Origin of the sequence: Marinobacter sp. LV10R510-11A (genome assembly GCF_900215155.1) — a bacterium.
In the GTDB taxonomy this organism is placed as follows: domain Bacteria; phylum Pseudomonadota; class Gammaproteobacteria; order Pseudomonadales; family Oleiphilaceae; genus Marinobacter.
Genome location: NZ_LT907980.1, coordinates 1144539 through 1375224, shown reverse-complemented (window position 1 = coordinate 1375224; position 230686 = coordinate 1144539). Strand labels below are relative to the sequence as shown.

General features: G+C 53.8%; 192 protein-coding genes, 3 tRNA genes, 15 pseudogenes and 2 riboswitches (1 of these 212 running past the window's edge). Of the genes and pseudogenes, 133 read left to right on the top strand and 77 right to left on the bottom strand.

Annotation, left to right across the window (positions count from 1 at the left end):
• The 6 genes from sucC to rluB all read left to right on the top strand — a co-directional run.
• A protein-coding gene (gene sucC, locus CPH80_RS06590) for an ADP-forming succinate--CoA ligase subunit beta (RefSeq protein WP_096276275.1) crosses the window boundary here: on the top strand, positions 1 to 553 show its final stretch. 614 nt of this gene lie to the left of the window's left edge; the window shows 553 of its 1167 coding nt (coding positions 615-1167); its start codon lies beyond the left edge, outside the window; its stop codon occupies positions 551 to 553.
• On the top strand, positions 553 to 1425 hold the full coding sequence (gene sucD / locus CPH80_RS06585; protein ID WP_096276273.1) for a succinate--CoA ligase subunit alpha: 873 nt from the start codon (positions 553 to 555) through the stop codon (positions 1423 to 1425). Before sucC ends, sucD begins: the two co-directional genes overlap by 1 nt.
• 118 nt (positions 1426 to 1543) lie before the next feature.
• Positions 1544 to 2758 (top strand): tryptophan--tRNA ligase, encoded by a 1215-nt coding sequence (locus CPH80_RS06580; protein ID WP_096276272.1) that lies wholly within the window; start codon positions 1544 to 1546, stop codon positions 2756 to 2758.
• Complete coding sequence (locus tag CPH80_RS06575; protein ID WP_096276270.1) at positions 2751 to 3542, top strand: segregation and condensation protein A; 792 nt, start codon at positions 2751 to 2753, stop codon at positions 3540 to 3542. Before CPH80_RS06580 ends, CPH80_RS06575 begins: the two co-directional genes overlap by 8 nt.
• A gap of 32 nt (positions 3543 to 3574) precedes the next feature.
• Positions 3575 to 4216, top strand: coding sequence for an SMC-Scp complex subunit ScpB (scpB, locus tag CPH80_RS06570; protein ID WP_096276268.1), 642 nt, complete (start codon positions 3575 to 3577; stop codon positions 4214 to 4216).
• Between the two features lie 39 nt (positions 4217 to 4255).
• Entirely contained in the window at positions 4256 to 5293 is a 1038-nt protein-coding gene (gene rluB / locus CPH80_RS06565) for a 23S rRNA pseudouridine(2605) synthase RluB (RefSeq protein WP_096276266.1), read from the top strand.
• 53 nt (positions 5294 to 5346) lie between these two features.
• On the opposite strand, the gene CPH80_RS06560 is transcribed toward rluB, so the two are convergent.
• On the bottom strand, positions 5347 to 6273 hold the full coding sequence (locus CPH80_RS06560; RefSeq protein ID WP_096276263.1) for a GGDEF domain-containing protein: 927 nt from the start codon (positions 6271 to 6273) through the stop codon (positions 5347 to 5349).
• A gap of 289 nt (positions 6274 to 6562) precedes the next feature.
• Between CPH80_RS06560 and CPH80_RS06555 the strand changes: the two genes are divergently transcribed.
• The 5 genes from CPH80_RS06555 (at position 6563) to CPH80_RS06535 (ending at position 16841) form a co-directional block, all read left to right on the top strand.
• Positions 6563 to 7246, top strand: a complete 684-nt coding sequence (locus CPH80_RS06555; protein WP_096276261.1) for a GntR family transcriptional regulator — start codon at positions 6563 to 6565, stop codon at positions 7244 to 7246.
• 1 nt (position 7247) lies between these two features.
• Complete coding sequence (gene smc / locus CPH80_RS06550; RefSeq protein WP_096276259.1) at positions 7248 to 10742, top strand: chromosome segregation protein SMC; 3495 nt, start codon at positions 7248 to 7250, stop codon at positions 10740 to 10742.
• A 148-nt stretch (positions 10743 to 10890) separates the two neighbouring features.
• Complete coding sequence (zipA, locus tag CPH80_RS06545; protein ID WP_096276258.1) at positions 10891 to 11811, top strand: cell division protein ZipA; 921 nt, start codon at positions 10891 to 10893, stop codon at positions 11809 to 11811.
• A gap of 77 nt (positions 11812 to 11888) precedes the next feature.
• Positions 11889 to 13919 carry an NAD-dependent DNA ligase LigA gene (gene ligA / locus CPH80_RS06540; protein WP_096276256.1) on the top strand — a complete coding sequence of 677 codons (2031 nt, stop codon included), beginning with the start codon at positions 11889 to 11891 and terminating at the stop codon, positions 13917 to 13919.
• A gap of 192 nt (positions 13920 to 14111) precedes the next feature.
• Positions 14112 to 16841 carry a hypothetical protein gene (locus CPH80_RS06535; RefSeq protein ID WP_096276254.1) on the top strand — a complete coding sequence of 910 codons (2730 nt, stop codon included), beginning with the start codon at positions 14112 to 14114 and terminating at the stop codon, positions 16839 to 16841.
• Positions 16842 to 16852: 11 nt separating this feature from the next.
• On the opposite strand, the gene CPH80_RS06530 is transcribed toward CPH80_RS06535, so the two are convergent.
• From CPH80_RS06530 to CPH80_RS06520, 3 genes are all read right to left on the bottom strand, one after another.
• The gene (locus CPH80_RS06530; RefSeq protein WP_096276252.1) at positions 16853 to 17485 is read right to left on the bottom strand and encodes a CBS domain-containing protein; all 633 of its coding nucleotides are present in this window, start codon (positions 17483 to 17485) and stop codon (positions 16853 to 16855) included.
• Between the two features lie 75 nt (positions 17486 to 17560).
• A complete protein-coding gene (gene mnmC / locus CPH80_RS06525; protein WP_096276250.1) occupies positions 17561 to 19333 on the bottom strand; it encodes an FAD-dependent 5-carboxymethylaminomethyl-2-thiouridine(34) oxidoreductase MnmC in 1773 nt (590 codons plus the stop codon).
• A 23-nt stretch (positions 19334 to 19356) separates the two neighbouring features.
• A complete protein-coding gene (locus tag CPH80_RS06520; RefSeq protein ID WP_096276248.1) occupies positions 19357 to 19968 on the bottom strand; it encodes a peptidylprolyl isomerase in 612 nt (203 codons plus the stop codon).
• Positions 19969 to 20184: 216 nt separating this feature from the next.
• Between CPH80_RS06520 and CPH80_RS06515 the strand changes: the two genes are divergently transcribed.
• Positions 20185 to 20928, top strand: coding sequence for a pilus assembly protein PilB (locus tag CPH80_RS06515; RefSeq protein WP_096276246.1), 744 nt, complete (start codon positions 20185 to 20187; stop codon positions 20926 to 20928).
• On the opposite strand, the gene CPH80_RS06510 is transcribed toward CPH80_RS06515, so the two are convergent.
• From CPH80_RS06510 to flgA, 3 genes are all read right to left on the bottom strand, one after another.
• The gene (locus CPH80_RS06510; RefSeq protein WP_096276244.1) at positions 20929 to 21399 is read right to left on the bottom strand and encodes a flagella synthesis protein FlgN; all 471 of its coding nucleotides are present in this window, start codon (positions 21397 to 21399) and stop codon (positions 20929 to 20931) included. It abuts the gene before it with no gap.
• Positions 21400 to 21406: 7 nt separating this feature from the next.
• A complete protein-coding gene (gene flgM / locus CPH80_RS06505) occupies positions 21407 to 21733 on the bottom strand; it encodes a flagellar biosynthesis anti-sigma factor FlgM (RefSeq protein WP_096276242.1) in 327 nt (108 codons plus the stop codon).
• A gap of 202 nt (positions 21734 to 21935) precedes the next feature.
• Complete coding sequence (gene flgA / locus CPH80_RS06500; protein WP_096276240.1) at positions 21936 to 22634, bottom strand: flagellar basal body P-ring formation chaperone FlgA; 699 nt, start codon at positions 22632 to 22634, stop codon at positions 21936 to 21938.
• Positions 22635 to 22823: 189 nt separating this feature from the next.
• On the opposite strand from flgA, the gene CPH80_RS06495 reads away from it, so the two are divergent.
• The 4 genes from CPH80_RS06495 to CPH80_RS06480 are packed head-to-tail and all read left to right on the top strand — an operon-like array spanning position 22824 to position 26373.
• Complete coding sequence (locus CPH80_RS06495) at positions 22824 to 23753, top strand: chemotaxis protein CheV (RefSeq protein WP_096276238.1); 930 nt, start codon at positions 22824 to 22826, stop codon at positions 23751 to 23753.
• Positions 23754 to 23759: 6 nt separating this feature from the next.
• Positions 23760 to 24587, top strand: a complete 828-nt coding sequence (locus tag CPH80_RS06490) for a CheR family methyltransferase (RefSeq protein WP_096276236.1) — start codon at positions 23760 to 23762, stop codon at positions 24585 to 24587.
• Positions 24588 to 24590: 3 nt separating this feature from the next.
• The gene (locus tag CPH80_RS06485) at positions 24591 to 25778 is read left to right on the top strand and encodes an MFS transporter (RefSeq protein WP_096276234.1); all 1188 of its coding nucleotides are present in this window, start codon (positions 24591 to 24593) and stop codon (positions 25776 to 25778) included.
• 49 nt (positions 25779 to 25827) lie between these two features.
• Complete coding sequence (locus tag CPH80_RS06480; RefSeq protein WP_096276232.1) at positions 25828 to 26373, top strand: lipocalin family protein; 546 nt, start codon at positions 25828 to 25830, stop codon at positions 26371 to 26373.
• A gap of 7 nt (positions 26374 to 26380) precedes the next feature.
• On the opposite strand, the gene CPH80_RS06475 is transcribed toward CPH80_RS06480, so the two are convergent.
• Both CPH80_RS06475 and CPH80_RS06470 read right to left on the bottom strand, forming a co-directional pair.
• On the bottom strand, positions 26381 to 27031 hold the full coding sequence (locus tag CPH80_RS06475) for a cupin domain-containing protein (protein WP_096276230.1): 651 nt from the start codon (positions 27029 to 27031) through the stop codon (positions 26381 to 26383).
• Positions 27032 to 27105: 74 nt separating this feature from the next.
• Positions 27106 to 27636 carry an isochorismatase family protein gene (locus tag CPH80_RS06470; protein WP_096276228.1) on the bottom strand — a complete coding sequence of 177 codons (531 nt, stop codon included), beginning with the start codon at positions 27634 to 27636 and terminating at the stop codon, positions 27106 to 27108.
• Positions 27637 to 27846: 210 nt separating this feature from the next.
• Between CPH80_RS06470 and CPH80_RS06465 the strand changes: the two genes are divergently transcribed.
• A tRNA-Ser gene (locus CPH80_RS06465) sits at positions 27847 to 27937 on the top strand.
• Positions 27938 to 28206: 269 nt separating this feature from the next.
• Here CPH80_RS06465 and CPH80_RS06460 read toward each other — a convergent pair.
• Positions 28207 to 28748 (bottom strand): annotated as a pseudogene (locus tag CPH80_RS06460) (IS5 family transposase); the annotation flags it as partial.
• Positions 28749 to 29053: 305 nt separating this feature from the next.
• On the opposite strand from CPH80_RS06460, the gene CPH80_RS06450 reads away from it, so the two are divergent.
• From CPH80_RS06450 to erpA, 7 genes are all read left to right on the top strand, one after another.
• The gene (locus tag CPH80_RS06450) at positions 29054 to 29302 is read left to right on the top strand and encodes a BolA family protein (RefSeq protein WP_096276226.1); all 249 of its coding nucleotides are present in this window, start codon (positions 29054 to 29056) and stop codon (positions 29300 to 29302) included.
• A gap of 17 nt (positions 29303 to 29319) precedes the next feature.
• A complete protein-coding gene (gene grxD, locus CPH80_RS06445) occupies positions 29320 to 29637 on the top strand; it encodes a Grx4 family monothiol glutaredoxin (RefSeq protein WP_096276224.1) in 318 nt (105 codons plus the stop codon).
• A 288-nt stretch (positions 29638 to 29925) separates the two neighbouring features.
• Entirely contained in the window at positions 29926 to 31173 is a 1248-nt protein-coding gene (locus CPH80_RS23145; protein WP_096276222.1) for a P-loop NTPase, read from the top strand.
• A complete protein-coding gene (locus CPH80_RS06435; RefSeq protein WP_096281455.1) occupies positions 31166 to 31801 on the top strand; it encodes a NifU family protein in 636 nt (211 codons plus the stop codon). Before CPH80_RS23145 ends, CPH80_RS06435 begins: the two co-directional genes overlap by 8 nt.
• Positions 31798 to 33552, top strand: coding sequence for a protein adenylyltransferase SelO (locus tag CPH80_RS06430; protein WP_096276220.1), 1755 nt, complete (start codon positions 31798 to 31800; stop codon positions 33550 to 33552). The genes CPH80_RS06435 and CPH80_RS06430 overlap by 4 nt, the downstream gene beginning before the upstream one ends.
• Positions 33553 to 33639: 87 nt before the next feature.
• On the top strand, positions 33640 to 33990 hold the full coding sequence (locus CPH80_RS06425; protein WP_096276219.1) for a tetratricopeptide repeat protein: 351 nt from the start codon (positions 33640 to 33642) through the stop codon (positions 33988 to 33990).
• Positions 33991 to 34102: 112 nt separating this feature from the next.
• Positions 34103 to 34456 carry an iron-sulfur cluster insertion protein ErpA gene (gene erpA / locus CPH80_RS06420; RefSeq protein WP_096276217.1) on the top strand — a complete coding sequence of 118 codons (354 nt, stop codon included), beginning with the start codon at positions 34103 to 34105 and terminating at the stop codon, positions 34454 to 34456.
• Positions 34457 to 34649: 193 nt separating this feature from the next.
• Here the strand turns inward: erpA and CPH80_RS06415 are convergent.
• A pseudogene (locus tag CPH80_RS06415) lies at positions 34650 to 35210 on the bottom strand (transposase); the annotation flags it as partial.
• On the opposite strand from CPH80_RS06415, the gene thiD reads away from it, so the two are divergent.
• Positions 35136 to 35828, top strand: coding sequence for a bifunctional hydroxymethylpyrimidine kinase/phosphomethylpyrimidine kinase (gene thiD / locus CPH80_RS06410; protein ID WP_096276215.1), 693 nt, complete (start codon positions 35136 to 35138; stop codon positions 35826 to 35828). The pseudogene CPH80_RS06415 and the gene thiD overlap by 75 nt on opposite strands.
• Positions 35829 to 35899: 71 nt before the next feature.
• Here thiD and CPH80_RS06405 read toward each other — a convergent pair whose 3' ends face one another.
• Complete coding sequence (locus tag CPH80_RS06405) at positions 35900 to 36079, bottom strand: hypothetical protein (RefSeq protein ID WP_096276213.1); 180 nt, start codon at positions 36077 to 36079, stop codon at positions 35900 to 35902.
• A 36-nt stretch (positions 36080 to 36115) separates the two neighbouring features.
• On the opposite strand from CPH80_RS06405, the gene tnpA (CPH80_RS06400) reads away from it, so the two are divergent.
• Together tnpA (CPH80_RS06400) and tnpC (CPH80_RS06395) are read left to right on the top strand one after the other, a co-directional pair.
• Entirely contained in the window at positions 36116 to 36436 is a 321-nt protein-coding gene (gene tnpA / locus CPH80_RS06400) for an IS66 family insertion sequence element accessory protein TnpA (protein ID WP_096276211.1), read from the top strand.
• A gap of 33 nt (positions 36437 to 36469) precedes the next feature.
• Positions 36470 to 37161, top strand: a pseudogene (gene tnpC / locus CPH80_RS06395) (IS66 family transposase); the annotation flags it as partial.
• Positions 37162 to 37255: 94 nt separating this feature from the next.
• Here tnpC (CPH80_RS06395) and CPH80_RS06390 read toward each other — a convergent pair.
• Complete coding sequence (locus CPH80_RS06390) at positions 37256 to 37648, bottom strand: tyrosine-type recombinase/integrase (protein ID WP_227520457.1); 393 nt, start codon at positions 37646 to 37648, stop codon at positions 37256 to 37258.
• An 80-nt stretch (positions 37649 to 37728) separates the two neighbouring features.
• Here CPH80_RS06390 and CPH80_RS06385 point away from each other — a divergent pair, with 80 nt between their 5' ends.
• On the top strand, positions 37729 to 38016 hold the full coding sequence (locus CPH80_RS06385) for a hypothetical protein (protein WP_197703619.1): 288 nt from the start codon (positions 37729 to 37731) through the stop codon (positions 38014 to 38016).
• A gap of 160 nt (positions 38017 to 38176) precedes the next feature.
• Here the strand turns inward: CPH80_RS06385 and CPH80_RS06380 are convergent, their stop codons facing one another.
• The 8 genes from CPH80_RS06380 to sufB form a co-directional block, all read right to left on the bottom strand.
• The gene (locus CPH80_RS06380; protein WP_096276209.1) at positions 38177 to 38599 is read right to left on the bottom strand and encodes an NUDIX hydrolase; all 423 of its coding nucleotides are present in this window, start codon (positions 38597 to 38599) and stop codon (positions 38177 to 38179) included.
• Positions 38596 to 39504, bottom strand: a complete 909-nt coding sequence (locus tag CPH80_RS06375) for a hypothetical protein (protein WP_096276207.1) — start codon at positions 39502 to 39504, stop codon at positions 38596 to 38598. The genes CPH80_RS06380 and CPH80_RS06375 overlap by 4 nt, the downstream gene beginning before the upstream one ends.
• A gap of 32 nt (positions 39505 to 39536) precedes the next feature.
• A riboswitch (TPP riboswitch) is annotated at positions 39537 to 39648 on the bottom strand.
• Positions 39649 to 39728: 80 nt separating this feature from the next.
• On the bottom strand, positions 39729 to 40571 hold the full coding sequence (locus CPH80_RS06370) for an iron-sulfur cluster assembly protein (protein ID WP_096276205.1): 843 nt from the start codon (positions 40569 to 40571) through the stop codon (positions 39729 to 39731).
• A 3-nt stretch (positions 40572 to 40574) separates the two neighbouring features.
• Positions 40575 to 40712: a hypothetical protein gene (locus CPH80_RS21595; protein WP_157746863.1), complete on the bottom strand. Its 138-nt coding sequence runs from the start codon at positions 40710 to 40712 to the stop codon at positions 40575 to 40577.
• A gap of 71 nt (positions 40713 to 40783) precedes the next feature.
• The gene (locus CPH80_RS06365; protein WP_096276203.1) at positions 40784 to 41137 is read right to left on the bottom strand and encodes a HesB/IscA family protein; all 354 of its coding nucleotides are present in this window, start codon (positions 41135 to 41137) and stop codon (positions 40784 to 40786) included.
• Positions 41138 to 41196: 59 nt separating this feature from the next.
• A complete protein-coding gene (sufD, locus tag CPH80_RS06360; RefSeq protein WP_096276201.1) occupies positions 41197 to 42483 on the bottom strand; it encodes a Fe-S cluster assembly protein SufD in 1287 nt (428 codons plus the stop codon).
• 13 nt (positions 42484 to 42496) lie between these two features.
• Positions 42497 to 43273 carry a Fe-S cluster assembly ATPase SufC gene (gene sufC, locus CPH80_RS06355; protein ID WP_096281451.1) on the bottom strand — a complete coding sequence of 259 codons (777 nt, stop codon included), beginning with the start codon at positions 43271 to 43273 and terminating at the stop codon, positions 42497 to 42499.
• A 47-nt stretch (positions 43274 to 43320) separates the two neighbouring features.
• Entirely contained in the window at positions 43321 to 44769 is a 1449-nt protein-coding gene (gene sufB, locus CPH80_RS06350) for a Fe-S cluster assembly protein SufB (protein WP_096276198.1), read from the bottom strand.
• A gap of 390 nt (positions 44770 to 45159) precedes the next feature.
• On the opposite strand from sufB, the gene CPH80_RS06345 reads away from it, so the two are divergent.
• The 7 genes and pseudogenes from CPH80_RS06345 to CPH80_RS22925 all read left to right on the top strand — a co-directional run bounded on the left by CPH80_RS06345 (position 45160) and on the right by CPH80_RS22925 (position 55904).
• Entirely contained in the window at positions 45160 to 45786 is a 627-nt protein-coding gene (locus tag CPH80_RS06345) for a MarR family winged helix-turn-helix transcriptional regulator (RefSeq protein ID WP_096276196.1), read from the top strand.
• 82 nt (positions 45787 to 45868) lie between these two features.
• A complete protein-coding gene (locus CPH80_RS06340) occupies positions 45869 to 50725 on the top strand; it encodes a glutamate synthase-related protein (RefSeq protein WP_197703618.1) in 4857 nt (1618 codons plus the stop codon).
• Positions 50726 to 50830: 105 nt separating this feature from the next.
• Positions 50831 to 52294, top strand: a complete 1464-nt coding sequence (locus CPH80_RS06335; RefSeq protein ID WP_096276195.1) for a glutamate synthase subunit beta — start codon at positions 50831 to 50833, stop codon at positions 52292 to 52294.
• 138 nt (positions 52295 to 52432) lie between these two features.
• Entirely contained in the window at positions 52433 to 54394 is a 1962-nt protein-coding gene (locus CPH80_RS06330) for an aconitate hydratase (RefSeq protein WP_096276193.1), read from the top strand.
• Positions 54395 to 54410: 16 nt separating this feature from the next.
• Entirely contained in the window at positions 54411 to 54581 is a 171-nt protein-coding gene (locus tag CPH80_RS21590) for a hypothetical protein (RefSeq protein ID WP_157746862.1), read from the top strand.
• A gap of 70 nt (positions 54582 to 54651) precedes the next feature.
• A pseudogene (locus tag CPH80_RS22330) lies at positions 54652 to 55553 on the top strand (IS30 family transposase); the annotation flags it as partial.
• Positions 55554 to 55904, top strand: a complete 351-nt coding sequence (locus CPH80_RS22925; RefSeq protein WP_264754835.1) for a VOC family protein — start codon at positions 55554 to 55556, stop codon at positions 55902 to 55904.
• Between the two features lie 35 nt (positions 55905 to 55939).
• On the opposite strand, the gene CPH80_RS06320 is transcribed toward CPH80_RS22925, so the two are convergent.
• The gene (locus CPH80_RS06320) at positions 55940 to 56638 is read right to left on the bottom strand and encodes a haloacid dehalogenase type II (protein WP_096276191.1); all 699 of its coding nucleotides are present in this window, start codon (positions 56636 to 56638) and stop codon (positions 55940 to 55942) included.
• A gap of 160 nt (positions 56639 to 56798) precedes the next feature.
• Here CPH80_RS06320 and CPH80_RS06315 point away from each other — a divergent pair, with 160 nt between their 5' ends.
• Complete coding sequence (locus CPH80_RS06315; protein WP_096276189.1) at positions 56799 to 57293, top strand: TetR family transcriptional regulator; 495 nt, start codon at positions 56799 to 56801, stop codon at positions 57291 to 57293.
• A gap of 67 nt (positions 57294 to 57360) precedes the next feature.
• Here CPH80_RS06315 and yghU read toward each other — a convergent pair whose 3' ends face one another.
• A complete protein-coding gene (gene yghU, locus CPH80_RS06310; protein ID WP_096276187.1) occupies positions 57361 to 58236 on the bottom strand; it encodes a glutathione-dependent disulfide-bond oxidoreductase in 876 nt (291 codons plus the stop codon).
• 90 nt (positions 58237 to 58326) lie between these two features.
• A complete protein-coding gene (locus CPH80_RS06305; RefSeq protein ID WP_096276185.1) occupies positions 58327 to 58881 on the bottom strand; it encodes a carboxymuconolactone decarboxylase family protein in 555 nt (184 codons plus the stop codon).
• A 317-nt stretch (positions 58882 to 59198) separates the two neighbouring features.
• Between CPH80_RS06305 and CPH80_RS06300 the strand changes: the two are divergent.
• A pseudogene (locus tag CPH80_RS06300) lies at positions 59199 to 59681 on the top strand (chromate transporter); the annotation flags it as partial.
• A 56-nt stretch (positions 59682 to 59737) separates the two neighbouring features.
• On the opposite strand, the gene CPH80_RS06295 reads toward CPH80_RS06300, so the two are convergent.
• Both CPH80_RS06295 and CPH80_RS06290 read right to left on the bottom strand, forming a co-directional pair.
• On the bottom strand, positions 59738 to 60337 hold the full coding sequence (locus CPH80_RS06295; RefSeq protein ID WP_096276183.1) for a DUF938 domain-containing protein: 600 nt from the start codon (positions 60335 to 60337) through the stop codon (positions 59738 to 59740).
• Positions 60338 to 60383: 46 nt separating this feature from the next.
• Positions 60384 to 61331, bottom strand: a complete 948-nt coding sequence (locus tag CPH80_RS06290; RefSeq protein ID WP_096276181.1) for an AEC family transporter — start codon at positions 61329 to 61331, stop codon at positions 60384 to 60386.
• 100 nt (positions 61332 to 61431) lie between these two features.
• On the opposite strand from CPH80_RS06290, the gene CPH80_RS06285 reads away from it, so the two are divergent.
• A complete protein-coding gene (locus tag CPH80_RS06285; RefSeq protein WP_227520383.1) occupies positions 61432 to 61866 on the top strand; it encodes a DUF1330 domain-containing protein in 435 nt (144 codons plus the stop codon).
• 9 nt (positions 61867 to 61875) lie between these two features.
• Here CPH80_RS06285 and CPH80_RS06280 read toward each other — a convergent pair whose 3' ends face one another.
• Together CPH80_RS06280 and CPH80_RS06275 are read right to left on the bottom strand one after the other, a co-directional pair.
• Positions 61876 to 62226, bottom strand: coding sequence for a branched-chain amino acid transporter permease (locus tag CPH80_RS06280; RefSeq protein ID WP_096276179.1), 351 nt, complete (start codon positions 62224 to 62226; stop codon positions 61876 to 61878).
• Positions 62219 to 62923, bottom strand: coding sequence for an AzlC family ABC transporter permease (locus CPH80_RS06275; RefSeq protein ID WP_096281445.1), 705 nt, complete (start codon positions 62921 to 62923; stop codon positions 62219 to 62221). The genes CPH80_RS06280 and CPH80_RS06275 overlap by 8 nt, the downstream gene beginning before the upstream one ends.
• Before the next feature lie 119 nt (positions 62924 to 63042).
• Between CPH80_RS06275 and CPH80_RS06270 the strand changes: the two genes are divergently transcribed.
• The 4 genes and pseudogenes from CPH80_RS06270 (at position 63043) to pgsA (ending at position 66457) form a co-directional block, all read left to right on the top strand.
• The gene (locus tag CPH80_RS06270) at positions 63043 to 63294 is read left to right on the top strand and encodes a hypothetical protein (protein ID WP_096276177.1); all 252 of its coding nucleotides are present in this window, start codon (positions 63043 to 63045) and stop codon (positions 63292 to 63294) included.
• Between the two features lie 99 nt (positions 63295 to 63393).
• Entirely contained in the window at positions 63394 to 64053 is a 660-nt protein-coding gene (gene uvrY, locus CPH80_RS06265) for a UvrY/SirA/GacA family response regulator transcription factor (protein ID WP_096276175.1), read from the top strand.
• Positions 64037 to 65898, top strand: a pseudogene (uvrC, locus tag CPH80_RS06260) (excinuclease ABC subunit UvrC). Before uvrY ends, uvrC begins: the two are co-directional and overlap by 17 nt.
• Before the next feature lie 7 nt (positions 65899 to 65905).
• Complete coding sequence (gene pgsA / locus CPH80_RS06255) at positions 65906 to 66457, top strand: CDP-diacylglycerol--glycerol-3-phosphate 3-phosphatidyltransferase (RefSeq protein ID WP_096276173.1); 552 nt, start codon at positions 65906 to 65908, stop codon at positions 66455 to 66457.
• On the opposite strand, the gene CPH80_RS06250 is transcribed toward pgsA, so the two are convergent.
• The 7 genes from CPH80_RS06250 to thiB all read right to left on the bottom strand — a co-directional run bounded on the left by CPH80_RS06250 (position 66454) and on the right by thiB (position 73357).
• Complete coding sequence (locus CPH80_RS06250) at positions 66454 to 67080, bottom strand: ABC-type transport auxiliary lipoprotein family protein (protein ID WP_096276171.1); 627 nt, start codon at positions 67078 to 67080, stop codon at positions 66454 to 66456. The genes pgsA and CPH80_RS06250 overlap by 4 nt on opposite strands.
• On the bottom strand, positions 67077 to 68015 hold the full coding sequence (locus CPH80_RS06245) for an MlaD family protein (protein ID WP_096276169.1): 939 nt from the start codon (positions 68013 to 68015) through the stop codon (positions 67077 to 67079). Before CPH80_RS06245 ends, CPH80_RS06250 begins: the two co-directional genes overlap by 4 nt.
• 6 nt (positions 68016 to 68021) lie before the next feature.
• Positions 68022 to 68849, bottom strand: coding sequence for an ABC transporter ATP-binding protein (locus CPH80_RS06240; protein ID WP_096276167.1), 828 nt, complete (start codon positions 68847 to 68849; stop codon positions 68022 to 68024).
• A 3-nt stretch (positions 68850 to 68852) separates the two neighbouring features.
• Positions 68853 to 69956 carry an ABC transporter permease gene (locus CPH80_RS06235; RefSeq protein WP_227520455.1) on the bottom strand — a complete coding sequence of 368 codons (1104 nt, stop codon included), beginning with the start codon at positions 69954 to 69956 and terminating at the stop codon, positions 68853 to 68855.
• 86 nt (positions 69957 to 70042) lie between these two features.
• Positions 70043 to 70657, bottom strand: a complete 615-nt coding sequence (locus CPH80_RS06230; protein WP_096276163.1) for an ATP-binding cassette domain-containing protein — start codon at positions 70655 to 70657, stop codon at positions 70043 to 70045.
• Entirely contained in the window at positions 70650 to 72377 is a 1728-nt protein-coding gene (gene thiP / locus CPH80_RS06225) for a thiamine/thiamine pyrophosphate ABC transporter permease (RefSeq protein ID WP_227520382.1), read from the bottom strand. Before thiP ends, CPH80_RS06230 begins: the two co-directional genes overlap by 8 nt.
• Positions 72353 to 73357, bottom strand: a complete 1005-nt coding sequence (gene thiB / locus CPH80_RS06220) for a thiamine ABC transporter substrate binding subunit (protein ID WP_096276159.1) — start codon at positions 73355 to 73357, stop codon at positions 72353 to 72355. Before thiB ends, thiP begins: the two co-directional genes overlap by 25 nt.
• A gap of 67 nt (positions 73358 to 73424) precedes the next feature.
• Positions 73425 to 73522, bottom strand: a riboswitch (TPP riboswitch).
• Positions 73523 to 73569: 47 nt separating this feature from the next.
• Here thiB and CPH80_RS06215 point away from each other — a divergent pair.
• From CPH80_RS06215 to CPH80_RS06200, 4 genes are all read left to right on the top strand, one after another.
• Positions 73570 to 74703, top strand: coding sequence for a metallophosphoesterase family protein (locus CPH80_RS06215; protein WP_096276157.1), 1134 nt, complete (start codon positions 73570 to 73572; stop codon positions 74701 to 74703).
• Positions 74700 to 77342: an AAA family ATPase gene (locus CPH80_RS06210; protein ID WP_096276155.1), complete on the top strand. Its 2643-nt coding sequence runs from the start codon at positions 74700 to 74702 to the stop codon at positions 77340 to 77342. Before CPH80_RS06215 ends, CPH80_RS06210 begins: the two co-directional genes overlap by 4 nt.
• 155 nt (positions 77343 to 77497) lie before the next feature.
• Positions 77498 to 77572: transfer RNA gene (locus CPH80_RS06205), tRNA-Gly, on the top strand.
• Positions 77573 to 77635: 63 nt separating this feature from the next.
• Positions 77636 to 77709: transfer RNA gene (locus tag CPH80_RS06200), tRNA-Cys, on the top strand.
• A gap of 174 nt (positions 77710 to 77883) precedes the next feature.
• Here CPH80_RS06200 and CPH80_RS06195 read toward each other — a convergent pair.
• Complete coding sequence (locus CPH80_RS06195; RefSeq protein WP_096276153.1) at positions 77884 to 78633, bottom strand: DUF748 domain-containing protein; 750 nt, start codon at positions 78631 to 78633, stop codon at positions 77884 to 77886.
• 170 nt (positions 78634 to 78803) lie between these two features.
• Positions 78804 to 79163, bottom strand: coding sequence for a hypothetical protein (locus CPH80_RS06190; protein ID WP_096276151.1), 360 nt, complete (start codon positions 79161 to 79163; stop codon positions 78804 to 78806).
• Here CPH80_RS06190 and CPH80_RS23305 point away from each other — a divergent pair.
• The 4 genes from CPH80_RS23305 to CPH80_RS06170 all read left to right on the top strand — a co-directional run bounded on the left by CPH80_RS23305 (position 79162) and on the right by CPH80_RS06170 (position 83202).
• Positions 79162 to 79398 (top strand): fatty acid desaturase, encoded by a 237-nt coding sequence (locus tag CPH80_RS23305; RefSeq protein WP_096276149.1) that lies wholly within the window; start codon positions 79162 to 79164, stop codon positions 79396 to 79398. The two genes, CPH80_RS06190 and CPH80_RS23305, sit on opposite strands and share 2 nt — an antisense overlap.
• Positions 79399 to 79556: 158 nt before the next feature.
• The gene (locus CPH80_RS06180; RefSeq protein ID WP_096276147.1) at positions 79557 to 80870 is read left to right on the top strand and encodes an SAM-dependent methyltransferase; all 1314 of its coding nucleotides are present in this window, start codon (positions 79557 to 79559) and stop codon (positions 80868 to 80870) included.
• 18 nt (positions 80871 to 80888) lie between these two features.
• Positions 80889 to 82013 carry an NAD(P)/FAD-dependent oxidoreductase gene (locus CPH80_RS06175; RefSeq protein ID WP_096276145.1) on the top strand — a complete coding sequence of 375 codons (1125 nt, stop codon included), beginning with the start codon at positions 80889 to 80891 and terminating at the stop codon, positions 82011 to 82013.
• 160 nt (positions 82014 to 82173) lie between these two features.
• Positions 82174 to 83202, top strand: coding sequence for a fatty acid desaturase (locus tag CPH80_RS06170; RefSeq protein WP_096276143.1), 1029 nt, complete (start codon positions 82174 to 82176; stop codon positions 83200 to 83202).
• Positions 83203 to 83259: 57 nt separating this feature from the next.
• Here the strand turns inward: CPH80_RS06170 and CPH80_RS06165 are convergent, their stop codons facing one another.
• Both CPH80_RS06165 and CPH80_RS06160 read right to left on the bottom strand, forming a co-directional pair.
• Positions 83260 to 83778 carry a DUF2141 domain-containing protein gene (locus tag CPH80_RS06165; RefSeq protein ID WP_227520380.1) on the bottom strand — a complete coding sequence of 173 codons (519 nt, stop codon included), beginning with the start codon at positions 83776 to 83778 and terminating at the stop codon, positions 83260 to 83262.
• Between the two features lie 223 nt (positions 83779 to 84001).
• Positions 84002 to 85308, bottom strand: a pseudogene (locus CPH80_RS06160) (IS3 family transposase).
• A 721-nt stretch (positions 85309 to 86029) separates the two neighbouring features.
• Between CPH80_RS06160 and CPH80_RS06155 the strand changes: the two are divergent.
• From CPH80_RS06155 to CPH80_RS23295, 6 genes and pseudogenes are all read left to right on the top strand, one after another.
• Positions 86030 to 87625 carry a Fic family protein gene (locus CPH80_RS06155; protein WP_096276139.1) on the top strand — a complete coding sequence of 532 codons (1596 nt, stop codon included), beginning with the start codon at positions 86030 to 86032 and terminating at the stop codon, positions 87623 to 87625.
• Between the two features lie 213 nt (positions 87626 to 87838).
• The gene (locus CPH80_RS22325; protein WP_096276137.1) at positions 87839 to 88099 is read left to right on the top strand and encodes a hypothetical protein; all 261 of its coding nucleotides are present in this window, start codon (positions 87839 to 87841) and stop codon (positions 88097 to 88099) included.
• On the top strand, positions 88002 to 88247 hold the full coding sequence (locus tag CPH80_RS23300; RefSeq protein ID WP_227520379.1) for an aldehyde dehydrogenase family protein: 246 nt from the start codon (positions 88002 to 88004) through the stop codon (positions 88245 to 88247). The genes CPH80_RS22325 and CPH80_RS23300 overlap by 98 nt, the downstream gene beginning before the upstream one ends.
• Entirely contained in the window at positions 88166 to 88615 is a 450-nt protein-coding gene (locus tag CPH80_RS22920; protein WP_264754822.1) for a BCCT family transporter, read from the top strand. Before CPH80_RS23300 ends, CPH80_RS22920 begins: the two co-directional genes overlap by 82 nt.
• Before the next feature lie 2 nt (positions 88616 to 88617).
• Entirely contained in the window at positions 88618 to 89838 is a 1221-nt protein-coding gene (locus CPH80_RS06145) for a BCCT family transporter (RefSeq protein WP_264754834.1), read from the top strand.
• Between the two features lie 55 nt (positions 89839 to 89893).
• Positions 89894 to 91520, top strand: a pseudogene (locus CPH80_RS23295) (choline dehydrogenase).
• Positions 91521 to 91835: 315 nt separating this feature from the next.
• Here CPH80_RS23295 and CPH80_RS06135 read toward each other — a convergent pair.
• Complete coding sequence (locus tag CPH80_RS06135) at positions 91836 to 92855, bottom strand: IS30 family transposase (protein WP_096276135.1); 1020 nt, start codon at positions 92853 to 92855, stop codon at positions 91836 to 91838.
• Positions 92856 to 92925: 70 nt separating this feature from the next.
• On the opposite strand from CPH80_RS06135, the pseudogene CPH80_RS23290 reads away from it, so the two are divergent.
• A pseudogene (locus tag CPH80_RS23290) lies at positions 92926 to 93036 on the top strand (hypothetical protein); the annotation flags it as partial.
• Positions 93037 to 93057: 21 nt separating this feature from the next.
• On the opposite strand, the gene CPH80_RS06130 reads toward CPH80_RS23290, so the two are convergent.
• From CPH80_RS06130 to CPH80_RS06120, 3 genes are all read right to left on the bottom strand, one after another.
• Positions 93058 to 95448, bottom strand: coding sequence for a diguanylate cyclase domain-containing protein (locus tag CPH80_RS06130; protein ID WP_096276133.1), 2391 nt, complete (start codon positions 95446 to 95448; stop codon positions 93058 to 93060).
• 146 nt (positions 95449 to 95594) lie between these two features.
• Positions 95595 to 96209, bottom strand: coding sequence for a YqaA family protein (locus CPH80_RS06125; protein ID WP_227520378.1), 615 nt, complete (start codon positions 96207 to 96209; stop codon positions 95595 to 95597).
• A gap of 13 nt (positions 96210 to 96222) precedes the next feature.
• Complete coding sequence (locus tag CPH80_RS06120) at positions 96223 to 98322, bottom strand: catalase (protein WP_096276129.1); 2100 nt, start codon at positions 98320 to 98322, stop codon at positions 96223 to 96225.
• A gap of 415 nt (positions 98323 to 98737) precedes the next feature.
• Between CPH80_RS06120 and CPH80_RS06115 the strand changes: the two genes are divergently transcribed.
• Both CPH80_RS06115 and CPH80_RS23285 read left to right on the top strand, forming a co-directional pair.
• Positions 98738 to 100117 carry an NAD-dependent succinate-semialdehyde dehydrogenase gene (locus tag CPH80_RS06115; RefSeq protein WP_096276127.1) on the top strand — a complete coding sequence of 460 codons (1380 nt, stop codon included), beginning with the start codon at positions 98738 to 98740 and terminating at the stop codon, positions 100115 to 100117.
• Between the two features lie 343 nt (positions 100118 to 100460).
• A complete protein-coding gene (locus CPH80_RS23285) occupies positions 100461 to 100754 on the top strand; it encodes a carboxymuconolactone decarboxylase family protein (RefSeq protein WP_197703639.1) in 294 nt (97 codons plus the stop codon).
• 23 nt (positions 100755 to 100777) lie between these two features.
• Here CPH80_RS23285 and CPH80_RS06105 read toward each other — a convergent pair whose 3' ends face one another.
• Together CPH80_RS06105 and CPH80_RS06100 are read right to left on the bottom strand one after the other, a co-directional pair.
• On the bottom strand, positions 100778 to 100969 hold the full coding sequence (locus tag CPH80_RS06105) for a succinate:quinone oxidoreductase subunit C (RefSeq protein WP_227520453.1): 192 nt from the start codon (positions 100967 to 100969) through the stop codon (positions 100778 to 100780).
• Positions 100970 to 101080: 111 nt separating this feature from the next.
• Positions 101081 to 103897 (bottom strand): aconitate hydratase, encoded by a 2817-nt coding sequence (locus tag CPH80_RS06100; RefSeq protein ID WP_096276125.1) that lies wholly within the window; start codon positions 103895 to 103897, stop codon positions 101081 to 101083.
• 260 nt (positions 103898 to 104157) lie between these two features.
• On the opposite strand from CPH80_RS06100, the gene CPH80_RS06095 reads away from it, so the two are divergent.
• From CPH80_RS06095 to nuoN, 13 genes are all read left to right on the top strand, one after another.
• Positions 104158 to 104568: an NADH-quinone oxidoreductase subunit A gene (locus tag CPH80_RS06095; RefSeq protein ID WP_096276123.1), complete on the top strand. Its 411-nt coding sequence runs from the start codon at positions 104158 to 104160 to the stop codon at positions 104566 to 104568.
• Positions 104569 to 104600: 32 nt separating this feature from the next.
• Entirely contained in the window at positions 104601 to 105281 is a 681-nt protein-coding gene (locus CPH80_RS06090) for an NADH-quinone oxidoreductase subunit B (protein ID WP_096276122.1), read from the top strand.
• Positions 105282 to 105336: 55 nt separating this feature from the next.
• Positions 105337 to 107124: an NADH-quinone oxidoreductase subunit C/D gene (gene nuoC / locus CPH80_RS06085; RefSeq protein WP_096276120.1), complete on the top strand. Its 1788-nt coding sequence runs from the start codon at positions 105337 to 105339 to the stop codon at positions 107122 to 107124.
• Positions 107125 to 107126: 2 nt separating this feature from the next.
• A complete protein-coding gene (gene nuoE, locus CPH80_RS06080) occupies positions 107127 to 107651 on the top strand; it encodes an NADH-quinone oxidoreductase subunit NuoE (RefSeq protein ID WP_096276118.1) in 525 nt (174 codons plus the stop codon).
• Entirely contained in the window at positions 107648 to 109000 is a 1353-nt protein-coding gene (locus CPH80_RS06075; RefSeq protein ID WP_096276116.1) for an NADH-ubiquinone oxidoreductase-F iron-sulfur binding region domain-containing protein, read from the top strand. Before nuoE ends, CPH80_RS06075 begins: the two co-directional genes overlap by 4 nt.
• A complete protein-coding gene (gene nuoG / locus CPH80_RS06070; protein ID WP_096276114.1) occupies positions 109000 to 111744 on the top strand; it encodes an NADH-quinone oxidoreductase subunit NuoG in 2745 nt (914 codons plus the stop codon). Before CPH80_RS06075 ends, nuoG begins: the two co-directional genes overlap by 1 nt.
• Positions 111741 to 112751 carry an NADH-quinone oxidoreductase subunit NuoH gene (gene nuoH, locus CPH80_RS06065; RefSeq protein WP_096276112.1) on the top strand — a complete coding sequence of 337 codons (1011 nt, stop codon included), beginning with the start codon at positions 111741 to 111743 and terminating at the stop codon, positions 112749 to 112751. The genes nuoG and nuoH overlap by 4 nt, the downstream gene beginning before the upstream one ends.
• A gap of 37 nt (positions 112752 to 112788) precedes the next feature.
• Positions 112789 to 113328, top strand: a complete 540-nt coding sequence (gene nuoI, locus CPH80_RS06060; protein WP_007350005.1) for an NADH-quinone oxidoreductase subunit NuoI — start codon at positions 112789 to 112791, stop codon at positions 113326 to 113328.
• Between the two features lie 73 nt (positions 113329 to 113401).
• Entirely contained in the window at positions 113402 to 113932 is a 531-nt protein-coding gene (gene nuoJ / locus CPH80_RS06055) for an NADH-quinone oxidoreductase subunit J (protein WP_096276110.1), read from the top strand.
• A complete protein-coding gene (nuoK, locus tag CPH80_RS06050) occupies positions 113929 to 114237 on the top strand; it encodes an NADH-quinone oxidoreductase subunit NuoK (RefSeq protein ID WP_096276108.1) in 309 nt (102 codons plus the stop codon). Before nuoJ ends, nuoK begins: the two co-directional genes overlap by 4 nt.
• Before the next feature lie 5 nt (positions 114238 to 114242).
• Positions 114243 to 116132, top strand: coding sequence for an NADH-quinone oxidoreductase subunit L (gene nuoL, locus CPH80_RS06045; protein ID WP_227520452.1), 1890 nt, complete (start codon positions 114243 to 114245; stop codon positions 116130 to 116132).
• Positions 116133 to 116169: 37 nt separating this feature from the next.
• On the top strand, positions 116170 to 117741 hold the full coding sequence (gene nuoM, locus CPH80_RS06040; protein ID WP_096276104.1) for an NADH-quinone oxidoreductase subunit M: 1572 nt from the start codon (positions 116170 to 116172) through the stop codon (positions 117739 to 117741).
• The gene (nuoN, locus tag CPH80_RS06035) at positions 117741 to 119183 is read left to right on the top strand and encodes an NADH-quinone oxidoreductase subunit NuoN (RefSeq protein WP_096276102.1); all 1443 of its coding nucleotides are present in this window, start codon (positions 117741 to 117743) and stop codon (positions 119181 to 119183) included. The genes nuoM and nuoN overlap by 1 nt, the downstream gene beginning before the upstream one ends.
• 58 nt (positions 119184 to 119241) lie before the next feature.
• Here the strand turns inward: nuoN and selD are convergent, their stop codons facing one another.
• Positions 119242 to 120282 carry a selenide, water dikinase SelD gene (gene selD / locus CPH80_RS06030; protein WP_227520376.1) on the bottom strand — a complete coding sequence of 347 codons (1041 nt, stop codon included), beginning with the start codon at positions 120280 to 120282 and terminating at the stop codon, positions 119242 to 119244.
• A gap of 283 nt (positions 120283 to 120565) precedes the next feature.
• Between selD and CPH80_RS06025 the strand changes: the two genes are divergently transcribed.
• The 4 genes from CPH80_RS06025 to CPH80_RS06010 all read left to right on the top strand — a co-directional run bounded on the left by CPH80_RS06025 (position 120566) and on the right by CPH80_RS06010 (position 124591).
• Complete coding sequence (locus CPH80_RS06025; RefSeq protein ID WP_096276098.1) at positions 120566 to 121537, top strand: IS1595 family transposase; 972 nt, start codon at positions 120566 to 120568, stop codon at positions 121535 to 121537.
• A gap of 94 nt (positions 121538 to 121631) precedes the next feature.
• Entirely contained in the window at positions 121632 to 122381 is a 750-nt protein-coding gene (locus tag CPH80_RS06020; RefSeq protein WP_096276096.1) for a CLCA_X family protein, read from the top strand.
• Positions 122378 to 123448 carry a DUF4113 domain-containing protein gene (locus CPH80_RS06015; RefSeq protein WP_096276094.1) on the top strand — a complete coding sequence of 357 codons (1071 nt, stop codon included), beginning with the start codon at positions 122378 to 122380 and terminating at the stop codon, positions 123446 to 123448. The genes CPH80_RS06020 and CPH80_RS06015 overlap by 4 nt, the downstream gene beginning before the upstream one ends.
• A gap of 150 nt (positions 123449 to 123598) precedes the next feature.
• Positions 123599 to 124591 (top strand): helix-turn-helix transcriptional regulator, encoded by a 993-nt coding sequence (locus tag CPH80_RS06010; protein WP_096276092.1) that lies wholly within the window; start codon positions 123599 to 123601, stop codon positions 124589 to 124591.
• 241 nt (positions 124592 to 124832) lie between these two features.
• On the opposite strand, the gene CPH80_RS06005 is transcribed toward CPH80_RS06010, so the two are convergent.
• Complete coding sequence (locus tag CPH80_RS06005; protein ID WP_096276090.1) at positions 124833 to 125168, bottom strand: hypothetical protein; 336 nt, start codon at positions 125166 to 125168, stop codon at positions 124833 to 124835.
• A gap of 24 nt (positions 125169 to 125192) precedes the next feature.
• Positions 125193 to 125426, bottom strand: coding sequence for a hypothetical protein (locus tag CPH80_RS06000; RefSeq protein WP_157746860.1), 234 nt, complete (start codon positions 125424 to 125426; stop codon positions 125193 to 125195).
• Between the two features lie 70 nt (positions 125427 to 125496).
• Between CPH80_RS06000 and CPH80_RS05995 the strand changes: the two genes are divergently transcribed.
• The 21 genes from CPH80_RS05995 (at position 125497) to CPH80_RS05895 (ending at position 159914) form a co-directional block, all read left to right on the top strand.
• Positions 125497 to 126138, top strand: coding sequence for a hypothetical protein (locus CPH80_RS05995; protein WP_096276086.1), 642 nt, complete (start codon positions 125497 to 125499; stop codon positions 126136 to 126138).
• 123 nt (positions 126139 to 126261) lie between these two features.
• Positions 126262 to 126525: a hypothetical protein gene (locus CPH80_RS05990; RefSeq protein ID WP_096276084.1), complete on the top strand. Its 264-nt coding sequence runs from the start codon at positions 126262 to 126264 to the stop codon at positions 126523 to 126525.
• The gene (locus CPH80_RS05985) at positions 126515 to 127162 is read left to right on the top strand and encodes a hypothetical protein (RefSeq protein WP_096276082.1); all 648 of its coding nucleotides are present in this window, start codon (positions 126515 to 126517) and stop codon (positions 127160 to 127162) included. The genes CPH80_RS05990 and CPH80_RS05985 overlap by 11 nt, the downstream gene beginning before the upstream one ends.
• Before the next feature lie 20 nt (positions 127163 to 127182).
• The gene (locus CPH80_RS05980) at positions 127183 to 128121 is read left to right on the top strand and encodes a metallophosphoesterase (RefSeq protein ID WP_096276080.1); all 939 of its coding nucleotides are present in this window, start codon (positions 127183 to 127185) and stop codon (positions 128119 to 128121) included.
• A 42-nt stretch (positions 128122 to 128163) separates the two neighbouring features.
• Positions 128164 to 130200 carry an anti-phage ZorAB system protein ZorA gene (gene zorA / locus CPH80_RS05975; RefSeq protein ID WP_096276078.1) on the top strand — a complete coding sequence of 679 codons (2037 nt, stop codon included), beginning with the start codon at positions 128164 to 128166 and terminating at the stop codon, positions 130198 to 130200.
• Positions 130200 to 130991, top strand: a complete 792-nt coding sequence (locus tag CPH80_RS05970; RefSeq protein WP_096276076.1) for a flagellar motor protein MotB — start codon at positions 130200 to 130202, stop codon at positions 130989 to 130991. Before zorA ends, CPH80_RS05970 begins: the two co-directional genes overlap by 1 nt.
• Before the next feature lie 68 nt (positions 130992 to 131059).
• Complete coding sequence (locus CPH80_RS05965) at positions 131060 to 132913, top strand: EH signature domain-containing protein (RefSeq protein WP_157746859.1); 1854 nt, start codon at positions 131060 to 131062, stop codon at positions 132911 to 132913.
• Between the two features lie 15 nt (positions 132914 to 132928).
• Positions 132929 to 135961 carry a DEAD/DEAH box helicase gene (locus tag CPH80_RS05960; protein ID WP_096276072.1) on the top strand — a complete coding sequence of 1011 codons (3033 nt, stop codon included), beginning with the start codon at positions 132929 to 132931 and terminating at the stop codon, positions 135959 to 135961.
• Positions 135962 to 136034: 73 nt separating this feature from the next.
• Positions 136035 to 138449 carry a type I restriction-modification system subunit M gene (locus tag CPH80_RS05955; protein WP_096276070.1) on the top strand — a complete coding sequence of 805 codons (2415 nt, stop codon included), beginning with the start codon at positions 136035 to 136037 and terminating at the stop codon, positions 138447 to 138449.
• A gap of 2 nt (positions 138450 to 138451) precedes the next feature.
• Complete coding sequence (locus CPH80_RS21575; RefSeq protein ID WP_157746858.1) at positions 138452 to 139738, top strand: restriction endonuclease subunit S; 1287 nt, start codon at positions 138452 to 138454, stop codon at positions 139736 to 139738.
• A gap of 61 nt (positions 139739 to 139799) precedes the next feature.
• Positions 139800 to 142679: an AAA family ATPase gene (locus CPH80_RS05945; protein ID WP_096276068.1), complete on the top strand. Its 2880-nt coding sequence runs from the start codon at positions 139800 to 139802 to the stop codon at positions 142677 to 142679.
• On the top strand, positions 142676 to 144574 hold the full coding sequence (locus tag CPH80_RS05940) for a tetratricopeptide repeat protein (protein WP_096276066.1): 1899 nt from the start codon (positions 142676 to 142678) through the stop codon (positions 144572 to 144574). The genes CPH80_RS05945 and CPH80_RS05940 overlap by 4 nt, the downstream gene beginning before the upstream one ends.
• A 70-nt stretch (positions 144575 to 144644) precedes the next feature.
• On the top strand, positions 144645 to 147758 hold the full coding sequence (locus CPH80_RS05935; protein WP_096276064.1) for a type I restriction endonuclease subunit R: 3114 nt from the start codon (positions 144645 to 144647) through the stop codon (positions 147756 to 147758).
• Complete coding sequence (locus CPH80_RS05930) at positions 147758 to 148474, top strand: M48 family metallopeptidase (protein ID WP_197703617.1); 717 nt, start codon at positions 147758 to 147760, stop codon at positions 148472 to 148474. Before CPH80_RS05935 ends, CPH80_RS05930 begins: the two co-directional genes overlap by 1 nt.
• A 238-nt stretch (positions 148475 to 148712) precedes the next feature.
• On the top strand, positions 148713 to 149507 hold the full coding sequence (locus CPH80_RS05925; protein ID WP_227520375.1) for a GIY-YIG nuclease family protein: 795 nt from the start codon (positions 148713 to 148715) through the stop codon (positions 149505 to 149507).
• A gap of 89 nt (positions 149508 to 149596) precedes the next feature.
• Positions 149597 to 151471, top strand: coding sequence for a hypothetical protein (locus CPH80_RS05920; RefSeq protein WP_096276060.1), 1875 nt, complete (start codon positions 149597 to 149599; stop codon positions 151469 to 151471).
• 91 nt (positions 151472 to 151562) lie between these two features.
• Positions 151563 to 152957: a hypothetical protein gene (locus CPH80_RS05915; RefSeq protein ID WP_096276058.1), complete on the top strand. Its 1395-nt coding sequence runs from the start codon at positions 151563 to 151565 to the stop codon at positions 152955 to 152957.
• The gene (locus tag CPH80_RS05910) at positions 152954 to 154897 is read left to right on the top strand and encodes a phospholipase D-like domain-containing protein (RefSeq protein WP_096276056.1); all 1944 of its coding nucleotides are present in this window, start codon (positions 152954 to 152956) and stop codon (positions 154895 to 154897) included. Before CPH80_RS05915 ends, CPH80_RS05910 begins: the two co-directional genes overlap by 4 nt.
• Positions 154894 to 158571: a DEAD/DEAH box helicase gene (locus CPH80_RS05905; RefSeq protein WP_096276054.1), complete on the top strand. Its 3678-nt coding sequence runs from the start codon at positions 154894 to 154896 to the stop codon at positions 158569 to 158571. The genes CPH80_RS05910 and CPH80_RS05905 overlap by 4 nt, the downstream gene beginning before the upstream one ends.
• A 43-nt stretch (positions 158572 to 158614) precedes the next feature.
• Positions 158615 to 159235 carry a hypothetical protein gene (locus CPH80_RS05900; RefSeq protein ID WP_096276052.1) on the top strand — a complete coding sequence of 207 codons (621 nt, stop codon included), beginning with the start codon at positions 158615 to 158617 and terminating at the stop codon, positions 159233 to 159235.
• Between the two features lie 28 nt (positions 159236 to 159263).
• On the top strand, positions 159264 to 159914 hold the full coding sequence (locus CPH80_RS05895) for a HEPN domain-containing protein (RefSeq protein WP_096276050.1): 651 nt from the start codon (positions 159264 to 159266) through the stop codon (positions 159912 to 159914).
• A gap of 154 nt (positions 159915 to 160068) precedes the next feature.
• Here CPH80_RS05895 and CPH80_RS05890 read toward each other — a convergent pair whose 3' ends face one another.
• Positions 160069 to 160458 carry a PcfJ domain-containing protein gene (locus CPH80_RS05890; RefSeq protein WP_096276048.1) on the bottom strand — a complete coding sequence of 130 codons (390 nt, stop codon included), beginning with the start codon at positions 160456 to 160458 and terminating at the stop codon, positions 160069 to 160071.
• 60 nt (positions 160459 to 160518) lie between these two features.
• On the opposite strand from CPH80_RS05890, the gene tnpA (CPH80_RS05885) reads away from it, so the two are divergent.
• From tnpA (CPH80_RS05885) to tnpC (CPH80_RS05875), 3 genes and pseudogenes are all read left to right on the top strand, one after another.
• On the top strand, positions 160519 to 160839 hold the full coding sequence (tnpA, locus tag CPH80_RS05885) for an IS66 family insertion sequence element accessory protein TnpA (RefSeq protein ID WP_096276046.1): 321 nt from the start codon (positions 160519 to 160521) through the stop codon (positions 160837 to 160839).
• On the top strand, positions 160839 to 161207 hold the full coding sequence (gene tnpB / locus CPH80_RS05880) for an IS66 family insertion sequence element accessory protein TnpB (protein WP_096276044.1): 369 nt from the start codon (positions 160839 to 160841) through the stop codon (positions 161205 to 161207). The genes tnpA (CPH80_RS05885) and tnpB overlap by 1 nt, the downstream gene beginning before the upstream one ends.
• Before the next feature lie 39 nt (positions 161208 to 161246).
• Positions 161247 to 162290, top strand: a pseudogene (tnpC, locus tag CPH80_RS05875) (IS66 family transposase); the annotation flags it as partial.
• 95 nt (positions 162291 to 162385) lie between these two features.
• On the opposite strand, the gene CPH80_RS05870 reads toward tnpC (CPH80_RS05875), so the two are convergent.
• From CPH80_RS05870 to CPH80_RS05860, 3 genes are all read right to left on the bottom strand, one after another.
• Complete coding sequence (locus CPH80_RS05870) at positions 162386 to 163402, bottom strand: site-specific integrase (protein WP_096276042.1); 1017 nt, start codon at positions 163400 to 163402, stop codon at positions 162386 to 162388.
• Entirely contained in the window at positions 163399 to 164301 is a 903-nt protein-coding gene (locus CPH80_RS05865; RefSeq protein ID WP_227520374.1) for a tyrosine-type recombinase/integrase, read from the bottom strand. Before CPH80_RS05865 ends, CPH80_RS05870 begins: the two co-directional genes overlap by 4 nt.
• Before the next feature lie 62 nt (positions 164302 to 164363).
• Entirely contained in the window at positions 164364 to 165593 is a 1230-nt protein-coding gene (locus tag CPH80_RS05860; protein WP_096276038.1) for a site-specific integrase, read from the bottom strand.
• Between the two features lie 797 nt (positions 165594 to 166390).
• Between CPH80_RS05860 and CPH80_RS05850 the strand changes: the two are divergent.
• The 5 genes and pseudogenes from CPH80_RS05850 to CPH80_RS05825 all read left to right on the top strand — a co-directional run.
• Positions 166391 to 166843: pseudogene (locus CPH80_RS05850) on the top strand (IS66 family transposase); the annotation flags it as partial.
• Between the two features lie 425 nt (positions 166844 to 167268).
• A pseudogene (locus CPH80_RS05845) lies at positions 167269 to 167409 on the top strand (transposase domain-containing protein); the annotation flags it as partial.
• 562 nt (positions 167410 to 167971) lie between these two features.
• Positions 167972 to 169125, top strand: a pseudogene (locus CPH80_RS05835) (IS3 family transposase); the annotation flags it as partial.
• A 197-nt stretch (positions 169126 to 169322) separates the two neighbouring features.
• A pseudogene (locus tag CPH80_RS05830) lies at positions 169323 to 169565 on the top strand (reverse transcriptase domain-containing protein); the annotation flags it as partial.
• Between the two features lie 69 nt (positions 169566 to 169634).
• A protein-coding gene (locus CPH80_RS05825) for an IS3 family transposase (RefSeq protein ID WP_096276034.1) occupies positions 169635 to 170788 on the top strand; the annotation gives its coding sequence in 2 pieces (ribosomal slippage) (positions 169635 to 169875 and positions 169875 to 170788; 1155 coding nt in all).
• Between the two features lie 64 nt (positions 170789 to 170852).
• On the opposite strand, the gene CPH80_RS21970 is transcribed toward CPH80_RS05825, so the two are convergent.
• The 5 genes from CPH80_RS21970 to CPH80_RS05800 are packed head-to-tail and all read right to left on the bottom strand — an operon-like array spanning position 170853 to position 177840.
• On the bottom strand, positions 170853 to 171800 hold the full coding sequence (locus CPH80_RS21970) for a peptidoglycan-binding domain-containing protein (protein ID WP_197703615.1): 948 nt from the start codon (positions 171798 to 171800) through the stop codon (positions 170853 to 170855).
• 8 nt (positions 171801 to 171808) lie between these two features.
• Positions 171809 to 173440, bottom strand: a complete 1632-nt coding sequence (locus tag CPH80_RS05815; protein WP_096276033.1) for a hypothetical protein — start codon at positions 173438 to 173440, stop codon at positions 171809 to 171811.
• Positions 173441 to 173442: 2 nt separating this feature from the next.
• Entirely contained in the window at positions 173443 to 174945 is a 1503-nt protein-coding gene (locus tag CPH80_RS05810; RefSeq protein WP_096276031.1) for an ATP-binding protein, read from the bottom strand.
• Positions 174946 to 174952: 7 nt separating this feature from the next.
• On the bottom strand, positions 174953 to 177466 hold the full coding sequence (locus CPH80_RS05805; RefSeq protein ID WP_096276029.1) for an Hsp70 family protein: 2514 nt from the start codon (positions 177464 to 177466) through the stop codon (positions 174953 to 174955).
• Positions 177463 to 177840 (bottom strand): hypothetical protein, encoded by a 378-nt coding sequence (locus CPH80_RS05800; protein ID WP_096276027.1) that lies wholly within the window; start codon positions 177838 to 177840, stop codon positions 177463 to 177465. Before CPH80_RS05800 ends, CPH80_RS05805 begins: the two co-directional genes overlap by 4 nt.
• An 804-nt stretch (positions 177841 to 178644) precedes the next feature.
• Here CPH80_RS05800 and CPH80_RS05795 point away from each other — a divergent pair.
• Positions 178645 to 178857, top strand: a complete 213-nt coding sequence (locus CPH80_RS05795; RefSeq protein WP_096276025.1) for an MbcA/ParS/Xre antitoxin family protein — start codon at positions 178645 to 178647, stop codon at positions 178855 to 178857.
• Positions 178858 to 179030: 173 nt separating this feature from the next.
• Here CPH80_RS05795 and CPH80_RS21570 read toward each other — a convergent pair whose 3' ends face one another.
• From CPH80_RS21570 to CPH80_RS21565, 4 genes are all read right to left on the bottom strand, one after another.
• Positions 179031 to 179315, bottom strand: a complete 285-nt coding sequence (locus CPH80_RS21570) for a hypothetical protein (protein ID WP_157746857.1) — start codon at positions 179313 to 179315, stop codon at positions 179031 to 179033.
• A 248-nt stretch (positions 179316 to 179563) separates the two neighbouring features.
• Positions 179564 to 179983: a hypothetical protein gene (locus CPH80_RS05785; protein ID WP_096276023.1), complete on the bottom strand. Its 420-nt coding sequence runs from the start codon at positions 179981 to 179983 to the stop codon at positions 179564 to 179566.
• Between the two features lie 511 nt (positions 179984 to 180494).
• Positions 180495 to 181142: a hypothetical protein gene (locus CPH80_RS05780; protein WP_096276022.1), complete on the bottom strand. Its 648-nt coding sequence runs from the start codon at positions 181140 to 181142 to the stop codon at positions 180495 to 180497.
• Between the two features lie 399 nt (positions 181143 to 181541).
• Positions 181542 to 181964 (bottom strand): hypothetical protein, encoded by a 423-nt coding sequence (locus CPH80_RS21565; RefSeq protein ID WP_157746856.1) that lies wholly within the window; start codon positions 181962 to 181964, stop codon positions 181542 to 181544.
• Positions 181965 to 182269: 305 nt separating this feature from the next.
• On the opposite strand from CPH80_RS21565, the pseudogene umuD reads away from it, so the two are divergent.
• Positions 182270 to 182710, top strand: a pseudogene (umuD, locus tag CPH80_RS05775) (translesion error-prone DNA polymerase V autoproteolytic subunit).
• Positions 182710 to 183459, top strand: coding sequence for a CLCA_X family protein (locus CPH80_RS05770; protein ID WP_096276021.1), 750 nt, complete (start codon positions 182710 to 182712; stop codon positions 183457 to 183459). Before umuD ends, CPH80_RS05770 begins: the two are co-directional and overlap by 1 nt.
• Before the next feature lie 71 nt (positions 183460 to 183530).
• Here CPH80_RS05770 and CPH80_RS05765 read toward each other — a convergent pair whose 3' ends face one another.
• Positions 183531 to 183785 (bottom strand): hypothetical protein, encoded by a 255-nt coding sequence (locus tag CPH80_RS05765; protein WP_096276020.1) that lies wholly within the window; start codon positions 183783 to 183785, stop codon positions 183531 to 183533.
• Positions 183786 to 183973: 188 nt separating this feature from the next.
• Here CPH80_RS05765 and CPH80_RS05760 point away from each other — a divergent pair, with 188 nt between their 5' ends.
• The 4 genes from CPH80_RS05760 to CPH80_RS05745 all read left to right on the top strand — a co-directional run bounded on the left by CPH80_RS05760 (position 183974) and on the right by CPH80_RS05745 (position 187796).
• Positions 183974 to 184834, top strand: coding sequence for a LysR substrate-binding domain-containing protein (locus CPH80_RS05760; RefSeq protein WP_096276019.1), 861 nt, complete (start codon positions 183974 to 183976; stop codon positions 184832 to 184834).
• 51 nt (positions 184835 to 184885) lie between these two features.
• A complete protein-coding gene (locus CPH80_RS05755) occupies positions 184886 to 185080 on the top strand; it encodes a fasciclin domain-containing protein (RefSeq protein ID WP_096276018.1) in 195 nt (64 codons plus the stop codon).
• A 119-nt stretch (positions 185081 to 185199) separates the two neighbouring features.
• Positions 185200 to 186096, top strand: a complete 897-nt coding sequence (locus tag CPH80_RS05750; RefSeq protein WP_227520373.1) for an endonuclease/exonuclease/phosphatase family protein — start codon at positions 185200 to 185202, stop codon at positions 186094 to 186096.
• 131 nt (positions 186097 to 186227) lie between these two features.
• Positions 186228 to 187796 carry a DUF4139 domain-containing protein gene (locus CPH80_RS05745; RefSeq protein WP_096276017.1) on the top strand — a complete coding sequence of 523 codons (1569 nt, stop codon included), beginning with the start codon at positions 186228 to 186230 and terminating at the stop codon, positions 187794 to 187796.
• Positions 187797 to 187836: 40 nt separating this feature from the next.
• Here the strand turns inward: CPH80_RS05745 and CPH80_RS05740 are convergent, their stop codons facing one another.
• The 4 genes from CPH80_RS05740 to CPH80_RS05725 all read right to left on the bottom strand — a co-directional run bounded on the left by CPH80_RS05740 (position 187837) and on the right by CPH80_RS05725 (position 193403).
• A complete protein-coding gene (locus tag CPH80_RS05740; RefSeq protein ID WP_096276016.1) occupies positions 187837 to 189396 on the bottom strand; it encodes an FGGY-family carbohydrate kinase in 1560 nt (519 codons plus the stop codon).
• A gap of 1 nt (position 189397) precedes the next feature.
• The gene (locus CPH80_RS05735; protein ID WP_227520372.1) at positions 189398 to 191029 is read right to left on the bottom strand and encodes a glycerol-3-phosphate dehydrogenase/oxidase; all 1632 of its coding nucleotides are present in this window, start codon (positions 191027 to 191029) and stop codon (positions 189398 to 189400) included.
• A gap of 5 nt (positions 191030 to 191034) precedes the next feature.
• Positions 191035 to 192651 carry an FAD-binding oxidoreductase gene (locus CPH80_RS05730; RefSeq protein ID WP_096276015.1) on the bottom strand — a complete coding sequence of 539 codons (1617 nt, stop codon included), beginning with the start codon at positions 192649 to 192651 and terminating at the stop codon, positions 191035 to 191037.
• Between the two features lie 128 nt (positions 192652 to 192779).
• A complete protein-coding gene (locus CPH80_RS05725) occupies positions 192780 to 193403 on the bottom strand; it encodes a type II secretion system protein N (RefSeq protein ID WP_096276014.1) in 624 nt (207 codons plus the stop codon).
• Between the two features lie 230 nt (positions 193404 to 193633).
• Between CPH80_RS05725 and gspE the strand changes: the two genes are divergently transcribed.
• Genes gspE through gorA form a run of 11 tightly spaced genes read left to right on the top strand, consistent with a single transcriptional unit; the run spans position 193634 to position 203483 of the window.
• On the top strand, positions 193634 to 195142 hold the full coding sequence (gspE, locus tag CPH80_RS05720) for a type II secretion system ATPase GspE (RefSeq protein ID WP_096276013.1): 1509 nt from the start codon (positions 193634 to 193636) through the stop codon (positions 195140 to 195142).
• Between the two features lie 3 nt (positions 195143 to 195145).
• Positions 195146 to 196357 (top strand): type II secretion system inner membrane protein GspF, encoded by a 1212-nt coding sequence (gene gspF, locus CPH80_RS05715; RefSeq protein WP_096276012.1) that lies wholly within the window; start codon positions 195146 to 195148, stop codon positions 196355 to 196357.
• 45 nt (positions 196358 to 196402) lie between these two features.
• A complete protein-coding gene (gene gspG / locus CPH80_RS05710) occupies positions 196403 to 196855 on the top strand; it encodes a type II secretion system major pseudopilin GspG (RefSeq protein ID WP_096276011.1) in 453 nt (150 codons plus the stop codon).
• 6 nt (positions 196856 to 196861) lie between these two features.
• Positions 196862 to 197398 carry a type II secretion system minor pseudopilin GspH gene (gene gspH, locus CPH80_RS05705; protein ID WP_096276010.1) on the top strand — a complete coding sequence of 179 codons (537 nt, stop codon included), beginning with the start codon at positions 196862 to 196864 and terminating at the stop codon, positions 197396 to 197398.
• Positions 197395 to 197796 (top strand): type II secretion system minor pseudopilin GspI, encoded by a 402-nt coding sequence (gene gspI / locus CPH80_RS05700; protein WP_227520371.1) that lies wholly within the window; start codon positions 197395 to 197397, stop codon positions 197794 to 197796. The genes gspH and gspI overlap by 4 nt, the downstream gene beginning before the upstream one ends.
• Entirely contained in the window at positions 197793 to 198518 is a 726-nt protein-coding gene (gspJ, locus tag CPH80_RS05695) for a type II secretion system minor pseudopilin GspJ (protein ID WP_096276009.1), read from the top strand. Before gspI ends, gspJ begins: the two co-directional genes overlap by 4 nt.
• A 6-nt stretch (positions 198519 to 198524) precedes the next feature.
• Positions 198525 to 199535, top strand: coding sequence for a type II secretion system minor pseudopilin GspK (gene gspK / locus CPH80_RS05690; RefSeq protein ID WP_096276008.1), 1011 nt, complete (start codon positions 198525 to 198527; stop codon positions 199533 to 199535).
• A gap of 2 nt (positions 199536 to 199537) precedes the next feature.
• Positions 199538 to 200842, top strand: coding sequence for a type II secretion system protein GspL (gene gspL, locus CPH80_RS05685; protein WP_096276007.1), 1305 nt, complete (start codon positions 199538 to 199540; stop codon positions 200840 to 200842).
• A gap of 4 nt (positions 200843 to 200846) precedes the next feature.
• Positions 200847 to 201377 (top strand): type II secretion system protein GspM, encoded by a 531-nt coding sequence (gspM, locus tag CPH80_RS05680; protein ID WP_096276006.1) that lies wholly within the window; start codon positions 200847 to 200849, stop codon positions 201375 to 201377.
• Positions 201378 to 201432: 55 nt separating this feature from the next.
• Complete coding sequence (locus tag CPH80_RS05675; RefSeq protein ID WP_096276005.1) at positions 201433 to 202095, top strand: GNAT family N-acetyltransferase; 663 nt, start codon at positions 201433 to 201435, stop codon at positions 202093 to 202095.
• A gap of 26 nt (positions 202096 to 202121) precedes the next feature.
• Entirely contained in the window at positions 202122 to 203483 is a 1362-nt protein-coding gene (gorA, locus tag CPH80_RS05670) for a glutathione-disulfide reductase (RefSeq protein WP_096276004.1), read from the top strand.
• 47 nt (positions 203484 to 203530) lie between these two features.
• On the opposite strand, the gene CPH80_RS05665 is transcribed toward gorA, so the two are convergent.
• From CPH80_RS05665 to CPH80_RS05655, 3 genes are all read right to left on the bottom strand, one after another.
• A complete protein-coding gene (locus CPH80_RS05665; protein ID WP_096276003.1) occupies positions 203531 to 205480 on the bottom strand; it encodes an ATP-binding protein in 1950 nt (649 codons plus the stop codon).
• Positions 205473 to 206363, bottom strand: a complete 891-nt coding sequence (locus CPH80_RS05660; protein ID WP_143752967.1) for an ABC transporter substrate-binding protein — start codon at positions 206361 to 206363, stop codon at positions 205473 to 205475. Before CPH80_RS05660 ends, CPH80_RS05665 begins: the two co-directional genes overlap by 8 nt.
• 131 nt (positions 206364 to 206494) lie before the next feature.
• Positions 206495 to 208705 carry a TonB-dependent receptor plug domain-containing protein gene (locus CPH80_RS05655; protein WP_096276001.1) on the bottom strand — a complete coding sequence of 737 codons (2211 nt, stop codon included), beginning with the start codon at positions 208703 to 208705 and terminating at the stop codon, positions 206495 to 206497.
• A 132-nt stretch (positions 208706 to 208837) separates the two neighbouring features.
• On the opposite strand from CPH80_RS05655, the gene CPH80_RS05650 reads away from it, so the two are divergent.
• Positions 208838 to 209287 (top strand): hypothetical protein, encoded by a 450-nt coding sequence (locus tag CPH80_RS05650; protein WP_096276000.1) that lies wholly within the window; start codon positions 208838 to 208840, stop codon positions 209285 to 209287.
• Between the two features lie 33 nt (positions 209288 to 209320).
• Here the strand turns inward: CPH80_RS05650 and CPH80_RS05645 are convergent, their stop codons facing one another.
• The 4 genes from CPH80_RS05645 to CPH80_RS05630 form a co-directional block, all read right to left on the bottom strand.
• On the bottom strand, positions 209321 to 210331 hold the full coding sequence (locus CPH80_RS05645) for a bile acid:sodium symporter family protein (RefSeq protein ID WP_096275999.1): 1011 nt from the start codon (positions 210329 to 210331) through the stop codon (positions 209321 to 209323).
• Between the two features lie 2 nt (positions 210332 to 210333).
• Positions 210334 to 211011, bottom strand: coding sequence for a FadR/GntR family transcriptional regulator (locus CPH80_RS05640; protein ID WP_096275998.1), 678 nt, complete (start codon positions 211009 to 211011; stop codon positions 210334 to 210336).
• A 94-nt stretch (positions 211012 to 211105) separates the two neighbouring features.
• Positions 211106 to 212587 (bottom strand): flavin-containing monooxygenase, encoded by a 1482-nt coding sequence (locus CPH80_RS05635; protein WP_096275997.1) that lies wholly within the window; start codon positions 212585 to 212587, stop codon positions 211106 to 211108.
• 109 nt (positions 212588 to 212696) lie between these two features.
• Positions 212697 to 213590, bottom strand: coding sequence for a LysR family transcriptional regulator (locus tag CPH80_RS05630; RefSeq protein ID WP_096275996.1), 894 nt, complete (start codon positions 213588 to 213590; stop codon positions 212697 to 212699).
• Between the two features lie 122 nt (positions 213591 to 213712).
• Here CPH80_RS05630 and CPH80_RS05625 point away from each other — a divergent pair, with 122 nt between their 5' ends.
• On the top strand, positions 213713 to 215332 hold the full coding sequence (locus CPH80_RS05625; RefSeq protein ID WP_096275995.1) for an NADH-quinone oxidoreductase subunit L: 1620 nt from the start codon (positions 213713 to 213715) through the stop codon (positions 215330 to 215332).
• On the top strand, positions 215329 to 217755 hold the full coding sequence (locus tag CPH80_RS05620; protein ID WP_096275994.1) for a YbcC family protein: 2427 nt from the start codon (positions 215329 to 215331) through the stop codon (positions 217753 to 217755). Before CPH80_RS05625 ends, CPH80_RS05620 begins: the two co-directional genes overlap by 4 nt.
• On the opposite strand, the gene CPH80_RS05615 is transcribed toward CPH80_RS05620, so the two are convergent.
• Both CPH80_RS05615 and CPH80_RS05610 read right to left on the bottom strand, forming a co-directional pair.
• Positions 217746 to 218018 carry a YebG family protein gene (locus tag CPH80_RS05615; RefSeq protein ID WP_096275993.1) on the bottom strand — a complete coding sequence of 91 codons (273 nt, stop codon included), beginning with the start codon at positions 218016 to 218018 and terminating at the stop codon, positions 217746 to 217748. The two genes, CPH80_RS05620 and CPH80_RS05615, sit on opposite strands and share 10 nt — an antisense overlap.
• A gap of 127 nt (positions 218019 to 218145) precedes the next feature.
• The gene (locus CPH80_RS05610; RefSeq protein ID WP_096275992.1) at positions 218146 to 219114 is read right to left on the bottom strand and encodes a beta-ketoacyl-ACP synthase III; all 969 of its coding nucleotides are present in this window, start codon (positions 219112 to 219114) and stop codon (positions 218146 to 218148) included.
• A gap of 211 nt (positions 219115 to 219325) precedes the next feature.
• Here CPH80_RS05610 and CPH80_RS05605 point away from each other — a divergent pair, with 211 nt between their 5' ends.
• Both CPH80_RS05605 and CPH80_RS05600 read left to right on the top strand, forming a co-directional pair.
• A complete protein-coding gene (locus tag CPH80_RS05605) occupies positions 219326 to 220249 on the top strand; it encodes a glutathione S-transferase family protein (protein WP_096275991.1) in 924 nt (307 codons plus the stop codon).
• Between the two features lie 22 nt (positions 220250 to 220271).
• The gene (locus CPH80_RS05600) at positions 220272 to 222608 is read left to right on the top strand and encodes a membrane-bound PQQ-dependent dehydrogenase, glucose/quinate/shikimate family (protein ID WP_096275990.1); all 2337 of its coding nucleotides are present in this window, start codon (positions 220272 to 220274) and stop codon (positions 222606 to 222608) included.
• A gap of 28 nt (positions 222609 to 222636) precedes the next feature.
• Here the strand turns inward: CPH80_RS05600 and CPH80_RS05595 are convergent, their stop codons facing one another.
• Positions 222637 to 224685, bottom strand: a complete 2049-nt coding sequence (locus tag CPH80_RS05595) for a TonB-dependent receptor family protein (RefSeq protein ID WP_096275989.1) — start codon at positions 224683 to 224685, stop codon at positions 222637 to 222639.
• 139 nt (positions 224686 to 224824) lie between these two features.
• Here CPH80_RS05595 and CPH80_RS05590 point away from each other — a divergent pair, with 139 nt between their 5' ends.
• Complete coding sequence (locus CPH80_RS05590; protein ID WP_096275988.1) at positions 224825 to 225886, top strand: NAD(P)H-dependent flavin oxidoreductase; 1062 nt, start codon at positions 224825 to 224827, stop codon at positions 225884 to 225886.
• Positions 225887 to 225918: 32 nt separating this feature from the next.
• On the opposite strand, the gene CPH80_RS05585 is transcribed toward CPH80_RS05590, so the two are convergent.
• Positions 225919 to 227121, bottom strand: a complete 1203-nt coding sequence (locus CPH80_RS05585; RefSeq protein ID WP_096275987.1) for an esterase/lipase family protein — start codon at positions 227119 to 227121, stop codon at positions 225919 to 225921.
• Positions 227122 to 227302: 181 nt separating this feature from the next.
• Here CPH80_RS05585 and CPH80_RS05580 point away from each other — a divergent pair, with 181 nt between their 5' ends.
• The 4 genes from CPH80_RS05580 (at position 227303) to CPH80_RS05550 (ending at position 230511) form a co-directional block, all read left to right on the top strand.
• On the top strand, positions 227303 to 227707 hold the full coding sequence (locus CPH80_RS05580) for an antitoxin Xre-like helix-turn-helix domain-containing protein (RefSeq protein ID WP_096275986.1): 405 nt from the start codon (positions 227303 to 227305) through the stop codon (positions 227705 to 227707).
• The gene (locus tag CPH80_RS05575; protein WP_096275985.1) at positions 227707 to 228408 is read left to right on the top strand and encodes an RES family NAD+ phosphorylase; all 702 of its coding nucleotides are present in this window, start codon (positions 227707 to 227709) and stop codon (positions 228406 to 228408) included. The genes CPH80_RS05580 and CPH80_RS05575 overlap by 1 nt, the downstream gene beginning before the upstream one ends.
• A 1079-nt stretch (positions 228409 to 229487) precedes the next feature.
• Positions 229488 to 229715: an addiction module protein gene (locus tag CPH80_RS05560; RefSeq protein ID WP_096275983.1), complete on the top strand. Its 228-nt coding sequence runs from the start codon at positions 229488 to 229490 to the stop codon at positions 229713 to 229715.
• A 400-nt stretch (positions 229716 to 230115) separates the two neighbouring features.
• Complete coding sequence (locus CPH80_RS05550) at positions 230116 to 230511, top strand: hypothetical protein (protein ID WP_096275976.1); 396 nt, start codon at positions 230116 to 230118, stop codon at positions 230509 to 230511.
• Positions 230512 to 230686 lie beyond the last annotated feature (175 nt).

Genomic DNA, 230686 nt, shown 5'->3' with positions numbered 1-230686 from the left:
GGCCGGCGATCTGCACTGCCTAGATGCCAAGATCGGTGTCGACGGCAACGCTCTGTACCGTCAGAAGAAGCTGCAGGAAATGCGCGATCCTTCACAAGAAGATGCTCGTGAAGCGGAAGCCGCAGCCTGGGAACTGAATTATGTTGCGCTTGAAGGCAACATCGGCTGCATGGTGAACGGTGCTGGCCTGGCCATGGGTACCATGGACATCATCAAGCTTTCCGGTGGCCGCCCGGCCAACTTTTTGGACGTTGGCGGCGGTGCGACCAAAGAGCGCGTATCCGAAGCGTTCAAGATCATTTTGTCTGACGACAACGTACAGGCCGTTCTGGTGAACATCTTTGGTGGTATCGTTCGTTGCGACATGATCGCCGAGGGCATCATTGGTGCGGTTAAGGAAGTGGGCGTCAAGGTTCCCGTGGTTGTGCGCCTCGAAGGCAACAACGCTGAGAAGGGCATCAAGGTACTCGCCGAAAGTGGCCTGAACATTATCGCCGCCACAAGTCTGGCGAATGCTGCAGAGCAAGTCGTTAAAGCCGCAGGGGGTAAATAATGAGCATCCTGATCAATAAAGACACCAAGGTTATCTGCCAAGGTTTCACCGGCGCACAGGGTACATTCCACTCTGAGCAGGCTATCGAATACGGCACCAAAATGGTTGGTGGCGTTAGCCCTGGTAAAGGCGGTACCGAGCATCTTGGCCTGCCGGTGTTCAACACCGTACGTGAAGCTGTAGAAAAGACCGGTGCTCAGGCAACCGTTATCTATGTTCCGGCTCCATTTTGTAAAGATGCCATCATTGAAGCAGCGGATGCCGGCCTTGAGCTAATCGTATGCATCACTGAAGGTATTCCGACCATCGACATGCTGTACGCCAAAGAATACGTTGATCGTAAAGGCGTTCGCATGATCGGGCCTAACTGCCCAGGTGTTATCACCCCGGGTGAGTGCAAGATTGGCATCATGCCAGGCCACATTCACAAGCCAGGCAAGGTCGGTATTGTGTCTCGTTCGGGCACCCTGACTTACGAAGCAGTCAAGCAGACTACAGATTTCGGCTACGGTCAGTCTACCTGTGTAGGTATTGGTGGCGACCCGATTCCGGGATCCAGCTTCATCGATATTCTCCAGCTTCTGCAGGACGATCCGCAAACAGAAGCCATCGTAATGATTGGTGAAATTGGTGGTACCGCTGAAGAAGAAGCGGCTGCATTCATTAAAGAGAACGTTACTAAGCCTGTGGTTTCCTACATTGCCGGTGTTACAGCACCTCCAGGCAAGCGTATGGGCCACGCCGGTGCGATTATCTCCGGTGGTAAGGGCACAGCCGACGAAAAGTTTGCTGCTCTGAACGACGCTGGTGTGAAAACCGTGCGCAGTTTGGCTGAAATTGGCAAGGCTCTGAAGGAAGTAACCGGCTGGTAAGTTGGTTTCTTCCAAAAAAACCCCCGTTCTGTTCTGCAGAGCGGGGGTTTTTTATTTATAATGCCAGGTCGTCTGATCTACTATGGGCGAATCCCATTCAAAAGAAGGAGTTTGTGCTTTGAGTTCAGTAGATTCCCAGCAACGGGTTTTGTCCGGTATGCGTCCGACCGGCAAGCTTCACCTTGGTCATTACCATGGTGTGCTAAAAAACTGGGTGAAACTCCAGCACGAATTTGAGTGCTTCTTCTTTATCGCCGATTGGCATGCCCTGACTACGCAATACGACGATCCTTCCGGTATCGAGCAAAGCGTCTCGGATATGGTAATTGATTGGCTGGCGGCAGGGGTTAATCCCGGCTCGTCCACCATGTTTATCCAGTCGCAGGTGCCCGAGCATGCGGAGCTACACCTGCTGCTGTCCATGATTACGCCACTGGGCTGGTTGGAGCGTATTCCCACCTATAAGGATCAGCAGGAAAAGTTGCGTGAAAAAGACTTGGCGACCTATGGATTTCTGGGCTATCCGCTGCTGCAAACCGCCGACATACTTATGTATCGCGCGGGCAAAGTACCGGTGGGTGCGGACCAAGTATCTCACGTTGAATTTACCCGTGAAATTGCCCGCCGATTCAATCATATCTACGGACGCGAAACGGGGTTTGAAGAGCAGGCGGAGTCGGCCATCGTCAAGATGGGCAAGAAAAACGCCAAACTTTATCGCACTCTCAAAAAGCGATATCAGGAAGGGGGTGACCTAGAGGCTTTGGATACAGCTCGCGCCTTGCTCATGGAACAACAAAACATTTCTCTTGGCGATCGCGAGCGCCTGTACGGGTTTATTGAAGGCGGCGGTAAGGTTATTTTGCCAGAGCCCCAGCCATTGCTGACGCCGGAATCCAAGATGCCAGGGTTGGACGGGCAGAAAATGTCCAAGTCCTATAACAACTACATTGGTCTGCGGGAAGAGCCGGACAGCGTGGCACAGAAAGTCCGCACCATGCAGACCGACCCTCAGCGAGTTCGGCGTACAGACCCGGGCGAGCCTGAGAAGTGCCCGGTGTGGGGCCTGCACAAAGTGTATTCTGATGAGGCAACAAAAGAGTGGGTTCAGGTGGGCTGCCGCAGCGCCGGTATCGGCTGCCTCGAGTGCAAAGCGCCGCTGATTGAATCCATTATTGAAGAGCAGCGGCCATTGCGTGAGCGAGCTAAAGAGTACGAAGGCAACCCAGATCTTGTGCAGTCGATTCTGCAAGAAGGGCGTGAGCATGCCCGTGATGCAGCCCGCGATACACTTGAGGAAGTCCGTGCGGCCATAGGCCTGAGCTATCGCTAAGCCCAAACCACCGCCACTGGCACGGGTATCTGGAAAGCCACTGATTGATCTTCCCAGCGACTTGTATATTCCGCCGGATGCCCTTGCGGTGTTTCTTGAGGCCTTTGAAGGCCCTCTTGATCTTTTGCTTTACCTTATTCGACGCCAGAATATGGACATTCTGGATATAGACGTAAGCGACATCACCCGGCAGTACATGGACTACATTGGAGCCGTTGAAGCTATGCGCTTTGATCTGGCTGCAGAATACCTAGTGATGGCGGCTACGTTGGCAGAAATCAAATCTCGTATGCTACTGCCGAGGCAGGAGAGTGATGAAGAAGAAGAGGTGGATCCAAGAGCAGAGTTGATTCGCCGGCTGCAACAATATGAGCGCTTCAAGCAGGCCGCAGAAGACATTGATGCGTTGCCACGGATGGAGCGAGACACTTTGCCTGTATCCGCTGCTCTGCCGCAGCTAGCGTCAAATCAGCCCCATCCGGATGTCGATCTGCAGGATATGCTGCTTGCGCTTCAGGGTGTACTGAAGCGGGCCGACCTTTTTGTCAGTCATCATGTTGAAAAAGAAAGGTTGTCCACCCGGGAACGGATGTCAGCCATTCTGTCGGTATTGCAGGGTGATCAGTTTGTTGCCTTTCAGAGCTTGTTTACCGAAGAAGAAGGGCGGCTTGGGGTAGTGGTCACGTTTTTGGCAACGCTGGAACTTGTAAAAGAGCAGTTGATTGAATTAGTGCAGACAGACGTCCTAGGTTCGATTCACGTGCGCGCGCGGGCAGCCCGATAGAACACTCCGCACTGTAAAAACGTAGAGTTATCATGAGCGAAGAGCACCTTTCGAGAATTCAGGCTATTACCGAAGCAGCGTTGCTTGCAGCGGGAAGACCCCTCACTCTTGATCAGCTTCGGGAACTGTTTGCCGAGGATGATCGCCCAGCCCGGCAGGTTATGGAGCATGTAATGGTGCTTCTTGGCAAAGCGTGTGAGGGGCGTGGATTCGAGCTGCGTAAAGTGGCCAGTGGTTACCGCCTGCAGGTTCGAGAGGAGTTTGCTCCCTGGGTCAGCCGTCTGTTTGAGGAGAAGCCTCAGAGGTATTCCCGGGCTCTGCTGGAAACCCTTGCTTTGATTGCCTACCGACAGCCCATAACCCGCGGCGAAATCGAAGACGTTCGGGGTGTTACGGTAAGCAGCAATATCATTCGTACATTACTTGAGCGAGAGTGGGTAAGTGTCGTGGGGCACCGGGATGTTCCCGGCAGGCCTGCTATGTATGCGACAACCCGGCAGTTTCTCGACTATTTCAATCTTTCTGGTCTGGGTCAGTTGCCGCCGTTATCCGAGATCCGGGATTTGGACGAAATAGGCCGGGAAATCGAAAAGAACATTCAGGCCAAGATTAAGTTTGACTCCGCACCGGCAGAGCCCGTGGACGATAGCCCGCCAGACCAGACAATTCACTGATACCATTCGGGTATCAGTCAGCGACTAAGGATTATTTTCATGGCGTCAGAACGCCCCGGAAAAAAAGTAAAACCGGCCGCAGATACGGCCACTAACGAAGGCCCGGAGCGAATTCAGAAACTCCTCGCCCGTGCCGGTATTGGCTCACGCCGGGAAATTGAAGGCTGGATGGACTCAGGGCGCCTTACGGTAAATGGCGATCCTGCGGCACCGGGCCAGAAGGCAACGGTGGATGATCGTTTTGAGCTGGGTGGAAAGCGACTAGACGTTGCCGGGGCGGCTGTTACGGTGCGACGGGTTCTGATCTATAACAAGCCCGAAGGTGAGCTATCCACCCGTAAAGATCCCGAGGGTCGACCCACCGTCTTCGACCGCCTGCCAAGGCTTAGGGATACCCGTTGGATCTCGATCGGCCGGCTGGACATCAACACCACAGGGCTTGTGCTTTTCACAACCGATGGTGAGCTGGCCAACCGCCTGATGCACCCGTCTAGTCAAATTGACCGTGAATACGCTGTCAGGGTATTTGGCGAGGTTGATGACGCCATGATTGCGCGCCTGATGGCGGGCGTGCTGCTTGAAGACGGCATGGCCAAGTTCAGCGACCTTAGCCCGGCGGGCGGTAGCGGAATAAATCGCTGGTTCCACGTTACGCTTCTGGAAGGTCGTAACCGTGAGGTTCGGCGTTTGTGGGAGTCTCAAGGGGTGCGCGTAAGCCGCTTGAAGCGGGTGCGTTATGGGCCGATTTTCCTACCTAGCAGGTTGACACTCGGTAAGTGGGAAGAGTTAGATCAAAAGGCAGTGGATACCCTTAGCTCAACGGTCGGGCTCGAATCAGTTGATATACCGCAGAAAACCCCGGACGAAAAGGCTGCACATGAGCGGCAGAGAAGAAAAAGCCCAGGGAGTGGCGCCAGAAAAGCTGGGAGCCGGCGCTGGGATGTGAGTGATACCAAGCCTGCACGCAGCGGTGGCTCTGATAAATCCCGTGGTGGCTCTGACAAACCTCGCGATGGTGCCGGCAAGCCAAAAAAAGGGGCGCCTGGCAGACCCCGCAAGGCTCATTCTGACAAGTAAGGCGCAGAAAGGTTAGAAAGCGGATAGCCTGATTGCAATTTTGGGCAGGCTATTCAGCCGATGCTTGCAAACACCTTGGTGCAGTTCCTGCCTTGGTCTTTCGCTCTATAAAGCGCCTCGTCAGCGCGGGTTATCCACTGATTTGCGACTTCTTCTGCCAAGTGCCGGGCGACGCCGCAGCTGATGGTTACGGACAGTTCAGTGCCGCCGCAGTCGACTCTAATGTTGGCAACAGCGTTGCGTACCCGGTCGGCTACATCTCGTGCTTCCTGCTCGCCTGTATGGGGGAGCAAAACTGCAAACTCTTCTCCGCCAAACCGGTAAACGCTGTCGGAGTTTCTGATCGCGCGTTCGATAGCCTCCGCGGTCAGCCGCAACAGATGATCACCCACCACATGCCCGTGTTGGTCGTTCACCGCTTTGAAATGATCCAAGTCGCAAAGAATCAGCGAATATTCCTCCCCATGACGGTCTGAAAGTAGGCTTGCCCGCTGGAGGTGCTCATCGAGTGCGCGCTTATTAGGGATAGAGGTCAGTGCATCGGTCAGTGCCGCTTGTTCAATGGTAATAAACTGGCAGGCGTTGCGTAGCGGGCAAATGGCTGCGCTGATGAGCATTTCAATGCCCTGTAGCTCATCGTCTGAAAATTTGTGCCGACGATTCAGTGTCAGGGTGCCGTAGCACACGCCTTCAAGGTTGAGCCGGTATTCACAGCGGTGGGGCCCGCCCATCCCGGTGACGTATACGAAATCCCGTTGTGCGATCTGATGACGATAGCTCAGGGAATCAAACGGAATAATGCTGGCCATTTCTTCGGCCAGAATGCCGAGCTGGGTTTCCAGCGAAAGGCTAGTGGAAAGGCGGCGCGTAAGCTTTGTAAGGGGGTCGGGAGCGTTTGACCACCCTTGGTAGGCCTGCCGCAAGGCTGCCAGATCTTTTAGCTGAGTGGTGCTTCGCTTTATCGATGGTATGTTTTTCACTACGGCTCACTCGCTGGCAGAATTTATCAATGCTTTGCGAATGCGATGCATTTTTCGTGCCTGTCATATTTATATCGATATAGGTCAAACTATTAGGAGTGCATGCTGATGTAGTTTGATAGAGGTTTTAGGTGACTTTGGGTCGAACGTCAAGAAAACGGCAAGCTTCTTCCGGCGGATACGCACACTGGCATAAAATGCCCGTTTGAGGGGGTGGGGATGAAGAGCCCCTGTGGTAAGCTCTCGGGCTTATATCCGCACCAATATTCAGACGTGAGCAGCATTTTGTATGACGTTTCAGGCCCCAGAAAGTCTTTCCGAACAAATTGCCCAGCATTTGGGCCAGCGGATTGTTACGCGGGAACTGAAGCCTGGAAGTCGCATTCAGGAGCTTAAGGTTTCGGGTGATCTCAACGTTAGCAGGGGCTCTGTCCGTGAAGCCTTGCTCATTCTCGAGCGTAGGCACTTGGTTGAGATTTTCCCCCGCCGGGGTGCTGTCGTTTCAAGCTTGACGGTGGCCAGTGTTAACAACCTCTATGACATTTACATCGATTTGCTCTGCATGCTCGGGCGCAAAGTTATCGAACGCTGGAGCGGTGACGAACTGGGCGGTGTTATGAGGCGAGTCCGGGAAGTTGAGGCCGTTATTCAGGCGGTGAATTCAACCGGGCCAGATGCTGCTGAGAAAGTGATCGATGCGGGCTTCGGGGTAATGCGTTATGCCTACGAGCTGGTAGAGAACCCGTTTCTTGAAGAAACCCTGGAAAACTTCAGGCCAGCAATCAGTCGTACCTATTTTGTTGCTCTTGAGAATTTTCGAGAAGGCATTGGGCAGACTGCGATATTCTTCCAGCGCCTTGGCGAGGCCGCACTGAGTGGCGACGCCGAGCGTTTGCAATCCGCAATACAGGCTTTCGGTGAACATCAGCGCCAGCAGATATTGAGCATTCTCAGGGAGGAGGAGAGCGCGTGACATGCGCCTGAAGTCCATCAAACTTGCCGGGTTCAAATCTTTTGTCGACCCGACAACGGTTCCATTCCCCACCAATATGACGGCGGTGGTTGGCCCCAATGGTTGCGGTAAGTCCAACATCATCGATGCTGTCCGCTGGGTGATGGGGGAGAGCTCCGCCAAGTACCTGCGCGGCGAATCCATGACCGATGTTATTTTCAATGGTTCCACCGCCCGCAAGCCGGTGGGCCAGGCGACTATCGAGCTGATATTTGATAACACCGATGGGTCTGCACCGGGAGAATTCGTCCGCTTTAACGAAATATCAGTGCGCCGCCGAGTGTCCCGCGAAGGCCAGTCTGAGTACTTCCTCAACGGTTCCAAGTGCCGTCGCCGAGATATTACTGACCTGTTTCTGGGCACAGGTCTCGGCCCCCGAAGCTATGCCATTATCGAACAGGGCATGATTTCACGGCTGATCGAGTCTAAGCCAGAAGAGCTGCGAGTTTACATTGAAGAGGCAGCCGGCATATCGAAATACAAGGAGCGTCGTCGGGAAACGGAAAACCGAATGCGTCGCACCCAGGAAAACCTTGAGCGACTCACCGATCTTCGTGAAGAACTGGGTCGCCAGTTGCAGCACCTTGAGCGTCAGGCGGCTGCTGCGGAAAAATACAAATCTTACAAACACGACGAGCGCCAGAAAAAAGCAGAACTAACGGTGCTGCGCTGGCGGGCTCTGGATAACGATCTACAAACGTGGCGCGACAGAATCCGTGACACGGAACTGGAGCTTGAGAAGCAGCTTACCGGCCGCATCAGCCTTGAAACGTCCCTCGAATCCCTGCGTGATAGCCATCATGAACGTACGGAACACTTTAACCGTGCCCAGGCCCGCTATTACGAAGCCGGCGCGGATATAGCCCGTATTGAGCAGAGCCTTGAGCATCAGCGCGAACGCAGTCGGCAGACCGCTGCGGAGTTAGACCAGGCCATGGCCAATCAGCGAGAGCTCGCGCGGGAACTGAGCCAAGACGAAGACAAATTGGCCACGATCCGCGAAGAGTTAAACATGATTGAGCCGGAGCAGGAAGCTCTGGCTATCCGTTCTGATGAATCCGGAGAGAAACTGCAGCAGGCGGAAGACGCAATGAACGAGTGGCAGCAGCGCTGGGAAGAGTTTAGCTCACGCTCTGCTGACGCTCGCCGTGAGGCGGAACTTGCACAATCTCGAATCCGCTCCCTAGAAGAAGCTATAGAGCAGCTGTTGACGCGGCAGCGAAAGCTTCACGATGAGCAAGCACAGCTTGACGGACAGGTTGATCGCGTTGGGCTTGAGGCGTTCCTGGAGCAGCAAGAAGCGCTGGAATTACAGCGAGAAGAAGCGGCGGAACGTATTGACGCAGTACAGGACGAGCTCCACGATGCCCGCCATAGCCAGCGAAATACCGAACAGGGCCTGGCCGCCGCTCGACAGCGAGGGCAAAGCCTGCAAGCCGCATTGGAATCCCAGCAGTCTTTACTTGATGAGCAAATGGGCGGGCAAGATGACACGTTACAGACATGGCTTGCGGCGCATGAACTAGGCAATTTGCCCCGGATTGCGGGCAAACTTCACATAGACGATGGCTGGGAGTTTGCGCTGGAACAGATCATTGGGCGATTCAGTCAGGGCTTGTTGCTGCCCGATATCGATTCGTTGTCCCAGGCTTTACAGGGCGCGCCGAAAGGCCTTGCGGTTATTCAGCCCGGCTCTGGCGGCGGGGCGCCTGCTCAGGGTTTGGCAGCGAAAGTTAATGGAATGCCGTCTGTAAATGCCATGTTGGTGGGTATCGATACTGCGGAAACCCTTGGTGGTGCCTTGTCGCAGCGGGCTAAGCTTGCGGAAGGCCGCAGTATTATCACCCGTGAAGGTGTTTGGGTGGCTCGTGACTGGGTGCTGATGCCAGATTCTGATGCCGGTCAGATTGGTGTTATTGAGCGGCAGAAAAAAGTTGACGAGCTAGCAAGCCACTTGGCGCAAGCTGAGCAGGCCCTGGAGGAAGTGAGTGCGCGTTATGAGGCCCTGCAGGAGCGTACTGAAAGGGCGGAAGCTGCAAGGGATGGTGCCCAAGCACGGCTGAGCGAAACAGACCGTGAGCTTAGCCTGGTGGTCTCTAAAGTTAGTGGGCTACGCGCCCGTGCCGAACAGATCGATGCACGCCTCGCACGCATTCACGAGGACGTGTCTGATGTAGCCCTGAACCTGGAAAGCCAGCAGGAAAACCTCGGCATTGCCCGTGAAGAATGGCAACAGGCGCTGGCCCTGACGGAAGATAGCGACGACGAAAAAGAGCGCCTGCTTGAGCAGCGTGACCTGCTTCGGGAAAAGCTGGATGACCTGCGACAGGAAGCCCGCCACGACCGAGATCATGCCCATCAGCTGCAATTACAACTGCAAACGCTCAGCAGTCAACGGGATGGTTTGGGCCAGACCATCGACCGAATGCAAATGCAGAAAGAGCGTCTGGAGGAGCGCCTGGAAATGCTCAGGGAGTCCTGGGAAAGTGCCGAAGAGCCCATGGAAGACCTGCAGATGCAGCTTGAAGGGCTGCTGGATCGCCGGCTTGCCGAGGAAGAAAAGCTTGGTGTAGCGCGTGATGCACTGGAAGAAATTGATCGCGAAGTGCGGGAAAAAGAGCAGGGCAGAAGCGGTACAGATCACCGAATTCAGGACGTCCGCTCTAAGCTGGAAAAGCTGAAGATGGAGTCCCAAGCACTGGAGATCCGCTCAGGAAATTATATCGAGCAGTTAGAGGAGCTGGATGTAAAGCTTCAGGACATACTGTCGCAGTTGCCCGAGAAGGCAAACCAAGACGAATGGGCAGCAGAACTTGACCGAGTCGGCAGCCGTATTCAGCGCCTTGGGGCGATCAACCTAGCGGCGATTGACGAGTACCAGGTTCAGAGCGAACGCAAAACCTATCTCGACAGCCAACATGACGACTTAACCGAAGCGCTGGAAATTCTAGATACCGCCATCCGAAAAATCGATCGAGAAACCCGCCAGCGCTTCAAGGAAACCTTTGATCAAGTAAATGGAGGCCTTCAAACTCTGTTTCCAAAAGTATTTGGCGGCGGCAACGCCTATCTGGCACTCACCGGCGAAGACCTTCTAGAGACGGGTGTGACAATCATGGCGCGCCCGCCAGGCAAGAAAAACAGTACAATTCATCTGCTTTCGGGTGGCGAAAAAGCATTAACTGCCATTGCCTTGGTGTTCTCCATTTTCCAACTCAACCCCGCGCCTTTCTGTATGCTGGATGAAGTTGATGCGCCCTTGGACGATGCAAACGTTGGCCGCTATGCCAATCTGGTCAAGGAAATGTCGAACCAGGTTCAGTTTATCTACATAACCCACAACAAGATTGCCATGGAAATGGCCGATCAACTTATGGGTGTTACCATGCACGAACCAGGTTGCTCCCGCCTGGTCACCGTGGATGTAGAGGAGGCGGTTGCACTGGTGGAAGCCTGAAAAACGGCCTGACCAAAATTCCGACAACAATGACAAAAAGGCCATGTGACATGGCTTTGCGTTGTATTCATTACGCGCTTTTTTTAAAGTAGCAGCCAGAGCACTTTATTCGCTCCCGGATCCGATCTGCAAACAGGACAGCAGCACTATGTCACTTAGGGAATGGTTAATTGCCATCGGCACCCTGGTTATCATCGGCATCGTTATTGATGGTTTAAGGCGCATGCGCCGCGCCCGGAAGGAATCTATTGCGATTTCTTCCGGCATGGGCGCCGATAACCTGAAAGCATCTCCGCTGGATGAATATCATAACCCCGAGCTACCGAGCGGGGGCGCGAGGGCTATTTCAAACGATACGCTTGAGAAGCGGGGATACGTGCGACGTGAAAAATCATCGCGCTCCAAAGTTACGCAACAAAAGCCGACACGGCCCGTTCGTGAAACTCTGCGGGACAATACCTCTTCGCCTGCAGAGAATCCTGCGCACGCAGAGCCCGCGCAGGATAAAAACGAAGAGTGGGCACACGAAAGCAGTGAAGCATCTGGCTTTTCGTCCATAGAGCAAGAAGATACGGCTCGCCGCGAGCCTAAAAGCCCTGACCCCGCGCTGCCTTTGGCTGGAGCTAACCGTCCGGAAGCTCGCGAGGTTATCGTGATTAACGTGCTAGCGCCTCAGGGGAAGGATTTCAGCGGAACGGCTTTGCAGAAGTTGTTTGAAGCGTGCGGCTTGGTTCATGGCGATATGGATATTTATCACCGCCATGAGGCAGAAGATACCATCAGCCCAGTGCAGTTCAGCGTAGCGAATGCGGTGGAGCCGGGAACCTTCACGCCTAACAACGTAGCTGCCATGACGACGCCAGGCATCAGCTTTTTCATGAGTATGCCGGGGCCAACCAGTGCGTTGCAGGCCTTTAATTTTATGCTTGAAACCGCCCAGTGCGTTGTTCGTAATCTTGGTGGCGATCTTAAAGATGAGCGTCGCAGCGTGATGACCGCGCAGACAATTGAGCACTGTCGGCAACGCATCCGCGAGTATGAACGCAAGCAGCGGTCGCCACGTCACTGAGCCGGCCGGGGTCAGAACGAAACGAACAATGCCCGGATAACTCCGGGCATTTTTTTGATAGCCAAGAGCACGAATTTATGATCAAGCCTTCACCGGATGATATCAAGCGGGTAGAGGAACTGCGGTCGGCCCTTGATGAGCATAATTACCGGTATTACGTGCTGGACGATCCCGGTATTCCGGATGCGGAATATGACCGCTTATTCCGAGAATTGCAGAAGCTTGAGACCGACAACCCGGAGTTGGCATCGGATGATTCGCCAACCAAGCGGGTAGGGAGCAAAACTGAGACCAGCTTTGAAGAGGTAGTCCACCGCTTGCCCATGCTGTCCCTGGATAACGCATTCAGCGAAGACGAGCTGCGCGACTTTGATCGCCGGGTAAGAGAGAGGCTCGGCGGTGATAACGACGTTGAGTACGTGTGTGAGCCGAAGCTGGATGGGCTGGCTGTCAGTCTGCATTATGAGCAAGGTTCCCTTATTCGAGCGGCGACCCGTGGTGATGGTTATGCCGGGGAGGATATCACGGCAAATATCCGCACCGTCCCATCGGTTCCGCTGCGGTTACGAGGCAGCGGTATTCCGGATCTGGTGGAGGTTCGCGGAGAGGTCTATATGCCGAAAGCCGGATTCGAGGCGCTAAATAGCCGGCTGACAGATCAGGGCGAAAAAACCTTCGTAAACCCCCGGAACGCAGCTGCCGGCAGCCTGCGCCAGAAAAAATCCAAGATCACCGCAAAGCGGCCTCTGGAAATGTGCGCCTATAGCGTCGCGGTTATCGACGAAAGCCAGTTGCCGGATACGCAATGGGAGAGCCTCCAGCAAGTCCAACGCTGGGGGTTCCGGATTAACCCTGAAATGCGCAAGGCCCAGGGTGCTAGCGAATGCCTCTCGGCTTATGAAGAATTGATGCACAAGCGCGATGCACTGCCGTATGAGATTGATGGCATCGTGTTCAAAGTAAACCGGTTGGATTATCAGAAATCACTTGGGTTTGTGTCTCGTGCACCGCGCTGGGCAATTGCTCAAAAATTTCCCGCTCAAGAAGAACTCACGGTTATTGAAGACGTGGAGTTTCAAGTGGGGCGCACGGGAGCCGTTACACCCGTTGCGCGGCTCAAGCCGGTGTTTGTGGGTGGAGTAACGGTGAGCAATGCCACGCTCCATAACATGGATGAGATTCGCCGTCTCGACGTGCATATCGGCGACACGGTATTTATCCGCAGGGCCGGCGACGTTATCCCGAAAGTCGTGAAGGTGGTTACCCAAAAGCGGCCAGACAACGCAAAAACGGTAGAACTACCGAAACAGTGTCCGGTTTGCGACTCCGATGTTATTCAGATAGAAGGCGAAGTGGTTGCCCGTTGTTCCGGCGGCCTGTTTTGTCCGGCCCAGCGAAAAGAAGCGATTCGCCACTATGCCTCGAGAAAAGCATTGGATATCGAGGGCTTAGGTGATAAGTGGATTGATATTCTGGTTGATCAAGGCATGGTGAAAACCGTTGCGGACATCTATCACCTGACCACTAAGGATTTAACCCGTCTTGACCGCATGGGTGAAAAGTCGGCCAGTAACCTGGTCGCGGCCATTGATGGCGCCCGACAACCAGTGCTTTGGCGCTTTCTCTATGCGCTGGGTGTTCGCGAAGTGGGTGAGGCAACGGCAAAATCCCTCGCATCGCATTTCGGAACCTTAGAGGCTGTGGCAGAGGCAGATGAGGAATCACTCATAGCTGTACAGGACGTTGGGCCGATCGTTGCTGGCCATATTCGTCGTTTTTTCGAACAACCCCATAACTGTGAAACCCTCGACGCCCTGCGTGAAGCCGGCGTGAAGTGGCAGGAAGAGGAGGTTACCGCTAGCGCGAAGCCGCTTCAGGGCCAGACCTGGGTGCTTACAGGCACTTTGTCAGAACTAACACGGGATGAAGCCCGAGAAAAGCTGGAAGCGCTCGGGGCAAAAGTAGCGGGTAGCGTTTCGAAGAAAACAGCCTGTGTTGTGGCGGGTGAGGCCGCCGGGTCCAAGTTGGTGAAGGCAGAGCAGCTCGGCGTGCAGGTGCTTGATGAAACAGGTTTGCTGGATATGTTGAAGAAGCATGAGCAGTTGTAAGCACTCGCGTCACAGTTTGCAGGAATCCAAGCCCGCGGGACTGTGGCCGGCCGGTGAATCTGAGAACTCGCGCAGATACCCCGTTTCCGAAACTGGCTAACATGGTGTTGTTCTGTAACGGTGTGTAAATCGCTGGCTCGAACCCGCGTGCACGCACTGCCATAACAACAACGTTTTGAAACGGATTTTTCCATGCGCGCCGAGTTGTTTCCCCGCACTGTCATCTCCATGCAGGTTGCTGCTGTATTGCTGCTTGTCGTTACTGCCTCAGGCTGTAAAACCGAGAAAGATCCGGATCAGCCAACCATTCTGGGCATTCCACCGACGACTGCCTATTTGGGTGTGGAGTATTACTACAACTTTGGTGCATACGGCGGCGAAGACATACTCGACTACACGCTGACGAATACCCCTTCCTGGCTGGCCCTTGAAGATACCAGCAACAAAGCCCGGCAAGGCATTATCATGCGCGGTGTGCCTGGCCTCACGGGTGGTGCCCGCGGCGATGCCGATCTCGGTAAGCTAACAGGTATTAATTTGGTGAGCACCGATGGCCAAATGGCAGGTGCCCAGCCGTTCGATATTGAAGTGAAATACAATGCCCTGTCACTTGAAGCAGAAACGTTTACAGAAGGTGTCTCTCCGACCATTCCGGACACCCGTCGGGAGCGTTGTGAATTGCCGGATTTGGAGACGAAAGGGGAGCACAGCTTTACCATTAATACATACGATGACAATGGTGATGTCTCCGGTACCCGCGATCTTACCCTGCCTACCCGGCCGGTTTTCGCAAAAGTGATACTGGATCGGCCCTCAGTAACCCGAGTAGCCGTAGCGTTCGAACTAACATCAGATTACGACGCCTCTAGCTGCGATCCGGGGATTACAGGCCCTCATCAACGCTGCGATCACAGCCAGGCAAACGCTGGTGATGCCATTCCTGGTCAGGATATCGTGGCTCTTGGTAGCGCCAGTGACCCACTGTTGGAAGATCTTCCCTATTTGACCTATGAAGCCGATAACACCGGAGTCTATACGGGAGGTGTTATCACATTCGAGCCTGGAATTACCGAGTGCTATATTCGACTTGAAGTGGTTGATGACAGCTTTCCCGAGCCTACAGAGTCGGCACGTCTGGATCTGACGGAAGTACGTTCTGGCCTTGCAGGGCTGGGAGAAACCAATGGCGGCGTGCGTACCACACTGGTGATTGATGATAACGAGCCGACGGTAAGCCTGGAAACCATGCATGGTGGAACACGGGATACGCTGAATGTTGGTGGCTCCCGGACATACGTTGCGCGCCTGACTGGTGAGCGCGACGGAACAATCCGAGCCAAGCTGGGGCATTCGGAAGATTCCTCAGCCCGGCTCGGTACTGAGTTCAGTACAACCCTGCCGAATGATGAGCTCGAGTTTTTGGAGGGTACCGATGAGGTTAGATTTACGGTGAATATTGCTGATTCTGCCTCCTATTCTAACCCTGGCCCAGACGATCGTTTTATTCTGCTAAGCTTGAATTCGGTCTTTCAACTTGGCCGAGAAAACTACGCCCGGGCGGCGAGCGAGAGCATGCTCCGGGTTAGTATCAATGAGCTTACGTCTCCGTTGATTACAAACCCCGGCGGTGATTTTGTCGCAACCGATATGGCCGTGGGACATGCCGGCAGAATGTTTGTAGCCGGGTACGATAGCGCGGATAACGACAGGGTTCTGGTGCGACTATTCGATCAAAAGGGTGACTTGCTTCAGGGGCTTGAGGTATCGGCACCGGGAGACCAGTTGTCCGCGCCGGAGCCGGTGATCAGCTTGGCCAAGCGCCAAGTAACAAAGAACAACATCAAGAGCGACCGCTTTGAGCTTGTGGTGGCTTACAGCACAGATGCCGAAGCAAACGGCACGACAGGGCTGGGCGGCAAGGATGTTGTCAGTTCATTGTACTGGTACGACGAAACAAGTAACGCGGGTGAGTATGTTGAAACCTGGACGACTCGCACGGGCACTGCAGGCGACGATGTGGTTCGCTGGGCAGGCATCAACTCTGCAAGTGGTTTTGTTGTGATTGCCGGCGAGACTGATGGCGAATGGCCAGAACAAAAATCTGCAGGGGGGGTTGACAGTTTTCTGCAGCGTATAGATTCACTGGCTGATGGAAACGGTTTTATTGCAGAGTTGGCCTGGACGCGCCAGGCCGGATCTTCCGCAAATGACGAGGTTGCGGGTGGAGATGCCGAAGGTATAAGCCCGCTATTATTCGGGTCTGCCCAGGGCGCCGTTAACGGTGAGTCTTCATTGGGAGGGCAGGACGCGTATTTTTACGCCACGGCATCTGGAGACGGTAGCCTCACCGTAAATCAGCGCGGCACCGGTGCAGATGAGCATGTTACCAGCGGTGTAGTGGAAGGAAGCACCTTGTGGTTACTGGGCAACGGTAGTAATAAATACACGGTTACGCAGGTAGAAGAGGAAAACGAAGAGGAAGAGGGCAGCTTGAGCCTGACGAGCACGCCTATCTCTAGCGAAAGCGGTTTTGTACTCGGCTACACCATTGGCGGCGACGTTGTCCGGGCGTTCAATCTGAATGATGAAGGGGATGCGTCCACAGAGCAGTTCGCTGCACTAACCGGATTTTCCGGTGACTTGGTCGCTGCAGGCCTTACCGATGGCGACTTCACCGGCTCTGCCAGTACCAGCGGCAGCAGCTCCGCAATAATCGCTCGAATGTCACTGGTGCCCGAAGCGGAGCCAGACGAAGAAAGTGACGTATTCCGAAACCGGTGGCGCTACCAGCTCAATGCTGGTGACTCAGAGATCACACGACTCGCTAACTACCGGGATGACGAAATTGTAGCGCTGACACGCCAGGGTTCAAAGTGGGTGATATTGCTGTTCAGCCCCGAGGGTGTGTTGCTGACCCCTTAGTTGCTGACATCCTAAACACTGCCTTGCTGGCCATCGGCGCTGGCATACAACCGTAAATAGTCCGTGCTGGTGACGACACCCACGGGCTCATTATGAGAGTCCACAACTAGCGCGGCATTGAGCCGGTGCGCCAGCATCAGCCTAGCAAGCTGGTGAGCATCGGTTTCAGGAGAGGCCGTCAGAAATGCCGGTAACTCTATGTGAATCAGGCTCTGGCTCATGGCATCGCCTTGGTGCTCGTGAAGCCAGGCCAGAAGCCACTGTTGCGCTACGAGCCCGGCAACATGAGTGTCTGCGGTAACAACCAAGTGATTTGCGCCTTGCTCGGACATGGTGGTGATTGCTTCTGCGACAGTTGCGGAGGCGGGTAAGGTGTAAACTGCAGGGGTGAAAATAGAGGAGATCGGTAGATAAGGCCGCTGTTCCTTGCGTTCGCCGGCGGCGGCCGCTCCGTACTCTTCCAACGCGCGATGCCGGCCGGATTGCGCCGCTAGCTGAAACTCAGCATCCGTTGCTTCGCCACGCTCAGGGTTGATCGGTTGGCTCTCTGCCAGCTCGCTGACATTGCCCACGCGACGCCCCCGGAGTACGTCCGGTAATCTTGTCCCTATTGGACGGCCTGGTTCGCTAACAAAAATAGACACCTGTCTTACCCTCTGGAAAACAAACCTTTCATACAGCGTATCGGCGGGTGAGTGCAGATCATTAACAGTGATTGATTACGAAGACGCCACCTTTAGTTGTCGCATGCGCGCGGTCGTCAGCCTTTTTGCTAGGGATATCGGCAGGGCGCTAGGTTGCCCCGTTAACTGGTCCGCTACAAATTCCGCGAGCAGAGGCGCATAGGTGAGGCCCTTACTACCCATACCAGTCAAAAGATAAAGCCCTTCCACTTCTTGCCCCTCTATATCACAAAGCGGCCCGGCTACGGGCTGATAGTCATGGGTTGTGCAACGAAACCCAACGCGCCCCGCAAGCTGCCCCGGAAGATCCCCGGCGGCCATATCTTCTGAGAGGATGTTTGGCACCATTGATGAAAGCTCCCGGATATTCTCTCGGTGGCTCTCAGTTGTGGGGGCAGGCTCATCGCTGTGAAGATCAAACGTAGCGCCGATAACGGCTAGCCGTTCGCCCTGGAGGCCGTGGGCAGGGTTGAGATAGCGTGCGCCGCAAATCACAGCCTGAGGGCTGTTGATCAGGGGTTCAGGTAAGTGAGTGACCTGCCCACGAATAGCCTTGAAGCGGAAACTACCCGAGCCCGGGATCAATTGTGGGGTCAGGTGCCCGGCGCAGATAACCACTTGATCTGCGCGAATGTCCGGGTTGTCCGGGTCGGTTCCGGAAATATGCCATTCGCCCTCAGACGGCTCGATTTTCTCAACCGAGTAAGTGAGCACCTTGCGAATGCCCGAATGCTTCGCAAGGGATTTACAAAGTTTGCCGGGCTCCAGCCAACCGCAACCGGGAAACCATAAGCCACCGCTCATGAGGCTGGTGCCTGTAAGCGCTTCAGCTTCCTGCCGGGTGACCGGGTGCAGAAGGTCTTCGGGGTATTGGTTACGCTCAATAAACCGACGCTGGCGAGACTGTTCAGTGTCACTCCAAGCCAGTTGAATCAGGCCGGTTGGGTGCCAGTACTGGTCCCGATACGGGGCGTAATACCGCTGGCTGAACGTTAGTGAAGAGAGGGCGAGTTCGGTTTGATGGTTAAACTCCACGCCGAGTTTTACATACATGGCGCCCTGAAGATTGCCGGATGCGGCTGATGCGGGTTCATCTGCAGCATCTATTAGCGTAACGACATAGCCTCTGCGGGCAAGGTTGTTCGCGAGCAGGCACCCGGCAATGCCAGCCCCAATTAAAGCCACGGAGGGCACCGGCGCTTTAGACGCACCTGGCTTGCTGTGTTGGCAGACCTCGCTAATAGCAGGTTTTTGCCAGGTTTCAGGGGCTATAGCTGGCTCAAAACCGTTCAGTACCCAAGCATCGGCCTTAAAGCTCAGTGTGTTCCAGGCGTCGTGCATGTCACCAAAGAACAGTGTCAGGCGAACCCGGCCTCCGGCCAAAACAATGCGGTGGGTGCCTCGAACCAGTGGTGGGTAACTGGCAACCAGTTCCTCAGCTAGTTCCCCGAGCTCTGGCCACACCAAAAGCGCTTTTTTGAGATCCTGCGAGGTCAGCGGAAAACGTTCAGAGGCGACGAAATGAAGTGTCGCTGCGTGGGATGGGCCCCAGGCTAGCCAAGCTTGCCATGTGGCAAGAAAGCTTAGGCCTGAACCAAACCCGGCCTCTGCAACCACGAAAGAGCCTGCTTCAGAAACACAGGAGAAACGCGCGGGCAGATTGTTGTGTTCAATAAACGCGCAACGAAATTCTTCCAGCCCTTTCTTGCAGCTGAAATAGCCATCCCCGAATTGCTTGGATTCGGGAACGCCGTGGTGCCAGCTTATCTCCGCCGGCTCTATTGCTGGCGGAACAGTGGGGAGAGTCATTCTAGGTGCTCCGCCGTGTTCTTCTATTCCAGCAGGGTGACGCTTTCGATGATCACAGGGTTCACCGGCACGTCGGCCATGCCCCGAACACGAGCAGTTTTTACTTTAGCAATGGTATCCACCACGCCCATCCCTGCGGTTACCTTAGCGAAGACCGTGTAGCCTGCTCCGCGAACCCCGGCGTTCAAAAAATCGTTGTTTGCTACGTTGATGAAAAATTGGGACGTTGCAGAATCTGGGGCGTTGGTTCGTGCCATGGACACCGTACCACGGAGATTGGGCATGGTTGGTGAGGCTTCATTCTGGATGGGTGTGCGGGTTTCCTTGCGTGTCATCTCCTTAGTAAAACCACCGCCCTGAACCATAAAACCCGGAATAACCCGGTGATAAATTGTGCCGTCAAAAAAACCATCGCGGGCATATTGCAGGAAGTTCTCAACGGTTTTCGGGGCCACATCAGGGCGAAGTTGCAGTTCGATGGCACCTTCGCTGGTGAGGATCCGGACTTTAGGCAATTCGGCTTTTACGCTATCGGCGTCAGTTTGCGCGTGTGCTTGAAGTGCTAAAAGGGATAAGCCGAGAAACATAACTACGACGTGGATCACATTACTCAAGGGTTTTACCAAATTTGTCATTACCTGGCTCTCAGTCGGTTAGCGGCAGATGGTTTTCCTGCAATAATTACATAGACTCAATTGTTCTCCGATCTTAACAGATTTGATTCACAGTTCGGGAAACACGCTTGCGCAGAATTGGCCGTTATCAACTAACCTTTTCTGGGAGCCATTGCGTAGAAAATTACTCACCGGGCCGGGTTGTACGGTAATCACTGTGAGAAAGGGGAGAGGCTAGTGAGATTCCGTAAAGGGTTTGAGGAAAAGTCACGGCTTGGGCGGCTGCTGGTCAATCGTGGTTATTTGTCCGAGGGGCAGGTAAAAGAAGGCCTCAAGCTACAGCGTGAGAGCGGGAAACGCCTGGGTGAGGTGCTCATTACGGCTGGCTGGATAACCGAGAGAGAGCTCGGTCGGGTGTTGAAGCACCAATCCCGTTATCGTAGCGCGGCAGCAATGGTCACCATGGTAGCTCTGCCGTTTCAGCCGCTGGTTTCGTTTGCGGCGAGCAATAATGCCAACGCAGCTCAGGCGGCAGAAGCTGGGGAGCTTTTTGATGCGACAGGAATGGCGCCACTGACGGAAAGCGAGTTGTCGGCGGTTGCCGGGCAAGGCAATAGCTCGTTGCTTTACCAAATTGGCGTGGTTGCTGGTATGGCGGAAAACCCGGGTTCTGATGAAAGCAGCGGCCAACTAAAGCCTGATGTTATTGAGGGAATGAAACTCACGGCCAATGTGTTCGTTCCCGTGCTCAATCTGCTGGATTCAGACCTTTCAATTTCTGGCGTGCATTACCGCGAAGGGGAGCCCCGGTATGTTGTGGGTGAAGACGGCGCGATCACCATGGCCTTTCCGGAGCGCATTGAAGAGATTCGTATGGATAATATCCGGGTCAGCGGTGGCGGCAGTCCTGCTATGGGTAACGTTAGCATTACGGACATCCGCTTCCACCCTGATTCCCGAATGACGATCTACACCCGTTGATCAGGCGCTGGCGAAAACCGTGCGGCTTGATACGGTTGTTTGCTGGCCCTTGGCGCCGTATAGCTTCTGTTGACCTGAAGCTCCTCGAAAAATATCCGTAAGCCGGGTCAGTCGTTTTTGCAGGTGATTAAGAATACGCCCGTTGTTCTCGTTGAGAATATGGCACTCACGAAGCTTTGCGTCTGCTTCCTGCCAAAGGGTGTAAAGATCGTTAAGGCCGGCACTGCGAATAAAGCGTGAAGGCTCGCCACTGTCTGGCCGAAACCCCATTGCCACTAACAGATGAATTTTCTGTTTCGCGCGCTCACGGATCTCCCCGAGTACAGTATTCTTTTCCTGAGTCAGTGTGTCGAGCGTTTTGGTATCGGAACCGGAAAGACAAGACTTCTCTTTATGTAGAGTATCCGCCAGAGTTTCTAGCTGGCGGATATCCAGGGAAAGAAGATTCTTCAGAACATCAATTGCAGCCATGATTTACTCACCCGAATATGCTTTTATCCATATCAAGCATTTTCTGGGCCAGCTTTTCTGCATCAATCTTGTAGGTGCCGCTTTCGAGCGCTGAACGAATCTCTTCGATTCGATCGTCATCCATTTCAGGGTAATCCCCCAGCTTCTGTTCCAGCTGCTTAAGATTCCTAGCCTGGCTGCTCAAGTTAACGTTTTCGCCGCGCGCACTCTGGGCCTTAGCGTTGGCCTGCTCTGGAGCGGCTTGCTTGGCACTTGGGCTGTTGGCGGGCTTGTCGGCCGTGGTTCTTTGGGTGTTGACCTGGCCTTGGCCAATTCCATTTAAGTCAACTGACATATCGATACCTGCTTACGGTTGAGCCACACATGGGTGGGCTGACTCGGGTTTATATCCGCTTAACGGCACATTGCCGGCATACTTTAGGGGCAGATATATACTTTTTGTTAACATTCTGTAACGCGCCATGGGGCGCTTGAGACGGTGACGATCTGGCGGCATATTTTTGCCGGCGGAAAAGTCCTGCCATGTCGTCTGCGCGCTACATCGGCACCTCGACGTGCCCGGGCGCCGTGACGTTCGCTCTTACAGTCCTGGACGAACCAAGGTTTTCCACTAAAACTTGCTCACCAACGGACGCGTTGGCCAGGGCTTTGCCCCGGGAACGAACCGAAAAGGATCCGTTGCGGGCGGTGATGATAACATGATCTCCTCGGCTAACGGCATCTGGCGCTTCGAGCAGATCGGGGGTTAGAACTGAGCCAGTATTAACCGGCCTGCGTACAACCATGCCTTCCACCAAGTCTGCATCCGTTATTATTCCCCGTCGGCTAGCATTCACCACAACAGAGCGGCTTTTAAGCATGCTGCTGGTTATGCGTTCGCCTCGACCAAGCGGGCGGGTCGCGACCAGTGCGGGGCCGTTGATGGAAACCGTGGTTGTAACAAACATGCGCCACGGACGCTCGCCGATGCAGGCTACCTGTACCGAGGGGTGCTCGCTTTTCCACGGGTCACCGGTAAATTCGACCGCTAGAGCGGCAGAGCAGGGTGCCAGTGCAATTCTGCTGTCGATATTGCCAGTCTCGAACGTAACCTGGTAATCCCTTTCAGCCTGCGTTGCTGCAAAGGCTTCAAGAAACGACAAGGTTGCTTCGTGTATCTCGTTCGCAGTGGTTTGTGCCTGCACTGAGCTGGTTAGAGCCATGAACAAGGTCAATACTAAAAGCTGGGTGCGCATATGTCCTCGTTTGTCCTATGCTGTCAGTAATACGGCAGAATTCATTAAAAATGCCTAAGGAATACGGTGCCCTGGCCGTTAAACAGGCTGATCCGCTTGCGGGCGACGTTATTACGTCACTCTGACAATTTATTTAATAGAACAGCAAAATGCGTGCCGGTGCTATCCGGCCAGCTAGGAGAGACTGCAATGGCAGGGGTATTGGACAGTGTAAACCAGCGCACGCAGCTGGTCGGTCAGAACCGGCTTGAGCTCCTTCTTTTCCGTTTGCGCGGCCGCCAGATATACGGCATCAACGTGTTCAAAGTTAAAGAGGTGCTCCAGTGCCCCAGGCTGTCTTCCATCCCTAACAGCCGTGCAGTGGTTCGTGGCGTGGCGCACATCCGCGGCGAAACCATTCCGGTTATTGATCTGGGTATGGCTATAGGTTTGCCAGGAATTCCTCAGGAAGACTTGCCGACCAGCTTTGTGATCATTACCGAGTACAACCGAAAGACCCAGGGTTTCCTGGTAACCGGGGTAGACCGGATCATGAACATGAATTGGGAAGACATTCTGCCACCTCCGAAAGGAGCCGGTAAGGATATCTACCTTACAGCCGTTACCAAGATTGATGATAAACTGGCGGAAATCATAGACGTAGAAAAGGTTCTTTCCGAGGTTTCTCCGCTTCGGGAGGATGTTACCGATGCAATTCGGAGCAAAAGCGCGGAGCGGGTTTCGGTGCACTTGCCAGTTCTGGTGGTGGACGATTCTGCCGTTGCGCGCCGCCAGATTGAGCGCTGCCTTATAGCTATTAGCATGAATGTGGTAACCCGGAACGATGGTAAGCAGGCGCTCGAATATCTTAAGGAAATTACGGCGGACGGCTCAAAAGCAACCGACCATCTGTCCTTAATTATCTCTGATGTGGAAATGCCTGAAATGGACGGGTATACACTGGTTACCCGAATAAAAAGTGATCCCGCACTGACGGACCTCTTTGTTATGCTTCATACCTCACTGAGCGGTGTATTCAACAAGGCCATGGTCAAGAAGGTCGGGGCGGATGATTTTATGGCCAAATTCAGCCCCGATGAGCTCGCTGAGCGCATCATGGAAATTATCGACCAGAACTGAGAACCAATGAAAGCGGAAATCACCCCACAGGAATATGAAACCTTCAAATCCTTCCTGCAGGATGCGTGTGGTATTTTGCTGGGCGAAAACAAACAGTATCTTGTGAAAAGCCGGTTGCGGCGGATTTCGGAAGAGAACGATTTGAACTCTTTGGGGGAACTGCTCGGTCGCCTGAATAGACCGGGGCGGGGCAACCTGAAAGAGGTAGTAATCGATGCGATGACCACCAACGAAACCCTTTGGTTTCGCGACAATCATCCGTTTCGGATTTTGCAGGAAAAACTGCTTCCGGAGTTTGCTACACGCTCTTCCATGGCGCCTTTACGAATCTGGTCTGCGGCTTGTTCTACCGGCCAGGAGCCCTATTCGGTTGGCATGATCGTCGATGAGTTCCGACGTCAGAAGCCAGGCAAACTGCGTGATGTAAAAGTGACGGCAACAGACATCTCGAAAAGTGTACTTGAGGTGGCCCGCCGTGGTGAGTACGAGATGATCGCCATTGGGCGAGGGCTGTCTCCGGAACGGCAGAAACAGTTCTTTACGCCTTCTGAAAATGGGGGCTGGCAGATCCGGGCGCAGATCAAAAGCTTGGTTGAGTTTAAAGAGCTCAACCTGCTCGAGCGCTACATGCTCGGCAAATACGACATAGTGATGTGTCGCAATGTGCTAATCTACTTTTCTGCAGATCTCAAGAAAGACATTCTGACCCGTATTCATGCCACATTGAATCCCGGTGGTTACTTGATTCTTGGCGCCTCTGAGTCCCTAAATGGCCTACCAGATTTGTATGAAATGGTGCAGTGCCACCCCGGGATTATTTACAGGAAAAAATAAGCAATGCCCTTTAACGTTTGGGTGCTGGCAGCGGCACAAGCTCTGGCCATGTGCACAGCGCCCTTCATTGTATTTATCGGGAGTATTCAGGGAAGGCTGCTTGCGCCTGCTCCGGAGTACGCGACTCTTCCCGTGGGGCTGGTTGTTTTGGGTACGGTCCTCGCCATAAAGCCGGCTACCTGGCTAATGGAGAGGCTAGGTCGCAAGCGTGTGATGCTGCTTGGTGCATGCATGGGTATGCTGGCCGGGTGCCTAGGTGCTTTCGCGTCTTGGCTCAGTCTTTTTCCACTGCTTTGTCTAGCGGCTGTTGTCGGTGGCACCGGGCTGGCGGTGGTGCATCAGTACCGCTTTGCTGCAATGGAGTCCGTGCCCGATAACATGGCCGGCTCAGCCGCCGCACGAGTGTTGCTCGGCGGCCTGGTTGCCGCATGGCTCGGGCCTGAAATTGCCACACTTGGCAGCGGGGCAGAAGCTGCTTATCCGTTCCTTATAAGCTGGCTCGGCCTGGCGGGTGTTCAGTTTGCTGCATTGGTGATACTCAGCATTGGTTATCGGGCGCAAGCTGAGAGGGCAAGAGAAACCCATGCAGGCGGTGGCAGGCCACTGCGGGAAATCCTCGCCAATCCGCTGATCTGGGCGGCCATGAGTGCCGCTGCCATTGGCTATGCGGTGATGAGTTTTATCATGACGGCAACGCCTCTCAGCATGACCGAAATGGCGGGGCACGATCTGGATGATGCCAAGCGGGTCATTCAACTTCACATTATGGCTATGTATTTGCCATCGCTTATCAGCGGTTGGCTGACACGGGTGGTGGGCATACCTCTGATGATGGCAGTCGGGCTACTGGCCTACCTGGGGTGCATTGTACTGGCTGCCAGTGGCGTTAGTTTTCATCACTATCTATCTGCACTGTTGCTACTGGGCGTTGGCTGGAACTTTCTATTTGTGGGCGGCACAACTTTGCTACCCCGTGGCTACACAGATGCCGAACGTTTCAGGGTTCAGGGCCTTAACGACATTTTCGTGTTTGGGTCGCAAGCGACAGCCGCTTTATCGGCGGGTGTTATCCTCTCCTGGCTTGGCTGGTCCGCGCTTGTGATGATTGCCGTGCCTTTTCTGGTTATCCATGCGGTGCTGATGGTTTTTTGGTTAACACGCGGAGAAACTAAAGTCCGCGGGTCGATTTAGCCCGTAAACTGCTCAGGATCTTCTTAATATCGAAAATAGAGGGCTATCTATGGCATTTTTACGCAATCGCCTGAAGCTGTTGTTCGCTTTATCGCTAACAGTGTTAATCGCCGCCTGTACCGGTGTTCCGCAAGGCATTCAGCCTGTGAGTGGTTTGGAAGCGGATAAGTACTTGGGTACTTGGTACGAAATCGCTCGCCTGGATCATTCGTTCGAAGAAGGGCTTAGTCGGGTGAGCGCCGAATACGAGCTGCAGGATGATGGCAGTATCAAAGTCATTAACCGTGGATACGATGCAGAAGCTGGCGAATGGAGCGTTGCTGAGGGCAGGGCAGTATTCGTAGACGATAACAAAACGGGGCACCTAAAAGTCTCGTTTTTCGGCCCGTTCTATGCTTCGTACGTTATATTTGAGCTCGACAAAGACAAGTATCAGCGCTCTTATGTAACCGGCTACGACCGTGACTATCTTTGGTTCCTCTCACGCACGCCCGAGGTTAGCGAGGAAGCGATCGCCCGATTCAAGGAAACAGCCTTGAAAGCGGGCTTTGATCTTGAGGAGCTTATTTTGGTGGATCATAGCCCCGTTAAATAGGTTCCGCTCAAAAGGGTAAGTGGCCGGTCTTCACCCAGATAACGGTTTCCTGCTCCACAAAGGGGTGGTGCTGGCTCATGTGAGGGCTTCGCATCCAAGTGCCTTCAGGGTAGCGCCCATGGTCATCACAAAACTCACCTGAAAGAACGAAGATCTCTTCGCCTCCGAAATGCCTATGCGGCTGAAATTTCTCATTGGCTGGCCATTTAACAAGTGCTACATGCTCATGCTCAAATTCATGAAGCGGCATTACTTCAAGGCCACCGATTCCAGGCTGCCAATCGCAGTTTCGGGTATCAATCTGCACAGTAGCAAGATCGCATTCATTGAACTGATGCAGTTTTACCAACAGCGTGCACCCTGGATTGCTGAACGGCGTATGCCCGCTCCCGGGTGGGTTTCGCAGATAGGTACCGGCAGGGTAGTCGCCGTTTTCATCCGAAAACACGCCTTCCAGAACCAGTATTTCTTCCCCAAGAGGATGCTCGTGGCGGCTGAACGATGCGCCGGGCTCATAGCGAACAATACTGGTCGCGTGGCCTCGTTCTGCTTCTTCTCGGGCCAACGGCTTTCTGATGACTCCGCCTGACGGGCTGGGAGCCCACTCTTGTTCACGAGTGCGGACGACAACCTTGCGGTCAAAATCCATGTTGAGCATATTGTGTGCCTCTTTAATACAAGTCGAGACGTTCATTACGACGCAAAGCTGCGAGTGGATGAGCGGGTTTGCGACTACTTAATCAACATCTGAACGTCGCGGAACGCAGGGTGTTTGCAGTGCCGCATCCATTCAAACGCTACCATTTCTACAGTGACAATGCGTGCGCCGCTATGGCTGAGCCGGTCAAGTGCAACATCCCGGTCGAATTCATTCCGTGATCCCGTCGCATCTGCAACAACCCAAACCTTATAGCCTGCGTCAATCAGGCTGAGCGCAGTCTGCATCATGCATACATGAGTTTCGCAGCCGGCAATAATTATGTGTTGCCGGCCTTCAGGAAGACTATCAACCAACCCGTCGGGGCAGGCGTCGAAATGGTGTTTTGCCAATGTCTGGTGGCAAAGCTCCTTAACGGCCTCCACGTTGGGCCCCAGCTTTTCTGGTAACTGCTCGGTGGCCAGAACCGGTATATCCAAAAGCCCAGCAATTGTGGCGAGGGTTACGCACCGGCTTACCACCTCCTGGCCGTGAGTAATCGCCGGCATTAGCCTTTCTTGAACGTCTATCAGCAGCAGGGTCGATTGTTCCGATTTCATGAGCATGGCTAGCCTCCAAGCTTGGTTAACATGCTGAACAGATTAGATATACCATGGTACTAGCAACGAGAGGGGCGAGCACCATACGCATTAATATTGGCATAAACCGGAAATTTTGCCGGGATTTATCGTAAGAGAGTTGCCAAGCGCCGCCAAAACGATTAAAGTTTGCGCCCTCAAATGAGCGACGATATGGCTGATTTGAAACAGGTTATTGGAGAGGTGGCCGAGTGGCTGAAGGCGCATGCCTGGAAAGCGTGTAAACGTTAATAGCGTTTCGAGGGTTCGAATCCCTCTCTCTCCGCCAATTTAAACCCCTGATTTTATTAAAGAAATTCATGGGTTATTTTTTTTTGGGCCTAATTTGGGCCTAGATTGAGATTTCACTGTCCGCTACTGTCCACAATAAAACCAAGTTGTTGAGAAATTTTTGCTGCCATTTTTGGTGAGTCGTCCGGAATCCATTTAGCGTAGTGCTTTTTCACCATGCTGGTATCAGAGTGGCCCAGCTGTCTCGATATCCATTCCAAACTCACATAATTCGATACCATCTGACTAGGGTCTGTTGACGTTTCATTACATCGGCAACCATAAAAACCACAAGCCATGGCGACGCCGCTCTGATAGTTGCGTTTCAATTTGTCATAGCGCGTCGCCAGCCCACGAAAATGTTTCAAGCGTGCAAGCGCATTTTCCACCAAATGACGGTGGCGATATAACGACCAATCCATATCCGCATTACCTATGACCGAATTTGACCTTCTTGGAATCGCGGCGTTGGCACCTTTGTTTTTAATCTGTTCGCGAATCTTTCCACTGTCATAACCTTTGTCCGCTACCACGGCTTTAGCCGGCGGTAATGGTTCAATTAATTCGCTTGCCGCCGTGCTGTCATGGATCTCGCCGCCAGTCACTGTAAACTCAATCGGTAAGCCGTAACTATCGACTGCCAAATGAATTTTTGTTGTATTTCCGGCGCGACTTTTACCGATAGCTTGCGAGTCAGCACCTCTTGCGCCCGCGCTATGCTGATGAGCTTTTACATAGCTGCCATCAATAAATTCCCACTCAGTATCCGGTTCACTGACCAGATTTTTGAACAGCAACAACCATTTTCCTTTTTTATTCAATACCTTATGCGAAAACGTCAACAGCCCCTAGGGTTTCGATGTTTTTTATTGTCTGTGAAGCCGTACCCCGGGTCGTGCCATGGAAAGTGTCGAAGGCGGACGGCGTTCGCGATACGCCCCAAGTGATAGACCAAATCTGCGATCGCACGACTGTCCATATTCAACCCCCTTTCGTTATGTTTTGACAGTAGCGTTTTTAAACTATCTTGACAATATTATAGTTTCGGAACGATACTATAATCCTGCTGTATTGGTGAAGGTCATGAGGCCTTGGTAACCCTTGGGAGGATAAAATGCTGACAGCGAATAAACTAAGAGACTACATCATGAATGGCCTGACCTGCGATCATGTGGAAGTGCAGGGCGATGACGGCCAGCACTTCGAAGCGGTCATCGTGAGCCAGCAATTTGCCGGCAAAAATAAGATACAGCAGCATCAACTGGTTTATCTGGCACTCGGAGATCGGATGCGCTCGGAGATTCACGCGCTGGCTATGCGCACTTTTACGCCCCAAACCTGGGCGCGACCAGCCACCAAATAACGTCGGAGAAATCAAAAATGAACGTACAGGAAAAAATTCTCAGTCAGGTCACAACTGATAACGTCGTGCTCTACATGAAAGGCAAGCCCCAGTCTCCGCTGTGTGGTTTTTCTGATACGACTGTGCAGGTATTAAATGCCTGCGGCGTGCAGGATTTTGCTGCTGTCGATGTGCTGGCCGATCCGGAAATCCGCGATGGCATCAAGGTGTACAGCAACTGGCCGACCATTCCTCAGCTCTACATTAAGGGCGAGTTTGTCGGTGGTGCCGATATTGTGCGTGAAATGTATGAGCAAGGTGAACTGCAGAAATTGCTCCAATCAGCGCTGGCTTGATGACATTGAAACCGGTGAGGGGCGGGCTTCCAACGATGCAAAGCTTGACTGCACCAGAACCAGAACTGGCCGCATGGTTTTAACCACGTTAGCAACCTTACAGGTGGCGTTCATGCCTGGGCTCTGCAAGTCGACGGCACGATGCCGACCTATTGAGTTTCAGGTTTATCGACTTTCGCAAAAATGATGGTGGGCAATAAGCGTATGAATTGGGGTTGGTTGTTATTTTGGCGGCAGAGATCAAAGCCACTTTCTCCCCCGTTAATTGAAAATACAAGGAACTTAACCATGCAGACCACTGACCGTAATCAATCTAACGCGCCTGACGCGTCATCCCGGTCGGCTGCTAGCGCCGATAAGCTGCCCGGGATACGGCATATCATCGCCGTCGGAAGTGGCAAGGGCGGCGTCGGAAAATCCACGGTGAGTGTGAACTTGGCGCTGGCACTGCAGCAGCTTGGGGCGCGCGTCGGAATCGTAGACGCCGACATTCTTGGCCCTAGTATTCCCGGTATGCTCGGCATCGCAACCGGTGAGAAGCCAACGACGACCCAGAGTGGCAAGATGATCCCTGCGGAGGGGCATGGCCTGAAGGTAGTGTCGATGGCGATGCTCACCAACGATGACCAGCCGGCTGTTTTACGCGGGCCGATGGTAGGAAAATACCTGAAAATGTTCGTCGACGGCGTGCAATGGGGGTCGCTGGATTACCTGATTCTTGACCTTCCACCCGGCACCGGCGACGTCCAGTTGACGCTGGCACAGAGTATGCCGCTGTCGGGTGTGGTGATCGTAACGACACCACAGGCCGTGAGCCTCAAAATTGCCCGCCGAGGCTTGCGAATGTTCGAGAAGGTGCAAGTCAAGATTCTTGGGCTCGTCGAGAACATGCGCACCTTTACCTGTCCTCACTGCGGCGAGAACACGGATATTTTCCGTCACGGCGGTGGAGAACAGATGGGCCAGGAGCTTGGCGTCCCGTTTCTGGGTGCCTTACCTCTCGATGCCGATGTCGTTACCAGCGGTGATGAAGGTCGCCCGATAGTGGCACAGCAACCAGCGTCGGTCAGCGCCAAGGTGTATGCCACCATCGCCACGGCGCTTGCGGAGCAGCTCAACGAGTCGGTCACGGTGCTGAAGCCGTTTGTCTGGACGTGGGATAGCAACGAGGGGGCCCCTGACTGGGCGGAAGGTGCGGCGCAGCCTGCTGGATCGCAGAACACCCCGATCGGTTTACTGCGCCGCGATCCGCGCACGTTATCCATCCTCTGGGAGGACGGTCATCGCGACGACTTTGACGTCCGCGATCTGCGCCTGGCGTGCCACTGCGCCCTGTGTGTCGAGGAAATGAGCGGACGCAAGCTACTCGATCCAAAGACAATACGCCATGATGTGGCGCCGCGACAGATCGTGAGCATAGGTAACTACGCCATCAAATTCGATTGGAACGACGGCCATAACAGCGGGATATATACGTTTAACAACCTGCGTGCCTTGGGTGCCAGCGCTGCAGCGAGCGATGTTGAAAATGTCTGATGTCCTGCTTGCGGATCAGCCGGTCAGTATTCGCGCAGAGTCTTCGCTCGCCGACCCCGATACGTGTAAGTTCATCGTCAGCCGTAGCTTGCATCCCGGCGGCCCGTTCTTTTTTGGCAACAAAGAACGAGCCGTTGGTTCGCCGCTCGGCGAGCAACTGTTCGCACTCCCTGGCGTGGCTAACCTGCTCATTGCCGATAGCGTGGTAACCGTGTGCAAGGAGCCAGCCGCCTCGTGGTCAGGGCTGAAAGCAGATATCGGAATGGCCATCCGTACGCAACTGCGGACGGGCGTGCCGGCGATCCTGGAGATGCCTGTTGGTAACCGCACGCAAGGAAGATCCGATGCAGAGCTCGCTACGGCTGTTCAGGAACTCCTGGATAAAGAGGTCAATCGTTCAATTGCTAATCATGGTGGAAAAATTTCTATTGTGGAGGTCCGGCAAGGGAAACTGTCTATCACCATGAGCGGAGGCTGCCAGGGATGCGCTTCCTCTCAGGTAACTCTGAGGCAGGGATTCGAAGTCATGCTCAAAAGAGTCGCCCCGGAAATCGAAGAGGTTATCGATGTGACCGACCACGCAGCAGGAAAGCAACCTTTCTACCCGCGCCATAAGGAGCCCTTGTGATAAAGCGACCGCCCCAGAAAACCGCCGCTTTAGTTTCGACCCTCGACGATCTTGCGACGTTGGCAAATTATTCGCTCATGGATTCCCTCAACTGCGACCCTGACGCGACTGTAAACGGAGACGATCACGCCCCGCGACAAGTCTTCACGGGCCACTATGTTCCCGTCAATCCCACGCCAATCGAAAACCCCGAGTACGTCGCGCACAGTAAAAACCTGTTCCGCGAACTGGGCTTCGCCGACAGCATGGCGCAGTCGACTGACTTCGTTCGCGTGTTCTCCGGCGACCTTGAGAACGTTCCGGAGCCGATGCGCAAGGTTGGTTGGGCGTGTGGCTACGCACTATCCATCTACGGCACCGAATACACCCAACAGTGCCCGTTCCAAACTGGCAACGGGTACGGCGACGGTCGCGCAATGTCAGTGCTCGAGGCCGTTATCAACGGCAAACGCTGGGAAATGCAGCTAAAAGGTGGCGGCCGGACGCCATACTGCCGCGGTGCGGACGGGCGGGCCGTTCTGCGGTCTAGTGTTCGGGAGTTTCTGGCGCAGGAGCACATGCACGCGCTTGGGGTGCCAACGTCACGGTCACTGAGTTTGTACGTGTCAAAAACGGAGAAGGTCAAGCGGCCGTGGTATTCGGAGGGCTCACGCTCGACGAATCCAGACACGCTTGTATCGGAGGCAGTCGCCATCTCGACGCGGGTCGCACCTTCGTTTATTCGAGTTGGCCAACTGGAACTCTTCGGTCGCCGTGCGCGCAAGAAGGAACATCCTCAAGCGATGGAGGAGCTTGAGAAGATTGTGTTGCACTTGATTGATCGTGAGTACGGTGACGTCATCGACCAGAACCTGGCAACCACCGAAAAAGTGGTGTTGCTTGCGCGGGAGTTCCGCGGCCGACTCACATCGCTTGTGGCGAACTGGATTCGTGTCGGCTACTGCCAAGGCAACTTCAACAGTGATAACTGTGCCGCCGGCGGTTTCACACTCGACTACGGCCCCTTCGGATTCTGCGATGTATTTGATCCGCAGTACCAGCCATGGACGGGTGGCGGACATCACTTCTCGTTCCTGAACCAACCGATGGCGGCAGAACGCAATTTTCACACGTTTTGTTCGGCGTTGCGCCCGTTGCTGACGGCGAACCAGGACTGCCTGCTTGAGCTCGACGAGATTCAAAGTGACTTTCCGAAGGTGATGCAAACACAGATGGAAAAGATGTGGGCTGCCAAACTCGGACTTGCCACTTTTCACGCGGCCTTGTTCAGTGAGCTCGCAACGCTGATGGTGCAAACACCTGTTGATTACACCATGTTCTTTCGCCAGCTCTCGACGGTGCCCGACGACATTGGCCTACTCAAAAAAAGCTTTTACAAAGGCTCAGCTTTTGAAACAGACCTCGAAGGCATGGACAGGCGTTGGGCGGAGTGGCTCACAAAATGGAAAACGCTTGCCGGCATTGTCAGCACAACCGACGCAACTGCAACTGCAACTGCGCCGCGCGCTCGTGAGGAGCTCTCTCAACAGATGAAACTCGTCAACCCGAAATACAGTTTGCGGGAGTGGTTCGTTGTGCCTGCGTATCAGCAAGCAGCTGCCGGTAACTACTCTCTAGTGCGAGAACTGCAGGACGTCATGACGCAGCCATACGCCGAGCAATCGAAAGACGTAGAGGAGAAATACTATCGGCTGAAGCCGTTGGAGTTCTTCGACGTTGGCGGGTCGTCATACTATAGCTGCTCGTCATGACCCAAAAAGTAACGGAAAAGTTGATCGAAAACCACCTGAGCGCAGACGCTATGAGGCGTGACGAAAAGATCGATAGGAGCCATGGGCATGGCTGATGAGCTTAACGAAAAAAAGGCGTTTTTGACATGGGAAGAATCGGTGGTGGCCTTACAAACCGATGCTGGGCAGGGCTCCGCCCGTGCGCAACGTTTATTGGCGATGCGATACTTGCGCGGCCGTGGAGTGCCTAAAGATGAGACCATCGCTTTTTATTGGATGCAGCTCGCCGCACAACAAAATTTTGCCTTGGCACATCGCAGTCTGGGCGAGCTTTACGAAAATGGCTCGGGTATCGCGCAGGACATTACCCTGGCGGCCCATTGGTATCGTCTTGCAGCAGAGCAGGGCGATCCCATCGCTCAAAAACATTTGCAACGTTTAGCACAGCCAAACACGTGATGTAAAAAGCAGTCAATCCACCCAACAAGGCCCTATGACGACTGGCTAGGGAACCGTTGATTGTTTTAGTCAGAAATTCAACAGTCAAATATCAAAGTACCCGGAGGCAATTTTGAGCATAGTTCAGGAACACACGATAATCCCGCTGTTTCTCAGTGAAAGTGCGGTGTCCAAAGTACGTGAATTGGTCGAAGAAGAAGGCAACGAGAACCTGAAGCTTCGGGTGTTCGTAACCGGGGGCGGCTGCTCTGGATTTCAGTACGGCTTCTCGTTCGATAAGGTGCAAGATGATGAAGACGCGGTGATTCAAAAAGACGGCATGAGTCTGCTGGTCGACCCGATGAGCTATCAGTATCTTGTGGGCGCAATGGTCGATTATCAGGAGGGGCTACAAGGAGCCCAGTTTGTAGTGCAGAACCCGAACGCCAGCTCAACCTGTGGTTGCGGCAGTTCGTTCACTATCTAGTGTCTATACGGAAACCAGTGATTTCCAGCACCACCTCTGATCGTATTTTATACAGTCGTGTGGTGGTCAATCTACCATTAGCTGCAGCGGGCGGCATCTCGTTCTGGGGCCATCGTTTTGGCCATTCTGCAGACGGCCGAAGGCCGTGCCACTCATTCTGGCGTGATATGTCTCTTGTTCAGCGGCTACCAGTTCAGGTCTGAAGCAGTCGTGCCAGCAACAGCACGTTTCTCGAGACCACCGCAGACCAGACGTACGATCTGAAGTGCTCAAGTCCTTTCCAGGTGCAACGGGACAGACCATAGGCACGCTTCAGACAGGAGATGTTGCCCTTGATGCCGGCACGGAAGTGCCTGAGCTTGCGATACACCCAGGGGCTCTTGACCATCTCACTGACCTTGAGCCCCTTCTTTTTATGGGAGGCAACGTCTTTGGTGCCCAGCGCCTTGGCCGCCGCCAGGTTCTCCTGGCTGGCATAGCCGCCATCCGTGGCGACCTGGCGCGGTGGACGTCCGTAGATCGTTGTCTGCCGCTCCATCATCGGCAGGAAACGGGCGGTATCAGCAGCCGGGTTGCCTGACTCGATCACCACATCAAGCACGAGCCCACTGCGGCCAGTGGTGAGGTTCAGCTTGTGACCGAACGCGACGTCTCTGGCGCCTTTGATGATGATGTCGGTATGCGGCTCGAACAGGCTGAAGACCTTCTTATCCGCCGGCACGGTCTCGCCCTGGAATACCCGCCGCTGCGTCTGATCCTCCGTGACGATATCCGCATCAATGCGGTGAAGATTGGAATGCTTGGCGACGCAGCAATCATTAATGTTGTCGCAGAGGGAATCAGGGGGCTCGACATTCCGATTGTACTTGGTCCGGTGATGGTTGCGAAAAGCGATGGCCGCCTACTTGCTCCCGATGCGGTGGAAGCACTGCGTGCGCAGCTTTTGCCCTGCGCCACGGTATTAACCCCCAACCTGCCGGAAGCCGCCGATCTTTTAGAAGTGGCTGAGGCCAAATCCCCCGCTGATATGGAACGTCAAGCCAAGGCCATTCTTGCGCTCGGGCCACGCGCGGTCTTACTCAAAGGGGGTCATCTTAGCGGGGGTGATAGCCCCGATCTGCTGGCCACCACCGACCAATTGATTTGGCTTGACGGGCCGCGTTACCCCACGCGCAACACCCACGGCACCGGCTGCACCCTATCTGCCGCGCTGGCAGCACAATTGGCGCAAGGCGAGCCTTTGGTGCAGGCGGTTCGGATCGCGAAGCATTATGTTGCAGAGGCCATTAATCGCTCCGATGAGCTTGATGTTGGTGCTGGGCACGGCCCTGTTCATCATTTTCACGCACTATGGCCGAAAGTTGGCGGCTGACTTGAAACGGGTTTTTTGTAGGTTGCAGCGAGCAGCCCTGGGTAGCACTCGAGAACCCGTGGCTTATGCATTCAGCCCTTCATGCCGTCCTCGGTATAGTGCTCACCGGCCACATCCCGTTTCGATACCCCGGCTTCCAGCGCTGTGACCTCATCGGACGACAGCACTAGATCTGCGGACGCGACGTTTTCTTCGAGGTATTTCGTAAGCACCAATAAATCAGCACCTACATTCCCGTTCACCGATTGCACACACTGACTTCCTCACCCATTCCACGAGGAATCAGCATGACCCCAACCGAACGAGCACACGTCTGGCAGCAGCATATCACTGACTGGCAAGTCTCCGGCGTGTCCGGCAGCGCTTACTGTAAGCAACAGTCACTGATCTATCATCAATTCGTTTACTGGCGCCGGAAGCTAACCCCGACTGAAGACTCTCCAAAGCAGGCGCAAGCGGCCACCGGGTTCGCGCGAGTCGTTTCTGCTCCTGGCGCTAGCATCGGCGGAGCCGATGGCCTGACCGTGTCACTGCCTGGTGGCGTCTCGATCACCGGGCTGCACGCCGGCAACATCGAGTTGCTAGGCGCTGTTTTGAGACAGCTGTGATGCGCCACCGATATTTACGCCCGTCTTTGTCGTCGCCAGCGTGGATTCTCGGACCAGCTGTTACGTGAGCGTATTGAGCTGACCCTCAGTAACCAAGAGAAGGTCGGCGGCGGCAAGACCTTCTTCACCAAGGTTAAGGAAGAGCTGCAGTTCATTCCCGCTCAACTGAAGGTCCTGGAATACTGGCAGGAAAAGCCGTGTTCGAGCAAGATGGTGAAGAGCGCATCCTGGCAGCCACCCGCCCGGTTCATCCGCTGGGCAAGTGCACCGCCACGACCTCTTTGCTGGCTTACATCATCACCTCAAAATACGCCGATGGCCTGCCGCTGTACCGCCTGGAACATATGCTCAAGCGTCTTGGGCATGAGGTCAGCCGTACCAACATGGCGCACTGGGTCATCAGGCTGGACGACGTGTTCAAACCTTTGATCCATCTGATGCGGGAGGTTCAGAACAGCAGTGACTATCTGCAAGCCGATGAAACCCGGATACAGGTGTTGAAAGAGGACGGCAAAACAGCCCAATCGGACAAATGGATGTGGGTCACCCGCGGTGGTCCACCAAATCAATCGTCGGTGTTGTTTGATTACGATCCGTCCCGTGCCGGCAGCGTTCCTGTGTGTCTGCTTGACGACTTTAAGGGCATCCTGCAGGCCGATGGCTATTCGGGTTACGGCAAGGTGTGTCGAGATAACGGCATCACTCGGATCGGTTGTTGGGATCATTATTCCAAGTCGATTTTTATCCGGAGTGTAGCCTGAAAATCCCAGTGTTCATGCGGCCGGGGGCGGTCTTTTGACGGGATAAAATTACCAACTTCTACAGCGATGTCAAGAAGGCGAGCAAGTCAGCGCTTGGTTGCCACGGCTTTGCATTTGTCGGTTCGATACCGGCGCGTTTCCAGAAGGCTTCGAGTGCTTCTCGTTTCATCTGAAAATTGGTGGTGAGGTAGCGACTGGTGGTGGCGATACTGGCGTGACCGAGATAATCGCGGATGACGGTAACGTCGACACCAGACTGCAACAGTGCGACCGCGCAACTGTGGCGAAGCACATGCGGGGTGATTTTTCGGCGCTGTAAGGTAGGGGCTGTCGGGATCGCGGCGACCACATATTTTTGAAGCAGATAGGCCGCGCCGTCGCGCGTCAATGGCTGGCCCTGTCGATTCACAAAGACAAATGCCCCTGGCGCGCCGCCGCGTACTGTAGGCAGGCGCTTACTATAAACTATCTCGATGCGGCATCATCAGGCATGGGGATGCCCTTGAAACAAGCAATCTTACGGGATTCCTAATGCTAGAACGCAGACAGATATTCTTCTCCACTACTATAACCCTGTTTATTTTCGTAAGCTCTATGGCGCGGGGGGAAACGTGCCTCGCCCCGGAACGACCCTTCGTTCCAAGCGATCGTCACGCCGCTCGAGAGTATGCCGATTTGATCCGGAAGGATTTCGAGAACTATATTTCGGACATGCAGAACTACTTTCAATGCATGGAGGGTGAGCGATCACGCGCCTTCCCGGAGGCGCAGGAAGTAAGCCAGAAATACGGTCAATTCATCCAGTTCGTGCAAGAGTGACACTTTCGGCAACAAGTTGCGGATCAAGCCGCGCTAAAGTCCGATGACTAATTTGCAAATTCTTAGTGAAATGTGCTCGATATTCATTGGTTTTGGTCATAGCGGCTGTCAGGCGGGAAGACCTTGACGTGAGTGCAGGCTGCGACTGGCATGATTGATCTTACTTATACGCATCAACCGCTAACTCAACGACGACATCGACGTGCTCGCTGCACTGCACCCGTCCAACGAGAATGTCTGCAACGTCCCACCACCCCGCATCGCTTACATCGTCGGCAGCGGCAGGCTCGCCGGAGACATATTCACAGAGCACGGCTGCAAGCAGGAAGTGGAATGTGATCGCACCAGCGCCGTCACGCACAATGATATCCACGTTTGTGAGATAGTGGAGCGGCCGGGCGATCACGCCCGTCTCTTCGCGCAACTCACGCGCGGCCGCTTCCAGTGCTGTTTCGCCAAAGTCTACATGCCCGCCAGGGAACCCCCAAAGCCCGGCATCAGGTTCGTTACGTCGCCGGACGAGCAAAATGCGACCGTCGCTAACCACCACGGCAAGGGCTGCAAGACGAGGGGACGCGGTCACGATGAAACCTTCCTTCTGGTCGTGGCTTGGGCTCCGCCGAAGGCAGCAATAAGCGCACCTAAAATATAAATAGCCAAGACCTTCATAGTGGCGGTCGCGTAGCCTACACGACCTTCGACGAACTGAAGGACAAAGACGGCCAGCGGCCCCAAGGCAGTGATCGTGGCAAGGGTTCCGGTAGAGAGCATGGAAATCGCCTTTTGCATGGCAAATACCGGGAACGCGATAACTATGAGACCCACAAGGACCACCACGGCCAAGTTTTGTGTATCCACAGCTCCTTTGGCGTCGATCCCCAAGCCGATAGCGCAGAGTGAGAAAATTATATAGAGTGGAAATCGAAGTCCATACTGCGCAATCGGGGCGATCCCGAGCCGGTCAAGGCGGTGACCGTAGATCATCATCACCGCAAGACTGATAGCGGCGGTGGGGAGCCCGCCTCGCACAAACCCGGAGCGACCTAGTATGGTGATCGCCCAGAGATAAATCACACCTAATCCGATAACGGCCAGACCTATTTTTTCAATGCCGTTGTGTGGAGTTGTGGCCTCTGGGACGCCAAGACGAGAGGCGGCCACGATAGAAAGTGGAATCAGCCCGGAAAACACCATGAAAACTACCGCTGGTTCGATCATCTGGAGGGCGAAGAAATAGGCAATCCACACTATGGTCGTTGAGAAGCTCAGGCCGAGGAGGCTTCTCCGCTTCGACCAGGCGATGTTGAGTTGATCCGGTGTCCGCAATTGGGCCCAAGCGAGCGTGGCAGCAGAGGTTGTGCCAAAGACTAACGCTCCGATAACGAATGAGTCATGGGCCTGAAATATACCGCCGAAAAAGACCGCCTGAATGGCCTCCAGTCCGACAAAAAAGATGGCCCAGAAGAGCCCAATGCGCAGTCTACTCATGCGGTTCTCCTGACGCACCAGACTGACCGTGCTGTCGAGTATGATTCCGGCTTGCTACACTGGCATTACCCAGATCAGCTTGGAGGTTCCGGGAACATGCGTCCCCATCTCAGCTACGACGTTACGCAGCACCCTGTAATATTATAAGACCAACATTTCCATATAGAAAAAGCAAGGCGCAGTTGCCTTTATCTACCTCCGGCGAGCCATTATAAGAGCCTGGCTCAGATCAGCCCTAACTCCAGCCGCGCTTCCTCCTCCAGGTTGTCGTAGCTCCAGGGCGGATCAAACACCACATCCACCTTGCCGTCTTTGACATTCGGAACCTGCAATAGCTTGTCTTTCACGTCGCCGGCAATAATGGTGCCCATTCCACAACCCGCCGACGTCAGGGTCATTTCAACAAATACAAAATGCTTGTCCTGGTCAATATCCAGTTTATAGATGAGACCCAGACCGACGACATTCACCGGAATTTCCGGGTCATAGACCAGTCGCATCGCATCCCAGCATTGCTGATCACTGATTTGCCCATCCTCAGGGGGTTCGAACACGATGGCGTCTGACTGAAAGCCCAGCTTCTGGGTGACTTCTGGGGACAGTCGATACAGATTGCCCTGGTAGTTAACGGTGTAGCTGCCGCCGAGCGCCTGGGTTATCGAGACAGACGCTCCCTGCGTAAGCGTGACAGACTCACCGGAGGGCACCTTTAGGGCACTGCAGTCTTCTGACAAAACGAATGTTTTGGGCGGTTTTGCCGGTTTTTTCGAGTTCGGTGCCTTGATCGTTGGGGTCTGAAGACCATCCTCTTCATCAAGGCCGATCTGCATGTCCTGGAGATAGGGCACGCTTGCCGCTTCGAAATAGAGGATCAGGTCACCAAACTCTTTTCTGACATCCTTGGCTGACTCTTCGCCGGGCGGGCAGAAGGCCAGGCAGGTCTGGGCATTCTGAGTGCCACCCTTCTCCATATAAACACGCACCGTCATTCCAGGCACTTCCTGCTTTGCAAGCAAGGACATCAGGAAATCATTGGCTTCTGGTGTTATTTCAGCATTAATGTTCACGAGCTATACCCCCCATGTTCTGCGTTTTTCACGACTGCGCTTGAGCTGGTTGGTTTTACACTCTTTGCTTACAAGATCCAGCCAACTCAAGTGCTGATCCCAGCTCTCGTCTTTAATATGCTCGGGCTTGTCGCAAGTCATCGTTACCTCCTTAGGCACTGTGAAAATGAGGGAAGCTCTTGCATGCCTTATCCGGCCTCGTTTGATGTCGATCAGGAAACGGTGAAGCTTTCGCCGCAACCGCATTCAGCAGTGGCATTGGGATTGCGGAACTGGAACACGGAGTTCACGCCTTCCGTCACAAAATCGATCTCGATACCGTTGACCAGCGCCATGTGCTCTTCTCTGACATAAACATCCACACCGTCGATGTGGAAGATCTTGTCATCCGCTGCGGCATCTTCGACCCATTGGGTTTCATATTTGAACCCGGAGCAACCGCTCTTCCGAATGGCCAGGCGGATGCCTTTGGCTTCCGGTTGCTTGTCTACTTGTTTACGCACATGTGTGACCGCACTTGGCGTCATGGTGACGGCAACGGTTGGTGTGAATACTTCGGCTGTCATGGTTCTACCTCCATCAGGCAAAAAGACGCTGGATTTTCTGCAGGGCAGTGAATAACTGCTCAGGCCTCTTGAAACGTTTGATTGAAAAAGTCATTCAGCCGAAGCTGCACTGCTTCGCGAACCGCCTCAACGGGAATCTGTTCAACCAGTTCGTTGATAAACGCGATGGTCAGCAGCGTGTTGGCTTCGCGACGACCGATGCCACGGGAAACCAGATAGAACAACGAGGTTTTATCAAGCTGGCCAATAGTGGCACCGTGGGCGCATTTTACGTCGTCGGCGTAGATTTCCAGCTCAGGCTTGGTGTCGATCTCCGCGCCGGTTGAGAGCAACAGGTTCTTGTTGTTCATATTAGCGTTGGATTTCTGGGCACCCTGATGAATATGGATGCGCCCATTGAAAATCGCATGAGACTGGTCGGCAGCGATGTTGCGATAGGTCTCTTCACTGTCGCAATGGGCTGCTATGTGCTCGATTGACGTATGGTTGTCGTAGTGCTGATTGCCCTGAGTGACCACCACACCATTCAATTTGCACTCGGCGCCTTCGCCTTCGAGACGTACCTGCAAATCGTGCCGACGCAGCGGGCCGCCAAAGCCGACGCAGTGGTTTTCAAAACGCGAGCTGGCCGCCTGGCGAACACCCGTTGCACCGATGTGCTGAACGCTTTCGCCTTCCAGGGTCAGCCTCACGCCGGTTATCTGGGCACCTTCCGCCAGCACAAATTCGGTGACCGTGTTGACCATCACCGGCTCACTGCCGGTAGACATGTACTCTTCTACCAGAGTCATCTGGCTGTGCCTTGCCGCATCGACATAAATACGCGGATAGGCAGAACCTGCCGCCGAAGCGTTGACTTCGTGGATGATGAACAGCGGCTGGTCGAGCACGGCTTCCTTGTCCAGCTGGATAAACAGGCCATCTTCAAACCGGGCGGAGTTCAGCCGGGCCATCTGCACGGCCTGGCTGTCCAGTGTGTTGTCCAGGCGCTCTGCCAGCGCAGCAGCGCTTTGGTCGTCAAGGTCGCAGAAGCGCTGAATACGAATGCCGTTAAGATCCGGAAAGTCGCTGGCTTCCGGCACCATGACGCCGTTGCGAAAAACCACGCGGTAGCCAGGCATCAACAAGCTGGAGCCTTCCTTGCCAAGGAATGGCAGGGAAACGGCAAGCTCATCCGACAGCTTCAGGTGGCGGCTGGAATACTTCCAGTTCTCGGTTTTACGGGTCGGCAATGGCATATCCACCAGAGCCGTGCCCCTTTGTTTGCGCAATTCGAGCAAAGGCCCGGGCAGATAGCGGCCGGCCGGCTCAAGAAAGGCGCGGGAAAGCGTTGGTGCTGACTTCATTCGATGGCCTCCGTTAACCGGCTGGGGAGCTGGCTGTGGCTTCTTTGTCTTTCACGTTGAGCCAGCCATAACCGCGCTCTTCAAGCTCATGGGCCAGCTCGCGACCGCCGGATTTGACGATTTTGCCACCGGCCAGAACGTGAACATAGTCCGGCACAATGTGGTTCAGCAGGCGCTGGTAGTGAGTCACCATCAAGATGGCTCGATCTTTAGCGCGCAGTGCGTTAACACCGTCCGAAACCACGTGCAGCGCATCGATGTCCAGCCCGGAATCGGTTTCGTCCAGAATGGCCAGCTTGGGTTGAAGCAGCAGCGCCTGCAAAATCTCGTTGCGCTTCTTCTCGCCACCGGAGAAGCCCTCGTTTACGCCGCGCTTAAGGAAGGCCGGGTCCAGATCGACTTGCATGGACACTTCCCTCGCATGCTTCATAAACTCAGCCGCGTTCATCTCCGGCTCGCCACGGTGGCCGCGCATGGAATTGACGGCGGTACGCAGGAACTGCAGGTTGCTGACGCCTGGAATCTCTACCGGGTACTGAAACGCCAGGAAAACGCCTTCACGGGCCCGTTCTTCGGTTTTTAGGTCCAGCAGGTTTTCACCGTTGAACGTGACTTCACCCTCGGTGACTTCAAAGGTTTCACTGCCTGCCAGCACCTGTGACAGGGTGCTTTTACCTGAGCCATTGGGGCCCATAATGGCGTGGATTTCCCCGGCCTTGATTTCCAGGTTGATGCCCTTGAGGATTTCTTCGCCCCCAACGGAGGCGTGTAGGTTTTTGATGTTCAGCATGTATTGGCTTCTCTCTTTTCTGAAATCTGTCATCTGAAATTCTGTATTTAACCGACCGAGCCTTCCAGGCTCACCTCAAGCAATTTGCCAGCTTCAACGGCAAACTCCATCGGCAGTTCCTTGAACACTTCTTTACAGAAGCCGTTCACAATCATGGAAACGGCCTGTTCAGGGTCGATGCCGCGCTGGCGACACAGGAACATTTGTTCGTCGCTGACCTTGGAGGTCGTGGCTTCGTGCTCGACAATGCCCGATTTATTTTTGCTCTCGATGTACGGAAAGGTATGCGCACCGCAGCGGTCGCCAATCAGCAGCGAATCGCACTGGGTGAAGTTGCGTGCGCCCTCTGCGCCGGGGCTAAACTTCACCAGGCCACGATAGACGTTGGAGCTTTTACCGACGGAAATCCCTTTGGCGATGATGGTGCTGGACGTGTTTTTGCCCAGGTGGATCATCTTGGTGCCAGTGTCGGCCTGCTGGTAATTGTTGGTCAGCGCCACGGAGTAGAATTCGCCAACGCTGTTATCGCCCCGAAGGACGCAGCTGGGATACTTCCAGGTAACGGCAGAGCCGGTTTCGACCTGAGTCCAGGAAATCTTGGAGTTTTTGCCGATGGCAGCGCCACGTTTGGTGACGAAGTTGAAGATGCCGCCCTTGCCGTTTTCATCGCCCGGATACCAGTTCTGGACGGTGGAGTACTTGATCTGGGCGTCGTCCAGGGCCACCAGTTCGACCACCGCTGCGTGGAGCTGATTTTCGTCCCGCACAGGAGCGGTGCAGCCTTCCAGATAGCTGACGTAGCTGCTGTCTTCGGCGATGATCAGGGTGCGTTCGAACTGCCCAGTGTTGGCTGCGTTGATGCGGAAATACGTGGACAGCTCCATGGGGCAACGCACGCCTTTTGGTATGTACACGAAGGTGCCGTCGGAGAAGACCGCAGAGTTCAGGCCTGCAAAGAAGTTGTCACCCGCCGGAACCACAGAGCCCAGATATTTTCTGACCAGCTCCGGGTGCTCCTGAATGGCCTCGGACATGGAGCAGAAAATCACGCCCGCTTTGGCGAGTGGTTCTTTGAACGTTGTCGCGATTGAAACTGAGTCAAACACGGCATCGACCGCCACGCCTGCCAGTTGTTCACGCTCGTGCAGGGGGATGCCCAGTTTTTCGTAGGTTTTGAGTAGCTCCGGGTCCACTTCGTCCAGGCTCTGGAGCATGTCTTCTTTGCGTTTGGGCGCGGAATAATAGGAAATTGAGTTGAAGTCAATTTTTGGGTAACCCACGTGCGCCCAGTTCGGCTCATCCATTTCCAGCCAGCGACGATAGGCCTTCAGCCGCCACTCAAGCATCCATTCCGGCTCTTTCTTGAGGCCGGAAAGGCGGGCAATCACGTCTTCGTTCAGTCCGGGTTCGAACGTGTCGGACTCGATATCAGTCACGAAACCGTGCTCGTATTCCCGCTTGACCAGCTCGTTCACTTCTTTATCGGTAGTCGCCATTATCGTCGCTCCGTATCTCTCATTGAAGGCTCCAAGAGCCTTGTTTTTTCTGCGGTTTTCATTTAATACCCAAGGTCATCATCGCTTTCTTCCTGATGTCTGGTAAGCGCGCCCATATCGCTTTTTTCCTTAATTAGTGTCGGAACGATGCTAAATGTGGATAACGAATTTGTCAATATAGTATCGAAACGCTATCGTATTGGCCGTGACCTCATTACGGTCTGAATATTGAAGAGGTGACCTATTAAAGGTGTTCAGGGCCTCACACCCTTTAGGAATACGGCAATACTATGGTATCGCTCCGAAACTACAATATTGTTAAGATAATTTTTAAACGCTATTATGTAAGACTGATTAAGGAGCTTGAAATTAGACGCCACCAAATTAAGTATGATCGAGGAGCTGGAAATGAACGGTCGCGCTAATGCGGAGTTGGTCTTTCACTTGGGGCGCATAGCGTCCGGCGAGGGTCTCGCGGAGGGGCTGACGGCAGCCCAATGGGCGGCGCTCAGATACTTCGCGCAGGCCAACCGTTTCTCGCAAACGCCGTCCGCCTTCGCCGCGTTCCATGCCACAACCCGGGGTACGGCGTCACAGACAATCAAAAGCCTCGAAACCCAAGGCTATCTGACACGCATGCGGTCAGAGGACGACAGGCGCAGTGTCCGGCTAGTTCTGACCGAGAAAGCCCGGGGCATTCTCGCGAATGACCCCTTCGAATCCCTGGTCCGTGCTGCGGAATCTCTACCCCCCAGCGTCCAAGGCCACTTCGCCAGTGCGTTGCAACGCTTGCTCGGTCAGGTGACGCAAGAGAGATGTAAACCTCGCTTCGGCGTCTGCACGTCGTGTCAACATCTGGAAAGCGACGGCTGCAGCCAGGACGGACAGGCGCCCTATGCGTGCGGTTTCATGAGCGCGCCCCTGTTTTTGGAAGAACTCGACGGAGTCTGCATCAACTTCATCCAGAGCAAACCCGTAACGGTGAAGGGTTCTGTCACCGGAGCCGAACAGCGATGAGTCCTGTTCTGCATCAGCGTTTGCCCTCGTCAGGACCGTGTCATGACTGATACAGCTTCACTGAAGCCCGTTAAGGAATATAATGAATTCCAAACCGAAATTCTTGTCCACCACCGCCACGGTGGATAAACGCGCCATTCTGCCGCTGCCCGATTCCCGCAACATCCATGAGGAGTGCGCTGTGGAGCACAAACATGACATCGAAGCCGAAATCCAACACGCCCAGCAATACGGCCTTTACAACCCCGCCAACGAGCATGATGCCTGCGGTATCGGTTTTATCGCCCATATTAAAGGCCATAAAAGTCATTCGATCGTTAAGCAAGGCTTGCTCATCTTAAAGAATCTCGCCCATCGCGGCGCGGTCGGTGCCGACAAGTTGATGGGCGACGGCGCGGGCATTCTGATTCAGCTGCCGGATCAGTACTATCGCGAAGAGATGGCAAAGCAGGGTGTCGAACTGCCGCCGCTAGGAGAATATGGCGTAGGCATGATTTTTTTGCCGAAAGATAATGCATCTCGCATCGCGTGTGAGCAAGAGATAGAACGTGCGGTGCGCGCCGAAGGCCAGGTCGTGCTGGGTTGGCGCAACGTGCCGATCGACACGGAGATGCCAATGTCGCCGAGCGTGCGTGAAAAAGAGCCGGTGATCCGCCAGATCTACATAGGTCGCGGTCCAGACATCATGGTCAGCGAGGCGCTGGAACGTAAACTGTACGTGATTCGCAAGTCTGCGAGTCATGCGATACAGGCGCTAAATTTGCGCCACGGCAAAGAGTTTTTCGTCCCTTCGATGTCGGCCCGTACCATTGTCTACAAGGGTTTACTGCTGGCAGATCAAGTCGGCGTCTATTACAAAGACTTACAGGATGGGCGCTGCGTTTCCGCATTGGCACTGGTGCATCAACGCTTCTCGACCAATACCTTTCCGGAATGGCCGCTGGCTCACCCTTATCGCCTAATCGCCCACAACGGCGAGATCAATACGGTCAAGGGTAATGTCAACTGGATGCGTGCGCGTGAAGGCATAATGAAATCCGCCGTGCTAGGCGACGATTTGCAAAAATTATTCCCGCTGATTGACGAAGGCCAATCGGACACTGCGTGCTTCGATGACGCGCTTGAACTTCTGCTGATGGCCGGCTATCCGATCGCGCAAGCGATGATGATGATGATCCCCGAAGCCTGGGAAAATCATACCTTGATGGACGACAACCGCCGCGCTTTCTACGAATATCACGCCGCGATGATGGAGCCGTGGGATGGCCCCGCCGCGATGGCGTTCACCGATGGTCGTTACATCGGTGGCACGCTGGATCGCAACGGTTTGCGTCCCGCGCGTTATATCGTAACCGATGACGACTTGGTGGTAATGGCATCCGAATCCGGCGTGCTGCCGATTCCCGAATCCAGAATCATCAAGAAATGGCGCCTGCAACCCGGCAAGATGTTCCTGATTGACCTCGAAGCCGGGCGCATCATCGATGACCAGGAAATCAAAGATACCTACGCCAACGCCAAGCCTTACAAAGCGTGGATCAATTCTGTGCGTATTAATCTGCACGACATTAAGCTTCACGAAATCACGCTCGACGACATCAAGACGCAAACATCGGCAGCAAAAACCAGCGCATCCTTGCTCGACTGTCAGCAGGCATTCGGCTACACACAAGAAGATATCAAGGTACTGATGTCGCCGATGGCGCTGAATGCCGAAGAAGCGACGGGCTCAATGGGCAACGACTCGCCGCCGGCAGTGATGTCTAACAAGCTCAAACCGCTGTATCACTACTTCAAGCAGATGTTCGCGCAAGTGACCAACCCGCCGATCGATCCGATCCGCGAAGCGATGGTGATGTCGCTGGTGTCCTTCATCGGCCCCAGGCCGAACCTGCTCGACGCCAATAACATCAATCCGCCGATGCGCTTGGAAGTATCGGAGCCGATTCTGGACTATTCAGACATCGCCAAACTGCGCAACATCAGCGCCCACACCAGCGGTAAGTTCAAATCCCACGAACTGAATATTTGCTATCCGGTGGCCTGGGGTAAAGAAGGCATGGAAGTGAGCCTGGCATCGGTGTGTGCGCAAGCGGTGGATGCGGTCAAATCAGGCCACAACATCCTGATCGTGTCCGACCGCAAGGTGGACGCCGAGCAAGTAGCGATCCCGGCCTTGCTCGCGACGTCGGCAATCCATTTGCATCTGGTTAGCACGGGTTTTCGCACGTCGACCGGCTTGGTGGTGGAAACCGGTTCTGCCCGTGAAACGCATCATTTCGCGCTGCTCGCGGGGTTCGGCGCAGAAGCCATCCACCCGTATCTGGCAATGGATACGTTGGCGGAAATGGCTAAGAGATTACCCGGTGATTTGTCGCCGGAAAAAGCCATCCAGAATTTCCAGAAAGCGCTCGCCAAGGGTTTGTTGAAGGTGATGTCGAAAATGGGCATATCGACTTACATGTCGTACTGCGGCGCGCAGGTTTTCGAAGCGATCGGCTTGAATAAATCGCTTATAGACAAATATTTCAAAGGCACTGCATCCAATATCGAAGGCATCGGCGTAGTCGAAGTGGCAGAAGAGGCGTTGCGTCTGCACCAGCAAGCCTTCGGCAACGACCCGGTACTGGCGCATGCGCTCGATGCCGGTGGCGAATACGCGTTTCGCGTGCGCGGCGAAGAGCACATGTGGACGCCGGATGCGATTGCCAAGCTGCAGCATTCGACCCGATCCAACAATTTCAGCACCTACCAAGAGTATGCGCAGATCATCAACGACCAAAGCAAGCGGCACATGACCCTGCGCGGTTTGTTTGAATTCAAGCTGGACCCGTCCAAGGCGATTGCGTTGGATGAAGTCGAGCCGGCGAAAGAAATCGTCAAGCGCTTCGCCACCGGCGCAATGTCCCTTGGCTCGATCAGCACCGAAGCGCACGCCACGCTGGCGGTCGCGATGAACCGCATCGGCGGCAAGTCCAACACCGGCGAAGGCGGTGAAGATCCGAGCCGTTATCGCCAGGAGATGAAAAGCATCCCGATCAAGCAGGGCGAGACCATGGCATCCGTCATCGGCCGTGACCAGATTGAAGCCGATATTGCCTTGCAAGATGGCGATTCGGTGCGTTCCAGAATCAAGCAAGTCGCGGCGGGCCGCTTCGGCGTGACAGCAGCATATTTGGATTCCGCTGATCAAATCCAGGTCAAGATGGCGCAAGGCGCCAAGCCGGGAGAAGGTGGGCAGTTGCCAGGCTACAAGGTGTCTGAATATATCGCAAAATTGCGTTTCTCAGTGCCGGGCGTAGGCTTGATTTCGCCGCCGCCGCATCATGATATTTATTCGATCGAAGACTTGGCACAGCTGATTCATGATTTGAAAAATGTAAACCCAAGCGCGTCGATCTCCATCAAGTTGGTGTCCGAAGTCGGCGTTGGCACGGTCGCGGTCGGCGTCACCAAGGCCAAGGCCGATCACGTGGTGATCGCCGGTCATGACGGCGGCACCGGCGCCACGCCGTTGTCTTCACTCAAACATGCGGGAACACCGTGGGAATTGGGCTTGGCCGAAACCCAGCAAACACTGGTACTGAACGGTTTGCGTGGCCGCATCCGGGTACAAGCCGATGGCCAAATGAAAACCGGCCGAGATATCGTGATCGCCGCCATGTTAGGCGCGGACGAGATCGGTTTTGCGACCGCGCCGCTGGTGGTTGAAGGCTGCATTATGTTGCGCAAATGCCACCTCAATACTTGCTCGGTCGGCATCGCGACACAAGACCCGGTGCTACGCGCCAAGTTCTCCGGTAAGCCGGAACACGTGGTCAACTATTTCTTCTTCGTCGCCGAGGAAGCACGGCAGTTGATGGCGCAACTAGGCGTCCGCACGTTTGATGACTTGATCGGTCGCGTCGACTTGCTCGACAAGTCGAAAGCGATTACGCACTGGAAAGCCAAGGGGCTTGATTTCAGCAAGATTTTCTATCAGCCGGAAGTACCTGCTTCCGTACCTCGTTATCACGCGGAGGAGCAAGACCACGGCTTGGAAAAAGCACTCGACCATAAGCTGATCGCGCAAGCGAAAGCAGCGCTCGAAAAAGGCGAAAAAGTCTCGTTCACTTTGCCGATCAGGAACCTCAATCGCACGGTCGGCACCCTGCTGTCTGGCATCGTTGCAAAAAAATACGGTCACGAAGGCTTGCCCGACGACACTATCCACATCCAGTTGTTAGGGACCGCAGGCCAATCGGCCGGCGCGTTTCTGGCACACGGCATCACGCTAGATCTAGTCGGCGAAGGCAATGATTACGTCGGCAAAGGTTTGTCGGGCGGGCGCATTATCGTCCGTCCGAATACAGAGTTTCCCGGTTCAGCAGACGACAACATTATCATCGGCAATACCGTGTTATACGGCGCGATTGCCGGCGAGGCATTTTTTAACGGCGTCGCCGGCGAGCGCTTTGCGGTGCGCAATTCCGGCGCCATCACAGTGGTTGAAGGCGTCGGCGACCATGGTTGCGAATACATGACTGGCGGCACAGTGGTGGTGTTCGGAGAAACCGGCCGTAACTTTGCCGCCGGCATGTCGGGCGGTATTGCTTACGTGTGGGACCCTGACGGTGATTTCGCCAAAAAATGCAATATGGCGATGGTCACGCTGGAACCTGTCCTCGCCCACGCCGAGCAAGAAGCGAACGTCGATCGCTCGATCTGGCATAGCCAGCTGCGCGGCGATCAAAGTGAGACTGACGAGGTGATTCTAAAGCGCCTGATTGAGCGCCATTTCAAGGTCACCGGCAGCACGCGCGCGCGCAATTTGCTGGATGACTGGTCCAGTGGCCGCAACAAATTTATAAAAGTCTTTCCGAACGACTACAAGCGCGCACTAGGTGAGATGAATATGGCGCGAGTGGCTATTCGGCAGAAAGAAAAAAACGCAACATAAGCTTGCTTCGCCAGGGCCTTCCTCCTCCGGGGGAAGGCCAGGATGGGTGATTCGACCCCGAACCCTCTCCCTGGCAGGGAGAGTTAGATAAGACAGAGGTAGGCAATGGGTAAAACAACCGGCTTTATGGAATTTCAGCGTCAGAAAGAATCGTATTTACCGGCCGATTCACGCGTCAAGAACTATAAAGAGTTCATCCTGCCGTTGAAAGATGTACAAGCGAAAACAGAGGGTGCGCGCTGTATGGATTGCGGCACCCCGTTTTGCATGACCGGTTGCCCGGTTAACAACATCATCCCCGACTGGAACCAGCTGGTTTATAGCGGCAATTATCGCGAAGCGTTAGAGACACTGCATTCGACGAACAACTTCCCCGAATTCACTGGCCGCATCTGCCCCGCACCGTGCGAATCTGCCTGTGTGCTTGCCATCAACAACGATGCGGTTGGCATCAAATCAATTGAGCATTTCATCATCGATAAGGGCTGGAAAAACGGTTGGGTTATGCCGCAACCAGCAGCCTTCAAAACGGGTAAAAAAATTGCCGTGGTTGGATCCGGCCCTGCTGGTCTGGCCGCAGCCCAGCAACTCGCGCGTGTCGGTCACGATGTGACTGTGTTCGAAAAAAACGATCGGATTGGCGGTTTGCTGCGTTACGGAATTCCGGGCTTCAAGATGGAAAAGTCGCATATCGACCGCCGCATCGAGCAGATGCAAGCCGAAGGCGTGCACTTCCGTACCAGTGTGTTGATCGGCGAAGATTTTCCGTCAAACATCATCAACTGGACTAAAGAAACCATCTCGCCTAAGCAACTCGATCAAGAATTCGATGCGATCATCCTTGCTGGCGGTGCTGAGTTGCCGCGCGACCTGCCGGTGCCTGGCCGTGAGCTGAAAGGCGTCCATTTTGCGATGGAATTCCTGCCGCAGCAAAACCAGGTGGATGCAGGTGACAAGCTCAACAACCAGATCATGGCTAACGGTAAGCACGTCGTCGTTATCGGAGGTGGCGATACCGGATCAGACTGCGTAGGCACATGCAACCGCCATAGCACAGCCAGCTTGGCGCAATTTGAGCTGATGCCGCAACCGCCGGAACAAGAGGATAAGCCGTTGGTATGGCCGTACTGGCCGATCAAGTTGCGTACCTCCTCGTCACAAGAAGAGGGTTGCGACCGGGATTGGGCGGTTGCGACCAAGCGTTTCGAAGGGAAGGGCGGCAAGGTCGAGAAGCTGATTGCAGTCCGCGTCGAATGGATAGACGGCAAGATGCAGGAGGTGCCAAATTCCGAATTCGAAATGAAAGCGGATTTGGTATTGCTGGCGATGGGTTTTGTGTCGCCAGTGACGCAAGTGCTGGAAGCGTTCGCTGTCGAAAAAGATACGCGCGGCAACGTCAGAGCAACCACCGATGGCGAGGGTTGCTACCAGACTTCGGTCGACAAAGTATTTGCCGCGGGGGACATGCGGCGCGGCCAGTCTCTGGTGGTATGGGCAATCCGTGAGGGTCGTCAGGCCGCGCGTGCGGCGGATGAGTTTTTGATGGGTGTCTCTGATTTGCCACGCTGAAAATTGGATTGTTACAAAATTTCTAGCTAAAAGCGACTACTCTACAAGGACTATTAGTAGCGCCGCAGTATTGGGCGCAGGAGATGCAATGTTAACTTTATGTAATCCCGTAATCTTATCAATGTTGGGAGAAGAATCATGAGTATGAACGTCACGCAGAAGTTGATTCAGTCGCATCTGATGGACGGCGACATGACGCCCGGCGAGGAGATCGGGATCCGGATTGACCAGACACTGACCCAGGACGCCACCGGCACGCTGGTGATGCTGGAGCTGGAGGCGATGGGCCTGGACCGGGTAAAGACTGAGGTGAGCGTCCAGTACGTTGACCACAACATCATCCAGGAGGACTTCAAAAACCCCGACGATCATCTTTTTCTGCGCAGCGCCTGCCAGCGCTTCGGCGTGTGGTACTCGCGACCTGGTAACGGGGTGAGTCATCCGTGCCACCAGGAAAATTTCGGCAAGCCGGGCAAGACGCTGCTCGGCTCTGACAGTCACACCCCGGCCGCCGGCGCCATTGGCATGCTGGGCATCGGCGCTGGTGGGCTGGAAGTGGCTCTGGCAATGGCGGGCGAACCGTTCTTCACACGTATGCCGCTGATCTGGGGCGTGAAGCTCACCGGCAGCTTGCCGGACTGGGTGAGCGCCAAGGACGTGATCCTGGAGATGTTGCGCCGCCACGGCGTCGACGGCGGTGTGGGCCGGATCGTCGAGTACTACGGGCCGGGGCTGGCCACGCTGAGCGCGATGGATCGGCACGTGATCGCCAACATGGGCGCCGAGCTTGGCGCGACCACCACCGTTTTCCCTTCCGATCTGGAGGTGCGCCGTTTCCTGCGCGCTTGGCAGCGAGAAGAGGATTGGGTCGAGCTGGCCGCGGATACAGATGCGACCTACGATGTTCATGAAGAGATTGATTTGTCCAGCCTGGTGCCGCTGATCGCCATGCCGTCCAGCCCCGGGAACGTGCGCCCGGTCAGCGAGGTCGCTGGTGAGCCGATCTACCAGACCTACATCGGCTCGTCGGCCAATCCCGGCTACCGCGACTTCGCCGTTTCCGCGCTGATGGTGCAGGGTCGCAAAGTGAACGACCGCGTGTCGTTCGACATCAACCCCACGTCCCGAGCGCAGCTCGAAACCTTGGTGCGCGACGGGCACGTAGCCCACTTGCTGCACGCCGGCGCGCGGCTGCACCAGGCTGGCTGCAACGGCTGCATCGGCATGGGTCAAGCGCCGGCCACAAACGAGATCTCTCTGCGCACGGTGCCGCGCAACTTTCCTGGCCGTTCAGGCACCCGCGAGGACAAGGTGTGTCTGGTCAGCCCGGAGACCGCCACGGCGTCCGCGCTCACCGGCGTGATCACCGACCCGCGCACACTGGGCATCCCCTATCCACGCATCGCGGACCCGGACCACCCGATTATCAACCGCGCGATGTTCATGTCGCCGTTACCGCTTGAGGAGGCGCAGCAATTGGACCTGGTGAAGGGTCCGAACATCGCTTCGCTGCCGAACTTCGAGCCGCTGCCTGATGAGATCGAAGTGTCGGTTCTGCTCAAGGTGGCGGACGATATTTCCACCGATGAGATCATGCCACCCGGCTTGCGGGTGCTGCCGTTTCGCAGCAACATTCCCAAGATCGCCGAGTTCTCCTTCGACCGACTTGATCCCACCTATGCCGCGCGAGCCAAGCAGCTGCCCGGTCACGTGGTAGTGGGTGGCAGCAATTATGGGCAAGGATCGAGCCGAGAGCACGCTGCACTGGGCCCTCAGTATCTAGGGCTGCGCGCGGTTCTAGCCAAGGATTTTGCGCGGATCCACGCGCAAAACCTGATCAACTTCGGTGTGCTGCCGCTTATCTTCGTCGATCATGCGGATTACGACAGCATTCAGGCCGGCGACGTGCTGCGCCTGACCAATCTGCGCCACGTGCTGACAGAGGGAGGCGAACTGGTGGTCGAAAATGTCACGCACCAGTACAAATTTCAGATGCGTCACACCATGTCGCCGCGACAAGTGCTGTTCTTGCTTCGCGGGGGGTTGATCAGCTGGATGAAAGAGCGCCTCTCCGCTTTACCCGAGTCTCGCGGTGCATGATGGGGTATGGGGCGCAATGCGCAAGTTCGGTATTGCCGATATCGAGCAGGTCGCGCTGCGCCTTGGCGGCGACGCCACCCACCGGTTTGACGATTTAGGGTCACGGCGGCGCTCAACGCTTACTCCGACTTTTAACGGTAACAGTGCCTCAGCGGCTCCGGCACTGTGCTGGTGTGCTTTCACATAGCGGCCATCAATGAAGACCCCGCGCGCTCAATAACTAAGTGCAACACCCTCTAATCGAGTACCGTGTTGCCATGGAAAAACACTATCATCACCTTAGTACCACCGACTGCGTTACGCTCATGTTCCTGAAGCGCCAGGGCCTAAGCCTTCGTGCCATTGCCAGTGAGCTGAACCGTTCACCCAGCACCCTGAGCCGGGAATTGCAGCGGCGTACGGTTGAAGGCCGACTCTATGATGCCGAAGCAGCAGGACTCGCAGCGCGTTCAGCACGTTTGCTATGCCGACCCCGGCGCAAGTTGGTCGAGGGCACTGACCTCCACGAGGTGGTCGTCGACATGCTGCGAAACAAGTGGTCTCCTCAGCAAATCAGCGGCACACCAAGCGCCGTCCCCGTGCTGGCGGGGTTGATCGTCGCCAACAAATCCCGGATCTGGTCAGCATCCACTTGCGACCGCCGGAAGTCGAAGAGCGACTGCTGCCTGGGCATTGGGAAGGCGACTTGATCAAGGGTGCCTTCAATCGCTCAGCCGTTGGCACCCTGGTAGAGCGTGTCAGTGGTCTGGTGTTCCTGGCCAAGATGGACGGAGCAACCGCCACAGCGGCCGTTCAGGGCTTCAGTGCCGCGTTGAATCGGGTACCGCTGGAGATGCGCCAGACCTTCACTTACGACCAGGGTCGCGAGCTGGTGCGCCATGCTGAGATCACCCAAAAGACCGGCACGGCGATCTACTTTGCTGACCCACACAGCCCCTGGCAACGAGCCATTAACGAGAACACCAATGGCTTGTTGCGGCAGTACATGCCGAAGGGAACCGACCTGTCGGTGTTCAGTCAGGATGAGTTGGACGCTTTTGCCTTCCAGCTCAACACACGGCCTCGGAAGCGGTTAGGCTTCAAACCACCGCTGGAAGTGTTTATGGATCTGATCATGGAACCGACCGAAATCGTTGAGGATGACAGCGCCATTGGTGAGATGTGCACCGAGGTATTTGGAGGAGGTTGGGGGAGTTTCCGTATTGCCCACCTATCGACGGGTGACCGGATTGGCGTCGAGATATTTCAATTCAAAAACCAGGTTAACCCAGAAGATAACTTTGAATACTGGAAAACCGGCATCTTCCATTTTTGCGTACAGGATCCGAACGTTGAAGAGCTGGCCGACCGCATCGTTGCCGCCGGTGGTAAGAAACGGATGGAGAAGCCGCGTTATTACTACCCGGGTGAGAAGCCTTATCGCATGATTTACATGGAAGACCCGTTTGGAAACATTGTGGAGATCTACAGCCACAGCTACGAGCTGATATACAGCGAAGGCGCATACTAAAGCAGTGTTGGTACCTTGACTGAAGCTTCAATCCGTCATAAGCCTTGTCTGCGCTTAATGATCTGGTCGGCAAGGGTCGTCAACTCCGATGCACAAAGGTCAGGGATGGGCACATTAGGTGCGGGCAGGTTAGCGTTGTAGGGGCGTGTGAGAAGCGCGCCCCGGCATCCGGTGGCCTGTGCGCCAATAGTATCCCACAAGTGACTGGCTACAAGGCACAGGTCTGAAGTCTCGACAGACAATTCCGCGGCGACCAGGCGATAAGTTTCTGGGGCAGGCTTGAATTTGCCTACGGTGCCGACACTGAAATTCCGTTCAAAAAAGCGACTTAATCCTGCTTTTTCAAGCGGGGTTGGTGAGGCGCTGCTGGCTGAGTTGGTCAGTGTCACCATCCGAAACCCGGCATCTTGAAGGCGGGTGAGGGCCGGTACAACGTCGGGATGTGCCGGCATTGAACTCATCCGTTCTTTCAGCTCCGCAACGTCTGCATCTGCAATACTCACCTGATGAATACTCGCCGTCATTCTCAGTGTTCCTACGCCAAGCTCGCCAAAGGGTGTAAAAAGGCCGGAAAGGGTCATTGTCTGGGAGTAGAGAACAAGCTGGGCGAACCATTCTCTAAGCACGCGCGGATCGCCGAAGATACGATCAAACAAAGGTTCGAGAGTAGTGATGTCGAGCAGTGTTTCGTTCACGTCGAATACGATTATCGAGGGGAAGGCTGCGTTTGGCATGGGGCATCCTCTTGCGGTTTCAGCGGCACAGGTGCATGTCGGAATGGTAGTTCAATTCAGGGACTGTAGCTGGACTTGAGTGATTGCTCAATATAAAATTGAGCAATCACTCAGATTCTATTGCTGTGTTGTATTGCGGCACCGATAACTGGAAATGACCATGGCTCGTGCAATGATTCATAATCGGCAGGATTCTCTGGAGCGTTATGCCAGCCTGGGGCTGGCTAATATCGAGCGTACCTTGAGCTCCCACGACTCACCGCTGGCAGGATTGGCAGCCTATTTACGGGGGTTGGGTGGGCTTTGTGATCAGGAATTGCCAAGTCGTGCCTGCATGCTGGTAAAAAGTTTGCTGGAGCTGGGTGAGCGAGAACATGTCGCTCGGCGCAAGGCTGAAGATTTGCTGGCCGGTATGGAAAAGCGCTTCGTAGATCGTTTCTCCGACGCACAAAAGATGGGTAAGCTGGATAGCAGGCTTGATCCGGTTCGGCTCGGCCGTCGGTTACAGGCAGAGTTGATGGGGTTGCGAGCTTTTGCTCAGCGTGATGTGGGCAGCTCGGCCGTGCACGCCCTGGCAGAAGATATGGCGCTGTCACTGGAAGCACTGCGTATCGATGGTGTTACAGATACAGATACAGATGCAGATACGCACTGATATTCTGTGCGTATCTGCTTGCTCTCATTGCTTTAGTGAAGAGGGTGGGCTGTTTAAAGCTGCGGGGTCAGGCAGTTGATTCCGGCGTCAGTTTATCTTGCGTTCTCAGGTTGAAATCCGAGGCGTCGTGACGTTCGTGCAGTTGCTCTGAAAGCTCGCCCCTGGTGCGATTCACTATGCGGCCACGCTGAACAGCCGGGCGTTCAAAGATCTCTTTTGCCCAGCGGCGCAGGTTCTTGTAGCTCTCTACCTGTAGAAACTCGCCTGCATCGTAGGCCTCGCCCAGCACAAGATTGCCGTACCAAGGCCAGGTGGCGATATCCGCAATGGAGTATTCGTCTCCTCCCAAATAACGATGTTCAGCAAACTCCCTGTCCAGTACGTCCAATTGGCGTTTGACTTCCATGGTGAAGCGATTGATCGGGTATTCAAACTTTTCAGGTGCGTAAGCATAGAAGTGCCCGAAGCCACCTCCCAAGTAGGGAGCGGATCCTTGCAGCCAAAAAAGCCAGTTCATTACTTCAGTGCGTGCCGCAGCTTCTTTGGGGAGAAAACGCCCGAATTTCTCTGCCAGATAGAGGAGAATCGCACCACTTTCAAAGACTCGGCTGCCGTTTTCTGTATCAAGCAGTGCCGGGATTTTCGAGTTTGGATTAATGTCGACGAAGCCAGAGGAGAACTGATCGCCTTCGCCAATCCGGATCAGGTGCGCATCGTATTCTGCGCCATTTTCACCTGCGGCAAGTAATTCTTCGGCCATGATGGTCACTTTCTGGCCGTTGGGTGTGCCAATTGAATATATCTGCAAGGGATGTTTTCCGCGCGGCAATGGGGCTTCATGTGTGGGTCCTGCGACGGGGCGGTTAATGCTGGCCCATTCACCGCCATTTTCTGCGTCCCAAGTCCAGACGCTTGGTGGTTGGTACTGATTGGTGTCCGACATAACCCTGATCTCCTATACGTTTTCGTACTCAAAGCCGGAAAGCTACTTCAATTCGGTTTTTCAGCAAACCGGCCTTTGAACTTTTACTGATTAGCCAGCCTTATGCCACTCATACTTCTGCATAGGCTTGTCGATTGGCGTGTTTGCGAGATGGTTGGTGTAGTTGCTCATGATCTTCTGCGCGGTACCAAGAATGACTTCAAGAATCTGGCGCTTGGTAAAACCTGCGGTCAGGAAAGCTTCTACGGCGGCGTCGTCAACGTTGCCCCGGCCGCGCACGATAGCGAGCGTGAAGTCACGGAGAGCTTCCAGGCGTTCCGTCGGGAGGGGTGTTTCATTGCGCAGCGCCTCTGTGATGGCGTCATCAACTTTCATGTTCTTGGCGATGCCGGTATGGGCGGGCACGCAGTAGTGGCAAGCATGCTCAACATTGATAGTTTGCCATACCACGGTGGTTTCTTCGTCATCGAAGCTGCTATCGAGAAATAGCTGGTGAAGCCTCTGATAAGCTTCAAGCAGCCCCGGCGCTTCGGCCATAACCGCGTGCAAGCTTGGGATCATGCCGAAGGCCTTGACGGATTTGTCGAGCAAATCCTGGCTTTCTTGTGGAGCGCTTTCTTTATTGTGAAGGGTAAAGTTGGTCATAGGGTGACTCCTGAAAGTGGGTCGAAATTGCTTTAAATCGGTTTAGCAGGAGCTACCGTAACGATATTTGAGTGATCGTTCAAGATATATTTGAGCGATCGCTCAGGTATCGAGACAGGATTTTGGAAGAGGCTATTGCTAAAATGATTCGTTCGATATGGTTGAACCCGATATCGATTTCCGTTAATGGTCTCAAGAGTGTCAGCGACATGAAGCATTGTGATCTGGTTTCGTGAGGAGCACTAAGGCAATGCACTCCGGTGGCCGTATCAAGGAAGTCTTCAGCGCCTTTCTACTATTGGGCCTGACCTCCTTCGGCGGCCTTCACCCTGCCTTCGGCGATCGCGCTGATGCTGTTCGCCTTAGGTGCTGCCGTGCTTGATGGCCCGATCAGTCAGGGCGCCATCCACGGACTCAAAGTAACGGCTGTGGCTATCGGCGCCCACGCTGTGTGGGCTATGGCACTGTGCCGGGCCCATACTGAGACTGAAGTGCACGAGCTGCCTATGCGCGTCTCCATCCGCGCCGGCCACTTGGCGAGCCTGACCTTCGCTGCCTTGTTAGCTGGCCTGCCGCTTCTGGCCTGGGTCAGCCCCTCCGAGACTTTGGCGGTAATGGATGCCTTTTATCGCGCTGGCGCCCTGGTATTCGGTGGTGGACATGTAGTGCTGCCGCTGCTGGAGGCGGAAGTGGTGCAATCAGGCTGGGTCGGTGCGAACGAGTTCCTGGCAGGTTATGGCGCCGCTCAGGCAGTGCCGGGGCCGCTGTTCACCTTTGCCTCCTATCTGGGGGTAGCGATGACGCCGCCGTTAAAAATAGTGAGCTTTCACAGGCCCCGAGGTCGGGATAACCTTGCTTAACGTTTTCTCCAGACCAGCAACCGATTATTCGCCGGCATCTCAAAGTCCGATTCCAGAATGAGCCCGTTATCACTGCTGAGTTTTTTCAGATCGGCCATATCCCGAATCCCCATTGCTGGGTTCCGTTGCCTCAACGATGCATCAAACTGCTGGTTGCTGCCACTGGTGAATTTTCCACTGTAATTGAATGGCCCATATAAACAGAAGGCTTCGCCTTGGTGGAGATTGGCAGCGACGCCCTTGAACATGGCCTTAACTTCCGGCCAAGACATGATGTGGGCCGTGTTGGCGGAGAAAGCGCCGGTAACCGGCGGCAATTGCCAGTCGCTGATGCTGACGTCTAGGGCTAATGGTTTGTTGATGTTTGGCAGGCGTGCCTCCGCTAACCATGGCTCGCACAACTGGTAGTTGCTGGGGTGGTCGCTTGGCTGCCACGTGATGTGTGGCAGGAAACTGGCAAAATGAATCGCGTGTTGTCCGGTGCCAGTGCCTATTTCCAGAACGGTGCCGGGGGCGCTGAATACTGCAGCGAGTTTTTCGAGAATGACCTGTTTGTTATTCGCGCAGGCTTGAGAAAATGGTTTACCTTCAGTCATTGGGCCCCTTGATTTATTGATAAATTCTCGAAGTTAATGGCGAAATTCAGATTAGCCCTGCACCTTTTAGGATAAATACTCCCAAGGTAATAGTGACACTCGCCATAAGCGTGGTTATTGCGATTATATTTGCCGCTAGGCGGTCATTGCCACCGAGCGCTTTGGCCATCACAAAACTGGCAGCGGCGGTTGGGCTTGCGAAGAACAGGAACAATAGGCCGAGTTCCGGGCCGGTGAAGCCCACGGCCCAGGCTGCGGCGGTGCACAGTGTAGGCAGTATCACCATTTTCATCAGCGCGGCGCTGAAGGCCGTTGAACTGTCAGTGCGCAGAGCCCGGAACGAAACCGTTGCGCCAATGCATAACAATGCTAAGGGCAGTGTGAGGGAAGCAAAATAATCACCGCTGGTCAGTATCCATTCCGGTAGCTGAAGATTCAGCCAAGCCACAGGAATAGCTGCAAACACTGAAAGTATCAGGGGGTTGCGCAGGATATCCTGAAGTATGCGGCGCCACTCGGGAGATCGCCCTGGCTGGTAAGCTGCGAGCACAATCACCGAAAGAGCGTTGTAAGAAAGAATAACTACCCCTAGCAGAATACTGCCCGCCGAAAGCCCGAAATCTCCGTAAAGGTTTGCTGCCAATGCCAGCCCCACAATGCCGCAGTTGCCCCGGAAGGCTCCTTGAACGTACACGCCCCGATCTTCATGATCCACACGCCAGCGCGCCCACAACCAGGCCAAAATGAAGCTGGCCAACGTGGCAAAAAAATAGAAAATCAGTAGTCGAGGGTTCAGGGAGGTGCTGAGGTCGGCTTTTATAATGCTGAGAAAAACCAAGGTGGGCAGTGTTGCCTTGAAAACCAGAGCGGAAGCGGTATGCACGAATGCATCGTCAATCCAGCCAACTCTTCGCAGGCCCAGCCCGATAAACACCATGACAAAAACCGGGAGCGTGGTTTCTAGTGTTTGTTGGAAAAGGCTAAAAAGATCCATTCAAGATGGCCAATTGGCAGAGGAGTGAAGCCTCCATAATAGATCTGACTGAAAGGTAATGAAATCCCTTGCCGTAAGCTATGATGGGTGAGCTATAGTAATGCGCAACTTACCAGAATATGAGGCCAGCATGAATGCCGTAAACCCCACGCTGGAGCAGCTAGAGCAGGTTTTGGCCGACACCCCAAAAGACCAGCCGGTGGTGATGCTTAACCTGCTAAGGTTCCGGGACAAGGCAAGCTACGCCGATGAGTCTCGCGAGTTGAGCGGGCGTGAAGCCTACCAGCTTTATATGCGGGAAGCGGCTGCTAGCGTTAGCGCAGTGGGCGCCGAAGTTATTTGGTCTGGCCGAAGTATTGGGTCACTCATTGCGCCGCCAGATGAATCATGGGATCAAGCTCTGCTTGTACGCTATCCGTCAATCGACGCGTTTATGGCAATGATTCAGAGCTCTGAGTACAAAGGTGTCGTGAAACACCGCACGGCTGCACTGAGCGACTCAAGACTGGTTGCTAATGTGGAAGCGCAAGGCTGAAGGCAAAGCTCAGCCCAAAAAACCTGATTCCAGCACGCCGGTCTGGCGTATGAGCATATAAGTCGCTGTACCTGCAGCGATAGAGAGTAAAGCATTGCGCCGCCAAAGGTGAACGATCACCACAAGCGCACCCGCCAGAATGGCATCAAGCCCCGGTACTGTTGCTGACCAATCCCCAGAACGCTGCAAGAATACCGTTGCCAGCAAAGCCATAACGGCTGCAGGCAGGTAACGCCCTAAGTGTTTGATGAGAGGGTGCTCGGTATGACGCTCAAAAAACAGAAACGGAATAATTCTTGTGGCAAAGGTCGCGATTGCCGCAATGGCGATGAATGCAGCAAGGTAGGTTGTTTCAGACATGGTTGCCGCTCTCCGACTTGGTCTTGGCTCGCAGATTCCGGTATTGCAACAAAAGCACGGCGGTTACGATGGCGATGGCGCCGATCAGCTGATGAGCCGGTGGCAGTAATATCATGGCGAAACCCGCAGCGGCAGCGCCCGCCCACACAGGAAATGCGTCTCCTAGGGCTTTAAGTTGTTCGATTGTTAGCACGATAAACAAGGCCACAAGCGCAAACTCAATGCCTGTGCTGTCGAATGCCACATTACGACCCAGTAGTGCTCCCAGAGCACAGCCAACCACCCAGTAAACCTGGTTGAACGCTGTGATCCGGAAATCCACGTCCAGCTCATGAATTGTGTCCTTAGAGCGGGGTCGGCTGGTGAGCAGTGAGTAAGTCTCGTCGGTCAGCCCGAAAATCAAGTAAAGCTTGCGCCAGCCTGCGCCCCGGAATTGCCCGAGCAAGGACAGGCCGTAGAAAAGATGGCGTGCGTTGAGTACGAACATGGCAATGAACACTTCCAGTAAGCCCGCGCTTACTGCGAGTAGGCTAACCGCCAGAATCTGGCCGGCACCGGCATAGATCACCACGCCCATAAGCGGAGCAGCCCACCACGCATAGTCCAACTGAGTCGTGAACAGAACCCCGAAAGCCATGCCGAGTGGGAGGTAACCGAACAAAATCGGAAGTGTGAGACGAAAAACCAAGGAGTTCATTAGCATCCAAACGTTCTTGAAACGAGAGATAGTAGAGAATTGTTCGCGGTTTTGAAAGCGGGAAAGGGTTCTCCTTCGAAGGCATAATCCTTAAGATGGCGTTCTTCACAGGAGATTGTATGAGCGACGAAACTGGGCACCAGCCACAACCTGATCCTCGGGAGGAAAAGTTCCTTGTAGACAAGGAACTGCTGTCAGAAGATCAACTGAATGGTTTGGCAGAAGAGTACTGCACCCGCTATCACGGGCTCAATGATACCGAAAACCCTCTCGCCGAGTTGAGCGGTGTATTGATGGCCATTAGCCGGGGCAATTTGGTTGTCTGGTTTGATCCGGTAGAGAACACGGCCGGGCTGGGCGTGCCGAAATGATCAGTTAACCTCTCAGGGTATTTCGGTTTGCACCTACCCGGGGGCGTTAGTAAACGGTACAATTGCGCTGATTTCTGAAAGCGCTGTGCGAGGTGGATTTTGATCAGGGTATTGGTTGTAGATGACCATGAGCTGGTTCGTTCCGGGATAACCCGGATGCTCGCGGATGATCCAGATATTGATGTTATCGGTCAGTCTTCGTCTGGTGAAGACGCTATAGAGTTTGTGCGTAAGAGCCGCCCGGATATCGTATTAATGGATATCCGGATGCCAGGTATTGGTGGTCTGGAAGCTACGCGGCGAATCCTAAGAATAGACGACACGATCCGTGTGATCGTAGTAACCGCGTGCGCCGACGATCCTTATCCCGCTCGGGTCATGCAAAGCGGAGCCACCGCCTACATCACCAAAGGCGCGGATATCCGGGAAATGGTTCGTGCTATTCGTATGGCCCACTCGGGCCAGCGATACATCAGCCCTGAAATTGCCCAGAAAATGGCACTGAAACAGTTGGGTGGCGACAAAGATGAAGACGGCGACTTATCGCTATTTGATCGGCTGTCTGAGCGCGAAATGCAGATAGCCATGATGGTGGTGGACTGCCAGAAGGTACAGAACATTTCCGATAAGCTCTGCCTCAGTCCAAAAACCGTGAACAGCTACCGTTACCGAATCTTTGAAAAGTTGGAAATCTCCAGCGATGTTGAGTTGGCTCTGATGGCAGTGCGGTTTGGGTTACTTGATGCCCACAAGGTCTGATGCTACAAGCGAAAGCAGCGGGGAGTTCGACAGTAAACACTTCCTGAAACAGCTGACGGAGCGGCCCGGCGTCTATCGGATGTACGACGACGCCGGCTCGGTGCTGTATGTAGGTAAGGCCGGCAATCTCAAAAAACGGGTCAGCAGCTATTTTCGCAAGACTGGCCTGACGCCTAAAACTGAAGCTCTGGTCGCAAAGATAGTCTCCATTGAGGTAACCATTACCAACAGTGAGACAGAAGCGCTGCTGCTTGAGCAAAACCTGATCAAGTCTCTGCGCCCGCCCTACAACATCCTGCTTCGGGATGATAAATCTTACCCTTATATCTATGTGTCATCCCACAGCGATTATCCGTCGCTGACCTTTAGGCGTGGGCGCGCCAAAAAAGGTGGAGGAACCTGGTTTGGGCCGTTTCCGAGCTCCGGTGCTGTGAAAGAAAGTCTTAATGTGTTGCAGAAGGTGTTCCGCATAAGGTCTTGTAGCGAAAGCTATTTCAGCAATAGATCAAGACCCTGCCTGCAGTATCAGATTAACCGCTGTACAGCACCCTGTGTGGGGTATATTTCGCCCGAGGACTACCAACAGGATATCCGTCACGCCAGCCTTTTTCTCGAAGGCAAAAACCCGGTCATCATTCGTAATTTGATGGATTCCATGGAAGAGGCCGCCAAAAACCTCGAATTTGAAAAAGCAGCCGGTTACCGCGATCAGATCAATCATTTGCGCCATGTGCAGGAGCAGCAATCGGTAGACGGTGAGGGCGGTGACGCCGATGTGGTTGCCATCGCGCAGGATGCCGGTGTGGTGTGCGTTGTGGTCATTATCGTGCGCGGGGGCAGGGTTTTAGGAACCAAAGACTACTTCCCTCGCTATTCCCTTGAGCAGTCGGAGGGCGAGTTGCTCAGTGCCTTTCTCGGCCAGTATTATTTTGGCGGCAACACCCGCCGCGAGATTCCGCAGGATGTGCTGGTACCGGTTGAAGTTGAAGGGCAGGCGCTTCTTGCTCAGGCGCTTTCCGATGCAGCTGGCCGTGAGACCCGCATACGTGGAAATGTGCGGGGAGAGCGCCGGCGCTGGCTGGAACTGGCTATGACTAATGCCCGGCAAACCCTGCTTACCCACCTCGCCAGCAAGGAAACCGTTTATCGGCGCTTGCTAGCGCTGCGGGACATGCTGGAGCTTGCGGAGACGCCGTCACGGATGGAGTGTTTCGACGTTAGTCACAGCCATGGTGAAAATACCGTCGCTTCCTGTGTCGTTTTCGATGAGAATGGGCCCCTGAAAAGTGACTACCGGCTATATAATATCGAAGGTGTTAAAGCCGGAGATGATTACGGTGCCATGCGCCAAGTACTGACCCGCCGTTACCGCCGCATGGTTGCAGGCGAGGGTAAGCGCCCCGATCTTGTGTTCATAGATGGTGGTAAGGGGCAGTTGAACATTGCCCGGGAAGTGTTTGATGAACTTGGGGTTTCAGATATCCCCTGATTGGCGTGGCCAAGGGTGCAGCCCGGCGCGTGGGCATGGAGCAGTTGATTGATGCCATGACCGGCGACGTATTCCGTGCGCCTGCTGAGTCGCCGGCATTGCACCTGATTCAGCACATACGGGATGAGTCGCACCGCTTCGCTATTACCGGGCACCGCGCAGGACGCGACAAGAAGCGTCGCCAGTCGACCCTGGAAGGCATTGAAGGGGTTGGCCCCAAACGGCGCCGGGAGCTAATCCGGTATTTTGGTGGCATACAGGAACTACGCAAAGCCAGTGTTGATGAAATGACCAAGGTTCAAGGCATCAGTAAATCACTGGCTGAAAACATATACGCAGCACTGCACGACGAGTGATTACAGTATGAATTTACCCAACCTGCTCACACTCTCCCGCATCATCATGATTCCGGTTTTTGTGGTGGTTTTTTATCTCCCGGTGCAGTGGAGTTATATGGCGAGTGCGGCAATTTTCGGCATAGCGGCCGCGACGGACTGGCTAGACGGCTATCTCGCCCGAAAGCTTGACCAGAGCACGCCATTCGGCGCTTTTCTCGACCCGGTTGCCGACAAGTTGATGGTGGCGGTCGCGCTGGCGCTGCTCATTCAAGAGTATTCCGCACTTCTGCTTACCATACCTGCAACGGTGATTATCGGTCGGGAAATTGTGATATCCGCATTGCGGGAATGGATGGCAGAAATAGGCAGCCGTGCCAGCGTTGCCGTTTCATACATCGGCAAGATTAAAACCACGGCGCAGATGGCATCCATTGTGGGCCTGCTGGCATTTCCTCCGGGCCAGCTTCTTTCAGAGGTTGCCGTGGGTCTGTTGTATATCGCTGCGGTTTTAACGCTCTGGTCTATGGGGCTTTACATCAAAGCGGCTTGGCCGGATTTGTTCCCCGAAGAGGACTAATTCGGGGGTGTCTCACATGCCCTTGCCCAGTCGATAACCTCTTCTGCAAGCCTTTCTCCGGCACTGCCGAAAGCCTGCACAATTGAATCTATGCTCTTGTCTCCTGCCGGCATAGACACGATGAAGTTGTCGGAGCAAAGTGTTTCCCGTGAGCGGTTATCGATCAGCTGTCCATAGATAGCAATTGTCACCCGGGTACTGTCGCCTTGGCTGACAGTGTGGAAGGCTGTAATTTCAGTAGCCAGGTTCAGGTCGGTATTGCCTGGCCCAGTATCCATGATGACGTCTCGAAAGCTTGCCGTTGCCCTGAATACGCCCACCAGCATATCGCGCAGGATAACGGGCACTGTATCTCGCCACCGAACGCCCCCATAGACTCTGAACTCCCATGGCACCGGCTTTGCTAAAATTCTTGTGCTGTTAAAGGGCTCGGACGCAAAAGGTGTATCAACCCGAAGGCTCTGGGGCAGGCTGGTTACACTCTTTTGCAGGCCCTGCGGTACCGGAAAATCCATCACCCTGGGTGCTTCCGGTGACGGAAACACCGTGCACGCTGTCATAACCCCAGAAACGACCAGCGCGGTGCCCACAGTCTTGAACGTTTTTATAGCATTATTAATCACTGGGATACCTCCTTGATGCTAGGGCCGCCCCAGATGGTTCCCGTGGGGTCTTCTTCCAGCCGGCGGGTGAACTGGTTAAGGTTTCTGAGCGTGTTACGCAGTTCTCTTAGGGCCGGTGCTAGCTCACCCATACCTTGAAGCCCGGAATCTAGGGCGCCTTCGTTATCCCGGGTAAGCTGATCAAGTCGTGCACCGATTTGTTGAACCGTTTTCATGGCTGCGCTCATGCTGGTCAGTACCGACTTGCCTTCGTTTTGTAACAGAGCATTGGCGTTATCCGAGACGGTGGAAACCTTAATTGCCGCTTCTGCGGCGCGCTTGCTTGCGTCGTCCATGCGCTCAAGCAGGGCCACGAGCTTGTCGCGGTTGTCTAGCAAGGAATCGCTGGCATCCTTGGCGTTGCGCAGAATAGCTGTCAGGTTTTCGGTGTTTTCCTCTGAGAGAACCCTATTCGCGCTGGTGAGCAACGTTTCTGCCTTGGTTAGTAGTGCTTCACCGTTGGTCAGGAGGCTGTTAAATGCCGAAGGCTCAGCAGTAATCTGCGTGGGATGCTCTCTGCTGCCCTCCAGCACGGGGCTATCTGTGCTGCCACCGCTGAATTGAACGCTCATACTGCCGGTAATGTTAGCCAGCACCAGCCCGGCGCGGGTGTTCTCCCGAACGGGAACACTCTGCTCCACGCGCACCAAAACCCGAACGTGGCCCGGATTGTCTTCGCCCAGCTTTAGCTCTAGCACATCGCCTACTTCAATGCCGCTGTATAGAACCGGGTTGCCCTTAGATAAGCCGCTTACCGCGTGATCAAAAACGATTTCATAATAGACCCACTCGCGATCAGCGGATGACTTGGCTAGCCACAACGCGAAAAACAGTGCTGCCACAACCGCAATCAGCGTAAACAGCCCGATGATCACGTGATGTGCTTTTGGTTCCATAGTCTCTTACTCCCGTTGCCGGCTCGGTTCCTGAGCCCGGAATGCGTAACTGGCGGCCCGCCCTCGGGGGCCATGAAAATAATCCTGGATCCATGAGTCGTCTGTTGTTGCGACTTTTTCAATCCGGTCTGCGACCAGCACCTTCTTTTGAGACAGCACGGCCACTCTGTCGCAGGTTGTATACAGTGTGTCCAAATCGTGGGTGACCAGAAAAACAGTCAATCCCAGTGCGTCCCGGAGGGTAACAATCAGCTTATCAAAAGCCGCAGCGCCAATTGGGTCAAGGCCCGCGGTCGGCTCGTCCAGGAACAAGATTTCAGGATCCATTGCCAAGGATCTGGCCAAGGCTGCGCGTTTGACCATACCACCGGAGAGTTCCGACGGGTACTTGAGGGCAGAATCGGCTGGCAAGCCGGTCAGTGCCAGTTTCATGCGGGCAAGTTCCTCCGCGTCGGAGCGAGGCAGGTTGCAGTGCTCAATCAATGGTAGAGCAATGTTCTGTAAAAGGTTTAATGAGGTGAACAGGGCACCTTTCTGGAACAGAACACCAAATCTTTGTTCAGTTTCCGAGCGTTCTTTAGTGCTCAGTTCGTCCAGGTCTTTCCCGAATACCCGGATACGACCAGCCGTAGGTTTATGCAGGCCAACAATGCTTCTGAGTAATACGGATTTGCCCGTCCCCGAACCACCAACAACGCCCAGGATCTCTCCCTTGAAAAGATCCAGATCCAGATCTTCGTGAACAACATGGCTGCCAAAGCGGTTATCAAGGCCCCGGACTTCGATGACAGGCGCAGGCTGGCTGTCCGTTTTCTGAACGTTTGAGTTCGTCATGATTTACCAGCCCATTTCCATAAAGAAAAGCGCAGCAATGGCGTCCAGAAGAATAACGACAAAAATAGATTGAACCACGCTGGATGTTGTATGCACGCCCACTGATTGAGCACTGCCGCCTACCTTGAACCCCTCAAGGCAGCCAATGGCCGCGATTAGAAAGGCTAAGATGGGGGCTTTCGACATACCCACGAGAAAGTGCTTCAGTGCAACGTCCCGCTCCATAATCGCCATAAACTGAGCCGGGGAAATATCCAGGGAAATCGCACAGACCATAGCGCCACCTGCTAAACCGGCGAGCATTCCCACAAAGGTAAGAATAGGCAGGCTGATCATCATCGCCAGAACCCTGGGGATTACCAGCAGTTCAACCGGGTTCAGCCCCAGCGTGCGAATGGCGTCGAGCTCTTCGTTTACCTTCATGGCGCCAATCTGTGCCGTGAAGGCACTGGCGGTGCGACCTGCAAGTAGAATGGCGGCGAGCAGAACCCCGAATTCCCGTAAGAACGAGAAGGCGACCAGATTGACCGTATAGATAGTGGCCCCAAAGTCTTTCAGCACCGTGGCGCCAAGGAACGCCACAACGGCACCCACCAGAAAGGTGAGCAGAGCCACAATCGGAAGGGCGTTGAGCCCGGTGTTCTGCAGGGCCGCTACAAATGGTGTAACACGCCACCGGCTGGGCCTAGGCAAAACAATAAAAAGTGTTGCGAGAATCTGCCCAACAAATCCCGCCAAGAGATAGATCAGGTGCCAGATGGCTTCCACGGTTTTGCCGGTTTCGGTGAGAAACTGCAAGACGGGATTAAGGCCTTCAGGCTCCAGCGCAGGCTTTTCCTGCATAGCATCAGCTACGGCTTGTAGCAGTGCGTTTTGTTCTTGGGGCAGCGTGCCATCCTGTTGTGTGAGTGCGCTCAGGGTTTCCGACCCCAGCAGCGCAACCAGAAGAGAGGCGCCTGCTGTATCGACCCGCCCGAGCGCCTTTAGATCAACATGTTCCGTTTCCCATCGCTGATCAGAATATTCTTCGATCTGCTTTTTAAGTGCCTGATAATCGGCAAGAGTCCAGTCGCCCCGAATAGCCAGGGTGCCGTTCTGGCTCCGGATCTGGGAAGCGTTTTGATGTTCTGGGGAGCTGGCACTGTTGGGCACGGGTGTCAGAAATCCAAAAGTTGGTTGGTTAGCTTACTAGCTTAGAGACTACAGACGCTATCTGCCAGTATCCGGCGGTCTTCCTCGTCGTGGCTGGCAAGCACAATGAGTGTGCCTCTGGTTTTTTGTTCTAGTAAGAGCTGCCTCAGAAGGCCCCGTGCATCGCTGTCCAGTCCAGCCAGGGGCTCATCTAGGAGCATCACTGGCTGTTGGCGCAGGATCGCTCGTAACAGAGCAACACGTTGCCTCTGGCCGCCAGAAAGGTCGCCGGGCAAACGCTTGCCAAAACCGCCAAGGCCAACGCTTTGTAAACCCCGCTCGATACCCTGTTCATCCTCTGGTGAGAGTTTAAGGCCCGGGTGAATGCCTAGGCCAATATTGGCCTCAACGCTCAAGTGTTCGAACAGGTTGTGCTCTTGAAAAACACTGGTCATGGGCCGTTGCCAAGGCGCGCTATTGCGAAGGGATTTATTCTGCCACAGGATGTCGCCAGAGCGAGGTTCAAGAAAGCCTGCCAGAAGATTCATTAGTGTCGATTTCCCCGATCCACTGGCGCCATGGATGGCAATGCAATGGCCTGGCTCTATAGTGAAATTAAAGTTCCACGGGGTTTCCTGCTCTGGATAAGCGAAAACCAGGTTCTTTGCTTCAAGCATGTTCTGGCTCCGAAACAGTGCGGGTAGAGTGGGTCGCCAGGCTGGCTCTGAATAGGGGGGAGCCCAGCCGGTTAAACAGGCTGAACAGCATCAGTAGAAGTAATACCAGCCACAACCCGGTCGCGGCGGCGGCATCCATCCGGTAGCTACCCAATTGCTGGTAAAGCAGCACCGGCAGAGTGGGCTGGCCCGGGCTCCCGAACAGGGCTATAACGCCGAAATCCCCCAGTGACAAACCTGTGCCGTACGCCATTGCCAATGCCAGAGGCTTGCGCAGGCGCGGCCAGTGCAGCCAGCGCCAGCGATACCAGCCCAGCACGCCAAGTTGATCGGCCTGTTGGCGGCTCGCCGAATCCAGGCTTCCCATGGGGCCTCGGAGCATCTGCAATACAAAGGGTAACGCCATCATTGCGTTGATCAGCGTAACCAGCACCAAGCCTTGGCTGGAGTTGCCAAGGCTTGGCCGGAACAGCAGAAACAAGCCAGTGCCGAGTACCAGTGGCGGAACCATCAGGGGAAGGTACGCAGCTACATCCGTAAGCCGAGTAATCGCAGGCTTGGCCGCAGTGGTTCCGCAAGCCAGAATCAGCAGTGCGGCGCTTACCGACATGAGCCCGGCGGGCAGAGCGATGGCCAGGCTTCTCAGCGTGGCATCGAGCAAGGCGGGGTTTACAGAGAAAGAGCCTTCCGGGAAGAAAGCAGAACCCATCCCCGGCAGTCCCCGAAGTAAAATGGCAATCAGCGGCATCAACAGGAACAGCACAAACACTACCATAGCTGCCCCGTCCCCCAAGCGTGCCCAAACTGAGCTGCCTGCTTTACTCCGGTGTGAAGCAACCCGCCGGTCCGGAAGTAGCGATGCGGTGAGCCCTTTACGGGCCGCCAACCACCAAAGAAAGCCGCAGATAACCAGCTGAACCATGGCAAGAAGAGCGGCCTGGCCGGCATCGAATTCAAAGCGCAACGACTGGTAGATGGCAACCTCAATGGTGGTGGCCGCTGGCCCTCCGCCGAGGGTCATTACGATGGCAAAACTGGTAAAACACAGGGTGAAAACCAGAGCCGCAAGGCCAGGCATCACGGGTTTCACCGCCGGCCACTCCACGGCACGCCAATACCACCAGCGCCCAAGCCCCAACTGCGCGGCAACCCGGCGCTGGGATGGCGGTGCGTTCTCAATGGCTTGTAAAAGAATCCGTGCGGCCAGGGGCGCGTTGAAAAACACGTGGGCCAGCACAATACCGTTGATACCGTAGAGGTTCCAGGACGTGCCCAGCCAGTCGCCGGCTAAACCCGTGAACCAGCCTTGGCGCCCATAAACACTCACCAGGCCAGATACCGCCACAATTGAGGGAAGCACAAGGCTGAGCTCCATTAAGCGGAGCAAAGCTGAACGACCGGGAAAGGCCGGTTGCCTGGCTAGAATTCTGGCTACAGGAATGGCCACAAGCAGGCTGAGCACAACAGAGAGAAACGCCTGCCAAACGGTAAAGGTAACCACGGTGCGTAGATAACGGTTACGCCAGAGCTCGCTCAGATCCGGGAGCGAGGCCTCCCATACCAACGCACCCAGCCCCGCCATCGCCAGTACTATGAGTGCACTGGCGATGGCCAGCCCGGGCCAGAGCCGCCATCCGGGGCGGCTGAAAGGTGCAGGGTGCCGGTTAGGATTCATCAGAGTGGGCACATTTAGGTTTAGCGGGTCATTGCGTCGAGCCACTCATTCAGCCATTCACGCCGATTGTCGTTTGCCACTTTCGGGTCAAAATAAAGTGCCTCTGAGGGCTGAATCAGCTTATCGAACACCTCTGGCAGCTCGTCGCCCAGATCCGTGGCTGGATACATGACGTTTTTCAAAGGAATGTGGCGCTGAAAATCGGCGGTTAGCATAAAGTCGAGAAACGCTCGGCCCAGTTCTTTTTGGTCGGATGATTGCACCAATGCTGCAACTTCAACTTGCAGGTAGTGGCCCTCCTTGAATTCGGCAGCCTGGTACCGGTCAGTTTTATCCACCGCCATGTGGTACGCAGGAGAGGTGCTGTAGGACATAATCATAGGCGCCTCGCCGTTCATGAACAGCGAGAAGTAGCCGTCGCTCCAGCTTTTGGTTGTGGTGAGAATTTTGCCCTTAAGCTGCTGCCATTTTTCTGGAGCCTGATCGCCGTATACGTGGCGCATCCATAACAGCAGCCCAAGGCCGGGTGTGCTGGTTCTGGGATCCTGGATAATGATCTTTAAATCATCAGGCGCTGCGATAAGCGCTTCCAGGCTCTCCGGCGGATTAGGTAGTTTTTCGGTATCGTAAACAAACGCGAAGTAGCCCCAGTCGTAAGGTACAAATACTGAATCCTGCCAGTCGATCGGCAAGTTCAGGGCGGATAGATCGATTTCATGGTTCGCCAGCAAACCCGTCTGCCGCGTTGTTTCCATGGTGCCAGTATCCAGCCCCAGCACCACGTCGGCTTGGGTGCTTTTGCCTTCAAGGCGCAGGCGTTGAAGAATGTCACCACCGCTATCCAAAACCACATAGTTAATCTGGCAATTGCACGTCTTCTCGAAAGTTTTTTTAACAGCAGGCCCGGGGCCCCATTCGGCAGCAAAAGACGGGTGGGTATAAATTGTGAGAGAAGATGCCTTTTGAGCGTTTGCCGGCACAGAGGCCAAAGTGAACAGGAGCAGTGTAAGCGCTCGAATGAGCATGATGTTGTAGCCTCCGCAGCAGATCTGGGGTAACCATAAAAGGCAACCGTGCCGCGGGCCCCACCGAAGCCGGTGAGTGCTCAATCCCTTCGCCGGCATAATCCGGATCAGGTTCCGCGGGTATGGTCTCAGCCCGGCATTTGCCCGGCACCCCGTTGAGTTGGTTTGAGTGTACCATGCTCACAATGCCATTTCTTTTAGGGAGAAAACGGGTGCCAAGATTTTTACACACAGCTGACTGGCAGATGGGCCGCACGTACAGCCGGTTTGATACTGAAGACAGTGCAGCGCTCGTTGAAGCACGTTACGAGGCCATAGAGAAGCTGGCTGCGCTGGCCACAGAGCACCAGTGTGATGCAGTGCTGGTGGCAGGTGATGTGTTCGATGCCCAAACGGTCTCCGATCGCACCATTCGGCGGGTATTTAATGCCACCCGTGGCTTTGCCGGCCCTTGGGTAATGCTACCCGGTAATCACGACGCGGCGCTTGCAGAGAGTGTTTGGACGCGCGCTAGGCGCCTTGATGCGGTCCCAGAAAACGTACACCTCGCGCTTGAATCCGGTGTTGTCCCATTGCCAGAGCAGGGTATTGCCGTGCTGGCGGCACCTCTAACGCAGCGCCATACCTACGGCGATCTGACCCAGCCCTTTGACGAGTTAGAAACGCCCTCAGATATGCTGAGAGTAGGCGTGGCCCACGGCAGTGTGCAGGGTGTGCTGCCAGAGGACATTGACTCCACAAACCCCATCGCCCCAGACCGAACACAAACCGCAAAGCTGGATTACCTGGCCCTGGGTGACTGGCACGGTGTAAAGGAGATCAACGAGCGTACCTGGTACAGCGGCACACCAGAGCCGGAACGCTTCCGCAATAACGATGCGGGGTATGTCTTGATTGTTAATATCGAAGAACCGGGCGCGACACCGAAGGTTACCCGGCATGAAACCGCACGCTATCAATGGCACCAGTGGCGAGAGACTTTGTCCGTGCCTTCCGACCTGGATGAGCTGTTGCATCGAATCAACCAGTTGCCTGAAGCCTCGGTTCTGGACTTGAAGCTGAGCGGCACGCTTACATTGGCCGGTGATCAAAAACTGATCGATGCACTTTCCATAGCAGAGGCAAGGTACCGCAGCGTTACCTGTGACCGAACCGGACTGCAGTTGGAACCTACTGAGGATGACATCGCCGCCTTGCATGCAGATGGCTATCTCGGAGAAGTGGTTCAGGAACTACGAAAAAGACAGCAAACTGCCGACGTTGATGGTGACGCAGAAGTAGCACGGGATGCCCTAGCCATTCTGGCCAGCCTGCTGACATCAAAGGACACCGAGGTGGCCCAATGAAGCTTCAGCGTTTACGGGTTGAGCAGTTTCGCCAGTTCCGGCAGGGCTTTGAGTTGGGTAACCTGCAGCCCGGTATCAACCTGATACACGGCCCCAACGAATCTGGTAAAAGTACGCTGGTTCGCGCCATTCGCGCGGCGTTTTTTGAGCGCTACCGATCAAAATCCGCTGAGGACCTTGCGCCCTGGGGAGATTCCTCGGCTGCGCCGACGGTTGAGCTCTCTTTTGAACATAATGGCCAGCACTGGCGATTGGACAAGCGCTTCCTTAAGCGGCACCGCTGTGATTTGTTGATTGATAGCACGGGGTTTAGCGGTGAAGAAGCCGAAGAGAAGCTTGCAGAATTGCTGGGTTATCAATTCCCCAAAAAGGGCGCTAGCAAAGAAGAGCATTGGGGTATTCCGGGTTTGCTTTGGGTCGAGCAGGGCACCGGGCAGGATATTGAAAAGGCCGTTTTGCACGCCGGCGGTCATCTAAAGTCTGCTTTGAACAACCTGGTAGGCGACGTGGCCAGTACGGGTGGTGATGAAGTTATCCAGGCCGTGGAACAGCAGAGAAAAGAGCTGCTGACAGCCACCGGAAAACCTCGGGGTGACTACTTAACCCTAGCCAATAACCGGGAAACTCTGCAGCAGCAGGTGACCGATCTGCAGGCCCGGGTTGAACAGTATCAGGTACAGGTAGACCGCTTGGGCAGCTTGGCGATTGAGCACGACAAAGCCAGCCGAGAGCGTCCTTGGGAAACGGCTCGGCATAGCATGCAGCTTGCAGAAACAAAGTACCGGGAAATTGAGGCGCTGCAGGAACAACAAAGCCGTGGAAAAGACTCCCTGATTCAACTGCAGCAAAACCTCTCTTTGCTGCAGTTGAATCAGGCCCACTGGCGCAACCAGAGCGAACAGCTGGAGCAGCGTCACAAAAGTTACGAGAACGCCAGAAAACAACGTGAACAGGAAGAACTTGCCAGTCCTGAACTGGTGAAGGCGGTTAAAAGCGCCCGCAGCCAATACCAGCTCGCCACCGGAGCCGTGCAGCAGGCTCATCTCAGAGACAAACGGGAGCGTCTGAAAAAGGACTGTGCGAGGCTGGAAGCAGAGCTGGCCAAGTTGAAGCAGAGCCAAGAGACGGCCAAAGGCATTCAGGCATCGCTGGATGGCGCCCGCAAACAGAAACAACTGAATCAGATTGATGCGGGTGCTGTGCGCCAACTTAAGCAGGCCCAGCGCGAACTGGATGATGCGACTATCCGCATTCAGACCGTTGCCACCCGTGTTACCTGGAATCTGGACCCAGGCAAAGGCCTGGTTCTGGATGAGCAGAGCATTGAGGGGCAGGGTGAAAAGCTTCTCATGGAGCCCAGTGTTCTCGAAATTCCCGGCTTGGGTAGCCTTGGTATTCAGCCCGGTGGTGACGACCTTGCAAGCCTCCGCCGCCAACTTGAGAGGCTGGAGCAGTCTCTTTCGCAGCAATTAGCTGCGCTGGCGGTAGAGTCAGTTGAGGCGGCCGAGGTTAAACAGGGGCGACTTCAGGATGCTGAGGTACAGATACAGCGCTTTGATGAGCTCTTGAAATCCCTGGCCCCGAATGGAATTGAGCGGCTGCATTCAGCAAGAGCAGACGGAGAATCCGAACTACTGGCCCGCACTTCCGAGTTTGAAGCCTTGCCGCAAGCTGCAGCCATTGAAGGAGACGAAAAGTCCCTGAGCCTTGTGGAAACTGAGTTAAAACAGGCGGAACAACGGCTGGCGGACGCAGAATCCCATCAGCGACACCAGGAAACCCAGTTGCTGAAAGCTCGCCACGCTAGTGAGGCGGCCCACCGCGAGTGGCAGCGAATGACAGATGAGCTGAATAGCCCCGAGCGACAGCAGCAAATTGAAAAGCTTACCCAGGATATCACCGCCGCTGAAAACCAGCAGGCACAACTTGAAACTGCCCTCAAAGAGCGCGAAGCAACAATCAACGAGGCACGCCCTGAGCTTGTTAAGCAGGACATTGAGCGCTTCCGAGCTACCGCCGAACACCAAGAAATAGCTCAGCAAAAGCGAGCCCTGGAACTGAGTGAAATCAGGGCAAGGCTTGAAGCTTGGGGCGCAGAAGGGCTGGAGGAGCAACACAACGAACACGTGGCTGAGCTGGAGCACGTTAACCGCCGGTACCTTGAGCTGGATCGAAGGGCCAAGGCGCTAGACCTGTTGCTGAGCCTGCTGAAAGAAAAGCGCCAAGCCCTGACACGCCGGCTACAAGCGCCGTTACAGAAGCACCTGGATCACTACCTGACCGTGCTGTTTCCAGAAGCCAGCCTAGAAGTGGATGAAAACCTGACGCCAGGCAAGTTCAGCCGGGGCAGTGAACTGGGCCAGATGGCCGAGCTGAGCTTTGGCGCCCGGGAACAAATGGGCTTGATCAGCCGCCTGGCCTACGCCGATCTGTTGCAGGAAGCAGGGCGCCCAACGCTGATCATTCTGGACGACACATTAGTGCACAGCGATGCTGAGCGCCTAGATGGCATGAAGCGTATCCTGTTCGATGCCGCGACCCGGCACCAGATACTGCTGTTTACCTGCCACCCCGAAAAATGGCGGGATCTAGGCGTTGAGCCACGGGATCTTGAGGCTTTGAAGCTTTTAAACTTTTGAACTTTGAAACTATAGGCTGCAACTGGTTAAAAATTACTCACAAACCTCCGATAAAACAAAAACTTAAAAAAAGGTATTGACGAAAGAGCCGTAATCCGTAGAATACGCATCCGTTGTCGGGGCATTGCTTCGATAACTAGCTTAAGCAGTGAAGAGCGGGAATAGCTCAGTGGTAGAGCACAACCTTGCCAAGGTTGGGGTCGCGAGTTCGAATCTCGTTTCCCGCTCCAATTACTTCAAGTCTCTCAATGCCTACCTGAGAGCACAAAGACTCGATTCCTTCGATCTTTTTAGGCGCGGTGGCAGAGTGGTCATGCAGCGGACTGCAACTCCGCGTACGCCGGTTCGATTCCGACCCGCGCCTCCATTATTTCCTTTCATATCAGTATCTTACATTGGTCAACTCTTGGTATTTTGTCCAGAAGCCTCGTGAACTCCGATGACGGCTGCCAGTTCCCGTTGTAAATGATTAAGTCGAGACGAGAAAACTGGCATACCTCTGCGGATTTTTGAACTGGTCAGGCAGGGGCAGTCGCTTGCTTCAATCCGCAGTGATACCAACTTTCATGGCAACGCGCTCGCCGTCCACTGAATCGATCTTTTTGGGATCCAGAAGACGCACTCGGTCAGTTGCGATACTGGCATCCGCATTTGGGTCGACCAGGGCGTCCAATCCCGCTCCGCCGGATGACTCATTCTGTTTTTCAGTGAAACGCGTCTGGACTGCCTCCAGGTCACCCTCCGGGTAATACGTGGTGACCATCGTCTCGACAATATCCTGGTTGGACTCGGCCGTCAGGCTGGGATCCGCAACTTCACGATCCGCCTCAGCCAAGCGTTGCCGCAGGGTTTCGATGGCTTTCTCACGTTGCAGGGCCGGGCCATCAAAATTTCGACTGAAGGGACCGGCAAGCTCCAGGGCCAGCGCCGGGCGCTGGTTGAGGGCCTCGCGTAGCTTGGCGATGCGCTCGCGCTGGGGACGGAGCAGGTCGGTGCGCGCCAGGCCATACTCCGCGACCTGACCCTCTAGATCCACACGCGCCGGCTGATCCGAGGTGGAGTTCAAGGTCGATATCTGTCCGTTCAGGGTGTGGATGCTCGTTGAGAAGGGCAACGGCAGTGAGTAATTCGCAAACTGGAGGGTGCTGTCGGTCAGCTCAATGCTTTCAATGGTGATACTGAAAGGGGTTACCTCCTCGTCCGTGCGCGCGGCGGAGCCCTCTTGTGCTGGGCCATCGCTGTATCCCCAAGCGTAAAGTCTTTTTCGGCATCCCGGACGCGCGCCCGGCACTCTCGCCCTATCGTAGTCCCAGTCGCGGCAAGGCGATTTGGCAGCTCATCAATACGATGGTCCCGTATGCCGGATTGTGGTACTTGATGATCCTCTCAATCCGGCACGATTTTTCCTATTGGTGGACACTGGCGCTCTCGGTCGTGGCAGCTGGTTTCTTGGGGCGCCTTTTAGGGGTGCTCGTTTTTACGCCTTTCGACGACTGGCGCCTTAGCCACCTTCGTCACCACGTCAGCTACGCCAATCTCGATACACGGGGCTTCGGCGCTATTTTCAATTTCTTGCTGAGCAACCGGTTGCCGAGCCGAAAAGTGCAGCACAAACAGCGTATGAGCGTCGTGTTGACGGACCTTGCCATTGTCGGCGTATTCCTTGTTGCCGCCCAAACGATGGGTTGGCAGACGTATCTGCTGATTCAACTGCCTGTACTTTGGCTCGCCGGTATGGGCGGCATCTGGCTGTTCTACGTTCAGCATCAGTTTGAAGGCGGTTACTGGGCCCGAAAGAGTGAGTGGGACCCGCGCCGCCATGGAGGGCAGTTCCTACTATCAACTGCCGAACATTCTGCGCTGGTTTTCAGCGAACATCGGGTACCATCATATCCATCATCTTAACGCTCGAATTCCTAATTATCGTTTACCCGAGTGTTACAACGAGGTGCCTGCCGTGCGGGCCAGAAAACCTTTGACTTTGAGGCAGAGCCTGACGGCTTTCTGGCTCAAGCTATGGGATGAAAGCCAGGGAAAAATGGTCGCTTTTCCCTAGCAACTGAAAAAGGGAGAGTACGTGACAAAACCCGCCTGTTTTCTATACTGACACTGGGTGTCATCGGTATGGCATCGGGAAGTGGCTATATCGGGCGCATTGACGTGAGACGTACCAAATAAGTGAATGCCAGCAAGCATCAGGGAGCGAGAGGATCTATGAGCCAGAGCACCAGGAAGGCAGACACCCTGCAGGACCAGCCGACTAACCGGCCCCATAAGTTATCCATAGCGGCTGTAGAGGAAAGCACGGATCGCAAGCCCCACAGTTACGAACGCTGGTTAATTGCAAAGTTTTTGAGAATGGCAGGCAATCCGCCCGTTCGATTTCAGCTATGGAATGACGAAATCATTGAATCAGACCTCAGCGCCGCCAGCTTCACTCTCCGGCTGGCCGATCCCAAAGCCCTCTATCAATTGGTCAGTAATCCCAACCTGGCATTTGGTGATCTATACAGCTCCGGACGTTTAGAAGTCGAGGGGGATCTGTCAGACCTGATGACGGCGCTATACCGGGCCGTGCACAAAGCCAGGGAGAAGTGGCCAAAATGGCTTGAAGCTGTCTGGCGCAACCATAACCCCCGCTCTACCAGCGTTTCAGATGCCAGGGAAAACATTCACCACCATTACGACCTGGGCAACGAATTCTATAAGCTCTGGCTCGACCACGCCGAAATGCAGTACACCTGTGGCTACTACGAAAGCCCGGACCTGTCCCTGGAGCAGGCACAGCTGGCAAAGCTGGAACACGTTTGCCGGAAATTGCGGCTCCAACCCGGCCAGACCGTGGTCGAGGCTGGCTGTGGATGGGGCGGCCTGGCACGGTATATGGCCCGCCAATACGGTGTGAAAGTCCACGCCTACAACATCTCCCGGGAGCAATTGGCCTTTGCGCGCGCGGAGGCTGAAAAACAGGGCCTGAGCCATCTGATCGAATACATTGAGGACGATTACCGTAATATCGAGGGCCAGTACGACGCGTTTGTTTCTATCGGCATGCTGGAGCATGTGGGCAAGGACCATTACAGCGAGATGGCCCGGGTGATTCGTCGTTCCCTTAAACCAGAGGGTATGGCGCTGCTGCACAGTATCGGTCGAAACCGCCCGATGTTGATGAACGCCTGGATTGAGAAGCGTATTTTCCCCGGCGCCTACCCACCCAGCATCGGCGAGTTCATGAGCATTTGTGAGAGCGGCGATTTCTCGGTGCTGGACGTGGAGAACCTGCGGTTGCACTACGTCGCCACCCTGGAGCACTGGATGGAACGATTTGAAAGTGTCCAGGACCAGGTCACCGAACTGTATGACGCGCATTTCACCAGGGCGTGGCACATGTATCTGGCGGGTTCTACTGCGGCCTTCCGGGCGGGCTCCCTGCAACTGTTCCAGGTTGTGTTTACTCACGGGGATAACAACAACCTGCTCCCGACCCGCAAACACCTCTACAGCACTTCCGCTGCGCCGGAGTCCTAGCCGATATGGAGCCCATCTATGGATCACTATGACATCATCGTTATTGGCGGCGGCCCTGCCGGGTCGACCCTGGCCTGGTCGCTGGAAAAAAGCGGTAAACGGGTGCTGATTATCGACAAGCAGGATTTTCCACGAGATAAAACCTGCGCTGGCTGGGTGACGCCGGCCGTGATGGATACGCTGGAAATCGATCAGGACGATTACGCCCGAGGGCGAACCTTACAGCCCATCAGTGCTTTCCGAATCGGTATGATGGGTCAGGCTCCTGTCGACAACGATCATGGTGAAACGGTCAGTTACGGTATTCGCCGCTGTGAGTTCGATGCCTATCTGTTGGACCGGGTGAGCGCCAGCAAGCAGTTGAACACTCCGGTTAAATCCATCGAGCAGAAAGGCCGCAACTGGGTGATCAACGACACCTTTGAAGCCCCACTATTGATTGGAGCGGGCGGTCATTTCTGTCCCGTCGCCAAAAAACTGGGGCAAGGCCCCGGCAGCCATGAAACCGTGGTAGCCGCAAAAGAAATCGAGTTCGAAATGACCCCCGCCCAGGCCAGCGCCTGCCAGGCCCGGGGTGATACACCGGAACTCTGGTTCTGCCGTGACCTGAAAGGCTATGCCTGGGTATTCCGCAAGGGTAACTTCCTGAATATCGGCCTTGGTCGTGAGGACAACCACAAGCTGACGGATCATCTCAATGACTTTGTTGACGACATGAAAGCCCAGGGTCGCATTCCCGCTGACCTCCCAGGGCGGTTCAAGGGTCATGCCTATCTGTTGTACGCGCACGCAGAGCGGCCATTGGTAGATGACGGCATAATGTTGATTGGCGATGCCGCTGGCCTCGCGTATACCCAAAGTGGCGAAGGTATTCGTCCCGCCATTGAATCGGCCTTAATAGCCGCAGACGTTATCCGGCAAGTGTCTGATGTATCAGCCCGCAATCTGCAGCGATACGGCGAGGCGATTTCCGAGCGCTTTGGCACCCGCGCACTGAACGATCAATCCAGCTGGCAAATGCCAGACTGGGTAAAGCTGCCCCTGGCCAGCGGCCTGATGCGGTCCCAGTGGTTTACACGCAAAGTGGTGACCGAAAAGTGGTTTTTGCACCAGCAAGTACCGCCGCTGGAGTCTGCACTGTAGCTACCCTGCAACCATCGCCACAATCTATGAACGCCATTCCTTCGGGCCCGAGGTCACCTGCCATGCCAGCACGGTTTAGAACGTACGGTAGCGTACAGTTGCAATACGGGCTTTAATGTAGACTTGGTGTTTAAGACCCCGGATTCGAGGCAAAATCACTATGAGCACACCATCAGCATCGACCTCCGAGTTCACCACTGACCCCAGATCTCTGAGGCAGACGCTCAGAGCATATTGCAAGCCACGCCTGGCACGCAGTATTGCGGAGGTCCTGATCACCGCACTCCCGTTTGCATTGATCTGGGTTCTGATGTGGCTGGCTGTCAGTGCCGGATACTGGCCCGTGGCGCTGGTGCTGGCCGTCCCTGCTGCGGGATTCCTGGTACGACTGTTCATGATCCAGCATGACTGCAGCCACAGGTCGTTTTTCCATTCGCGGCGCGTCAATGACTGGGTCGGCCGTATCATCGGTGTGCTTACCCTTACCCCTCATGATTTCTGGCGCCACTCCCACAACCTCCACCATGCCAACTCTGGCAACCTGGACCGGCCGCAAATTGGCGGGCTCGACACCCTCACAGTGCGCGAATACCAAGCCCTGCCGCGGAGGCAGCAATGGCGCTATCGCCTCTATCGCCACCCTCTGGTGCTATTCGGTTTCGGACCCACTTACACTTTCCTGCTGGACTACCGGCTGCCTTTCGGATTCATGCGTGCTGGCTGGATGCCCTGGATCAGTACCCTGGGCACCAATGCGGCCATTGCGGTTCTGGCAACGTGCGTAATCTGGTTTGTTGGACTGGGACCCTTCCTGCTGATCCAGATCCCGATCACGCTGCTCGCCACCACCATGGGGGTTTGGCTGTTCTACGTCCAGCATCAGTTCGAGGCCACCTACTGGGAACACGATGAACACTGGAATGCCTATGACTCCGCGCTGCAGGGCAGTTCCTACTATGTACTGCCGGGTATCCTGCGCTGGTTCAGCGCCAACATCGGCGTGCACCATGTCCACCATCTAGCTAGCCGAATCCCTTCCTACCGCCTGCCCGAGGTGTTGGAGGACTACCCGGAACTTAAAACATTCAACCGGATCACGCTGCGCGAAAGCATCGATTCAATACGCCTGGCGCTCTGGGACGAGGACAAAAGGCGGCTGGTTTCCTTCAGGGAGGCGAGCGTCGGATAAGGAATCAAGTGTTAATGGGGTCAGCCCCCACATTTCACAGAACAAGATGGGTGTCACTCAGTAATTCAAGCTGATCGTCAGGTCCAAGTTTTGCCCATCGTACGGAAACCTGGCGGCCTCGAACGAAGGCGCACCCATCAAGGCGCTTGCACCGTTTGAAAAACCGTAGCCTTCGGTGGGCATCCCTATCCCGTTGGTGCCAAGCTTGCCGTCCATATTTTCATCATGAATGACGGCAAGGGAATAGGTTCCCGGCGGGATGTCTACAAAATCGCAACGCGCCTCCGTATCCTGCACCTTCGTCATTATGATATTGGTTGCTGAGCGCAGAAACTCAGTAGGAAAGCCCTCTGACGTTTTGAAAAGCGCGCAAGCTATCGCTCCAGCGCTGTTTCTGATGTCCAGAATCTTCACGTGAATGCCGGGGCACGATGATTGCGCAAAGGTGATGGCGGGAAGATTCGCCAATACCAGCACTGTCAACAATGCTACAAACCGAGCCCTCATGGGGACCAGCGTCACTGGATGTCTGACCGTGGAGGCCAACACGGACTTGCGATTAGTTGACTCACTCATGAGCGTCCTCATAGGTCCGATCTGCGTCGTTTTAGAAATCAATCAATGTAATCGGAAAATCATCCACACTTGGACAGTAGTTCTTCTATACATAGGCTTCAAGTGCTGGAAATGCTCTGGGTAGATGAATTTGACAAGCGACCACATTTGCTTGCGAATGTTGGTGTGCGAGATGCTGAAAAGGTTCTGGTATGAGGTGACCATGTCATGCAGGTAAATATTGTTAAGTATTGGGATCGCATCCGTTCCAGCTTCGAATGTCACCAGACCAACGCCTGGGATTCAGACTCTTTGCTCGTTCATAAACCGCTTCACGTTTGGCTAACAACTCTGCATCAACACCTTGGTGCCGTTGTGCTGGCGTCACGAAGTTGATGCCGCTGTGCAGGTGCTCTTCGTTATAGGCTTGCTCGAACAACAGCATCCATTTGCGCACCGCCGCTAGTGATGAAAAGCCTTTGGCGGGCCACTTCGGGCAGTACTTCAGCGTCTTGAACAACGACTCTGAGTACGGGTTATCGTTGCTCACCCTGGGTCGGCTGTGGGACATCAACATACCCAGTTCTGCCAGCCGCGCTTTCAGCGTGTAGGACGTCATCGGCGCGCCATTATCTGAGTGCAGCACCGGTGGGTTTTGCCAACATCTCTCGCGCAACAGAGCTCGATCAATGAGCTTTTTGGCAAGCTCGCCGGACTCTGATTCGTGGATTTCCCACGCCACGATTTTGCGACTGTAGATGTCCATGATCAGGTACAGATACCAGTGCTGACCGCGCACCTCTGAGGGGCAATAGCTGATGTCCCAGCTCCACACCTGGTTCGGGCCTGTGGCGGTAAAGCTGGTGGGCTCAGGGACCTTGCGCGGCGGTTTCATGCGGCCCCGATGATTCACTTGCTGGTACTTTTTGAGCACTCGGTAGAATGAGGACTCAGAGACCAGGTAAAGCCCTTTATCAGCCAGTCGAGGCACGATCTGGGACGGTGGCAAGCTCTGATACTCCCGTTCATTGCAGGTATCCAGAATGGCCGCTTCTTCAGCGTGAGTGAGCTGGTGTGGCTGCACAACGCGCTCCGCTTGCGGGCGTTGATCCTCCTTCACAGCGCCATTAGCGCGTCGCCAGCGCTTCAACGTGCGCTGGCTCAGCTCCATCAAGCTGGCCGCCTTATACCGGGCTGCGCCACTGGCCACAGCTTCGTCATAGTCATTTAACAGCCTTGTACGTTCGGTCAGCGGTGTCAGCTGTCCTCGCTGTCCGGGTCCTCGCCGTACAAGGCTTCGAGCTTTTTTGACAGCACCAGCAACGAGGCCGTTTCGATCACGACGGCCAACTTGGCTTCAGGAGACCCATCGTCTCCAGCATTACGATAACCCGGCACAGGCACTCCTTGTTGTCGACACTGTTTTAACCAACTATACAGAGTCACATCCGATATGCCTTCCTCTGCGGCCACCTGCACCACACTGCGGTTCTGCGGAGGCAACAACTTCTTCAACACGGCCGCTTTTCGTTCTTCGGAATAACGTGGCATGACTGCTCTCATACCGCCCAATCTGACATGAATTTAGGCGAAATCGCCAACTGGACAACTAGGCTGGCAGAGGGGGACAATGCCAAACTCAAAAGAGGCCTCGGGCTTGGCATTGTGGGGAAATTCCAACTGTTCCTATCCGCATCCATTCCATCGAACTCTGCCCGCGACATGCCAAGAGGCCGCTGTAGGTGGCTACAACGCTAACTTAAGCTACTGATTTACATAGGCCTTAAAGTACGATTTTGACTTCATATTTAACGTTAATAAAAAGAGCTAACGCAATGATATTTAGTCGATTATTTCTATAATGTCAACAAGACTGCAACTCCGCGTGCGCCGGTTCGATTCCGACCCGCGCCTCCATTATGTCCCCATTATTATCTAGTTATTTCCCTTCGAAATGGATGAGTTTCTCACCCAAAAATCATCCAAATTATACCCAAAAAACCATCCGTGTTTAGGGGTTAATAACTCCGACTCTTACGGTCTAATTTGATCGTCGTTCAAATTACGTTTCGGTCGCTTGCGTAACCGATAATCATCTTGCATAGCGTCTATCCTGCTCGCTCCCCCTTATCTATCGTTTTGACCTCGGATGAATTCATTCAATTACAGCAATATCTAATTAAAAAAACGGTTTTACAGTCATTATTGATCAATAATACGGTAGGATAAGCGAAATAACGGAAACTACGGATCAAATAAAAAGGTAAGCGGTATGGATTCCTGGATAGGCTACGCATGGTTGCGAGAGCACTTCAGTTTGCCGATCACTCAGAAATTGCCAGTTCTCAGTCGGATTGGACGCGACCGCAAAACTATGTTCCAAGAGGGTGTTCGATACGAAACCTTTCGCTCCAGTGCAAAACCGGATGACACACCTATTGCGCATCTTGCGTTTGCTCTCAAGCACGAGGGTATCCATCTCGAATTACTGGCTCACGCATTTGCCAAAATGAGTAAGCAGGCGCTGACAGACTGGATTGCTTCCGAGCCTACTGGGCAATACGCACGTAAAGCAGGCTTCTTGTACGAGTGGTTGACCGACGACACTCTGCAAGTACCAGCCATAACTGGTACCTATCGCAATCTGCTTGATCCAAGACACGTGGTGGTTTCTGATACTCCGATCAAAAACCCACGCTGGCGAATTAACGACAATCTTCCTGGCACTCCTTATTTTTGCCCAATCATCCGTCGAACGGAACTGCTGGAGCTGATCAAAAACTACGATTGTGCAGGTCGACTTCAGGGTATGGAGGAAGATTACGGTGCCGATATGATGACGCGGAGCGCTGTCTGGTTGACCATTCGTGAAAGTCGAGCCAGCTTCGCGATAGAGCGCGAGGGCGATCAGAAGAGCAGAATTCATCGCTTTGCATTGGCGATGGGCCGGTATTGTGGGCGGTTCGACACACCACTTACCTCCGAGGCGTTAACGGAACTTCAGGACAACATTCTGGGTGTCAGCACCATTCGTCATGGTCTGAGGCAATCCCCCGTTTTTGTTGGATCAGGGACGCGAGAGATGGGCACGTATGTGCATTACGTGGCTCCCCCCACCGAGGATGTTGAGCCTATGCTCAAGGGCCTGCAGACGTTCATGGAAAGGACTCAGAATGAGAACTCTATCATCCGGGCAGCTGTGGCCAGTTTTGGATTTGTGTTCATTCACCCAATGGCAGACGGTAATGGCCGCATATCCCGTTTCCTTATTAATGACACGCTTCGCCGTGACTCGGCAGTACCGGAGCCTTTGTTATTGCCAGTATCGTCTACGATTACCAAAAGCAGCGCCAGTCGCTTTGATTACGATAAAGCTCTTGAAGCGTATTCCCGTCCCATGATGGCCAAAACTATCAGCGATATTCAGTTCGGAAACCGGACGACGTATGCCGATGGCGTGGTGTCAGATTTCGAGTTTTCTGGAAATGGTGGGCTGAGGCCCGCATGGCGCTATCCGGATCTCACTGAGCAATCTGAATATCTATTCCACGTTGTTCACGAGACGATTGAATATGAGATGCGCCATCAGATTCAGTCACACCGTGCGTACGTAAATGCACGCGACCACGTGAAGGATTTTCTGGAGGGCCCAGATGAACATCTTGATCGAATTATGCGCTCTATTGAACATAACGACGGCCAGGTCAGCCATAAACTCAAAAACGAATTTCCAATGCTAGACAGCCCAACAATTAGTCAGCCGATTCAGGAAATTGTCCAGGAATACGTTGCCAACCGGGCGCAGCGCCTAAGTTACGATCCTGCTGCGGAGATCGAAGCGCTTAGGAACGATGAGTCAATTTCATAAAACGTGCGCCTCTGTAGTCGTACGTGGAAAACATCTATCCCCGCGTCGTAGAGAACAATGTCTGGCCTCGAAAACTCCAAGGCCGGCAGCATCGGTAAATGCCATGCAAGCAATATTTTCTCATGGAAAATAAATCTGTCCCAGGTTTTGTAGAAATGGCGAAATAGTAACCTATACTTTTTGCGTGAGGTACATTCTTTCAGGAGATGCACCATGGGTAAAATAGCACGCCGTGGATTGTGGATCGCCGGAGAATCCGTCAGCGGGGAGCAGTCCCGATGGTTCGCCACTCTGAATCCGGCAACGGATGAGGTCATCTGCGAGGTGGCCGAAGCCGGCGATGGTGGCAAACCGATTTCCGAAACCCCGGAGGCGGATGTGGATTCCGGGGCCGATTGCCTCGAGTACTTCGCAGGCCAGGCGCTCACCCGTCACCCTGGAGTTGGGTGGCAAGTCTCCCTTGGTGGTATTTGATGATGCCAATATCGAGAACGCGGTCTCCGGCGGGCCACCGTTGAGGGATTCGAGGCGGACTATCCGGTGGTCTTCTTCGGATCCTCAATCCTCATCGTGGTGTTCGCCTTGTGGACGATGTTTTTCACCGAGAATGCCGAGGGTCTGATCAACACGCTTCTCGGCTGGGTCTCGGACACCTTCGGGTGGTACTACTTTCTGACCGTGGTGGCCTACCTGGTTTTCGTGATTTTCATCGCGGCATCGCGCTTCGGCGACATCCGCCTGGGCCCGGATCACTCCAAGCCTGAGTTCAACCTGGTCTCTTGGGCATCCATGCTATTTGCCGCGGGTATCGGGATCGATCTGTTGTTTTTCTGTATTTCCGAACCGGTCGCACAGTTCCTCAATCCGCCTCAGGGCGAGGGTGGTACGGTAGAGGCAGCACGCCATGCGATGGAACTGACGTTTCTGCACTGGGGCATTTCCGGCTGGGGCATGTCGCTGGCCTACTTCAGTTACCGGCACTGCTGGTGACCATGATCGTGGTTTTCGCCACGTTATCGGCCATCAGTGGCGTGGAGCGTGGAATCCGGCGCCTGTCGGAGTTCAACATGCTGCTGGCCACTGCCCTGGTGATCTTCGTGCTGCTTGCGGGGCCGACTCTGTTTCTGCTGAATGCCTGGACACTCTTCTTCTGGGCGTGGTGGATCGCCTGGGGGCCATTCGTTGGCCTGTTCCTGGCGCGTATTTCCCGCGGGCGGACGATCCGCCAGTTCACCATAGGGACACTGATACTTCCGCTGACATTTATGATGATCTGGATGTCGATCATGGGCAACAGTGCCATTGACATGGTGATGAACGGTGCCCAGGAATTCGGTGAGCTAGCTGTCGAAACGCCGGCCTCGTCGATCTACATATTTATGCAGAGCCTGCCTTGGACCGGGGTCACCACTGTTGTGGTATCCATCCTGGCTCTTGTCTTCTTCGTCACTTCCGGCGACTCGGGGGCGCTGGTGCTGTCCAACTTAACCTCCATCCTCACGGATGTGAACCATGACGCCCCGGTCTGGATGCGCATCCTCTGGGCGGTGATCATCGGCCTGCTGACCCTGGCACTGCTGATGGCCGGCGGGCTGGGCGCCCTTCAGGGCACGGTGGTCATTATGGGTCTGCCATTCTCGGTGGTGCTGTTTTTCATGATGTTTGGTCTGTTCAGTGCTCTCAAGACCGAAACACTTAAGCACGCCATGAGTCCCATGCACGGGATGCCCACGGCCGCCGAAGGCAAATCGCTTTCCTGGCGCCAGCGGCTTGCCCGGGCCATGAGCTTTCCGGACCGCAAGGGCGCCCTCAAGTTCATGGATGAGACGGTGCGCCCGGCCATGGAGGAGATCCGTGACGAGCTTCGAAACAAGGGCGTGGCGGCAGATATTCGACGGGACAAGGATGAGCCCCATCTTTCGCTGGACGTAGACCTTGGAGGCGATGGCCACTTCACCTATCAGGTTTGGCCACGGTCAGTTCCAATGCCCGCGTTCGCCATTCGACCTCATTCCGAGACCAGCACTTATTACCGGTTGGAAGTACACCTGATTAATGGCGGCCAGGGTTACGACCTGATGGACTACGGTCGGTCCCAGATCATCGCGGATATTCTCGATCAGTATGAGCGTCATCTGGCCTATCTGCAGCGCCTCCGAGAAGCGCCGGGCGATGTCTCTATGCCGGGTCTGGGCGATCCTGAAAAAGAGTGAAGGCCTGTGCTGAACGCAAAAAGACCTCCGGCCATCAGAAAAGGAGTATTGCCACGTGACTGATAAAAGTTTCGACCGCACAGTCGACTACGTCATCATCGGAGCCGGTTCGGCCGGCTCTGTTCTCGCCAACCGACTGAGTGCCGATGGCAACAGCAACGTTCTGGTGCTGGAATTCGGTGGCAAGGACAACTCGATCTATATCCAGATGCCGCTGGCATTCTCCATTCCGCTGAGCAAGCCCCGCTTCGACTGGCAACTGCATACGGAACCTGAACCCGGACTTAACAGCCGCACTCTGCACCAGGCCCGCGGCAAGGTTATCGGCGGCTCCTCATCCATCAATGGTATGGCCTACGTTCGGGGCTCGGCGGGCGACTTCGAGGAATGGGAGTCCCTGGGTGCCGAAGGATGGGGGTATGCCGATGTACTGCCATACTTTCGCAGGGCCGAAGATTGTATCTATGGAGCGGATGCCTACCGGGATACCGATGGGCCAGTGGGGGTGTGTAATGGCAACAACATGCGCAATCCGCTCTATCGGGCGTTCATTCAGGCCGGGGATGAAGCTGGCTACGGCCGCACCGAGGACTACAACGGCTATCGGCAGGAGGGCTTCTGCCGCATGGACATGAGTGTCCGGAACGGTGTGCGGTCATCCACCGCCAACGCTTACCTGAAACCGGCCCTCAAACGCAGCAACCTTTCGCTGGAGATGCATGCCCTGACACGGCGGATCATCATGGAAGGAAAGCGAGCCGTGGGGGTGGAGTACCAGCAGAAGGGCCACATCTTCCGGGCCTGCGGAACAGCTTCGCGAACATGGCATTGAGGTGGTCCATGACCTGCCCGGGGTGGGGGAGAATCTCCACGACCATCTCGAAGTCTGGGTTCAGCGCCGCTGCACCCAGAAGATCACGCTCAATGGCTGGTTGAATCCATTGGCCCAGGCCTGGATCGGTGCCCGCTGGCTGTTGACTCGCACGGGCCTGGGGGCGAGCAATCAGTTCGAATCCAATGGCTACATACGCAGCCGGCAGGGCCTCCGCTATCCCGACCTGCAGTATCATTTCCTGGCTGGGGCGATCGCCTATGATGGCTCCAGTGCCGTGAAAGGGCACGGCTTCCAAGTACATCTGGGCGCCAACAAGCCAAAAAGCCGGGGCTGGGTGAAATTGCGCTCCGCTGATCCGGAAGATCCGCCACGGATGTTCTTCAATTATCTCTCGGACGAGGCCGACAGGCAGGCGTACCGGGATGGTCTCCGCCTTACCCGTGAGCTATTCGCCCAACCGGCTTTCGATCCCTTCCGCGGAGAAGAGGTCTCTCCGGGCCCGGACGTAACAACGGACGACGAGATTGATGACTGGGTTGCCCACAGCGCCGAGACCGCCTACCACCCCTGCGGCACCTGCCGCATGGGCACTGACGAACTAGCGGTGGTCGACAACGAGTGCCGGGTACACGGTGTGGAAAACCTGCGGGTTGTGGATTCCTCAATCATGCCCGCAGTAACCAACGGCAATATCAATGCCCCCACAATCATGATCGGCGAAAAGGCCGCTGATCACATACTTGCAAAAGGGCTCCTCGAACCGTCCGGGGCCGCTTCATACGTAGCCTCGGACGGGGGTAAGAAGCAGCGCGAAGGAACACCGCGGCGGCGGGCTGATGAGCTTTAACGGTTCGAGTAGTTTGTGGTGAGTGCTCCGAAGAGCTTGCAGGTGAACAGTGGGAATGCGTCAGCTGTAAGAGCTAGTGAGAAAGCGAAGAAGGATGAGAAATGCTGGTTTGGATCAGCGGATAACTCAGCGCCAAGAGGCCGAGGTGCGTGGCTACAACGCTAACTTAAACAATTGATTTCCATAGACCCCAAAGTACATTTTTGACTTCACTTATTACATCAATAAAAGTCTCTAATAAGCTGATATGTGGATAAAAATTATTATAAACCAAACAAACCTGGGCGGTCTCCAACTCCAAGTGCAACACTCGGTTTAATGAACGCCTGATGGCGCTTCCTGGGTACGGTTGATCAAATCCATAAACACCTCCAGCGGTGGTTTGAAGCCTAACCGCTTTCTAGGCCGAGTGTTGAGCTGGAAGGCAAAAGCGTCCAATTCATCCTGGCTGAACACAGACAGGTCGGTTCCCTTCGGCATGTACTGCCGCAACAAGCCATTAGTGTTCTCGTTAATGGCTCGTTGCCAGGGGCTGTGCGGGTCAGCGAAGTAGATCGCCGTGCCGGTCTTTTGGGTGATCTCAGCATGGCGCACCAGCTCGCGACCCTGGTCGTAAGTGAAGGTCTGGCGCATCTCCAGCGGTACCCGATTCAACGCGGCACTGAAGCCCTGAACGGCCGCTGTGGCGGTGGCACCATCCATCTTGGCCAGGAATACCAGACCACTGACACGCTCCACCAGGGTGCCAACGGCCGAGCGATTGAAGGCACCCTTGATCAAGTCGCCTTCCCAATGCCCAGGCAGCAGTCGCTCTTCGACTTCCGGCGGTCGCAAGTGGATGCTGACCAGATCCGGGATTTGTTGGCGACGATCAACCCCGCCAGCACGGGGACGGCGCTTGGTGTGACCCTGACGCAGGCAGGTAATCAGCTCCTTGCGCAGCTCGCCGTGAGGCTGGGCATAAATGGCTTTGTACACGGTCTCATGTGAGACTTGAAACTCAGGATGATGAGGAAACATGGTCTTCAGTGTGCCGCTGATTTGCTGAGGAGACCACTTGTTTCGCAGCATGTCGACGACCACTTCATGGAGGTCAGTGCCCTCGACCAACTTGCGCCGGGGTCGGCATAGCAAACGTGCTGAACGCGCTGCGAGTCCTGCTGCTTCGGCATCATAGAGTCGGCCTTCAACCGTACGCCGCTGCAATTCCCGGCTCAGGGTGCTGGGTGAACGGTTCAGCTCACTGGCAATGGCACGAAGGCTTAGGCCCTGGCGCTTCAGGAACATGAGCGTAACGCAGTCGGTGGTACTAAGGTGATGATAGTGTTTTTCCATGGCAACACGGTACTCGATTAGAGGGTGTTGCACTTAGTTATTGAGCGCGCGCCCCCACAACCCCCACGAAGTGCTTGAAATAACCAGTCTCGATTCCCCCCGAAACCGCGGCGATAACTTCGGCGCGCTGGTCAGAGGTTATATCGAGCCACCTTTGGATGGTGCTTACCGTTTTTACATCACTGGTGACGACGAAACCCAACTATTGCGCCTGTTCAATCCTGTTCTGTTGTTGGATACCCGCAGTAAACGCCGAGGAGTAGAACTGGAAATTATCTCTGCCTTCCTGCTTGGCCTGATACATCGCAGCGTCGGCATGGTTCACTAATGTATCAATGTCTTCACCATCGCGCGGGAACATGCTGATGCCGATGGACGTTGAAATCGACAGCGCCAGTTCTCCCACCTGATAAGGTTCACTGATTTTCCTGATAATATGGAGGGCTACCTCTGCGGCGTAGGCAGAAACGCCTATATCTTGTAGCAGGATTACGAACTCGTCGCCGCCCATTCTGATTACCAGGTCTTCTGCACGCAGGCTTAGTGAAAGCCTGCTGGATACTTCCTTGAGCACCATGTCGCCAACTTCGTGTCCGTGGGTGTCGTTAATTGGCTTGAAGCGGTCCAGATCGAGAAACAGTATTGCAGCGCATTGTGAAGCTCGCAGGTTGTGAGGCAATAAGTGGGTTGCATACTCAAACAACATGGCCCGGTTCGGCAGACCCGTTAAGGGGTCGTGCAGTGATGCGTGACGTATTTCTTCGTCGACCAATTTGCGCTCGGTAATGTCCCGAAAGAACACCGCAAGCGCGCCATCAAGGGCAGGGTAGGCTCTTATTTCTATCCATGCGTGATAATCGCCAGGAAGCACAAAGGGCAGTTCCATCGTGCTCGCTTTGCCGGTTTGCCTGACTCCGACGTACAAGTCGTCGATAGCGGAGCCTCTCAGCTCCGGCCAAACCTCCCATTGTGTCCTCCCGATGACGTCACGAACGGGTTGTCGGCTAATACGCGCCGCTTCAGCATTGAAATGAGTTATGGTCCAGTCAGCGGATATTGAGATGAAGCCTTCCGTCATGCTGTCCAGAATGTGTCTGCTATGGTCTCGCTCTCGGCGAAGCTCGGCCTGCGCACGGGCAGATTCAACAGCCGCCCACGTCCGGTCCACTACATCTTCAGCCAAGGCAACGTCTACCGCTGACCAATTATGGACTTTGGAATCATGTACTCCTAGCAACACGCGCAACGAGCCGGCTTTGATAACGGGAACCGCCAGGACAGCCTTTATTCCCCTATCGAGGTATGCCGGGGCAAAGGCGGCAGAACGCTCGTCAGTGGTCACATCACTAAGTACAAAAGCGTCCCCGGCCTGGATCTGAGACGCAACTACAGGGCCAAACTCCTCTAATCGAAGCTCGTCCCCGACCATTGATTCTGCGCCATCTCTTGTCCACCCGGGTCTTACGGTTACCGTGTCGCCCGACTCTGAGAAGTCGCCATAGAACACGCGGGTAACGCCCAAAAACTGACCAAGCAATTCGGTTGCGGCAGCTGTGATCTCATTCGGATCCAGGAGCGGACGCAGCCGATCAGTTAGTTTCAAACGAAAACTCTTTCGTCGTTCAATCGCTTTCAGGCGGAACACGGTATCGGCCAGCTCACTGTTAACCCGCTGCAGTTCCTCCTGCGCCTGCACTTGGTCCGTTACATCGGTTCCTTCTACAAAGATCGCGCTGACTTCATCCTCCGGCCCAAGCACTGGCTGATAAACAAAGTTGAGGATGCGCTCCTTAATAGGCGCCTCCGGCGTTATCTGAACGCTATATTTAGCACGGTTCGCAATATAAGGCTCACCAGAGGTAAAGACATGATCTAGGATGCTCACAGAGCCTTGTTCCACAGCATCAGGCAGGGCCTCTGCGACGGGCAGACCCAATACAGGGCGATGGACTACAATCTGGTTATGACTCGGGTTAGAAAGTTCAAATTTATGGTCAGGCCCGCTCATTAGCGCCATAAACGCAGAGGCCTTGTTGAACATCTGGGTGAGTTGTTCGCATTTTGTGTCGAGGGTCTGATTGGCATACATCTGGTCTGTGATTTCATTGCAAATTACGAGCGCCCCGCCGATGCCATCGGGGGCACTTTGATCATCTACAGGGCTGAAACTGCATGTCCAGTAGGTATTGTCTTGGCGACCATGGAGGGTAAAGGGAACCGTGTGATTTATTTGTTTGCCCGCGCCCTTGTCGGTCATGACCTGTTCAATGATTGAACCGATCATGGGCCAGGTTTCCCTCCAGACTTCACTTGCAGGCTGCCCCAGCGAGTCGGGATGCTGCTCGGAAACGAGGGATTGACGAAACGCATCGTTGTATAGGCAGGTGCCGTGTTCGCCCCAAAAAACCGCCATCGGTTGTGCCGTATTAAGCATCAGCCGCAATACGGTACGCAGTGATTGTGACCACTGCTGAGGCGAACCGAGAGCGCTATCAAACCAGTCATGGTCGCGGATAAACCGGCCCATTTCGCTCCCACTAGGGAGAAAATCAAGTGAAGAAATTGTGGTCTTGCCTGCTGGATTTGACATCATCCGAATTGAGTCTCGCAATAACCTTTGGCAGTTATATTGTCTTTTTGAATAGCAAATGTAGAAGCGCGCGAACGATCTGTTACGAGAAAATAACCTCACGTCTGGTTATTTATAGACCACAAGCCGGGAAAGAGTAATTTTTTTGGTCAACCGCTCAATAAAGCCCAGCCCCAAATCACAAACACAACTATTGTAATCACGATGATAGCAGACACTTTGTGACGTTCGAAAATAGCTTGAGCACGATTGCCTGCAATAACAACCAGCAGCCCCAGACCATAGTATCTCAGTGCCCGTGACAAGGCAGACGCGAGCATAAACAGGAAGAAGGAATAGCTGGTTGCACCGGCTGCTAGCATGGCAATCTGAAACGGAATCGGAATAACACCTACACTCATGACGAACCAGAACCCGTCCTCCTCCATTCGCATGCGCACTTGCTCGAATTGCTCGGGCGTTGAGATCATATCCACGAGCTGCTGCCCGACGGCATCAAACACGAAATAGCCGACATAATAGCCAACAGTGGCGCCTGCCAGACAGCCGAGCAGGGCAATAGTACTGAGGAGGAATATCTGACTGCGGCGGGCCTGCATCAAGGGAATGAGGATTGCCTCGAGCGGGATGGGTATGAGAATGGACTCAAGAAAAGACGCAATACCTAATCCCCAGAAAGCGTGTCGGGAGTATATCAGTCGTCGCGCCAGCCCTTTAATGCGGGCTAGTCCCTTGGGTTGGCGCGAAGTTCCGTCTTTCATCATGTCTCCTGAAAATCTACACTTTATTGATGGCTCCTTCTCGGGGCCAATAACGCAGGCTCCGACACTTCTCGATGAAATTAGACGCAGCATCGTCTGCTTCGTTGGCATCCAGTAATAGGCAGCCGTCATCCAGTTTTTGCTCGATACCCACAGCTTTAAACAGTTTTCTGGCGGACTCGTTAAAGCCAATGAATTTGCAGTGTGCGAAGGCGTCATTAATAAAGTCGCGCACTGGGCCGTGATTTGCCAGCTGATCTAAGCCCTGCGAACCGGGCATCAGGGCAACGGCATCGAACAGCACGGAAGGGCCGCCATCAATCTTTTCATTTGCCGGTATCTTGCGCCCATTGCTGTCACATACGCCGCTAATGTGAGGCGCAATGACGGCGACAACTGCCCCTTCTTTTTCGGCGGCTGCTTTGAGAGCATCGAATGTTTTCGCGTCGGTGCCTTCGCTGACAAACACGCCTAGTTTGCGACCGCTGAAGCTGCCCGGGCCGTTCTTCAAAATGCTAAGTGCGTCTGAAGAGGGAAGGTCTTTACGGGGTGTTGCAGCGGGTGTTGGTGCCTCAGGAAGCGACTCGAGCCCAAGCCCATCCGCCACAGTTTTTGCTAGACTCTCGTCGACATTCCGCAGATGAGCGACCATGCGCAGGCGAATATCCGCGCGCTCAACCTTGCTCAATTCAAACACGAAGGCATCGGCTATGTGGCCTTGTTCGGTATCGGTCTGGCTGATGTAAAACTGCCCGGCCTGGCTGTAGTGATCTGAAAAGCTGGGTGAGCGTTCGCGAACTTTCGTGCCTTCTATCTCCTCTGCGTAGCTATGGAAACCGTCGGTCGGATTTTCACGGGGACCCGGGTTATTTTCCCAGCTGTTGGGCTCGTAATTAACGCGGCCTGTGGGGTTGGTCATCGCCATGTGTCCATCTTGCTGGAAATGATGCATGGGGCATTTGGGAGCGTTAATGGGAATATGGGTAAAGTTAGGGCCACCTAAACGTTTGGTTTGGGTATCCAGGTAAGAAAAATTCCGGCCTTGAAGCAGAGGATCGTTGGAGTGATCGATACCGCGCACGATATTCTGAGTGCAGAAGGCGACCTGCTCGGTCTCGGCAAAAAAGTTATCGACAGCGCGATTCAGCACCATTTTACCCAAGGGCGTAATGGGCACCTGCTCTTCGGGAATCAGCTTGGTGGCGTCCAGAATGTCGAATTCGAATTTTTCAGCAAAAGCGTCATCAAATATCTGCACGCCTAACTCCCACTCCGGGTAGTCGCCGCGCTGAATGGCGTCCCACATATCACGACGGTGAAAGTCCGGGTCGGCACCGTTTATTTTTAGAGCTTCGTTCCACACCACCGATTGCATACCGTGCTTGGGTTTCCAGTGAAATTTCACAAATTGTGATACGCCCTGTGCGTTCACAAAGCGAAAGCTGTGCACACCAAAACCTTCCATAAAACGGGGCGATCGCGGGATGGCTCGGTCAGACATGGTCCACATCAGCATGTGCATGCTCTCTGGCATCAGTCCGACAAAGTCCCAGAAGTTATCGTGCGCCGACTGGGCCTGTGGAAAACCGCGATCCGGCGCTTCTTTCACCGCGTGTACCAGGTCGGGAAACTTCATGGCGTCCTGAATGAAAAACACCGGCATATTATTGCCCACCAGATCCCAGTTGCCTTGGCGTGTGTAAAATTTTGTGGCGAAGCCGCGAACATCGCGGGGCAGATCTGCGGACCCTTTGTTGCCAGCAACCGTTGAGAATCGCGCAAAAACGGGCGTCTGTTCACCCGGGCGCTGGAACAAGTCTGCTGCAGTGAGTTCCGACTGATCGCTGTAGTTCTCGAAGTACCCGTGAAAGCCAACCCCGCGAGCATGAACAACGCGTTCTGGAATACGCTCATGGTCGAAGTGGAAGATCTTTTCACGCATTACGTGGTCTTCCAACAGCCCCGGACCGCGCGCGCCTGCGCGCAGGGAGTTTTGATCATCGGCGACAGGAGCACCTTGCTGCGTAGTCATGGTCGGGTGGGTGGTGTCTGCGTGTTGATGTAATTCGCCACCCTTGCCTTTGGCGTGCTGCGACGGGTTTTTGGAGTCAGACATGAGCGGGCTCCTCTCTCTGCAGTGTTCAGAATTCGACGTTTTCCGCCGCCTTCAATTAGGGGCGATCCAATACAGCTTAGTGCGCCCGCGGGATTCTGGTCGGCGTTATGACAAATATTTAAGACTGCCGCCATGATCGGCTTGAAGGTGACACCATCGTGCTTGAGGCGAATGGTTAAAGTTTAGTCACAAAAATATGATTTTATTGCACGTGTAGGGCGCGAAGGTCTGGATTCGCCGTGCCTATTTTGGGCGTCTCGCTGGTCTCTGCCGCTCAGGTCGTTGTGAGTTATACAGTTATGTAACCTTCCCTTTGGGGCGTGGGCGGCCATGATATATTTGGCTAGCAGTACCATTTTATGACGGTTGACCTGATACGGGTTCGCCCGTCATTGCCCATCGAGGAGGCAACCTGATGTCAAACACACATAAGACCATCAATCCCGCCACGGAAGAAGTTCTTGAAACCTATCCTATGATGTCCCGCCATGAGGCAGAGAGCATTGTCGAACAAACTCATCATGCTTTTCTTAGCTGGCGCAAAACCGGGTTCGGCGAACGCGTAGATATTTTGCGTAAAACCGCCGCGCTAATTCGGGAGCGCCAAGACGACTACGCCGCGCTGATGACTCGTGAGATGGGTAAAACCCTCGCTGAGGGCAAACAGGAATGTGAGCTGTGTGCGGCGGTTTGTGAGTACACCGCCGAACAGGGCCCCAAGGCACTGGCGGATGAAACACGGGAGCTTTCGGGTGGCCGTGCAGTAGTCTCCTACCAGCCTCTGGGTGTGATTTACGGCATCCAACCCTGGAATTTTCCGCTCTACCAGGTCATCCGTTATAGCGCCGCCAATCTCATGGCTGGTAACACCGTGCTACTGAAACACGCTAACAATGTATGGGGCATGGCGCTGGAAGTTGAAAAGCTTTACAGGGATGCCGGTATGCCGGAACACGCGTTCCGCACGCTGCTGATTGACCACGAGGTGTCAGACGCGGTCATCGAGCACAAACTGGTGCGTGGCGTTACGCTGACCGGTAGCCCCAACGCGGGCCGAGCCGTGGCCCAGCGTGCTGCTAAAGTGCTGAAGAAAACCGTGCTTGAACTGGGTAGCAACGATGCCTACCTGGTGCTTGCAGATGCCGATATCCAGAAAGCAGCCAAAATTTGTGTCCAAGGCCGTACCTACAATGCGGGCCAAACTTGCGTGGCAGCGAAACGATTTATCATTGAAGAAGCGGTGTATGACGAGTTCCGGGATGCTTACCTGGCCGAAATGAAGAAGCTATCCTTTGGTGATCCCACCCATAGCGATACTAAAATGGGACCGATGGCGCGCGAAGACCTCAGAGACGGGCTCCATGAGCAGGTTCGGAAGTCTATCGAGGCCGGTGCAACCTGTTCTTTGGGTGGTGAAATTCCCGAAGGCAAAGGCTTTTACTATCCCCCAACCGTGCTGGAAAACGTCGCGCCCGGGCAGCCAGCTTATGACGATGAGCTGTTTGGCCCGGTGGCTGCGCTGATCAAAGTAAAGGATGCAGCCGAGGCTATGCGGGTTGCGAATGACTCTATCTATGGCTTGGGAGGCGGCATTTTTTCGGCTGACGAAGAGGAGGCCGTGCGCCTGGCGCGAGATGAATTCGACACCGGTATGATCAATATCAATGGCTACAACCTAGCGCTGCCCAATCTGCCTTTTGGCGGGGTAAAGCAAAGCGGTTATGGCCGCGAACATGGCGGTTTTGGCATGCACGAGTTCGTGAATGTGAAGGCTATTATGGTGAATCAGTCCTGATGCAATCGTAACCGGGGCTGGGCCTGGTTACGATTCTAAAAGGCATGTCGCGGATATTACCTGCAGCTACCCGCCAACTCGAGTAACTGTCGCAGTACATACGGCAGAATGCCGCCGTGCGGGTATTAGTCAGCCTCGGCCGGTGCAAATAGGTCGACACGCGATCAAAGCCAATCACCACCAATCCCAATCATGTTAATGCGATGTACTCTCGTTGACTTTCTATAAGATTTATTTATTACATATCTTATAGAAAAGCGACAGGAGAAAGCACATGTCCGAACATCTCTACCCTTACGCCACGCTGAAGACTAATAAACAGCGAGCATCCCTGGCACCGTAGATCCACGACGCCTTTCAGGAATTCAGCCAAAAGGTGTTCGCTGACGGCGCTCTGGATAAGAAAACGAAGCAGCTGATTGCAGTGGCTGTAGCGCACGTTACCCAGTGTGGCTATTGCATTCGGGGGCATACGAAGGCGTTCGATGCACCGCTGAGCACTCCGGAGCATCGCTCACATCATAATCCGGTAGTTGAGGCGTGGTGGTTTGCAGCATTTCCGTGGTGCGTTATGGGTTACTTTTGGCTATCCGACGGTGATTGCCAGTGCCATATGCCAGAACAAGGCAATGAGTAATAGAATGGTCGGAATTGCCACTCCTAGCCAAACCAGGCATTGAGATGAGTGAAGGCTTGCGCCCCGGTGGCGGCCATTAATAACCATCCCACCAGCAATACGGCCCCAAGACTAAGGAAGAGTCCACTCAGTCGATGACCAAAAGACAGCACCGAGGTGATCTGCAGACGATAGACTTGCACATGTGGTGATCGAGGTCGCGACCTATGATTCATGACTGCTGCTTCCGTATGGCAGTGATACAGCCGAAACGGATCATCGAGTTTGTCCATGCTACGAATGCAGGCCAGCCAGTTGGTGCCTGTTTCACCATGCCAGCGATTAAGCTATCGACTGGCCTCTCCCGGCTCCAACAACTGTCGTAGTACATAGGGCAGAATACCGCCGTGCCGGTAGTAGTCGGCCTCGGCCGGGGTGTCGATGCGCACGATGGCATCAAATGTCCGGGCCTGGCCCTGCGGGTTTGTAACCGTGACACTCAGCTCGTGGGCTGGCGTCTCTTTATCCGCTAGGCCGGTGATCGCGAAGGTTTCTTCGCCTGTCAACCCAAGAGTCTCAGCGTTCTGGCCATCGAGAAACTGCAACGGTAGCACGCCCATACCGATCAGGTTGGAGCGGTGAATGCGCTCGTAGGATTCGGCAATCACGGCGCGCACGCCGAGCAGGGCGGTACCTTTCGCGGCCCAGTCACGGGAAGAGCCCGAGCCATATTCTTTACCGGCCAGAATTACTAGCTGCGTATCGGCTGCCGCGTAATTCTGGGCAGCCTCGTAGATGGTGGTGACCGGCGTATCGGCCCGGGTGAAATCGCGGGTGAAGCCACCCTCGGTGTCGGGAGCCAGGTGATTACGCAAACGGATGTTGGCGAAGGTGCCGCGAATCATCACTTCGTGATTACCGCGGCGCGCACCGTAGGAGTTGAAATCCTTGTGCTCGATATTATGTTCCATGAGATAGCGACCCGCCGGCGAATCCGGTGCGATCGCCCCAGCCGGGCTGATATGGTCGGTGGTCACTGAATCGCCGAGCTTTGCCAGCACCCGGGCACCGGTGATATCGGTCAAGGGAGCAGGATCGCGCTCCATACCGTCGAAGAACGGCGGCTTGCGCACGTAGGTCGAATCAGGCTGCCACTGGAAAGTATCACCCTCGGCAATATCCATGTCCTGCCAGCGTTCGTCCCCGGCGTAGAGATCGGAATATCCATCGGTGAACATCTCGGCGTGCAGATTCGCCGCGATTGTATCCTCGATGGTCTGTGACGAGGGCCAGATATCGTGAAGATAGACCGGCTTGCCGTCAGAGTCTTCACCCAAAGGATCGTGCAGCAGGTTAACGTGCAGGCTGCCGGCCAGAGCATAGGCCACCACCAGCGGTGGCGACGCCAGGAAGTTCATTTGTGTTTGAGGGTGGATCCGGCCCTCGAAGTTGCGGTTGCCGGACAGCACCGAGCATACGGTCAAATCGTTGTCGTTGATCGCGGCGCTGACTTCTGGGATCAGTGGCCCGGAATTGCCGATGCAGGTGGTACAACCGTAGCCCACCAGATGGAAACCGAGTTTTTCGAGAAAAGGTGTTAAACCGGCACGCTCGATGTAGTCAGTGACCACCCGGGAGCCGGGTGCCAGCGAGGTTTTGACCCAGGGTTTGCTGACCAGTCCCTTCTCCACGGCATTTTTAGCCAGCAATGCGGCGCCGAGCATGACCGATGGATTTGAGGTATTGGTGCAGGAGGTGATCGCAGCGATCACCACCGAGCCGTGGTCGATTTCACACTGGCTGCCATCAGCCAGGGTTATCGGGATCGGATTCGGTGACCATTCGGTGCCGCAGCCATCGTCGGGAAGCGCTCGCGGCGCATCGCTGGGATCACTGTGTATGATCGAGATCGGATCGCTGGCGGGAAAGGACGCATCAGAGGCTGCGTCAAGACCGACGCGCAGCGCGTCAGCCTGCGATTGACCGGCAAGCAGCGCGCAAACCGCATTCGGTGCGATGCGCAGCGGCACCCGGTCCTGCGGGCGCTTGGGTCCGGCCAGCGACGGCTCGACGCTGCCAAGATCGAACTCCAGAATTTGGGAATAGTCGGCCTCGTGCTCCGGGTCGTGCCACAGACCCTGTTCTTTGGCATAGGCCTCGACCAGACGGATCTGATGCTCGGGCCGCCCGGTCAGGCGCAGATAGGAAAGGGTCTCGTCGTCGATCGGAAAGATCGCGCAGGTCGAACCGTACTCGGGGCTCATGTTGCCGATGGTAGCGCGATTGGCCAGCGGCACACTGGCCAGGCCAGGGCCATAAAACTCGACAAACTTCCCAACCACACCGGTTTTGCGCAGCAACTCAGCCACCGTAAGTACCAGATCGGTGGCGGTAGTGCCCGGCTTCAATTCCCCGGTGAGCTTGAAACCGAGCACCTGAGGCATAAGCATGCTGATCGGTTGGCCGAGCATCGCAGCTTCGGCCTCAATGCCACCCACACCCCAGCCGAGCACACCCAAGCCGTTGACCATCGGCGTGTGTGAGTCAGTGCCGACTAGGGTGTCCGGGTAGGCAAGTGTTCCGTCTGGAGTCTCGCGGGTGAATACCACTCGGGAGAGGTATTCGAGGTTAATCTGGTGGCAGATACCGGTATCTGGTGGCACAACCTTGAAATCGTCTAACGTCTGCGCGCCCCAGCGCAGCAGCTGGTAGCGTTCAGCGTTGCGTTCGAACTCCAGGGCGGCGTTGGTCAGGAAGGCATCGGCTCGACCGAAGACGTCAACGATCACCGAGTGGTCGATCACCAGCTCGGTGGGGATTAGCGGATTGATTCGGCGAACGTCGCCGCCCAGATCGGCAATCGCGTCGCGCATCGCGACCAGATCGACGATGCACGGCACGCCGGTGAAATCCTGCATCAGCACTCGCGCTGGGGTGTACTGTATTTCCTGTGTGCGGACATTTTTCGGCTGCCACTCGGCCAGAGCCTGGATTTGCTCGGCCGTGATCCGCTCACCGTCCTCGTTGCGCAGCAGGTTTTCCAGTAGCACTTTCAGACTGTAGGGCAGCCGCTGCGCGCCGTCGATACGATCAAGGCGATAGATGGTGTAGGTCGCATCGTCGACTTTGAGTGTATCGCGGGTATTGAAACTGTTAGATGACATGAGAAACCCTCCACAGCATGTGTGTTGTAAGGTCGGGGAGGGGGTGCTCCCGAAGTTAATTAAACGTAGCAGGTGATCGAAAAGGCGGCCACTGGCGCGCATGACCTTGGACATGAGCATAATCGACAGGCGCCTTTGACAAGACCATAAGCGCCTCCTACGTTTAAGACTGACTGATGATTGGCAACATAAGCGAGTGTGTCGCCGATCTTGATAGGTTCCTTGGGCGGCAAATTATAGAAGCCATTAGCAGGATAGCTATGCAACAGGATGGGACAGCGTTGATTGCCGAGTACTGGGCCACGGGGCTTTTTGTCCTGGCCGTCATAGGCCTGTGCGCTTTCATGATCGGCGTCTCCGCGCTGCTCGGCGGGCGCAGTCAGGGGCCCAGCAAAGGGTTGCCTTTCGAAAGCGGCATCATCGGCACGGGTAGCGCACGCCAGCGTTTTTCCATCCAGTTCTATCTGGTTGCAATGCTCTTCGTGATCTTTGATATCGAAGCCATGTTCCTGTTTTCCTGGGCCGTGTCGGTGCGCGAGGTAGGTTGGGGCGGCTTCTGGGGTGCCACGGTATTTATCGCCATACTTCTTGCTGGGCTGGTTTATGACTACCGTTCTGGAGCATTGGACTGGGCTCCCGTAGGCCGTGATCGGCTACATCGAGGAAAGTAATCACTTATTGGTTTTCATTTGGGAGGCACACCATGGCATACACCCTTACCCGGGCCGAAGATGCACTGGCAGCAGAAAACGATCGCTACCCTTTAGGTAAACAACAACGCGTCGAAGACCCGATGAAGCAACAGGTGCACCGTAGCGTGTACACCGGCAGGCTTAAAGACGTACTCAATTCGACGGTGAACTGGGGGCGCAAGAACTCCCTGTGGCCCTATAACTTTGGCCTGTCCTGCTGCTACGTAGAGATGACCACGGCGTTTACGTCACCCCACGACATCGCCCGTTTCGGTGCCGAGGTCATCCGAGCTTCGCCGCGGCAGGCGGATTTCATGGTTATTGCGGGTACCTGTTTCGTGAAGATGGCGCCGATTATCCAGCAACTCTACGACCAGATGATCGAGCCCAAGTGGGTGATTTCCATGGGCTCCTGCGCCAACTCCGGCGGCATGTACGATATTTATTCGGTGGTGCAGGGCGTTGACAAGTTTTTGCCGGTGGATGTTTACGTGCCCGGCTGCCCGCCGCGCCCGGAAGCTTTTTTGCAGGGCTTGCAGCTGCTGCAAGACTCGATTCAAAAGGAGCGTCGCCCACTATCCTGGGTAGTTGGCGACCAGGGCGTGTACCGCGCAGAAATGCCGTCCCAGCGAGAGAAGCATCGCGATCGGCGTATTCAGGTGACAGAGCTGCGGACACCGGACAGCGTTTAACCCAAGAATTTCCAGATATTCTCACGCACCTTAGAGCGAGAGGGACACTGTTAAAATGAGCGTTGTTAACCCCAACACCAGCGCGGCAGCCGCTCCCGACCATCGGGCCAGCTCCCTCGTGGCAATGCTGCGAGAGCGCTTTGGTGACCAGGTGCTCCATGAACAGCCCACTTTGACGGGCATGCCGGTGTTGTGGGTGAGCCGGGACGCACTGGTTGAGGTGCTGGCAACGCTGCGCAAGCTACCCGAACCATTCGAGATGCTGTTTGATTTGTCAGCGGTTGACGAGCGCCTGCGCAGTCATCGCCATGGCTTGCCCGAAGCCGATTTCACTGTGTTCTATCAGCTGCTGTCCGTATCGGGCAATCGCGACATCATGCTTAAGGTGGCGCTCCTCGAGCAGGATCTGTCTTTGCCTACAGTGATCCCGGTCTACCCCAACGCCAACTGGTACGAGCGCGAAGTCTGGGACATGTTCGGTGTTCACTTTGACGGACACCCCAACCTTTCCCGCATTTTGATGCCGTCTACCTGGCAGGGCCACCCACTGCGTAAGGATCACCATGCCAGAGCGACCGAATTTGATCCTTATACCCTAACCGTGGCGAGCCAGGAACGAGAACAGCAAGCCCTGAAGTTCAAGCCTGAAGACTGGGGCATGAAACGTAAAAACGATGAAACTGATTTCATGTTTCTTAACCTGGGGCCGAATCATCCGTCCGCCCATGGCGCATTTCGCCTTGTATTGCAGCTCGACGGCGAGGAGATCATCGACTGCGTGCCGGATATCGGCTACCACCATCGTGGTGCAGAGAAAATGGCCGAGCGCCAGTCCTGGCACAGCTTCATTCCCTACACCGACCGTATCGATTACGTGGGCGGCGTAATGAACAATCTGCCCTACGTGCTGGCAGTGGAGAAGCTCGCTGGCATACAGGTAAACGCGCGCATCCAAACGATTCGGGTGATGATGGCAGAGCTGTTCCGTATTACCAGCCACCTGCTATTTCTGGGCACTTATTTGCAGGATCTTGGCGCCATGTCGCCGGTGTTCTATACCTTTACCGACCGCCAAAAGGGCTACGACGTGATTGAGGCGATCACCGGCTTTCGTATGCACCCGGCCTGGTTTCGCATTGGCGGCGTGATGCAGGACCTGCCGAAAGGCTGGGACAGGCTTATGCAAGGTTTTGTTGACTGGATGCCCCCCCGGCTGAGGGAATACGAGCGGGCGATGATGGAAAACTCGATGGTTCGCGATCGCACCAAAAACATTGCTGCCTTCGATACCGCGAACGCCTTGGCCTGGGGCGTCACCGGCCCCAATCTGCGCGCCACCGGCTGCGATTTTGATCTGCGCAAAAAGCGCCCCTATTCCGGTTACGAGAACTTCGATTTCGAGGTGCCACTAGCTCAAAACGGCGACGCTTTCGACCGCGGCCAACTGCGCATCGAGGAGATGCGTCAGAGCGTGAGAATTCTTCAGCAGTGCATCAATAACATGCCTGCAGGGGACTACAAGGCGGATCATCCGTTGACCACTCCGCCGCCCCGGGAGCGCATGCTTGAACATATTGAAACGATGATTACCCACTTTTTGCAGGTGTCTTGGGGGCCGGTGTTGCCCGGTAACGAGTCACTGCAGATGATTGAAGCGACCAAAGGCATCAACAGTTATTACCTGACCAGTGACGGCAGCACCATGAGCTATCGCACGCGCATTCGCACGCCGAGCTTTCCGCATCTGCAGCAGATTCCTGTGCTGATGCGCGGTGGCTTTGTGCCGGATTTGATCGCGCATCTGGGCAGTATCGATTTTGTCATGGCCGACGTGGACCGCTGATTATGCCGCAAACATTCATACCCTTCAGCACAGCCACAGACCTCATCGCAACCGATGGCTTTCAGCTGCACGAGGACGATCGCCGAGCCATGCTCACGGAACGCGACCATTACGAGCAGCCCCAGGCAGCCTGCATTGAGGCGCTGAAAATCGTGCAAAAACGCCACGGCTGGGTGCCAGATGGAGCGATTGCTACCATCGCCGAAACGCTCGGCGTCGGTGCCGGAGCGGTGGAGGGCGTTGCTACCTTCTACAGCCTGATCTTTCGCCAGCCCGTGGGGCGTCATGTGATCCTGCTGTGCGATAGCAGCTCATGCTTCCTCACCGGCTATGAAGCGTTGAGCGAGGTTTTGAGTGAGCGTCTCGGCATAGGCTTCGGCCAGACTACGGGAGATGGCCGCTTTACTCTGCTGCCGGTGTGCTGCCTGGGAGCCTGCGATCGCGGCCCTGCGATGATGATTGGCGATGATACTTTCGGCCCCATCGAAGCAGACGACCTGGATGAACTTCTGGAGGCCTATCCATGACGGTGATACCGAAAGATTCACGGCTGCGCTATCACTGCCAGCTGCGCCAGAGTGCCGAGGAGCGCCACGCTGAGACACACCCGTTGACCTGGCGACTACGCGAGGACGGCGCCCGGGTCGGGTTCGAGGAATATTGTGCGAAGGAGGGTTATCAGAGCGCAAGACAAACCCTGACACAGCGCACACCTGCCGACATAATCGACACCATGAAACAGGCCAATGTGCGTGGCCGGGGCGGCGGTGGTTTCTCCGCCGGGGTCAAGTGGGGCCTGACACAGGTAGGAGATCATCTGCCCCGTGGCTACCTGATCTGTAATGCCGACGAGATGGAGCCGGGTACCTTCAAAGATCGCCTGCTGCTGGAACAGCTGCCGCACCTGCTGATTGAAAGCATGATCATCGCGGGCTATGCCAACCGCTCTTGTTATGGCTATATTTTCCTGCGCGGCGAATACGTGGAGGCGGCGCGCTCCGTGGCCCTGGCCATCGAAGAGGCACGGCAGGCCGGCCTGCTGGGAAGCGACATCGCCGGCAGCGGCTTCGATTTCGATATCGCCTTACACACAGGTGCCGGGCGCTACATCTGCGGTGAAGAAACCGCACTGATCAATTCCCTGGAAGGTAAGCGCGCTAACCCCCGGGCCAAGCCGCCGTTTCCCGGCCAATCTGGCGCCTGGGGCAAACCCACGGTGGTTAACAACGTGGAGACTCTGTGCAATGTGCCTAGCGTTATGCAGCACGGTGCAGACTGGTATCAAGGACTATCCGGCGGGCTCAGTGGGGATGGTGGCACAAAGCTGTATGGCGTCTCCGGGTTAGTCGAACGTCCGGGCCTCTGGGAGCTGCCCATTGGCACCAGCGGCCGGGAGATCCTCGAACGCGCCGGCGGTATGCGCGAGGGCCATACCCTCAAGGCCTGGCTGCCCGGTGGCGGCAGCACCGGTTTTCTGTTGCCGGAGCATCTCGATCTGCCCATGGACTTTGATACGATCGGACAATACGGCAGCCGTCTTGGCACCGGTCTGATAGCTGTGGTCAGTGAGCGCCAGAGCATCGTCTCGCTGCTGCGCAACCTTGAGCAATTCTTTGCCCGGGAGTCCTGCGGCTGGTGCACCCCTTGTCGCGATGGTCTGCCTTGGACAGTAAAAATCCTGCAGGCGCTGGAGAGAGGTGAAGGCAAGCCAGAGTATATCGAGATCCTCGAGCAGCACACCTTAGGGCTGAATTCTCCGCGTACTTTCTGCGCCCATGCGCCGGGGGCAATGATGCCGCTGGAATCGGCCCTCAAACTCTTCCGGGCAGAATTTGAGGCTGGCATCGCTAGTACATCGCTGGAAGGGGTGAGCTGATGGCGACGATTCACGTGGACGGCAAAGCCTACGAAGTAGACGGCGCGGATAATCTGCTGCACGCCTGCCTGTCTTTGGGGCTGGACATTCCGTATTTCTGCTGGCACCCGGCCATGGACAGCATTGGTGCCTGTCGTCAGTGCGCGGTCAAGCAGTACAAGGACAAGGACGACACCCAGGGCAAACTGGTGATGTCGTGCATGACGCCTTCTACAGACAATAGCTGGATCTCCATCGCCGACGAGGAAGCCAAGACATTCCGGTCGGAGGTGGTGGAGTGGTTGATGACCTATCACCCTCACGATTGTCCGGTCTGCGAAGAAGGCGGCCACTGTCATCTGCAAGACGTGACGGTGATGACCGGCCACAGCCGGCGCCGCTACGATTTTCGCAAGCGCACCCACCGCAACCAGTACCTGGGGCCGTTTGTTGCCCATGAGATGAATCGCTGTATCAACTGCTATCGCTGCGTGCGCTTCTACAACGACTACGCCGGCGGCACAGATCTCGGCGTCTTCGGCTCGAACAACAACTTGTATTTCGGGCGCCATCAGGAAGGCGTTCTGGAGAGTCCGTTTGCCGGCAACCTGACCGAAGTGTGCCCCACCGGCGTGTTCACTGATCAAACCCACTCGGATCGCTACGTCCGCAAATGGGACATGCAGTTTGCGCCCAGTGTCTGCCATCAGTGCGCGGTGGGCTGCAATATCAGCCCGGGGGAGCGCTACGGTGAGATTCGCCGCATTGAGAATCGCTATCACGGTGAACTTAACCGTTACTTCTTATGCGATCGCGGACGTTTCGGCTACGGCTACGTCAATCGCACCGACCGGCCGCGCCAGCCTGAATGGCGTAGTGAGCAAGCGGATAACACCGTCATCTTGGAAGTCGACCCGGCGCTGGATCGCGGCGCTGATCTGCTGCGCAGCGCCAAACGGGTGATTGGCATAGGTTCGCCACGGGCCAGCCTGGAAAGCAATCATCAGCTGATCAAGTTAGTCGGCCGGGACAACTTCTCTAGTGGTGTCGCCGCCGCTGAGCAGGCTTGTCTTGAGCGTATGGCGGAACTGGAGAGCTCTTGCGGCTTGCCGATTCCCACAGTGCGGGAGGTGGAGGCCCACGACGCAGTGTTGGTGCTTGGCGAGGACCTGATGCACAGCGCGGCACGTCTGGCATTGTCATTGCGCCAGGCAGTGCTGGCCCGGCGCGATGCTTTGGCGGAAGAACGTGGCATCCCAATCTGGAACGCCGAAGCGGTCAAGATCCTCGCCCAGGACAACCGACACCCACTGTTCATCGCCTACCCCAGCGCCACCGAACTCGACGAGATCAGTGCCGGTAGCTGGCAGTTAGCGCCTGCGGACATCGCCCGCTTGGGTTTCGCCATTGCCCATATTATCGATGAGAACGCACCGGCGGTGACAGGGCTTGATGAAACCCTTGCCACGGCGGCGCAGGCAGTGGCCAGGCAACTGATGGCAGCAAAAAGACCGCTGGTGATCAGCGGTGGCTCATTGGAATCAACCCAGGTGCTCGATGCGGCGGGCAGTATTGCCCGTGCGCTGTCACGGCGCGCCAGGCGCGCCGGGCTGATGTTGATACGCCGGGAAGCCAACAGCACCGGCCTTACCATGCTGGGCGGTCGTCCACTGGAGTGGGCTCTGGATGAAATCGTCGAAGGCCGGGCAGATGCCCTCGTGGTTTTGGAAAACGACCTGTACGTCCGGCTGCCGGAAGCGCGGGTTGAGGCCGCATTAGATACGGCAACCGCGTTGGTCGTGCTTGATCACCAGCGCACCCGCACCTGGCAGCGCGCCAGGCTTGGCTTGGCCGCCGCCAGTTTCACCGAGGCGGACGGCACGCTGGTCAATCTGGAAGGCCGGGCCCAGCGGTTCTACCAGGTCTTCGATACGAGCTATATGCGGCCGGAGTCCCGCATTCACGAAAGCTGGCGCTGGCTACACGCCCTGCGTATCAGCCTCATTCGCGGCGAGGACAGCACCATTACTTTGGACCAGGCCACTGAGGCCTGTGCCCAGGATTATCCGGCACTGGCAGACATTGTTGCGAGCTCTCTAAGCGCGGATTATCGAGTTAAAGGCGTTAAGTTGGCCCGGGCCCCACATCGCTTCAGTGGGCGAACGTCTCTGCGTGCCAACATAGCGGTGAGCGAACCGCGAACGCCTCAAGATCCGGATACGCCCTTCACCTTTTCCATGGAAGGTTACAGTGGTTTCGATCGGCCTCGTAAGGAAGTGCCGTTCGCCTGGGCGCCAGGCTGGAACTCGCACCAGGCGTGGAACAAGTTTACCGACGAAGTGGGCGGACATCTGCGTGGCGGCGATCCCGGCGTGCGCCTGGTTGCGCCGCGCCCCGGTGCGTATCGCTATGCCAGCGATATCCCCGCGGCCTTCGAACCGCAACAGGATCGTTGGCAGCTGCTGGTGTTGCCGCGACTGTTTGGCGGCGAGGAAACTTCCTCCCGCTCCGCGCCCATTGAAGAACGTGCGGAACTGCCGACCATTGGTTTATCCAGCGCAGATGCGGCACGGCGGGGGTTTGAGCAGGGCGCATCGCTGACACTGGAAACAGAGACCGCGTGTCTTACCCTGCCATTACGCTGCGATCAGCGTTTACCGGCCGGTATCGTCAGCATACCGGCAGGAATATCCAGCGAATTCAGCAGCGGCGATTGGGCCAGGCTTGAGGCTTCGGGCCCCGACCATAAGGAGGCGCGCGAATGAGCTGGATAACCCTTGGTAACTGGCGACCCGAATGGTTGACCCCGGCGGTGATGGATATCGCCGTGGCCATGATCCAGGCAGTGGTCATTCTGCTGGTAGCGGTGCTGGTGGGGGCAATCCTCACGGTGGTAGAGCGTCGCCTGCTGGGCTGGTGGCAAGACCGTTACGGTCCCAACCGGGTGGGCCCCTTCGGCTCTCTGCAAGTGGTCGCCGATATGATCAAGATCTTCTTCAAGGAAGACTGGATACCGCCCTTTGCCGACCGGACTCTCTTCGTGCTGGCCCCGGCGATTGCTATGGCATCGCTGTTGTTGTCGTTCATGATTATCCCCATCACGCCGGGCTGGGGCGTGGCGGACTGGAACATCGGCTTGCTGTTCTTTCTGGCCATGGGCGGCATTAATGTCTACTCGGTGCTGCTGGGCGGCTGGGCCAGTGCCAACAAGTATGCGCTGATCGGTGCCATGCGCTCTTCGGCTCAGACCATCTCCTATGAGGTATTCATGGGGCTGTCATTGATGGGTGTTGTTGCCATGGCGGGCACCTTCAACCTGCGCGAGATCGTCAACGCTCAGCAGGACCTGTGGTATATCGTTCCCCAGTTTCTGGGTTTCTGTAACTTTCTTATTGCCGGCTTCGCGGTGGTGCACCGTCACCCCTTCGATCAGCCCGAAGCGGAGCAGGAGCTGGCAGACGGCTATCACGTTGAATACTCCTCCATGAAATTTGGCATGTTCTTTATTGGCGAATATGTCGGCATGCTGCTGATTTCCGCGCTTGTGGTGACGCTATTCTTCGGCGGTTGGCACGGGCCGCTGCTGCCACCCATTGTCTGGTTTGTACTCAAGATCAGTGTCTTTTTGATGCTGTTCATTCTAGTGCGGGCCTCGCTGCCTCGGCCGCGTTACGACCGGGTGATGACTTTCGGCTGGATTGTCTGTTTGCCGCTAACGCTGATCAACCTGCTGGTAACCGGCGCAGTGATACTGCTTGTGGCGCCAGGATAAGAGCATTCGAACCGATCATGAACGAGGAGCAACTGCTATGTACAAGGGACTTTTAAAAGGTACTTGGTCGCAATTGCGCACCCTGGGTATGGTTTTTATGCATGGGTTTCGCAAGCGCGAAACCGTCAACTATCCGGAAGAAGAAGTCTATCTGTCGCCGCGTTATCGCGGGCGCATTGTGCTGACCCGGGATCCGGATGGCGAGGAACGTTGCGTGGCCTGCAATCTGTGCGCCGTTGCCTGTCCGGTGGCTTGTATCTCGTTGGAGAAGGGCGAAAGGGAAGATGGGCGCTGGTACCCCGAATTCTTTCGCATTAACTTTTCGCGCTGCATTTTTTGCGGCATGTGTGAAGAAGCCTGCCCGACCTCGGCGATCCAGCTAACGCCAGACTTCGAGATGGGTGAATACAACCGCCAAGAGCTGGTATATGAAAAGGAAGATCTGTTGATTAGCGGCCCTGGCAAGGACCACAACTATAATTTCTACAAGGTAGCGGGCATGGCCATCGCCGGCAAAGACAAGGGTAAGGGCGTGGCGGAATACGAGCCGATCAAGGTCACCACGCTGCTTCCCTGAAGCCGCATCGCCAGCGCCGCTACGCTACGCTGGAGAGAAGCGGAAAGGAGGGGAGAAGAATGGAGAGAGAAACATGGAATACGCATTTTACCTGAGCGGTCTGGTCGCGGTGCTGGCGACCCTGGGGGTTATCAGCAATCCCAATCCAGTGCATGGGGTGCTGTATCTGGTGGTGTCATTGCTGGCCGTGGCCATGGTGTTCTTTGCCCTGGGTGCGCCCTTCGCGGGGGCGCTTGAGATTATCGTCTACGCCGGAGCAATCATGGTGCTGTTCGTTTTTGTGGTGATGATGCTTAACCTGGGCGAGGCGGCGGTCGCCCAGGAGCGCGCCTGGTTGCAACCGCGCACGTGGCTGGGGCCATCGCTGCTCGCCGGTGTCTTGCTGCTGACGCTGATCGACTTACTGTTGCGCGGCGATGGGGGCGTGCTGGTGCAGGGTGATGTGCTGAGCGCCAAGCAGGTGGGCACGATTCTGTTCGGCCCTTGGCTGCTGGTAGTGGAACTCAGCGCTTTGCTGCTGCTGGCAGCGCTGGTCACGGCCTCTCATGTCGGACGTTTACGCCAGCTAGGGTCGGATTCAAAGATTGGCAAGGAAGCTCCATGAACGGTGTACCCATGGAACATGGTCTGGTGTTGGCAGCCATTCTGTTCGCGCTGGGGCTGGCTGGCCTGATGTTCAGGCGCAATATGATCTTTATACTGATGAGCCTTGAGATCATGCTCAACGCCGCGGGGCTTGCCTTTATCGTCGCCGGCGCGGCCTGGCAGCAGCCGGAAGGCCAGGTCATGTTTCTGCTGGTGATCACGCTGGCGGCTGCAGAGGCCGCGGTCGGCTTGGCGTTGTTGATTCAACTGCACCAACGCTTCAAATCCCTGGATATCGATGCGGTCAGCAGGATGCGTGGATAATGGACATGATAACGTCACTGCTTTCGACGGCGCTATTGCTGCCGCTAACGTTCCTGCTACCTCTGGCAGGAACGCTGATTCTGGCCTTTTCCCGGGGCAAGCTTGGCTATCGTATCAGTTCCATTGTGGGAGTCGGCAGCGTGGGACTGGCCGCGTTGGTCACCGCATTGCTGACACTGGGTTTTGTCAACGACGCGGCGAACGCCAGCCATCCTCAAATCGTGACCCTGTGGACCTGGATATCCGTGGGGGAGTTTCAGCCAACTATTGGGTTGGCCCTGGATGGGCTGTCGCTGACCATGCTCGGCATTATTACCGGCGTGGGCTTTCTGATTCATTTGTTTGCCGCTTGGTACATGCGCGGCGATGAAGGCGTTACGCGTTTTTACACCTACATGAACCTGTTCGTGTTCAGCATGGTACTACTGGTACTAGGTGATAATCTGCTGCTGCTGTTCCTGGGCTGGGAAGGGGTCGGCATGTGCAGCTACCTGCTGATCGGCTACTACTATCAGAACAGTGCCAACGGCTGGGCAGGGTTCAAAGCCTTCATCATTACCCGCATCGGCGATGTGTTCCTGGCCATAGGTATGTTTTTGCTGTTTGCTAAACTCGGCACCCTGAACATTGCCGAGATCCTTTCTCTCGCACCGCAGATGTGGCAAGCCGGGGATTCAACGGTGGAGCTGGCGGCACTGTTACTACTGGGTGGAGCCGTGGGTAAGTCTGCCCAACTACCGCTGCACACCTGGCTTGCCGACGCCATGGCCGGCCCCACGCCAGTGTCGGCCCTGATCCACGCCGCGACCATGGTCACCGCTGGGGTGTATTTGATCGCGCGCATGCACGGGATATTTGAGCTGGCACCTACGGCACTCTTCCTGACGGGGCTGATCGGTGCCCTGACGCTACTGATGGCTGGCTTCGCAGCCTTGGCCCAGACCGACATCAAACGGGTACTGGCCTATTCCACCATGAGCCAAATTGGTTATATGTTTCTTGCGCTGGGAGTTGGCGCTTTCGACGCGGCCGTCTTCCATTTGATGGTTCATGCCTTCTTTAAAGCACTGCTGTTTCTCTCAGCCGGGGCGGTGATCATCAGTTGTCATCACGAACAGGATATACGCCGTCTCGGCGGCCTATGGCGCAAGCTGCCTCTTGCCTACATGGGCTTTATTGTCGGTGGTGCCGCACTGGTGGCTTTGCCGTTGGTTACTGCAGGCTTCTACAGCAAAGATGAAATTCTCTGGCAGGCCTTCGCGGCGGATCAACAAGGGCTACTGATCGCCGGTTTAATTGGCGCGTTGTTGACCTCTCTATACACCACGCGTCTGGTCATTGGCATCTTCCATGGTGAAATGAAGAGCGACGGTGCCCGTCATTCCAAGGCAGGGCGAGGCTTGGCCCATGGTCTGCCACTGGTGATCTTGGCCGTGCTCTCGACTTTCCTAGGCGCCTGGATTGTGCCGCCGCTGAGCGGGGTCTTACCGGTTAGTCCCGGCGAGGGCATGGAAGCGGGGCATACCGCACTTGAGTTGATCGCGTCGGCCACGGCGTTGATCGGTCTTGGCTTGGGCGCCTGGTTGTTTATCATCAAGCGCGACTGGCTAACACACATCACTCAGCAGGGCATCGGTGCTGGGTTGTGGGCTTGGTGGAACCTTGCGTGGGGTTTTGACATTGTTTTCGATTGGCTTCTGGTACGGCCCTATCGCGGCTTAGTTCGAATAATGCGGGGCGATCTGTTTGACGCCTTCTTCCGTTTGATTGCCCATGCTTTGCGTGCTGTGCATTTCGGACTCTCTCGCACCCAGACCGGCAAGCTGCGTGGGTATGCTGCCACCATGGTGGTCGGGGCCACGCTGATCCTGCTGAGCCTGGCGCTGGTGTTCTAGGAATGATGCACAACCCGGATAAGGAGATGCAACGCTTATGATACTGGTGTGGTTAATCGTGATCCCTTTCATCGGGGGGCTCTTATGCTGGCAGATTGAGCGGTTTGGCGATAAGCCAACGCGCTGGATCGCGCTTGCCACCATGCTGGCCGAGCTGTTGATCTCGCTGTGGCTGTGGACGCAGCTCGATTTTCATATGCCCGCGCTAGATGGCACGGCAACCCGGTGGGCGCTGGAATATCAGGTGGACTGGATCGAGCGCTTTGGCATCAGCTTTCACCTTGCCATGGATGGTTTGTCGCTGGTATTGATCGCGCTAACCAGCTTTCTCGGCGTGTTGGCGGTGCTGTGTTCGTGGAACGAAATTGTACGCCGGATTGGTTTCTTCCACCTTAACTTGCTGTGGATTCTCACCGGCGTTACCGGCGTGTTTTTGGCTATTGACCTGTTCCTGTTTTTCTTCTTTTGGGAGCTGATGTTGGTGCCGATGTACTTCCTGATTGCCCTTTGGGGCCACAGCGGTGCAAAGGGCAAAACCCGTATTGGCGCGGCCACCAAATTCTTCATCTATACCCAGGCCAGCGGGCTGTTGATGTTGGTCTCTATCTTGGGGTTGGTGTTCGCTCATCATGCCAACACCGGTGAGTACTCTTTCAGCTATCAGGTGCTGCTGGAGACCACGCTGTCGCCGACACTTTCCACGTGGTTGATGTTGGGTTTCTTTATCGCCTTCGCGGTCAAACTTCCGGTGGTGCCGCTGCACGGTTGGCTGCCGGATGCCCATGCTCAGGCACCTACCGCCGGCAGCGTAGATCTGGCAGGGATACTTCTTAAAACTGCCGCCTACGGCATGATGCGTTTTGCTTTGCCGCTGTTTCCAGAGGCCTCCCAGGCATTCGCGCCCATCGCCATGGGGCTTGGGCTACTGGGTATTTACTACGGTGCAATACTCGCCTGCGGGCAGCAGAACGTTAAACGTTTCATCGCCTATACCAGTATCGCCCACATGGGGTTCGTGCTGATCGGCATTTATTCCGGCTCTGTGCTGGCTTTGCAGGGCGTGGTGATACTGATGCTGGCCCACGCCTTTTCTGCCGCAGGGTTATTTATCCTAAGCGGACAGCTATACGAGCGCCTGCATACTCGTGAGATGGATAAGATGGGCGGACTATGGGGACGACTGGGGAGTCTGCCGGGGTTCTGGCTGTTCTTTATTGCTGCTTCGCTGGGAATACCGGTCACCGCCAATTTCGTCGGCGAATTTATGGTGCTGTTCGGCACCTTTGCCACGGCACCCTGGGTGGTGGTGATCGCGAGTTTTGGCTTGGTATTGGCGGCGATCTATTCGCTGATCCTGATGCAGCGCGTGCACTATGGCCCGCCACGCAGCGAGACGCCGTTAAAGGGGCTTGATACCCGAGAATTTGCCATGATGCTGAGCATCGTCGTGCTCCTGATATGGCTTGGCATCTACCCCCAGCCGCTACTTGATACCACCGACGCCGCCATGGGCGAGGTGCATCGGCTGTTCGAGATCCCGGGCGCCCCTGAGCCGGGAGTCGATACCGGGCCGGGTGCGACCACTATGCTGATGCCGGAGGCCCGCTGATGCCCGTTGCTGCTCTTATCGCCTATCTGCCCATGATGCTGGTGGCCGCGACGGCTGTCGCGGTAATGCTTGGTATCGCCTGGCGTCGCGAGCACGCCGTAACGGTTGCTGCCAGCGTATTGGGTCTGGGGCTGGCTTTGATCGCTCAGGTGTTTGCCTGGCGGGTGATTCCTGTACACACGCCACTGCTCGATTTTGATGGTCTGGCGCTATTGGCCGGGATCTTGATACTGGCGTCGAGTCTGGTTTGCGCGATCCTGTCCCATGCCTATCTTGAGACTTTTCACGGCGCCCGCGAAGAGTTCTATGTTCTGCTGCTGTGCGCGGCGGCTGGGGGCCTGGTGCTGGCAGCGAGTCAGCATCTGGCCAGTCTGTTCATCGGCCTGGAGCTGTTATCCATGCCGCTCTATGGAATGCTGGCCTACGCTTACCATGAGCAGCGCTCCCTTGAAGCCGGCATTAAATACCTGATTCTTTCTGCCGCCGCCAGCGCTTTTTTACTGTTCGGTATGGCGCTGCTCTATGCTCAGACTGGTGAGTTACGGATCGACGTTTTGATGGCTAGCCTTGATTCGAACACCGGTGTCTGGGGCCTGGCGGGCGTTGGCCTGATGCTCGTGGGTCTGGGTTTCAAGCTTTCAGTAGTGCCATTTCATCTATGGACCCCGGACGTCTACGAGGGTGGGCCGGCGCCGGCGACCACCTTTCTGGCCACCGCCAGCAAAGTGGCGGTGTTCGTGTTGCTTATGCGACTGATGCTGTCGGTGCCAGCCCTGCAAGGTGACTGGCTGCGCACGGTGCTTACCTGGCTGGCACTTGCCAGCATGCTAATCGGCAACCTGCTGGCGCTGACGCAGTCTAACCTCAAGCGCATACTTGGCTATTCGTCGATTGCTCATTTCGGCTACCTGCTGATCGTGCTGGTGGTCGCGGACGGTCTGGCGGCGGAAACGGGAGGGGTCTACCTGATCACCTACGTGTTGAGCACTCTGGCGGCGTTTGGCGTGGTCATTCTGATCTCGAGCACTGCCAGCGGCGAAGACGCAGCAGGGCTGCACCACTATCGCGGCCTGTTCTGGCGGCGCCCGTACCTGACCGCAGTACTGACCGTGGCTATGCTGTCGTTGGCGGGCATTCCGGCGACCGTCGGCTTCATCGGCAAGTTTTATCTAATTGCTCTGGGCGTTGAAGCCCAGAGCTGGTGGCTGGTGGGTGGCATCATCCTTGGCAGCGCCATCGGGCTTTACTACTATCTGAGGGTTATAATCACACTGTTTATGGCCGAGCCGGGAATGCACCGTCGCGACGCATCCGATGATTGGGGCATTCGGGCAGGGGGGCTGGCAGTGCTTGCTGTAGTGGGATTGGTGATACTGCTCGGTGTCTATCCCGCGCCGATGATCGAGCTTGCCCGAACCCTTAGTGCGATAACCATCCGCTGAATGAACCCGTCGGCTAGGCTCCCGGCAATACAACCACCAAACAATGAAATCAGCTCAGTCACTCCACATAAAGAAGGCTGCTGCTTGCACCACCAGACTGCGCCACCATTTCCCCAAACGGGCTGGCCGTAATTCCCTGGCTTTTCGCGGCTTGCTCGAATTCTACCCTTGCAGAAGGAGCCACAGCCACTAGCAAGCCACCACTTGTTTGAGGGTCACACATGATAAGAGAACCACTCTCCGTCATATTGTGAACACAAGAACCAAAGGCCGTTGCATTACGATAAGTGCCTCCGGGGATGCACCCAGCCTCAATATAAGGGGACAGGTTCGGCATTACCGGCAGCGCACGCAAATTCACTTTGGCAGACAACCCGCTACCGCGACAAACTTCAAGAAGATGCCCAGCTAACCCAAAGCCGGTAACGTCTGTCATTGCGTGCACGCCATCTATTTCTGCAAATACCAACCCTGGCTTATTGAGCGTTGTCATGTTCTCCACGGCCAAAGCCAGGTCAGCGTCTGTCAGTAGACCTTTCTTCGATGCGCTGGTGAGAATGCCGACGCCGAGCGGCTTAGTGAGATAAAGCAGGTCACCTTCACGGGCACGGTCATTACGCATAATCCGATCAGTGGCAACCTGACCGGTAACAGCAAGCCCAAAGATTGGCTCCGGTGCGTCAATACTGTGACCACCAGCCAGCGTAATGCCTGCCTGGCCGCATATCATTCGGCCGCCATCTATCACTTTGGATGCAATCTCCGGAGCCAGAGCATTCACGGGCCATCCTAGAATTGCAATTGCCATCAGCGGCTTACCGCCCATGGCATAAACATCGCTGATGGCGTTGGCGGCAGCAATTCGCCCAAAGTCATACGGGTCATCAACAACAGGCATAAAAAAGTCTGTTGTGCTGATAATGCCTATCCCGTTACCAATATCGACGACGGCCGCATCATCTCGGCTTTCATTTCCCACCAGCAGCCGGGGATCTGAAAACTGTGGAACCTTGGTTTGCAAGATTCGCTCTAAAACATCCGGTGCAATCTTACAGCCGCAGCCCGCACCGTGGCTGAATTCAGTTAATCGAATTTTCAAATCTGCTACCCCTGTTCCATCAATGTCCATAGGTTAGTTCGTCAACCCGGGAAGCCAAAGCGCAAAACCGGGGACAGTATACAAAATACAAGGCCTGTGCGGTGCATCTGCCCCCACTGGCCATAAGGGCCCATAAGGACTGGCATTCGTTAGTACATTTATATGTGAGTTTGATAACTCACACTGCTCGTATTGACTCTCCAAGCGTTGGTCTTCAGTATACTGTACATAAAAGGCGCTGTTGTGCTTACCTGTTGGTGGTCTACACTTACTCCATACCTGAATGTATTTGGAGGCTACCGTGCAGCACGATGATTTCAACGACCTTCTACGCCGCGTTCCTGACTTCACCACCCCACAGCTGAAAAAGCTACGGCATCATATTGAAAAACGCGTCAAACTGGATGCTGTTTACGAGACGCTGACGGCCAGTGAAGAGGCGGTTACCCAGTGCCCTTATTGTCAGTCCAAGATGTTTATTCGCTGGGGATCATCCGGGAATGAGCGCCAGCGCTACCGCTGTAAACATTGCGCAAAGACCTTCAACGCGCTGGTGGGTAGCCCGCTGTACCGCATGCGTAAAGAAGAGCTCTGGCTAGAGTATGTGGAAACGATGCGCTATGGCCTATCCCTACGCAAAGCGGCCAAGGTGACCGGTGTCAGCCTACGCACGGCCTTTCGCTGGCGTCATGCCTTTCTAAGCAGTCCCAGAGATCATAAGGCTACGTCGTTGTCCGGCATCATCGAGGCCGACGAGACATTCCTGCCGGAGTCCTTCAAGGGAAAAAAGACGATGCCTCGGCCAGCCCGTAAACGTGGGGGCGGTAAGGTGACTCAGGTGCCCATCGCATTGGCGCTGGATCGCTCCGGACACATTACCCACCATGTTCTAGAGCACGACACTAAGGAGGAAATTATCGCAGCCTTGGCCCCAGTGATCCGCGAGAACTCCGTCTTGTGCACAGATGGCAACCTTTCCTATGTAGAAATGGTGAAGACGTTTGACCATCTTGAGCATAAGCGATTGATTGCGAAGGATAACAGCCGGGTTGTTGAGGGTGTTTACCACATCCAGACCCTGAACAATTTTACCCAACGCTGGAAGGGTTGGCTTAAGCGCTTCCACGGTGTCGGAACGGCCCGCGTGGACAATTACCTGGCGTGGTTCCGCTTTATGGACGAAAGGGAGGAGTTTCAAGATATTGTTTGGGTTCGGGGGGCGATTCCCAGTTTGGAGTGGCCTGCCAACAGGTAAGCACAACAGCGCCACATAAAAACAGTAATTGGCGTAAGCTGCGAATTTCGCTGATGTTAAATCTGATTCAGTCACTGAAATGAAAGGGGTAGTCATGACGGCACAAGCTTCGGTGTCCTTTATCACAGTGAGGCGCCGATTCGATTTTCGTAACATCGAAGTTGGGCGTTGGGTAACCCCTGAAGAGCGGGACAGAGCGGCTGGTCGGTTCTATCGGGCGCTGATCAATCTGATGACCATTCTTCAGGGGCCGGAAGCACTTGTTTCCCTGCGAGGCTCGCTGGGCCTGCAGTACGGAATTGGTGGGCGGCTAGGGGTGGCCGCACATTATATCCCGGCGACTCGGCAGTTGGCGTTAGCCAAAAACGCCGGAGCAGGGAGTCTCGCCCATGAATGGTTCCACGCCTTCGACCACTACATGGGAAACAAGGCGTTCCGGAATCTGGATAGGCATGGTTTTGCCTCCAGTGGCTGGCTGAACAGCGCGAACCAGAAAGAGCATCCGCTTAATGAACGGCTGAGCAACTGCTTTCAGGCTATCTTGCTTACCGAAGATGGTGCGTCACCCAGTCCGCTGTTTCTTGCCTCACAGAAGGCCGATCAACGACTGAAACTTCTCTATTACGCCAAACCGGAAGAGCTTTGTGCCCGGGCGTTTGAAGCTTTCGTCGAAGACAGCCAGCCCCGTAACAGCTTTCTGGTGCGGGGCACGGTGTATTCCGACGAGGCCCAGGCGGGGCTGTACCCGGCGGGCGTCCAGCGACAGCGAATTAACGATACCTTTCAGACCTACTTCGAGGCCCTGGGCGCGGCACTGTATCGGGAACAGACCAAAGCCGGATGACGCAACCGGTCTTTGCGCTCGTTGATTGCAATAACTTTTACGCCTCTTGCGAGAAGCTCTTCCGGCCGGATCTGCGGGACACACCGGTTGTGGTTCTCTCAAATAACGATGGCTGTGTGGTGGCCCGTTCGAAAGAAGCGAAAGCGCTTGGGATCAAAATGGGTGTGCCAGTTCACCATATCAAAGACGAAATCCGTCGCTTCGGCATAGCCCCGACCCGAACACTGTCAAAACTGGCGAACTATGGCGCGAAAAAATACCGGGCCACGGGCGGGGTCGTGGACCTCACCGACCCGCTCCGGCAACGGCGACTGATGGCTCGCGTGCCGGTAGCAGAGGTCTGGGGTGTCGGGCGCAAGCTCACCGCCAAACTCCACACGATGGGTATTGTCACTGCGTTACAATTGGCGGATACCGACCTGGCCACACTCAGGAACCGTTTCTCGGTTGTACTGGAACGAACCGCCCGGGAGCTCAACGGCATTCACTGTCTGCCGTGGGAGGACGCACCGCCGCCGAAAAAGCAGATCATGTGCTCTCGATCGTTCGGCCAACCGATTCAGGCCCTGGCAGATCTGGAAGAAGCGGTGGCGCACTATGTCAGCAGAGCGACAGAAAAACTCAGGGGCGGTCAGCAATACGCCGGGGAGCTGATGGTGTTTGTCCGTACCAATCCTTTTAAAACATCGGCCTCCCAATACTCAAGAAGTGCCTCTATCCGCCTGATAAACGCCACTCAGGATTCCCGCGTTTTAGTGCAACAGGCGTTGAATCTGCTCCGATCCATGTATCGTGAGGGTTACGACTACGCCAAGGCCGGCGTGATGCTCAGTGAACTGATGGATGAAACCGGCTTGCAGGACGACTTGTTTGAAACAGCGGATGCCGGCAAACCCAGTGCTGAGAAATCCCAGAGGCTGATGGCTGTGATGGACGAGATCAACCGGAAATCCAGAGCAACCCTCTATATGGCCCGACAGGCCGGGCCTGAGGTTTATGCCATGCGGCGGACGCATCTTTCGCCGGCATACACGACGGATTGGCAAGCGTTACCAGGTGTGGGGTAGCACGCGAATTCCCCGTTAGCAGGGGGCGTGTTCACAGGTCGGTTAAGCCTGCAGTTTTCCAGTTTTCTGGCTTCCTCTATCAAGTTTGACTAGAGTGACGCCACAGAATCCGTTGTCTGCCCCGATGGAAAACCTGGCAAGGAAAGCACCATGTCCAGCACCGCCGTCCGTTACCTCACGATGCTCCGAATGGTGCCTCGTTATCCACGCTCAATCACAACCAGCGAACTTGCGTCTCGGTTGGAGGATCGAGAGTTCTCCGTGACCATGCGCTCAATTCAAAGGGATTTGGAAAAACTGAGCGCTTATTTTCCGTTGCAGGTCGATGAGAACACTCGGCCTTATGGCTGGTCGTTCGATCGCGAGGCCACGATCAATGTTATCCCCGCACTGGACTTGCCCGCTGCACTCACGTTTGAGTTGGCAAGAGCTTACCTGACCCCTATCTTGCCCCCGAGGGCACTTTCCCATCTGAAGCCCCACTTCGATGAGGCCCAGAAGTCACTGGTCAGAGGTAAAAACCCGCTTGGAAAATGGCCAGACCGCGTGCGGGTGATAAACCGAGGGCTCAGTGGCCAGCGTCCCGCGATCAATGCGGATGTACTCGAAACGGTAACGGAGGCTCTGCTGAAGGCTTACCAGTGCAGCCTGACCTACCAGGCGAGAACCTGGCCGGCACCGGAAGACATTCGCGTGCATCCGTTTGGATTGATATTTCGCGATCCCAACGTTTATCTCATTGGAATGATTGACGGCCGGGAAGGCTTCCGCCAGTTGGTACTTCACCGTGCGTCAGCTGGAGAACTGGTCGAAGAGCCTGTTGAGCGGCCGGAAGATTTTGATCTGGACCTCTACATTCATTCCGGCGCCATGGGCATACTCAAATCCAGGGAGCCGATATTTTTGCACCTTCGATGTGATAAACCGGCTCTAAACCAGCTGATGGAATCGCCACTTGGCTTTGACCAGGTCACGAAGGATATCGACGAAGAGACCTTCGAAATCACCGTGACCGTTGGCGATACCCAGGATCTTCGCTGGTGGCTGACCGCACAAGCAGTCCATTGCGATATTGTTAAGCCGGACTGGTTACGTCAGGAGACTGCATCCACCCTAGCGCAAGGTCTCGCGCGCACGCGGTAACTTCTGAGTTCCGATTGCTCTCGCGCTCTTCCCATAAACGCCGTAATAGGCGACAAGCAATGTCGCATTGCCTTGTTAGCATTGGTCGGTAAATGGCAGCCATGGCAGGAGATAAGGAATAACAATGCTTGAGTCGATAAAGGAATGGATTCAGTGAATGAACCTGCAGTTCGCGGCCGGCCTCACCTTAAACGATACGTACTACTGGTTCCCGATACCGCAATAAAAAACTTTTGTTCTATTAATTGTGGCATCGTCTTTCCGCTTCAGTGTGGGCAACCTCCCAGCTTTCCTTATCAGTAGGCATGCCATTGTCACCCAGCGGCGAAACCCCCAACACTTTTCGACGATCGTTCACCTTGGCAACGTACTCAGCACACATTGGGTTTTTGCCCCGGCGGCGGTCTTGGGCATCTGAAATAGAATCCATTTGCTCGTCGTATTCCTCTGGAAACATTTCGAAGTGAACTTTCCTGGTGAGCGATTTGAGCTGATCCAGCTTAAAAACCTCCTCCGCACTCAGGCCTTTGCGTTCTTCTGCACGCTTCTTAGCCATTTCTTTTCCTGCACGGTTCATACGTTTTCTCCCTGTTTTTATACTCTATTGCCAGACTAGCAGGCTAAAGCGACTCCATATGTCGCGTATCCGTTTTAAGATGAAATCAATAAAGTAGGGTGAAATGAACATATACCTAACAACAGCGGCAAACCTGAGTGACGATGCCGAGAACGTGGGTGCCGTTACCGGCCCGATTGCCAGGGCCGCATGGGGCAAATAGGCAATACCCATCAGCTGGCTGGAGCCTTTGTCGTGGGGCGGGACCATTTCAGCCATGGCGGAGCAGCTGATCTTATTGGGAGCGTAACGGCGCAGCTTCATTGTCAGCGTTAATCAAGGAGGCCGAATGATCGACAATTTCAGAGCAGACCTGATTGCGCAGGTTAACGAGTCGGAATCGTCTCGCGAAGCCATTCTCAAAAAAATGGGATACCACAAACCGTCAGCGACTAACCTCGAACGCCTACAAAAGGTGCTGAGCAGTTCAACCCTGGGGCTGGAAGTTGGCGGTTATGATTTTAGATACCAGAGCCATGAATTCGTCCATGAGCTGTGCCGGGCACTAGAGTTGCCTTTGGATGAATGTGCCGCAAATATTGCTCGTATTAAACGCCAAACAGACGATGACCGCGCTTCATTCAAGCCTTATCTGTGGGTAGACACCGATTTTAAACGTGAAAACCAGCCTGTTTTTGTGTTGGCGGCTCTCGAAAGCAGGCGTTATCTAGGATTTCCTGAATGGCTTTTAAGGCTCACCCCGGAGCAGCAGTTGGTGCAAGCGCAAGAGTTGGTACAGGAACATATGCGAGAAACGGAAGGCGAGCTGCTGATCTGGGGGACGATCAAGCGTTACTGGTTTTTTTATGCGCCCAATCGCAGTTATTGGTTGGCACCGGACGGCCAAATTATTGCAAAAAACGAAGGGCCGGTGACAAATCAGGCGGCAAGCCCGGTAATTGAGGCCATGAACAAGGCCCTTTATAAATGAAATCCATTTAATGGGATGGAAGGGAGCCCTCTTTTCAAAGATCTCATGGAGCCGCGCTCACTGATACTGCGACCCCATGTGTCGCATACCCGTTTTAAGATGAATTTAGTAAAGGAGGGCAAAATGAACAGGCACCTAACCACCGACCAAATCTCCAGAGCCTTGTTTGAAAGTGACCCGATGCACACCTGCTGTAAGGAAAACGACTGTTACGACGAATACGACTACGTCGCCGAAGACGTGTCCAAGCGCTTGCAGACAGGGCAGGACCTAGCGTCCGCCCTGGAAAAAGAAATCGGTCACTGGTTTTATGACGGCGATCCATTCAATACCACCGTCCTGCAGCCAGTCATCAATGAACTGGAAGGAGCCAGCCATGATCGATAACTTCAAAACTGACCTAATGCTGCGTACTGCTGCCATCCCGTCGGAGGAGATCCTGAAGGCTATGGGTTATCAAAAGCCAACCTCCGCCAATTTTGAGCGGCTGCAGAACGTACTGGAAAGTCCGGAGTTTGGCCTGGACGATAGCGGCTTCGATTTCAAATACAGTAGCGAAGGTTTTCTGCGGGCGCTGTGCACCGTAACTGGCATGGGTATGCCGCTGGCAGACCAACGCATCACCCGAGCCAAGAAATATCTGGAAGAAGAGCGCACAGCTTTCAAGCCCTACATCTGGATAGATACTGCATTTCAGCGCAAAAGCCAGCCACTCTTTGCCCTTGCGGTCTGTGAACACCAGCGCTACCTGGATTTCCCTAAAGGCTTCTGGCGATTGTCGATGGACAGACAGCTGGGCAGAGCGCAGTGTAAGGTTCGGGAACATATCTACGAAACGGGTGGTGACCTTGGGATCTGGGGTGAGATCCAGCAGTATTGGTTTTATTACAAAAAAGACGAAGCCTACCTGTTAGCTCAAAATGGTGAGGTGCTGAGCAAGCGCGAAGGGCCAGTACCCAATAAAGCCTCTACAAGTCAGGAAATAGAGCTCATTACTTCCAGTGAGCGGGAATCCATGCAGTAACCGGTGAAGGCTCACTATCGATGTACGACTTGATTGGCGATATTCACGGCTACGCCACCGAGCTTAAAGCACTGCTCACCAAAATGGATTACCAAGAAATCGACGGCGTTTGGCAGCACCCGGACGAGCGCCAGGTGATTTTCCTGGGTGATTTTGTGGATCGGGGCCCGGAGCAAGTTGAAACGGTTCAGATTGCCAAAGCGATGGTCGATAAGGGCAAAGCATTGGCCGTGATGGGTAACCATGAATACAACGCTGTCGCCTGGGCTACGCCGGATCCGGAACAAAAGGGTGAGCATTTGCGCGCTCATACCGATAAGAACCAGAGCCAGCACCAGGAATTTCTGGATCAGGTAGGCGAGGACAGCGAACTTCACAAACTCTTTATTGAGTGGTTTAAAACCTTGCCGGTTTACCTGGACCTTCCGAAACTGCGCGTCGTTCACGCCTGCTGGCATCCTGAATACCTGAGCAAAATCGCTCAATACACGGATGATGAAAACCGGTTGCTTTCGGATGCATGGGAGCAAGCCAGCCGCAAGGACAGCGAGGCCTATGACGCTATCGAAACCCTCCTAAAAGGCCTCGAATTACCTCTGCCGAAAGGCCACTACTTCCTTGATAAAGAAAAAAATAAACGCACCGACGTGCGAGCCAAGTGGTGGCAAACAGAAAAACTGACCTATCGCGATTTGGCTATGGTGCCTGGCTCAGAGATCGATAAGATTCCTCACGACCCAGTGGAGGCGCATATTCTTCCTGGTTATGACGGCAAAAAATCTGTGTTCGTTGGGCACTACTGGATGAGTGGAGAGCCAGAACCGCTCAATGACCATATAGCATGTCTGGATTACAGTGTTGCCGGAAAGCATGGGGGGAAGCTCTGTGCTTATCGATGGGATGGGGAAAGTAAGCTTCTGAAAGAAAATTTTTATTACGTGTCCCGCGGTCAAGTTTAAGCTTTGACAACAGAACACATTATAACAATTCAGGATATCTAAATGGACTTTCTTAATCTGCTACGGCATCTCCTACCGGACTTTTCAGCATTAGCAAAGAGCTCGCCGCAAGGTCTCGCCACTCTTTTTTGGCTGGTCATGGCATTCGTGTTCGTCGTCGCATTCATTGCGATAAACCGGCATTTCGTGCACTTTAAGCGCCGATTCAGAGCGCTAAAAAGTCTTATCGACAATCAAGATAAGAAAGCACTCGCGGCTAACCGCCGAGAGGTCTTGCAGAAAGCCCTCCAGCTCGAAAACGTCGAGATAGGCAAGGTTTGGCGAGAGTTCGATGAAAGTCTCGTGATCTCGGGCGATCAGAAGTCTCTTTATAATACCCTGGACGCGGATCATTTTTTCAATGCCAGAACATTAGCAACCGGTCTAACGGGGAGTCGTCTGCTTGCAGCAACTCCCAGCTTTCTTGTCGCAATTGGTGTGTTGGGTACCTTTGTGGGGCTGACGGTTGGTCTGAATGGTCTAGATCTTGCCCCAACCTCGGGTGTTTCTGAACTGCGTAGTGGTATCGACAGTCTCATTCAGGGCGCTTCCGTCGCCTTCATGACGTCAGTGTGGGGTATCGGCCTCAGTCTTGTGCTCAATATGATTGAGAAATTCCTGGAACGCTCAGCGCTATTGCAGATCCGGAGTGTTCAGCAGGAAATTGACTTCCTTTATCCGAGAATTCCTGCTGAACAGTCTTTGGTGCACATCGCTGATAGCAGCAGAGAGAGCAAAGAAGCGTTGCAGGAGCTTCACGAGCGCATAGGGGATCGGTTACAGGAAAGCATCAAGGGTGTCAGTGATTCGATGGAGGAGGCATTCACATCGGCACTGAACAATATAATGGCACCAGCGATCGAGTCATTGGTGAGCAATGCCAGTCAACAATCCAATCAGGTTCTAGAGCGTTTGGTGGGAGATTTTGTCGAGGGTGTTAGCGGTGCGGCGAAGAATCAGGGTGCTTTGCTTGAACAGGCCGCTTCGGATGTCAACACGGCGGTGACAGGTATGAGCTCCCAGCTAGGTGATTTGTTTACCAAGCTTAACGAGCAGCAGGAACGGCAGATTGAAAGCTCACAACAGCAGGCCGGACGATTCGATGAGCAAATCGCAAAGGTTACTGAGTCTTCGGCAAACAGCCAAAAAGCGCTGGACGAACGCTTCGATAAACTGATGGGGAATTTTTCTGAACGAGTTGAGCAGCAATTGGAAGCAGCTGAGGATCGTAATCAGAAAGCCGCTGAAACTGCCACTCATCGTCAGGAGGCGATGGAGCAAAGCTTCAGCGGAATGACGGAAGAAATGATCGGCCGTCTCAACGCTCAAATGACCGCTTCGGACGAGAGGGAGAATCTCCAGCAAGATCGATTCAGAGAGCAAAACCAAAAGGTCTCCGAACAGCAGCAAAGTCTCCTGAACAATATTGCCGAGACTGTTAGGACAACACAGCAACAGAGCTTGCAGCTGGCAGAGCAGCACCGAGAAATCCTGGATCAGCTGGGGCTGGTTACTGAGTCTATGTCTACCAGCAGTAAACATCTGGATAGCAGCTCAAATCAACTTGGCATGCTCAGCACTCAAGTACGCCAGGCCACAGAAATGCTTGGTACCCAGATGACTGATGTTTTGTCTGGCATCGAGTCTGCAGGTGAACAAAATTCTGCCCTGACAGAAAGGTTGAGTGAACAGTCGCGTTTGCTTGAAGGGCTCCAGCAAACCGTCCGGGAAAGTATCGAACAGTATAGCAACGCGGCCAAACTGACGAATGAGGGCTTCGGCGAGCTAAAGAGTCACCAACAGGAATGGCTCAGATCCATTAAAACCGAGTTCAACGACTTGTCTGAAAATATGGCAAATCAGGTTTTGGAAATTGAAAAACAGGCGGAGTCCTGGCTTTCGTCCTACTCCTCGCAAGTCAATCAACAAATGAAAGACCGAATGGAGAAGTGGGACACCAGCTCAAGGGCTTATGCGGATTCTATGCTCAGAGTCGTTGAGAACATGAGCAGCATTCTTGATGAACTGGAGGCTCGTTGATGGCGTTGCTGCGCTCTGAAAAGCCGATAGCGGTCGACGAGGAGAATCCATACTGGATGTCATTCTCCGACGTCATGTCCGGGCTTCTTGTTATCTTCATCCTGGCGTCTGTGATTCTGATACTCCAGCTCATGGAATTACAGGAGCAGGCGGAAAAAGAGCGTGAGCGGCTGCAGGAGCAAGTCGTTGAGGTCGAGGAAGAAATTTCCATGCTTCGAAAGGCGGAAGAAGTCCGGCGAAACATATTGACGGAAGCCGCTGACATTCTGCAAAAAAGGGGAATTCAGGTTGAGGTCAGTGAGAATAGCACGGTCCTGAGGATTCCAAATCAACTGCTCGGATTTGATACTGGCGCAAATGAAATTGGCCGTCAGTATCAGGATATAGCCTATGAAATCGGTGAGGTCCTGCACCAGCTAATTTCTAAAGAGGACCGTTCAAGTTATCTGGATACCGTTTTTGTAGAGGGTCATACCGACAGTCGCCCGTTCTATGGAAAATTGTGTGGTTCCAAAGGGAACTGGTGCCTGTCGACGTTCCGGGCTATTTCTCTTTGGCAGTTCTGGGAGCAGGCCCTACCTGAACGAGGCAAGCTCGGCGATCTTGAAAATGGCGACAATAAAACGCTTTTTTCTGTCAGTGGCTATGCGGAAACCAGACCTGTAATAAAGAACCAGAAAACAGAGTCGGATTTTAGTAAGAATAGACGGATTGATATTAGGTTCACAATTCGCCGTCCAAGCAGTGAGGACTATGAAAAAGTGCGGTCTAAAGTTGATTTGACTCAATGAAGTTACCCCCGCCACCAAACTTGGTCTCAGAGTGGCCAAATGACGTCGAGGCTGGCTGGTCTCGCTTGTTGGCCAAAACCGAGAGGTTCGCTCAATCGGCGGGTGGAGGTGATGCTTTTGACGCCATGTGCGGTCGTTTGCGGCGATCCGTTGAACGTGCCGATCTCACGGATATTTATGATGCGATCGAAAAACGGCTCGGAGCGCGCGCGTTAACGTGGCTGTGGAATAACGAAAAGGGCGTGCTGAAAAGGAGCTGCCGATCCTCCGTTGTCAATGCCTTAGTCGAGCGACAAAAACCAAGGCTAACCCGCACGACCCTCCTCCAGATCGGTAAATTGTATTTTGAGGAATTCGACCAGCTAGATCAGGTGGACAATGGTCTATTCGGTAGTATTGAGGCTGTCATTCGATCTCAGGTCCTGAAGATTCCCCAAAAACAACGAGACCTCTCGACGAGGGACCCGATCGTAGCTCTCCAGAAAAATCTCGATTGGCTCATTGGCGTTGAAGGGCCGGCAAATTTCTCAGACAAGGTTCGTGAAAGTGGTGAGGAGCTTGAGCAACGCTTTGAGGCATTCGGTTTGGTTGGCTATGACGCGGGCCGATACGGGGATTTGTGCCGGGCGCATTATTACATCAAGACGCTCAACGGTGTGGCATCGGGGCAGTGGGACCCGGTATTCGATGAACTCTTGAAGCCTTCCGTCAGTCGAGCCCCCTTTGGTGAAGACAAACGCATTGGGCATGCTGCGCTGGAGGTCATAATCGACAGAGCGGGCTCCGATGTGTCGGAGGCCTGGCAAGATTTTGTAATCGGTATTGCGGGCGATCCTCGCATTAAGAGCTCGTCAAGGAACTATCAGGAATGGTGGAAACCCTTGGGCGCGGCCCGGATCGAGAAAGTCCGGGGGTGGCTGTCTAAAGAAGATCTTAAGCTATTCTTGCAAGCGCTGGAGCAGTACGGGTTAGAAAGTGGCGATGCGGGGCTTAAGCGAATGTTTCCGGCCCGCAAGCGATTTCTTGAGGGACTCTATAAGCAGAAGCTCATTCGCAACACCCGGCTGATGCTAGGGCGTCGCACTGAGGGAACTGTTAAAAGGCTTCTTGGGGATGAAATCAAAACAAATTTTGCTAATTTAGAGGGAGGGCTATCCGACAAAGCTATCATTTATGTTGACTGTGGTGATTTTCATCTCGTGGAGGGTTCTCACAACTTCAAAATCTGGGTTTACCTTGCCCCGCCTGGGAAAATTGTCGGTTCGTATGACCACACCTCATTTACGCCAGGCGAATTAACTCACATAACTCCGGCGCAATATAAAGCGATGTATGACCTGCCTTATGATGCAGTCACTCACAATGGAACCTGGCAATCCAAGGTGATTAATTTTCTGGCAGAGCAAGGTATCGAGCTTGATATCGAGTCGCTCCTCAGCGCAGCTGAATACAGGGGGCATCTCGCCATTCATGGATACCCAGTCGTCAAATCACCAAAAGTCTGGGTGCCTGAACCTAAAGAGTTGCCAGAGCACCTGAAGGTTGTAGCACCCCACCACTCCCCAAAACGAACACCTCCTAAGTATGAGGATCTTTTTTCTGGCAGAAAACCGACGAATGCCGCAGATAAGTTCCTGCGAGGAAGCCCGTCTGTATCAGCAACTGATCGAGATGGTGCCCGTTCTCAAAGCGTCAGAACCGAGAGGAAGGAGGATCTCAACAGCTTTTCTGAACAGCAAAAAACAGTACTGGGTTACCTCGCCCATAACCCAGGAGCGAAGGCTAGACATGTAGCAGTCCTCTTAGGTTTTGCGCTGAAAGAGCTGGTTGCAATGTTCGCCGGGCCTTTGGCGCCTTATGTCAAAAGGGAGGACATGCATACCTGGGTCGTAAAACCGGAATTTATCCATAAGTTCAAATAAACAAAGAGGATTCTCATGGGCTTGTTCGATCTCCTTCGCTCAATGGTCTCTGGCGAACAAGAAAACGTCACCGCGCAGTCTGGTTTTCAGTTTCGCGCTGATTCCTCCGGTGTCCTTTTTTTCATCGATCTCCCGGAGTTCGCCGAGTTAAAGCAAGGTAACGGACCGGCGCTTCAGAAAATGCAGCTGATTGCTTTGCGAATGTTGGAAGAGCAAGGTTTGGCAGAGCCCATGGCCAACGGGTTCCACGTCAGCGCTGAAGACGTGGCCGGACTGGATGACGAGCAGGCTGAGATTCTCAAGTTACCAGTGAGATTTTCCGGCGGCTTTACCACCGAGATTAATGGGCGAACGGGAAACAGCGGTTTCCGCGTAAATGCAACGGCTAGCGTCGAAGGTCAGGATGTTCCTTTCAACCTAAAGGGGCCGTTCCTTTATTTAACGTCGACAGAAGGGTACCGGCTTTCACAAGCGGAACTCTTCGCACTTACTGCCTTGGAATATCATCAGCAACTCGCACCGGAAGGACGAGGTGAGGGCGCGAATTTACGTTTGATGGCGGAGCTTCAGACAGCCCAACGCAACGGTATGAAACTGGACCTTGGGCATTTCGAAAAGCTGGATGTGGTTGTTCCCGAGGGTGTTGGGGTCACAGCCACCAAAATGCCTGATGGAAGCCTCTTTTTGAGTCCGAGCCTCGGAGATGGAACTTCACCGGAAGAGCTTGGACGGCGATGGGACCAGCTGGATTTTGACGCGGAGAAGGGAGGTGCACTTCGTATTGGAAAGAGGGTCGTCTTGCTTGAGCCCGAGAAAATCGAGGCCGTTAAAGAGGTTCTAGGTAATCGAAGAATTCCTGCTGACAGGGTTCGGGAGTTTATTGAAACTCCCAGCGCTTTTCTGGATGCGGCACTGGTGAACCTTGAACTCGGATTTTCCGTCCGGGTGGAAGGGATTGGCAAACTCCAACACATGGAATTTGGTGAGACCGATGCCAAAAAACAGGATTGGTTTGCACTCGACAAATTACCCGCGCCACCCGAGGCACTGCCCAAGGTCATCCAATCAGAAGAAGAGCTCACTCAGTTTCAGGAGGCCGTGGAAGCTGCCTGGGGGCAGGGTGCCGATACCGTCGCCTTTGGGGGGGAGACGATTGATATTTCCAACAGAGAATCGGTATCGACCCAACTCGAACAAATCGGTGACAGGTTACGAAACCCGGATCTGCAAGATCCGATCATCAATGACGACACGCCTGCGACACAAGAGAAGCTGAGCCTTGTCCTTAAGGATGCTGAAGAGCTGCACGAAGAGCTTCGGCAAAAGGCAAAAGATGTATCGAACAATGATCAGCCAGATTGGAGCCAGTACGCGCGAGAGCCATTTCCGCACCAAAAAGAAGGTATCTTATGGCTTTTGGGATTGATTGAGCATGCCCGGCAAGAGCAAGCAGATAATCTGTACCGGTTGCAGGGAGCATTACTTGCAGACGATATGGGGCTTGGCAAAACCTACATGAGCCTTGTGGCGGTGGGCGAGTATCTGAGTCGTCAGAAGGCATCTCGGAAGCAACAGAAGCCCATACTGGTAGTCGCGCCGCTCACCTTGCTTGAGAACTGGGAAGATGAGGTGGCTGCCACTTACAACGGTATCCCTTTCAAGGACATTGTCGTGTTGCAGTCAGGTCGTGATTTGACCAAGTTCCGCGTAAAAGGCGAGAAGCGGGAAGCCGCACAAATGGCGGAGATCCTCGACAATGACCAGATTTTGGATCAAGACGCAATTCGCTACGCACTGCACATCGGGCCGGAAGCCGGCACCAAAAGGCTGGATCAGGAAAGGCGGCTGGTCCTCACGACCTATCAGGCACTTCGGGATTACCAGTTTTCCCTGTGCCGAATCGACTGGGGCATGGTGATTTTCGACGAAGCCCAAAACATCAAAAACCCCAATACATTGCAAGCCCGGGCTGCCAAGGGCTTAAAAGCAGATTTTAAGTTACTCGCAACGGGTACCCCGGTGGAAAACAGCCTTGGCGACTTCTGGTGTCTGATGGACACGGCGCAGCCGGGCTTGCTTGGTAACTGGACAACGTTTCGGGATACCTGGATAAAGCCGATTCTTGCGGCTGATGAAGAAAGCCGCGACGAAGTGAGAAGCACACTGGGTCAAGGGCTACGGGATACCGTCGGCCCGTTTATGCTTCGCCGCGTTAAGGAAGATCAACTGGGCGGCCTGCCAGCCAAAACTATTCGCTGCGGTGTTCCGCAGCCGGATCACGGCAACCTGGTTTACACCTCAGCATTAACCAGCACCATGGAGGGCCAGCAACTGCGGGCTTACGAGGATGTTCTGAAGGGATACCGCGAGCAACAGGCAACCGAAGACATGCGCGGCAAAGCCCTCTCCGTACTGCAACAGTTGAGAGAAGTCTCGCTTCACCCCCGGCTACGACATGAAACTGAACTGATGACCAATGACGCCGCTTCGGCAAGGCGGATCATGGGCGAATCGGCCAAGCTAAGCGTTCTATTGGATACCCTGGATTCCATCAAAAAGAACGGTGAAAAAGTGATTCTGTTCATGGTCACTAAACGACTGCAGCGGTTGCTAAAGTTGTGGTTGGATCAGATCTACGGTCTGAACATTGCGATCATTAATGGGGACACGGCTGCGGTAGCCAAAAAGACTGACGTGCTGAGCCGAAAGCAGCTTATTACCCAGTTTGAGGCAAATGCGGGATTTAACATCATAATCATGTCGCCAGTGGCTGCGGGGGTTGGTCTTACTGTTGTTGGCGCCAACCACGTAGTGCACCTGGAACGGCACTGGAACCCCGCCAAAGAGGCTCAGGCGTCTGACCGGGTGTATCGCATAGGGCAAAAAAAGCCTGTCACTATCCACCTTCCGGCAGTCCTGCATCCGGAGTACGATGCTTTCGATGTGCATCTTGACAGGCTGCTGCGTGGCAAGCTCATGCTGAAAGACGCCGTGGTAACGCCGGAAGTGGTGTCTGAAAACGAAGTATTGAAATCAATGGGGCTATAAACGGCGTTGGCGCTCTCAGACCCCGTTGATCGAACCTAGCAAATAAATCCTGAGCAACAAACGGAACAGCTAAATGGCCATCAAGAAAAACGCGCTTTATTCCTCTCTCTGGTCCAGTTGCGACGAACTGCGTGGCGGTATGGACGCCTCCCAGTACAAGGATTATGTACTCACCCTGCTATTCATGAAGTACGTAACGGACAAATATAAGGGCGACCCCTACGGCATGATCGTGGTCCCCAAAGGCGCCGGCTTTGACGATATGGTGGCGCTGCGGGGTGATAAGGAAATCGGTGACCGGATCAATAAAATTATCGCCAGGCTGGCGGAAGAGAATGAATTAAAGGGTGTGATTGACGTTGCCGACTTCAACGATGAAGACAAGCTTGGCAAAGGCAAGGAGATGGTGGATCGCCTTTCCAAGCTGGTGGGCATTTTCGAGGGTATCGATCTTTCCTCAAACCGGGCGGATGGTGACGACATATTGGGCGATGCCTACGAATACCTGATGCGCCACTTTGCCACCGAATCCGGAAAGAGCAAGGGCCAGTTCTATACCCCCTCCGAGGTTTCCCGCGTTCTGGCCAAGGTAGTCGGGATCACGGCGGAAACCCCGCAGGACGAAACAGTTTATGACCCGACCTGTGGGTCCGGCTCACTGCTGCTGAAAGCCCGAGATGAAGCCGCAAGGGGGCTGACCATCTACGGTCAGGAGGTGGACAACGCCACCAGCGCGCTCGCAAAAATGAACATGATTCTGCACAGCACTGAGACTGCAAAGATCTGGAAAGGCAACACGCTATCTTCCCCTCAATGGAAGGATGGTAACGGCCAGTTAAAAACTTTCGACTTTGCCGTTGCGAACCCGCCGTTTTCCAACAAAAACTGGACCAGCGGGCTTGATCCGGAGAATGACGAGTTTAATCGCTTTACCTGGGGAGTGCCGCCAGAGAAAAATGGCGACTATGCCTTTCTGCTGCATATCATCAAAAGCCTTAAGAGCACAGGTAAAGGCGCGGTGATTCTTCCTCACGGAGTGCTGTTCCGGGGCAATGCGGAAGCTCGCATCCGCGAGAACCTCGTAAAGCAGGGGTACATTCGAGGAATCATCGGTCTTCCTGCCAACCTGTTTTACGGCACCGGCATCCCTGCGTGCATCATCGTGATCGACAAGGAACAAGCTCAGTCACGGCGAGAGATCTTCATGGTCGATGCCAGTAAGGGCTTCATGAAAGACGGAAACAAAAACCGACTGCGGAGCCAGGACCTTCACAAAATAGTGGATGTGTTCAATAAAGGCCTAAAGCTGTCGCGATACAGCCGTTTGGTCTCGATTGACGAGATTGCGGCCAACGACTACAACCTGAACATCCCGCGCTATATTGACAGCTCGGAGCCGGAAGACTTGCAGGACTTGAGCGCACATCTCCAGGGCGGTATCCCCCAAAGGGATTTAGATACTCTCGAACTCTATTGGGAGGTGTTTCCAAGCCTACGGGCCGCGCTCTTCAAACCGGCGCGCACCGGATACAGTGAGGCGTTGGTTGAAGCCAGCCAGGTTAAGGCCACTATCCTTGCCCACCCGGAATTTACGGCCTTCGCGGAGAAGAGTCTGCAGCCATTCCAGCAGTGGCGTGAAACAGCCAACCTTAAGGCGATCACTCTTGGTGAAGCGCCCAAGAACATTATCCACCGAATCTCGGAAGATCTGCTGGAGCGGTATGCCTCTCTGCCGCTTTTGAGTAAGTACGATGTGTACCAGATCTTGATGGACTACTGGGCAGATGAGATGCAAGACGATGTATACACGCTGGTACAGGATGGTTGGCAGGCAGGCAATGTGCTGCGTGAGTTAGTCGCCAGAAAAAGTGAAAAGCTTCAGGAACAGCCAGACCTGACCATTAACAAGACCAAGTACAAGGCTGAGCTTATCCCGCCATCACTCATCATTGCGCGCTACTTCGAGGTAGAACAGGAGTGGATTGACCACCGAATAGCATTGCTCGATCAGGCGTCTCAGGAGCTAGAGGGTTACCTAGAGGAACACACCGGAGACGAGGATCTCCTAACGGAAGCTCTTAACGACAAAGATAAAGTAACGAAGACAACTGTTATCGCTCGCTTGAAAGACGTTCAGGATCTGGAAGAAAAAGCCGCGCTGAAACAGGCTAAAAGGCTTTTTGATAACGAAGCCGGACTGAAAAAGGCCATCAAGGAAGCTCAGGCCGAACTTGACCTCGCTGTATTCAAACATTACCCGCAGCTTTCGAAGAGCGAGATCAAAACGCTGGTTGTTGACGATAAATGGTTTGCAACTCTGCAAACCGCCATTAAAGCCGAAATTGAGCGCATGACGCAGCAATTGGCTAATCGGGTCAAGGAGTTGGAGCGGCGCTATGCCCGCCCATTGCCGGAATTAACATCGGAGGTTGATGAGCTCAGCAGTCGAGTGATAGACCACATGCAAACCATGGGCCTGGAGGTTTGAGCATGAACTGCGGTTTGACTGAAGTTAGCGCAAATATTGCTGCGAAAAGTACCGACCAGCAATGTCATTTTGACGCTCCGGCAGGGTACAAAAATTCTGAGGTTGGGCTAATTCCGAAAGACTGGCAGGTTTGCGCCCTTTCGGATGTGACAGAATTTCTCGATGGGAATAGACGACCTATCAAATCTGCTGATAGAGCGAGGATCAGTGGCGATTTCCCTTATTACGGGGCTTCAGGAATAGTCGATTATGTTGATGACTATATTTTTGATGATGATCTAATTCTTCTAGGTGAAGACGGTGAGAATATACTCAGTCGAAACTTACCTTTAGCCTTCCGGGTTTCTGGGAAAATTTGGGTGAACAATCATGCTCACGTAATTAAGCCAAAAAAAGAATTCGACATTGGATACTTGACCGCATTCTTGGAAAGCCTAGATTACTCGTTGCTCAACTCTGGTACTGCCCAACCCAAACTTAATAAGCAGAGTTGTCTCAAAATTAAGGTTGCTAAACCCAGTAAGGAAGAGCAAACCGTCATCGCAAAGGCCCTTTCCGATGTCGACGGACTAATAAGCAGCATGGAAGCCCTTGTCACCAAAAAACAGGCCATCAAAACCGCCGCAATGCAGCAACTACTAACCGGCCGCACTCGCCTGCCGCAATTTGCTTTGCGCGAGGACGGTACACCTAAAGGATATAAGACAAGTGAATTGGGGCAGCTTCCAGAGGATTGGGGGATAGTTGAGCTTCGAGACGTTAGTCAATTCATTAACGGCAGAGCATTTTCGATTCACGAGTGGAGAGCGAGTGGAACACCGGTAATTAGGCTTCAAAACCTGACTGGTAGAGGTGAAGATTATTATTACTCCAATCTTCAATTGCCTGAAAAACAATATTGCCATAGAGGCGATTTGCTTTTTATGTGGTCGGCCACATTTGGACCAATAATTTGGAAAGGAGATAAGGCAATATTTCATTACCATATTTGGAAGATTGAATGTAAGTCCGGCTATATAGAGACTTTTTTCTATTACCTTCTAAGTGACATGACCGAGAAATTGAAGTCTGGGTCTTCGAGCGGAGGCACCATGCTTCATGTAACCAAAGGAGCGATGGAGTCAACATTGGCAGCGTTCCCCGTTTCTGCAGAGCAGAGAGCAATAGCAGAGGTCCTTTCTAGCATGGACGAAGAAATTAAGAGTTTAGAAGAGCGCTTGAGCAAAACTCGTGATATCAAACAAGGCATGATGCAGGAACTACTGACTGGGAAAACGCGCTTAATATGAAGTCAGCTTCGGAACACATCACTTGATGGAACGCTAAAAAACCACCAAAAAAGGACAGAGAATGCAGTCGGAAAACTTCCAGTCTCTGAAAGGCCGCTGGCCGGAACTCTACGAACACGCAAGCTTTGCCGAAGCGTATGTGTTGAGTGAGCCAACGATAGCAACCATTAAGTTGCGCTGCTTTGCAGAAACGCTGGTGGGCATACTTTACCGAGAGCTCAACCTGCCTAGCGAACCCGGTGAGGGCTTTTTCGAGAAGCTTAAGGCCGAGCACTTCGAAGGTATCGTCGAAAATCCCATCCGTCAAAAACTGCACGTTATTCGTTGTCTGGGCAATAAGGCCGCGCATGGGAGAGACATCAGTACCGAACAGGCAGGTCAGCTTTTAAAAGAATCCTATCTCCTCGGGCATTGGCTTTACAAAACCTACAGCGGGGAAGTGTACGAAGATTACCCGGAATTCTCAGTTCCTGAACCTCAAGCAGTTAGCGAGGATAAAGTTGGCGAGGCAAGTGAAGACCTGGCTCGCCAGTTGGAACAGGCAAAACAAGATCTTGCTGAGGTGCAGGCGGCTGAGCAGCTGGCCCAGCAAGAAAATTCCGTCCTGAACGCGTCTCTGGATGAGGTGCGGCTGGAAACCTTCCGGAACGCCTCGGCCCGTGCATCCAGTACCATGGATCTTGACGAGAAAAGTACGCGTCGCTTACTAAACATTGAGGATGCCTTTGCCGAATATTCCCTGAACGACGGCCAAACTGAGCTAGTAAAGCGTCTTGGTGAATTTCTATCCAGTAAAACAGATAGTGTTTTTTTACTACGCGGCTATGCAGGCACCGGAAAAACGTTTATCACCAAAGGGCTGACTGAATATTTCCGCTCTATCGGCCGCAATTACGTGCTCGCTGCGCCTACCGGAAAGGCGTCCAAGGTCATTGCCGCAAAAACCAGATCGCCAGCTTACACGCTCCACAAAACCATTTATTCCTTTAAAGACATTGCCGAGTACCGGGACGGCGATCTTGATGGGACGGAAACCTACAAGTTTTATGCTCAGCTTGCTGTGAATGAGATGTCCGCCGATACCGTGTTTATTGTGGACGAGGCGTCCATGGTGGCGGATGTGTATAACGAAGCAGAATTTTTCCGCTTTGGTTCCGGTTTCCTGCTGCAGGACTTTTTAAAGTTTGTGAATCTGGATCATAACGATCACCGGAAGAAGGTGATCTTTATCGGCGATGATGCTCAGCTACCACCTGTTGGCATGAGTTTTCCACCTGCCTTGGCCGCGGATTACCTCTTTCGCGAACACGGCGTTCGCTCGACGGGCTATGAATTAACGGAGGTGGTGCGGCAGAAGGCCGACAGTGGCGTGATGAAGAACTCCATTGCCCTTCGCAAGGCGTTGCACAGTGGAACGTTCAATCAGCTCGCGGTAGAGCTCGACTATCCGGATGTCGACAAGGTTGAGCATGGCGATTTGATGAGCCGATATCTGGAGTCCTGCGGGGGCAAGATCAACGGTGAATCCATTGTGATTGCCCATTCCAATGCAGACGTTGCAGGGTATAACCAGGGAATTCGCGAGCACTTTTTCCCGGGACGTTCGGAGGTCACCGAGGGCGACAAGGTGATGGCGATTAGCAACAGCAGTGCCCATGGATTCTTTATTTCCAATGGGGATTTCGGGCTGATCAAGCAGGTTCTGGGAGAATCCGAACGGCGCCCAGTCAGGCTGAAAAGAAAGAATTCAGACACCGGGGAGGTTGAGAGCATCGATATTGCCTTGGCGTTCCGGGATGTTCGCATCGGTTTTAAGAACCTTGAGGGAAACAACCGATTTTTCCACGCGAAGATTCTGGAAGATTTGCTCTATAGCGACAAACCGTCTTTGTCGTCCGATGAAAATAAGGCGTTGTATCTGGACTTCTGCATAAGGAATGGTCATCTAAAGCGCGGAAGTCTGGAGTTCAAGAATACGTTAATGTCCGACCTTTACTTCAATGCGATGAGGTTAAAGTTTGGCTATGCTATTACCTGTCACAAGGCTCAGGGCAGCGAATGGAATCATGTGTTTGTGAAGTGTAAAACCCACCAAAGCCAGCTGTCCGCCGACTATTTCCGTTGGTTCTATACAGCCATTACTCGTACCTCCCAGAACCTTTATCTGCTTGATCCTCCAAATCTGAAACTGGGTGGCGGTATTAAAGTCGTACAGCCGCCCGGCGTGGGGTTACCGCAGGGGATGACAAGCCCTGACGGATCTCCACGTGAAGAAGGCAGTGCTGAAAAGACGATTGATGCAGCTAAGAAAGCTGTCACCGACGAATCTTGTGAAGGCCCCCCCAAATCAGAACCCACTCAGGGTCAAAATGCCAATACGTTAGGGATCCCAGCCACGGCGCCTTTTTTACTGGCGCTGTTGGGGCGTGTTCAGGATTTGATTGCCGGCACTGATATCAGTATTGAGGGTGTTGGGCATAATCAGTATCAGGAGGCTTACACTTTCAGGCGTGGCGAGGATTTTGCGAGAGTCGATATTGGTTACAACGGGAAAGCAAAAATTTCCAGAGTGACCTCCCAACACCTTTCGGAATTTTCGTCTCAAGTTATTGGCTTGCTGGCGCCCTTGAAAGGTGCGCCTGTAGCCAGTGCGCCGACCGCTCCCGCGGACCGCTTTAACTTTGAAGAAGATTTTCTCAGCCAATTCCACCACCGCCTGATACCGCTGGCTGAAGAGCGAGGAATTGTAATTCAGAACGTGGTAAAGCATCCCTGGAGCCTGAGATATACCTTCAACCGTCAGAGCGAAGTGGCGGTATACGACATCTTCTTTGATGGTGGAAACCGGTTTACTAAATGCCAGGCTCTGATCACTGCCTGTTCACCTGGGAGTCTGGTTGGCGAGGTACAACTCATGCTGACAGAAGGTCTCAGCGCATGACAAGCAGTAAGGAGGTATTCGCCAAACGTCGGGAGGGACAGCTTGAAGAAGCGTACCAGATGGCTTTGCAGCTCATGAATTCGCCGAGCCCAGATGATTGGGATGCAAGAGCGTTTGGCTGGTGCCTGATTGACCTGATCAAGCGGGATGCGAAAGCGGAAAAAACTGAAAACCTGGACCATTACCGTCAGCAGCTTGAATCTATAGAGGTTCCTGTCATCGACGAAGTGCTCACCAAGCAACGTGAACAGGCGATCTCGCTTTGCAACCCTGGTGGTCGACTTGCCAGCAAAGCAAAACAGGTAAGTAAGTCCGGGCGAAACAGCGAGGCGGCAGAGATCTATCGTCAACTCTGTAGGTCAGGGGCAGGCGATGAAAGAGTTCAGACGTCCTTAGGCTGGGAGCTTTATAAGATCTCCAAAGAATTGATGGCTAAGGAGCCAATTGACGTTCTTGCAGTAAAGAGAAACCTGAATGAGTACCTTAAACTGAATGTGGAAAAGCCCTCGCTGTTGCACACTTGTGTTCTTCAGGTGGCGTCGAAATTCGCTGGCGCAGAACGGTTCAGCATGCTGGCGTTCTCACGTTTGTGGGGACTCGATTTCTTGCGCCCGGAGGATTGGGAGCGATTTGTTACCGATGACGGTAAAGAACTCCCGTCTCTTGCTGAGAAAGTTATCCGGCAGGCCAGTAAGGAAGCAGCGAAATCAAATGACAAGGAAAGCCTTTCCTACATTCTCCCCCACGTGGATAAAGCCATTTCCGAGTGCCCTGAAAATATCTGGCTAAGTCTGAATAAAGCAAAGGTTCTGTTGGGGCTTGGCAGAAATGATGACGCTCTGACCTTTGCGTTGGATGTGACCCGCGCGAATGTTAACGATTTTTGGACGTGGGGTTTGCTGGGCGATATCAGCGCTGGCTCTGAAAACGATGTGTCATTAAGTTGTTATTGCAAATCACTTCTGTGCTCTTCTAACGACAAATTCACCGGAAAGGTGCGGCTAAAGCTAGCGAAATTATTGATCGATGGTGGGAAGCTCGCTGAAGCCAAACATGAAATCAGTCGGGTTGTATCTCACAAAGAGCAGGAAGGACTGAAAGTTCCAGCGGACATCGAGCAGATTGTTGCACAATCCTGGTATGCCGAAGTTATGCAAGCCCCTTCTAATGATGATTATTACAGGGTGAATATCGGGGAGGCCGAAACACTCCTGTTTAGCCAGCTGCCATGGATTGCTGGCAACGTTGGGGGCGTGTTTTCGGTGCCCGGTAAGGAGGATAAGCCAAAACGGAAGCTGTTTCTTAAAACATCGTCCGACCCAATGGAAGTTGCGGTTCCGGAGAGTAAATTCGAGCTTTCTGATGTTAGTGCTGGGGATGCTATTCACATAAAAGGTGAGCGGGACGCTCAAGAGAGATTTCAGGTTCATGTCGTAGCGAAGAGGGAGTCGGGTGACCCTTGGGATGTATTTATCGAGCGCGTAGGCGTTGTAGATCACGTCAATAAACAGAAGCAGGTGATCCATTTCATCGTTGACCGAAAAGTGGACGGCGTCATTCCACTTTCTGACCTGGAAGCTACTTTTAAGGAGGGGGACGCGATAGGGGTTACGCTCTCAAGATATACCACCAAGCAGGGCATCCGTTTTCGGATTTTAAAAGCAGCTGCGACCAACAGTAAACCGAGCTCATCTATACGCCAGACTTTTCAGGACACTGTTCGAGTCAGCAACGGGCTGGGATTCACTACGACAGACGTTTTTATTCCTCCCCCTCTGATTGCCGGGAGCGGTATTCAAAACGACGACATAGTCAGTGGAGTCGCTGTCCTCAATTATGACAAAAAACGCGGCAGTTGGGGATGGAAAGCCATTTCAGTAGATCGCGAGGGATAAGTTACACATCTGGCCATGCGTTTTAGTCGGACCTGAAATAAAAATCAATCGGATTAGCAAGGGGACCGAAGTGTCTACAGTCGGACAGAAAGAACGAGCGACACAAAATCGTATAGTGTCACTCTTTCAAAAAGATCTTGGCTACCGGTATTTGGGCGATTGGCAGGATCGCGATGGAAACCGCAATGTTGAGGTGGAAATACTGGCCGACTGGTTGCGCGGGCGCGGGGTAAAAGAGGTACTCATCAACCGTGCGCTGCGGCAACTCGATACAGCGGCAGCTCTTGGCGAGGGCAAGAAACTCTACTATGCCAATAAGGATGTCTATCGCCTACTGCGTTACGGGATAAAGGACAGGGAAGGAGCGGGTGAACAGAAGCAGACCGTTTGGCTGATTGACTGGGAGAAACCCGAAGAGAACGACTTTGCCATTGCCGAAGAAGTATCCATCGCTGGTGAAAATAAGAAGCGTCCGGATATCGTTCTTTATGTGAACGGCATTGCACTGGGAGTACTTGAACTCAAACGCTCATCGGTGAGCGTTAACGAGGGTATTCACCAAAACCTGGATAATCAGAAAAAGGATTTTATCCGCAATTTCTTCACGACCATGCAACTGGTGATGGCCGGTAACGATACCCAGGGGTTACGTTACGGGGCTATCGAAACGCCGGAGCGGTTCTATATGGAGTGGAAAGAGAAACTGCCGCCCAAATATGAAGCGAGTGCGCCCAACCCTTACGAAAACCCACTCGATTACCACCTGGTCAATCTCTGCCGGAAAGAACGTTTCCTGGAAATAATCCACGACTTCATCGTGTTTGACGCCGGGGTTAAGAAAACTTGTAGGCACAATCAATTTTTCGGTATTCAGGCAGCAAAAGATAATCACGTTCTTCAGCGGAAGGACGGAATTATTTGGCACACTCAAGGCTCCGGCAAGAGCCTTACCATGGTTTGGCTGGCAAAATGGGTACGTGAGAATCAGAAGGACGCCCGGGTTCTGATTGTGACGGACCGCACGGAGCTGGACGATCAGATTGAGAAGGTATTCAAGGGGGTTGAAGAAGACATCTACCGCACGAAAAGCGGCGCGGATCTGGTAGCGACTCTCAATCAGCCAATGCCATGGCTAATGTGTTCTCTCGTGCACAAATTTGGTCGTCAGGGTGAAGATGAGAGCACCACCGATGATTTTATTGAAGAGTTGAAGAGTTCGTTACCAACGAATTTCAGTGCGAAGGGCAACCTTTTTGTCTTCGTTGACGAATGTCACCGGACTCAGTCCGGCAAACTCCACGATGCGATGAAAGCGATTGTGCCGGGCGCGATGTTTGTGGGTTTCACCGGTACACCGCTTCTTAATAAGGATAAGAAAAAGTCGATAGAAGTCTTCGGGCCTTATATTCACACCTATAAATTCGACGAAGCAGTGTCAGATCGTGTGGTTTTGGACCTGCGCTACGAAGCGAGGGATATCGACCAGCACATTACCTCCCCGAAGAAAATTGACGACTGGTTTCAGGCGAAAACCAGGGGGCTCTCCAACATTGCCCGAACCCAGCTTAAACAAAAGTGGGGAACCATGCAGAAGGTCCTGTCCAGTAAATCCCGGTTGGAGCAGATTGTTAGCGACATTCTAATGGACATGGAGACCAAACCACGCCTGATGGACGGTTATGGGAATGCGATGCTGGTCTGTGGCAGCGTCTATCAGGCTTGCAATGCTTACCAGCTTTTCAGCCAGACAGACCTGGCAGGCAAGATTGCAATCGTTACCAGTTATCAGCCTACGGTCGCCAGTATCAAGGGTGAGGAGACTGGTGAGGGTCTCACTGAAAGGCTATTTAAATACGATGTCTATCGAAAGATGCTGGCAGATTATTTTGAATCATCACCCGATGAGGCGGCCGGAAAAGTTGAAACCTTTGAGAAAGAGGTGAAGAAGCAGTTCATCAACGAACCGGGTCAAATGCGGCTATTAATCGTAGTGGACAAGCTGCTGACCGGTTTCGATGCTCCCTCGGCCACGTACCTTTACATTGATAAACAAATGTCCGATCACAACCTTTTTCAGGCGATCTGCCGTGTAAACCGTTTGGATGGTAACGACAAAGAGTACGGATACATCATCGACTACAAGGACCTGTTTAACTCGCTGGATAGGGCCATTAAGGACTTCACAGCAGAAGCCTTCTCGGGATATGACAAGGACGATGTAGCTGGGTTGCTTAAGGACCGTCTTGAACAGTCAAAATTGGATCTTGAGAATGCTTTGGAAATGGTTCGAAGCCTTTGCGAGCCCGTAAGGTACCCGTGTAATACATCAGACTATATTCATTACTTCTGTGGCGAATCTGGTAGCAATCAGAGTGAACTGCCCGAGAAAGAGTCGCTTCGTCTGACCTTGTACCAGAGCGTTGCCAAATTGCTCCGCGCGTTCGCCAACATTGCCAACGAACTCCCGGATGCCGGTTATAGCGCCAATGAGATCGAGCGAATCCGGACCGAAGTGTCGCACTTTGAGAAGGTTCGGGATGAAGTGAAGCTCGCCAGTGATGATCTAGTGGATATGAAGCGCTTTGAGCCCGCGATGCGCCATCTGCTCGATAAATACATCCGCGCTGATGACAGCGAAGTGTTAATGGATTTTGAGGAGCTAGGATTGATTGAACTGGTTGTTCAGAAAGGGGCGGATGCGGTTGAGGACATGCCCAAAAGCCTTCGGGATGATCCGAATGCGATGGCCGAAACCATTGAGAATAACGTGAGGAAAACAATTGTTGATGAGAACCCCGTCAATCCTAAGTATTACGAAAAAATGTCGGTTCTGCTGGATGAGCTAATTGAGCAGCGTCGGCAGAAAGCACTTGGTTACCAGGAATACCTGGAACGTGTTAAAGAACTCGCCAGAAAGGTTCTGCATCCGGAGGGTTCAGCACCCGATTATCCGAAGTCTATGGATACATCGGCTAAGCGGGCTCTATATGACAATTTGGGGGAGGACGAGTTACTGGTCACCAAAATCGATGCAGCAATTCGTTTCACCAAAAAAGCCGATTGGGTTGGCGATCGCTTCAAAGAGCGAGAGGTTGCCAATGCAGTCCGCCAAGAGGCGGAAGATTACGATGTGGATATTCAGCAAGTCATGAAATTAGCTCGAACACAAAAGGAATACCAGTAATGGGTGACCTGCGCATCGGTGACCTTGAGTTCCAGCTGAATTGGAAAGCAATCAAACATCTTCATATCAGTGTTCTTCCGCCCGATGGTAAAGTTCGCGTTTCTGCGCCCGAAAGGATGACTGAGAACGCGATTCGCATGGCCCTGATTGCCCGAATCCCATGGATTCGGACGCAACAGCGAGACTTTGCTGATCAGCCGCGACAGTCAGCGAGGTCCTTGGAAAGCGGAGAGTCGCATTACCTCTGGGGACGCCATTATCGACTCGATTTACGTGAACAGAGAGGCCAACATCACGCCAAACTCGCCGGGGGTGGCAAACTCCAGCTTACTGTTACACCTGGTGCGCCCCAAGAGAACAGACAGCGAGCGTTGAACAAGTTTTATCGCGACGAAATGAGAGCGCGGGTCACTGCATTAATCGAACACTGGCAACCGGTGGTCGGAGTGCAGGCGTCATTTTGGGGTATCAAAAAAATGAAAACTAAATGGGGAAGCTGTAACACCAGTACATCCCGTATTTGGCTGAACCTTGAGTTGGCGAAAAAGCCGCCTGAATGCTTAGAATACATCCTTGTCCACGAGCTTGCTCACCTGTTGGAACGTCATCACAACGAACGCTTCAAGGCACACCTCGATCGGCTGATGCCGGATTGGCGTGAGCGTCGGGATTTGCTTAATCAGTCGCCGCTTGCGTTTGAGGACTGGTCTTACTGAGTGCTCAGTATGAGGTTGGCTGTGATCTAGAAGCTGAAATGAAGCAATCTTGTTGCGTAGATTTTCAAAAAATGGCTCTTCCAAGTTTGTAAAACAGCTAGCCAATGCACCTGTGAAAGTCTAAGAATGGGGACTCATTATTAACAACAAAGGCCAATCACTCGAACTGTTCTTCATCGATGGCAAGCCAGACGGCATGCTGACTGCTGAGGTATTTAACTGGACCGGACACGTCTTGATGGCTCCACGAACTCGCTTAAGTGCCGCGCTCAAACGGCCTGAAGCCAGTTATACCGGGGTTTATCTGTTGTTCGGGGAGGACGACCATGGCCCCTTGGCTTACATCGGTGAGGGTGAAGACATCGGTGGTCGAATCAAAAGTCACGACACTAAGAAAGATTGGTGGACCACGGCGGTTCTGGTTACGACGGCGGGCAATAACCTGAACAAGGCACACGCCAAGTATCTCGAGTCCAGACTGGTCGAAGAGGCTCGTCGGGTTGGCAAGATCCGGCTGGATAACGGTAATACGCCACCTCGTTCATCGCTGAGTGAGGCCGCTCAAGCCAATATAGAAAGCTTCCTCGAATACATCATGATGGTGCTTCCGGCACTTCGAATAGACAGCTTCCTTGCACAAACACGACCTCAGCCTACCGCTGCTACCAACCCAACTGATTCCGCAGCCGAATCCGAGGCCGTGTTCGAGCTTCGCACTCCTAAGCACGGCATTGACGCCAGGGCTGTGCTAACCGACGGTGAGTTTGTCGTGCTTGCCGGTTCTAAAGCTAGCCCCAAGTGGCGAGGTAAAACCAGCCAACATACTGGTTATAGCAAGCTGCATGAGGAGTTGACGGCCAGTGGCGTGCTCGTGCCGGAAGGAGAGCTTTCGGTATTTGGGGAAAACTACGCGTTTAAGAGCCCAAGTGCAGCAGCTGCCGTTGTTAATGGAAGACCAACAAACGGAACTACTGAGTGGCGCTTGCCGGGCGGGAAGACCTACAAGCAGTGGGAAGCTGAAAAGCTCATGTAGTTGGGAGTTCGAGGTTATTCCAGCAAAAAGACTTTAGCTGAAAACTGGGTGCCGCCAATTACACATTGATAAAAATGGATACTTTGCGCATGGATATCGGGTTTCACTCATGGATACCTCCAGAGAATACTTGGTTAGAAACTGATCAGGTTTTTCTTGTAGAAATACCAGCTTCCGATCCGGACTTGGTTGAATTGATAGCTGAAGAAGAACTTGAAATTGAGTATTCGCTGGATCAGAGAATAAATAAGGTTGTGGCGCTCCTAGATAACAATAGGCCTTTGAAAGCGAAACTTTCAGTTGGGCTATGCAATCGATCGCAAAGTGGGCGCGTTGAGAACGATGAAGAGATCAGGATATCGGCGATTGTCTATCTGCATGCAGCTTATGTTCTTCCGGACGAGGGTATGGTTATCGTTGTGGCTGGTGTCCAAAAACCAAAAGGTAGTTGGCTCCAACCCTGTAGATCCTTGCAGAAAGAAGCAATGGATGTGTATAGCAAACATAAAGAGGAGTTAGCAGAATTCGAAAGGGAAGAAGCGGAGCAAAAGCAAAGGGATGAAGCATTGAAGTCCAAATTCCCAAGATACAGCGACTTTCCCACTCAGGCTCAACTCAGTCCTCGCGTATCTGCCGAGAACCTATTGCCCTCTTTCCCAAAAGCGGTTTTTCCCCCTTTGGGGCGTATGACGAGTCCTGATCGGATCTCAAAAGAAGCACTAAAACAGGCTGCCAATTCTGGCTGGCTGCCACCTCGTGAGGGCCATTACTCAGGGCTTCGATGTCTCAATGAAAATCTGCAGAAGTTCTGCCTCATGAGCTGGGTGCCTTACGATGGTTTGCCTGCTTATCCTGAGATTCGATGGGCGGTGCAAAAGGGTTTGCGCAGAGCTATGACAAACCCAAGGCTGAGTGGTTCTGACGCGCCGACCATTGAGCACTCTGAGCCAAAACGGCTTACAGTCAGCTTGGAGGATATTTCCACGCCCGGAGAAACCTTCACAGATATGGTACCTGATGATACGGCTTTTGATGAGCGGATTAGAGCGGTAAAGGAAGATCTTAGACAAAGTGGCTTTGAAGCGATTGCTTGGTATCAATCTTTTCATGTTTGGAATGAGGAGACTTGGGGTATTTATTTCAATGCAAAGAAGCTAGACGATCTGGCACTATTTCTATCCGACGAATTCAAAACCCAACGAGCGGGTTATTTGGACTATGGATTTTTTTGCCAGCTTGCAGTGGGCTTGGTTTTTAGCCATGAATTTTTCCACGGACGTGTCGAGTCGTGCCTTTCCTGGCTAGAACCGAATGTATCTGGTGCCAGATATCTCCGCTACAAAAAGGATGTCTACGACCAACTGAAAGAAACTGACGATTGGCTTGAAGAGGCTCTTGCTAACTGGGCCTCATGGGACTGGTGTCAGACATTTCTTGACAATAATTTGTCGCTGGATGTGAGGCAATCGGAGAAGCTTAATAAAGTCATCAAAGATGTTTTAGACCTCTCACCCCCTGGTTATAACAATTGGCGTATTGGTGAAAGTATAGGCAGTCAGCGATTGCTTGCGGCGCAGATGGCGAAAGGGAAGCCATCGTTATCTGCTAAAAATACGTTTCCGCTCGAAGGTATTTTTTCGGACCAACCTCCTTACGATTTGAGGACTACTGATATCCCAGCTTTCTTTATCGGCGAAGGCGCCATTCTGGACCGCTTAGAAATCCTCCCTAACGTCATAAACATACCCAGTCGAAAAGAGTTGATGAAGGCGTTAGAGTTCTTCAAATATCAGCGAAATAAGTCTGGAGGAAAGGGATCCCACGAAAAATGGACCGGGCGGGATAAACGCGCTTTTTCACTACCCAAAAAAGATCCAATTAGTAGGCGCGTTTTCCAAACGTTTCTCGATCATTTTTCGATCGATAAAAAGGAATACGCTCAAAACATCCGTCTGAAATTATGAACAGATTTGTAGGTGCTGCGATTAAAGAGATGAGACTCTATCTGTTAGTGCGTATCGGTTTCCTGGCATTGAGCTCAGTTCGGAGCGGATCATGAAATTCGATTCACTGATCACCGAATATGATGATTCCCTCTCAGGGGACTCTTATATAGACCCACTTGGCCAGCAGGTCATCTGGTCATCCTTCGGCCAAAAAATCTTCAACAGTCGGGTCAACTCCGTATCCAACGACGTCCGAAACTTCACGCTTAATTTGCTGCATCACGGTGTCATTCGTTCAATCCTGCAGGATGGGCTTGTCACGGTCTCGCCGGCGCTGGCAGAGGCAGTGGGAGATAAGGAGAGCCTGCCCTTTATTCATGCTTGTCTGATCTATCTGGAGAATGTTTTCACCTACTCCATGGTCGACAAGCCCGAGGAAGCCGATATTGATACGCTGGGTATACTCGGTGGCAGCAATGGCCGCACGAAAATGGAAGAGTCCGGCCAGAATCCTTCATTGTTATTCACGGATAAAAAAGAAGGGCATCTGCTTGTTCGGCAGCTGGGCCTGGGCGTCAGTGGGCGTTATAAAACGCCGTTTGTAGAGATGGGGTTTTTTGATCACAGCTACCGTTATTTTCACCAGAAGTCTGAGAAAAACTGGGGCGCCTTTAAAGCGCTTCTCGAGAATCATGGTGAGCTCCGCGACTGTTTTCATCAGGCAAAAAAACACCTCATCGAACTGGTGAATGACAGCTACTCTAAAAGCCAGGTTCCGCCCCAAAGGCAGTTCCGTGATATTCCGGTAGCACTGCGTGAAGCTTACAGAAAAGCCTTTGCGACACAGGGAAAGGTTGGGGCTGAAACCAAGGCGTTCTGGCTGGACGTCACCGGCCTGAATGAGGGCGCTGCCGGGGCTCTGTTGGAAACTCTGGAAGACTATCATTCGACAGCGACCAATGAAAAACTGGCCCCAAAGGAAGTTTTTGGTAGGGCTGAAGAGCGGTGTGAGCCGCCTGGTGAACGTCGAAAAATCCAACATATTCAGATTGTTGAGCCTCTGCTTGCCGAACTTGATTTGCTATTCAGGCTTGCCCGACACAAGAAAGTGCAGTCGGTGTCTGACGTCCGTGGTTCCTGGAAAGATCTAGGGCGCACCGATCACACATTGCAAGATGCTGCTGGTCGCATTTGGGATACCAGTGATTTGCTACCAACTCTTCAGGGTACTGCCCGGCGTAGACTGCAAAAACTGCTGAATGTGGCGACAAATGAAAGTCTCGAAGAGCAGTTGAAGGGACTACTAAAATACCATTCCCAGGTAATGAGGGAGCGTGGCCAATTTCGCTGGGTAGAAGCAGTACATGATGTCGAGATTCGGGTATATGGGCGAACTGAGCCATTGCCTAAAGCTGAGAAACGCCCTATCGGGGCCTGGGTGAACGGCTACTATGTTCACCAATTCTACAACTTGGTAGCTGGGTATCAGGGAGGTACCCAGTGAAACTCCTCAAAACCTTTACCGATCAGCTAGAGGCTCTTGGAGAAATCCGTAAGGTCTGGTTGACCAGCTTCGTTATCGATATCGAATTCATCGAAACCTATCTGCTTCCCGCCATTCTGAAAATGGACTCTCCAAAAACCCGTATGGACTACGAGGCCATGCAGCAGGAACTAAGTAGCCAGGGAATTGATGTTCAGGTGTTCTGCGATAAACGGTTTATCGAGCCGGAACAAAATAAACGTACGGCAATTCCAGTGCACGGAGTTTCCCCGGAACGTTTGCCTGCAAATGGTGATGTTCGTTTTTCTGAAACCAGCCTGTTCCATCCTAAAGTCATTTATGTGCAGGGTGATAAGGGCGCGATCCTTGGGTCTGGTAGCGCAAACCTTACGATGAGTGGCTGGGGGCGTAACCGGGAGGTCTTTCACTTCGTGCCGGTTGAGAATGACCCCTTGGCGGATTCTGTTGCCGCATTTTTCAAGCCTGTTTTTGAAAATGTTCAGCAGCGCTTTGATTGGGATCTGGACGTAACGGGAAAGAAAGGCGACCAGCAAGACGTCGTGTTTTGTAACAGTCTGGTGGGGTCGTTGTTCCTGACGCAGCTGTTTGGCAACCATAAATCGGAAGAGCTTGCTGTTTGGTCCCCTTATTTCTCTGGTGATCTCGCGGGCCTCGTGAAGTCTCTGCAGGCGTTTATTAAAAACCACTCAATGAGCGTTAAGGTAGTACCAGACCGGGTGGAAAATGAGTATCTGCGTACGTGCTGGAATGATGGTCTGAAAGAGTTGCACGAAGCTGGCTTTCTGTCTCTTCATTCAAGTCCGTTTAAAGCTGACGACCGACTTAATATGACCCATGCGAAGCTCTGGAAAACGCCATCGGCTTTGGCGATTGGATCCTGGAATTTCACCCAGCCCGGTGCCAACCTGCCAACGGATGTCGGAGGTAAAACCTTCAACGTTGAAGCCGGCTTTATCGTTCCAGACACGGTTCCCGTTTCCGTCTACCTCGGAATGCAGCTTGAGTTCGGACCGGAAATGTTCGCCACACCGGATCAGTTGAAGCAGGAGAGTCTGAGTGTTCCTGCGGCGCTGCCGTTTGACTTGCGCGTGGTTTTTGACTGGCAGGCGGAGCGATACGTTGTTTCCGGGGCATGGGTTAAAAAGGGGGCCATGGCTGATAGCTATCTGCTTAAACTGCCGGGCGTGGATGCACCTGAACAGTTGCTATGGGATTCCGATAGCGGAAGTCTGCAAACGCTTCGCCCGCGAGTGCCCGAAACCAAGCATTTATTGGCCAATCATCGTTATGAGGTTCTGTTCGATGGTGTCACAGCGGGGGCTGGGCTCATCATTGAGCAGCGAGCCGACTATCGTCGCGCGCAGCAGTATGATGACCTTAGAGGGCTCTTTGATGATCTGATCATCTCGGCGGGTGCGCCTTCCTCGGATGATGTGAATTATCGCGTTCGAGAGACTGAGGATGGTGAGGTGCTGGTTGATTCGTTGTCCACAGAAGAGGATAGCTTTAGCGATGGCAGGCAAACGGAGGTGCCCGACATCAGTTACTTTCGTTTGTTTTCAGCCTGTCATCACTACGTGGAGATTGTCGAAAATTGTTCGACTCTGAAGGAGCTGGAACATTGGGCGTTCACCCGTCCAGGCTGCCTGCGGGAGCTTGTCGAGAAGACAAAAGTGCGCATTAGTTCAATGCCAGAGGGCCTGTTCAACTGGTTTCTGGCGCAAGAAGTCAATGAACTCTGTGCCTCAGCCAAGAAGCGGCTTGGTCAGTTTGGTGGCACTGATAATGAGGCAGTGATGCGGCGCTGTGACGAGTTGAGTGTTGCTGTTCCGAAGTTGCCGCGAAATCTTGCCAAAGACTATCGCCAGTGGCTGAACCGCGAGTACAAACGCATGAAACGTAATCGGGGCGCCGTATGACTGAGACTCGCTGGGGAAAGTTGCGCCCGGAAGCGGTAACAGATTGGATCAACTTCAATCGTAGTGAGCATGATTGGCATTACCAGCCGGATAATCGGGAGTCAATGGCGGCCAAGCAAACCGAGGGTGTTGCGTACCTCTGGAATCTGCTGTCCGAGCACGGTGTGGCGCTGCTCGCCGATGAAGTTGGCATGGGCAAGACGTTCCAGGCGCTTGGGGTGGCAATGCTTTTATGGAAGATGAAGCCCGATGCCAAAATTCTGGTGATGGCGCCTAATCGTGATATCTGCCTGCACTGGCGCCGGGAATTTGAAACCCTGGTGCGCTGGCATTATAGGCCTGTTGACCATACGGTTAAAAATGCCGTTGATGGAAGGCCGGTGCCCAGTGTGGAGATGTGCAAATCTCTTGAAGGTCTGGATGTCGCGGTTAATCACGGTGTGGGCCATTTCTATCTCACCACCATTCACTCTCTGAGTGGTTTGTTACGGGGCGCCGACATGGAGGTTGATCCGAATAAACCGGCGGCGGTGAAAGCCGCAGAAAAAGCTACGGAGATTCGTAAAAGCCTTAAAAGCGAAAATGGATTAGGTGCTGCCGGGTTTGATCTTATTGTTGTCGATGAGGCCCATTATCTCAGAAACATCGGCGGGGGCTCCCAGCGTGTGGCAGCAGCCAGAGCCTTCTTCGGGCCTGGGGATGACAAACTTGCCAGTAAGGTGCTTCTGCTCACCGCTACACCGAGCCACACTAGGCTCTCCGATATTGACAGTATTTTTAGTTATTTTCTGGAGGATCGAGGACACTGGAATAGCCCAGCTGAAAGAGCGACTGAGCTATTACAAAAGTATGCCTTGCGACGTATGCGGCTGATGGAAGGGCGGGGCAAGCTTCACAGTAAGCGCCATTATCGCCATGAAAAAGGCATGGCAGCCACTTTTGAGGGGCAGCCGGAGGCTGAAGGCTTTTTTGCTCTGTACCAAAAAGGCTTGGTGACGGAGCTCAATAAGAAGAAAGAAGGCAAAAGCCTGATGTATGGGTATTTGGAAGGCTTTGAGTCTGTAGGTCGGAAAACGATTCCAGAAGGCAACACCACATCGGAAGAGTATGGGGACTCCGATGGCAATGACAAAGGCAAAGGAGATTACTCGTCAGCACCGGATACCAATTTGTTGATGGCATTGACGGATAGCTACTATCAAGCAAATAAAGAATTTCCGGATCACCCCAAGTATGGTCGACTGATCAGTGAATGTGTTCCGACAAATGAGCAATTGTTCAATGCTGACCTTAATGACCTCAAACATCTGGTTTTTGTACGGCGTATACCATCGGTACGAGAACTGACTCAAAGATTGAATGAGCGATATGACCAGCTGCTGGGCAGGATGCTATTGAAAGCGTTGGATAGTTCGCTTTCGGACAAAAATGCCGAAGCATTTCTGAAAGATTTTTCGAGACAAGAGTTTGACCGATTTGTAAGCGAGCTGGGTAGTGACACTGATCCTGATCTTGATGGCGATGAAGATGAATTGCCATCCGATGAGGATGATCTTGATGCCGAGGGGGAGGATTATCTTGCCTCCCGCGTAGCGCAGTTATTCGTCGTGAAAAAGGGTGCGGGCGGGCAGACAGATTGCGCAAATGTGCGCCTGCGCTTCACCAAGCCGGAAAGTCTGTTTTCATTATTCCTGGAACCAGCCAGTGACTATCTTGAGGGCGGATACACTCATTTCTACGGTGACCTGAGCCGTGGTCGGGCTAACTACGGTGTTGCCGCTCGCTATGAGCGGTTTGATCGCTGGGAGAGCGAAGGAGATCGTCGCGAGGCCTTGGGGGGCAGTGACCAGCCGGAAACACCCTACAGGGAGCCCTTGTATAGTTTCTGGCCATTGGTTTACCGCGAGCTACCTGAGCATTTACGTACAAAGCTTCAAGAGTGGTCCGGAAATCGAAAAAGTGCCGCCGAGAATTTTGCCAATTACGTTAAGGCCGGTTTTCTCTACGCTAGTCCAGTCATTGTTGAACTCTACGGATGGTTTGTCGAGTTCCGGAACCGGGGCAAAAAGCAGGATGTTCAGCAGTGGTATAGGGAGTTTTATTACTTCGTAAAACCAAAAATAAAAGGCTCTTTGATGCTCCGTTATTTTGTGGCGGCTCTTGAGACTTTCGAGTCGTTGTGCGGAAAAATCATTGATCACAAACTGGACGACTGGCGCAGCAGGTGGCGAAGCCTAACGAGATTAACTAGCCCGGCCTGGTACGCCAGTGGTGAGAATAATAATGCGCGTCAGCGACTGATATTGGGCTTCAATAGCCCCTTTTATCCCAACGTTCTGGTATCAACCTCCGTGTTTCAGGAGGGGGTTAACCTACACATGAATTGTCATCAGGTTCACCACTACGGCATAGCTGGCTCCCCTGGGGATAATGAGCAGCGGGTAGGGCGGATTGACCGCTTATTCGGGTGTGTGAACAAGCGGCTTGAGAAGCAGGGTGCGGGAGAACTCAGCATTCACTACCCGTATCTGAAGGGATCGGTAGATGAAGACCAGGTTGCGTCTTTTTTAGAGCGCAAACACCGGGTAGAGGAGCGCATGGATGCCTGCCTGCAGGAGAAGTTTGATTCCGAATACAAGCCGGGCGCCAGTATCGACTGGAGTGTGTTCCTGAGGAAGCCGGCATCTCATACTGATGAGCCAATGAAAGATCCTTACAGTGCTGTTTTTCCGGAGGTGGTTTCAGAAGCAGAAAAGTATTTGCCCCATGAAACGCATTCCTTTGAGGATATTGAACAGGCTTTACATCAGCATTTAGAGCAGGTCTGTGATCCAGAGGAGAATGAGATCACCGAAGCCCAGTCTAGCCAGAGTTCTCCCAGGCCGTTGTTTATTATTGATCCTGTGATCAAAAGAGGGGAAACGAAGCGGCACCAGCCGGTGTTCATGACCCTGGGCTTTTCGCCTAGGTTTTCAGCTCTGGTTCCGGAAACGGCTTACATCGTGAGCTTCGCTTCACCGATTGCCAATCGAGAAAGTTTGAAAAATGTGCCCCGGGATAAACTTTTAGAACTGATCAACCAATTGAGCGTTCGCTATCCATTGGTGCGTGTGGCGATTGATGAGAATGCTGGCAACAGTTATTTCTATCTCAGCACCCGCGTGAATTTTCCGTTGTTCGTGAAGCACGGAAAGCTGCAGTGGCTATCTGCTTATGAGATTGAAATGGGGCTGGCTGATATCAAACAATTTTCGGACGAGTTCGAGGCGGCCCTGTTCCATGAGGCTCAGGACCTTAGACGTGATGATGTCACGAGGTACGCTGTAGCTGGCCCAAGACCTTTGCCAGAAGGGTTCAATCGGCGCAGAGATAGAGTTACTTCCCTGGAATGGGAAGCAGTATCCGGTGTTAATGGTCGAGTGGACAGGTTGGCAGCTACACTCACTCAGAGTGTGACACAGGCGCTTATTCAGGACGCTGGTCATGAAGGTAGATCACTCAGTACGGCTGACAAGATCCTCCAACTCAACAATCGGTTTCCGTTCGTGAATTTTCGCTCCCCGACCGAAGACATCATTGAAGCCCAGCTTAACTTTCCTGAAGGAGATTTCCAGGATGAGGAGCGGGCACTGCTGGAGGCTTGGTTCCGTTATGTAGTGGTCTCGGGCGACTAAATTTCGATCATAGTTCAAAGATAAAATAAAGGAGTCGGCATCCATGACTTTACAAAACCGAGTAAGCCCAACCGGTGCTATTGAAAGCATTCCCGCCCGGGGTACTTTTATGGGCAACAGAGGCGTGCTGCACAATTCAAAAAAAGACGTGCAGCACCGGTTTAAAAACAAAGCCTGGATTACCTGCCTCTTGGAGTTCAAAGGCAGACAGCGAGAACTGATGTCCCCCGGCCTTTACACAGAGCTGTTCTTTTTCGATGAGGTGACGGCCTTTGCTGCAGGGCACAGACCTTGCGCAGAGTGCAGGCGCGCTCGTTATAACGAATTTCGCGATGCCTGGAGTGGTGCCAACAACCGGGAGGGTGATGCCGTTGTTCGGGCGCCTCAAATGGATGGCATTCTTCACGTTGAGCGAATAGGCGATGGTCAGAAAGTCACTTGGCTTCATTCCCTAGCGGATCTGCCCCATGGAACGATGTTTAAGGTTGGCAATGAGAGCTATGCCGTGTGTGAACAGAAAGTGGTGAAATGGAGTTTTAAGGGCTATTCAGCCGCGGAAAGGGAAGACTTGCCGGAAACAGTTGATGTTTTGACTCCGCGTTCCGTGGTGAATGTCTTTGCCAGTGGCTTCAGGCCTGTGTTTCATCCAAGTGCGATTTCGTGAGTGAGGGCGGTTAGTCAAAGGAGATAGTATGTATTATCAGCAGCTAAAACGTCGCCACAGAGCCGAGCGAGGAAAATACCATCCAAACCTCAGCCTTCGCGTGCATCGTTCGTTAAGCTGGCTTCAACGCGCTGAGCAGGCCGAGGATCCAGACGGCCAATTCATCTTTCTCTGGATTGATTTCAACTCTGCTTATGCCACGGAGATAGTCGAGCAATACCGCTCCTCCGAACAATCGTCGTTCCGAAGCTTTCTCGAAAAGCTGTCAGTTTTGGATACGAGCCGTCATCTCCAAGAATTGACCTGGACAGAGTTCCCCAAAAGCATCCGGGTGTTATTGAACAACCGCTATGTTTTTCAGAGTTTTTGGGATTTTCAAAACGATAAACTCACCCGGGAAGAATGGGAGGGCCAGTTCGAAAGAGTGAAAATTGCAGCCCGGACTGCCTTGGGCAAGCAGGATACTCCGACGGTATTAGGCATCGCCCTGAGCCGGATTTATACCCTCCGCAACCAGTTGATCCATGGGGGTGCTACCTGGAACAGTTCAGTAAATCGGGATCAGTTGAGAGATTGCGTAGCGCTGATGGGAAAGCTGGTGCCGGCTATCCTCACGATCATGATGGATAACTCCCAGGCGCTTTGGGGCGATGCCTGTTATCCGGTCGTTCAGGAATAGTGGAGGGTGCTTGGCCGACATAACAATGCCAGTATGTTGCCGAAGATCCTTTTGTGGATGTGTTGGATTGCACGCGCGGGTTAGCAAACCTTGATCAGCCTTTGCCGCTGTATTTTTTGCCCCGTGTTTTCACTGGCACTCCGTACCTTGCGCTTCAGCAGGAACGCTCAACCCAGCGCCGGACAACATCCAGTGCCCCCGGTGAAGGGTTGGCGTTGCAATACCCCCGCACTTCGCCAACAACCCACCGGTTATTCCGATACTCCAGTGAAATGGTCAAGCGTTCCGGATGCGTCATCCGGTAAATAAATGCCTCATTGTTGGCAATAGAAATATGGTAAGCGCCCACGCAGTGGTGCATCGAGGCACCTTCTTCCAATAGTGCCAGCCAGGACATTAGAGGTTCTATGCCCTCAATGGCAGGGATAGGCGGCGCCGGGTAGTTGCCATGCTCCTGTGCCAGCTTGGCACCAACAGCAACGCGTTCAGCTGAAGAATTCCTGCCGTGGCTCCTGTTGAAACGTAAGCGCCAATAAATCAGCACCTACATTCCCGTTCGCCGATTGCACACACTGACTCCTCACCCATTCCATGAGGAATCTGCATGACCCCAACCGAACGATCACACGTCTGGCAGCAGCACATCACTGACTGGGAAGCCTCGGGCGTGTCCGGCAGCGCTTACTGCAAGAAACAGTCACTGGTTTACCATCAATTTGTTTACTGGCGCCAGAAGTTAACCCCGACTGAAGACTCTCCAAAGCAGGCGCAAGCAACCACTGGGTTCGCGCGGGTCGTTTCTGCTCCTGGCGCTGGCATCGGCGGAGCCGATGGCCTGACCGTATCGCTGCCTGGTGGTGTTTCGATCACCGGTTTGCACGCCGGCAACATCGAGTTGCTCGGTGCTGTTTTGAGACAGCTGTGATGCGCCACCGATCTTTACGCCCGTCCTTGTCGTTGCCAGAGATTTATCTGTACCGGGCGCCCGTTGATTTTCGCAAACAGGCCCAGGGCTTGGCGGTCTTGGTTGAACAGGAACTGGGCCATAATCCGTTTACCGGAGCGCTTTACGCCTTCACCAACCGGCATCGAAACAAGATCAAGTGCCTGATGTGGGAAGACAACGGTTTTGTGCTCTATTACAAATCGTTGGCGGAGGAGAAATTCAAATGGCCGAAGGCCTCGGATGAGCTGATGTCACTGACCGGCGAGCAGATCAACTGGTTGCTGGACGGCTACGATATTGCCTTGTTAAAAGGGCACAAAACACTGCATTATGAGGCTGTTAATTAGCTCTTTTTTCGTGCTTTAGGGCGTTGTTTTTGCTATACTTTGTTCATGAGATTAAAGCCTGAAGCACCTTCAAAAACACCCGATGTCAGCGGCCTTTCAGCTGCTGAATTACTGTCGGCTGTCGAAGGTCTTCAGCAGGAACTGGCCGCCAAGAGCGCTGAAATCCAACAGCGCAATCAAGAGGTCAAACAACGCGATCACTATATCCAGATTCTTGAAGAACTGCTGCGCTGGAAACGGATTCAGCAGTTCGGCGCCAGCAGTGAAAAGTCCGCACGCCAGATTCATTTGTTTGATGAGGCCGAGCTGGAAGCTGAGATCGATGTTCTGCGCGATCAGTTGCCAGACGATGTTGTAGAGGAAGAGGCACCACCGGCTTCCCGTAAACGTCGCCAGCGTGGCTTCTCGGACAAACTGCTGCGCGAGCGTATTGAACTGACCCTCAGCGACGAAGAAAAAGTTGGCGCCAGTAAGACCTTTTTTACCAAGGTTAAGGAAGAGCTGCAGTTCATTCCCGCTCAGTTGAAAGTTCTGGAATACTGGCAGGAAAAAGCTGTGTTCGAGCAGGATGGTGAAGAGCGCATCCTGGCAGCCACCCGCCCGGTTCATCCGCTGGGTAAGTGCACGGCCACCACGTCTTTGCTGGCTTACATCATTACCTCGAAATACGCTGATGGCCTGCCTCTGTATCGTCTGGAGCACATGCTCAAACGCTTGGGTCATGAGATCAGTCGCACGAGCATGGCACACTGGGTTATCCGTCTGGATGACGTGTTCAAACCGCTGATCAACCTGATGCGCGAAGTGCAGAACAGCAGTGATTACCTGCAAGCCGATGAATCCCGAATGTACGTTCTGAAAGAAGACGGAAAAACGGCGCAGTCTGATAAGTGGATGTGGGTCACCCGAGGTGGCCCGCCAGGGCAACCGTCGGTTCTGTTTGAATACGATCCATCACGGGCGGGCAAAGTGCCGGTGCGCCTACTCGACGACTTTAAGGGCATTCTGCAAGCCGATGGCTATTCGGGTTACGGCAAGGTATGTCGGAATAACGGCATCACCCGGATCGGCTGTTGGGATCATTATCCCAAGTCGATTTTTATCCGGAGTGTAGCCTGAGAATCCCAGTGTCCATGCGGCCGTGGGGCGATCTTTTGACGGGATAAAATTACCAACTTCTACAGCGACGCCAAGAAGGCGAGCAAGTCAGCGCTTGGCTGCCACGGCTTTGCATTTGTCGGTTCGATACCGGCGCGTTTCCAGAAGGCTTCGAGTGCTTCTCGTTTCATCTGCAAATTGGTGGTGAGATAGCGACTGGTGGTGGCGATACTGGCATGACCGAGATAATCGCGGATGACGGTAACGTCGACACCGGACTGCAACAGTGCGACCGCGCAACTGTGGCGAAGCACATGCGGGGTGATTTTTCGGCGCTGCAAGGTAGGGGCTGTCGGGATCGCGGCTACCACATACTTTTGAAGCAGATAGGCCGCGCCGTCGCGCGTCAATGGCTGGCCCTGTCGATTCACAAAGACAAATGCCCCTGGCGCGCCGTCGCGCACGGTAGGCAGGCGCAGAAGTGCCTGAGCAGTATCGCGCCACAGTGGGCAGAGCCGATCCTTTTTGCCCTTGCCGTGGAGGCGCACCTGTCGGGGTGGTGTCAAATGAAGATCTGCACAACAAACGGTCAGGGCCTCGCTGATGCGTGCGCCCGTATTGTAAAGAAACAGCAATAACCCATAATCCCGTTGGCCGAGCACGGTACGGCAGTCAGGCTGGTCAAGGATGGCATGTACCTCCGCCGCTTCCAGATAGGTTGCCAGGTTTTGCCGGCACTTCTTCGCAGGCAAGGCCAAAATCTTCTGATACTGCTCGGCATGAGGAAGGTCAACGCGGATCAGATGCTTGCAGAAACTGCGAATCGCTGCGCGTCGGCAGTTACGCGTCGCAATCGAGTTGGCACGATCCGATTCCAACTGGGTCAAAAAGGCGGCCACCGCATCGACGTGCAGATCGCTCAGTCGCAGGTTGGCAACGGTGCTGTCCTTGGTGTCCGCGAGGTAAATGAAAAGCAGTCGTAGGGTATCTCGATACGCGCGCACGGTGTGCGCGCTGGCACCTCGCAATCGCTGTAAATAGTCGCGGAAGAAGCTCTCAACGTAAGCCAACAGCGGATCATCGGGCTCTCTGCTCATGACGTTTTATCGACGTGGTGCCAGTGTCGGGCGAAACGTTCACTGGCCAGGCGCATCAGTTCCGGCGTAGCCCTCAGATACACTTGCGTGCCGAGCACGTCGACATGCCCCATATAGGCGGAGAGCCAAGGCAGCCGGGCATGGATATCAACGCCCTCGTGATACCAGGCGGTCAACCGGTGGACGGCGAAGGCATGTCGAAACTCATAGGGTCGCGGTCCTGTCCGACCTCTGGCAGGCTTGAGTCCTTCCCGACGAAGCAGCCGACGAATGGCCTCTGACGCGGCCTTCACCGGTAGCGCTTGGCCGCTATTGCGCAGCAAAAGTGCTCCGGGATCAGCGGTTGCTATTGCTTCCAGAATGCGTCTGCGTAGCCGCAGACAATCGTTTAACTCGTGGGCCAGATCATCTAGAAACGGTACCATCCGGGACCTTCCTTTGCTCTCCCGGACAAGAAAGCACCGCTGTTCCAGATCGATATCGGACAGCTGCAATCGGGCCGCCTCCCCAAGTCGCAAGCCGGTACAATAGAGTATCAGCAACAACATTCGCAGCATGCCGGCACAGAGATGTCGGGTATCATGAGCGCTGGCTGCGGTGATGAGATGGACGACCTGGTCCTGGGTGAAAATATACGGTAGAAAGGTCGACTCCTTTATGGGCGCCCAGTCCTGTTCGGGCACAAAGCTGTCCGGATCCCGGCGACGGCGATACAGGCAGAGTTGGCGGATGACGCCAAACTCCAGCCCCACGCTGACCGGCTGCCGATGTGGGTTACGCGATAACCACTCATGCAGTACAACATCAAAAGACACCTTGGCATGTAAACCGGCTCGATGCTCGACAGCGCGCTGAAAGCTCTTAAGCGCAAGCTCACTGCGTTGGTATGAATGCCCCATCGCACGCTTGAAAGCGACAAAATGGACGATGTCTTCGGCGAGTTCGGCCGCGCAGATAAGCGTCATTTGGGGACCGGCAGAGGCAGTTGGCGTAAGTGCTTGGTGTCAATGCGCAGATAGGCGGAAAGCGACGCTGGTGATCGATGACCGAGAATGTCGCTTATTACCTTGGGCGAGGTCTCTAGCTCCATCTGCCGGCATGCATGTGTATGGCGCAGTACATGGCTACCCAGGTACGCGGCCGTAACGCCGGCAGTCCGGGCATACCCAGCGAGCATATGCCGTATCGCTGAAGACGCACACAAGGGGTAATGGGGTGCTCTCATTGATAGGAATAAATGTCGTGTCGGTGCCCGACGGGGCCGCCCACGCTTGAGGTAGCTAACCAATGCGTGGGCAAGTGCCGGCAACAGTGGCAGTGCGAAGGCGACACCGGTCTTTGGTCGTACGACATGCAAGGTGGCGGCTTGCCAACCGATATCGTCGAGCGTCAGACGGATCACCTCGCCAGCCCCCAAGCCGTAACAGCTCATCAACAAGAGTACCGTATAGTCGCGCAACCCGACGGGCGTCTTGCGATCAATGGCTGCCAGGATGCGGAGGACATCCGCCCACGGTAGCGCCCGCAGTGGCTGCTCGTAGCGGCGTATAACAGGGGTTACGACGAATGACGCAAAATCATTGGGCAACTGTCCGGTGGTCAGCAGAAAACGCAAATAGCGGCGCAGGCTACAGCCAATGTCAGCTGTGGTCGTGCGGGCATAGCGCTTACTACACGCCATCAGAAATGCATCGATATCCGTTAGCAAAAGGTCTTGCAACGACCGATGTCGGGTACCCATAAACGCCAAAAAATAACGTATATGGGCCAGTTTCTTCTTAATGGTCCCTTCCGGGTTACCGCGGTGTTGGTGTAAGTGCTCGGCGAAACCCTGTAGTTGGGGCTCGGGTTGAAAAATGCCATCCATCCTGGCTTGCCACGGAGGGACCTCAACGCCTAAGGCGCTTAATCCAAATGCCCATGCCCGCAGGGCAGACTGCGCTCCTTGGCCACTATTCTCCGTATTGACCCGCCGCCGTCGTGCGTACCATTGGGCAAAGACGTGTACGCCGACCTGCGTCAGTTGCTCATTGGGGCTTAGGGCTTCAGCCGTGCAGTAATGATGAAAACGGCGTATCCAGTAGAGATACTGATTAATCGAAGCCCGCTTGAGGCTGCGGTTGTCTCGCCATACGCCCTGAACCTTGGCTAATTGGGTCTCGAAATCGGGTACCACCTGCTTGCTGTGCACCGTTCATCTCCGGCAGTTGCCTTAATGCTCCGGTGACAACATTAATACCAGTCCCTGGGCGGGTCTGCCCCAGAGTTGTGTTGGATGCGTTTTAAGTGCGGGCTTCGTGGGGCGAACCCTAAGGGCGCGGGTAACCTTGGCAGATAAACGGCGAGCGTGGTACGCAGCGCCATCAAAACACCGGTTCCCCGTAGTCTCCCTTGGAATGACGTGAGACTTGGCTGGCAGTCGCGAAACAATACCGGTGCGGCCTGCAAAGCACCGACCAATGCGCCTCGTACCAGATAAGTCCGGAGGCGGATCCATCGAGCGGCACTGGGTAAGGAGATATCATCGGGGCGCAACGTATTCGCCGCAGCTTCGACACTGCTGGCGTGTTCGGCATGCAGAACAACCCGTTCCAATGCCACGAGCGTGCCGGGCAGACGAGAGGCCAGACAATCTGGCAAAAGGCTGAACGTGCGATGGCCCTTCGGGCAGTACCAGCGAGGTATCCGCGTACCAGTAGGCGTTACCCGGGAGTATGTGCCGTGTCGAGAAAAGGAACAGCCACCTTGCGGATGTAGCGGGCAACTTGGCAATCTCGCCATGCGCCACCCTTGAGTTGCCACATAAGCTTCGCCTGAAAGGGATGTCTCGAATCGGAGCTGCATCTGAGACCTGCACCATGGAATGTTGACAGGTATTTTATCCCGAGAAACAAAGTTGCACAGCGCCCATAAGCACTGCGATCCCTCATTATACTCCACATAAAAATCGACTTGGGATAATGATCCTTATGCGGAGCTCCGCATAAGGATCACGCCCGACGTAAGTTCGTGGAGGCCACCAAAGCGGCCAAGCCTCAAGGTAAAGGCAAACCCACGAACGTGTCCAAAGCCGATGTGGCCCTGAGTCACATCAACAAACTTTACGCCATCGAACGCAAGATCAAAGCGTTGAGTGTGGCCGAGCGTTACGGCATTCGTCAGGAACTGAGTGTACCCAGACTGAAAACACTGAAGACCTGGCTGGAGGCCAACGCTGGCAAAGTCGCAAAGGGCACCCTGACACGAACCGCGATGGATTATACGTTGAACCAGTGGCCCACCTTGGTGGGTTACTGCGAACGGGGCGACCTACAGATCAGCAACGTGCTGGCCGAAAACGCCATCCGTCCATTTGCAGTTGGCCGAAAAGCATGGCTTTTTGCAGATACCTCCCAGGGCGCCCGTGCCAGTGCCACGTGTTATTCCCTAGTCGAGACTGCTCTATGCCGCATGCGGCATAGAGCAGTTTATGCCGAACCCAGAACTATGCCGCACTCCCCATTTGGAAGCCTGTATTCCCCGGACTTGCCGTCAGCCTATTCGGCATAGTTTGATCTCTCTTCCGTCATTCGATGAGGAGTAGAGGACATGATGACTGCCAATGCATACTTTAAGTTACCAAAGGTACTTCGACGATTGTACGAAGGCCCGTTGGGAGATTATGTTGATCTTTATGCCGCACAACTGCTGAGAGAGGGGCATTGCTATCAGAGTGGGAGGCGCTGTATCCGAATTGTCGCTGACCGCAAACTATGCCGAACCGGCACCGTTAGTGAAAGACCCAAAATGGTGTGGTGTCGGCTTATTTACGCAAACGACAAAGCTAGTTCGGCATAGTTCTGGGTTCGGCATAAACCGCTAAAGCCAACAAACTGGAACCGTCTGTTTATATCCAGCATGTTCTGGAGCGCATTGCTGACGCTGACACACTAGAAAAGCTGGAAGCACTGCTGCCGTGGAACGTCGACCTAGAGCGAACTCCAAAAAAAGTGCCGCAGATCGACTGAGGACAAGTGGGTCGATTTAACGGCGCTTAGAACGCCGAGCTAAATCGGCAGAGTGTCAGGGTGAAAGTCCCTACGAGGTAAGGCTGGCGGGCCGCTTCGTCCCCGAGTCATGCGCGACTGTCCGCAAGGGCCGCCGTGAAGTGTTGACAGGGGTGTCTGCAGGCGAAGTATCGAGCTGCGAAATCATTAGTTGGAGAGGCAGATGCTGTTAAGCGAAGCAGAATGCAACATGACCAGTACCGTCAAACCGCAAGGTATGGGCCACTCTCCCGCAGTCGTAGACCTTCAGCATGCAGATAAGCACTCTGTACGGAACTCGGGAGATCCCGGACAACCCTCCATACTCAGCCTGTGGAGGCCGCATGGTGAAGGTCAATAGCCTCACGACCCTGCGAGAGTCCGGGAAGTCGGATGAACTCATAGTACCGCAGAAGCAACCGAACAAGGGGCTGCAAGGCCCTGCGGAGGCTGTGGAGGGAAGGGGTTCAATCAAGAGGTATAGTGGACCCCGTTTTCAAGACAAAGGTTTAAGCTGTACTTTGTCATAAGGGGATTAGCAGCGATGAGTGAAGCGAAGAAGCGGAAGGTACACACCTCGGAGTTCAAGGGGAAGGTTGGCTTGGAAGCCGTACGAGGCGTAAAGACGATCAACGAGATTGGCCAGGAATACGGCGTACATCCAGTCCAGGTTGGTCAGTGGAAGAAAGCGATACAGGAGCAAGCCAAGACCCTGTTTGAAGGCAAGCGCGGCCCCAAGCCGCTGGCTGACCACCGGGAGCCAGAACGGCTCTACAGCGAGATCGGCAAGCTGAAGGTGGAATTGGATTGGCTCAAAAAAAAGTCTGGGATCAGCCAGTCATGACGCGGCAAGCCTGGATCAGCCAAGGCGCTGCGGTCAGCGTCGTCCAGCAATGTATTCTGGCCGGCGTATCCCGCGCCACAGCCTATGCGCAGCAAAGGCCCAAGCCGGTCGATGAAAGCGACCTGCTATTCGGTCGCCTGATTGACGAGGAGTATACCAGACACCCATTCTACGGCAGCCGCAAGATGGTCGTATTCCTCAAGGTGGCGGGTCACACCGTCAATCGCAAGCGGGTACAACGCCTGATGCGGGAGATGGGCTTGGCCGGCATGGCGCCGGGGCCGAATACCAGCCGTCCACACCCTGAACACAAGATCTATCCTTACCTGCTGCGCGGCGTCCCGATTGTCAGACCCAACCAGGTCTGGAGCACGGACATCACCTACATCCGCTTGGCGCATGGTTTCGCTTATCTGGTCGCCATTATCGACTGGTACTCGCGCCGGGTGCTCAGCTGGCGGATCAGCAACAGCATGGAAGCGGTGTTCTGCGTCGATTGCCTAGAGGATGCATTGCGCAACCACGGTCGGCCGGAAATCTTCAACAGCGATCAAGGCGCACAGTTCACCAGCGCCGTCTTCACGGACGTGCTGACCCGTGAAGGCATTGTCATCAGCATGGATGGGCGTGGGCGGGCATTCGACAACATCTTCGTCGAACGCCTCTGGCGCAGCGTCAAGCATGAGGATGTGTATCTCAATGGCTACGCTACGATGGGCGAGTTACTGGTCGGACTGACGAAGTACTTTGTCTTCTATAACGGTGAGCGCCCGCACCAGTCCTTGGGGCAAACGACACCCGACATCGTGCATAGAACCGCTGTCGGTGGCGGGGCAATGATCGTGGATAAATTTCCGCGCGCGGTGGATACATCCCCTGTTCCGCTACGCTCCACAGGGGATGTATCCACCGCAGAAGCCAGATCAGACACAACGGCAACAGCCAAAGCAAAGGCAAACACGGGGCAGCGCCGTCCAGCTGCAAGTGAAGTCGAGTGCACAACTTAAACCGAGTCAATTGATGTCTTGACTCAGGGGTCCATCACAGTCTGCGGCCACTGAGCATTCTGTGCGTGGAAGATAAGTTGGTTCAGCAGGCAACCGTTGCGCTCATGCAGCAAATTTACGAGGAAGATTTCCTTGGCTTCTCCTACGGGTTTAGGCCCGGCAGGGGGCAGCACGATGCGCTGGATGCGCTCTACGTGGGGATCAAGAGACGAAAAGTGAACTGGGTGCTGGATTTGGATATCCGGAAGTTCTTCGACCGGGTCGAACATGATTGGCTGATCACGTTTATCCTGAAGTGGTTGAATGGATGTGACCAGCCCAGTTAAGGAATAATACCCTGAAACTGGAGAACGTACATGACCACAAGAAAGCTGTACTCAAAGGAATTTAAGCTGGACGCAATCAGCCTTGTGCTGGAACAGGGATATTCAAGAGCCCACGCGGCGCGCAGTCTGGAGATCAACTCAAACATGCTGGGGCGTTGGATTAAAGAGCATGAATCGGTCGATGGGCAGGCTTTCAGAGGGAATGGCAAACTGACCGCTGAACAGTTAGAAATTCGCCGCCTGAAAATGGAGAAAGACATCTTAAAAAAAGCGACGGTCTTCTTTGCCAAAGAAACGCATTAAAGTATGCGTTCATCACCCGGCATAAGAAGACCTGGCCAGTCGACGTAATGAGTCGGCTCTTGGGTGTCAGTCGCAATGCCTATTACCGGTATTGCCAGCGTCAACGCCACAGGCTGCCGGATGCGGAGCACGAGGCGATGATTGAGGCTGTGAAGGAGGTCGCTCAAAGTAGCGACAAGAGCTATGGCTCCAGGCGGATGAAGCACGCCCTGAACGCTCTGGGCTATCCAGTAGGCCGGCAAAAGGCGCGGTCGCTGATGCGCGAAGCAGGCGTTAAAGCTCGGTATCGGAAGAAGTTTAAGGTAACCACCAACAGCGACCATAAACAGCCGGTGTTCGACAACGTACTGGAACGAGATTTTACCGCCGCTGAGCCTGATCGGGCGTACGTCGGTGACATCACTTACATCTGGACCCGGGAGGGCTGGCTGTATCTGGCGGTGTTCATCGATTTATTCAGCCGCCGGATAGTAGGTTGGAGCATGGGATCGCGGATGAGCGCCAGGCTGGTGACAGACGCCCTGAACATGGCCATCTGGCAGCGGCAACCGAAACCCGGTTTAGTCGTCCATTCGGATCGGGATCGGGGCTCTCAATATGCCAGCAACGCTTATCGGCGGTTGCTACACGCTAACGGCTTTGTTGGCAGCATGAGCCGCAAAGGCGATTGCTGGGACAATGCGGTCGCTGAGAGCTTTTTTGCGAGCTTGAAAAAGGAACGTGTGCAGTGGCGAAGCTACCAGACCCGCACCGAGTCACAGCGGGATATTCTGAATTACGTTGTGATGTTTTATAACAGTCGACGGCTGCACTCAACGCTGGGCTATATCAGCCCGATGGGCTTCGAAGCAGCGGTTGTCGAACTGAGGAAAGCCGCTTAACTGGGTTGTCACAAAGTGCTTGACCACTCCACTAGAATCAGTCCACTCTCAGGTAGGCATCCCGCTACCTAATGGCTTTGGAAAACTTCAGCTGCTCCAGCAACTCTTCTGAGACTTGACCAGATACCAACAAACTATTCTCACGTTGATACCGCTTGATTGCCTCCGCAGTATTAGTGCCATATATCCCATCCGCTGGCCCGGGTTTGTAGCCCAGAGATTGGAGCGCCAGTTGGATTTTCATCGTAAGAGATGCCGTTTTTTGCTGTCGCTCTGCCGCAACTGCCTCACGCGCTGCATCCCGTATTTCAGACCTATGAGGCTCGACGTCCCGTTTTGCCGAAGAAAGGTTTCCCTGCCGGTACCTGTAGCTGCCACAACGGCTATTCCAGTCATCGACCCAACGATTGAATTCAGCAACATCAGCTTGGGTCTCGTTAAAACTTCGAACGGCATCGATTCGAATGTCCTGCGCCAGACACCATCTGATCTCGCTGATTGAATGAACATGGTTGGTGCCAACAGGCGGCTTCTTAGTCGAAAATATTTGAGCTTTGACTGGCTCATCACTGTATTGCGTTGAACTCTGACTTTGTGTGTTCCCCGAAATCTTTTTGGACTCCGAGCTCGAGTCAGAGACATCTTGTTTTTGAGAGTTCTGATCGACTAAAACCGATGCCGAAGAACTCTGGCCTTCAGACCCAGCCTCAGTGTCAAATTGTTCGCTTTCGTTGTTCGCCACCAACGCACCGATAATTAACAGCACAACGAATCCGATCATCAATGCACCGCCGGCACCCAAAGTACCGTCTGGATTGGGAGCGGACTCCTGCTTTTTATTTTCTGGCTTCGAGCTTCCAGATTGAGCTGGCGTTGAGGTTGTTTTCCTCTCCGAGCTAGCAGAATGAGGACCGGTCCTCTCTACCGGAGGTTCAGGTTTGGAAAGGTCCGAGAGATCTGAAACAAGCTTAGAAAGGCCCTCAAATCCTTTGGGCTTATCCTGATTACCCATTCGGTATCTCAACTAAAAATTTCACTTAAGCGAGCACCGCCATTCTTCCAAAGAACGCCCATGGCCGCTTCCAAGATATGTACATTGTCGACTTCAAGATACGACAAACATTGAGAAAGCTTTTTATCCGTTTTGTGGCTTATGCAGAATGAGCCATTTCGGCTGCCTGTGCGCCAATCGCTCCATGGACATAAAAATGTTTTACCCTCTCTGAAGGTCAAATCCTGTTTCATCTCTATTCCCACATCGGAGACGAAAATTCCCCCAAACTTAACTTTTTGGCCATCATTAAGCTGAGCCAATAAGTTGGCAAGAATCCTAAAACCAACTGCTTTCCAGAGGCAGTCAATAAATTTTGAATATATGGTGGAATTCTTGAGCTCAATATCGATAGGGCGGCGGCCCCTACTGGTCAACATAATGCTAAAAGTAGTACCTGAGGAGCGTTGTATCCCACCCCAGCGCACTCCGCTAATGTCATCCAGCTTCATGTGCTGTTCCTTCCACGAAACTCCACTCGGGGAAATACTCAGCGTGCTCTTGAAGATAGCTCCAATCTCTGTACTGAAGGTAATATCGCGCCGCCACTGCTCATCATTTTTCTTTGACTCTTGGGCCTCGATTTCCGCCTCTTCAATAATTCTCTCTATAGCTTCTGCATCTTCAGTAGCTCTGTCTGCCACCTCTACAACCTCTGCAAAGACGTCCTGAATCATTTCCGTGATTATTTGTGCCAAATCCAGACGGCCGTGGTCGTTTGCTAGCTCCACAGAGAGATCCCTGACCTCTGCCGCTACCAAACGGCTCTCATCATGCGACAGGCCCTGACTCTTGAGGCTCACTTGTATCGGCTGAGCTACGACGTCCCAGTTTTTGACCGTTTTGCAGAGCCGTTCAACAAGTGCCTGGGAACGTTTTGCATTCGCGTTGTGGTTAAAAGATTCCCTGACTTTCTTAACGAGCAAATTGATGTTTTCGCTCTCTGCGGAGAGAAAACCCTGAGCCTCCACCTCAAATGCATCAATCAATTCGTTCAAAAGCTTCGGTGCGGGGCTTTCTCCTAAATGCGTTATTTCTTCAATGGCCACCGTTAGCGACTTAACAAGATCCTCAGAGTCGAGTCGGTCCAATGCCTCCATCAATACCTGACGAAAGTAATTCCGCCGTTCGGCCAACGCATTTGCCATGAATTCGGCGTCAGGCACCTCGGGATATCCGGCAACAACACGATCCTCATTTATTTCACTCAGCAGTTGCTCGGCAATCAGTTCACTCGACACAGACGAGAGACACCCAATCCATTGCGCTAATTCACTGGGATCTTTAGGGCTGTATAACCTGAGCCCTTGGGCAATGGCATTGCAACGAGCAAGAGGGGGAAGTTTTTCAAGATTCATGACCTCTGAGGGCTTTTGCTTAACCAATTCTATAACGGTGCTGGCACGTTTTGGGCCGACACCAGGAAGCCAAGCCATTTCAGCTGCAATGCGCTTGCGGGGCATTGTGAGAATGGATCTTGCCTCTGAGCATTCTGCATCATCCAAAGAAAGAGCTTTCTCGTCGGCTAATTCCATAATTCGGCGACGATCATCTCGGGATGTAGCTTCCAGCTTAAAAAAAGGGTTTTCCAAAAGATCCATGGCTATTCCTTTTCATCCCAAATAAAACCGATATTTTTCGGTTTTTCGCTAACGTCTATAGGAGGCAGTGAAAGGGTTGCCTTAGTGAGGCATTCCTCATCAACCATGCTTTTACCATGCTTTGCTGTCAGCCGAGCGGCTTCACGGATAACGAACGCGCAGTCGGACAGCGGACGCCATTCCATAATCTCCGAGAGTTTTTCGATATCAAGTGTCGGATCATGAGGAATATTCCCTAGAAGGTTGCTGAACAGCGCAAAAATCTCGTCTTTTGAGGGCATGCCCACTTCAAGAATATGGTCAAAGCGTCCCCGGCGAAGAATCGCAGGATCAATCGCTTCAATCATATTGGTCATCGCAAGAATCAGAACGCGATTTGATATTGCCTCAGGGATTCTTCGCAAAAATTCAGCAACCTCCTCAATCCGATGGGATCCAGAACTGGAGGCTGACTGGCGATTCGCTAAAAATGCCTCCATCTCATCGATCACAACAATTGAGGGTGCCGAATCTATGGCCTGATCGAATATTTCCGAAATCTTTTTACTGGTTTCATGAATGTAAGGGCTTCCTACACTGTTTGAGTCGATCGAATAGCAAGGCCAGCCGATAAATTCTGAGAGTTTTTCCACTGCAAATGTTTTACCGCAACCAGGGGGGCCGTGAAGAATGACAGCAGACGGGAACTCGATACCAACTGCCTGATATCTCTCAGGGTTGTATATGATATCAATCACATGCTCGTTAAAGAATTCCTCGAGAAACGGACGACCAGGCAGTTTAAACTTTGTTGACTGGTTATTTGAGTTTTGCGGAGTCGTTCCGATTGGAGTTGCCACCCCCTCGCTTTTTTGTTCAGTTTGCGAGGTAGCCTCATCAATGTTCGCCGTGCGGCTCTTGGCTACGGAACCACGGTTGGATCTGAGCAGATGTGCGTCTTTAGGAACTTCAAATCCTCCTGCCTGCACTACGTCAACCAGATCGCTGACCGGAATCCTCCAGCACAAGGAGTGAAGTTTCCGAAAATCCAGAACCGAAACCTTTACACCCCCAGACAACCAGAAACCCAGAACCTCGTCGTTACTAAGTTCGTTTAATCGATCATCCTCCGTCGGTAGTAATCGAGAGAGCCGCTCAATGAAGATTGGATTGCCAAGAGGTTTGTCCTTTAATATCTCGCGAGTTGCCTTTAAAGAAACCGCAAAGCTCAGCGCATCCTCTTTTCGTTCTGGTTGACTTAGTTCATCCACGGGACCCAACGTGTAACCGGCACTAGCGCGAATCGTAAAAAATGCTTCTTCTCCCATCTGTAGTTTTGAAAAAACATCTTTATCAAGGAGCCCAGCATCGACCCACTTGTCGATGAGAGGCTCCCTTACGATAAGCAGATGACTGTTTCCAGCAGTAGCGTAGGTCTGCCAATCAAGACCGCAGGAGACCGGCGAAGAAATTTCGACCTCATCTCCTACGTTGTCTCCTTTCTTGAACCAAAAAGAGCTCGTCATCGCCTTACTATGCCTTTCGCACGATATTGGCGGTTTCGAACAATTCATCGCCGGAACTGGCGCCGATCTGCATCGAGGACAGCTCACCGACAATGCCTCTCAATTGACTTATGTCACCAGTCTCCATCGCTTTGACGCCAGCTTCGACTAACCCCTCGAACTGCGACTTGTTTGCGAATTGGTAAGGTCTCTGTGCCATGGCTTTGAACTTCTCAACAACAAACCAATCCTGACGCCAAAGAATCTCGAAATTTTTACCGCGCATTTCATCTAGAAGACTCTCAAACGCGTTGTCACCATCTTTAATTGCATTTTCTGCTGTGCGAATAAGAGCATCGAACGCCGACTCCTCTGAGGGGCGCGCATGTTCACGCACGTAGGAGTCAAAGAATTCGACTATGAACTTGAGTTCAATCCGCCTGGTTTCCGGCAGGTGGGCTTTCTTTACTTCAGCGAGGAGGCGCTTAGCTTGGAGAACATTCTCCGAAGCTTCTTGAGAGCGCTCGGTATCACCGTTGTCTTCAAGCCCCTTCGTAGATTCGAGTTTTTCCCGAGCGCGCTGAAGTCGTGGATCGTCTATTTGTCCGTCCAACTCGTCAACTCGCGCTAGCGTTGCCTCACCTTCTTGCGCCACGATGGCAGAAGATCTCGAGAAATCTTGCAAGCTATCCAGGCTCGAATAAAAGTTTTTGTCTGAATGAAACACTCCACCAACAGCAGGAATTGACACAGAAAAAACAACATTTCCTGAGTCAGTTATTTCGTACTCACAAATCAGATCTGCGCCCGCTGGAATTACCCCCTCATCGAAATCATGACCCGAGATCTTTAGCGAACCAATCGGCCTGTTATCTCGGACTGGATCCTCAATATCACCCTCCCACAGAATGAAATTGATGGACCCGGCTGATCCCGCCTTGAGAGATTCAGTGGTTTTATATGTCCGTTCGCCTCTAGCAGGTAACTGATCACCGGCCTTTACCAAATAATCCGGAACAGGGCGCCCGCCGACTTTGTTCAATATTTCAAAAGCAATAGAATGTGACGCGGGAATGGCATCCACAGATGCAGCTGTGCGAGTTATTACGATTCGGTCCTCTGATAGCTCAACCTTACCGCCTGCTCCATCAAAAACCGTTACTGCAAACGTATTATCACCAGATTGAGAGAGGCTGACGTCAATTGTGGTTCCCTGGTTTAACTGGACTCTTCCCGAGGACCAACCACTATCAATGCTTTCAACTTGAAATTCTGAACCCGAGGGAATTTCACCATCGACTTTCACAGCAAGCTTTGCCCTGGTGTCCGGCGTCCGAGAAATGTAGTTGAAGGAGACCTTCATTCCACTGGTATTGGACAAGTTGCCCCGATTTCCTTTCCTTCCACGCGTCTGAGAAGACCAATCGATTGATTCCGCAAAAATACTCGCTCCCTCTGCTACAGCCGTCATCGGATTAACGTCAGTCATCGGATTAACGTCAGTATTCGCAGGAACGCCAAGTTCGAAAGAAACTTTGTCCCTTAGCGGCTTATAATTCGTGGGGCCGCCAACGAACACTACTCGCTCCAGGTCGTGAGAAGTAAGGCCTGCTTTTTTTAGAGTTTCTCTCGCTGCATCTACACTTTCATTGACTCTGCCCGCTATTAATTGGTCGACCTCGGCACGAGTGAGAGGAATATCGATATAAATTTCTTCTCCGTCCAGATCTTTGGCACCCATTTCCATCTCTGTGAGACTGATTACGGTGTCCTCACTAGCCGAAAGCTCAATTTTTGCTTTCTCAGTCGCCCAGGTCGCTAGCCGAATAACTGATTTAAAGTCTGGATTAGTCGAAAAATCATCTGGAAGCCGGAAATTTTCAAAAAGCCAAGGTTTCGTGATGTTGTCCCACAAAGCTCTATCAAAATCTCTGCCACCGCACATAGACAAACCCCCATGGGCGTGGAGATTAATCCGACCTCCGATGCTTTCAGCAATAGCAATATCCAGGGTGCCACCACCCAGGTCATAGATCAGAAACATACCGTCGGAGTCTCGAGACTTCATCACACTCATTACAGCGGCAACGGGCTCCTGCATTAGCGAAACCTGGCCGATACCCGCCATCTCAGCGGCCTTCAAAGTCGCATCTTTTTGCATTTGATTGAACGCAGCAGGAACGGTAATTACGGTACCGGTGTCGCCATCATTCCTGACTTCTTCAGGCAAATAGCCATAAAGGGTCTTCAGAACTTCCGCAGAACACTCCTCCGGCGTCTTCGTCTGGTTGACTGCCGGCAGCTCAATTGGAGTGCTGGTTCCCATTAACCGTTTGAACAACGTCGCCGAATTATTCGGACTGCGGGCTGCCGAGTCGTAAGCCCGTTGACCGATATATTTGTTGCCACGCCGATCTATAAAAATCGCAGAGGGTGTAACGTCATTCTGTTCTGGACTTTTCCATACCCTCGTCTCCGTTCCGTCGAATGAGCAGATTGCGCTGTTGGTTGTTCCTAAATCGATCCCAACGAAATAGGTCATTTATCGGCACTCCTTAATGTCGCTGTTCCTGTCTTGATCAAGCCCTCCGGCCCCATAATGATCGGCTCCAGCATTTGATCAATGATGAGATCTTCAGATTCATCAAAGTCTTCGATGTTAAGAGGGGTTACAGCAACGCCCGGATCGAAAGCCTGACCCTCGACAATAACGACCTTCAGACCCGCTTTAGCCAAAGACCCCTCAACCTGCCTCATAAACCAATCAAACTGATTCTGGTATCGCTTGGTTTCCCCTGCGTCCGCTTTGGCCAATAACCGCTCAAATACCCGTTTGAAACGCCATGCCTCTACTGCGATCGTAATCAACGAATCAATCGCTTGTTCTTCTGAGGTTAATCGTGGGCTGTCATCCATTTCTAGTCGCACTCCAGGGCGAAGATTGGGTTGTGATGCGCTACGGCTCGAAAGACGGGTCGACTTGCGATAAGTCAATCATGGGCAGCAAGAAGTTAGATAAAACGAAGAAATTTAGGCTGAACCTTGCTTAATCCCTGTTAAGAAAGAAAAAATTGACAGATTTAGAGTCTAGGTAGGACTGAAGGAAAAATCAAATCCCATGGTTTATCAAGCAGAAGCCTAAGCTATCTTTCGGCAATTATTGCGATAAGCCTCAATTCAAAATCACTTTTAAAAAACGTGGGGGGAGGGGGAGGCTTGCCGCCGAAAGTGCTAATCTATGACGAGGGCGATCAGGTTTAAAAACAGCACTGCAGCTTCATCCGATGCAGCAGGGCGCGGGTGACTGGGAGCAAGAAGTTAATTCAGACAAAGATACTTCATGCCCTGAAACATTTTGTCGCTGCCATCTGTAACTACCGCAATTTTCATTATTGCACACGGAGGAATCATGGACGTGGAAACGGGCATTCTGACAGCGATGGCCCTTGGAATATCTGGCGGTGCGGTCCTCACTGCCTGGTGTCTCTGGTCACGGTCAGAGGAGATCCATAAAACGAACAACCCAAAGAAGTAGCGGGCACTGGGACCTCACGCAATAGCTATCTGACGACACCTGAAATTAGCTTGATGCAGAAGTTCGCTACAAACAGACGATGTGGCGACTTTTGACCTTCATATGTGCTGAGGCAACCGCTTTTCTGGAACCTTTTAATGTGTCTTTATTGGGATAACCACTCGGGGCTGACAAGGACTTGATACATGAGTGAGTTTAATAATCTCAACTGCACCCCATTCTCAGTTCTGCAGATGGCCGAGGTTGTATTTGAATCCAGACAGATCGCTCTTGAATGGCTAAAAAGTCCGGTTCCGGCACTGGGAGGGAAAACTCCCCGACAGGTCATACAGTCACCAGAGGGTTGCGAGCGTGTGCTTGAGGTTCTCAAGAAACTGGAAAACGGAGAGTTCAGCTAATAGCAAACTGCGTGCTCATAGATAATCAGTGCCTGACCTGACCCATGGGGCTGTAGATGGCCCATCAAAAAAAGATGCTCGAGACAAACTTTTTTTAGAAGTATCCGCAGTAACGGGGTAAAACGAAACGGGCATTGGCCACGCTACGCTTCTGGAAAGTTAACGACGAGTTTTTATAGTGGTTGTGTCAAAATGTCCAAGGCTGCCCGGAATTCTTCGATACACTCTTTAAGGAGTTCTGCATCTGGTTCCAGGCGGCTGCCATGAGTGCCAATGACAATATGGCCATTCTGTTTCAGCCACTCTGCTAGGCCAGTCTCCAACGGTGCCACCTTATCGCGATACACGCGATGAAGTTCTAGTGAGGACTGCTCATCGAATAGTGGGCCATGCGCGAAAAGCTCGAACTGGCAGGTCTCAGGCTCTAAACCGGAAGAACGCAACTGCCGTGTAAGCATATTTGCTTGTGCGCTCGGGCGGAGATCCAGGTGCTGCCCAGCTCGGTTGAAAGGGGACGCGGCGAACCGGGATGAGCTATCCCCGGTCCGTCCGACATAGAGTACCGTTTTACCAGAACCGGATACCCGCCACACATAGAGCCAGAAACCGCGTCCCAAGAGATTTCCGTCGAATTGTAGCGTTAACATGCGATCCCCATTTCTGTAAGGCTGAATATTTATCGGCACCCGTGGAGCACAGCGCAATTTCAGGGCTGCTCACGGAAAAAGACCTCATTTAGATAGACGCTGATGCTATTAGTCCCGTGAGATGTTGTACTCGGCGGACGGTGAAACCACAGTTCTGGACAGAAGCGCTCAAGCCATTGAAATTCAATATGACTTATTACTGCCACCCGTCCGGAGTCCTCCCCTGGGGAATAGATAATTTCTCCCACCAAATAATCTTTAGCCCGTTTGAGTACTTTAATATTGAGATAGAAATCTTGAACGCCTTGAGCATACAGGGCGTTAAGAAACTCAAGCTTTATGTGCCCCTTTCCGGTTTTCAGAGGGGTTACACCGGTTACGAATATCGGCGAGCAGTAGGGCACCGAACGTTCGCAGGCATACCCGGGAATCATTTGCCATGCAACCCAGCAATTTTTGACTATGGAAAACTGCTCCATGTGATTTTTCCTTACGCTTTGCTCAGTCACCGATTTACCGGTCGACTCCAGCCTTTGGTTGCATGCTTGCCGTTTGATTCTCTCTAAAGCTCACACCGTTTTCATCTAGCCACCGTATCGGCCCCGGTGACTAGGATCCTAGCAGCGTCGAAGAGGCCGCACTCGGTGAAGAAAATATTACATCATCGGTCAACACTCTACGGTTTCCTTTGACTTCGACGAGGCCATCGGGTTTTACCCCGTTTTCACGGACGGAAAGCATTGAGCGTGAGTAAACGTTCAGACCATTCTGAACAGGCTCGCATCGGTCCGGCAAAAAGGTTCGCTTTGTTGTCATGGCATTGAGACCATACCTGGCTGGAACGAACAGTGGAAAGCGGATCTTTTTGCAACGCTCAAAAGGGCCATTTTGGGTGACCTGGATAGTTGCTCCAGCGCCAGCATAAACAGAGCCCGACCAGGGCGTCCAGTGGAGGCCCATCGGACTGTGGTTCGAGACCAAAAAAAATGATTATCCTGCAGCATTTTTATCGTACTGGTCACAAATTTCAGCCCAAAGTTGATCCGCTTTCGGGGCTCCAATCTTCTGATTCAAAAAGCAGCTCCGAATTAGCTTCTCAAGTGTAAAGGTTCTTAGCTCATTATCAGATTGATTTTTTAGGTACCGCTTTATTTCGACTTCATCACCGCGTTGCCTACTGTAAGAATCGAGACGGCTAAAATGCACTAAGTCGTAATAACGGGTGATTAGTACAAAGTCTTCCTTTTTAACCGCTTGTTCGAACCTAACAAAACCTTGATCTACCAAAGGTTCAATGTATCGTGATAAAAAAGCAACGCGTCTACAAATATGGTCGTCGGCCCACTTATCGAGATTTTCATCTTGTGTTGCAACTTTTTTATGGTGTAACTCTGCTTCTATAGCAAGCGCATAAAGCTTACCACCAAAATCAGATAATTTTTTAGGCTTAAAGTGTTCGCGCAAAATCTGCAATCCACCTAGACCAAAAATTGCGAACAGAAATAGGAGAGTTGCACTGACAGAGATATAACCCCATTTCTCTGAAAACGCAGCTTGTGCATATGGGCTAGCGAAAAGACTCGCTAAAATCAGTATATTGATCTGAGTCACTTTTTGGTTTACTGGAATACGTTTCATTATCCCCTGCCTTCCTTCAGTATTATGAAAAATTAAGAAACTAAAGTGTAATAACTGTTTTGTTAGTCGGTTTAGCTCGACTGCCTTGACTTGTTAGAGAGCAGTCTACAGTTGGATCCCGAAGCACATTGCATAGCGCTAGCGGAGCCACATTTGATTGACCGCAAGAATGCCATATTAGGAGCTCTTTGCGGAAATCTTAGTGGCACCGGGAAAAGTTGCGATATGAACACGGTACATTCCCTGACACCGATTGATATTCATGCGCCGATGGTCAGCGCTGTTCAAAAATAGAAAAGCAGCGCACTTTAACACTTGCAGCATGCGCACCCATGAAATGGAGCCGAAGGTGCAATGTAATAATGGACGCCGTGCCTGCACTTGTTGGTCCAGAGAGAGTCAAAAAATCCCAAAAAGCAACCCAGTAATAATGCTAATCGGTCCTAATCCAATGGAATCTTCAGTTAATGCTGATGAAGCGGTTTCGGTTACAGAATCAGATGCGTCACTATCAGATATTAATTGATGTGAGCCAGTTGAAACATCTTTCTCGATGATTGAGTTTGAAAAGCCTGAGCTTTCGACTCCTTCGATTTTTGATGCAACTTCCTCCGTAGCCACCACTTCAATGTTTGGATATTTTTCAAGGTGTTCGTTTATATAGCTAACGCTGTCAGTTGATTTTAATTGAATTTCATTATATATCTCGCCGTTGTTACTAAAAACGACATCTGATCCAGGGTTGTTTAAATCTGGGTGGAGAGATGCTTCGGTTTCTAGTCCTTCGCTATCCCACCATGTCACCGTAGTTGTGTGTGCCACAGCAATACGGCTCGGTTTTACAGGAGTTTACCGAGCTACATGAGAAGCTGTCCCCCTCTGTCAGGATAGATGTCGCCCGATAAAAAAGCCCGCTGCAGCTCCAATGAGTGCGGCAACAGGCCCAATCATGCCCCCAACCAAACCGCCACCAAATATCAGAATAACGCTTTTCATACAGCCTCCCTGTGCCATTCACAGCAACCAGCCGATACTCTGAGCATGGTTGATTTTCACAACACCCGGGTTGACCTCAGGTCTTTCGCAATTCAGAATACTGTATATAACAACAGTCTCCGGTGTAAAGCATGTCCTGCGTTCTGCTTGGTGACTACGAATCGTTCTCTCGATTGAACATCCCGCTCTTCCTGGAACGGGTGTCAGCCGGCTTTCCATCGCCGGCGGAGGACTACGTTGAGAAATCCCTGGACCTCAATGAGCTTTGCATTCAGCACCCCGCTGCTACGTTCTTCGTGCGTGTGCAGGGCGAGTCTATGGTTGACGCCGGAATTTTCCCAAATGATGTGCTGGTGGTTGATCGGTCGCTACGAGCCAAGCACGGAGACATCATCATCGCCAGCCTGGAATCAGAAATGACGGTGAAACAGCTTCACCTCAAACCAATACCGGTGCGCTTGCTACCAAGAAATCCGGCCTAGCAGCCAATTATCATCGAGGGCGATATGGTGATGGAGGTTTTTGGGGTGATGACCAATGTCGTGCGGTCGCTTAAGCGGGGAGGGCAGTGATGACGGAACAGATCCCGATTTCCTTTGTCGTGGTACGGCGCCGGTTTGATTTCCGCAGCATCGAAGTGGGTCGGTGGGTCACGGCGCAAGAGCGGGACCGGGCGGCGCCCCGTTTCCATCAGGCTTTGTCTGACCTCATGACCATCCTGAGAGCACCGGAGAATCTGATTTCTCTGCGCAGTACCCTGGGGCTTCAGTACGGCATCGGCGGCCGGCCCGGCGTCGCGGCGCATTATATTCCCGCAACCCGGCAACTGGCCCTGGCGAAGAACGCTGGAGCTGGCAGTCTGGCTCACGAGTCTGGTCATGCTTTCGATCACTATATGGGAAGCAAAGCGTTTCGTAACTCTGGCAAGCATGGCTTTGCTTCGGTTGCCTGGTTGAATAGCGCAGATCAGAAAGAGCACTCGCTAAATAATCAACTAAGCAATTGTTTCCGAACCATCCTATTGAATGAAGATGGCACCCAACCCAGCGATCTGTTCCGGTGTTCACAGCAGGCGGATAAGCAAAGGGATGTGCTGTATTACGCTCAACCTGAAGAGCTTTGTGCCCGGGCTTTTGAGGCATTTGTGGAGGATAGCGAACCGACTAACAGCTTTCTGGTGCGTGGCACCCTCGATTCTGAGGAGGCGAGGGCGGGGCTCTATCCACAAGGGAGACAGCGGCAGGAGATTAATGACGCTTTTGGGCAATATTTTGAGAATCTTGGTAGGGCTTTATTCCGGGAGCAGGCTAAAGCCGGATAAAGGAAGATCTCACGTTCCGTCGAATGCCGGGCGTGAGATCTCAATCCTTGTAGCCGAAACTGGGTTGCGACTTACTGTTTGCGAGCACCACCACGGCCCCACACCATACGGTGTTGCTCTAAATAGCCCACAGCATCGCTACGCAGCGGTAGGTTCAACGCGACGAAGAGATCTCGGCGTTCGTAACCCAAATCTGACAGCACATCGTCTTTTTCAGCCAGAAGTGAGCGCACCATACGCCGAAACTGCTGGCGGCGGGAGTAACTCGCCATCCAAGAGCGGGGCTGAACGCCGGATAGTTCGTGATAGCTTCTGATGCCCAACATTGCCTTCACCTATATTCAGATATGTCTGACTTAACGCACCCGGTTGTGCCAACAACAATACCCAGCCAGTGCATCTAAAGATCAGGATGGCCTTTCTTTAGCGTTCAATCAAACGAAAAGAACTTAGCTTTGCTTTCAGATATACTTAAGGCAACGTTTCTAAATCTGTATCCGTAAGGCGTGATCAAATGGCCATTCCGTTGCTCGACAATGATGTGCTCAGAACGTTTGTGGCGATTTCTGAGTGCGGCACGTTTACCGGTGCTGCCAAGCTTGTACACCGAACGCCCTCAGCGCTGAGCATGCAGATCAAACAGCTGGAGAAAAAACTGGGCAAGTGTCTGTTTATTCGTGAACCAAGAAAGGTACGGCTAACTGCCGAAGGCGAGGCGTTGCTGGATTATAGCCGCCGGTTGCTGCGATTAAATGAGGAGGCGGTTCAGTATTTTCTTTCGCCGACGCTGGAGGGCAAGGTAGGGATTGGCACATCAGACGATGTGGGCACCCGAATCCTGCCTGAGGTGCTGGCTCAGTTTGCTCGTTCCTATCCGGCCGTGTTGGTGGATGTTGTAGTTGGCTCGAGTAAACAGAACCTGGCACGGCTAGATGCGGGAGAGTTGGATATGGCCTTGGTTACCGTTGCCGATGAGGTGCAGAATATCCGAGGCGAGGTTATGCATGAAGAGCCTCTGGTCTGGGCCGGCAAGGAAAGGGCTTCGGCCTATTTGCGATCTCCTTTGCCGATTGCGGTGGCTCATGAGGGGTGTTCCTGGCGCCGGATGACATTGCGGGCGCTTGCCCGTGCTGGCATGCCGTACCGAATCGCTTACACCTGCGAGCATTGCTCTGGTCAGGAGGCTGCGATGATTGCGGACCTCGCCGTTGCGCCGTTTCCGCAAAGCCTGGTGCGGCCGCCCTTGAAGGAAATTGCGAATCAGGGCTTGCCGGAGATTGGCGCTTATCAGTTGGCACTCGTTCGGCGGGGTTCAAACCCACTTAATGATGCGTTGGCACTTCACGTAAAGGGCGCATTTCAGAACCTGCACTAGCGGCGCCCAAGATGAAATCAGGTTGCACAGGTAGCCTGTGCAGGCTCTAATCTGCGTCGCGCGAAAAGTGCTGGGGTAGTTGATCAAAAAACAGATCAAGGTGGCCAGCTTAAGCTCAGCACAAAGGGTGGAACGCTGATGATCGAGGATAGCCAAGGCAATATGGCAAAAGTTATTCAGGCCGACGTAATGCAGTCCAACGGTGTTGTGCACGTAATCGATACGGTACTCATGCCGGGAATGTAATTTAGTAGTGTAAAGCGTTTTAAGCGGCCCTGCGGGGCCGTTTTTGTTTGTGCGAGGTGGCCGCCGGATAATCCGGCCTTTGCGCGCGCTTGGCTAGGGCGTTGATGTACACTTGAAACATGATACTACTCACGTTGTCTGTCTTTACGATTACCATCGCGGTGGCGACCTTGCTGCCCCTTTGGCGTAACCCCCACTGGAGCGTTCGGATCTTCGACTTTCCGCGTTTGCAGCTGACGATTTTGGTTGTGTTGTTGGTGATTGCGCAGCTGTTTCTTCTTGATCTGAACAGGCCTCTGAGTTGGGTGTTGATTCTTGTTGCCGTGGGTGCGCTGGGCGCTCAGCTCTGGTGGATTTTGCCGTATACGGCGATCTGGCCCAAGGAAGTTAAAGACGCGCCGACAACGAGCCCAGAACGAGCGTTCGCCATACTGACTTCCAACGTACTTACCCATAACCGTAACGCCGAGGCATTGTTGGCGCTGGTTGAAGAACAGGTTCCGTCCATGCACGCCTTGGTCGAGCTGAATTCTGGTGAGAGGGTACGGGTTCACTTTGTACATCCAGCACCGCCCAGCCCCACGGAAAACGACGAGTCGACGGAGCGGGATGCAGAGCTTGTGATTGTCGGGCGTCGGGTTGCTGAGAGTGATGAGCCGGTGATCGTAACGGGCGATCTGAACGACGTAGCTTGGTCGGCGACGACCCGGTTGTTTCGGAAAGTCAGCGGTTTGCTTGACCCAAGGGTAGGGCGTGGATTTTACAGCACGTTCCACGCAGATTACCGGCTGTTACGATGGCCTCTTGATCACCTGTTCCACAGCCACCATTTCACGCTGGCTTCCATTACCCGGCTTCCTTACATCGGCTCAGATCATTTCCCGTTGCTCACCCGTGTGGTGTTTGCCCCCACCCGGGGACAGAACCAGGAGCCGTTGCGACCCGATGATGATGATCGTAGCTGGGCGCAGGAAATTGCCCAGAGTGAAAGCGCTACCAAGGAGGATGTACCTTAGTGGAACCGATAACTTTTTCAGATAAAGGGCGAGCAAATTTAAATGTCTGAAGATCCATTAAAAACACTGTCTGCTGACTTAAACCGTTACTCCTTGCACTCAAACCGCCGCAAATAAAAGGATTCATCCCGATGAAGATGCACAGCCTGCTTGCGATCGCCATTGCGACCACGCCATTGATAGCCCAGGCAGAGGTCACAACGGCAACGTTATACCCATCCCATGGGGAACTTACCTGGGAGGAGAGCAAGCAGGTAAGCACGGGTGCAGGGACGGTTGAGATTGGGGGATTGCCGGTTAGCCTTCAGGATCAAACTCTGCAGGTAGCACTCGAAGGACTCTCGGGCGCGCAGATCCAGCAGGTTCAGATTAGCCGGGTAGAGCAGGCGGAATTTGTGGCCGGGGAAACCCGCCGCATCCGTGAAGAGCTGGAGGCAGTCACCTTGCGGATTCAGGCGCAGGAGGATGCTATCCAAGCCTGGAATCAGCAGGTGACTCTTATGAGTAAGGCGGCAGAATCGCCCCACGACCTGACGGCTTCAGAGCTGAATGACATGGCGGCCGTGATGAAAGAAACAACACAGGGCGCGCTGACAGAAATTCGAGCTATTCGTACACAGATGGCCGGCGACATTGCCACACGGGATCGCTTAATCAGGGAACTTTCTCACGTTAAGCAGGGTGCACGTGCGACAAAAAAAGTGGTGGTGCATTACCGGGCACCCGAGAGCGGTCAGTTGGGCCTGAAGCTCCGTTTTCAGACCAATCAAGCCAGCTGGCGGAGTGAGTACACCGCGCGCCTGAAAACGGAACTGGAAAGTAGGCCCGGTGGCGAAGTGACACTGGAGCACTTGGCTGTTGTGCAGCAGTCTACGGGTACTGATTGGGACGGCGTGGAGCTTCGCCTCTCAACCGCGAATGCGCGGCGGGGAACGGCGATGCCAGCTATTCACTCTTGGGTTGTTAACCCTGAGCAGCCTCCGATGTATCAGTCGCGCGCAGATGCACCCATGGCCGAGATGGAGTCGAGTTCGCTCAAATCATCCAACGGTTTTGCAGCGGTTGTTGAGCGCCAGAGCAGTTTCACCCAGAGTTACCTGTTGCCACAATCAGTTGCGATTCCCAGTGGCTCTTCTGGTCAGCGCCTGAGCGTTGCGGAACATCAGATTCCTGTTGAAGTAGCTACTTGGACAACGCCAGTGGCAGACACTAGCGGCTACCTGCACGCAAAGGGCACTTTCAAATCAGATGCGCCTATACCCGCTGGGCGGGTAACGCTATATCGAGATGGCCAGAGTGTCGGAGAAAGCCAACTGCAAGAACTGGCAGACGGTGAAGAACTGACGCTAGGATTTGGGGTAGACGAGGGTATTCGGGTATCCGTTGTGAACGAGCTTGAGCGCACTGGCGAAGAGGGCATTTGGAAGAGCGAGAACGTTCAGCGCCGGCAGAACCGGTTTGAGATCACCAATCATCACTCAAAGGCTGTACAGGTTCGGGTGTTTGACCGAATTCCTGTATCACAGAAGGATATTCTGACGGTTAAGCCACTTGAGATAAGCGAGCCAGTAGAGCGGGATGTTGATGACAAAAAAGGCGTTTTGGCCTGGAATCGCGAAGTGCTCGCCGGTAAAACCGTCAGTGTGAAATCTGGCTTTGAGGTTCGGGTTCCTGAAGGAACCGCGCTGCCAAGGTTGTAGTGGTTGGGGCTGAATTCTTGAGAGTAATAACACCAAAAGCCTACGCTGGATAACCAGTAATATCCCGGATTTTTTGATACAGCGGTTGAAGCTGCGGATACATGCGCAGATACACCTCGGTGTAGAGCCTTTCATAAAGCTCTTGGGCTTCTGGGTTGGGCTGGAATATGTCACCAACCCGGGTCATGGCCGCCACGGCGGTTTCAAAGTCTGGGTGCAGGCCAAGGCCAACCGCGGCATCAATAGCGGCGCCCAAGCCAGAGGTTTCATAGGTGTGGGGGCGCTCGGCGGGTAAGCCGAATACGTCTGCGGTCAATTGCATGGCGGCGTCACTTTGGGAGCCGCCACCCGCTACCCGAAGCTTGCGAATTTTAATACCGCTGCGCTTTTCGATCTTTTCTTTGCCTTCCCGAAGTGCGTAAGCCAAGCCTTCTAAAATAGCCCGATAAATGTGCGAGCGGGTGTGAACATCGCCGAATCCGATGATGGAGCCTTTCGCCTCCGGTCCGGGTTGGCGCACGCCTGGTGACCAGTAGGGTTGCAGCATCAGGCCCATGGAGCCGGCAGGCACAGTTTTGACCAGTTCATCAAACAGGACTTCTGGCTCAATGCCCCGTTCCTCAGCGATTTTCTGTTCCCTCATACCGAACTCCCGCTTGAACCAGCTCACCATCCAGAAGCCCCGGTAAATCATTACTTCCGTGGAATAGTGCCCGGGTAACGCGGAAGGATAGGGCGGCATCAAGCGTACCGGCTCCACATAGCGCTTGTTGGTGGTGTTAATGGTAGCGGTTGTGCCGTAGCTCATGCAGCCGACATCGGGTGTTAAACCTCCAGAGCCGAGTATCTCGCAGGCTTTGTCTGAGGCTGCTGCAACGACCGGCAGGCCTTCTGGAAGCCCCAGATGTTTGGCTGCTTCTGTGGTGAGATGGCCCAACGTGGAGCCAGGGCTGACCAGTTCGGGCAGCATGAATCTTTTTACTGGCATAACTTGCCATTTAAAGTCCCGCTTGCCTGCCCAGCGGTGTTTTTTGTAGTCGAATGGCAGGTAACCCACTTGGCTACCGGTAGAGTCGCGCAACTGGCCGGTTAAGCGGTAATTCAGGTAACCGGATAGCAGCACAAAATGCCGAGTTTTATCCCAGATTTCTGGCTGGTTTTGGGCTATCCAATTGGCCTGGGTATTTTCCCGAAAGCGGTTAATCGTGTCTTCCAGCCGTGCCAGCTTGAAAAACCAGCCCCAGGGGCCTTTTACTGGCCCATCAACTCGGGCATGGCGTTGGTCAAGCCAGATGATGGCAGGGCGCAGTGGCTTGCCGTTTTCATCGAGGTTAATCACCGTGCCGCGCTGGGTTGTGACGGTAACGCCCGCAACCCTGTCTGGCGTTACATCAGTTGACTGCCACAGTTGTTCACAGGCCTTTCCCACGTTTTCCCAGAAATACTCCGGGTGTTGTTCGGCCCAGCCAGGTTGCTCTGAAAAGTAGGGCTGGATCTCTTGCTTGCCCTTGGCAATCAGGTTCCCCTGAGTGTCAAAAAGCAGAGCGCGAACACTTTGTGTGCCATTATCAATGGCCAGTATTAAAGGCTTAGAAGGCATGTTATTGCTCCGGCCGAGGCGGCAACGAATAGGCCTCGCGCCAAATCGCCAAGTAACGGGCCTTTTCGGTGTGCCATTGCTTGTCATCCCAGCCAAGAGCACTTTGGCAGTGTTGCTTTAGCTTCGGCAGCAGTGCTTTACCACCTTCAGGCACGATCGACCCAAGCCTTGTGCGGCGTAGCATCAGGTCGTCCAAGTGTTTTACATCTTCTTGTTTGCAGGCCCACACAACTTCCGCCCACAGCAGCTCGCCGGGTACCACGACAGAAGCCGTGTCATCAAATACGGGCTCGGCAGGCCCAGCCTGCATAACAGCGCCCAGGTCTGAACCATAAAAGCCAGTAAGCCGGTGCCAGTTCTGGTGGCTGATATTCCCTGGCCGCTGCGGTGAGGCCGTTTGCCGAAAAACCGGGTCGTTCTCCGGCCGCAATCGTTCTTCACTTCCAAGGCCCCGTATCAACGCCTCCCGTGCAATGAGCCGGAAGGTGGTGAGTTTTCCGCCGGCAATGCTGATCAAACCGTTATCTTCACGGAACTCATGCTCCCGACTTTCTTTGGATGGCGCTTTCGAACTGGTACCGCTCGGTTCCGCCGTCACAACGGGCCGAACGCCCGCCCAGGTGGATAAAATGTCGCTTCTTGAGATGGCCGCGCCGGGGAACAGGCTGCTGGAAATTCTCAACAGATAATCGACTTCTTCTGCGGCAATGCGCGGTTCATCGTCCAAGCTTTCTGTATGGTCGAGGTCTGTTGTGCCAAGCACGGTTGTGCCAGCCCAGGGGAAAGCGAAAACTGGGCGCTTATCATCCGGGTGGAACAGGGAAACCGAGCAGGACACAGGCAGTTTCTGCCAAGGAATAACCAAGTGGCTGCCGCGCAATGGTCGGATGGTCATTGGCTTCTGCCCGTCGATGGGCTGCTGCAGTCGGTCAGCCCATACGCCTGTAGCATTGATAACCAAGGCCGTGTTGACGGTAAAGGTCTCGGTTTCGTCTTCCGCCTGCAATTCAAGCCCGTCGACTTCGCCGTTGTTTCGCAGAACGTCTACTGCTTTAACGTAGTTTAGGCACCAGGCGCCGTCTTGGCGGGCTTCGGTGATAACACGCTGCACCAGTCTGGCGTCATCGGTTACCGCATCGGTAAAGCCACTGGCCCCGGTCAGCTTTGTGGTATTTAGGCCAGGCACCCATTGCATGGTTTCGCTCGGCGTAAGGAAATGACGAGATTCGGAGTGGGCTATCCAGTCGTACACTCGCAGCAGAATTTGAAACAGCCGTGGGCCGGGGAACTGGCGCCGGAAGTGCGGCATGATAAAGCGCAAAGGCTCGATAAGCCCAGGCGCCTCAGCCATCAGTCGCTGGCGTTCGGTAACGGCATTCCGGGTCAGCCGGTATTGGCCACTGCCAAGATACCGTAGGCCACCGTGCACCATTTTTGATGACCGGCTGGAGGTTCCCCAAGCGAAATCTTTCTGCTCAACCAGCAACGTACTCAAGCCACTGCCGGCGGCTTCCCGGGCTATGCCCGCGCCGGTAATGCCACCGCCAATTATCACCACATCAAACGTGTGAGTGCTGCTTTTAAGCTCTTTGAGTAATGAGTCTCTGCGCTTCATCTGGCTCATTCCGCTCATTCCGTTCACTCCAACAGGGTTTTCGGATTGAGAATGCCTTCTGGGTCGAAGGTTTGGCACAACGAGCGGATTGCCAACATGCCCAGCTCGCCTTTTTCAATCGGCAGGAATGGGGCGTGATCTTTACCAACACCGTGCTGGTGGCTGATCGTGCCACGATTGCGCACGATCAGTTCCGAGGTTGTGCTCTTGAGGTGCTTCCAGCGTGCTAGAGTTTCCTCGTAGCTGTCTGCAACACGGAAAACATACGTGGTGTAGATGCTGCAGCCCTGTCCGTAAAAATGGGACAAGTGAGTAAACACATGAGTGCGCTCGTCTTTGCTTTCTTCGCGGGCTTGAAGGCCTTCGCGAAGGCTGCCTTCCATCAAACCCAACAGATTTTCTACGTTGTCCCAATCGGTTGCGGTTTCCAGAGTGTCCACAGCGTAGCCCATTTGCCACAGCGCTTCCCGAAGGTAGGGCATGGTGAAGCGCTTTTCGGCCCATTTTTTACCCAGCCGGGTGCCGGTATAAACACCTTTGTATTCGCTGCAGATTTTTTTGACTTCCCGCTTAGCGCTGGCGCACTGATGGCTGCTGCCAGTCAGCCCGAACGTCATCATGCACTTGCCTTCGGCCGCGCCGCGCAAGGAAAGAACTTTTTCCAGCATGCCAATAAGGTGCGGGTGCCCGGCCAGTGCCAACTGAGTGACGGTCTCGATAGCGTTGCTGAGCCGCAACATAGAAAGCTGTGTGCGGTTCTGTACCAGTTTGCGGCAGGCCGTTCGGGCACTGTCCCAATCTGGGAAGAACACCACGTGAAAGCTTTCCTGTTCTGGCAAGCGGGTGACTCGCACTTTTACTTCGGTGATCAGGCCAATACGCCCCTCGGAGCCTAGAATCATCTCGCGAATGTCGGGCCCGGCACTGGAAGCCGGAATGGTCGGTAAATCCAGTGTGCCTTTGAGGGTTTCGACACGGCCGCCGGCAAATAATTGCTCGATCCTGCCGTAACGCAATGATTGTTGGCCACTGGAGCGGGAAGCGACCCAGCCACCGATGGTTGAGAGCTCAAACGATTGGGGGAAGTGCCCAAGCGTGTAACCATGAGCACGCAACTGGGATTCTACGAGGGGCCCAGGCGTGCCTGCGCCAAATGTGGCTATCTGGCTTTCCCGGTCTAGGTCTATGAGGCGGTTCATTCCACCCATGTCTACCGTGAGTACCGGTTTGTCGCTAGCCAGCGGGTTGATGTGTCCGGCAACGCTGGTGCCGCCGCCGTAAGGAATTAACTCTAGGTTGTTGGCTTGGGCATATTGCAGCAATTTTTGAACATCGAGACTGCTTTTTGGAAACGCGACACCGTCTGGAAAAACCTCGATATCGCCGCTGCGCATCGCTAGCCAGTCTGGCAGGCTCTGGCCGCGGGCGTGGCGGACGCGAGCTTCCGGGCTGGTATCAATCAGCTTGTCCATGGTGGGGTCAGCTGTAAGGCGCGTTTCAGTGACCTTTGCGCATACTGATGCGAGAGAGACATCACTCAAGGGCTTGCCGATGCCCACGCAATCGGCGAGAAAGCCTTGCCCCTGTGTGGGTAATTCCAACTTAAACTGCTCATCTCCCCAGCCATTCCAGCGTCGCATCAAAGTACACTCCTGTATCTAATTGGATGGGAGCTAGTCTATCGGTTTATCAGATGCTTGCACTGTCCCATGGCGACATGGGCTGTGTCATTTGCCGACATAATTGCGGAGGCTGGGAGTTTGAAAGGCTAACCGTTGGTGCGGAGGCGTTCCCGGAGTTGCTCAAGGCGCTTACGAATCTCTTCTCGGCGTTGCTGATCATTTTCTGCCGGTGCCTCGTCTTGTTGCGCAGATCTTTGTTGGATATTGTCGGCGTCGGAAGAGAAGGACATTCCGGACTGCTCATCGGGTGCGGGAAAATACAGGTTTTCCAGTTTGCCTGAGCGATCGAGAATCACGCGGTTGGCGTGAACGGAGCGGAGTTTTGCATTGCCAGGTAGTTCATCGCCCACGATAAAGACGTCGGTCTTACTTTTGTCGTCTTCTATCAAAGCGCTGCCGGGGAAGTCGCCGACGGCTGCGAGAACGCCCCTAAGGAAAAGCCGCAGGTTGGTTTCTGGCAGATCCTCGGTGTTTTCCTGCGCTTCAGCTCCGTCGGTTTGGGCTGTGCCAAAAAACGCTAGGGAAGCCAGCGGCAGAGCAGGGGTGTTGCGTGTATCTGTAAGCGGCTGCGAGGCAGCCTGGCTGTTTTGCGCGGCTTGGCGGCTTTCCGATTGCCAGAAGCTATAACCCTGCCATGCGGTCGCACCCACCATGGCAAACCCTGCAATAATAGTCAGGGCAAGTGGAACCTTTGGATTAATAGAGCGCATTGATCGTCCTGAATGCAAGTTCGCAAGCTGCCAGAAAACGACTGGCTAAGAAAAGGCTGAAAGTACCACAGGTTATCAGAATAGCGCCTTTTATTGGGAGTATAGTGTACAGGGTTATTCAGCGGGCCTATATCCTGTGGTAGCCTTCTTGAATCATCTAAAACAGAAAGGGTTTTAAAGTGTGCGGGTGCGCACAAAACCCTGATTTCCTGACAATAACGAGGGCCACCTTGACCACAGAAACCGAACTTCAGCCGCAGGATGCTCCGCTGGGTCGTCTTCCCTTTACCTTTGCGAAGCGCAACGGCGTTATTCTGACTCGTTCAGATGAGGGCAACCCGGTTATTTTGGTCAGGCCTGGCGCTCCTCATTCTGCATTGGCGGAAGCCAACCGCATAAGCGGTGGCCGTGCGATATTTACTGCCATTGATCCGGGCCACTTTGATCACGCGTTGAACGCTGCCTATCAGAACGACTCTGCCGAAGCCATGCAGATGGTTGAAGGCATTGGCGACGACATGGACCTGGCTTCGCTTGCCGATTCTGTTCCGGAAACCGAAGATCTGTTGGAGCAGGAAGACGACGCGCCGATTATCCGCCTTATCAATGCGATTCTGACTGAGGCGGTAAAAAGCAGCGCCTCGGATGTGCATATTGAAACCTATGAAAAACGCCTGATCGTGCGGTTTCGCGTTGATGGTGTGTTGCGGGAAGTCGTGCAACCCAAACGGGCGCTGGCACCGTTGTTGGTTTCGCGGATCAAGGTTATGGCGAAACTGGATATCGCCGAAAAACGGGTACCCCAGGACGGTCGAATTTCGTTGAGGGTGGCCGGCCGTGAAGTGGATATCCGGGTTTCCACCATGCCGTCATCCGGTGGCGAACGCGTTGTTTTGCGTTTGTTGGATAAACAGGCGGGCGCAATACGCCTGGAATCCTTGGGCATGGCTCCAGACGATCTGAAGATCCTGCGCCAGCTTATCCACCGACCTTACGGCATACTGCTCGTCACCGGGCCGACCGGTTCGGGCAAATCCACAACACTGTATGCCTCGTTGCAAGAAATAAACGATCGTAGCCGCAACATCCTTACGGTTGAGGATCCTATCGAGTACAGCCTGCCGGGCATTGGCCAGACCCAGGTAAACCCTAAGGTTGAGATGACGTTTGCGCGGGGGCTGCGCGCCATTCTGCGACAAGATCCCGATGTTGTGATGATTGGTGAAATTCGGGACCTTGAAACCGCCGAGATTGCAGTACAGGCCAGTCTCACCGGCCACCTTGTGTTATCTACGCTACACACGAATACTGCGGTGGGCGCGATCACTCGCCTTATGGATATGGGCATTGAGCCCTTCCTGATTTCATCAAGCCTGGTCGGTATTGTGGCCCAGCGTCTTGTTAGGGTGTTGTGCAAGGAGTGCCGTGAGGCCTATACGCCTACAGAAGAACACTGTGAGTTTTTGCAGCAGGATTTTGCAGCGCCGCCAACTATCTACCGAGCGAAAGGGTGCGAGCACTGCAACAACCTTGGTTACCGGGGGCGAATTGGTATTTATGAAGTGGTTGAAGTAACCAAGGAGATCAGCGCGTTGATTCACAAGCGTTCAGGTGAACTGGATCTGGAGCGAGAAGCACGTCTTAAAGGCCCGAGCATTCACGCTGATGGTGTAAGGAAGATACTTGAGGGCGCTACCACTGTGGAAGAGGTGCTCCGCGTAACGCACCGGGGCCAGTAAGCTATGCCTGCCTACGAGTACAAAGCCCTGGATGCACGGGGAAAACAGAAACAGGGCGTGGTAGAAGCCGATGCGCCTCGTGCAGTGCGCCAACAGCTCCGGGAAAAAGGCCTCACGCCACTGGCGGTGGAGCCGGCCGTTCAGAAACGCTCCCCCAGCAACCCGCTGAGCAGCGGGGGCACTCTGGCGGCCGCCGATCTTGCGCTGGTCACGCGCCAACTGGCAACGTTGATTCAGTCTGGCATTCCTATAGAACAGGCACTCTCAGCAACGGCACAACAAACCAGTAAACCTCGTATCCGCAGCATGCTCATCGCCATTCGGGCAAAAGTAATGGAAGGCTATACGCTGGCAGACAGCCTTAGTGAATTTCCAAAAGCTTTCCCGCGGCTCTACCGTTCAACGGTTGCGGCGGGTGAGCATGCAGGGCATCTGGATTTGGTTCTGAACCGACTGGCTGATTACACAGAGAACCGACAGGAAGCGCGTCAAAAAATTCAACTTGCTGCCATTTATCCGATTATTCTGAGTTTTGTCGCGATAGCCATTGTGGTGTTTCTGCTGACTTACGTTGTGCCCGATATTATTGATGTTTTTTTAAAGCAGGGCCAGGAGTTGCCGGCGCTGACCCAAGCCATGTTGGCCATGTCGGAATTTCTTTCCAGTTACGGTGTCTATCTCGTTATTCTGCTGGTTGTGGCCTTTATGGTCTTTCGTTATGCGCTCACGAAGCCGGCCTTCCGGATGCGCTTTCATAAACGTCTGCTGCACTTGCCGCTGTTTTCCGGGATGGTTCGGGGCGTTAATACGGCGCGGTATGCCAGCACGCTAAGTATCCTTACAACCAGCGGTGTTCCATTAGTCGATGCCATGCGAATTGCCGGGGAGGTACTGTCGAATGACTATCTGCGCCAGGAGCTCAAAGAAGCCGCGCGCAAAGTCAGTGAAGGTGGCTCTTTACACCGAGCGCTGGATCAGTCCGGCTACTTTCCACCGATGATGCTACACATGATTGCCAGTGGCGAGGCCAGTGGCGAACTGGACAGCATGTTGGAGCGCACCGCGACTATGCAGGAAAACACACTGCAGTCCAAAATGGCTGCCATCGTTGGGCTTTTTGAACCCATGATGCTGCTGGTAATGGGTGTGGTGGTTCTGATTATTGTAATGGCCATCATGCTACCAATACTGAATATGAGTAACCTGGTTGGTTAGTCGCCCAAAAAAACCTTATAAATTCAGCCAATAATGAGTGGAATAATGACGATGAAAAACCTGAGTACACCCCAATCCAGCCGAGGCTTTACCCTCATCGAAATCATGGTTGTGATGGTAATTCTCGGCCTGTTGGTAGCGGTTGTGGCACCGAATATTATGGGCCGAAGCGATCAGGCCAAGGTGACCGTTGCGGAAACGCAGCTCACCAATATTTCAAAATCGCTAGACCTGTACCGCCTCGATAACAGTCATTACCCCTCCACCCAACAAGGCCTGGATGCTTTGAAATCCCAGCCTTCTGGCAGTCCCGAGCCAAAAAACTGGAATCCTAACGGCTACATGAAAAGCATTCCATCAGACCCTTGGGGCAATGACTTCCAGTACGTGAGCCCAGGCACTGAAGGTGCCTACGATCTGTACTCTTACGGTTCCGACGGCCAAGAAGGTGGTGATGAGGATGCGGCTGATATCAGCATTTGGACCATCGGTAACTGATTTGTGATGCAACTGGGGTCAGGGCACAAACACAGTGGTTTTACGCTTATTGAGATACTGGTTGTCCTGGTTCTGGTCGGGCTACTTGCCGCTATGGCAGTGTTCACCATGGGTGGAAACTCGCAGCAGCGGGAGTTGCTGAATGAGGTGCGGGAACTTTACCTGCTGATGCAAACTGCCTCGGATCAGGCGGTGCTTAACAACTTGGAGTTGGGCCTGCTGTTCGAAGAAAACGGGTATCGTTTTGTCGCCTTTCAGGACGAAGAAAACGATTGGAAATCGTCAGGAGAGCGCATATTCCGGGCACGAGAGTTTCCGGAGTGGTTGGTCGCAACACGGTTTATCGAAAGTGATGCTCCCCGCCTGGCGTCGGCTGAGGACAAGCTGCGGCCGGATGTGGTGTTTTTTTCCAGTGGGGAAACCACCCCTTTTGAACTGGAGTTTACCGTCGGTAGCGACACAGATTACACCCAAATCCTGGCGTCCGATGGTATTTCGCCAATTCAGTGGCAGCGGCCTGGCGATGACGGAGATAATGAGTGATACGAGGGAAGCCATCAAAACTGCCAAAATCCGCAAGAGGCTTCACGCTCATTGAAGTGATGATTGCGCTGCTGGTGTTTGGGCTGATTGCCACAGCCGCAGCCGAGGTGGGCAGTCAGTATATTTCCAGCTATGAGAGCATCCGTGACAAAACCCTCGCAGGCTGGCTTGCTGAAAACCGTATAAACGAAATTCGGCTGGAAGATAACCTACCCGGCATCTCCGAGAACGCGAAAGATCAAGACTATGGTCCTTTTCGATGGCAAGTGACCACCAAGGTGTTGGCCACAGCCGAAGCTAAAATGCGGCGCGTTGAAGTTGAGGTGGCGCGCTATCAAGAGGGTCGCTCAAAGCCATATTCCGTGCACACGCTTTCTGCCTTCGTGGGTGAAAGATGAGGCGCCAGCAAGGCTTTACGCTTCTTGAGGTTCTGGTGGCCATTACCATTACCGCGGTGATTGGTATTGGCGTGTGGCAGGTGCTTAGCGGAGTGATCCTTTCCCGTGACAGAGTTGATGAGCTTGCCGAACAGTTTGATGGCCTGCAGCGGGCCATGTTGCTTTTAGAGCGGGACATTACCCAGATAGTAAATCGACCGGCCCGGGATCTATACGGTGACTTCAAGCCCGCTTTGACCAGCCGTGAAGATGAGTTTGCGCTCATGTTGACACGGCAGGGCTGGCGCAATCCACTGGGTATCCGGCGCAGCAGTCTGCAACGGGTTGGCTGGGAATACACCGGCACCGAACTGCGCCGCCGGTATTGGCCAACATTGGATCAGGGCCAGGAAGACAATAGTCGGGATTTGTTGTTGCTTGAAGGTGTTACCGCGTTCGATATTAGGTTTCTCAACGAAGAAAACACCTGGGAGCCAGAATGGCCTTCAGGTGAGGCCATGGCGGCATTGAGCCCCGGCAGCCGCCCGGATATATCGTTTCCTTTGGGTATGGAAATTACGCTGGAACACGAGCGTTTTGGCGAACTCGTGCGAACCTTTGTTCTGCCAGACTTTGATCTTGCGGGTGCACAGGGCCTTGTTAACCAAGTAAACGAAGCCCGTAGCAAGAATGATGAAGACGACGATGCAGATATTCCAGGCACGACAGGGCCGGGAGGCTAATAGGCTATGACCACCTGCGACTGTATTGCGTTGCCAAAAAAACAACAGGGTGTCGCGCTGATTATGGTGCTGCTGGCTATGGCGCTGGTGGTTATGCTGGCCTCAGGGATGACTCAGCAGCAAAACGTGCGAGTGTTCAAAGCTGGTCACTATCTGGCGCAGCAACAGGGTCGCAGCATTGCCTTGGGGGCTGAAGCCTTTGCCCGCCAGATTCTGGTGCGGGATTTTGAAGAAGATAAGGAAGACAGCCTGATGGTCGACAGCCTTGATGAGTTCTGGGCGATGAATGCGGCTGTCTTGCCCCTGGATGCTAACGGGGTGGCGGAGGTTCAGATAGACGGCCTGGGCGGACGGATAAACCTTAATGATCTGGTTTCTGCGAACGGCCAGGTGGACCCAATAACCAAGGATCGTATCACCCGCTTGCTGATTGCCCTCGGAATTACCGGCATTTCGGTAGATGCCTTGGTGGACTGGATTGATCCAGACGATCAAACAATCAGTGCTTATGGCGCGGAAGACGGTCAGTACCTGATGGCTGAGCCTGGGTTTCGCGCTGCGAATCAACCCTTTGTTAGCGTGTCGGAACTCCGGCTAATTGAGGGCATGACAGAAGAAATATACGTGGCCCTGCGACCTCATGTGGCCACCTTGCCGGTGGTTGGGCTGGGTATCAACGTGAATACCGCGACCGCCGAAGTTTTGATGTCATTGCATGAAGAGCTGACGACAGCCCAAGCAGCGTCTATTCTTGAAAAGCGCGAGGAAGAGCCGTTCGAAAGCCTTCAGGACTTCATGGCCCTCCCGGAATTTGCAGCGCTTGGCTTGAAACCCATAGGGCTGGGGCTGCAAACCCGTTTTTTTGAAGTTGTTTCACGGATTACCTACGATAACCGTGTTGTAAATATGGTGAGTACGGTTTTTCGTGATCAGGAAGGTAATGTCCGGACGGTTCACAGGGATACCGGACAAAAGAATCGCATTACCAAAGAGCCCTATACTATCTCGGAAGGATAACCATGTCTTATCGCCTTTATGTGCGACCCTTGCCTCCCTTTACGGACCCCGGAGAAAACCCGGATGACCGTCTGTTTAACTGGGTGCTTTACGATGCTGGCGGTGATGCCCAAGCTCAGGGTAGCAGTGATTTCCGTAGCACGATCGAGCAGACACTCAGCCAGAATGGGCTTGAAGATGTGCTGCTAGTGGGCCTTATTCCGGGTGATGAAGCCCTGTTCTGTGTGGCCGACATTCCCGCAAAACAAAGCCGTTTTATAAACCAGGCTTTGCCTTACGCGGTTGAGGAGCAGATTGCCCAGGATATAGACAGCGTTCATCTTGCGCTCGGCCTCCATACGCAAGAGGGGTATCGAGTTGCTGCCGTAGATCGAGACCGGATGGCGCAATGGCTTGAGTTGTTCCGTGATTGGTCCCACGCCAGACTAGACGCCATTTACCCGGATGCTTCACTGCTTCCTATGACGGAAGGCGGGTGGTCGGTCTGTCTGGATGGCGAATCTGCCATGATGGCCAGTGACCGCGGCGAATGGCTGAGCATGCAGTCCGCAAACCTGGGAATGTTTGCACATACCATGGCTATGCCGCCTTCGGAGGACGTGGTGGCTGAAGTCCCCGTGGTGATTTACGCAACTGAAAGTGAATTTGAAGAGCAGCAGACCCTACTTGGTGAACTTATGGTGCCGGGCCGGCTTTCTGTTCGCCAAGAATCTCTGGAGCTTATGCCGCTGGAGCTGTTGGCCCATGCTCACTATCACCATCTTTGCCATCCTATCAATCTGTGCCAGCGTGATTTCTCGGTTAAAGGAGGTAAGGCAAGCCCCCTGAAACCTTGGAAGCCACTGATCGCTGTGGCTGCTGTCTGGTTTGTGGTGCAGGTAACGCTGGAAGCCGGAATGGGCCTTTATTACCAACAACAGGCCGAGGATATGCGGCAACAGGCCATGACGGTATACCGCGACGCCTTCCCCAACGATCGCAAAGCCCATGCCGGTAACGTAAAACGGGTGATTGAAGGGCAGCTGCGCATTGCAGGCTCTGATGGGCCTGATGTGGATTTTGTTACACTGATGAAATACACCGGCCAGCAATACTCAAGCGTGGCGAGTACAGGCTCGGTCACGTTTAACTCCATCAATTACAGCCAATCTCGCGGTGAGTTGGTGGTCGATGTACGTGCAGAAAGCTACGACCGTCTAAGCACTTTACGCAACGGCTTAGCGGGTCAAGGGCTAGATGCGAAAATTGGCTCAGTTGTTAACGAAGCCAGCGGTGCTCGTGGCCGCCTAACGGTATCCGGAGGTTAGGGCCATGTTGACGAAACTGAAAGAGCAACCGTCGGTTGGAAAGCTGATTGCACAGTATGACCAGCTCCCTAAGCGCGACCAGCAGGCACTCACGGTGCTGGCTATTGCCGTACTTCTCGGGATTCTCTATTTCGTGGTGTGGAGCCCAGTTGCGAGTTTTCACGATCAGGCTGCTGCAAGCAAAGAAAACGCCTCAGAACTGGTGGCTTGGATGCAATCCAACGAGCCGGCTATTCGTCGCCTGGGTAGCAGTGGAGCAGGGACGGCAGCTACATCAGCAGATGTCCCCGCCGATGGCCGTGCACTAATGGGCTTGGTAACTCGCTCTGCAAGGGAATCTGGCCTTACGCTGCAGCGTTTTGAACCCAGCGGTGAGAGTGCCATCCGGGTATGGCTGGAAGCGGTTCCATATTCAGAGGTTGCAGCTTGGCTTGAAATGCTCAATGGTAAGCATGGTGTGGTGATTGATCAGGCCGCGTTGGATCGCTCCGGCGAACCCGGCCGGGTATCTGTCCGGTTAACACTGGCAATCTGATTCGGACTAACTGGGTTCCGGAGTGGTCTCTCCGGACAGCGGCAGGAGCGAAAGCATGAGTACCGACAGTGATAACAAACCAGAACCGGTTATTGTCCGGTTGGACATCAGTGCTTTAAATGAAGCCAGATCGATTCTGTATGACGCCTACCGGAACGAGCCAACGTTTCAACACCTGTTCAATCACCGAAAACCCGGCTACAGCCAGCGTGTCCGGGCCACTCTACGTGAACTGGTTGACCTCTACTTTGCCCTTGATCAGGAAGCGGTTGGCGTGATGGTTGATGATTCGTTGGTTGCTGTGGCGTTCATCGGCGATCCGGATCTTCGTCTGAATTTGGCGGATCAGCTCAGCTGGAAAATTCGCATGGTGCTGACAGCAGGCTTTGCCTCTACCCGCCGTTATCTGGATTATCATGAGAAAATACGTGCAATGCTGCCTCAGCCACTTGCACACCAGTTGCCATTGATGGGGGTTAACCCCAAATACCAAAACCGTGGTTACGGTCGGCACCTGCTAAAAGCTGTTCAGCGGCTCTGTGAAGACAACCCGCGGGGAACCGGGCTGGTTTTGGATACAGGTAACAGCCGCTATCTGCCATTTTATGAATCGGAAGGCTTCCGTAGCCTTGGAAAAATTCGCCTCGGTGGTTTCGAGGATCACATACTGTTCCGCGAAATTCACCCAGAAGCCAAGGCAAACGCAAATCAAAATTAACGTTGTAACAAGCAACAGGAGACTCTGTGTCTGACAGCCAGGATTATGATCTGATTGTTATTGGTGCCGGTTCCGGTGGTGTGCGCTTGGCGCGTATGTCTGCTGGGCGTGGCGCCCGGGTAGCGGTTATTGAATCCCGCTATCTTGGTGGTACCTGCGTTAACGTTGGCTGTGTGCCCAAAAAACTGTTTGTTTACGGGGCGCATGTTAAAGACGAACTGGAAGACGCAGCAGGTTATGGCTGGAATGTACCCATGGACGGTGTCAGCTTCGACTGGCCCACGCTTGTCGCCAATAAAAATACCGAAATAGAAAGGCTCAACGGTATTTATGGGCGCTTGCTCGAGAACGCTGGCGTGACCGTTATTGAAGGCACGGCATCCATAAAGGATCCGAGTACGATTGTTGTGGGCGATAAGGAATACACAACCGCCCACATAACCGTAGCGACCGGAAGCTGGCCAGTGATTCCGGACATTCCGGGCAAGGAGTGCATTCTCACTTCAAATGAGATGTTTTATCTGCCTCAGCTGCCTAAGCAGGCGGTGGTATGGGGTGGTGGTTATATTGCGGTAGAGTTCGCCGGCATTCTGGCCGGCCTTGGTGTGGAAACCACCATGCTGTACAGAGGCGATCTTTTCCTTCGCGGTTTTGATGGTGATGTGCGCCGATTTGCCGAGCAGGAAATGCGGAAAAAAGGCGTGCGGTTGGAGTTTGGCGTAACGATTGAATCTGTGGAAGCTGAAAACTCCCACTACCGAGTCAAACTCAGTAATGGCGAGTTTATGGAGACCGGCCTTGTTATGGCGGCAACAGGCAGAAGGGCGCTAGTAGATGGCTTGGGCCTGACAGAACTGGGTATCGAGCTTAACGGGTCCGGGCATGTGGTGGTCGATGACTATTTCCAGACCTCAGTACCTTCAGTAACCGCTCTTGGCGATGTTATTGGTACGCCGCAGTTAACCCCGGTGGCACTCGCTCAAGCTATGGTGCTGTCCCGCAGGATGTTTGGAGATGGCGAGGGCGAGATGGATTACACCGCGATTCCTACCGCTGTGTTCTGTCAGCCCAACATTGGAACTGTGGGATTCACGGAAGAAGAAGCGCGGGAAGCCGGGCATACCCTGAGAATCTACCGCTCTGAGTTTCGGCCTATGAAGTATATTCTGAGCGGCCGCGATGAACGCTGCCTGATGAAGCTTGTGGTCGATGACGTAACAGACCGAGTGCTTGGCGCGCACATGGTTGGCCCGGATGCTGGTGAGATAACTCAGGGGCTTGCCGTGGCTATTAAGGCCGGTGCAACCAAGGCCCAGTTTGATTCCACCATGGGCATACACCCAACGTCTGCAGAAGAGTTTGTCACCATGCGTGAGCCTGTGGCCTGATCAAAACAGGAGCCCAGGGAAGGGCTCAGGTTTGTATTAGCGCTTTATCAGCTTGTCGGCAGCTTCACCCAACGCTCCATAACGTCCCGTAGGTTTTGCTTTCGCACCGGCTTGGAAAGGTAGTCGTCCATGCCACTTTCGAGACAGTTGTGCTCTGTGCTGGGCAGTACATCCGCAGTCAATGCGATGACCGGCGTTCTCTCCAGGCCGTTGCTAACTTCCCACTCACGGATATAGCGCGTTGTTTCATAACCATCCATGATCGGCATCTGGCAGTCCATAAGAATCGCATCATAACCCTGATGACCGCTGCGCACTTTGTCCAAGGCTTCCTTACCGTTTGTAACGGCATCCGTATGGAAACCAAGTCGGTTTAATAGTGCAACTGCAACACGTTGATTTACCGGGTTGTCTTCCACAACCAGAGCTCGCATAGAGAGGGGTAACTCGGTCTGCAGGGTTGCTTCAGACGCCGCAGGTGTTTCTACCGGAGATGCCAATTCAATAGGCAGTTCAAAGCGGAATGACGAGCCTTTTCCGGGGTCTGTGTCCACCTGAATATGCCCACCCAAAAGCTCAACTAGCCTCTGTACCAGGGACAACCCCATGCCAGCACCGCCAAAGCTTCGGGTATCACCCGTGTCCAGTTGTTCAAATGAGCTGAAAATATCCGTGATTCGTTCATGGGGAATACCGTTCCCAGAATCGCTTACAGAGCAGTTGAGAATAATGCAGCCATCTTCAACACCAAAACATCCAACCTGAACATTCACAAAGCCATCGCTGGTGAACTTGATCGCGTTATCAAGCAAGCAGGCAAGGATCTGCCGGATCCTGGGGGCATCGCCGGTCACCAAGGGCGTTTCTGGCCAGTCGCCGTAGAAGTTAAGTGTTAGAGCCAATCCTTGTTCTTCAGCCACATGCCGGTAAGACGCCACGCAGTTTGTAATGAGTGTGTGAATATTGAACATCTGCTGTTCCAGAACGAAAGCGCCGCTCTCCATTCGGGAATAATCCAGAATGTCGCTGATGACCGTAAGAAGATCTTCGGTGGATTGCCGGGCAGTGTGCAGATAATCCCGTTGCCTTAAGCTCAGCGTTTCTTCCTGAACCAGGTCAACCATACCCAGTACACCGTTTAGCGGTGTGCGTAATTCATGGCTCATGGTCGCCAAAAACTCTGATTTGGCATGGCTTGCCGATTCAGCCTTCTCCCGCGCATGCTCCGAGGCGGCCAGTGTTTGGTCCCGTGATGATTTCAGTGTGCCAAGATGCTCGGCCAATTCATTAAGCTGTTGTTCAATGGCGATAATTTCCCGAGAGTTGCTTTTCCTATTCACTTTGGCAGTTCGGTAATCTCTTTCAATCAGGCGGCTGATGCGCCCGGACATTTGATTGATGGGTGAGAGAATCGCGTTTAACGTATGACTGATCACCAGAATAGTAAACACCAACAACGAGAGCCCCACCGCAACAGACGACCAGAGTATGTCGGTACGCCGCGCTTCCAGAACCCTATCACTAACCCCAACCTCAACAGTTCCGACTCGCAGAGCGACTGATGCGAAACCGTATTCTGGCTCAAACCAAAGGGTTTCCCGGTCAGTTTCAAACTCTAGCGGCTTTTGGAGGATCTCTGCCGCGTAGATTTTAAAGTCATTTGGTGGGTGCTTTGCTTGGCTGTTGTCATGGTTTGCGAGACCAATTTGCTCACCCACCACATCCGTTACGCGTATCCAGTCGGCTTTGCTGTGCTGGATAGACTGCGAGAGTATTTCCTGTAGTGCCAGCGTGTTGCCAGATACAACCGCATACTCAAGTGAAGGTGCCAGGCTGTCCGCCAACAACTGACTGCTGTCAGAAAGGCCACGCCTGGCATCGTCAAGGCGCGCAGAGGTGAAAAACCCCATCAACGTAATAAACATCACAATGGCCGGTAATGCGCCCAGCAGCAAAAGCTTCCGTGATAGTGGCGTGCCGACGGAATGGTTACTCATCGCCTTGCCCTCTTTGGTCCATTAACCGCAGTTCCACAGCCTGAATGATTTGCTCAGGGGGAGCCAAGGGGATGTTCAACGAACGGGCGACCTGTTGATTGATCTTCACCCGAAAAATAGCCGGATAACCCGGCTCCGGAAACATGCCGGTTTCAAAAAATGCCTGAAGATACAGGGCGGCCATCTCGGCCATCACGGGAAAAGGTGCATAACCCGATGCCAGAGCACCGGCTTTCACATAAGCTTGGCTTGGACCTATGACAATTTTGTTTCTGCGATAGGCGGTCAGAAGAATGTGTTTTATGGTTCTGGGGTTGTAAATAGCGTTATCTGGCGCAGCCAGTAAAAAGTCACCGTAGCTCAGTGCCCTGATGAGTGTGGGGATGAGTTGTTTATCGTCATCCACAACAAAGAGCCGTGCCTCGAGATTGTGTTCCGGAAGCTGGTCAATGAGCGTTTCGTATAGCTCAGCAGTACTTGTGGTGGCAATCAATGCGATCCGAGACGCCTGGGGGAGAATGGCTTTTCCGATCAAGGCCTGCCGAATAAGCGGAACCCCGTGATAGATACCCGAAATTCGGCCCGATGAGCGGCGAGCGAAACCCTCTATAAAATCCTGCTCCACCAGCAGAGCAAGTATGGGTGCATTACGGTTGGCCTGACGAACACGGGAAAACGCGCCGGAACCAATTGTGACTATGGGCGCGTCTTCGGCAAAGGCCGCCTGTACATCCGAGATGAGTATTAGGTCTCGGTGGCTTTCCAGCTTTTTCTCAAGGAGGCTTTGTATATGCTGGTCTAGGGCAATGTTGCCCGAACCAGACAGATAGACAGGAGAGCGATCATTTTCTTGGGCGAGGGCAAAGGATGTGCTCCCGAGCATGAGCGCCGCCACCGCAGTGCAGAGGAGTGCAGCTGTCGTCAGCAGTTTTATCGCTGTCGTCGCCCAACTCCTTAAAAAACGCACATTTTTGTTCATACCATCCCGGGCCAGAAACATTCCCTGAGTAGTGATCAGAAGCGGATGCCCGCTTCAACGAAGAGTTGGTTTTGATCTGCAATATTGTTGGCACGGCTCATATCCGGCTCTTCATTTATGTAGTGCTGCATGGTCAGAGCGAGTTCTGCTGAATAGCGCGGCTGATAAATTCGTTTTGCCAAGCGGAAATCGATGCGCTCAAACCGCGAGTTTCGAAACTTATCTGCCCAGTAGTATGCTGTAGAACCCCTAATGCCAAATGGCAGATCCTGGATGAATGCCAGGCTACCCGAATGCCTTGCTGACATGCGGCCAAGCAAGTCAACGGTATATTGTTGTCGGTTGCTATCGAGGTTGCCATTTTCATCACGAATGACAGGGCCGGTGTACCAACCATCCTGATCGAGGTAGCCATAACTTGCCCTGAGCGTGGTTCCGGGGAATTCAAGAGTAGCCTCAATCTCAACGCCCTCTTGGTCGAGACCTACGTTGTTATCAATGGTCCAGTCCTTAAACTGGATGACACCACTGACCATATCCCGGAGTCTATCTTTAAATAAACGAACTTCTAGAGACAGGTGACCTACATCCATAGGAAACAGACCAAAGTAACTGATTTCTCTTGAAGTTATGGTTTCTTCTTTGAGTGTTTTCCCTAGTGTCACATAGGATGTATGCTTCCAAACATCGGTACTGTTGACGCGGTACCCTTCATACTCGGCATGCTTGGCAGGCTCGACATTCCTTAGTGTATATCCATAATCCGGGCTTTGCTCAAACCCGTCAGGTGTACGTACTGCTTTTGAGTAGACAAACCTGAGTGCATGGTTGTTGCTCAGAGTGAAGTTTGCAGCAACACGGGGTGAGAAATAGCCTTCATCGGTGGTTGTTGTGCGCTCCCAGTTGCCGCCACCGTTCACGGTAAGCCAGCTGATTGGGGTGTATTCCAGATTACCGAACACTCGTGACTGGTAAATGTTACCTCGACCGTTAAAGAAAGTTTCAGAGCGGTAGGTGTCCTTGCGGAAGCCCAGGCCTGTGACCAGCTTCAGATCATCATTAAATAAAAGGGTATCTTGAAGCTCTAACTCTAACCGGGAGTCTTCAGCGTCAGAGTTAATGTCAGCGGTTAGTGGAATCCCCCCTGGGGGCGGGTTCTCGGGGAAGCACAGCCCTCTGTTCGCCTTTAGATATAGCAGATCACCATTTGCCAGGCAGTCAACCGCAGTTTCTGGTAACTCAATAGACCAGCTCTGCCTGCGATTATAGTTACTAAAGCTCGCTTGGATGTGAAAGAAGTGCTTTTCTGAAGTCGTAAAGTTGAGCTGTGTTTGCAAGTAATAATCCCGGAGATCGATGTCTGGATGCCCGGTGGCACCAAACTCTCCGCTTCTGTCAGTGTCTTGTTCATTCAATCCATCAACGACACCGACTCGAATATCAGCATTGAACCCGGAATTTACTTTTAAGCGGGAAGAATAATTAAACGAGTTGATATTGTGGCCGTCATGAAAGGGTACGCGCTCATCCCCATCAGGTACGTAGTCAAACCCGCCAAATTTTCGCTTCTCATAAGCCAGTCGCCAGTCGTAACCTTCACTGGCATTGCCTACTGAAGCAAAGGTGCGGATGTAGTTTCTGGAGCCTCGAACAACTCGAACCTCTGCACCGGCGGTGTCTGCAGGGTTGCGGGTAATGATGTTGATTGTTCCCAGGAAGGCATTCATGCCATAGGCAGCTGAGTTTGGCCCTCGGCTTACTTCGATTCTTTCAATGATTTCCATGGGGACCGGCATGGTTTGCCAGTCCATATCAGAAAGGGTGGCGCGGTGTGCTGTACGGCCATCAACCAAAACCTGCATGCGCCGTTGTTCATAGTGCACTGTGCCGTGATAGGTTGTGACCGGCGTGTTGCTGCCAACCTCAGCCACGACCATGCCTGGAACCAAGCGGAAGACCTCAACCAAGCTCATAATGCCCAAATCGCGGATCATCTCGCCATCGATTACGGTGGTGGTTCCGGGGACTCGTGTTTTAGGCTGGCGTAGCCGGGTTGTTGTCAGCACCTCCGGTATCTCGTCGCTGAATCCATAGAAGCCGATTTCTTCGGAATCGTCGGAAAGAGGCTGTGCAGCGGCTAGTGCTGGGCTTAACAACAGAGAAACCAGCAGCGCTGTCGCTGCAGAACTGGTCGAGCAGCGCGCTGAGGGCAATAACATGTGATCTTTGAGATTCGTAACGCACATGGTTGTCGTTCTATAATCTGCCGAGTTGAAGGGCGAAGCCGTAGTTTCTTGTATTTTTCACTATCGTATTTGACTACACGCCATTTGTCTCTCAAAAACGTAATGAATCTATAGGGTGGGAGTAAGCCTGGTATGAATGACAGTGAAATTGATCGGGAGCTAGACGCCTCAGAGGGTCAGGTTGTCCGTGAGGTAATGATTCAGGTCAGGGCGCTGCTGAACGATTCCGGCAGAAGCCGGGATGCGGGTATATGGAAGGCCATACTGTGTGAGCCACCGGCGGATGAAATACCTCTGCGCCAAGAAATTGGGCGACAACTAGAGCCACAGCTCCGGCCCATGGCCGAAAACGGCAGCTTTCCACCACCGGTTGTTGCCTTTTTGGGTGAGTGGTTTGATTGGCAAAGCCTTCAGGATGTATTGGCTCAAGAGGATGAACGTGGCTATCCGGAGCCAGATGTGGCCGAGGAGAATCCGGATTCAGAGCCTCCGCAAATAGTGAGTTTTTGGCCGGCAGTGATCGGTTGGATTATCGGATTGGTGGTACTCGCCACTCTATTCGGCGGAATGGGTGGCGGCTAAAGCCACCCATTCCTACCATCGTATATCGTCCCCTCACTGTGCTTCTGGCTCTTCTTCTGCCGCGGATTTGGATTCAGCGATTTTATCGCGATACTTCTGAGCCAGAATAGCACCGAGAATTATTTGAGTTTGGTTGTAACACATGATCGGCAAAACGATCATGCCAAACCCTGGGTGCCCAGAAAACAACACTTTTGCCATGGGCAACCCGGAGGCTAGGCTCTTTTTAGAGCCACAGAAGACAACCGCTGCTTCATCTTCCAGACTGAACCCGAAACGTCGCACCAGAAACCTCGCAAAAAACATAAACAATGCCAAAAGCCCGATGCATAGCAGTATCGTAAGAACAATGGCTTTTACCGGCAGGTTTTGCCAGAGACCGCTTTCTACCGAATGCGAGAAGGCGGAATACACGATCAGCCAAATAACACATTTATCGTATCGCGCCATAAGGCTTTCATTGCGCGCCAGGTAGCCTCCCAAAATAGGGCGCATGGCGTGGCCCATCGCAAACGGCAACAGCAGCTGCAAAACAATGTCTTTCAGGGCTTCGCCCACTGCAAAATCCCCGCTACCGGCTGAGCTGACAAGCAGTAACAGCAAGAAGGGGGTCAACATCATGCCAAACACATTAGATGCGGCGGCACTGCAGATCGCCGCAGGTACGTTGCCCCGCGCCATGGCGGTATAGGCAATGGACGAGGATACCGCGGAAGGCAATACTCCCAGGTACAGGAAGCCAAGCCCCAGATCGGCAGGCATCCAGGATGGTGCAAAATTGCTTAGACCGTTAATAGGAATGACAACAAGCGGGAAGAAACCGAACGTGAGCGAGGTGATCAATATATGCAACCGCCAGTGGGATGCACCGGCAACGATCTGCTCCCGCGACAGCGCTGCACCGTGGAAGAAGAAGAGTAGGGCGACGGCTACCGTTCCGGCCGTTGCCAACAAGTCTCCGGCAGCGCCGGTAGCTGGCATAAAGGAAGCCAGGGCAATTGCGCCAAGTAGCAAAAGGGTAAAAATGTCTGGCCTGAACTTCATAGTTACGAACCTCGCTTCCGAAGTGCCTTAAGGCTGGGAGCAAGGAGATCTTGGGCAAGCTTTTCGGCTTTAACTGAATCTTGGCGGCGGATTGCCGCCAGCAGCAGTTCGTGATCCTCCTGCGAGGGCTCCGGCAAGTCTGCGTCGCTTTCCGTGCGTTCAATGGTTTGGGTAATGGCGTGAGAGAAGTAATCGTAAAGCTCCGCAAGCGCCGAGTTATGAGACGCGGCCACCAGCGCATGGTGAAAGGACTCATCGTGACGAATACGCGTCGCGAGGTCTGCATCCGCTTTGCCTCTCGCATCCAGTGCCGCGGTCATGGTGCGAAGATCTTGCTCGGTGCGCCGTTGCGCCGCCAGCTTTGCTGCTTCGGTTTCCAACATAATTCGCACCTCCAGTTGGTCCTTTAACTGGGTTCGGGCGATGCGCTTGAGGGTTTCACCCGCATCGCGTGTGGCTCTTACATAGGTGCCGTCTCCCTGCCGGGTTTCCAACATCCCTACGTGGGCGAGTACTCGCACGGCTTCGCGTACGGTGTTGCGGCTTACCCCCAGGGCTTCTGAGAGCTCCGATTCCACCGGTAGCTTGTCGCCCACCAACCACTGTTCTTTTTCAATGGCGTGTCTCAGGCTTTCTATGGCGGTTTCCACCAGAGAGCCTTTCTGAATTCTTTGCAGCATTGACCTATCATCCGTTTACCTGATCATCCAATCATCCTATGAATTTATGCTGGATGCAAACCCTGTGGTTGGTCAAAGAGCAGAACTTAGGGAATTACCCGGCAGGTTCGAGGAACTGATAGTCCGCTGTATCCACGTCGCGTGTGGAAAAGCGATAGGAGAAGGTAAAACCAGGCCAGTTAAGGGTGTTTTTGCCGTTGGCATCGAGGTACCAAGATGAGCACCCAGAGCTCCACACGCTGCCTTCAAGCCCCTCCTGAACCTCACTGGAGTAACGTTCCAAGCGTTCTTTGCGAACATCCATGGCGGCGCCAGGGTGCTTTTTCAGCGCGTTCAGGCAGCCGAGCACATATTGGAATTGCGATTCCAGCATGTAGAGAATTGAGTTGTGCGCCAGGTTGGTATTGGGGCCATAGAGTATAAACAGGTTGGGGAAGCCGGAGACGGTAATCCCTTTGAAGGCAGCGGCGCCATCCTTCCAAGCCTCGTTCAACGTTAAGCCTTCGCGCCCAATTACACGCATGGGTGACAAAAACTCAGAAGCACGAAAGCCAGTACCAAAGATAATGGCGTCAACGGGATAGTGCTTGCCAGAACGTGTCTGAACGCCTTTGCTGTCGATTTTTTCAATCGGGTCCGAAACCAAATCCACGTTTGAGCGGTTTATGGCTGGGTACCAGTCGTTGGAAATCAGAATCCGCTTACAGCCAATCTGATAATCCGGAATGATGTGTTTGAGTTTTTCCGGATCGGTTACGTGTTTGCGAGCTTCGGTTTTAGCTTGCCGGGCAAAAATGTCCAGGAGGCCACTGAAACGAGTGAAGGCTAGGCCCCGGCTTTCGTTCTTCCAGTAGATCATGTAACGATAAAGCCTATCCCACGCTGGAATGGCTTTGAACAGGGTTTGCTCCCAACGTTTAAAGGGACGGTCTGGTTTCGGCAGAACCCAAGCGGCTGAGCGTTGAAACAGCGTGAGGGATTTCACCTTACCGGCAATCTCGGGCACAAACTGAATAGCGCTTGCTCCGGTACCAATTACAGCAACGCGCTTATCCTTCAGGTCGTAATCATGGTTCCAGCGTGCCGAGTGAAAGGCAGCGCCTTCAAAATCACCCATGCCCTCAATGTTGGGCCAGGCCGGCTGGTTCAGTTGCCCAGTTGCCGTGATGACCATTTGCGCTTCCAGCGTTTCACCGTTGGCAAGCGTTAGTGTCCAAAGGTTGCGGGCATCGTCGAACACCGCTTCAGCCACTTCACAGTTAAAACGGATTTGCTCCGCGAGTCCATATTTCTCAACGCAGTGTTCCATGTAGCCGAGGAGTTCGTGCTGCAGCCCGAACTTGCGGGACCAATCGTGCTTTGGCTCGAAAGAATAGGAGTAAAAGTGCGACTGCACATCGCAGGCAGCGCCAGGGTAGGTGTTGTCTCGCCACGTGCCGCCAACGCGCCCGGCTTTTTCCAGCAAAGTGACGTTTCCGAAGCCGGCTTCCTTTAGCTGGATTGCCATACCTATGCCGCCAAATCCTGTTCCGATTATGACGATCGAGGGCTGCGCACTGCTGTTTTGCTGAGTCATACTTTGTGGTCCGACCTTATTATATTAATGACGACTTGTTCACTATACGTCTCCGCTGCCACCTGAGTCATGGCTGTTTACGCCAGAGTGACTGGTCAGAATGATCAACTCAGGGCCGCATCATAAAGTCCTCAACCGGCTGTGAAAGCAGCTCCCGCAAAGCAGGGCTTTCAAACTTACGCCGTATGCTGATGGCATAGAACTCCTCGTAGACTCCGGGCAGGGCTCCGTAATCAATAAGATCACCGTTTCTGAGCTCATCTCGCACCACCACCGGAGGTAAAACGGCAAAGTGCCCTGAATCCCGCGCTAGCAATCGCATCATGGCCATATCATCCACTTCGGCTACTAGCCTGGGGCGTACCTTGTGGTACTCACACAGCTGATCAAAGGCTTGCCGGATATTATTATCGGCGCCAGGAACGATCAAGCTACGCCCTTCGAGGAAATCTGGGAAGGTGACTTTCTGGCCGGATTCCGGCGGCCCAATGATGCTTACGGGCTGTTTTGAGATGAGCTTGGAGCGCCAAGGGTTTGCCTCGTCACCGCGCACGGGCTGATTGGAAAGAATCAGATCTAGCCTGTGGGCAGACAGCCGCCTAAGCAACTCGTTAATGTCACTACTTTGTAGGCTGAATTCAAGATTTTCCCGGCCCAGTAGCGGGTGAAGAAAAGCTTCCTGAAAATTTCTGGACAAAGTTGCCACGGCACCGATACGCAGCACCTCCCGGTTTACCTGCGCGCCGGAGGCAAACACAGCCGCAAGTTCTTCGCCTTGGCGAAATATTTCTTCCGCGTAGGAAAACGCCATTCTGCCCGCCTCGGATAGCTTGAGGCGGCGCCCCTCACGGATAAACAGATCGTGCCCAAGGCCGGCTTCCAGCTTTCGTATCTGCCCGGACAACGCTGATTGCGAAATATGCAGGGTATTCGCTGCACGGGTCAGGTGGCCGGTTCGGGCAACCATCCAGAAATAGTACAGGTGATGATAGTTAAGCTTCATGTTCGGGCTCTTTTAATCGTTCTTAAAAAGAGAACAGAAGGTTCAGTATAAACCATTTTTTATATCAGTCTAATCTCTGCAGAGTATGCGTGTCAGCACAGGGAAATCAGGAGAAAGACCCGATGCACGATCTCACTTTGTTTTTATCAACACTGGTATTGCTGGCTTGGTTGGTGGTTCCGGCGTCCCTGCTTGCACTTGCAGGTTTCAGTGCCTGGACTCGTAACCCGCTTAAGCAGAATCATTGCTGGCATCTGGCAGAAAAACTGCTGGTGTTTTCGATGGCTGCGACATGTCTGATTGCCGCTTTGTTGCTGGTTGACGTTCAGAGTAGTGTCACCACTAGTTCAATGGCTTTAGCAGGCCGTTGGTTGGGCCTTTACCCCGCCGGAGTTGCCGCGTGGATGGCTTTGATGGTGGGTTTTGTCGCCTGGGTCATTTTGCGTTTCTCGGAGCGTTACTTGCGTGGCGATCCTGGGCGTGAGCGCTTCTTGCCTTGGTTTCTCCTTACCATCGCCTGCGTGCTGGTTCTGGTTATGACCAATAACCTGCTGGTACTTGCCGGCGCATGGGTGGGTGTGAGCATTTCACTGCACCACCTGTTAACCCTTTACCCAGAAAGACCGCAGGCGCGAATGGCGGCGGTGCAGAAATTCATTGTAAGCCGTGCCGGGGACGCTCTCGTTGTGGGCGGTGTGCTCCTTCTGTATATCCATCATGGCACCTTCTACTTGCCGGAGATGATTCAGGCACAGAATGCGGCACCTTCCTCCTCAATAGCACTAACACTTGCGTCTGTTGCACTGGCGCTGGCCGCGATTCTTAAGTGTGCCCAGATGCCGTTTCACGGTTGGCTGTTACGGGTTATGGAGGCGCCGACTCCGGTGTCTGCGCTGCTGCATGCCGGTGTGATCAACCTGGGTGGGTTTCTCTGGTTAAGGCTGTTTCCGGTGTTTGATGGGTTCACTGCCGGGCATCTTATTCTGCTGACCATTGGTGGGCTCACTGCGGTTATCGCGGTGCTCACCATGATGACCCAGTATTCTGTTAAGCACGCACTGGCATGGTCTACCTGCGCACAAATGGGCTTCATGCTTTTTGAAATAGGCATGGGCGCCTACACATTGGCGCTTCTACACCTGCTGGCGCACTCGCTTTACAAAGCGCATTCGTTTCTTGCCTCTGGCCGAACCGTTAAAGCCTCTGCGGTTGGTATTTTCGCCCAACAACGTTCCCCGGTGGGGTTTCTCTGGGCGCTGTTAACCGGTGGTCTCTCAGCCGTCATTCTCTTGCTGGTTCCCGGCCTGGTGGAAGGCAACCTGGTGTTTGGTGCCTTACTGGTGCTGGCCGTTGCAAGTGCTGTTATCGCCGTGCCTGCCGGCGCGAGTGTGATATCAAAAGTGCGTATCGCATCCATGGCCCTCTTGCTGGTTCCCGCCTACGGCGTACTGCACGCCTTAGTCGGGCCGGCAGTACCGGAGCACGCAAACTTCGAGATCCCTGCTGTTGCATACGGCTTAGCATTGGCACTGATGATCGTGCTGGTAAGCATTTCGGCGCTGATCCTGCACGGTGGTCAGAGCAAGCTCTCCAGAAATCTCTGGAGGCACTTCAGTAAGGGGCTTTACCTTGAGCTGATGTTTGATCGGGTTACCCGCCACCTAGCGTCTGAAGCCATAAATGCTCCCGGCATGCTGAAAAGAATTCCCCATCATCCGTTTACTATGGAGAAGAGATCATGATGGATATACATGCATGGCAGAGCACTGTTACCCGCGCCTGTGGGTTGATAGCACCCATCTGGCCGTTGGATCGGTGGATTGCAGTAAACCCTTTTTGGGGCCTTCGTGATCAACCTATAAAAAGCGCTGAGCGCCTGTTGGAGCATAGGGCGGGGTTCTCCATCCTCATGCCGATAGCTTTTTACCGCGAGGCCTGGGAAGGCGGGAGAATTTCAGACTCGGATTTGAAGATCAGTCTGGAAGAAAGCGGCGTGCAGTCTGAGCTACAGCCACTTTTTGATGCACTGAAGAAAAAAGAGCAACCTGATGAATATTCCTACCACTCCATTCTGGATGTATTTCCGGTCAACTCGGAAGGCCTTAAAACCGCCGATGCGGTATGTGAAGAAATCGGCAGGCTGTGTGGCGCTTATTTTGACCGTCGCCAGGCCAGGTGGTCTTCGGCGGGAAGCCAGGACGGGCAGGGTGGTTTGTTCGAGTTCTGGCTTGAAGCGGCGCGACAAGACCTATCATTGAACTATAGGACGGGGATTTCCGGAGCCCGTGAAAAACTTAAAGCGTTGCCTAACGACCGGCTGAAAGCTATGGAGAAGGCCGTAAAACGGCTGAACCTGAATTCAAATGAGCTGGAAGCACTTTGTCATAGTTTGCTGATGCGTGTGCTCGGCTGGGCCTCGTGGAGCAGCGGTGTCGACTGGCGGGCAGGTCTTGCGGGTGAGGCGTCTGATACCTGTGAATCGTTGCTATCCATTTTACTGGTTTGGGAAGCTGTAGGTATGGAGTGCGCCTCTGCAGAACAAATAGGCGCAAGAGCTGAGGCTTGGGCGCACATTCGCCGGAACCCCGCCACAACCAGCCAAAACGGCGAACTGCTTTGGGTTTGGCAACGTGCGTATGAGATTGGCTACCAGAAGTCTCTCTGTAGAGCCTTGAATGGTGACCTTGATGGCGCTCTTAATTTTGACGCTGATATTCAGGCCGTTTTCTGCATCGATGTGCGCTCCGAAGTCATGAGGCGTCACCTGGAAAACCACAACCCGCGCATTTGCACGCTCGGTTTTGCCGGATTTTTTGGCTTGCCAATCTCGCATCAGAGCCATGGCCCGTTTTCGGAAGTTCAACGGCTACCCGGGCTGCTCGCACCTGCCTATAGGCTTGTTGATACCCAAGGCAGTTCTGAAGGCGATACCGCACTGAACCGCGCGCTGGATCAGCGTGAGATAACCCGCGAATCCGTGCGCAAAGCCAAATACAGCAGCCTTTCAACTTTCACACTGGTCGAAACAACTGGCCTGGCGTGGGCTTGGAAGTTACTAAAAGACAGCCTTCACCAGAAAAGGCCCCCTAAGCCCAGCGGTGCGGGCTCGATGGATGGCAAGTTGGTGCATCATCTGGACGGTGATCCTCTAGCGATACCAGAGAAGGTCAAACTGGTCGCTGGTTTCCTGAAGGGCATGTCGCTGACCTGTGATTTCGCGCCGTTGCTGGTATTTGTTGGCCACGGCACGCAAACAGACAACAACCCCAATCATGCGGGCATGGCTTGCGGCGCCTGTGGTGGCCAGAGTGGCGGAGTGAACGCGAGGCTGGCGGCTTCACTGTTCAACGAGTTACAGGTGCGCGAAGGGCTCGCAGAAGAGGGCATTCATGTACCGGGCGCAACCTTTGCTGTTGCAGCCGAACACTGCACCGTAACGGATGAAGTTACGCTGTTCGGGCGGGAGCAGGTTCCGGATTCCCATCAGGCGTTGCTGGCGGATCTGGAGGCCTCTTTCTTGATTGCCGGGCGTGAGGCGAGAAAGGAGAGAGCAACGCCCCTCAAACTGAACGGCTTAGATGACAAAGAACTGCTGGCCGCACTAAGGCAGCGGGCGCTGGACTGGTCAGAAGTCCGTCCAGAATGGGGGCTTGCAAATAATGCGGCGATTATTTTCGCCAAACGGGATCTAACCCGAGGTAAGGATCTTTCGGGCAGAGTGTTCCTGCACGACTACGATCCAGAACAAGATGCGCAAGGGCAGGTTCTGGAAGCGTTGATGTCGGCCCCCATGATGGTGGCGAACTGGATCAACCTTCAGTATTTCGCCTCGGTTACTGCGCCCGGCGTTTACGGTGCCGGCAACAAGCTGCTGCACTCAGTGGTTGGTGGCAACTTGGGCGTTATAGAAGGGAACGGAACAGATCTGCGTATTGGCCTGCCGCTGCAGTCCGTACACGATGGCACATACTGGCGCCATGAAGCGCTTCGACTCACCGTACTAATTGACGCCCCCCGGGAGCGTATTGAAGCCATTATTGAGCGCCAGCCCAATGTTGCACAGTTAGTCCAAAACCAGTGGTTATGGCTGCACAGAATACTGCCCGGGGGAAATCAGGAGCGGTTTGACAAGGGTATGTGGCATAGCTGCGTAGGCTATTCCTGAGCAGCGTTCAAAAGCTCCGGCTTTTTCAGGGCTTTCTGGAACAGATCTTTGTCCTCGGCGATGGCCATGGCGCACTTTTCGGCCATATCGTCGCCTAGGCCTTCAACTTTCCGAGCCAGGTAACCCTGAATTTCTTCCGCTAGTTCCAGTACTTTATCCCGGGCATCGGCGTCTGCTTTTGATGTGAAAAGCATGGTCTCAGGATTTTTTAATGCCATATCCAGGCCGTCCCTATCGGAAAAATAGACTGCTTGTACCGCCATGGTCATTCCTCGCAGTGATTGTCTGCTTTACTGTATAAAAACACAGTGTATCCGACTCTCACAAAGAAATATACCCAAGTGCAGCAACGCAATCAGTCCACAGAGATAAGTTCTGGAATAACTCTAATCAATAGCGCAACAGCGCCGAACCCCAGGTAAAACCACCGCCAAAGGCTTCAAGAAGTACAACGTCGTTACGTTTAATGCGCCCGTCTCTTACCGCAACATCGAGTGCCAGAGGAATGGACGCCGCAGAGGTGTTGCCGTGCTTGTTAACGGTCACCACAACCTGGTCCATAGACATGTTCAGCTTTTTTGCAGTAGCCGAAATAATACGGAGGTTTGCCTGGTGAGGGACCAGCCAGTCGATATCGGACTTCTCCATCTGATTGGCTTCGAGCGTTTCATCCACGATTTTACCCAGGGTGTTTACCGCAACCTTGAACACTTCGTGACCTTTCATCTCCACAAAGGCTTCACCGGCCTTAACGCGCTCAAACCCATCGGCGATACCACAGGGTACGTGCAGCAGTTTTTCGTACTGACCGTCTGCGTGAATGTGCGTTGAAAGAATACCGGTTTCTTCATGCGCTTCCAGAATCACAGCGCCGGCGCCATCCCCGAACAGCACACAAGTGCCACGATCCGACCAGTTGATAATTCGGGAGAACACTTCAGCGCCAATAACCAGCACCTTTTTACTGGCTCCGGTTTTTATAAATTTGTCGGCGACCGAAAGAGCGTAAACAAAGCCGCTGCACACAGCTTGGATATCGAAAGCAGGGCAGCCATGAATGCCTAGCCGCGCTTGCAGAATGCAGGCAGAACTCGGGAAAATCTTATCTGGAGTGGAGGTGGCAAAAATAATAAGATCAATCTCGCGAGCATCTATGCCAGCCGCTTTTAAGGCATTTAGAGCGGCTTGTTCTGCAAGATCTACGGTGGTTTGGCCCTCGACGGCAATGTGTCGTTGCTCAATGCCGGTGCGCTCACGGATCCACGAATCCGTGGTATCAACCATTTTTTCAAGGTCTTTGTTCGTAACAATATTCTCTGGCAGGTAAGAGCCAGTGCCGGCAATACGTGCAAAGGTCATCGCGAAAATCCCACGGTGTATCCGATTTAGGAGCCAAACACTCCTTGGCTTTCGACCATGCTATACCCCTGAACCTTTGTCTGTTATTAGCGGTTTGTCAAAGACTCTGTTTAAAACCCCGCGCTGGCTGGCCTTCTCCGCCTGATACAACCGCCAGCACCCGCACTATTATGCGTTACACTTAATTCTTTGAAACAAGGACATGTTCCGAATGCCCGACCTGATTCTTTACAATTACGCGTTATCGCCTTTCTCCGAGAAAATCCGCGCAATGCTCGGGTACGCCAATTTGCCGTGGTGCTCCGTTATTGTTCGTGAAATGCCGCCCCGGCCAGAATTGAACGTGCTAACGGGTGGTTATCGCAAAGTCCCCGTTGCACAGCTTGGTGCGGATATTTTCTGCGACACGCGCGCTATTGCAGCAGAAATCGCCCGCTTGGCAGGCAAGCCAGAACTGATACTGGAAGAGCAGTCTGAAGAGGTGCAGGCGTTTGTTCGGGAAACAGATCTAGAAATCTTTCTAGCCTGTGTCATCTCGGCCAGCGACGGGCGCATGCTGCGCAAGCTGATTCGTGAGACATCCCTGATGAACACGCTTAGATTTCTTAAAGACCGCATTAATATGGGGCGGAAGTCGAGAGTCAAAGCTTTGCGGGGCGCTGCAGCGAAAGAAAAAGTTATGGCGCACATTGTCGACATGGAACAGCGCCTTAGTAATGATTTTCTTTTCGGCCCGACACCTTGTGTTGCAGATTTTTCCGCTTACCACGGGCTGTGGTTTGTTGCAGATCTGGCGGAGAAACCCTGGTTGCAAGGCTATCCGAAGGTGGGTGCCTGGCTGGCACGAATGAAGGCATTTGGGCATGGCAAGCCGGAAAACCTGAGCGCCAGTGACGCGGCCACGCGAGCCCGAAATGCTCAGCCGAGGGCACTGCCACACACCGAAGACAAAGCTCAGTTGGACCAGCAAGTAACAATTGCGCCAGATGATTATGGCCGCGACCCAGTGATCGGAACGCTGGTTTATACCGATAAGAACGAGACCATTATTGCCCGGGAAACCCAGGAAGTAGGGCTTGTGCATGTGCATTTTCCGAAACAGGGTTTTCGTGTGCGGCCTGTTGAATCGGTTTAACTGAACAGATGGAGCTTAATAGATGATTGTCTTCGCGATTCTTTTACTACTACTCGGTGTGGTTTTACTTGGTGGTGGCCTTTGGCTTGTCTCGCTTGGAGGCAGCCTGTATTACACGATTGCGGGCATAGCACTGATTGTGGCCGGGGTTTCTGTTAAAGGCCGCAGGCCGGTTGCCCGCTGGGTTTATGCCGTGTTTCTGGCAGGTACCGCTGCCTGGGCACTGTGGGAGTCTGGGCTTGACTGGTGGCCGCTGGCTACACGGTTAGGTCTATTTCTATTGCTTGCTATACCGCTATTGTTTCCTGGCCCGGCTTCTCAGAAGGGAGGCGTTATGGCCCTTTTCCCGGTATGGGTTGTGGTCGGTGTCATCACGGTATCGAGCCTTGCCTTTGACCAGCATCGAATCGATGGGGTGCTTAATCAGGACATCGTATCTGTAGATCCCGAAATGGGCGATATTTCAGATGAGAGCTGGCATGCCTACGGCCGAAGTAACCTGGGGCAGCGTTATTCGCCCTTGGATCAGATTACCCCCGAGAACGCCGGCAATCTCGAGAAAGCCTGGGAATATCAAACGGGAGATTTACAGGGCCCTGATGATGTCGGCGAGATTACCTACGAAGCAACGCCTATAAAAGTGGGTAACAGCCTGTTCCTGTGCACACCGCATAACTGGCTGGTGGCACTTAATGCAGATACCGGCGAAGAGCAGTGGGTTTACAATGCAAAAGTGCCGATGGAAAGCCAGCGGCAACACCAGACGTGCCGAGGGGTGTCGTATCTGCCTCCATCTGAAGGCGACGCAAACGCGATAAACGTTAAGGTAGCCAATGAGCCCGCAGAGGACCTTGCCAGTGTTCAGTGTGATGCCCAACTGTTCATGCCAACATCCGATGCGCGATTACTAGCGGTTGACCCCGAAACAGGTGCGCGTTGCAGTGATTTTGCCGAAGATGGCTCGCTCGACTTGATGCATAACATGCCGTTCAAACAGGACGGTTTTTATTATTCAACGTCGCCGCCCGTGGTTGCCAATGGGTTGGTCGTGGTCGCAGGCGCTGTTAACGATAACTACGATATTGACTCGCCCTCGGGCGTGATTCGCGCCTACGACGTCAAAACCGGAGAGCTGAAATGGAACTGGGATCCTGGCCATCCTGAAAACACAGACCCCATTGGTGAGGACGAAACCTACAGCAAAAGCTCTCCCAACAGTTGGGCAGTCGCAAGTGCGGATGAAGAGCTTGGGCTGATCTATTTCCCCATGGGCAACCGGGTACCGGATCAGCTGGGCATGTACCGGTCTGAAAACGACGAAAAATTTGCTTCATCTGTGGTGGCTTTAAGCTTAGAGACCGGGCAGGTAGCTTGGGTGCAGCAATTTGTTCATCACGATCTGTGGGATATGGATACTCCGGCGCAGCCTAGCCTTGTGGATCTGAACACCGAAAAAGGCAAAGAGCCTGCACTCGTGGTTCCGACCAAACAGGGTGATGTCTATGTTCTGAACCGGGAAACGGGTGAGCCAATCATTCCGATTACCGAGCAGAAAGCGCCCCAGGGCACCATCGAGGGAGATTACGCCGCCGAGATGCAGCCGGTTTCCGGTCTTAACTTCCGGCCTCCCGAATTGACCGAAGCGGACATGTGGGGTGCAAGTGTGGTGGATCAAATGATCTGTCGCATCAAGTTCCGCTCACTGCGCTATGAAGGGCAATACACGCCGCCCTCAGAGCAAGGCTCTATTGTGTATCCGGGTAATTTTGGGGTCTTTAACTGGGGTGGGATTGCTGTTGATCCTGAACGCCAGGTGATGTTTGGAATGCCGCTTTATTTGGCATTTACCTCCAAATTGGTTCTTAAGGAAGGTGCCGAACTTGGCAAAACCAATCAGGGTGAACAGGGCGTTAACGAAAACGCGGGTGCACCTTACGCCGTTGAAATGAAACCCTTCCTGTCACCGTTGGGTATTCCGTGCCAGCAGCCTCCCTGGGGTTACGTGGCGGGTGCCGACCTCCGCACCGGGGAAATCGTTTGGAAGCAAAAAAATGGCACGGTTTACGATATGACCCCGCTGCCATTACCCATTGAAATGGGTGTGCCGGGCATAGGGGGGCCGATCATCACAGGGGGCGGTGTCGCGTTTCTGGCAGCGTCCGTTGATAACTACCTGCGAGCTTATAATTTAACGACAGGTGAGCAGATATGGGAGGAACGCCTTCCAGCGGGTGGTCAGGCAACGCCTATGACGTACCTGAATAGTAAAGGAGAGCAGATGGTGGTTCTCGTCGCCGGTGGCCATGGTTCGATTGGGACCACATTCGGCGACTATGTGATTGCCTACAAGCTACCTTGAGCTGAACCCGCTACGCAGGGTTCGGGTTTCAGAAAGTGAACTCGACCCCGGCGTACCAGGTACGGCCGGCGGCAGGCTCAAAGTAACGATCATCTTTGGCGTTGATACGCACGTTGGCAAAATGATTCCTGTCGGTCAGATTGCGGATGCCAGCAAAACCTTTCAGAAGCAGGTTTTGTCCGGCATATAACGTGTTTCCAGCGCGCAGGTTCACCAGCCAGTAGTCGTCAACTTTTGTATCATTGGCATCGTCGGCGACCATACTGCCGACATAATGGCTTTCCAGAGTGGCGAAGGTTCCACCAAGACCATGCCATTGCAGACGGTTACTCCAGGTTTGCTCCGGCAGGCCGGGTAACCTGTTGCCATCGTTACCATGATCCAGACGGTAGGTATCAAACTCATAGCTGGCCAGAGTCAGTGCACTGTCTACACGCCAGCCTGGGGTCAACAACCAACCGACTGCTGCTTCGAAGCCCTTGCGGGTGGTATCTCCGGCGTTGCGGTAGAATGTCCGATCATCCTCATCCTCATCCTCCTTCTTATAGGGAATCAGTTCATCACGAACATCAATCCAGAACAGCGTTAAATCATAATCGATGCCGTTGCTGAACTCCCCACGCAGCCCTAACTCATGATTGAGTGATTTCTGCGGTTCAACGTCTGGATTGAGGCCCCCGACTCTTGATGGGTTAGCAAACTCTGAGAAGGTCGGCGTTTCGAAGGCGGTACTGATATTCGCGTACGCCTGATGAGATGTCAGGTAGCGATAGCTTAATCCCGCAGATCCGCTCCATTCATTGAACGATTGGCTCCCACTTGGGTCGTCATCCCGTGGGTAGTCATCGTCAATCTTCATCCGAACCCGATCAAAACGGACGCCAAGAGACAGGGTTAGCTGTTCATTAAGGCTCAGATCGCCCTGGGCAAACGTGCTCAGGGCAGTTGCTGTTTGCAATTCGTCGGCTACGAGGCCTTCCAGGTCTCCGGTAAACATATTGGTACGAATTCGGTCATCCCGCTGCTCTCGTGCCTCCACTCCCGCCACATAACGAAATGGCAGCCCGGCAAGTTCAAGAGCCTGACGATAATCGGCTCTCGCCCCAAAATAGTCGCGATCGTAATCGATACGGCTGTCACCAGGGTAGGGCAGCTGCTGCTCGAAATTCCGGCGCATGTAGAACGTTTTTACGCGAAGCTCCCCCGGCCCCGCAGAAAGATCCTGATATTGCAGCCCAAGCACTTGCTGATTGACGGTTTGCCCAGTATCAAACTTCTCGGTGAACTTGCCGGCCTGAGATCTGTCTGCTTCGACCTGCTCGGCGGTAAGCGCACCCGGGTCCTCCGAGCGTGGATTTTGCAGCAGGTTAATAATTGCGGTCACTGACCGGTCATTATCAAACTCCCGGCGCATCTTGGTATTGAGCAGATATTTTTCAACCTTAGCCTGGTCACGATAACCCTCATAATTAAGGGCCGAAGTGCTTATATTGTGTGACCAGGGGCCGTTGTTCTGGCTATTGCTCACTGAGACCTTGCCAAAGCTATCGCTTCCGCCAGTGAGGCGAACCGATGTGCCTTCGGGCTTACGACGTCCATCTGCCGTGGTTACGCTGATCACTCCACCTGCTGCGTTACCATACAGAACCGAGGCCGGCCCCCGGATCACTTCGATACGCTCGGCGCTATCTAGGTCGATAGCGTCCAGTTGTGCCTGACCATCGGGCAGCGTGTATGGAATGCCATCAACCATAACTGTAACGCCACGAACCCCAAAAGGCGCCCGCGCTCCAAATCCCCGTATGGCTATGCGCTCACCTTGGGCGAAGTTCTCCTGGTTCTGCAAAAAAATGCCCGGTACCTGGCCCAGACTCTCATCCAGTTTTAACCGGGGCTGGCCTTCATGAATAGCTTCTTGCTGAACGACCGACATGGCAGCCGGTGTTTCATATAAGGCACGCTCCATAACGGGTGATGTAACGACGATATCGGCCGGAGGCTGGCCGTACGCTGTCATTGTGATGGACGGGGCTATCAGCCCACTGAGAAACAGAGAGGTGTACTTTGGAATCTTCATGCACCTAGTTTAGACCGTTAAGATAAAAAGTCCTACAGCCCTCAATCTCCAAATTTGAGCGTGAGCGCGTTAACATAGGCAACGCGAAATGAGGTTTATCACCTGTTTTCCCGGACAATGCCCTATAAGGAAAATTTCTATGAATTCGCGTGAAAAATTACTAGAGCAATTAGGCATTCGCCACCCCATTATTCAAGCGCCGATGGCAGGTGTCGCCACGCCTCAACTGGCAGCCGCCGTCACTAATGCCGGTGGGCTTGGTTCATTGGGGATTGGCGCCAGCACGACCGCTCAGGCCCGGGATATGATTGAGCAGGCCCAGGCTCTCACCACCGGATCATTCAACGTGAATGTGTTCTGCCACCAACCTGCGCGCCGTGATGCGGAGGCAGAGACCGCTTGGGTTCAGTATCTCGCGCCTTTGTTCGCAGAAGCTGGCATAGAACCACCGGGCTCGCTCGATGAAATCTACACTACTTTTATTGAAGACGACGAAACGTTGAAAATGCTGCTCGAATTGAAACCAGCAGTTGTCAGCTTTCACTTCGGCCTTCCATCGGCACAATACATTGCTGCGTTACAAAAGGCGGGTATCTACACCATGGCAACGGCTACGTGCCCGGCTGAGGCGGCTACAATTGAAACGGCTGGCATTGATGCCATCGTGGCACAGGGAGTTGAAGCAGGCGGCCATAGGGGTCTGTTTAACCCCGATGCAACAGACGAGCGCCTAAGTACTATGGTGCTTGTGCGATTGCTGGCTGGCCAGACCACACTGCCCATTATTGCAGCCGGCGGCATTATGGACGGCCGCGGGATGAACGCGGCTTTAGAATCAGGCGCGGCTGCAGCTCAGTTTGGTACCGCGTTTGTTCTGTGCCCCGAGTCCTCGGCAAATACAGCGTATAGGGAAGCACTGAAAAGCGGCAGAGCTAAGGAAACACGGTTAACGAAGGTGCTGTCTGGCAGGCCTGCGCGCGGAATCGTCAACCGGCTGATTTCGTTCGGGGAGGAGAAAAACAGCCCGCCGCCAGCGGATTACCCATTGGCATACGACGCAGCCAAGTGCCTCAATGCGGCAGGTTCTAAGCTCGGTAACCACGAGTTCGCCGCGCACTGGGCGGGCCAAGGCGCACCTTTGGCGCGGGAACTGCCGGCAGCGGATTTAGTTGCGCTGATTATGGAAGAGGGGCGCAGCTAGGGGGTGCCTAGAGGGTGGCTAGAGCCTGCTCGTCAGGCTAGCCATTCCAGTACCTGATCGTGCACAACCTTGTTGTCGAGCAAATCCAGGTGATTCAGGTTTTCAAACACGCGGCAGTCTTCCGGGCGTATGGATAGCTTTTTCAAATCATCGGAATGATGCCCTTTGGCGCTATCCAGCCGAACCAAGAGATCGCCCACCATCATGCTGGTAAAAGTCGACACGTGCTTGCCGATAGTCGCGGCGATGAAATAGTGCCGAGTTCCTTCTTGCAGCGGAACCGGCTTGCGATAATCTGGGTGAAAGTCATCCTGATTAATGCCCTCCCAATCCTCGTCCAGTAAATTACCGTGTCGCAGGTCTTTGATGCCCGCGCTGGTGTGCTGGCCCAACGCAAACGGACTGGCGTAGCGGAATTTCTTCATAACGAAGGTCAACATGTTTCCGGCTTTGGCGACGGCAGAGCCATGGTGAGGTGAGCCAAGGTAAAGCGCATTTTTCAATAGCCTCGTCCAGGGCAGGTTGAGTTCGCTGCCGTACCAAGAGGCGCTGCGAATAACCAGGCCACCCATGCTGTGACCAATCAGCGCCAACTCCTCAACTTCAACCGGCCAGGCTTCAACCAGATCCTGAAGTTGGTTGCTTAACTCCCTGCCATTACTAGAAATGTGCCTTCCCGTATTGTAATTGAGATACAGAGGAGTGAAGCCATGCGCACGCTGCAATTCCGTGCCCAGGTTACCTTCATCGTGGCTTTTCCAGTACTCATGGGAGAGGCACAAGCCGTGAACTAAAACCACAATTCGTGAGCTGGCATCCGGAACCATGGTGGCAACGTTGTCTGAACCGGGTGACACTTTATCGCCATGAGCATTTCGGAAATGCATGGCAATCGCCAGCGGATTATTGCTGGCTTCCAGATGATCCCCACATACTCCGTTCAGTGCAGCTGCAACTTTCACGCTTTGTGATGAGTGCAAGATCTCTTCTTGCACTGAGAACTTATTAAGCGACTGGTGCAGCCCCAGCTGCAGCAACGAGGTAGTCGACTGAATGACTTGGTAAGTGCGGCGTCGTCGCTCTTCAGGAGGTACCCCGGCGAGGTCGCGCAGCCGATTCAGTGGGTTCGCTTCCCTCGCAATAGTGGAATGCATTTTTTCTACAATCTGAGTTACGCCACCAGCAACATCAAGGAGCAGTTGAGCGGAACCGTGTACCGACTTCACTGAAACCATTTTGCGATGCTCCACAGTTGTTCAGAATTTACTCATCAACAATACAGCTATTATCCAATAAATTCTGCCGACCACACACGGCTAATTTGCAGCCTGAAATCAAGCAAAGCCTTAGGTGTTAAAAGTGTGCGTGTTTTGCTATATTGTTCATATATGAACACAGTAAAGCGAGAGGTGCACCATGACAGCTGTTCTTGAGCGTAGAAACGCAGAGGGTGATCGCGAGGCCGAGAAAGGTCGCGTGGCGCTAAAGGGATTCTTCCGAGTAACAGAAGAGTGGGGGTGTAATGCCGAAGAGCGAAGCAAGCTTCTTGGCGGCCCATCCCGAACAACGCTCTATAACTACTCAAAGCTCAATCCTACCAAGCTCTCCAACGACACAATGGAGCGCATCAGTTACATGCTGGGTATCTACAAAGCGCTTCAGGTTTTGTACCCAACCCACGAGCGAGCTAATCGAAGGGTCCGGCTAAAGACATCGGAGGTGCCGTTTTGCGGGAAATCCGCCATGGATTTCATGGTTCAAGGGTCCATGATGAACCTGATGATGACCCGCCAGTATTTCGATGCGAAACGGGGGCGGTAATGTTCTCCACCCCCTCGCTGCATCTTCCCGAGTGGAATATCTACCGAATCATCCCCAGCCATTACCCGCCCATAGACCTGTTTGAGCGCATCTACGAGCCGGACGAATTTGAACTGGCATTTGAGATAGAGGGCATGACAAACCCTCGGCTGCGTGACGAAGCAGGGGATATTGCACTGATACAGCCCGGCGATCGCGTTGTCGGGCCTGGCAGCACACCCGTGATGGCGTCCTTTACGCATATTGGTTTTGGGAGCCGCTTTTCTGACAAGCATTTCGGGATCTATTACGCCGCTAACACTCTTGAAGCCGCTATTCGAGAGACCGTATTTCACAAAGAGCGTGAAATGGCGGCCGCCAATGAAGACTCCATCGAACTCACCATGCGAGCCTACGTGGGTTCTGTGGCATTGCAGATGCACGACATTCGAGGGCCAGAGTTTGCAGACCTGCATAACCCCGACGCGGATGATTACGCCTTAAGCCAGAAGTTTGCCAGCCGCTGGCGCAGCAAAGGATCAAACGGACTGTTGTACAACAGCGTTCGGCACCCGGGCAGTGAGTGTATAGCCGCGTTCAAACCGAAATCTGTTTCTATCCCAGTGCAGGGGCCGCACTTGAAATACTTCTGGGATGGGGACAAGCAACAAATCACTCACTGGGCTGAAATAGGGGAGGCTCATTCTTTGCGCGGCTGGTGAGAGCATTTTTTATACAGTGTTATTGAAAGAGCGTTTTGTGGAAGCCGCGCGATTACATGGTGCCGGGGAAGAAGGTGAGGTAGGGTGTTGTTTTTGATGGAGCTTTACCGACTTTGCGTTATTCGAAATTGTGTAATAGTGAAGAGGTCACGTTTGTGCAATATCGAAGCGCTCTATCTAACCACTGTTAGCTGGATTGTTGTGGTGCCTTTTGGGTGGTTTGGTGCCAGTGGCCTTGGCTCAGATTTTGTAGTAAAACCGGCGAGTTTTGGTGATTGCCAAGGCCGTCGGAATCCGTGGTCAGTTTGGTAGTTCAATCGTTCACCGGCATTGCCATAAAATTTGGTGTTCGCCGTGTGGGGCCGTCCACGCAAACTTGGGCCTGCGCCTGGTAATCTGGCGTTCAGGTTCATTCGCCGCATCGGCTGCGGTGCTTTTTGACACTGTGCATCGGCGGATTTTGGTGCAAGAGCAGCAGCGGAGTAGGCTATCATTTTGAGTGCCAAGAGCTGGGCCTGTCAGTTATACCCAGCTAACAAATCGCAGCAGTACGCGGCCTACGGCCGCCGGACGTCACTGACGTGCCGCCGCTGTGCTCAGCGTTAGCTGGATTTATGTGGCGCCTTTTTGGTGTTTCGGTGCGGGTGGCCCTGGTTCAGAGTTGGTAGTAAAACGGTCAGGTTTTGGTGTTCGCCAAGGCCGTCGAAACCGGTGGTCAGTTGGTAGTTCAGCGGTTCAACAGTGGTGATAGAAAGTTGGGCGTCCCGTTTGTGGGGCTGTCCGGCGCAAGCAAGGTTTTGGTCTGCTAATCTGATATTCAGATTCGTTCGCCGCGTCAGTTGCGGTGTTTTTAAACACGATGCATCGGCAGATTGTGTTGCAAAGGCAGCGGCGGAGTAGGCTATCATTTTGAGTGCCAACGGCTGGGCTGTCAGTTACACCCAGCTAACAAATCGCAGCAGTACGCGGCCTACGGCCGCCGGACGTCACTGACGTGCCGCCGCTGTGCTCAGTGTTAGCGCTCCAAGACACCGGACGGAACCGGCGGTACAATGAAGATGGGAATACGGAGGTAAAGTATGGTGGCTTCATTCACAGAAATTGAGCGGCAGTCCCGGAATTTGACGGTTGAAGAACGTGCTAGGCTTGCACAGTCGTTGCTAGAGTCACTTCAGTTGTCACGTTCCGATATAGAATTGGCTTGGGCCCAAGAGATCGAAGATCGCGTAGCCGCATTCGATCGTGGCGATATGCCGACCTACGCAGCAGAGGACGTTTTTGCAGAAGCGTACTACTTGTCGCGGTGAGACGCGTCAGGTTCGTTGCTGCAGCACGACGTGAATTCTTGGCTGAAGTCGTTTATTACAATGAGGAAGAGCCAGGTCTTGGCGCACGTTTTACGACAGCAGTTGAAGAGGCAACAAGTAGAGCTCTTGCGTTTCCGCTCGCTGGTTCGCCCGCGCCCAAGAATACTCGGCGGGTTTTTCTCAAGGACTTCCCATTCTCGGTCGTTTATCAGCCAACCGCCGGTGGCATCATTGTGTTCGCTCTCGCGCACCATTCGCTTCGGCCAGATTATTGGCGGACGCGTCTGCAAGAGCGCTAACCAGCGCAGGCACGGCGACGCCCTTTACATTGCGCCTTCGGCTCCATTCCAAGGGCGCGCATGCTGCGAGCGTTAGGCCAGTAAATCAGAAGAGGTTGAACATGGATATTGATGACTTCATGAGAAATACAAATGGGCCGGCCTACGAAAAAAACGAGTCAAGAAATGGGCCGCCTCTCAGCTATGTTGGCGAAAAGCTCCGGTATGCTCTGGAAAACTGCCATGACTTGCTTAAAGGAATCGAGGGTTGTGTTCCCAATAACTTGCCGCTTCCAGATGGATATCAGGAACACGCACCAATCTCAGCAAAACTGGACTTGTTGAAGAGCCCAGCACTGGCGTCTTTCCACTATCAAGTCACCGCATTTGCTGCACTTTTCAATATGCTTGGTGTGGTTAAATCGAGTAAGGACATTGAACGTTTGGTGCAAATGTCGGAAAAGGACTTCAAGAAATGGCTCGATTTCATTGAGCGCGAAGGCTCTGTGCTAGGGTGACGGCCTAACCAATACAGTCACGGCGACGGCTACTACATTGCGGCTTCGCCTCCATTTCGCAGCCGCGCGTGCTGTTGGCGTTAGCTGGATTGATGTTGTGCCTTTTGGGTGGCTTGGTGCCAGTGGCCTTGGCCCAGAGTTGGTAGCAAAACCGGTAAGTTCAGGTATTCGCCAA

Coding starts and splice junctions, on each gene's coding strand:
- nuoC (WP_096276120.1), top strand. CDS start 105,337: ATGAGCGTTGTTAACCCCAACACCAGCGCGGCAGCCGCTCCCGACCAT.
- zorA (WP_096276078.1), top strand. CDS start 128,164: ATGGACTTTCTTAATCTGCTACGGCATCTCCTACCGGACTTTTCAGCA.
- gspM (WP_096276006.1), top strand. CDS start 200,847: ATGTTGACGAAACTGAAAGAGCAACCGTCGGTTGGAAAGCTGATTGCA.
- CPH80_RS05665 (WP_096276003.1), bottom strand. CDS start 205,480: ATGAGTAACCATTCCGTCGGCACGCCACTATCACGGAAGCTTTTGCTG.
- gspL (WP_096276007.1), top strand. CDS start 199,538: ATGTCTTATCGCCTTTATGTGCGACCCTTGCCTCCCTTTACGGACCCC.
- CPH80_RS05595 (WP_096275989.1), bottom strand. CDS start 224,685: ATGAAGATTCCAAAGTACACCTCTCTGTTTCTCAGTGGGCTGATAGCC.
- CPH80_RS05770 (WP_096276021.1), top strand. CDS start 182,710: ATGACGGAACAGATCCCGATTTCCTTTGTCGTGGTACGGCGCCGGTTT.
- CPH80_RS06320 (WP_096276191.1), bottom strand. CDS start 56,638: ATGCCAAACGCAGCCTTCCCCTCGATAATCGTATTCGACGTGAACGAA.
- CPH80_RS06210 (WP_096276155.1), top strand. CDS start 74,700: ATGAAGCTTCAGCGTTTACGGGTTGAGCAGTTTCGCCAGTTCCGGCAG.
- CPH80_RS06165 (WP_227520380.1), bottom strand. CDS start 83,778: ATGAGTGAGTCAACTAATCGCAAGTCCGTGTTGGCCTCCACGGTCAGA.
- nuoK (WP_096276108.1), top strand. CDS start 113,929: ATGAACGGTGTACCCATGGAACATGGTCTGGTGTTGGCAGCCATTCTG.
- zipA (WP_096276258.1), top strand. CDS start 10,891: ATGTCACTTAGGGAATGGTTAATTGCCATCGGCACCCTGGTTATCATC.
- CPH80_RS06285 (WP_227520383.1), top strand. CDS start 61,432: ATGCGCAACTTACCAGAATATGAGGCCAGCATGAATGCCGTAAACCCC.
- CPH80_RS06230 (WP_096276163.1), bottom strand. CDS start 70,657: ATGCTTGAAGCAAAGAACCTGGTTTTCGCTTATCCAGAGCAGGAAACC.
- CPH80_RS06345 (WP_096276196.1), top strand. CDS start 45,160: ATGATCGAGGAGCTGGAAATGAACGGTCGCGCTAATGCGGAGTTGGTC.
- CPH80_RS06270 (WP_096276177.1), top strand. CDS start 63,043: ATGAGCGACGAAACTGGGCACCAGCCACAACCTGATCCTCGGGAGGAA.
- rluB (WP_096276266.1), top strand. CDS start 4,256: ATGGCGTCAGAACGCCCCGGAAAAAAAGTAAAACCGGCCGCAGATACG.
- CPH80_RS06385 (WP_197703619.1), top strand. CDS start 37,729: ATGCTAGAACGCAGACAGATATTCTTCTCCACTACTATAACCCTGTTT.
- CPH80_RS05985 (WP_096276082.1), top strand. CDS start 126,515: ATGATCGATAACTTCAAAACTGACCTAATGCTGCGTACTGCTGCCATC.
- CPH80_RS05730 (WP_096276015.1), bottom strand. CDS start 192,651: ATGCGACGCTGGAATGGCTGGGGAGATGAGCAGTTTAAGTTGGAATTA.
- CPH80_RS23300 (WP_227520379.1), top strand. CDS start 88,002: ATGTGGATTCCGGGGCCGATTGCCTCGAGTACTTCGCAGGCCAGGCGC.
- CPH80_RS06105 (WP_227520453.1), bottom strand. CDS start 100,969: ATGAATCATAGGTCGCGACCTCGATCACCACATGTGCAAGTCTATCGT.
- CPH80_RS23305 (WP_096276149.1), top strand. CDS start 79,162: ATGGAGGGCAGTTCCTACTATCAACTGCCGAACATTCTGCGCTGGTTT.
- nuoL (WP_227520452.1), top strand. CDS start 114,243: ATGATAACGTCACTGCTTTCGACGGCGCTATTGCTGCCGCTAACGTTC.
- tnpA (WP_096276211.1), top strand. CDS start 36,116: ATGACCCCAACCGAACGAGCACACGTCTGGCAGCAGCATATCACTGAC.
- CPH80_RS05660 (WP_143752967.1), bottom strand. CDS start 206,363: ATGCTCGGGAGCACATCCTTTGCCCTCGCCCAAGAAAATGATCGCTCT.
- gspJ (WP_096276009.1), top strand. CDS start 197,793: ATGAGGCGCCAGCAAGGCTTTACGCTTCTTGAGGTTCTGGTGGCCATT.
- CPH80_RS06535 (WP_096276254.1), top strand. CDS start 14,112: ATGCGCGCCGAGTTGTTTCCCCGCACTGTCATCTCCATGCAGGTTGCT.
- thiD (WP_096276215.1), top strand. CDS start 35,136: ATGCGGCTCGAACAGGCTGAAGACCTTCTTATCCGCCGGCACGGTCTC.
- scpB (WP_096276268.1), top strand. CDS start 3,575: ATGAGCGAAGAGCACCTTTCGAGAATTCAGGCTATTACCGAAGCAGCG.
- CPH80_RS05575 (WP_096275985.1), top strand. CDS start 227,707: ATGTTCTCCACCCCCTCGCTGCATCTTCCCGAGTGGAATATCTACCGA.
- CPH80_RS06075 (WP_096276116.1), top strand. CDS start 107,648: ATGACGGTGATACCGAAAGATTCACGGCTGCGCTATCACTGCCAGCTG.
- CPH80_RS06180 (WP_096276147.1), top strand. CDS start 79,557: ATGAGCCAGAGCACCAGGAAGGCAGACACCCTGCAGGACCAGCCGACT.
- CPH80_RS05735 (WP_227520372.1), bottom strand. CDS start 191,029: ATGAGCGGAATGAGCCAGATGAAGCGCAGAGACTCATTACTCAAAGAG.
- CPH80_RS05865 (WP_227520374.1), bottom strand. CDS start 164,301: ATGGGGCATTCATACCAACGCAGTGAGCTTGCGCTTAAGAGCTTTCAG.
- CPH80_RS06520 (WP_096276248.1), bottom strand. CDS start 19,968: ATGACAAATTTGGTAAAACCCTTGAGTAATGTGATCCACGTCGTAGTT.
- CPH80_RS06375 (WP_096276207.1), bottom strand. CDS start 39,504: ATGAGTAGACTGCGCATTGGGCTCTTCTGGGCCATCTTTTTTGTCGGA.
- CPH80_RS05580 (WP_096275986.1), top strand. CDS start 227,303: ATGACAGCTGTTCTTGAGCGTAGAAACGCAGAGGGTGATCGCGAGGCC.
- CPH80_RS05650 (WP_096276000.1), top strand. CDS start 208,838: ATGAATGACAGTGAAATTGATCGGGAGCTAGACGCCTCAGAGGGTCAG.
- CPH80_RS06330 (WP_096276193.1), top strand. CDS start 52,433: ATGAGTATGAACGTCACGCAGAAGTTGATTCAGTCGCATCTGATGGAC.
- CPH80_RS23145 (WP_096276222.1), top strand. CDS start 29,926: ATGCAGACCACTGACCGTAATCAATCTAACGCGCCTGACGCGTCATCC.
- CPH80_RS05745 (WP_096276017.1), top strand. CDS start 186,228: ATGAAGATGCACAGCCTGCTTGCGATCGCCATTGCGACCACGCCATTG.
- CPH80_RS06435 (WP_096281455.1), top strand. CDS start 31,166: ATGTCTGATGTCCTGCTTGCGGATCAGCCGGTCAGTATTCGCGCAGAG.
- CPH80_RS05550 (WP_096275976.1), top strand. CDS start 230,116: ATGGATATTGATGACTTCATGAGAAATACAAATGGGCCGGCCTACGAA.
- CPH80_RS06020 (WP_096276096.1), top strand. CDS start 121,632: ATGACGGCACAAGCTTCGGTGTCCTTTATCACAGTGAGGCGCCGATTC.
- CPH80_RS05915 (WP_096276058.1), top strand. CDS start 151,563: ATGAAATTCGATTCACTGATCACCGAATATGATGATTCCCTCTCAGGG.
- CPH80_RS06120 (WP_096276129.1), bottom strand. CDS start 98,322: ATGTCTGACTCCAAAAACCCGTCGCAGCACGCCAAAGGCAAGGGTGGC.
- CPH80_RS05590 (WP_096275988.1), top strand. CDS start 224,825: ATGAATTCGCGTGAAAAATTACTAGAGCAATTAGGCATTCGCCACCCC.
- CPH80_RS05895 (WP_096276050.1), top strand. CDS start 159,264: ATGTATTATCAGCAGCTAAAACGTCGCCACAGAGCCGAGCGAGGAAAA.
- CPH80_RS05635 (WP_096275997.1), bottom strand. CDS start 212,587: ATGACTCAGCAAAACAGCAGTGCGCAGCCCTCGATCGTCATAATCGGA.
- CPH80_RS06365 (WP_096276203.1), bottom strand. CDS start 41,137: ATGACAGCCGAAGTATTCACACCAACCGTTGCCGTCACCATGACGCCA.
- CPH80_RS06095 (WP_096276123.1), top strand. CDS start 104,158: ATGCAACAGGATGGGACAGCGTTGATTGCCGAGTACTGGGCCACGGGG.
- CPH80_RS06175 (WP_096276145.1), top strand. CDS start 80,889: ATGGATCACTATGACATCATCGTTATTGGCGGCGGCCCTGCCGGGTCG.
- CPH80_RS06015 (WP_096276094.1), top strand. CDS start 122,378: ATGACGCAACCGGTCTTTGCGCTCGTTGATTGCAATAACTTTTACGCC.
- CPH80_RS06190 (WP_096276151.1), bottom strand. CDS start 79,163: ATGGCGGCGCGGGTCCCACTCACTCTTTCGGGCCCAGTAACCGCCTTC.
- CPH80_RS05605 (WP_096275991.1), top strand. CDS start 219,326: ATGCCCGACCTGATTCTTTACAATTACGCGTTATCGCCTTTCTCCGAG.
- CPH80_RS05990 (WP_096276084.1), top strand. CDS start 126,262: ATGAACAGGCACCTAACCACCGACCAAATCTCCAGAGCCTTGTTTGAA.
- CPH80_RS05945 (WP_096276068.1), top strand. CDS start 139,800: ATGCAGTCGGAAAACTTCCAGTCTCTGAAAGGCCGCTGGCCGGAACTC.
- CPH80_RS05960 (WP_096276072.1), top strand. CDS start 132,929: ATGGGCTTGTTCGATCTCCTTCGCTCAATGGTCTCTGGCGAACAAGAA.
- CPH80_RS06490 (WP_096276236.1), top strand. CDS start 23,760: ATGAAAGCGGAAATCACCCCACAGGAATATGAAACCTTCAAATCCTTC.
- nuoJ (WP_096276110.1), top strand. CDS start 113,402: ATGGAATACGCATTTTACCTGAGCGGTCTGGTCGCGGTGCTGGCGACC.
- sufD (WP_096276201.1), bottom strand. CDS start 42,483: ATGAAGTCAGCACCAACGCTTTCCCGCGCCTTTCTTGAGCCGGCCGGC.
- CPH80_RS05925 (WP_227520375.1), top strand. CDS start 148,713: ATGGCTCCACGAACTCGCTTAAGTGCCGCGCTCAAACGGCCTGAAGCC.
- nuoI (WP_007350005.1), top strand. CDS start 112,789: ATGTACAAGGGACTTTTAAAAGGTACTTGGTCGCAATTGCGCACCCTG.
- CPH80_RS06275 (WP_096281445.1), bottom strand. CDS start 62,923: ATGAACTCCTTGGTTTTTCGTCTCACACTTCCGATTTTGTTCGGTTAC.
- CPH80_RS05675 (WP_096276005.1), top strand. CDS start 201,433: ATGAGTACCGACAGTGATAACAAACCAGAACCGGTTATTGTCCGGTTG.
- CPH80_RS05740 (WP_096276016.1), bottom strand. CDS start 189,396: ATGCCTTCTAAGCCTTTAATACTGGCCATTGATAATGGCACACAAAGT.
- CPH80_RS05655 (WP_096276001.1), bottom strand. CDS start 208,705: ATGTGCGTTACGAATCTCAAAGATCACATGTTATTGCCCTCAGCGCGC.
- CPH80_RS05815 (WP_096276033.1), bottom strand. CDS start 173,440: ATGGATCTTTTGGAAAACCCTTTTTTTAAGCTGGAAGCTACATCCCGA.
- gspH (WP_096276010.1), top strand. CDS start 196,862: ATGCAACTGGGGTCAGGGCACAAACACAGTGGTTTTACGCTTATTGAG.
- gspG (WP_096276011.1), top strand. CDS start 196,403: ATGACGATGAAAAACCTGAGTACACCCCAATCCAGCCGAGGCTTTACC.
- CPH80_RS05870 (WP_096276042.1), bottom strand. CDS start 163,402: ATGAGCAGAGAGCCCGATGATCCGCTGTTGGCTTACGTTGAGAGCTTC.
- CPH80_RS06555 (WP_096276261.1), top strand. CDS start 6,563: ATGACGTTTCAGGCCCCAGAAAGTCTTTCCGAACAAATTGCCCAGCAT.
- CPH80_RS06025 (WP_096276098.1), top strand. CDS start 120,566: ATGTATTTGGAGGCTACCGTGCAGCACGATGATTTCAACGACCTTCTA.
- smc (WP_096276259.1), top strand. CDS start 7,248: ATGCGCCTGAAGTCCATCAAACTTGCCGGGTTCAAATCTTTTGTCGAC.
- CPH80_RS05995 (WP_096276086.1), top strand. CDS start 125,497: ATGATCGACAATTTCAGAGCAGACCTGATTGCGCAGGTTAACGAGTCG.
- CPH80_RS06115 (WP_096276127.1), top strand. CDS start 98,738: ATGTCAAACACACATAAGACCATCAATCCCGCCACGGAAGAAGTTCTT.
- CPH80_RS06315 (WP_096276189.1), top strand. CDS start 56,799: ATGGCTCGTGCAATGATTCATAATCGGCAGGATTCTCTGGAGCGTTAT.
- CPH80_RS05630 (WP_096275996.1), bottom strand. CDS start 213,590: ATGAAGCTTAACTATCATCACCTGTACTATTTCTGGATGGTTGCCCGA.
- nuoE (WP_096276118.1), top strand. CDS start 107,127: ATGCCGCAAACATTCATACCCTTCAGCACAGCCACAGACCTCATCGCA.
- CPH80_RS06335 (WP_096276195.1), top strand. CDS start 50,831: ATGGGTAAAACAACCGGCTTTATGGAATTTCAGCGTCAGAAAGAATCG.
- nuoN (WP_096276102.1), top strand. CDS start 117,741: ATGCCCGTTGCTGCTCTTATCGCCTATCTGCCCATGATGCTGGTGGCC.
- CPH80_RS06425 (WP_096276219.1), top strand. CDS start 33,640: ATGGCTGATGAGCTTAACGAAAAAAAGGCGTTTTTGACATGGGAAGAA.
- CPH80_RS06480 (WP_096276232.1), top strand. CDS start 25,828: ATGGCATTTTTACGCAATCGCCTGAAGCTGTTGTTCGCTTTATCGCTA.
- CPH80_RS05620 (WP_096275994.1), top strand. CDS start 215,329: ATGATGGATATACATGCATGGCAGAGCACTGTTACCCGCGCCTGTGGG.
- CPH80_RS05795 (WP_096276025.1), top strand. CDS start 178,645: ATGAGTGAGTTTAATAATCTCAACTGCACCCCATTCTCAGTTCTGCAG.
- CPH80_RS05585 (WP_096275987.1), bottom strand. CDS start 227,121: ATGGTTTCAGTGAAGTCGGTACACGGTTCCGCTCAACTGCTCCTTGAT.
- flgM (WP_096276242.1), bottom strand. CDS start 21,733: ATGTCAGTTGACTTAAATGGAATTGGCCAAGGCCAGGTCAACACCCAA.
- CPH80_RS05940 (WP_096276066.1), top strand. CDS start 142,676: ATGACAAGCAGTAAGGAGGTATTCGCCAAACGTCGGGAGGGACAGCTT.
- CPH80_RS05625 (WP_096275995.1), top strand. CDS start 213,713: ATGCACGATCTCACTTTGTTTTTATCAACACTGGTATTGCTGGCTTGG.
- CPH80_RS05615 (WP_096275993.1), bottom strand. CDS start 218,018: ATGGCGGTACAAGCAGTCTATTTTTCCGATAGGGACGGCCTGGATATG.
- CPH80_RS06290 (WP_096276181.1), bottom strand. CDS start 61,331: ATGGATCTTTTTAGCCTTTTCCAACAAACACTAGAAACCACGCTCCCG.
- CPH80_RS21595 (WP_157746863.1), bottom strand. CDS start 40,712: ATGACTTGCGACAAGCCCGAGCATATTAAAGACGAGAGCTGGGATCAG.
- CPH80_RS05760 (WP_096276019.1), top strand. CDS start 183,974: ATGGCCATTCCGTTGCTCGACAATGATGTGCTCAGAACGTTTGTGGCG.
- CPH80_RS05805 (WP_096276029.1), bottom strand. CDS start 177,466: ATGACCTATTTCGTTGGGATCGATTTAGGAACAACCAACAGCGCAATC.
- sucD (WP_096276273.1), top strand. CDS start 553: ATGAGCATCCTGATCAATAAAGACACCAAGGTTATCTGCCAAGGTTTC.
- CPH80_RS05955 (WP_096276070.1), top strand. CDS start 136,035: ATGGCCATCAAGAAAAACGCGCTTTATTCCTCTCTCTGGTCCAGTTGC.
- CPH80_RS05930 (WP_197703617.1), top strand. CDS start 147,758: ATGGGTGACCTGCGCATCGGTGACCTTGAGTTCCAGCTGAATTGGAAA.
- CPH80_RS06090 (WP_096276122.1), top strand. CDS start 104,601: ATGGCATACACCCTTACCCGGGCCGAAGATGCACTGGCAGCAGAAAAC.
- CPH80_RS05560 (WP_096275983.1), top strand. CDS start 229,488: ATGGTGGCTTCATTCACAGAAATTGAGCGGCAGTCCCGGAATTTGACG.
- CPH80_RS05800 (WP_096276027.1), bottom strand. CDS start 177,840: ATGGATGACAGCCCACGATTAACCTCAGAAGAACAAGCGATTGATTCG.
- gspK (WP_096276008.1), top strand. CDS start 198,525: ATGACCACCTGCGACTGTATTGCGTTGCCAAAAAAACAACAGGGTGTC.
- CPH80_RS21575 (WP_157746858.1), top strand. CDS start 138,452: ATGAACTGCGGTTTGACTGAAGTTAGCGCAAATATTGCTGCGAAAAGT.
- CPH80_RS05610 (WP_096275992.1), bottom strand. CDS start 219,114: ATGACCTTTGCACGTATTGCCGGCACTGGCTCTTACCTGCCAGAGAAT.
- sufB (WP_096276198.1), bottom strand. CDS start 44,769: ATGGCGACTACCGATAAAGAAGTGAACGAGCTGGTCAAGCGGGAATAC.
- CPH80_RS21570 (WP_157746857.1), bottom strand. CDS start 179,315: ATGCTTACACGGCAGTTGCGTTCTTCCGGTTTAGAGCCTGAGACCTGC.
- grxD (WP_096276224.1), top strand. CDS start 29,320: ATGAACGTACAGGAAAAAATTCTCAGTCAGGTCACAACTGATAACGTC.
- mnmC (WP_096276250.1), bottom strand. CDS start 19,333: ATGACTCTCCCCACTGTTCCGCCAGCAATAGAGCCGGCGGAGATAAGC.
- CPH80_RS05920 (WP_096276060.1), top strand. CDS start 149,597: ATGGATATCGGGTTTCACTCATGGATACCTCCAGAGAATACTTGGTTA.
- CPH80_RS06485 (WP_096276234.1), top strand. CDS start 24,591: ATGCCCTTTAACGTTTGGGTGCTGGCAGCGGCACAAGCTCTGGCCATG.
- CPH80_RS05970 (WP_096276076.1), top strand. CDS start 130,200: ATGGCGTTGCTGCGCTCTGAAAAGCCGATAGCGGTCGACGAGGAGAAT.
- CPH80_RS21590 (WP_157746862.1), top strand. CDS start 54,411: ATGCGCAAGTTCGGTATTGCCGATATCGAGCAGGTCGCGCTGCGCCTT.
- CPH80_RS06010 (WP_096276092.1), top strand. CDS start 123,599: ATGTCCAGCACCGCCGTCCGTTACCTCACGATGCTCCGAATGGTGCCT.
- CPH80_RS06245 (WP_096276169.1), bottom strand. CDS start 68,015: ATGGAACCAAAAGCACATCACGTGATCATCGGGCTGTTTACGCTGATT.
- pgsA (WP_096276173.1), top strand. CDS start 65,906: ATGAATTTACCCAACCTGCTCACACTCTCCCGCATCATCATGATTCCG.
- CPH80_RS21970 (WP_197703615.1), bottom strand. CDS start 171,800: ATGGGTAATCAGGATAAGCCCAAAGGATTTGAGGGCCTTTCTAAGCTT.
- CPH80_RS05645 (WP_096275999.1), bottom strand. CDS start 210,331: ATGAAGTTCAGGCCAGACATTTTTACCCTTTTGCTACTTGGCGCAATT.
- CPH80_RS05900 (WP_096276052.1), top strand. CDS start 158,615: ATGACTTTACAAAACCGAGTAAGCCCAACCGGTGCTATTGAAAGCATT.
- nuoM (WP_096276104.1), top strand. CDS start 116,170: ATGATACTGGTGTGGTTAATCGTGATCCCTTTCATCGGGGGGCTCTTA.
- CPH80_RS22925 (WP_264754835.1), top strand. CDS start 55,554: ATGTGCACCGAGGTATTTGGAGGAGGTTGGGGGAGTTTCCGTATTGCC.
- CPH80_RS05725 (WP_096276014.1), bottom strand. CDS start 193,403: ATGCGCTCTATTAATCCAAAGGTTCCACTTGCCCTGACTATTATTGCA.
- CPH80_RS05785 (WP_096276023.1), bottom strand. CDS start 179,983: ATGGAGCAGTTTTCCATAGTCAAAAATTGCTGGGTTGCATGGCAAATG.
- sufC (WP_096281451.1), bottom strand. CDS start 43,273: ATGCTGAACATCAAAAACCTACACGCCTCCGTTGGGGGCGAAGAAATC.
- CPH80_RS06170 (WP_096276143.1), top strand. CDS start 82,174: ATGAGCACACCATCAGCATCGACCTCCGAGTTCACCACTGACCCCAGA.
- CPH80_RS06125 (WP_227520378.1), bottom strand. CDS start 96,209: ATGATGAAAGACGGAACTTCGCGCCAACCCAAGGGACTAGCCCGCATT.
- tnpB (WP_096276044.1), top strand. CDS start 160,839: ATGCGCCACCGATCTTTACGCCCGTCCTTGTCGTTGCCAGAGATTTAT.
- CPH80_RS06240 (WP_096276167.1), bottom strand. CDS start 68,849: ATGACGAACTCAAACGTTCAGAAAACGGACAGCCAGCCTGCGCCTGTC.
- CPH80_RS05750 (WP_227520373.1), top strand. CDS start 185,200: ATGATACTACTCACGTTGTCTGTCTTTACGATTACCATCGCGGTGGCG.
- CPH80_RS05765 (WP_096276020.1), bottom strand. CDS start 183,785: ATGTTGGGCATCAGAAGCTATCACGAACTATCCGGCGTTCAGCCCCGC.
- tnpA (WP_096276046.1), top strand. CDS start 160,519: ATGACCCCAACCGAACGATCACACGTCTGGCAGCAGCACATCACTGAC.
- CPH80_RS06005 (WP_096276090.1), bottom strand. CDS start 125,168: ATGAACCGTGCAGGAAAAGAAATGGCTAAGAAGCGTGCAGAAGAACGC.
- CPH80_RS06470 (WP_096276228.1), bottom strand. CDS start 27,636: ATGCTCATGAAATCGGAACAATCGACCCTGCTGCTGATAGACGTTCAA.
- CPH80_RS05980 (WP_096276080.1), top strand. CDS start 127,183: ATGTACGACTTGATTGGCGATATTCACGGCTACGCCACCGAGCTTAAA.
- CPH80_RS05780 (WP_096276022.1), bottom strand. CDS start 181,142: ATGAAACGTATTCCAGTAAACCAAAAAGTGACTCAGATCAATATACTG.
- CPH80_RS06295 (WP_096276183.1), bottom strand. CDS start 60,337: ATGACTGAAGGTAAACCATTTTCTCAAGCCTGCGCGAATAACAAACAG.
- ligA (WP_096276256.1), top strand. CDS start 11,889: ATGATCAAGCCTTCACCGGATGATATCAAGCGGGTAGAGGAACTGCGG.
- CPH80_RS06475 (WP_096276230.1), bottom strand. CDS start 27,031: ATGCTCAACATGGATTTTGACCGCAAGGTTGTCGTCCGCACTCGTGAA.
- CPH80_RS06130 (WP_096276133.1), bottom strand. CDS start 95,448: ATGATGTCAAATCCAGCAGGCAAGACCACAATTTCTTCACTTGATTTT.
- nuoG (WP_096276114.1), top strand. CDS start 109,000: ATGGCGACGATTCACGTGGACGGCAAAGCCTACGAAGTAGACGGCGCG.
- CPH80_RS05810 (WP_096276031.1), bottom strand. CDS start 174,945: ATGACGAGCTCTTTTTGGTTCAAGAAAGGAGACAACGTAGGAGATGAG.
- CPH80_RS06145 (WP_264754834.1), top strand. CDS start 88,618: ATGATCGTGGTTTTCGCCACGTTATCGGCCATCAGTGGCGTGGAGCGT.
- CPH80_RS06450 (WP_096276226.1), top strand. CDS start 29,054: ATGCTGACAGCGAATAAACTAAGAGACTACATCATGAATGGCCTGACC.
- nuoH (WP_096276112.1), top strand. CDS start 111,741: ATGAGCTGGATAACCCTTGGTAACTGGCGACCCGAATGGTTGACCCCG.
- CPH80_RS06495 (WP_096276238.1), top strand. CDS start 22,824: ATGGCAGGGGTATTGGACAGTGTAAACCAGCGCACGCAGCTGGTCGGT.
- CPH80_RS06135 (WP_096276135.1), bottom strand. CDS start 92,855: ATGGAAAAACACTATCATCACCTTAGTACCACCGACTGCGTTACGCTC.
- CPH80_RS05640 (WP_096275998.1), bottom strand. CDS start 211,011: ATGCTGCAAAGAATTCAGAAAGGCTCTCTGGTGGAAACCGCCATAGAA.
- flgA (WP_096276240.1), bottom strand. CDS start 22,634: ATGCGCACCCAGCTTTTAGTATTGACCTTGTTCATGGCTCTAACCAGC.
- CPH80_RS05905 (WP_096276054.1), top strand. CDS start 154,894: ATGACTGAGACTCGCTGGGGAAAGTTGCGCCCGGAAGCGGTAACAGAT.
- CPH80_RS06280 (WP_096276179.1), bottom strand. CDS start 62,226: ATGTCTGAAACAACCTACCTTGCTGCATTCATCGCCATTGCGGCAATC.
- CPH80_RS06340 (WP_197703618.1), top strand. CDS start 45,869: ATGAATTCCAAACCGAAATTCTTGTCCACCACCGCCACGGTGGATAAA.
- yghU (WP_096276187.1), bottom strand. CDS start 58,236: ATGTCGGACACCAATCAGTACCAACCACCAAGCGTCTGGACTTGGGAC.
- CPH80_RS06155 (WP_096276139.1), top strand. CDS start 86,030: ATGGATTCCTGGATAGGCTACGCATGGTTGCGAGAGCACTTCAGTTTG.
- CPH80_RS22325 (WP_096276137.1), top strand. CDS start 87,839: ATGGGTAAAATAGCACGCCGTGGATTGTGGATCGCCGGAGAATCCGTC.
- CPH80_RS06510 (WP_096276244.1), bottom strand. CDS start 21,399: ATGGCTGCAATTGATGTTCTGAAGAATCTTCTTTCCCTGGATATCCGC.
- gspF (WP_096276012.1), top strand. CDS start 195,146: ATGCCTGCCTACGAGTACAAAGCCCTGGATGCACGGGGAAAACAGAAA.
- CPH80_RS06100 (WP_096276125.1), bottom strand. CDS start 103,897: ATGTCATCTAACAGTTTCAATACCCGCGATACACTCAAAGTCGACGAT.
- CPH80_RS06305 (WP_096276185.1), bottom strand. CDS start 58,881: ATGACCAACTTTACCCTTCACAATAAAGAAAGCGCTCCACAAGAAAGC.
- CPH80_RS05600 (WP_096275990.1), top strand. CDS start 220,272: ATGATTGTCTTCGCGATTCTTTTACTACTACTCGGTGTGGTTTTACTT.
- CPH80_RS06000 (WP_157746860.1), bottom strand. CDS start 125,426: ATGGCTGAAATGGTCCCGCCCCACGACAAAGGCTCCAGCCAGCTGATG.
- thiB (WP_096276159.1), bottom strand. CDS start 73,357: ATGCTCATTCGAGCGCTTACACTGCTCCTGTTCACTTTGGCCTCTGTG.